At 61.7% G+C, this 220,363-nt stretch carries 196 protein-coding genes, 3 tRNA genes and 1 pseudogene; 85 read left to right on the top strand and 115 right to left on the bottom strand.

Annotated features, from left to right (window positions below; genetic code table 11):
• Nucleotides 1-26: 26 nt before the first annotated feature.
• The 4 genes from AB5Y94_RS12800 to AB5Y94_RS12785 form a co-directional block, all read right to left on the bottom strand.
• Nucleotides 27-1,307 (bottom strand): sigma 54-interacting transcriptional regulator, encoded by a 1,281-nt coding sequence (locus AB5Y94_RS12800; protein ID WP_017779308.1) that lies wholly within the window; start codon nt 1,305-1,307, stop codon nt 27-29.
• A complete protein-coding gene (locus tag AB5Y94_RS12795; protein ID WP_017764803.1) occupies nt 1,304-1,819 on the bottom strand; it encodes a hypothetical protein in 516 nt (171 codons plus the stop codon). Before AB5Y94_RS12795 ends, AB5Y94_RS12800 begins: the two co-directional genes overlap by 4 nt.
• A gap of 8 nt (nt 1,820-1,827) precedes the next feature.
• Nucleotides 1,828-3,228: a sensor histidine kinase gene (locus tag AB5Y94_RS12790; protein WP_368205692.1), complete on the bottom strand. Its 1,401-nt coding sequence runs from the start codon at nt 3,226-3,228 to the stop codon at nt 1,828-1,830.
• 97 nt (nt 3,229-3,325) lie between these two features.
• On the bottom strand, nt 3,326-3,418 hold the full coding sequence (locus AB5Y94_RS12785; RefSeq protein WP_005306410.1) for a YnhF family membrane protein: 93 nt from the start codon (nt 3,416-3,418) through the stop codon (nt 3,326-3,328).
• A 129-nt stretch (nt 3,419-3,547) separates the two neighbouring features.
• Between AB5Y94_RS12785 and AB5Y94_RS12780 the strand changes: the two genes are divergently transcribed.
• Nucleotides 3,548-4,051 carry a 2-amino-4-hydroxy-6-hydroxymethyldihydropteridine diphosphokinase gene (locus AB5Y94_RS12780; protein ID WP_043170621.1) on the top strand — a complete coding sequence of 168 codons (504 nt, stop codon included), beginning with the start codon at nt 3,548-3,550 and terminating at the stop codon, nt 4,049-4,051.
• Nucleotides 4,052-4,054: 3 nt separating this feature from the next.
• Here the strand turns inward: AB5Y94_RS12780 and AB5Y94_RS12775 are convergent, their stop codons facing one another.
• Complete coding sequence (locus tag AB5Y94_RS12775; RefSeq protein ID WP_043170620.1) at nt 4,055-4,759, bottom strand: SDR family oxidoreductase; 705 nt, start codon at nt 4,757-4,759, stop codon at nt 4,055-4,057.
• 116 nt (nt 4,760-4,875) lie between these two features.
• On the opposite strand from AB5Y94_RS12775, the gene AB5Y94_RS12770 reads away from it, so the two are divergent.
• Complete coding sequence (locus AB5Y94_RS12770) at nt 4,876-5,280, top strand: CBS domain-containing protein (RefSeq protein ID WP_368205690.1); 405 nt, start codon at nt 4,876-4,878, stop codon at nt 5,278-5,280.
• Here the strand turns inward: AB5Y94_RS12770 and AB5Y94_RS12765 are convergent.
• Nucleotides 5,277-5,813 (bottom strand): DUF2301 domain-containing membrane protein, encoded by a 537-nt coding sequence (locus AB5Y94_RS12765; protein ID WP_290036535.1) that lies wholly within the window; start codon nt 5,811-5,813, stop codon nt 5,277-5,279. The two genes, AB5Y94_RS12770 and AB5Y94_RS12765, sit on opposite strands and share 4 nt — an antisense overlap.
• Before the next feature lie 86 nt (nt 5,814-5,899).
• On the opposite strand from AB5Y94_RS12765, the gene AB5Y94_RS12760 reads away from it, so the two are divergent.
• Entirely contained in the window at nt 5,900-6,664 is a 765-nt protein-coding gene (locus AB5Y94_RS12760; protein WP_368205688.1) for a substrate-binding periplasmic protein, read from the top strand.
• An 82-nt stretch (nt 6,665-6,746) separates the two neighbouring features.
• Here the strand turns inward: AB5Y94_RS12760 and asnC are convergent, their stop codons facing one another.
• Entirely contained in the window at nt 6,747-7,208 is a 462-nt protein-coding gene (asnC, locus tag AB5Y94_RS12755) for a transcriptional regulator AsnC (RefSeq protein ID WP_005306422.1), read from the bottom strand.
• A gap of 153 nt (nt 7,209-7,361) precedes the next feature.
• Here asnC and asnA point away from each other — a divergent pair, with 153 nt between their 5' ends.
• Entirely contained in the window at nt 7,362-8,354 is a 993-nt protein-coding gene (asnA, locus tag AB5Y94_RS12750; RefSeq protein ID WP_024942111.1) for an aspartate--ammonia ligase, read from the top strand.
• Between the two features lie 210 nt (nt 8,355-8,564).
• Here asnA and AB5Y94_RS12745 read toward each other — a convergent pair whose 3' ends face one another.
• From AB5Y94_RS12745 to rluD, 4 genes are all read right to left on the bottom strand, one after another.
• Nucleotides 8,565-9,389 carry an MBL fold metallo-hydrolase gene (locus tag AB5Y94_RS12745; RefSeq protein ID WP_017781193.1) on the bottom strand — a complete coding sequence of 275 codons (825 nt, stop codon included), beginning with the start codon at nt 9,387-9,389 and terminating at the stop codon, nt 8,565-8,567.
• A gap of 57 nt (nt 9,390-9,446) precedes the next feature.
• Entirely contained in the window at nt 9,447-12,020 is a 2,574-nt protein-coding gene (gene clpB / locus AB5Y94_RS12740) for an ATP-dependent chaperone ClpB (protein WP_010635822.1), read from the bottom strand.
• A gap of 173 nt (nt 12,021-12,193) precedes the next feature.
• Nucleotides 12,194-12,931: a peptidoglycan editing factor PgeF gene (gene pgeF / locus AB5Y94_RS12735; RefSeq protein ID WP_368205687.1), complete on the bottom strand. Its 738-nt coding sequence runs from the start codon at nt 12,929-12,931 to the stop codon at nt 12,194-12,196.
• Nucleotides 12,932-13,050: 119 nt separating this feature from the next.
• A complete protein-coding gene (rluD, locus tag AB5Y94_RS12730) occupies nt 13,051-14,031 on the bottom strand; it encodes a 23S rRNA pseudouridine(1911/1915/1917) synthase RluD (RefSeq protein ID WP_010635820.1) in 981 nt (326 codons plus the stop codon).
• Nucleotides 14,032-14,148: 117 nt separating this feature from the next.
• On the opposite strand from rluD, the gene AB5Y94_RS12725 reads away from it, so the two are divergent.
• Nucleotides 14,149-14,904 carry an outer membrane protein assembly factor BamD gene (locus AB5Y94_RS12725; protein ID WP_005306434.1) on the top strand — a complete coding sequence of 252 codons (756 nt, stop codon included), beginning with the start codon at nt 14,149-14,151 and terminating at the stop codon, nt 14,902-14,904.
• A gap of 142 nt (nt 14,905-15,046) precedes the next feature.
• Here AB5Y94_RS12725 and AB5Y94_RS12720 read toward each other — a convergent pair whose 3' ends face one another.
• The 7 genes from AB5Y94_RS12720 to yqhD all read right to left on the bottom strand — a co-directional run bounded on the left by AB5Y94_RS12720 (nt 15,047) and on the right by yqhD (nt 25,185).
• Nucleotides 15,047-16,375, bottom strand: coding sequence for a CoA-disulfide reductase (locus tag AB5Y94_RS12720; RefSeq protein WP_368205685.1), 1,329 nt, complete (start codon nt 16,373-16,375; stop codon nt 15,047-15,049).
• 78 nt (nt 16,376-16,453) lie between these two features.
• Nucleotides 16,454-17,854 carry an L-cystine transporter gene (locus tag AB5Y94_RS12715; RefSeq protein WP_017779299.1) on the bottom strand — a complete coding sequence of 467 codons (1,401 nt, stop codon included), beginning with the start codon at nt 17,852-17,854 and terminating at the stop codon, nt 16,454-16,456.
• A 166-nt stretch (nt 17,855-18,020) separates the two neighbouring features.
• A complete protein-coding gene (locus AB5Y94_RS12710; protein WP_368205684.1) occupies nt 18,021-19,328 on the bottom strand; it encodes a serine dehydratase subunit alpha family protein in 1,308 nt (435 codons plus the stop codon).
• A gap of 314 nt (nt 19,329-19,642) precedes the next feature.
• Entirely contained in the window at nt 19,643-20,395 is a 753-nt protein-coding gene (locus tag AB5Y94_RS12705) for an ABC transporter substrate-binding protein (RefSeq protein WP_017781197.1), read from the bottom strand.
• Between the two features lie 96 nt (nt 20,396-20,491).
• Complete coding sequence (gene pntB / locus AB5Y94_RS12700) at nt 20,492-21,976, bottom strand: Re/Si-specific NAD(P)(+) transhydrogenase subunit beta (RefSeq protein ID WP_005306445.1); 1,485 nt, start codon at nt 21,974-21,976, stop codon at nt 20,492-20,494.
• Between the two features lie 11 nt (nt 21,977-21,987).
• Nucleotides 21,988-23,514 (bottom strand): Re/Si-specific NAD(P)(+) transhydrogenase subunit alpha, encoded by a 1,527-nt coding sequence (gene pntA / locus AB5Y94_RS12695; protein WP_368205682.1) that lies wholly within the window; start codon nt 23,512-23,514, stop codon nt 21,988-21,990.
• A 507-nt stretch (nt 23,515-24,021) separates the two neighbouring features.
• On the bottom strand, nt 24,022-25,185 hold the full coding sequence (gene yqhD / locus AB5Y94_RS12690; protein ID WP_368205680.1) for an alcohol dehydrogenase: 1,164 nt from the start codon (nt 25,183-25,185) through the stop codon (nt 24,022-24,024).
• Nucleotides 25,186-25,330: 145 nt separating this feature from the next.
• Between yqhD and AB5Y94_RS12685 the strand changes: the two genes are divergently transcribed.
• On the top strand, nt 25,331-26,233 hold the full coding sequence (locus AB5Y94_RS12685) for an AraC family transcriptional regulator N-terminal domain-containing protein (RefSeq protein ID WP_368205678.1): 903 nt from the start codon (nt 25,331-25,333) through the stop codon (nt 26,231-26,233).
• 17 nt (nt 26,234-26,250) lie between these two features.
• On the top strand, nt 26,251-26,778 hold the full coding sequence (locus tag AB5Y94_RS12680) for a lipocalin family protein (RefSeq protein ID WP_368205677.1): 528 nt from the start codon (nt 26,251-26,253) through the stop codon (nt 26,776-26,778).
• A gap of 49 nt (nt 26,779-26,827) precedes the next feature.
• On the opposite strand, the gene AB5Y94_RS12675 is transcribed toward AB5Y94_RS12680, so the two are convergent.
• Complete coding sequence (locus AB5Y94_RS12675; protein WP_368205675.1) at nt 26,828-28,720, bottom strand: methyl-accepting chemotaxis protein; 1,893 nt, start codon at nt 28,718-28,720, stop codon at nt 26,828-26,830.
• Between the two features lie 242 nt (nt 28,721-28,962).
• Here AB5Y94_RS12675 and AB5Y94_RS12670 point away from each other — a divergent pair, with 242 nt between their 5' ends.
• On the top strand, nt 28,963-29,481 hold the full coding sequence (locus AB5Y94_RS12670; RefSeq protein ID WP_368205673.1) for a class IV adenylate cyclase: 519 nt from the start codon (nt 28,963-28,965) through the stop codon (nt 29,479-29,481).
• A 49-nt stretch (nt 29,482-29,530) separates the two neighbouring features.
• On the opposite strand, the gene AB5Y94_RS12665 is transcribed toward AB5Y94_RS12670, so the two are convergent.
• Entirely contained in the window at nt 29,531-30,901 is a 1,371-nt protein-coding gene (locus AB5Y94_RS12665) for a phosphatidylserine decarboxylase family protein (RefSeq protein WP_368205672.1), read from the bottom strand.
• A gap of 294 nt (nt 30,902-31,195) precedes the next feature.
• Nucleotides 31,196-31,272 (bottom strand) — tRNA-Trp (locus tag AB5Y94_RS12660).
• A 209-nt stretch (nt 31,273-31,481) separates the two neighbouring features.
• Between AB5Y94_RS12660 and AB5Y94_RS12655 the strand changes: the two genes are divergently transcribed.
• The 4 genes from AB5Y94_RS12655 (at nt 31,482) to AB5Y94_RS12640 (ending at nt 34,411) form a co-directional block, all read left to right on the top strand.
• On the top strand, nt 31,482-32,024 hold the full coding sequence (locus tag AB5Y94_RS12655) for a hypothetical protein (protein WP_139753343.1): 543 nt from the start codon (nt 31,482-31,484) through the stop codon (nt 32,022-32,024).
• Between the two features lie 275 nt (nt 32,025-32,299).
• Nucleotides 32,300-33,220: an aspartate carbamoyltransferase gene (gene pyrB, locus AB5Y94_RS12650; protein WP_368205670.1), complete on the top strand. Its 921-nt coding sequence runs from the start codon at nt 32,300-32,302 to the stop codon at nt 33,218-33,220.
• A 16-nt stretch (nt 33,221-33,236) separates the two neighbouring features.
• Nucleotides 33,237-33,701: an aspartate carbamoyltransferase regulatory subunit gene (gene pyrI / locus AB5Y94_RS12645; RefSeq protein ID WP_005306465.1), complete on the top strand. Its 465-nt coding sequence runs from the start codon at nt 33,237-33,239 to the stop codon at nt 33,699-33,701.
• Nucleotides 33,702-33,919: 218 nt separating this feature from the next.
• Nucleotides 33,920-34,411 carry an arginine repressor gene (locus AB5Y94_RS12640; protein ID WP_005306467.1) on the top strand — a complete coding sequence of 164 codons (492 nt, stop codon included), beginning with the start codon at nt 33,920-33,922 and terminating at the stop codon, nt 34,409-34,411.
• Between the two features lie 156 nt (nt 34,412-34,567).
• Here the strand turns inward: AB5Y94_RS12640 and AB5Y94_RS12635 are convergent, their stop codons facing one another.
• The 4 genes from AB5Y94_RS12635 to arcA form a co-directional block, all read right to left on the bottom strand.
• Entirely contained in the window at nt 34,568-35,974 is a 1,407-nt protein-coding gene (locus AB5Y94_RS12635) for a YfcC family protein (protein ID WP_005306469.1), read from the bottom strand.
• A 123-nt stretch (nt 35,975-36,097) separates the two neighbouring features.
• The gene (argF, locus tag AB5Y94_RS12630; RefSeq protein WP_005306471.1) at nt 36,098-37,102 is read right to left on the bottom strand and encodes an ornithine carbamoyltransferase; all 1,005 of its coding nucleotides are present in this window, start codon (nt 37,100-37,102) and stop codon (nt 36,098-36,100) included.
• Between the two features lie 79 nt (nt 37,103-37,181).
• The gene (arcC, locus tag AB5Y94_RS12625) at nt 37,182-38,108 is read right to left on the bottom strand and encodes a carbamate kinase (protein WP_010635806.1); all 927 of its coding nucleotides are present in this window, start codon (nt 38,106-38,108) and stop codon (nt 37,182-37,184) included.
• A 62-nt stretch (nt 38,109-38,170) separates the two neighbouring features.
• Nucleotides 38,171-39,391, bottom strand: a complete 1,221-nt coding sequence (arcA, locus tag AB5Y94_RS12620; RefSeq protein WP_017764826.1) for an arginine deiminase — start codon at nt 39,389-39,391, stop codon at nt 38,171-38,173.
• 746 nt (nt 39,392-40,137) lie between these two features.
• On the opposite strand from arcA, the gene AB5Y94_RS12615 reads away from it, so the two are divergent.
• From AB5Y94_RS12615 to AB5Y94_RS12605, 3 genes are all read left to right on the top strand, one after another.
• A complete protein-coding gene (locus tag AB5Y94_RS12615) occupies nt 40,138-40,314 on the top strand; it encodes a hypothetical protein (RefSeq protein WP_005306477.1) in 177 nt (58 codons plus the stop codon).
• A gap of 98 nt (nt 40,315-40,412) precedes the next feature.
• Nucleotides 40,413-41,060, top strand: coding sequence for an AAA family ATPase (locus AB5Y94_RS12610; RefSeq protein ID WP_005306480.1), 648 nt, complete (start codon nt 40,413-40,415; stop codon nt 41,058-41,060).
• A 1-nt stretch (nt 41,061) separates the two neighbouring features.
• Entirely contained in the window at nt 41,062-41,430 is a 369-nt protein-coding gene (locus tag AB5Y94_RS12605) for a hypothetical protein (protein ID WP_005306483.1), read from the top strand.
• 600 nt (nt 41,431-42,030) lie between these two features.
• Here the strand turns inward: AB5Y94_RS12605 and AB5Y94_RS12600 are convergent.
• From AB5Y94_RS12600 to AB5Y94_RS12575, 6 genes are all read right to left on the bottom strand, one after another.
• A complete protein-coding gene (locus AB5Y94_RS12600) occupies nt 42,031-43,764 on the bottom strand; it encodes a methyl-accepting chemotaxis protein (RefSeq protein WP_211030608.1) in 1,734 nt (577 codons plus the stop codon).
• 51 nt (nt 43,765-43,815) lie between these two features.
• Entirely contained in the window at nt 43,816-44,826 is a 1,011-nt protein-coding gene (gene mglC / locus AB5Y94_RS12595) for a galactose/methyl galactoside ABC transporter permease MglC (protein WP_005306488.1), read from the bottom strand.
• Between the two features lie 16 nt (nt 44,827-44,842).
• Entirely contained in the window at nt 44,843-46,363 is a 1,521-nt protein-coding gene (gene mglA / locus AB5Y94_RS12590) for a galactose/methyl galactoside ABC transporter ATP-binding protein MglA (RefSeq protein ID WP_017781206.1), read from the bottom strand.
• Between the two features lie 52 nt (nt 46,364-46,415).
• The gene (mglB, locus tag AB5Y94_RS12585; protein WP_017781207.1) at nt 46,416-47,402 is read right to left on the bottom strand and encodes a galactose/glucose ABC transporter substrate-binding protein MglB; all 987 of its coding nucleotides are present in this window, start codon (nt 47,400-47,402) and stop codon (nt 46,416-46,418) included.
• Nucleotides 47,403-47,636: 234 nt separating this feature from the next.
• Nucleotides 47,637-50,714 (bottom strand): beta-galactosidase, encoded by a 3,078-nt coding sequence (locus tag AB5Y94_RS12580; RefSeq protein WP_368205668.1) that lies wholly within the window; start codon nt 50,712-50,714, stop codon nt 47,637-47,639.
• A gap of 218 nt (nt 50,715-50,932) precedes the next feature.
• A complete protein-coding gene (locus AB5Y94_RS12575; RefSeq protein ID WP_010635799.1) occupies nt 50,933-51,937 on the bottom strand; it encodes a substrate-binding domain-containing protein in 1,005 nt (334 codons plus the stop codon).
• Between the two features lie 205 nt (nt 51,938-52,142).
• On the opposite strand from AB5Y94_RS12575, the gene galE reads away from it, so the two are divergent.
• The 6 genes from galE to bacA all read left to right on the top strand — a co-directional run bounded on the left by galE (nt 52,143) and on the right by bacA (nt 58,629).
• The gene (gene galE, locus AB5Y94_RS12570) at nt 52,143-53,156 is read left to right on the top strand and encodes a UDP-glucose 4-epimerase GalE (protein WP_368205666.1); all 1,014 of its coding nucleotides are present in this window, start codon (nt 52,143-52,145) and stop codon (nt 53,154-53,156) included.
• Between the two features lie 107 nt (nt 53,157-53,263).
• Nucleotides 53,264-54,310, top strand: a complete 1,047-nt coding sequence (locus AB5Y94_RS12565; protein ID WP_065018501.1) for a UDP-glucose--hexose-1-phosphate uridylyltransferase — start codon at nt 53,264-53,266, stop codon at nt 54,308-54,310.
• Nucleotides 54,307-55,455, top strand: coding sequence for a galactokinase (galK, locus tag AB5Y94_RS12560; protein WP_005306510.1), 1,149 nt, complete (start codon nt 54,307-54,309; stop codon nt 55,453-55,455). The genes AB5Y94_RS12565 and galK overlap by 4 nt, the downstream gene beginning before the upstream one ends.
• Before the next feature lie 64 nt (nt 55,456-55,519).
• Nucleotides 55,520-56,512, top strand: coding sequence for a galactose-1-epimerase (gene galM, locus AB5Y94_RS12555; RefSeq protein ID WP_368205664.1), 993 nt, complete (start codon nt 55,520-55,522; stop codon nt 56,510-56,512).
• A 98-nt stretch (nt 56,513-56,610) separates the two neighbouring features.
• Nucleotides 56,611-57,621 carry an aldo/keto reductase gene (locus AB5Y94_RS12550; protein WP_368205662.1) on the top strand — a complete coding sequence of 337 codons (1,011 nt, stop codon included), beginning with the start codon at nt 56,611-56,613 and terminating at the stop codon, nt 57,619-57,621.
• Nucleotides 57,622-57,813: 192 nt separating this feature from the next.
• A complete protein-coding gene (gene bacA, locus AB5Y94_RS12545; RefSeq protein WP_005306519.1) occupies nt 57,814-58,629 on the top strand; it encodes an undecaprenyl-diphosphate phosphatase in 816 nt (271 codons plus the stop codon).
• 61 nt (nt 58,630-58,690) lie between these two features.
• On the opposite strand, the gene AB5Y94_RS12540 is transcribed toward bacA, so the two are convergent.
• The 3 genes from AB5Y94_RS12540 to AB5Y94_RS12530 all read right to left on the bottom strand — a co-directional run bounded on the left by AB5Y94_RS12540 (nt 58,691) and on the right by AB5Y94_RS12530 (nt 60,618).
• Nucleotides 58,691-59,356 carry a ChrR family anti-sigma-E factor gene (locus AB5Y94_RS12540; protein ID WP_368205660.1) on the bottom strand — a complete coding sequence of 222 codons (666 nt, stop codon included), beginning with the start codon at nt 59,354-59,356 and terminating at the stop codon, nt 58,691-58,693.
• Nucleotides 59,349-59,918 carry a sigma-70 family RNA polymerase sigma factor gene (locus AB5Y94_RS12535; RefSeq protein ID WP_162519803.1) on the bottom strand — a complete coding sequence of 190 codons (570 nt, stop codon included), beginning with the start codon at nt 59,916-59,918 and terminating at the stop codon, nt 59,349-59,351. The genes AB5Y94_RS12540 and AB5Y94_RS12535 overlap by 8 nt, the downstream gene beginning before the upstream one ends.
• 133 nt (nt 59,919-60,051) lie before the next feature.
• Nucleotides 60,052-60,618, bottom strand: coding sequence for an LON peptidase substrate-binding domain-containing protein (locus tag AB5Y94_RS12530; RefSeq protein ID WP_010635790.1), 567 nt, complete (start codon nt 60,616-60,618; stop codon nt 60,052-60,054).
• Between the two features lie 313 nt (nt 60,619-60,931).
• On the opposite strand from AB5Y94_RS12530, the gene argS reads away from it, so the two are divergent.
• The 4 genes from argS (at nt 60,932) to hslU (ending at nt 65,635) form a co-directional block, all read left to right on the top strand.
• A complete protein-coding gene (gene argS, locus AB5Y94_RS12525) occupies nt 60,932-62,677 on the top strand; it encodes an arginine--tRNA ligase (protein ID WP_244364677.1) in 1,746 nt (581 codons plus the stop codon).
• A gap of 3 nt (nt 62,678-62,680) precedes the next feature.
• The gene (locus tag AB5Y94_RS12520; RefSeq protein ID WP_017784188.1) at nt 62,681-63,520 is read left to right on the top strand and encodes an SPOR domain-containing protein; all 840 of its coding nucleotides are present in this window, start codon (nt 62,681-62,683) and stop codon (nt 63,518-63,520) included.
• A gap of 186 nt (nt 63,521-63,706) precedes the next feature.
• Nucleotides 63,707-64,240, top strand: coding sequence for an ATP-dependent protease subunit HslV (gene hslV / locus AB5Y94_RS12515; protein ID WP_017779534.1), 534 nt, complete (start codon nt 63,707-63,709; stop codon nt 64,238-64,240).
• Between the two features lie 66 nt (nt 64,241-64,306).
• Nucleotides 64,307-65,635, top strand: coding sequence for an HslU--HslV peptidase ATPase subunit (gene hslU / locus AB5Y94_RS12510; protein ID WP_005306542.1), 1,329 nt, complete (start codon nt 64,307-64,309; stop codon nt 65,633-65,635).
• Between the two features lie 88 nt (nt 65,636-65,723).
• On the opposite strand, the gene AB5Y94_RS12505 is transcribed toward hslU, so the two are convergent.
• Nucleotides 65,724-67,148 (bottom strand): MFS transporter, encoded by a 1,425-nt coding sequence (locus AB5Y94_RS12505; protein WP_368205658.1) that lies wholly within the window; start codon nt 67,146-67,148, stop codon nt 65,724-65,726.
• 168 nt (nt 67,149-67,316) lie between these two features.
• Here AB5Y94_RS12505 and AB5Y94_RS12500 point away from each other — a divergent pair, with 168 nt between their 5' ends.
• The 6 genes from AB5Y94_RS12500 to mgtE all read left to right on the top strand — a co-directional run bounded on the left by AB5Y94_RS12500 (nt 67,317) and on the right by mgtE (nt 75,238).
• Nucleotides 67,317-68,228, top strand: coding sequence for a LysR family transcriptional regulator (locus AB5Y94_RS12500; protein ID WP_206220919.1), 912 nt, complete (start codon nt 67,317-67,319; stop codon nt 68,226-68,228).
• A gap of 306 nt (nt 68,229-68,534) precedes the next feature.
• A complete protein-coding gene (nirB, locus tag AB5Y94_RS12495) occupies nt 68,535-71,081 on the top strand; it encodes a nitrite reductase large subunit NirB (protein WP_368205656.1) in 2,547 nt (848 codons plus the stop codon).
• Nucleotides 71,081-71,398 (top strand): nitrite reductase small subunit NirD, encoded by a 318-nt coding sequence (gene nirD, locus AB5Y94_RS12490; RefSeq protein WP_368205654.1) that lies wholly within the window; start codon nt 71,081-71,083, stop codon nt 71,396-71,398. Before nirB ends, nirD begins: the two co-directional genes overlap by 1 nt.
• A 51-nt stretch (nt 71,399-71,449) precedes the next feature.
• Nucleotides 71,450-72,262 carry a nitrite transporter NirC gene (gene nirC, locus AB5Y94_RS12485; RefSeq protein ID WP_368205652.1) on the top strand — a complete coding sequence of 271 codons (813 nt, stop codon included), beginning with the start codon at nt 71,450-71,452 and terminating at the stop codon, nt 72,260-72,262.
• A 12-nt stretch (nt 72,263-72,274) separates the two neighbouring features.
• Nucleotides 72,275-73,681, top strand: coding sequence for a siroheme synthase CysG (gene cysG, locus AB5Y94_RS12480; RefSeq protein WP_368205651.1), 1,407 nt, complete (start codon nt 72,275-72,277; stop codon nt 73,679-73,681).
• 132 nt (nt 73,682-73,813) lie between these two features.
• Nucleotides 73,814-75,238 carry a magnesium transporter gene (gene mgtE / locus AB5Y94_RS12475; RefSeq protein WP_368205649.1) on the top strand — a complete coding sequence of 475 codons (1,425 nt, stop codon included), beginning with the start codon at nt 73,814-73,816 and terminating at the stop codon, nt 75,236-75,238.
• A 57-nt stretch (nt 75,239-75,295) separates the two neighbouring features.
• Here mgtE and AB5Y94_RS12470 read toward each other — a convergent pair whose 3' ends face one another.
• Nucleotides 75,296-77,149, bottom strand: a complete 1,854-nt coding sequence (locus AB5Y94_RS12470) for a methyl-accepting chemotaxis protein (protein ID WP_274181803.1) — start codon at nt 77,147-77,149, stop codon at nt 75,296-75,298.
• Between the two features lie 146 nt (nt 77,150-77,295).
• On the opposite strand from AB5Y94_RS12470, the gene rraA reads away from it, so the two are divergent.
• Nucleotides 77,296-77,781 carry a ribonuclease E activity regulator RraA gene (gene rraA, locus AB5Y94_RS12465; RefSeq protein WP_005306574.1) on the top strand — a complete coding sequence of 162 codons (486 nt, stop codon included), beginning with the start codon at nt 77,296-77,298 and terminating at the stop codon, nt 77,779-77,781.
• 270 nt (nt 77,782-78,051) lie between these two features.
• On the opposite strand, the gene AB5Y94_RS12460 is transcribed toward rraA, so the two are convergent.
• The 3 genes from AB5Y94_RS12460 to AB5Y94_RS12450 all read right to left on the bottom strand — a co-directional run bounded on the left by AB5Y94_RS12460 (nt 78,052) and on the right by AB5Y94_RS12450 (nt 80,584).
• Nucleotides 78,052-78,726, bottom strand: coding sequence for a 7-cyano-7-deazaguanine/7-aminomethyl-7-deazaguanine transporter (locus AB5Y94_RS12460; RefSeq protein WP_010635778.1), 675 nt, complete (start codon nt 78,724-78,726; stop codon nt 78,052-78,054).
• A 132-nt stretch (nt 78,727-78,858) separates the two neighbouring features.
• Nucleotides 78,859-79,146, bottom strand: a complete 288-nt coding sequence (locus tag AB5Y94_RS12455) for a DUF3630 family protein (protein WP_026141327.1) — start codon at nt 79,144-79,146, stop codon at nt 78,859-78,861.
• Between the two features lie 10 nt (nt 79,147-79,156).
• Nucleotides 79,157-80,584: a YdiU family protein gene (locus AB5Y94_RS12450; protein WP_368205647.1), complete on the bottom strand. Its 1,428-nt coding sequence runs from the start codon at nt 80,582-80,584 to the stop codon at nt 79,157-79,159.
• Nucleotides 80,585-80,687: 103 nt separating this feature from the next.
• Here AB5Y94_RS12450 and AB5Y94_RS12445 point away from each other — a divergent pair, with 103 nt between their 5' ends.
• Nucleotides 80,688-80,987, top strand: a complete 300-nt coding sequence (locus AB5Y94_RS12445; protein ID WP_017764852.1) for a cytochrome c — start codon at nt 80,688-80,690, stop codon at nt 80,985-80,987.
• Between the two features lie 92 nt (nt 80,988-81,079).
• On the opposite strand, the gene recQ is transcribed toward AB5Y94_RS12445, so the two are convergent.
• Complete coding sequence (gene recQ, locus AB5Y94_RS12440; protein ID WP_017764853.1) at nt 81,080-82,915, bottom strand: ATP-dependent DNA helicase RecQ; 1,836 nt, start codon at nt 82,913-82,915, stop codon at nt 81,080-81,082.
• 133 nt (nt 82,916-83,048) lie between these two features.
• Between recQ and AB5Y94_RS12435 the strand changes: the two genes are divergently transcribed.
• Both AB5Y94_RS12435 and AB5Y94_RS12430 read left to right on the top strand, forming a co-directional pair.
• The gene (locus AB5Y94_RS12435; RefSeq protein ID WP_029306122.1) at nt 83,049-83,513 is read left to right on the top strand and encodes a thioesterase family protein; all 465 of its coding nucleotides are present in this window, start codon (nt 83,049-83,051) and stop codon (nt 83,511-83,513) included.
• Nucleotides 83,514-83,637: 124 nt separating this feature from the next.
• The gene (locus AB5Y94_RS12430; RefSeq protein ID WP_005306599.1) at nt 83,638-84,165 is read left to right on the top strand and encodes a hypothetical protein; all 528 of its coding nucleotides are present in this window, start codon (nt 83,638-83,640) and stop codon (nt 84,163-84,165) included.
• Nucleotides 84,166-84,480: 315 nt separating this feature from the next.
• Here AB5Y94_RS12430 and AB5Y94_RS12425 read toward each other — a convergent pair.
• The 9 genes from AB5Y94_RS12425 to AB5Y94_RS12385 form a co-directional block, all read right to left on the bottom strand.
• Nucleotides 84,481-84,557, bottom strand: a tRNA-Pro gene (locus AB5Y94_RS12425).
• 155 nt (nt 84,558-84,712) lie between these two features.
• A complete protein-coding gene (locus AB5Y94_RS12420; protein WP_368205645.1) occupies nt 84,713-85,417 on the bottom strand; it encodes an MOSC domain-containing protein in 705 nt (234 codons plus the stop codon).
• 49 nt (nt 85,418-85,466) lie between these two features.
• Nucleotides 85,467-86,309: an ABC transporter permease subunit gene (locus tag AB5Y94_RS12415; RefSeq protein WP_005306605.1), complete on the bottom strand. Its 843-nt coding sequence runs from the start codon at nt 86,307-86,309 to the stop codon at nt 85,467-85,469.
• Nucleotides 86,310-86,385: 76 nt separating this feature from the next.
• On the bottom strand, nt 86,386-87,291 hold the full coding sequence (locus AB5Y94_RS12410) for an ABC transporter permease subunit (RefSeq protein ID WP_005306608.1): 906 nt from the start codon (nt 87,289-87,291) through the stop codon (nt 86,386-86,388).
• Nucleotides 87,288-88,442, bottom strand: a complete 1,155-nt coding sequence (gene potA, locus AB5Y94_RS12405) for a polyamine ABC transporter ATP-binding protein (protein WP_005306611.1) — start codon at nt 88,440-88,442, stop codon at nt 87,288-87,290. The genes AB5Y94_RS12410 and potA overlap by 4 nt, the downstream gene beginning before the upstream one ends.
• Before the next feature lie 75 nt (nt 88,443-88,517).
• A complete protein-coding gene (locus AB5Y94_RS12400; protein ID WP_017764857.1) occupies nt 88,518-89,603 on the bottom strand; it encodes a polyamine ABC transporter substrate-binding protein in 1,086 nt (361 codons plus the stop codon).
• A gap of 116 nt (nt 89,604-89,719) precedes the next feature.
• A complete protein-coding gene (locus AB5Y94_RS12395) occupies nt 89,720-90,817 on the bottom strand; it encodes a polyamine ABC transporter substrate-binding protein (RefSeq protein WP_017779519.1) in 1,098 nt (365 codons plus the stop codon).
• Nucleotides 90,818-90,871: 54 nt separating this feature from the next.
• Nucleotides 90,872-92,233, bottom strand: coding sequence for an aspartate aminotransferase family protein (locus AB5Y94_RS12390; RefSeq protein WP_005306621.1), 1,362 nt, complete (start codon nt 92,231-92,233; stop codon nt 90,872-90,874).
• A 175-nt stretch (nt 92,234-92,408) separates the two neighbouring features.
• Nucleotides 92,409-93,740, bottom strand: coding sequence for a glutamine synthetase family protein (locus tag AB5Y94_RS12385; protein WP_017764859.1), 1,332 nt, complete (start codon nt 93,738-93,740; stop codon nt 92,409-92,411).
• Between the two features lie 468 nt (nt 93,741-94,208).
• Here AB5Y94_RS12385 and AB5Y94_RS12380 point away from each other — a divergent pair, with 468 nt between their 5' ends.
• From AB5Y94_RS12380 to pseC, 11 genes are all read left to right on the top strand, one after another.
• On the top strand, nt 94,209-94,595 hold the full coding sequence (locus tag AB5Y94_RS12380) for a TraR/DksA C4-type zinc finger protein (RefSeq protein ID WP_010635769.1): 387 nt from the start codon (nt 94,209-94,211) through the stop codon (nt 94,593-94,595).
• 174 nt (nt 94,596-94,769) lie between these two features.
• The gene (locus tag AB5Y94_RS12375; protein WP_201881053.1) at nt 94,770-95,627 is read left to right on the top strand and encodes a hypothetical protein; all 858 of its coding nucleotides are present in this window, start codon (nt 94,770-94,772) and stop codon (nt 95,625-95,627) included.
• A gap of 53 nt (nt 95,628-95,680) precedes the next feature.
• Nucleotides 95,681-96,127: a DUF962 domain-containing protein gene (locus tag AB5Y94_RS12370; protein WP_368205643.1), complete on the top strand. Its 447-nt coding sequence runs from the start codon at nt 95,681-95,683 to the stop codon at nt 96,125-96,127.
• 21 nt (nt 96,128-96,148) lie between these two features.
• Nucleotides 96,149-96,628 carry a CreA family protein gene (locus AB5Y94_RS12365; protein ID WP_017781235.1) on the top strand — a complete coding sequence of 160 codons (480 nt, stop codon included), beginning with the start codon at nt 96,149-96,151 and terminating at the stop codon, nt 96,626-96,628.
• Between the two features lie 77 nt (nt 96,629-96,705).
• Entirely contained in the window at nt 96,706-97,695 is a 990-nt protein-coding gene (locus tag AB5Y94_RS12360) for a 2-hydroxyacid dehydrogenase (protein ID WP_201889684.1), read from the top strand.
• Nucleotides 97,696-97,801: 106 nt separating this feature from the next.
• Nucleotides 97,802-99,163 carry a molecular chaperone gene (yegD, locus tag AB5Y94_RS12355; RefSeq protein WP_201889685.1) on the top strand — a complete coding sequence of 454 codons (1,362 nt, stop codon included), beginning with the start codon at nt 97,802-97,804 and terminating at the stop codon, nt 99,161-99,163.
• A gap of 176 nt (nt 99,164-99,339) precedes the next feature.
• Nucleotides 99,340-99,759 (top strand): META domain-containing protein, encoded by a 420-nt coding sequence (locus AB5Y94_RS12350; RefSeq protein WP_017787065.1) that lies wholly within the window; start codon nt 99,340-99,342, stop codon nt 99,757-99,759.
• Nucleotides 99,760-99,838: 79 nt separating this feature from the next.
• Nucleotides 99,839-100,687 carry an HDOD domain-containing protein gene (locus tag AB5Y94_RS12345; RefSeq protein ID WP_017764864.1) on the top strand — a complete coding sequence of 283 codons (849 nt, stop codon included), beginning with the start codon at nt 99,839-99,841 and terminating at the stop codon, nt 100,685-100,687.
• 5 nt (nt 100,688-100,692) lie between these two features.
• A complete protein-coding gene (malZ, locus tag AB5Y94_RS12340) occupies nt 100,693-102,522 on the top strand; it encodes a maltodextrin glucosidase (RefSeq protein WP_368205641.1) in 1,830 nt (609 codons plus the stop codon).
• 221 nt (nt 102,523-102,743) lie between these two features.
• On the top strand, nt 102,744-103,748 hold the full coding sequence (gene pseB, locus AB5Y94_RS12335) for a UDP-N-acetylglucosamine 4,6-dehydratase (inverting) (protein WP_368205639.1): 1,005 nt from the start codon (nt 102,744-102,746) through the stop codon (nt 103,746-103,748).
• Nucleotides 103,745-104,881: a UDP-4-amino-4,6-dideoxy-N-acetyl-beta-L-altrosamine transaminase gene (pseC, locus tag AB5Y94_RS12330; RefSeq protein WP_368205637.1), complete on the top strand. Its 1,137-nt coding sequence runs from the start codon at nt 103,745-103,747 to the stop codon at nt 104,879-104,881. The genes pseB and pseC overlap by 4 nt, the downstream gene beginning before the upstream one ends.
• 25 nt (nt 104,882-104,906) lie before the next feature.
• Here the strand turns inward: pseC and AB5Y94_RS12325 are convergent, their stop codons facing one another.
• The 25 genes and pseudogenes from AB5Y94_RS12325 to AB5Y94_RS12205 form a co-directional block, all read right to left on the bottom strand.
• Nucleotides 104,907-106,181, bottom strand: coding sequence for a radical SAM protein (locus tag AB5Y94_RS12325; protein ID WP_368205636.1), 1,275 nt, complete (start codon nt 106,179-106,181; stop codon nt 104,907-104,909).
• Between the two features lie 45 nt (nt 106,182-106,226).
• A complete protein-coding gene (locus AB5Y94_RS12320) occupies nt 106,227-107,006 on the bottom strand; it encodes a cephalosporin hydroxylase family protein (RefSeq protein ID WP_368205634.1) in 780 nt (259 codons plus the stop codon).
• The gene (locus AB5Y94_RS12315; protein WP_368205632.1) at nt 106,972-107,724 is read right to left on the bottom strand and encodes a WbqC family protein; all 753 of its coding nucleotides are present in this window, start codon (nt 107,722-107,724) and stop codon (nt 106,972-106,974) included. The genes AB5Y94_RS12320 and AB5Y94_RS12315 overlap by 35 nt, the downstream gene beginning before the upstream one ends.
• The gene (locus AB5Y94_RS12310) at nt 107,724-108,407 is read right to left on the bottom strand and encodes a formyltransferase family protein (RefSeq protein WP_368205630.1); all 684 of its coding nucleotides are present in this window, start codon (nt 108,405-108,407) and stop codon (nt 107,724-107,726) included. The genes AB5Y94_RS12315 and AB5Y94_RS12310 overlap by 1 nt, the downstream gene beginning before the upstream one ends.
• Nucleotides 108,407-109,099, bottom strand: coding sequence for a methyltransferase (locus AB5Y94_RS12305; protein WP_368205628.1), 693 nt, complete (start codon nt 109,097-109,099; stop codon nt 108,407-108,409). The genes AB5Y94_RS12310 and AB5Y94_RS12305 overlap by 1 nt, the downstream gene beginning before the upstream one ends.
• 4 nt (nt 109,100-109,103) lie before the next feature.
• Nucleotides 109,104-110,219 (bottom strand): DegT/DnrJ/EryC1/StrS family aminotransferase, encoded by a 1,116-nt coding sequence (locus AB5Y94_RS12300; protein ID WP_368205626.1) that lies wholly within the window; start codon nt 110,217-110,219, stop codon nt 109,104-109,106.
• Nucleotides 110,216-111,439, bottom strand: coding sequence for a class I SAM-dependent methyltransferase (locus AB5Y94_RS12295; protein ID WP_368205625.1), 1,224 nt, complete (start codon nt 111,437-111,439; stop codon nt 110,216-110,218). Before AB5Y94_RS12295 ends, AB5Y94_RS12300 begins: the two co-directional genes overlap by 4 nt.
• Nucleotides 111,436-111,999: a dTDP-4-dehydrorhamnose 3,5-epimerase family protein gene (locus tag AB5Y94_RS12290; protein WP_368205623.1), complete on the bottom strand. Its 564-nt coding sequence runs from the start codon at nt 111,997-111,999 to the stop codon at nt 111,436-111,438. The genes AB5Y94_RS12295 and AB5Y94_RS12290 overlap by 4 nt, the downstream gene beginning before the upstream one ends.
• Nucleotides 111,996-113,102 carry a CDP-glucose 4,6-dehydratase gene (gene rfbG / locus AB5Y94_RS12285; RefSeq protein ID WP_368205622.1) on the bottom strand — a complete coding sequence of 369 codons (1,107 nt, stop codon included), beginning with the start codon at nt 113,100-113,102 and terminating at the stop codon, nt 111,996-111,998. The genes AB5Y94_RS12290 and rfbG overlap by 4 nt, the downstream gene beginning before the upstream one ends.
• Entirely contained in the window at nt 113,063-113,836 is a 774-nt protein-coding gene (gene rfbF, locus AB5Y94_RS12280) for a glucose-1-phosphate cytidylyltransferase (protein WP_368205620.1), read from the bottom strand. The genes rfbG and rfbF overlap by 40 nt, the downstream gene beginning before the upstream one ends.
• 5 nt (nt 113,837-113,841) lie before the next feature.
• On the bottom strand, nt 113,842-114,678 hold the full coding sequence (locus AB5Y94_RS12275) for a glycosyltransferase family 2 protein (protein ID WP_368205618.1): 837 nt from the start codon (nt 114,676-114,678) through the stop codon (nt 113,842-113,844).
• A 57-nt stretch (nt 114,679-114,735) separates the two neighbouring features.
• On the bottom strand, nt 114,736-115,371 hold the full coding sequence (locus tag AB5Y94_RS12270) for a class I SAM-dependent methyltransferase (protein ID WP_368205616.1): 636 nt from the start codon (nt 115,369-115,371) through the stop codon (nt 114,736-114,738).
• Nucleotides 115,337-116,506 carry a glycosyltransferase gene (locus tag AB5Y94_RS12265; protein WP_368205615.1) on the bottom strand — a complete coding sequence of 390 codons (1,170 nt, stop codon included), beginning with the start codon at nt 116,504-116,506 and terminating at the stop codon, nt 115,337-115,339. Before AB5Y94_RS12265 ends, AB5Y94_RS12270 begins: the two co-directional genes overlap by 35 nt.
• Nucleotides 116,507-116,583: 77 nt before the next feature.
• The gene (locus tag AB5Y94_RS12260; protein ID WP_368205614.1) at nt 116,584-117,771 is read right to left on the bottom strand and encodes a glycosyltransferase family 2 protein; all 1,188 of its coding nucleotides are present in this window, start codon (nt 117,769-117,771) and stop codon (nt 116,584-116,586) included.
• A gap of 7 nt (nt 117,772-117,778) precedes the next feature.
• The gene (locus AB5Y94_RS12255) at nt 117,779-118,894 is read right to left on the bottom strand and encodes a class I SAM-dependent methyltransferase (RefSeq protein WP_368205613.1); all 1,116 of its coding nucleotides are present in this window, start codon (nt 118,892-118,894) and stop codon (nt 117,779-117,781) included.
• A gap of 40 nt (nt 118,895-118,934) precedes the next feature.
• A complete protein-coding gene (locus AB5Y94_RS12250) occupies nt 118,935-120,158 on the bottom strand; it encodes a hypothetical protein (RefSeq protein WP_368205612.1) in 1,224 nt (407 codons plus the stop codon).
• Between the two features lie 71 nt (nt 120,159-120,229).
• Nucleotides 120,230-121,165, bottom strand: coding sequence for a glycosyltransferase family 2 protein (locus AB5Y94_RS12245; RefSeq protein ID WP_368205698.1), 936 nt, complete (start codon nt 121,163-121,165; stop codon nt 120,230-120,232).
• Between the two features lie 57 nt (nt 121,166-121,222).
• Nucleotides 121,223-122,350: pseudogene (gene glf, locus AB5Y94_RS12240) on the bottom strand (UDP-galactopyranose mutase); the annotation flags it as partial.
• Entirely contained in the window at nt 122,347-123,330 is a 984-nt protein-coding gene (locus AB5Y94_RS12235; protein ID WP_323992609.1) for a glycosyltransferase family A protein, read from the bottom strand. The pseudogene glf and the gene AB5Y94_RS12235, both read right to left, overlap by 4 nt.
• 158 nt (nt 123,331-123,488) lie before the next feature.
• Nucleotides 123,489-124,676, bottom strand: a complete 1,188-nt coding sequence (locus AB5Y94_RS12230; RefSeq protein ID WP_368205697.1) for an acyl-CoA reductase — start codon at nt 124,674-124,676, stop codon at nt 123,489-123,491.
• The gene (locus AB5Y94_RS12225; protein WP_017764880.1) at nt 124,673-125,731 is read right to left on the bottom strand and encodes an acyl-protein synthetase; all 1,059 of its coding nucleotides are present in this window, start codon (nt 125,729-125,731) and stop codon (nt 124,673-124,675) included. The genes AB5Y94_RS12230 and AB5Y94_RS12225 overlap by 4 nt, the downstream gene beginning before the upstream one ends.
• Nucleotides 125,731-127,101, bottom strand: coding sequence for an AMP-binding protein (locus AB5Y94_RS12220; RefSeq protein ID WP_017764881.1), 1,371 nt, complete (start codon nt 127,099-127,101; stop codon nt 125,731-125,733). The genes AB5Y94_RS12225 and AB5Y94_RS12220 overlap by 1 nt, the downstream gene beginning before the upstream one ends.
• The gene (locus tag AB5Y94_RS12215; protein ID WP_017764882.1) at nt 127,101-127,850 is read right to left on the bottom strand and encodes an SDR family NAD(P)-dependent oxidoreductase; all 750 of its coding nucleotides are present in this window, start codon (nt 127,848-127,850) and stop codon (nt 127,101-127,103) included. Before AB5Y94_RS12215 ends, AB5Y94_RS12220 begins: the two co-directional genes overlap by 1 nt.
• Entirely contained in the window at nt 127,850-128,083 is a 234-nt protein-coding gene (locus tag AB5Y94_RS12210) for an acyl carrier protein (protein WP_005306726.1), read from the bottom strand. The genes AB5Y94_RS12215 and AB5Y94_RS12210 overlap by 1 nt, the downstream gene beginning before the upstream one ends.
• Nucleotides 128,080-128,616 carry a GNAT family N-acetyltransferase gene (locus AB5Y94_RS12205; protein ID WP_368205609.1) on the bottom strand — a complete coding sequence of 179 codons (537 nt, stop codon included), beginning with the start codon at nt 128,614-128,616 and terminating at the stop codon, nt 128,080-128,082. The genes AB5Y94_RS12210 and AB5Y94_RS12205 overlap by 4 nt, the downstream gene beginning before the upstream one ends.
• A 164-nt stretch (nt 128,617-128,780) precedes the next feature.
• On the opposite strand from AB5Y94_RS12205, the gene pseF reads away from it, so the two are divergent.
• Genes pseF through AB5Y94_RS12175 form a run of 6 tightly spaced genes read left to right on the top strand, consistent with a single transcriptional unit; the run spans nt 128,781 to nt 134,066 of the window.
• Nucleotides 128,781-129,476 carry a pseudaminic acid cytidylyltransferase gene (gene pseF, locus AB5Y94_RS12200; protein WP_368205607.1) on the top strand — a complete coding sequence of 232 codons (696 nt, stop codon included), beginning with the start codon at nt 128,781-128,783 and terminating at the stop codon, nt 129,474-129,476.
• Nucleotides 129,466-130,722 (top strand): UDP-2,4-diacetamido-2,4,6-trideoxy-beta-L-altropyranose hydrolase, encoded by a 1,257-nt coding sequence (pseG, locus tag AB5Y94_RS12195; protein ID WP_368205606.1) that lies wholly within the window; start codon nt 129,466-129,468, stop codon nt 130,720-130,722. The genes pseF and pseG overlap by 11 nt, the downstream gene beginning before the upstream one ends.
• Nucleotides 130,723-130,728: 6 nt before the next feature.
• Nucleotides 130,729-131,775 (top strand): pseudaminic acid synthase, encoded by a 1,047-nt coding sequence (pseI, locus tag AB5Y94_RS12190; protein ID WP_368205604.1) that lies wholly within the window; start codon nt 130,729-130,731, stop codon nt 131,773-131,775.
• Nucleotides 131,768-133,063, top strand: coding sequence for a motility associated factor glycosyltransferase family protein (locus AB5Y94_RS12185; RefSeq protein WP_368205602.1), 1,296 nt, complete (start codon nt 131,768-131,770; stop codon nt 133,061-133,063). The genes pseI and AB5Y94_RS12185 overlap by 8 nt, the downstream gene beginning before the upstream one ends.
• Entirely contained in the window at nt 133,060-133,320 is a 261-nt protein-coding gene (locus tag AB5Y94_RS12180) for a hypothetical protein (protein ID WP_010635733.1), read from the top strand. The genes AB5Y94_RS12185 and AB5Y94_RS12180 overlap by 4 nt, the downstream gene beginning before the upstream one ends.
• Entirely contained in the window at nt 133,320-134,066 is a 747-nt protein-coding gene (locus AB5Y94_RS12175; protein ID WP_368205600.1) for a class I SAM-dependent methyltransferase, read from the top strand. The genes AB5Y94_RS12180 and AB5Y94_RS12175 overlap by 1 nt, the downstream gene beginning before the upstream one ends.
• Here the strand turns inward: AB5Y94_RS12175 and AB5Y94_RS12170 are convergent.
• The 7 genes from AB5Y94_RS12170 to AB5Y94_RS12140 form a co-directional block, all read right to left on the bottom strand.
• Nucleotides 134,048-135,409 (bottom strand): DUF4910 domain-containing protein, encoded by a 1,362-nt coding sequence (locus tag AB5Y94_RS12170; protein ID WP_368205598.1) that lies wholly within the window; start codon nt 135,407-135,409, stop codon nt 134,048-134,050. The two genes, AB5Y94_RS12175 and AB5Y94_RS12170, sit on opposite strands and share 19 nt — an antisense overlap.
• Nucleotides 135,406-135,810: a VOC family protein gene (locus AB5Y94_RS12165; protein WP_005306750.1), complete on the bottom strand. Its 405-nt coding sequence runs from the start codon at nt 135,808-135,810 to the stop codon at nt 135,406-135,408. The genes AB5Y94_RS12170 and AB5Y94_RS12165 overlap by 4 nt, the downstream gene beginning before the upstream one ends.
• The gene (locus AB5Y94_RS12160; RefSeq protein ID WP_368205596.1) at nt 135,800-136,564 is read right to left on the bottom strand and encodes an AAC(3) family N-acetyltransferase; all 765 of its coding nucleotides are present in this window, start codon (nt 136,562-136,564) and stop codon (nt 135,800-135,802) included. The genes AB5Y94_RS12165 and AB5Y94_RS12160 overlap by 11 nt, the downstream gene beginning before the upstream one ends.
• The gene (locus AB5Y94_RS12155; protein WP_005306755.1) at nt 136,561-136,785 is read right to left on the bottom strand and encodes an acyl carrier protein; all 225 of its coding nucleotides are present in this window, start codon (nt 136,783-136,785) and stop codon (nt 136,561-136,563) included. The genes AB5Y94_RS12160 and AB5Y94_RS12155 overlap by 4 nt, the downstream gene beginning before the upstream one ends.
• Nucleotides 136,778-138,460, bottom strand: coding sequence for an HAD-IIIC family phosphatase (locus tag AB5Y94_RS12150; RefSeq protein ID WP_368205594.1), 1,683 nt, complete (start codon nt 138,458-138,460; stop codon nt 136,778-136,780). Before AB5Y94_RS12150 ends, AB5Y94_RS12155 begins: the two co-directional genes overlap by 8 nt.
• Nucleotides 138,461-138,556: 96 nt before the next feature.
• Nucleotides 138,557-139,090, bottom strand: a complete 534-nt coding sequence (locus AB5Y94_RS12145; RefSeq protein WP_123246498.1) for an ATP--cob(I)alamin adenosyltransferase — start codon at nt 139,088-139,090, stop codon at nt 138,557-138,559.
• 90 nt (nt 139,091-139,180) lie between these two features.
• Nucleotides 139,181-140,323, bottom strand: coding sequence for a DUF5610 domain-containing protein (locus AB5Y94_RS12140; RefSeq protein ID WP_368205592.1), 1,143 nt, complete (start codon nt 140,321-140,323; stop codon nt 139,181-139,183).
• Nucleotides 140,324-140,493: 170 nt separating this feature from the next.
• Here AB5Y94_RS12140 and trmA point away from each other — a divergent pair, with 170 nt between their 5' ends.
• The 4 genes from trmA (at nt 140,494) to AB5Y94_RS12120 (ending at nt 144,262) form a co-directional block, all read left to right on the top strand.
• Nucleotides 140,494-141,627, top strand: coding sequence for a tRNA (uridine(54)-C5)-methyltransferase TrmA (trmA, locus tag AB5Y94_RS12135; RefSeq protein ID WP_368205590.1), 1,134 nt, complete (start codon nt 140,494-140,496; stop codon nt 141,625-141,627).
• 244 nt (nt 141,628-141,871) lie between these two features.
• Complete coding sequence (gene rstA, locus AB5Y94_RS12130; RefSeq protein ID WP_026140869.1) at nt 141,872-142,582, top strand: two-component system response regulator RstA; 711 nt, start codon at nt 141,872-141,874, stop codon at nt 142,580-142,582.
• Between the two features lie 117 nt (nt 142,583-142,699).
• Nucleotides 142,700-144,025 (top strand): two-component system sensor histidine kinase RstB, encoded by a 1,326-nt coding sequence (gene rstB / locus AB5Y94_RS12125; RefSeq protein ID WP_260751695.1) that lies wholly within the window; start codon nt 142,700-142,702, stop codon nt 144,023-144,025.
• Between the two features lie 54 nt (nt 144,026-144,079).
• Entirely contained in the window at nt 144,080-144,262 is a 183-nt protein-coding gene (locus AB5Y94_RS12120) for a hypothetical protein (protein WP_010635722.1), read from the top strand.
• 76 nt (nt 144,263-144,338) lie between these two features.
• Here AB5Y94_RS12120 and AB5Y94_RS12115 read toward each other — a convergent pair whose 3' ends face one another.
• The 3 genes from AB5Y94_RS12115 to rpmE all read right to left on the bottom strand — a co-directional run bounded on the left by AB5Y94_RS12115 (nt 144,339) and on the right by rpmE (nt 147,552).
• Entirely contained in the window at nt 144,339-145,595 is a 1,257-nt protein-coding gene (locus AB5Y94_RS12115) for a malic enzyme-like NAD(P)-binding protein (RefSeq protein ID WP_005306781.1), read from the bottom strand.
• A 180-nt stretch (nt 145,596-145,775) separates the two neighbouring features.
• Nucleotides 145,776-147,209, bottom strand: a complete 1,434-nt coding sequence (locus tag AB5Y94_RS12110; protein ID WP_095591668.1) for a DUF2867 domain-containing protein — start codon at nt 147,207-147,209, stop codon at nt 145,776-145,778.
• A gap of 127 nt (nt 147,210-147,336) precedes the next feature.
• Entirely contained in the window at nt 147,337-147,552 is a 216-nt protein-coding gene (gene rpmE / locus AB5Y94_RS12105) for a 50S ribosomal protein L31 (RefSeq protein WP_005306787.1), read from the bottom strand.
• Between the two features lie 148 nt (nt 147,553-147,700).
• Between rpmE and priA the strand changes: the two genes are divergently transcribed.
• Nucleotides 147,701-149,908 (top strand): primosomal protein N', encoded by a 2,208-nt coding sequence (gene priA, locus AB5Y94_RS12100; RefSeq protein ID WP_082970173.1) that lies wholly within the window; start codon nt 147,701-147,703, stop codon nt 149,906-149,908.
• Between the two features lie 79 nt (nt 149,909-149,987).
• Here the strand turns inward: priA and AB5Y94_RS12095 are convergent, their stop codons facing one another.
• Nucleotides 149,988-151,112: a hypothetical protein gene (locus tag AB5Y94_RS12095; protein WP_042050040.1), complete on the bottom strand. Its 1,125-nt coding sequence runs from the start codon at nt 151,110-151,112 to the stop codon at nt 149,988-149,990.
• Nucleotides 151,113-151,164: 52 nt separating this feature from the next.
• Entirely contained in the window at nt 151,165-151,719 is a 555-nt protein-coding gene (locus AB5Y94_RS12090) for a TetR/AcrR family transcriptional regulator (RefSeq protein WP_017779486.1), read from the bottom strand.
• A gap of 137 nt (nt 151,720-151,856) precedes the next feature.
• Between AB5Y94_RS12090 and AB5Y94_RS12085 the strand changes: the two genes are divergently transcribed.
• Nucleotides 151,857-152,255, top strand: coding sequence for an HPP family protein (locus tag AB5Y94_RS12085; RefSeq protein WP_017781278.1), 399 nt, complete (start codon nt 151,857-151,859; stop codon nt 152,253-152,255).
• Between the two features lie 50 nt (nt 152,256-152,305).
• Here AB5Y94_RS12085 and ompA read toward each other — a convergent pair whose 3' ends face one another.
• The 6 genes from ompA to ilvG form a co-directional block, all read right to left on the bottom strand.
• Nucleotides 152,306-153,412 (bottom strand): porin OmpA, encoded by a 1,107-nt coding sequence (gene ompA / locus AB5Y94_RS12080; RefSeq protein WP_017781279.1) that lies wholly within the window; start codon nt 153,410-153,412, stop codon nt 152,306-152,308.
• A 245-nt stretch (nt 153,413-153,657) separates the two neighbouring features.
• Nucleotides 153,658-155,178 carry a threonine ammonia-lyase, biosynthetic gene (gene ilvA, locus AB5Y94_RS12075; RefSeq protein ID WP_042005589.1) on the bottom strand — a complete coding sequence of 507 codons (1,521 nt, stop codon included), beginning with the start codon at nt 155,176-155,178 and terminating at the stop codon, nt 153,658-153,660.
• Between the two features lie 104 nt (nt 155,179-155,282).
• Complete coding sequence (gene ilvD / locus AB5Y94_RS12070; protein ID WP_279451947.1) at nt 155,283-157,124, bottom strand: dihydroxy-acid dehydratase; 1,842 nt, start codon at nt 157,122-157,124, stop codon at nt 155,283-155,285.
• A gap of 146 nt (nt 157,125-157,270) precedes the next feature.
• Nucleotides 157,271-158,215, bottom strand: a complete 945-nt coding sequence (locus tag AB5Y94_RS12065; RefSeq protein ID WP_368205587.1) for a branched-chain amino acid transaminase — start codon at nt 158,213-158,215, stop codon at nt 157,271-157,273.
• Between the two features lie 12 nt (nt 158,216-158,227).
• Nucleotides 158,228-158,479 carry an acetolactate synthase 2 small subunit gene (gene ilvM, locus AB5Y94_RS12060; protein WP_005306810.1) on the bottom strand — a complete coding sequence of 84 codons (252 nt, stop codon included), beginning with the start codon at nt 158,477-158,479 and terminating at the stop codon, nt 158,228-158,230.
• Nucleotides 158,476-160,122 (bottom strand): acetolactate synthase 2 catalytic subunit, encoded by a 1,647-nt coding sequence (gene ilvG, locus AB5Y94_RS12055; RefSeq protein ID WP_368205585.1) that lies wholly within the window; start codon nt 160,120-160,122, stop codon nt 158,476-158,478. Before ilvG ends, ilvM begins: the two co-directional genes overlap by 4 nt.
• 384 nt (nt 160,123-160,506) lie before the next feature.
• Between ilvG and AB5Y94_RS12050 the strand changes: the two genes are divergently transcribed.
• The 3 genes from AB5Y94_RS12050 (at nt 160,507) to AB5Y94_RS12040 (ending at nt 163,998) form a co-directional block, all read left to right on the top strand.
• Nucleotides 160,507-162,021, top strand: coding sequence for a YifB family Mg chelatase-like AAA ATPase (locus AB5Y94_RS12050; protein WP_368205584.1), 1,515 nt, complete (start codon nt 160,507-160,509; stop codon nt 162,019-162,021).
• 115 nt (nt 162,022-162,136) lie between these two features.
• Nucleotides 162,137-163,051: an acyltransferase gene (locus AB5Y94_RS12045; RefSeq protein WP_099360239.1), complete on the top strand. Its 915-nt coding sequence runs from the start codon at nt 162,137-162,139 to the stop codon at nt 163,049-163,051.
• The gene (locus AB5Y94_RS12040; protein WP_268037732.1) at nt 163,045-163,998 is read left to right on the top strand and encodes an acyltransferase; all 954 of its coding nucleotides are present in this window, start codon (nt 163,045-163,047) and stop codon (nt 163,996-163,998) included. The genes AB5Y94_RS12045 and AB5Y94_RS12040 overlap by 7 nt, the downstream gene beginning before the upstream one ends.
• Here the strand turns inward: AB5Y94_RS12040 and AB5Y94_RS12035 are convergent.
• Together AB5Y94_RS12035 and AB5Y94_RS12030 are read right to left on the bottom strand one after the other, a co-directional pair.
• Complete coding sequence (locus AB5Y94_RS12035; RefSeq protein WP_017764912.1) at nt 163,944-164,429, bottom strand: DUF523 domain-containing protein; 486 nt, start codon at nt 164,427-164,429, stop codon at nt 163,944-163,946. The genes AB5Y94_RS12040 and AB5Y94_RS12035 overlap by 55 nt on opposite strands.
• Nucleotides 164,430-164,529: 100 nt before the next feature.
• Complete coding sequence (locus AB5Y94_RS12030; RefSeq protein ID WP_005306829.1) at nt 164,530-165,180, bottom strand: DNA mismatch repair protein MutT; 651 nt, start codon at nt 165,178-165,180, stop codon at nt 164,530-164,532.
• Nucleotides 165,181-165,255: 75 nt separating this feature from the next.
• On the opposite strand from AB5Y94_RS12030, the gene AB5Y94_RS12025 reads away from it, so the two are divergent.
• The 5 genes from AB5Y94_RS12025 to phnE all read left to right on the top strand — a co-directional run bounded on the left by AB5Y94_RS12025 (nt 165,256) and on the right by phnE (nt 170,334).
• The gene (locus AB5Y94_RS12025) at nt 165,256-165,891 is read left to right on the top strand and encodes a nicotinamidase (protein ID WP_024942648.1); all 636 of its coding nucleotides are present in this window, start codon (nt 165,256-165,258) and stop codon (nt 165,889-165,891) included.
• Between the two features lies 1 nt (nt 165,892).
• Nucleotides 165,893-167,071 carry a nicotinate phosphoribosyltransferase gene (pncB, locus tag AB5Y94_RS12020; RefSeq protein WP_368205581.1) on the top strand — a complete coding sequence of 393 codons (1,179 nt, stop codon included), beginning with the start codon at nt 165,893-165,895 and terminating at the stop codon, nt 167,069-167,071.
• Between the two features lie 124 nt (nt 167,072-167,195).
• Nucleotides 167,196-168,041 carry a putative selenate ABC transporter substrate-binding protein gene (locus AB5Y94_RS12015; protein ID WP_017779476.1) on the top strand — a complete coding sequence of 282 codons (846 nt, stop codon included), beginning with the start codon at nt 167,196-167,198 and terminating at the stop codon, nt 168,039-168,041.
• Complete coding sequence (locus AB5Y94_RS12010; RefSeq protein WP_368205579.1) at nt 168,038-168,799, top strand: phosphonate ABC transporter ATP-binding protein; 762 nt, start codon at nt 168,038-168,040, stop codon at nt 168,797-168,799. Before AB5Y94_RS12015 ends, AB5Y94_RS12010 begins: the two co-directional genes overlap by 4 nt.
• Nucleotides 168,787-170,334: a phosphonate ABC transporter, permease protein PhnE gene (gene phnE / locus AB5Y94_RS12005; RefSeq protein ID WP_368205578.1), complete on the top strand. Its 1,548-nt coding sequence runs from the start codon at nt 168,787-168,789 to the stop codon at nt 170,332-170,334. The genes AB5Y94_RS12010 and phnE overlap by 13 nt, the downstream gene beginning before the upstream one ends.
• Before the next feature lie 70 nt (nt 170,335-170,404).
• On the opposite strand, the gene AB5Y94_RS12000 is transcribed toward phnE, so the two are convergent.
• From AB5Y94_RS12000 to rph, 9 genes are all read right to left on the bottom strand, one after another.
• Entirely contained in the window at nt 170,405-171,013 is a 609-nt protein-coding gene (locus AB5Y94_RS12000; protein WP_368205577.1) for a thiol:disulfide interchange protein DsbA/DsbL, read from the bottom strand.
• Nucleotides 171,014-171,237: 224 nt separating this feature from the next.
• Complete coding sequence (locus AB5Y94_RS11995) at nt 171,238-172,227, bottom strand: serine/threonine protein kinase (RefSeq protein ID WP_368205576.1); 990 nt, start codon at nt 172,225-172,227, stop codon at nt 171,238-171,240.
• 74 nt (nt 172,228-172,301) lie between these two features.
• Nucleotides 172,302-173,750, bottom strand: coding sequence for a cytochrome c oxidase accessory protein CcoG (gene ccoG / locus AB5Y94_RS11990; protein ID WP_005306854.1), 1,449 nt, complete (start codon nt 173,748-173,750; stop codon nt 172,302-172,304).
• A 198-nt stretch (nt 173,751-173,948) separates the two neighbouring features.
• On the bottom strand, nt 173,949-174,212 hold the full coding sequence (locus AB5Y94_RS11985) for a YihD family protein (RefSeq protein WP_005306857.1): 264 nt from the start codon (nt 174,210-174,212) through the stop codon (nt 173,949-173,951).
• 30 nt (nt 174,213-174,242) lie between these two features.
• On the bottom strand, nt 174,243-175,397 hold the full coding sequence (locus AB5Y94_RS11980; protein WP_368205575.1) for a diguanylate cyclase: 1,155 nt from the start codon (nt 175,395-175,397) through the stop codon (nt 174,243-174,245).
• A 126-nt stretch (nt 175,398-175,523) separates the two neighbouring features.
• Nucleotides 175,524-175,913, bottom strand: a complete 390-nt coding sequence (gene cueR, locus AB5Y94_RS11975) for a Cu(I)-responsive transcriptional regulator (protein ID WP_010635698.1) — start codon at nt 175,911-175,913, stop codon at nt 175,524-175,526.
• A 10-nt stretch (nt 175,914-175,923) separates the two neighbouring features.
• Complete coding sequence (locus AB5Y94_RS11970) at nt 175,924-178,356, bottom strand: heavy metal translocating P-type ATPase (protein WP_368205574.1); 2,433 nt, start codon at nt 178,354-178,356, stop codon at nt 175,924-175,926.
• 176 nt (nt 178,357-178,532) lie between these two features.
• The gene (pyrE, locus tag AB5Y94_RS11965; protein ID WP_005306870.1) at nt 178,533-179,186 is read right to left on the bottom strand and encodes an orotate phosphoribosyltransferase; all 654 of its coding nucleotides are present in this window, start codon (nt 179,184-179,186) and stop codon (nt 178,533-178,535) included.
• 75 nt (nt 179,187-179,261) lie between these two features.
• Nucleotides 179,262-179,978 (bottom strand): ribonuclease PH, encoded by a 717-nt coding sequence (gene rph / locus AB5Y94_RS11960; RefSeq protein WP_005306873.1) that lies wholly within the window; start codon nt 179,976-179,978, stop codon nt 179,262-179,264.
• Between the two features lie 146 nt (nt 179,979-180,124).
• Here rph and AB5Y94_RS11955 point away from each other — a divergent pair, with 146 nt between their 5' ends.
• Entirely contained in the window at nt 180,125-180,988 is an 864-nt protein-coding gene (locus tag AB5Y94_RS11955; protein WP_054543738.1) for a YicC/YloC family endoribonuclease, read from the top strand.
• Nucleotides 180,989-181,038: 50 nt separating this feature from the next.
• Here AB5Y94_RS11955 and AB5Y94_RS11950 read toward each other — a convergent pair whose 3' ends face one another.
• Nucleotides 181,039-182,238 (bottom strand): histidine decarboxylase, encoded by a 1,200-nt coding sequence (locus AB5Y94_RS11950; protein ID WP_368205573.1) that lies wholly within the window; start codon nt 182,236-182,238, stop codon nt 181,039-181,041.
• A 66-nt stretch (nt 182,239-182,304) separates the two neighbouring features.
• A complete protein-coding gene (locus AB5Y94_RS11945; RefSeq protein ID WP_005306882.1) occupies nt 182,305-182,544 on the bottom strand; it encodes a phosphopantetheine-binding protein in 240 nt (79 codons plus the stop codon).
• 290 nt (nt 182,545-182,834) lie between these two features.
• On the opposite strand from AB5Y94_RS11945, the gene AB5Y94_RS11940 reads away from it, so the two are divergent.
• Both AB5Y94_RS11940 and basC read left to right on the top strand, forming a co-directional pair.
• Nucleotides 182,835-187,124, top strand: coding sequence for an amino acid adenylation domain-containing protein (locus AB5Y94_RS11940; RefSeq protein WP_368205572.1), 4,290 nt, complete (start codon nt 182,835-182,837; stop codon nt 187,122-187,124).
• Nucleotides 187,125-187,190: 66 nt separating this feature from the next.
• Nucleotides 187,191-188,495 carry a putative histamine N-monooxygenase gene (gene basC, locus AB5Y94_RS11935; RefSeq protein WP_368205696.1) on the top strand — a complete coding sequence of 435 codons (1,305 nt, stop codon included), beginning with the start codon at nt 187,191-187,193 and terminating at the stop codon, nt 188,493-188,495.
• 36 nt (nt 188,496-188,531) lie between these two features.
• Here the strand turns inward: basC and AB5Y94_RS11930 are convergent, their stop codons facing one another.
• Complete coding sequence (locus AB5Y94_RS11930; protein ID WP_368205694.1) at nt 188,532-190,238, bottom strand: condensation domain-containing protein; 1,707 nt, start codon at nt 190,236-190,238, stop codon at nt 188,532-188,534.
• A gap of 648 nt (nt 190,239-190,886) precedes the next feature.
• Here AB5Y94_RS11930 and AB5Y94_RS11925 point away from each other — a divergent pair.
• From AB5Y94_RS11925 to AB5Y94_RS11885, 9 genes are all read left to right on the top strand, one after another.
• On the top strand, nt 190,887-191,399 hold the full coding sequence (locus AB5Y94_RS11925; RefSeq protein WP_043170526.1) for a sigma-70 family RNA polymerase sigma factor: 513 nt from the start codon (nt 190,887-190,889) through the stop codon (nt 191,397-191,399).
• Between the two features lie 114 nt (nt 191,400-191,513).
• Nucleotides 191,514-193,319 carry an ABC transporter ATP-binding protein gene (locus tag AB5Y94_RS11920; protein WP_368205571.1) on the top strand — a complete coding sequence of 602 codons (1,806 nt, stop codon included), beginning with the start codon at nt 191,514-191,516 and terminating at the stop codon, nt 193,317-193,319.
• Nucleotides 193,313-195,052, top strand: coding sequence for an ABC transporter ATP-binding protein (locus AB5Y94_RS11915; RefSeq protein WP_025202487.1), 1,740 nt, complete (start codon nt 193,313-193,315; stop codon nt 195,050-195,052). Before AB5Y94_RS11920 ends, AB5Y94_RS11915 begins: the two co-directional genes overlap by 7 nt.
• Nucleotides 195,049-195,987 carry an ABC transporter permease gene (locus AB5Y94_RS11910; RefSeq protein ID WP_017764943.1) on the top strand — a complete coding sequence of 313 codons (939 nt, stop codon included), beginning with the start codon at nt 195,049-195,051 and terminating at the stop codon, nt 195,985-195,987. Before AB5Y94_RS11915 ends, AB5Y94_RS11910 begins: the two co-directional genes overlap by 4 nt.
• 11 nt (nt 195,988-195,998) lie before the next feature.
• The gene (locus AB5Y94_RS11905) at nt 195,999-196,934 is read left to right on the top strand and encodes an iron chelate uptake ABC transporter family permease subunit (protein ID WP_277988288.1); all 936 of its coding nucleotides are present in this window, start codon (nt 195,999-196,001) and stop codon (nt 196,932-196,934) included.
• Nucleotides 196,931-197,713, top strand: coding sequence for an ATP-binding cassette domain-containing protein (locus AB5Y94_RS11900; protein WP_319871631.1), 783 nt, complete (start codon nt 196,931-196,933; stop codon nt 197,711-197,713). Before AB5Y94_RS11905 ends, AB5Y94_RS11900 begins: the two co-directional genes overlap by 4 nt.
• A complete protein-coding gene (locus AB5Y94_RS11895) occupies nt 197,710-198,666 on the top strand; it encodes a siderophore ABC transporter substrate-binding protein (protein ID WP_368205570.1) in 957 nt (318 codons plus the stop codon). Before AB5Y94_RS11900 ends, AB5Y94_RS11895 begins: the two co-directional genes overlap by 4 nt.
• 129 nt (nt 198,667-198,795) lie before the next feature.
• Nucleotides 198,796-200,976: a TonB-dependent receptor gene (locus AB5Y94_RS11890; RefSeq protein WP_368205569.1), complete on the top strand. Its 2,181-nt coding sequence runs from the start codon at nt 198,796-198,798 to the stop codon at nt 200,974-200,976.
• A gap of 169 nt (nt 200,977-201,145) precedes the next feature.
• Nucleotides 201,146-202,213 (top strand): glycosyltransferase family 9 protein, encoded by a 1,068-nt coding sequence (locus AB5Y94_RS11885; protein ID WP_368205568.1) that lies wholly within the window; start codon nt 201,146-201,148, stop codon nt 202,211-202,213.
• Here the strand turns inward: AB5Y94_RS11885 and AB5Y94_RS11880 are convergent.
• The 6 genes from AB5Y94_RS11880 to rfaD all read right to left on the bottom strand — a co-directional run bounded on the left by AB5Y94_RS11880 (nt 202,149) and on the right by rfaD (nt 209,017).
• A complete protein-coding gene (locus tag AB5Y94_RS11880) occupies nt 202,149-203,261 on the bottom strand; it encodes a glycosyltransferase family 9 protein (protein ID WP_139398522.1) in 1,113 nt (370 codons plus the stop codon). The genes AB5Y94_RS11885 and AB5Y94_RS11880 overlap by 65 nt on opposite strands.
• 55 nt (nt 203,262-203,316) lie before the next feature.
• Complete coding sequence (locus tag AB5Y94_RS11875) at nt 203,317-204,120, bottom strand: glycosyltransferase family 9 protein (protein ID WP_368205567.1); 804 nt, start codon at nt 204,118-204,120, stop codon at nt 203,317-203,319.
• Nucleotides 204,121-204,371: 251 nt separating this feature from the next.
• Nucleotides 204,372-205,049 (bottom strand): glycosyltransferase family 25 protein, encoded by a 678-nt coding sequence (locus AB5Y94_RS11870; protein ID WP_368205566.1) that lies wholly within the window; start codon nt 205,047-205,049, stop codon nt 204,372-204,374.
• Nucleotides 205,027-206,247: an O-antigen ligase family protein gene (locus AB5Y94_RS11865; RefSeq protein WP_368205565.1), complete on the bottom strand. Its 1,221-nt coding sequence runs from the start codon at nt 206,245-206,247 to the stop codon at nt 205,027-205,029. Before AB5Y94_RS11865 ends, AB5Y94_RS11870 begins: the two co-directional genes overlap by 23 nt.
• Entirely contained in the window at nt 206,247-208,010 is a 1,764-nt protein-coding gene (locus tag AB5Y94_RS11860) for a polysaccharide deacetylase family protein (RefSeq protein ID WP_368205564.1), read from the bottom strand. The genes AB5Y94_RS11865 and AB5Y94_RS11860 overlap by 1 nt, the downstream gene beginning before the upstream one ends.
• A gap of 50 nt (nt 208,011-208,060) precedes the next feature.
• The gene (gene rfaD / locus AB5Y94_RS11855; RefSeq protein ID WP_005306938.1) at nt 208,061-209,017 is read right to left on the bottom strand and encodes an ADP-glyceromanno-heptose 6-epimerase; all 957 of its coding nucleotides are present in this window, start codon (nt 209,015-209,017) and stop codon (nt 208,061-208,063) included.
• A 154-nt stretch (nt 209,018-209,171) separates the two neighbouring features.
• Between rfaD and AB5Y94_RS11850 the strand changes: the two genes are divergently transcribed.
• The 5 genes from AB5Y94_RS11850 (at nt 209,172) to AB5Y94_RS11830 (ending at nt 215,222) form a co-directional block, all read left to right on the top strand.
• Nucleotides 209,172-209,816 (top strand): TetR/AcrR family transcriptional regulator, encoded by a 645-nt coding sequence (locus AB5Y94_RS11850; RefSeq protein WP_005306940.1) that lies wholly within the window; start codon nt 209,172-209,174, stop codon nt 209,814-209,816.
• 115 nt (nt 209,817-209,931) lie between these two features.
• A complete protein-coding gene (locus tag AB5Y94_RS11845; RefSeq protein ID WP_368205563.1) occupies nt 209,932-211,122 on the top strand; it encodes a glycine C-acetyltransferase in 1,191 nt (396 codons plus the stop codon).
• A gap of 56 nt (nt 211,123-211,178) precedes the next feature.
• A complete protein-coding gene (gene tdh / locus AB5Y94_RS11840) occupies nt 211,179-212,207 on the top strand; it encodes an L-threonine 3-dehydrogenase (RefSeq protein WP_005306946.1) in 1,029 nt (342 codons plus the stop codon).
• A gap of 200 nt (nt 212,208-212,407) precedes the next feature.
• Entirely contained in the window at nt 212,408-212,863 is a 456-nt protein-coding gene (locus AB5Y94_RS11835; protein ID WP_017786998.1) for a cytochrome c5 family protein, read from the top strand.
• Nucleotides 212,864-212,948: 85 nt separating this feature from the next.
• Nucleotides 212,949-215,222 (top strand): bifunctional diguanylate cyclase/phosphodiesterase, encoded by a 2,274-nt coding sequence (locus tag AB5Y94_RS11830; RefSeq protein ID WP_026141315.1) that lies wholly within the window; start codon nt 212,949-212,951, stop codon nt 215,220-215,222.
• 10 nt (nt 215,223-215,232) lie between these two features.
• Here AB5Y94_RS11830 and rep read toward each other — a convergent pair whose 3' ends face one another.
• A complete protein-coding gene (gene rep / locus AB5Y94_RS11825) occupies nt 215,233-217,245 on the bottom strand; it encodes a DNA helicase Rep (RefSeq protein ID WP_094697622.1) in 2,013 nt (670 codons plus the stop codon).
• 165 nt (nt 217,246-217,410) lie between these two features.
• Here rep and AB5Y94_RS11820 point away from each other — a divergent pair, with 165 nt between their 5' ends.
• Nucleotides 217,411-218,631 (top strand): aminotransferase class V-fold PLP-dependent enzyme, encoded by a 1,221-nt coding sequence (locus tag AB5Y94_RS11820; RefSeq protein WP_010635670.1) that lies wholly within the window; start codon nt 217,411-217,413, stop codon nt 218,629-218,631.
• Nucleotides 218,632-218,644: 13 nt separating this feature from the next.
• Nucleotides 218,645-219,079 (top strand): SufE family protein, encoded by a 435-nt coding sequence (locus AB5Y94_RS11815; RefSeq protein WP_010635669.1) that lies wholly within the window; start codon nt 218,645-218,647, stop codon nt 219,077-219,079.
• Nucleotides 219,080-219,100: 21 nt separating this feature from the next.
• On the opposite strand, the gene tcdA is transcribed toward AB5Y94_RS11815, so the two are convergent.
• Both tcdA and AB5Y94_RS11805 read right to left on the bottom strand, forming a co-directional pair.
• Nucleotides 219,101-219,937 carry a tRNA cyclic N6-threonylcarbamoyladenosine(37) synthase TcdA gene (gene tcdA, locus AB5Y94_RS11810; protein WP_017779447.1) on the bottom strand — a complete coding sequence of 279 codons (837 nt, stop codon included), beginning with the start codon at nt 219,935-219,937 and terminating at the stop codon, nt 219,101-219,103.
• Between the two features lie 167 nt (nt 219,938-220,104).
• Nucleotides 220,105-220,181 (bottom strand) — tRNA-Asp (locus AB5Y94_RS11805).
• Nucleotides 220,182-220,363 lie beyond the last annotated feature (182 nt).

Raw genomic sequence — 220,363 nt, 5'->3', positions numbered from 1 at the left:
TCATCGACGGGCCGCCCCTCTGTCATTTATCCCTTCGACTTGAAGTTCGCCGCTTCTATACCGTGCCGGTTCAACAGCTTGTAGAAGTCGGTGCGGTTTCTGCCCGCCATGCTGGCCGCCAGGGTGACATTGCCCTCGGTGGTGCGCAGCAGCCGGATCAGATACTCCTTCTCGAACTCGGCCCGCGCCTCGTTGAACGAGGGGATGCCACCACTGCCGCCACTCAGGGCAGACTCCACCATGGCTGCGCCGATCACCGGGCTGCAACAGAGGCTGGCCAGCTGCTCCACCACGCTGTAGAGCTGGCGCACGTTGCCGGGCCAGGCCGCCGCCGCCAGCAGCGCCAGCGCCTCCGGCGAGAAGCCGAGGGCGGCGCACTCGCCGTGACGGCTGCGATACTCATCCAGCGCCTGCCTGGCCAGCAAGGGGATATCCTCGCTGCGGGCACTGAGGGGTGGCATTGTGATGTTGGCCACGTTGAGCCGATAGAAGAGATCTTCCCGAAAGCGCCCCTCCTCCATCGCCGCCACCAGATCCTGATGGCTGGAGCTGATGACCCGCACCTCAGGCGTGCCTTGGCCGTACTCCTGCAATACCTGCAGCAGCTTGGCCTGCAGCGACTCCGACAGATCCCCTATCTCGTCAAGAAACAGGGTCGCACCCTTGGCCTGCTCAAACAGGCCGGACTGGCCATCCTCGCCGAACAGCTGCAGATCCAGCGCCGCCCAGGGCAGCGCGGCACAGTTGATCACATACAGCGGCTGATCACGCCGGCTGCTGGCCTGGTGCAGGGCCTGGGTCATCACCCCCTTGCCGGAACCGGAAGGGCCCATGATCAGCACCGGCACCTCCATGGTGGCGATGCTGCTGGCCTGGATCAGCAACTGCTCCATCTGCGGGTTGCGGGTCAGGATCAGCGACTGCCACTCCTGGCGCTGCTTTGGGCGCGTCAGGCTCAGCGCATGCTCTATGGTGGCGAACAGCTCGTCCTTGTCGATGGGCTTGGTCAGAAAGCTGAACACCCCGGAGCGGGTCGCCTGAATGGCGTCCGGGATGGTGCCGTGGGCGGTCATGATGATGACCGGCAGCCCCAACCACTGGGACTGGATCCGCTCGAACAGCGCCAGCCCGTCCATGCCGGCCATGCGCAAGTCGCTCAGCACCAGATCGGCCCGTTGCTGGCGCAGCCGGTCCAGCGCCCCTTCGGCACTGTCGGCGGTATCCACCTCATAACCCTGGCTGCGCAGACGCATACTCATCAGCTTGAGCAGGCTGGCATCATCATCAACCAGCAGGATGCGACTCATTTCAGCGCCTCGCCGTTGCCGTTCAGCTTGCGCTGATTGAGTTGTTCATCGATGGCGGAGAGCTGCTCGATCTGGCGGCGCAGACGCTGCACCTCCTGACTCTGATCGTCGCGCCGGCTGTCACGGGCCAGCAGCTCCTCGCCGAGGGCAATCCAGCTGCGCAGGAAGGCCTGGGCATCCAGGCCGAGCTCGGGCAGCAGGCTCTTGAGCTTGTCCAGACCGGCTCGCCGGCTGGCCACCGATTCGGATGGGTGGGTGTTGACCATGGCCAGGCTGACCCGGCTCTCGAGGTCGGTAGCCCCCTTGAGGCGCTGGCGCTCCTGAGCCCGTTGCTGGGCATGGCTGGCCAGCAGCCAGTCCGAGTATTGCAGGCGCACCTGCATCTCCTTGTTGGCAAACTCCATCCGCTTGGCGAGGGCAAGATCCGGCGACGCCGCCGGGTCACGCGCTGGCAGCAGGGAACAGCCTGTGAGCAGGCTCATCATCAATACCGGAACAACACATTGTTTCATCTTGGGCTTCACTTCAACGTCAACCGGAAACAGACATCCGCCTGTTCATCTTCAACCAATACCAACTCGCCGCCAAGGCTCATCGCCGATTCCCGGGCGATGGAGAGCCCCATTCCGGAGCCTTTCAGCAAGCCCTGGCGCACAATACTGCCCTGCTCGAAGGGTTCGAAGATCCGCTCCCGTTCGGCCACGGGAATGGCGGGCCCCTCGTTGGCCACCTCCAGCCAGCTGCCGTTGTCATCCTGCCCGGCGCGGATCCAGATCTGCCCCCCCTTGGCGCCGTAGCTGACCGCATTGGAGAACAGATTATCGAGGATCAGCCGCAAGCGATATGGCTCCGCTTTCAGCGTGATCGGATCGGTCGGCAAGTGTACACTGATTTGTTTGGATTCCAGCGCCAGCCGGTATTCTGCAGATAATTCTGACAGCAGGGGCGCCAGCGCCACCGGCATCAAAGTGAACACCTCCTGCTGGCTGAGCCGGTTGAAATCGAGCAGCCGCTCAATAAGGGTCTGCAGGCGCCGGCTGTTCTCCTCCAGCATCTGGCAGATCTCCTGCTGATCCTGGGTGAGCGGCCCTACAAGCTGCTCGGAGAGCAGATCCGCCCCCTCCCGCAGCACCGCCAGCGGGGTCTTCAGCTCGTGGGAAACGTGGCGCAGGAACTGGTATTTCTGCTGTTCCAGCTCCTTCAGTTTGTCGTGCAGCCAGCCGATCCGCTCCCCCAGCAGCACCAGTTCGGCCGGCCCGTCCACCGGTCGCTTGTCCGGCTCCACACCGGCCCCCAGACTCAAGATCCGCGACTCAATCTGACGCACGGGGTGGATGATCAGGTAGGTAAACAGCAATACCAGCAGCAGGCTGAGCACTGCCACGAAACCGCTGACCCACCAGATCTCGGTCATCAGGGCGGCGATGGTGGCCCGCACCTTGCTGACGTGATCGTCTACCTGACTGCGAGTGATGATCTCGAGCTGCTGGTTGGCCTCGTTGAACTCGTCAAACTTGGGGCTGTTTGATTCGGCCTTGGCACGGGCGAGATCCTGCAGGCTGTCGAGCCAGACGAGGGCCTGCTCGATGCTTCCATAAGCCTCGGCGTCAGGAATGGAACTCTGGTGGGCGGCCAGCTGGTCGCGGTAGCTCGCCAGCTGCTGCTGGTAACTGGTCAGGATGCGCTCATCCCCGAGCACCGCATAACGGCGCAGGGTGCGCTCAAGATCGATGGCCTGGGTGGTCAGCAGAGTGGCCCGGCGGGTATCGCGCACCGCCCGCTCCAGCTCATCGCTGGTCAACTGGCTGAGGTGGTCAAGGGCCTGGCTGTCATGCCAGATCATGCCGCCCAGCGGCATCAATACCAGGACGAACCCCATCAATACCACTTGCAGCAGGGAGCGTGGGCGTACCTTGGTCATCTTGTGCGGTCTCACTTCATCTGGGGTGGGTCAGCATATCCGCACTCCCCCAAAAAGCAAAACCGGCCAGAAGGCCGGTTCATGCTCTCTTCCGGGGTCATGCCAGACCCACGGATACCACACAGATAATCAGGATCATGGCCAACGCACCCGAGGCGGTCAGCAGTGCCCATTTCAGTTCCACACTCATGCAAATCTCCTTTCTTGCCAAGATGATAGAGCCTGATCACAACAGACAAACAGATGTTAATGCATAGTTAAGCCGATAACCGTGAGCTGTGTAAGAATTTCAGATGAGCCCTATCAAAGGACTGATGACATGTTCTATCTGTGTAGCATAGGGTCGAATCTTGACCCCCACCAGCATGTCGGCCAGGCAGTGGCCGAGCTGCTTGCCCACTTTGGCCGCCTGCGGCTCAGTTCGGTGATCCAGACCAAGCCGGTCGGCATGCATTCAAGCCATGACTTTCTCAACTGCCTGTTTGTCGCCGAGAGCGAGCTGGCTCAGCCCAGACTCAAGGCACACTTCATCGCCATGGAGCTGGCCCACGGCCGGGATCGCAGCGATCCGCACTGCAAGGTGCGGGACCGTCCGCTGGACATCGACATCCTGGCCAGCAGCGAGGACGACGACTTCTCCGCCGCCCAAGTTGACGCCTATCTCGACGAGCTGTTGGCAGAACTCTACGGCAAAGGAGAGGTGCACGACCCCAAGGTGACCCTGCCGCTGCACACCCGGCTGATGGCGGGCAAGGTGATCGAGGAGGGGCAGGTCGGCCTGGCCCCCGTCGCCCTGCAGCGCGACATGGCCATCCCCTGTTGATGGCTAGATGACGGCCAGACTGCGGCCACCATCCACCCGGATGCTGGCCCCGGTCATGTAGTCGTTCTGCATCAGCAACTGCACCGCCTGCCAGATGGGCGCCAGCCCCCCTTCCCGCGCCAGCGGCGTCTTCGCCAGCACCTGTTCACGCCACGCATCCCCATGCTCGTCGAGAAACAGAATGGGGCCAGGCTCTATGGTGTTGACCCGGATGGCCGGCGCCAGCTCGCGGGCAAAGCTCATGGCGAGCGAATGGGCCCCCGCCTTGGTGGCCACATAGCTGGCGAACTGGGGCGCCGGGGCGTGGATATAGATGTCGGTGATGTGGATGATGCTGGCGTTGGGATGGCGCGCCAGCTGAGGGGCCAGCCCCCGGTTGAGCTGGAAAGGGGCCGCCATGTGCACCCGGTAGAATTGATCAAACTGGGCCAGCTGGGCCGCCGGCTCGCTCGCCTGCGGCTCAAAGGCCGAGGCGTTGTGGATCACCAGCGCCAGATCCGGCTGGGAGGCCAGCACCTCGATGAGCCGGCCCACCTCTTGCTCCCGGTTGAAGTCGGCCTGCACCAGCGTCACCCCCAGCGCCCGCAACCGCGCCAGCTCCGGTCGCTCGCTGCGATAGCTGCCGGTTACCTGCCAGCCTGCCGCCACCAGCTGTTCGCACAGATAGAAACCGAGCCGACGGCCACATCCTGTCACCAATGCACGCATAATCCCTCCTCTCTTATCCGCAGGAATGCCTATCGATCCCCACGGCACAAGCCATTGGCCGTTGCCGCCATCCGGCGGGCATAGTGGCCCCATCATCACCTTACGGAGCCACTTCCATGTTGCAGATCCGCGATCACATGAGCCGTCTGACCCACTCCCTCACCCCGCAGCTCGGCCTGGCCGAGGCGCTGGACCGACTGCATGACGCCGGCCTGAGCGGCCTGCCGGTGCTGGACCCGCAGCAGCAGCTGATCGGGTTTCTCTCCGAGCAGGATTGCATCCCGAGCCTGCTCACCGGCAGCTATCACTGCGATACCCGCACCCGGGTGGAAGACCTGATGAACCGAACCCCGCTCTCGGTCAGCCCGGACGACAGCATACTGGAGCTGGCCCGCCAGATGACCGGGGCCAAACCCAAGGTCTATCCGGTGCTGGAGGGGAACCGGGTCGTTGGCATCATCAACCGCCGGCAGGTGATGCAGGCCCTCAACGCACAGATGAAGGCCTGCCTGCCCACCTAAATCTGGTAACGCCCCTTGTCGCCGATATCGAAGTGCAGGGGCATGCGCCATTTTGCCAGCGCGAGCAGAGTAAGCAGCGCTCCACACACCAGCGCCACCAGGGCGGCGGCCCAGCCGATGCCGGTCAGCTCCAGCAGCCACAACAGGGGCAGCAGCAGGGGCACCGCCCTGATCCCCGGAATGGCGAAGCAGAACTGCTCCTTGAAGGCCAGTCCCGCCAGCGTGGCAAGGGCCGCTCCCAGCACCAGCACATCCGGCGCCCCGCTCGCACTGAGCAACAGGGCGCCCCAGCCCAGCCCCTGCAGCAAGAAGCGAATGCGCTTGTCATAGACATGCAGGCACAGGCCGCATACCCCGCTGGCCACGGCCAGCGCCGTCAGCCACTGTGCCGGCGTCAAAAAATCCTGCCCGATCAGCAAGCTTGCCCCTCGACACAGCAGCAGCAAGGCTGCCAGACTCAAGCCCAGGCGATAGAGGCAGACCGACAGCCTGTCGATGCCGTCCAGCTCGCTTTCAATTTCAGGGTTTGCCATATACAGTCGCCTCTACTAATCAGGGGCAACCCAATATACTGGTATCAGGTGCCAAATAATCTTCAAATGGGTTCAGGAGAGGTAGTTTGCGTGTAATCCACCTGCTTTGGCTACTGTTCCCGCTCAGCCCCTTTGCCAGGGAGCTGATCGTCTGTGGCACGATGGAACCCCCGCTCAAATACCTCGATGCCGCTCAGCAGCCCAGAGGGCTCGATGTCGACATCGTCACCGCCATCTTTGGCAGACTCAAGATCCCCATCAAGATCGAACTGGCCGATTCCGGTGCCCGTCTCACCCGCAACGCAGAAACCGGTGTTTGCGATGTGGTGATGACCCACTCCTACAAGGCGGAGCGGGAACGCTACCTCATCTACCCCCAGCAGGCCCATATCCGCCACAGCTGGCACTTTTTCGTGCGCAAGGCCGACCTGCTGAAGATCCGCTACGAGACGCTGAGCGATCTGAAACCCTGGCGCATCGGGGTGACCAAGGATTTCTCCTACACCCCCGAGCTGGCCGCCGCCCTCACCGATCCCTCCTATCACTTCCAGGAGATCACCATGAACCAGCTGCAGCTGCGCAAGCTGCTGGCCGGGCGGATCGATACGGTCCCCATGCCGCTGGTCACCGCCTTCGCCCAGATCAGGGAAGAGGGGCTGGAGGGCAAGCTCGACTACCTGCCCAAACCGCTCAAGAGCAGCCCCTACTTCAACACCTGGGCCCGCGCCCGCGCCGACCAGAATACCCCGGCCCAGATGGCGGCCTATGACGCCGAGCTGCTGCGCATGAAACGCGACGGCCGGCTCAAGGCCCTCTACGAAAAGTACGGCATCCCCTATATCGAACCCTGATCGGCCGGTCAGGGCTTCATATCCCACAAGCTCGAGTTTTGCTGCGAGACAAGCGTCTCGCAGCCCCCTCATGCAACCCGGCTCAAGGTTTCACATCCCGCAGGATCGGGTTCTGCAGCGAGATCAGCGTCTCGGTGGACTGTATCTCGTCGATGGTCTGGATCTTGTGGATCAGCACGGTCTGCAACTCGTCGATGGAGCGGGTCATCACCTTCATGAAGATGCTGTAGTGGCCCGTGGTGTAGTAGGCCTCCACCACCTCGTCCAGCGCCTGCAGCTTGGCCAGCGCCGACGGGTAGTCCTTGGCGCTCTTGAGGTTGATCCCGATGAAGCAGCAGACGTCGTAACCCAGCTTCTTCGGGTTCACCTGCACCCGCGTACCCTCGATGATCCCCGCCTGCTTCATCTTCTCCACCCGCACATGGATGGTGCCCGGGCTGACCAGCAGTTGTTTGGCCAGCTCGGCGTAAGGCAGCCGTGCATTCTCCATCAGGGCGGTGAGGATGGCCTGATCGAGATTATCGATCCGATAATTTTCCGGCACTTTTTTGCACTCCCTTTGATGATTCATCATTAATCACCCGTGTATTTTGAAGAAAAAAATACACAAAGCCTATTTCTATTATCGAATATTGAATTTAGTTGGCAATCTGTTGAAGAATCCTCACATCCAACGGGTTCAAGACAGGTATTCAGCATGAAACAGCACTACATTCGCAGCCAGCAACAGATCAGCTTCGTCAAAGAGATGTTCTCCCGCCAACTCGCCCAACAACTGGGTCTGATGGAGGTACAAGCCCCCATCCTGAGCCGGGTCGGTGATGGCACTCAAGACAACCTCTCTGGCCACGAGAATGCGGTGCAGGTCAAGGTGAAGACCCTGCCTGAGCACAGCTACGAAGTGGTGCACTCACTGGCCAAATGGAAGCGCCAGACCCTGGGCCGCTTTGGCTTCGGTCCGGGCGAAGGCATCTACACCCACATGAAGGCACTGCGTCCGGACGAGGATCGCCTCACCCCCATCCACTCCGTCTACGTGGATCAGTGGGACTGGGAGAAGGTGATGCCGAGCGAGCGCCGCGATCTGGCCTACCTGCAGGAGACGGTGCGTGGCATCTGGGCCGCCATCAAGGCCACCGAGCGCGCGGTTTGTGCCGAACATGAGCTGACCCCCTTCCTGCCGGCCGAAATCCAGTTCGTGCACAGCGAAGAGCTGCTGACCCGCTACCCGGATCTCGACGCCAAGGGGCGCGAGCGGGCCATCGCCAAGGAGCTGGGTGCCGTGTTCCTGATCGGTATCGGCGGTGCCCTCTCCCACGGCGAGCGCCACGACGTGCGTGCCCCGGACTACGACGACTGGAGCAGCCACAGCGAGCTGGGTCTGGCCGGTCTGAACGGTGACATCCTGGTGTGGAACCCGGTGCTGCAGGACAGCTTCGAGATCTCCTCCATGGGGATCCGGGTCGACGCCGAGGCGCTGCGCCGCCAGCTCGCCATCACAGGTGACGAGGATCGCCTGCAGTACGACTGGCACCAGGATCTGCTGGCCGCACGGATGCCGCAAACCATCGGCGGCGGCATCGGCCAATCCCGTCTGGCCATGCTGCTGCTGCAAAAAGAGCACATAGGTCAGGTCCAGGTCGGCGTCTGGCCGGCCGAGATGAAGGCCGCCGTGCAAGGCATGCTGTAACGAATGAAGGCCAGGCCGGCGCGATCGCCGCCGGCATGGCGACAAGCAAGTGGCCGTCGGGGTTGAGCGAGCGCAACCCCGGCAGGCTGTAAGAGGCAAGACCGGCAGCGGCCTTGCTTCGCCATCGGGGGCTTGCCCCTGCGACCCGCTCAACCCACGTCAGGTCGCTTCACTACATTCCTCCCGGCAATCTTCGGATTGCCGTTTTTTTTACGCCGAAAACCGGTATTCGAAACCGGCTCCGATCTGGCACTGGCGCGGCAAATCCGCTTTCCTGCTGCCGGTGCAGTGGCAGGCAAACAGCTTCTCCACCGCCTCCTCCTGCAGATAGGCGCCAAGCGCCGCCGCCCGCTGCGGACCGGAAAACTTCAGGTGCAGACCACCGATGACGGCGTGGATCCGCTCATCGCCACACACCTCCCTGGCCCGCTCGATGATGTTCTCGGTCCCGGCGTGACCACAGCCGATAAAGACGATCAGCCCCTGCTCACTCTTGTAGGCCAGCGCGGAATCGTCGCTGATAAGGTCTTTCTCCACCCGTCCGTCCCGCATGATGTAGCCAAGCAGCGAGGGGGTGGCCCGCTCGCGCCGCGCTATGCTGCCGAGGAACACCAGACGCTCCGAGAGCCACACCGGCTCGGCCGAGCAGTGGGAGAGCAAGCCTCTGGCCGCCAGCGACTCCCGCTCCAGCCCTCCCGACAGGCGATAGAGGTTGCGCCGCCAGAAGGGAAGCGGCAGGAAGTAGCCCCGCTCGCAGAACACGTCCGGACAGGCGATGAGAGGAATGGGAGTCGGATAGACGGGCAGCGAGCCTACCCCGCCCACATGGTCGTAATGACCGTGAGAGAGCACCACATGGGTGAGCGAGGCGAGATCGATCCCCATCACGGCGGCATTGTGGCGCAGCGCCCGGCCACGGCCGCTGTCAAACAGCACCCTGAGGCCGTCGCACTCCAGCAGCAGCGACAGCCCCTTTTCGGGCAGGCAGCCAGGCAGATGGACATCGTCATCCACCAGTACGGAAAAGGTGAGCATTCAATTACCCCTCAAAAAAACGCAGGCTCGGGGCCTGCGTTTTTATCAGCGATCCAGTTATTGGGTCATGGTGAGGCCGTTGCTGTCGGCCCCCAGCAACAGTTTCTTGCCGGGGACGATGCGGCCGGAGAGCAGCGCCTGTGCCAGCGGGTTCTCCACCTTGTGCTGGATCGCCCGCTTGAGGGGACGCGCCCCGTAGACGGGGTCGAACCCGGCGTGCACCAGCTTGTTCAGCAGCGCTTCGCTCACTTCCACCTCGTAGCCCTGGGCCTCCAGCCGGCTCATCAGGCTCTTGAGCTGGATGCGGGCGATGGACTTGATGTGCTCCTCGCCGAGCGGGTGGAACACCACTGTCTCGTCGATCCGGTTGATGAACTCCGGCCGGAAACTGCGTGCCAGCACCTCCATCAGCATGGCCTTCATCTCGTCGTAATCCTTCTCGGAGTGGTGCTCCTGAATCAGATCCGACCCCAGGTTGGAGGTCATGATGACCACTGTGTTGCGGAAGTCCACGGTGCGACCCTGGCCATCGGTCAGCCGGCCGTCATCCAGCACCTGCAGCAGGATGTTGAACACGTCCGGGTGGGCCTTCTCCACCTCGTCCAGCAGGATCACCGAGTAGGGGCGACGACGCACCGCCTCGGTCAGATAACCGCCTTCTTCATAACCCACGTAGCCAGGAGGCGCCCCCACCAGACGGGCCACGCTGTGTTTCTCCATGAACTCGGACATGTCGATCCGCACCATGGCGTCCTGGGTATCGAACAGGAACTCGGCCAGCGCCTTGCACAGTTCGGTCTTGCCCACCCCGGTGGGCCCGAGGAACAGGAAGGAGCCGATGGGGCGGTTCGGGTCTGATAGACCTGCGCGGGAGCGGCGAATGGCGTTGGAGACCGCTTCGACCGCTTCCTCCTGGCCGATCACCCGACTGTGCAGCTGATCTTCCATCCGCAGCAGTTTCTCGCGCTCCCCTTCCAGCATGCGGGCCACCGGAATCCCAGTCCAGCGTGCCAGCACGTCTGCGATCTCCACGTCGGTGACCCGGTTGCGCAGCAGGCTGGTCTCCTGCATCTCGGCCTGGGTGGCGAGATCCAGCTGTTTCTCCAGCTCCGGAATGCGGCCGTACTGCAGCTCGGACATGCGGCCCAAGTCCCCTGCGCGGCGAGCCACGTCGAGATCCTGACGGGCCTGCTCCAGCGCCGCCTTGATGTGCTGGGTGCCGGCGAGGGCGGCCTTCTCGGCCTTCCACACCTCTTCCAGCTCGTTGTATTCCCTATCCTTTTCGCCGATCTCCTGGTTGATCAGCTCGAGCCGTTTGCGGCTGGCGTCGTCATCCTCCTTCATCAGCGCCTGCTGTTCGAGTTTCAGCTGGATGATGCGCCGCTCGAGCCGGTCGAGGGACTCGGGCTTGGAGTCGATCTGCAGCCGGATGCTGGCCGCCGCCTCATCGATGAGGTCGATGGCCTTGTCCGGCAGCTGACGATCCGCGATGTAGCGGTGCGACAGCTGTGCCGCCGCCACGATGGCGGGGTCGGTGATCTGCACGTGGTGGTGCAGCTCGTAACGCTCCTTCAGGCCGCGCAGGATGGCGATGGTATCCTCCACGCTCGGCTCTTCCACCAGCACCTTCTGGAAGCGGCGCTCCAGCGCGGCATCCTTCTCGATGAACTGGCGATATTCATCGAGGGTGGTAGCCCCGACGCAGTGCAGTTCGCCCCGCGCCAGCGCCGGTTTGAGCATGTTGCCCGCGTCCATGGCCCCCTCGCCCTTGCCGGCGCCGACCATGGTGTGCAGCTCGTCGATGAAGAGGATGACGTTGCCCTCCTCCTTGGCCAGGTCGTTCAGCACCGCCTTGAGCCGTTCCTCGAACTCGCCGCGATACTTGGCACCGGCCACCAGGGCCCCCATGTCCAAGGAGAGCACCCGCTTGTTCTTCAGCCCCTCCGGCACCTCGCCGTTGATGATGCGCTGGGCCAGCCCCTCGACGATGGCAGTCTTGCCGACACCGGGAGCCCCGATCAGCACAGGGTTGTTCTTGGTGCGGCGTTGCAGCACCTGAATTGTGCGGCGAATTTCGTCATCCCGGCCGATCACCGGATCGAGCTTGCCGATCTCGGCCCGCTCGGTCAGATCGATGGTGTACTTCTCCAGCGCCTGGCGATTCTCCTCGGCGTTGGCATCCTCCACCTTCTTGCCGCCACGCACCTTGTCGATGGCCGCTTCGAGTTTCTCCTTGGTCAGCCCCTGGGCACGCAGCAGTTCGCCCAGCGTCCCCTTCTCGTCGAGGGCCGCCAGCACGAACAGTTCGGAGGAGATGAACTGATCCTTGCGCTGCTGGGCCAGCTTGTCGCAGACGTTGAGCAACCGGCCGAGGCCGTTGGAGAGCTGCACGTCCCCCTCCACGCCGCTGACACGGGGCAGGCGGTCGAGTTCTTCACCCAGACGCGAACGCAGGGCATTGATGTCCAGCCCGGTCAGGGTCAGCAACGGGCGAATGGAGCCGCCATCCTGATTGACCAGGGCGGTCATCAGGTGAACGGGTTCGATGAATTGGTGGTCACGACCCAGCGCAAGAGACTGGGCATCGGAAATAGCAATCTGGAATTTGCTGGTCAGGCGATCGAGGCGCATTGCACTCCCCCTTCAAACAGGCAGACGCCGCTTGCGCGGCAAACAACATAACTTTCTGAGATGAAAGATGAGGCCCGTACGGACTATTTCAAGGGGTGGGGCTGGTTATTTTTTCTGCAGATGCAGGCGTGAGGGGATCACGGCCCCTTGGCAAACAAGGGGCCGCTCAGTGTTTATTCGGCCAGCCAGATGATGGAAGTCATGCGGCCGGTCTGGCCGTCGCGACGATAAGAGTAGAACTGCTCGCTGTCGCTGAAGGTGCAGTGCTCGCCACCATATACGGCGGTGACGCCGGCGCGGGCGAGGCGCAGCCGGGCCAGCTGGTAGATGTCCGCCAGCCACTTGCCCTCGTTGGGCGAAGGCACAAACGCTGCCTCTGCTGCAGCCTGCTCCGCCATAAAGGCCTCGCGCACCTCGCCACCCACCTCGAAGGCCTGCGGGCCGATGGCCGGACCGAGCCAGGCCAGGATCTCGTCCGGCTCGCAACCCATGGCCGCGATGCTCGCTTCCAGCACGCCCCCCTGCAGCCCGCGCCAGCCGGCGTGAGCGGCGGCCACCACGGTGCCAGCCCGATCGCAGAACAGCACAGGCAGGCAGTCGGCAGTCATCACGATGCAGGCCTGCCCCGCGTCTCGGGCGCAGGCGGCATCCGCATCCGGTGCACAGCCATAATCGCTGCTGACGGGATGCACCTCGGTGCCGTGCACCTGGTTGAGCCAGTTGAGAGTGCCGGGGATGGAGGCCGCCTGCTGTAGCCGGGCCCGGTTGGCCTCGACCCTGGCCGGTTCGTCCCCCACGTGGGCCCCCAGGTTGAGGCCGGCAAAGACCCCCTCGCTGACGCCGCCGTCACGGGTGGTCGACAGGGCTCTGACCCTGGCCGGGGCCGGCCAGTCGGGTTCGATCCATTTCATCTGTGGCTCCTTTCGTTCATATGAAAACGGGGCCCCTTGGCTGCAACCAGTCAAGGGGCCCCATATCAGGTCATGCAGGGCGGGTTACGGCAGGAATCGTCGCAGAGCCGCCCTTTTCATCAGTTCCAGACCAGATCGTCCGGATTGGCGAGCGTATCAGCCCGCAGCACTTCCATCAGATCCAGCATGTCCTGCGGCGTCGGCGAGTGCCACTGCATCACCTCACCGGTGATGGGGTGAGCCAGCTGCAGCATGGTGGCGTGCAGCGCCTGGCGATGGAAGTTGCGCAGGGCCTCGGTCAGCTCGGGGATGGCGTTGCGCAACGGACGCAGGCGACCACCGTAGGCCGGATCACCCACCAGCGGGTGCTTGATGTGGGCCATGTGCACACGGATCTGGTGGGTACGACCGGTTTCCAGCCGCAACCGCAGCCGGGTGTGACCGCGGAACTTCTCGTGCACCCGGTAGTGAGTCACGGAAGGGCGGCCATTGGGCACCACGGCCATGTGGGTACGCTGGGTCGGGTGACGGCCGATGGGGGCATCGACGGTGCCGCCGGCGGTCATGTGACCGATGGCGATCGCTTCGTACTCACGGGTGATCTGGCGCGCCTGCAGCGCTTCCACCAGATGGGTCTGGGCCGGCACTGTCTTGGCGACCACCATCAGACCCGTGGTGTCTTTATCCAGACGGTGCACGATACCGGCGCGGGGCACTTCGGCGATGTCCGGGTAGCGGTGCAGCAGGGCGTTGAGGATGGTGCCATCGGGCGTACCGGCGCCCGGGTGAACCACCAGACCGGCCGGCTTGTCGATCACCAGAATGTGTTCATCTTCGTAAACGATGTTGAGCTCGATATCCTGCGCATCGAAGCGGGTGTCATCTTCCAGCTCGACATCCACATGTACCTTCTGCCCGGCCAGCACCTTCTCGCGCGGGGTATTGGCAACCTGACCATCCAGGGTCACTCTGTCCTGTAAAATCCACTCCTTGATGCGGGTGCGGGAGTAGTCTGGAAACAATTCGGCCAGGGCCTGGTCGAGTCGCTGCCCGAATTGGTGATCCTGGAATTCGCCTGTCAGTTCAATATGCTGGCTCATGTATGGTCTCTTGAGCGGGGGGTATCAATTCGAAATAATCCGGGTATTCTAGCTTTTCTTTTAGCCAAGCATAACGGATACTTTGCCAATTTCGTGGAAATGGACCGGATGTTGTTGATGGGAAAGAAGTCTCACCTGCTGATGTCACTCGCCTTGGTCGCTACCTTGATCACAGGCTGTTCCAGCACCAAACCCAAGGTACCGGACGAACCGCCGGAGACCCTGTACCAGAAAGCACGCGTCAAGCTGGATGCCGGTAACTACCTGAATGCTATCGAGTTACTGGAAGCGCTGGATTCTCGCTATCCTTTCGGTGCCTACTCCAACCAGGTTCAGCTCGACCTCATTTACGCCTACTACAAGCAGGATGACACTGCCCAGGCGATCGCCAATATCGACCGTTTTATCCGCCTCAACCCGGCGCATAAAAATATCGATTACGTCTTCTATATGCGCGGTCTGACCAACATGGCCGGCGATTACAACTTCTTCCAGGACTTCCTGGGCATCGATCGGGACGACAAAGACCCCTCCTATGCCCGTCAGGCCTTCCAGGATTTCAAGACCCTGTTGCAGAACTACCCCAACAGCGTCTACGCCGCCGATGCCCGTGCCCGCATGATCGGTCTGAAGAACCGGCTCGCCCGCTACGATCTGAGCGTGGCCGAGTACTATGTGAAGCGTGATGCGCTGATCGCCGCCGCCAACCGGGCCAAGCTGATCGTCGAGACCTATCCCGACACGGCCGAAACCGAGAAGGCGCTGGAGATCATGATCAACTCCTACGACACCCTGAAGATGCCGACCCTGGCCCAGCACGCCCGCGAAGTGCTGGCCAAGAACTACCCGGACAATCGTCTCGGTCGCAGCTGATCGCTTGCCGCACCATGAAAAACCGGAGCCTTGGCTCCGGTTTTTTTATGGGCGCTGTTCATGAACGACATGCCCCTTTACCACCCCGTGCCGGCGGCATGGGGAAAGACGGCGCACATCAGCCACGCCGTCATGCCGTGTATTACTTGGCGACGTTGCCCGCCACGTTGAGCACATCCCAGGTGCGGGAGAAGGGCGGTGCGTAGGCAAAGTCCAGCATGCCGAGCTGCTCCGTGGTCACCCCCATGGTGATGGCGACCGCCAGCGCATCGATGCGGTGCACCGCCCCCTTGCGCCCGAGGATCTGCCCCCCCAGCAGCCGCTTGCTGCCCGCCTCATAGACCAGCTTGACGTGAATGTCGGACTGATCCGGGCAGTAGTTGGTGTGGCACTTGTCCTTGATCACCACGGTGCGGTAATCGAGGCCCATCGCCTTGGCCTCCTGCTCGGAAAGACCGGTACGGCCCGCCTCCAGCTCCAGCACCTTGAGCGCAGCAGAGCCGAGGATGCCCGGGAATTCCTGCTCGGCGCCCGCCAGGTTCTCGCCCACCATGCGCCCCAGCTTGTTGGCGATGGTAGCGAGCGGCACATAGACCTGCTGCTGCTTCACGCTGTGCCAGACGCTGGCACAGTCACCGGCCGACCAGACGTTGGCCAGCGAGCTGCGCCCCTGCCGGTCCACCTTGATGGCGCCGTTGCCGAGCCGCTCGATGCCGGTATCGGCCAGGAACTCGGTATTGGGTTTGACCCCGGTGCAGACCACCACGATATCAGCCTCGTACTCGCCATGGCTGGTGCGCACGCCGGTCACCCGGCCCTCTCCCAGCAGGGCTTCTACCCGCTCGCCGAGATGGAGGGAGACCCCCTGCTCGCGCAGCTCGGTCTCGATATGCTGGGTGATCTCGCTGTCGAACGCCTCGGGGATGACCCGCTCTGCCAGCTCGATCAGGCGCACCTCCTTGCCCTGATGGACCAGCGCCTCGACCACCTCCAGCCCGATAAAGCCGGAGCCGATCACAACAGCACGGGTGTTGGCCTTGTCCTGCACGGCGGCCTTGAGGGCCAGCCCATCGGCCATCCGGCGCAGGCCGAATACCCCTTGCTGCTGCAGGCCCGGGATGGGCGGCATCACTTCGCGGGCGCCGGTGGCGATCATCAGCCGATCGTAGCGATCGGTGAAGGTGTCGCCGTTATGTTCGACCTTCAGCGTCTGAGCATTGGCATCCAGGCTCAGCACCCGGTGGCCGGTCTTGACCTCGATCCCCTTGGCGGCGAACTGCGCCGGGGTGAACTCGGCCATGTAGCCGGGCTCCTGAAACTCGTCGCCGACGAAATAGGGCAGACCGCAGGCACCGAAGGAGATCACCTCGGACGCCTCATACACCACTATCTCAGCCTCTTTGGCCAGTCGGCGCGCCTTGGCGGCCGCACTCATGCCGGCGGCTTCGCCACCGATGATCACGATTCTCATACTTGCTCCTGTCAATGACGCAGGGAGGGCATGCCCTCCCTGTGGTTGATGGCGGAAGGGATCCCCTACCGCGGCGGATCAGATGGTGGACTCTTCGCCGTCCAGGCAGACTTCCTGCTCGCTGTTGAACACCGCCATGTCGGTCTCCCCCAACAGACGGCTGGTGACGGTACCGGCGGTGATGGAGCCGGAGACGTTCAACGCGGTACGGCCCATGTCGATCAGCGGCTCGATGGAGATGAGCAGACCGGCCAGCGCCACCGGGAAGTCCAGCGCGGAGAGCACGATCAAGGCGGCGAAGGTGGCACCGCCGCCAATGCCGGCTACCCCGAAGGAGCTGACGGTGATGATGGCGATCAGGGTCATGATGAAGCCCGGATCCATGGGATTGACCCCCACGGTCGGCGCAATCATGACCGCCAGCATGGCCGGATAGATGCCGGCGCAGCCGTTCTGGCCGATGGTCGAACCGAACGAGGCGGCGAAGTTGGCGATCCCCTCAGGAATGCCGAGCGCCTTGGTCTGGGTCTGCACGTTCATCGGGATGGAACCCGCGCTGGTCCGGGAGGTGAAGGCAAAGGCCAGCACCGGCATGATCTTCTTCAGGAAGCGGGCCGGGTTGATGCCCACCAGCGCCACCAGCAGCAGGTGCACGGCGAACATGATGGCGATGGCACCGTAGGAGGCCAGCACGAAGTTGAGCAGGTTGATGATGTCGGCGTAGTTGGAGCCGGACACCACCTTGGTCATCAGCGCCAGCACACCGTAGGGGGTGAGGCGCAGCACCAGGGTCACCATCCGCATCACGATGACGTGGGCCACCTGCATGAAGTGGCCGAAACTCGCGAAGATCTCCGGCTTCTTGCGGGCGATGCCGGTGGCGGAGAGGCCGATGAAGATGGAGAAGATCACCACGGCGATGGTGGAGGTCTTGCGCGCCCCCGTCATGTCGAGGAAGGGGTTGGCCGGGATGAACTCCAGCACCATCTTGGCAAAGGACATGCTCTCGACGCTGCCGAGGGTGGTCTGCAAAGCCGCCCCGCGGGCGGTTTCGGCGGCGCCGGCGGTGAGCCCCTCGGCGGTCAGACCGAACAGGTTGGACATCAGAATGCCCGCCCCGGCGGCAATCATGGTGGTGAAGATCAGCACGCCAATGGTCATGGCGCTGATCTTGCCAAGGGCGGTGCCACCGTTGAGCTTGAGGATGGCCCCTATGATGGAGACCATGATGAGCGGGATGATGATCATCTGCAGCAGCTTCACGTAGCCGCTGCCGACGATGTCCAGGTAGTCGCCGGTCTGCACCAGCACGTCGGAACCGGCCCCGTAGAGCAGCTGCAGGGCGGCGCCGAACAGGATGCCCAGCCCCAGCCCCGAGAAGACCCGGCGGGTGAAGCTGACGTGGGTCTGCTGCAACCGATAGAGAAACAGTAGCAACATGGCCAGGATGGCCAGATTACCTATAACGCTAAGAGTCATGACGATATTCCCCAAAATGATCGGGCCAGGCCCGAAGTGTGCGGACGAGTGCCCAGTACGCACTCCTCCCTGAAACCTACCGCGTCGTGGCGGCGCGCCCCCCGGTATGGCCGGGGTGGCGTCAACTGGCAGAAAAACGGAGGGTGGCCTGCGCCACCCTCTTGCATCACTCGGCCTTGCCTTGCTGCTTGGCCCGCATGATGTTGATGATCTCGATATCGGTATCCAGCATCCCCTGCTTGGAGAGGCGACCCAGGTTGGCGATGGTCTGATCCACGTCGTCGGAGACGATGCCTTCGCTCTGGGGGACCCGCAGATTGTTGATGGCCATCAGCGAGGATTTCACCGCCGCCGAGGTGGAGGTAGAGACCTTCATGGAACAGGCGCTGCCGGCACCGTCGCAGATGATACCGGAAACGTCGCCAATCATGTTGTTGATGCAGTGACTAATTTGCTCGAACTGACCGCCCAGCAGCCAGGTGATGGCGGCCCCCGCCCCCATGGCGGCAGTGCTGGCGGCACAGAGGGCCGACAGCTTGTTCTGGTAGGTCTTGATGTAGATGGCGACCAGGTGGCTCATCACCAGCGCCCGGGTCAGCTGCTCGTCGCTCGCCTGCAGGAAGCGGGCGGCGGCGACCACCGGCATGGTGGCGGCAATGCCCTGGTTGCCGGATCCTGAATTGGACATGGCGGGCAACATGGCACCGTCCATCCGCGCGTCGGAGGCGGCGGAAGAGAGGCGCATGGCCAGGGTCATCAGGTCATCGGAGAGCAGCTTGCGCTCCACCTGCTCGGTGAGGATCTTGCCGATGCGCAGGCCATACCCCTGCAGCCCTTCGTCCGCCAGCGCCTGGTTCATGGTGGCCGCCTCGCGGATGAAGTCGATCTCGGCCAGCGGTACCTGCAGGGCGAAATCGACAATCTCGCGCAGGGTCATGGCGGGCTTGCTGGCAGGGGCGGCCTGGATCTGCACGCCAGGGGCGCAGTCCTGCGCCATCAGCACCTCGCCATCGCGCTCCATCAGGATGATGCGGGTGTGGTCGGTACAGATCACCACCCGGGCGCTGTGCCCCTCCACCTCCGCCAGCACCTCGGCGTAGAGCACGTCCGGCACATCCTTCACGTCCACCTTGATGGCGGGCAGCAGCGCCTTGGCGGCTTCGACCTGATCTGGCGTGAGAGTCTTGAGCACCTCCAGCCCGGCATCCGGGTTGCCGCCGGTGATGCCGACGGCGGCAGCCACCGGCAGCCCTATCATGCCGGTACCTGGCACCCCGACCCCCATGCCGTTCTTGAACAGGTTGCCGCTGACCCAGACGCTGACGCGGGTCGGCACCTGCCCCAGCAGCTTGCGGCAGTTGGCCGCCGCCAGCGCCACCGACATGGGCTCGGTGCAGCCAAGGGCCGGCACCACTTCACGCTTGAGCAGGGTAATAAAGTCGGTCCATTGTGCGTTCATTGCGATGTGTCTCATGTTCATGGTGCCCGCATGGGGCGTGTATTGTGCTGTCCGGCCCGCCGTGCAACGGCGGAGCGACATATAACCAGTATGGCGGGAGATGCCGGGCTGGCGGCAGCCGAATGAGGGCCACGCCTATGATCGGAGCCGCTGCGGCGCTGGGCAATCCGATCAACTTTTGGTAACGCTAAAGCAATAGGACTCAAATAAAATTGAGCCGACTCGCTTTTTGCGCAGGCATTATGCCCCACTGGCGGTGAAGTGCCACAAAATGTGAACAGGCGCACAACAGGGTGATAGCGGCCCGGTACCGCCGGTTCAAGACGGGGTCAGAGCCCGTAGCGGGTCAGCAGGGCCTGATACTCGGGGGTCTGCTTGAAGGCCTTGAGGGCGAGGGAAAACTGATAGGCCAGCCGTTCGTTGCCGGGCCTGTGGGTAAAGGCGAGAAAGTTGCGGTTGCTCTCGGTCACCATCTTTTCGCTGTGACCTACCTGATCCTGCAGCCCCTGCCCCTTGAGCAGGTAACGGCCCACTATCTGGTTCATCACCACCGCATCCAGCCGGCCGGCCATCATCAGGTGCAGCTGCTTGATCATGTTGCTCTCCCCGGTCATGGGCACCCGGGTGAACAGGGCCGAGGTCAGGAAGGGCTCGCCATAGGCGTAATCTGCCTGGGTGCCGATACGCAGCCCCTTGAGGCTCTCCAGGCTCTGATAGTCGACAGGCTTGCTGAAGGGGAAGAAGATCACTTCGCCGCTCTGGGAGAGGGGTTCATCCGGATAGTGCAGCCACTCCAGCCGCCGCTCCTCGAAGAAGACGTCGACCACGGCATCGCCGCGCTGGAACCTGGCCTCCTGCAGCACCCGCTTCCAGGGCAGCACCTTGACCGTGGTCTGGTAGCCCATCCGTTTGAGCACGGTGCGGGCCAGCTCAAGATCGGCACCGCCCAGACTGCCGTCGTCGAGGCGCATCACATAGGGCGGCCACAGTTCAGTGAGCAGGGTCAGGGTCGGCGGCTCGGCGGCCTGCACCAGGCTCCCCCACCAGAGACAAAACAGGATCCATCCTTTCCGCCACACCATGCCGCGCTCTCCCTCTGTGCATTGGCTGAGGATATACCAAAAAGTAAGTAATAAAAAAGGAGGCCGCAGCCTCCTTTTTGCTTTCCTCTCCAGCGCTTACAGCGCTTTCAGGATGGCCTCGACGCTGGCCTTGGCATCGCCGAACAGCATCTGGGTGTTCTCTTTGAAGAACAGCGGGTTCTGCACACCGGCATAGCCAGTGTTCATGGAACGCTTGAAGCCGATGACGTTCTGCGCCTTCCACACTTCCAGCACCGGCATGCCGGCGATGGGGCTGCCCGGATCTTCCATGGCAGCCGGGTTGACGGTGTCGTTGGCACCGATCACCAGCACGGTGTCGGTATCGCTGAAGTCTTCGTTGATTTCGTCCATTTCCAGCACGATGTCGTACGGGACTTTCGCTTCCGCCAGCAGCACGTTCATGTGGCCAGGCAGACGACCGGCAACCGGGTGGATACCGAAGCGCACCTTGACGCCGCGATCACGCAGCTTCTGGGTGATCTCGGCCACCGGATACTGGGCCTGCGCCACCGCCATGCCGTAGCCCGGGGTGATGATGACGGAACTGGAGTTTTTCAGCAGCTCGGCCACGTCTTCGGCGCTGGTCTCGCGGTATTCACCCATCTCCTGGTCGGCCGTGGAGGCCACACCGTCGGAGCCGAAGCCACCGGCGATCACGGAGATGAAGGAGCGGTTCATCGCCTTGCACATGATGTAGGAGAGGATCGCACCGGAAGAACCCACCAAGGCACCGGTGACGATCAGCAGGTCGTTGGAGAGCATGAAGCCCGCCGCCGCCGCCGCCCAACCGGAGTAGGAGTTCAGCATGGAGACCACCACCGGCATGTCGGCGCCGCCGATGGAGGCAACCAGGTGCCAGCCGAAGGCGAAGGCGATCAGGGTCATCACCAGCAGGGCGAAGGTGGAGCCACCGGCGTTGACGAAGTGGATCATCAGCGCGATGGAGACCACCACGGCCAGCAGGTTCAGCTTGTGGCGGTGCGGCAGCATCAGCGGCTTGGAAGAGATCAGGCCACGCAGCTTGCCGAACGCCACCACGGAACCGGTGAAGGTCACCGCACCGATGAAGACGCCCAGGAACACTTCCACCAGGTGGATGTTCAGCATGGCGCCGGTCAGGTGCTCGACCTGAGCGACGCTGTTGGCCTGTTCGAAGGCGGCGCGGGCCGCGGCCAGAGTGGCATCCAGGTTGGAACCGACAGAGACCACCACTTCAGCCGGAGCAGACGGGTGCAAGTCGATGAAGCTGTTGAAGCCCACCAGCACTGCCGCCATACCCACGAAGCTGTGCAGCACGGCCACCAGCTCGGGCATTTCGGTCATCTCGACCTTGAGCGCCAGACGCACGCCGATGGCACCGCCGATCACCATGGCCAGGATGATCCAGTGAACGCCACTGGTTTCCGGGTTGAATACGGTGGCGAGCAGGGCGATGGCCATACCCGCAATACCGAACAGGTTGCCATGTTTGGCCGTCTCTTGCTTCGACAGTCCCGCGAGACTGAGGATGAAGAGCACGGCGGCAACGATATAGGATGCTGTTACCAGTCCTTGAGACACGTTAAACCCCCTTAATCCTTACGGAACATCTTCAGCATGCGCTGAGTGACGGTGAAGCCGCCGAAGATGTTGATACTGGCAATCAGCACGGCGATGAAGGCCAATGCGGTGACCAGGGTCGACCCTTGCCCAATCTGCAGCAGGGCACCGACCACGATAATGCCGGAGATGGCATTGGTGACCGACATCAGCGGCGTGTGCAGGGCGTGAGAGACGTTCCACACCACGTAGTAACCGACCACACAGGCCAGGATGAATACGGTGAAGTGAGAGAGGAACGCGGCAGGCGCCACGGCAGCAACCCAGCCGAAGGCGGCGATGCCGAGGGCACCGAACACGAACTTCTTGTTGGAGGGTTTGGCCTCTTCTTTCTTGGCAGCCGGTTTGGCGGCGGCCGGCTTCTGCGGGGCGGCAGAGACGGAGATGGCGGGCGGCGGGAAGGTCACTTCACCGGCCTGGATCACCGTCATGTTGCGCTGCACCACGTCTTCGAAGTCGATGGCGACGTTGCCGTCCTTCTCCTTGCACATCAGCTTCATCAGGTTGACCAGGTTGGTACCGTAGAGCTGGGAGGATTGGGCAGGCAGACGACCCGGCAGATCGGTGTAACCGATCACCTTGACGCCGTTGGCGGTGACATGCAGTTCACCCGATACCGTGTATTCGCAGTTGCCGCCAGCCTGGGCAGCCATGTCCACGATGACGGAACCCGGCTTCATGCTGTCCACCATCTCTTTGGTGATCAGCTTGGGTGCCGGCTTGCCCGGGATCAGGGCGGTGGTGATGATGATGTCCACTTCCTTGGCCTGCTGGGCAAACAGCGCCATCTCGGCCGCGATGAACTCTTCGCTCATGACCTTGGCATAACCATCGGAGGAGGAGCCATCCTCGCCGCCGAAGTCCAGCTTGAGGAATTCGCCACCCATGGACTCGATCTGCTCGGCCACTTCCAGACGGGTATCGAACGCACGCACGATGGCACCGAGGGAACCGGCAGTACCGATGGCGGCCAGACCGGCGACGCCGGCACCGATCACCAGCACCTTGGCGGGCGGCACTTTACCGGCAGCGGTGATCTGGCCGGTGAAGAAGCGACCAAACTGGTGCGCGGCTTCAACGACGGCGCGATAGCCACCGATGTTGGCCATGGAGGAGAGGGCATCGAGGGACTGGGCACGGGAGATCCGCGGCACCATGTCCATCGCCATCACATTGATGTTGCGCGCGGACAGCTTTTTGACCAGCTCAGGGTTCTGGGCGGGCCAGATGAAGCTCACCAGGGTGGCACCATCTTTAATTTGTGCGATCTCGGCATCGGTCGGCGCATTGACCTTGAAGATGAGGTCGGCTTGCCAGACGCTCGGCACCACGTTGGCACCGGCAGCCTCGAAGGCGGCATCATCGAAGCTGGCCAGCAGGCCGGCACCGGCCTCGATAGCGACCTCGAAGCCGAGCTTTTTCAGCTGCTCAACGGTGGCCGGGGTCGCTGCGACCCGGGTCTCACCGGCGAGACTCTCTCTCGGTATTCCAATCTGCATGACTATTCCCTGATGGTTAATAAACAATCGCTGCCCAGTGTCGCATTTCTGGCGAAACAAGACATGACCAAAGTGCAGGTCACGGGCCCTTTGTTATGAAAATCAGTAGGCTTTACCTCAACCTCCTGTCATGGTCAGGCCCCCGCTTTTCAGGCGCGAAGGTGATTAGTATCAAATTTTGGAGTTTTATTACAACCGCAGTCCCGGCAGCGCGCGTACAGAATTCAGCCCGTCCCGGACCATGATTTAAAAAAACAAACCAAATTAGCGACTTATACCAGTAAAAAGCGCTGGAAAAAGTGATCCAACCAGTCAAAAAAAATGTTTTACCGGCCCTCTATCTTAGCGCTTTTTGTTCTTACGAAATCCGCACGGATCACAGATATCAGGCCGAAAACGAAAAAAGTAACTGTTTTGTAACAGACAAGGGGCCGTCTACCCGCCAAATAGGCGGATCCGGCCCCTGTTATTTAATCGTTTCGATGGTGACTGACCGGTGTGCCCGGCTTACCAGGCCGCCTCATAAATATGCTGGCTCTGCACCAGGTCGATATCGCCGTGCTCGCCGATGGCGGTCATGCCGTGTTCCGCCAGCTTGCCGAGCAGGGTATCAATTCCTGCGTCCGCCACGCCGTAATCCCGCAGCCGGGTCTTGATCCCCATCCGCTCGAAGAAGTCGCGGGTGGCGGCGATGGCGTCGTCGATGCGCTCAGCCTCGCTGCCACTGCGCAGATCCCACACCCGCTCGGCGTATTGCAGCAGCTTGGCGTGTTTCTGCTGGCGCTTGGCCTGCAGCAGGGCCGGCAGCACCACCGCCAGGGTCTGGGCGTGGTCGAGGCCGTGCAGGGCGGTGATCTCGTGGCCCAGCATGTGGGTGGCCCAGTCCTGCGGTACACCGGCTCCGATCAGGCCGTTCAGCGCCAGGGTGGCACTCCACATGATGTTGGCGCGCACCTCGTAGTTTTCCGGTTCCACCAGTGCCTTGGGGCCCTCTTCCAGCAGGGTCAGCAGCAGGCCCTCGGCGAAGCGATCCTGCACCTTGGCGTTGACCGGGTAGGTGAGGTACTGCTCCAGGATGTGCACGAAGGCATCCACCACCCCGTTGGCCACCTGACGGGCCGGCAGGGTGTAGGTGAGCACGGGGTCGAGCACGGCAAAGCGCGGCATCACGAAGGGCGAGAAGAAGTGCACCTTGTCGCCGGTGCTGCGCCGGGTCACCACGGCGCCCATGTTCATCTCGGAACCGGTGGCCGGCAGGGTCAGCACGGCGCCGAGCGGGATGGCGGAGCGCACTTCGTTGCCCACGGTCTCGAGGATGTGCCAGGGATCCCGGGCCGGATCATAATGGGCAGCCGCGGCGATGAACTTGGTGCCGTCCAGCACGGAGCCGCCGCCGACGGCCAGCAGGAAGTCGACCCGCTCGGCGCGGGCCAGCTCGACCGCCCCCATCAGGGTCTCGTAGGTGGGGTTGGGCTCGATGCCGCCGAATTCAAACAGGGTCATGCCGGCCAGTTCGCTGCGGATCTGGGCCAGCAGGCCACTGCGCACCACGCTGCCGCCACCGTAGGTGATGAGGATACGGGCATCGCGCGGCAGCTGTTCACGCAGCTGGGCGACCTGGCCCTTGCCGAACAGGATCTTGGTCGGGGTATGCAGGGTGAAGTTGTTCATCGACATTGCCTTTTTAGTCTCTGGCGGCCAGGCCGCAAAAATGTGATTGCATTTTTCTCCAGACAACCAATACCATCAAGACAACATCCTGCTAGTTCTTTGCCTATTTCTACAAAGCAGCCAGAACAGATTTCAAGAGCACCCCATGCAGACACGCTACACCGACCTTGCCGCCAAGCTGGCTCGCCACGTCACCGCTCCCGGCATCACTCCCTCGCCGGTGGATCAGGTGAGCCTCATCTACACCACCGAATACCACGGCCGCACCCCGGTGCTCTACCAACCGCGGATGATAGTGATCCTGCAGGGGCACAAGGTAGGCTATCTGGCGGACCAGGTGTTTCGCTACGACCCCAACCACTACCTGCTGATGACCCTGCCGCTGCCCTGCGAGTGTGAGTGCTTCGCCTCCCCCGAGCAGCCCCTCATCGGCTTCTCCCTCGAGATCAACCTGGTGACCCTGCAGGAGCTGTTGCTGGAGCTGGGGGATGCCCTGCCTGCCCCCGCCCCGCAGAAGAGCGGCGTGCATTCGGTGCCCCTGTCTGAGGCCATGTTCTGCGCCGCCGAGCGGCTGATCGATCTGATGGACAAACCCCATCACGCCCGTGTGCTGGGGCCGCAGACGGTACGGGAGATGCTGTTCTACGCCCTGCACGAAGGGGGTGGCCCGGCGCTGCAGGCGCTCGCCAACCGCCACAACCATGTGGGCCAGATCGCCCGGGTGCTGCGTATGATAGAGCAGCGTTTCGCCGACAACCTGACCATGGAGGAGCTGGCGCGGGAGGTGAACATGAGCGTCTCCGCCTTCCACCACCACTTCAAGGCGGTCACCGCCACCTCGCCGCTGCAGTACATCAAGTCGTTGCGCCTCCACAAGGCGCGGATGATGATGCTGCACGACGGCATCAAGGCGGGCACCGCGGCGGCCAGGGTCGGCTACGAGAGCAACTCCCAGTTCAGCCGGGAGTACAAGCGCTTCTTCGGCAGCACGCCGACGGATCAGGCCTCCCGCTTCCGGGAAGGCCAGCTGCGCATCATAGAGGGATAACCAGAGAGGAATTGTTCATGCGTACACTGTTTTGCCTGCTCACCGCCTGCCTGCTGACGGCCTGTACCGGCCTCGCCGACGGCATCCGCCCCGTTACCGGCTTCCAGCTCGACCGCTACCTCGGCACCTGGTACGAGATAGCCCGCCTCGACCATAGCTTCGAGCGCGGACTGGAGCAGGTGAGCGCCACCTACAGCCTGCGCGACGACGGCGGGGTCAGGGTGCTCAATCGCGGCAAGCAGAGTGACGGCAGCTGGCGCGAGGCAGAGGGCAAGGCCTACTTCGTCAACAAACCGGACGAGGCACGGCTCAAGGTGAGCTTCTTCGGCCCCTTCTACGGCGGCTACAACGTCATCGAGCTGGATCCTGACTACCAGCTCTCGCTGGTAACCAGCTACAACCACGACTACCTCTGGATCCTCGCCCGCTCGCCCAATCCGCCCAAGGCCAAAGTAGATGCGCTGGTCGCCAAGGCAGCATCGCTGGGCTTTGCCACCGACCAGCTGATCTGGGTCAAGCAGCCCCCTGAGCCTGTCGTGAAATAAGCAAGGGCAGCCCGCGGGCTGCCCTTTTTCATGGACGTTCGAGCGATGATCAGAGCCGGAAGCGGCCGATCTCCTGCTCCAGCCGCTCGGTCAACCCCTTCAGCTCGGCCGCCTGCGCCGCCTCCTGATTGGCCTGCTCGGCCAGCTCCTGGGAGACGTGGCGGATGTTCTCGGTGTTGCGGCTGATCTCGCTGGTGACCGAGGTCTGCTCTTCGGCCGCCGCCGCAATCTGGGTCGCCATGTCGCTGATGGAACCGATCGCCTCGTTGATCCGCGCCAGGCTCTGGTTGGCGGACTCCGCATCCTCCACGCTGGTGCCCGCCAGCTGGCGACTGGTCTCCATGCCGCCCACCGCCCGGCGGGTGGTCTGCTGCAGGGTCTCGATCATCTGCTGGATCTCGTCGGTGGAGTCGTGGGTGCGGCGCGACAGCACTCGCACCTCGTCCGCCACCACCGCAAAGCCGCGCCCCTGCTCGCCGGCCCGCGCCGCCTCGATGGCGGCGTTGAGGGCCAGCAGGTTGGTTTGCTCGGCGATGCCGCTGATGGTGGCCAGAATGCCGCTGATCTTCTGGGCATGGGCATCCAACTCCACAATGATCTGGCTGGCGTCGGCCACTTCGTCTGCCAGCCCGGTGATGCTGCGCTGGCTCTGGCCGACCTGCGACTGGCCGGATACCGCCAGCTTGACCGCATCGCCCGAGGTGGTGGCGGCAAACTCGGCGTTGCCGGCGATCTCCTGGGTGGCGGAGGCCATCTCGGTCACCGCGGTCGCCACCATCACGATCTCGTCCTGCTGCTGGCGCACCCGCTGGCTGCGGGACTGGGCGCCGGCCGCCTGGGCGCGAGACTGGGCCGCCAGCTCGACGGTAACGTCACGCAGTCGGCTGACGATGCCGTGCAGCCGCGCCACGAACTGGTTGAAGCTCTCCGCCAGCTGACCCACCTCGTCCTTGCTGCGGGTGTTGATGTGGACCGTGAGGTCCCCCTCGCCGTGGGCGATGTCGTGCAGCGCGCCGGCGACCCGACCCAGATCGGCAAACAGGTACTTGAACATGGCGGTGAGCAGGGCGCTGAACACCAGCATCAGCACCAGGGTCAGCCCCATCAGCTGCCACAGCAGGGAGGCGAGCGGCGCCTCCAGCACGTCGCGATACATCACCATGGCCAGCAGCCAGTCGGTGCCCGGCACCGGCTGCACCGCCAGCAGCACGTCGCGCCCGTCGAGGGTGGCGGCGTGCAGCTCGTTGTTCTCGCGGCCCCACTGCTGGAAGGTGGCCGCCGACAGGTCGGGAGAGAGCTCGCCAATCTGCTTGAGCGCCAGCTCCTTGTTGGGGTGGCCGACGATGAGGCCGCTGCTGTCGAGCAGCATGGCGTACCCATCCCCCTGAACCTGCATCGCCAGTACCTCGTCGATCAGCTTGTCGAGCGCCAGGTTGGCCCCCACGGCGCCGACCAGCTCTCCCTGATGACGTACCGGCTCGGAGAGGGTGACCACCAGCTTCTGCATGGTGACGCTGACATAGGGAGCGGTGACGATGAGCTGCCCCGCCTTCACCGCGTCCTGATACCAGGGGCGCTCGCGCGGGTCATAGTTGCCGGTGTTGAGGGAGGGGTCCTGGCGGGTCATCACCCCCTGAGTCGAGCCAAAGTAGGTGAGCCCGAAGCCACCCGAGGTGTAGGCCTGCTTCAGGTGCGGCACCAGCTCGGCCTGCGGGTTGTCGGCGATCAGGTTCACCAGCGCGTGCACCGAGTTCTTGCGATCCGCCATCCAGTCGCCGATGGCGACCGAGTAGGCGTGGCCATAGTTGACCGCTTCGCTCTGGATAGCGCTCATGGTGCGGGATTTGAGGGTGTGAAAGGCAACGATGCCGAGCAGTGAGGCCATCAGCAGCACCACCCCCAGACTGGTGGCCAGCAGCTTGCCGCGCAACGAAAGTGTCATGACTACGGATCCTTGTTGTTGTGACGGGCCAGGGAGAGACCCTTGTTTAATCAAGGCTATCGGCCACATGCTGAACAGACTTTAGTGAATCCTGTCGATTTATCATGACTCGGCAACAGGTTGTGCCACAGCTCACGAAAAACCACCCACTCTTCGGCCGATATCCGTCTCGACAAATGGCTATGCAGGGACGCAATCCGTGCTAGGTTGGACTCCTTCAACCCCTGATGGATAAGCCTGCCATGCCCCGAAATATCGAGATCAAAGCCAGCATAGAGCGGATAGATGACCTGCTCCCCAAGGCACTCGCCATCGCCGATCAGGGCGCCGTCGAGATCGAGCAGGATGACACCTTCTTTCGCTGTGACGCCGGTCGTCTGAAGCTGCGAACCTTGTCCCCCTCGGCCGGCGAGCTCATCTTCTACCGCCGCGCCGATCAACAAGGCCCCAAGGAGAGCTTCTATCAGCTGACCCCGACACATGAACCGGATCGCCTGCGGGAGACCCTCAGCCTGGCCTGGGGCCAGATCGGCAGGGTGCAGAAGAAGCGCACCCTGTTGCTGGTCGGCAGAACCCGGATCCACCTAGATCGGGTGCAGGGGCTCGGCCATTTCCTCGAACTGGAGGTGGTGCTGGAGGAGGACGAGCCGCTTGAGGCGGGGATGCAGGAAGCCAACGACATCATGGCGCAGCTTGGAGTTGAGCCCTCCCGGCTGATAGAAGGCGCCTATCTGGATCTGCTTCTCCGGCAGCAGGCCTGAATGCAACAAGGCCGCCCGCAGGCGGCCTCCCATACTCTGCCCGGCAGGGCTACTTGACCCGTGCGATGGCGGTATTGAGCCGCATATTGGTCGCATCCAGCCCTGGGGTCTGGCTATGGAAGTCGAACTCCAGCCTGACGCCGGGGCGAAACAGCAGACAGTGGGTGGAGCCGCCGAAGTGGAACATGCCGAGCTGATCCCCCTTCTCCACCCTGTCCCCCGCCTGCACCGTGATCTCGCAGCTCGACACCTCGGCCATCCCCACCGGCACCACGCACATCAGGCCGATTTTGGGGTTGTCCGCCTCGATGAAGATGAGTGCCCGGGTCGCCACCGAGGTGAGGAACGGCTGGGAGTTGTTGGGGGCGCTGGGATCCGCCCCCTGCGGGTCGGCAAAGCCTTCGAACTGGTTCTCCAGATAGTAGGTGCCGTTGACGACGCGTACCTTGCGGATGGTGCCGCTCACCGGGCTGTGCCAGCGGTGGTAGCTGAGCGCGCTGAGGAAGGCCTGATAGACGGTGCCGCCTTCGAAACGGGGGGCCAGATCGTCAAAATCGAGCATGTTCTCCAGCGAATAGGGCTGCCCCTTGAGCCAGAACTGATCGCTGCGGCTCACCTCCTTGCGCACCTGCAGCGGCGCCGATTCGCAGGCGTTGACGATGACGCTGTCATCCGTCGGCGCCGAGACCGGCCGCACTCCGGCCCGAAAACGCCGGGTGAAGAAGTCATCCCAGCAGCCGAAGCCGTGGTAGTCGGCCGCCGGCTCGCACTCGAAGATCTGCTCGAAACTGCCCGGAGTGGAGTTGGGCCCCTCCCCGACCGCTTCGTTCGCCACCTGCACCATCTCGGCCTTGGCCGCCTTGCCGAGCCAGGGCACCACCAGGGTCTCGCGATCCAGCCGGCTTACCGGCTCGGTCAGCACATAGCGGGAAGCCGGGCTTTGCAGGAACTGGGCCCAGTAGTCGAGGATCTTCTTGAACTGCTGGTTGACCAGGGCATTGGCAAAAAACTGGTAGCCGGAGCGGGTGGCCATGGGCCAGTCGAGCAGGGCATTGATGGGAAAGCCGATGAGGCCGGACGGTTCCTGGCTGGGGATGTCCTGATAGGCCTCGGGGGCCGTGGTCATGATGCCGTTGAGCAGACCGAGGAACTCCTCGAACGAACGCACCTCAGGCTGACCGAGCGGGGTCTGGTGCTTGTGGCGCCAGGCCTCCTTGAACATGGCCTCGGCTTGGGCATGCAGCGCCGGGTCGGCATTGACCAGACCCCGCAGCTCGGCGATGGGGGGGACCAGCGCCCGCGGCTGCTGGTTCACGTAGTGCTTGATCCGCCGGATCCAGCGCTCGACATGGGCCCCATCCTGGGGGATCCAGCCGCCGGGTCGGGACTTGTTCAATCGGGTTTCCACTGCCTTGTTCATGGTTCGCTCTCCTCAGCTGATGTTCACGCCCACAATCCACGGCTTGAGCATTGAGTGCCGGCCTGCCAGCAGCATGCCAGGGCACCGACCCTGTTATGTAGCACAGGGGGCCCGGCGGCACGATTGCCAGAAACGACAGGGCAGAGTGGCGCAATAGCGACTAGCGGGTTGGGATATGCGGATATGGGGAGAGCAACCAGGCCAGGAGAGCAGGCGGCACAAGGGATGTGCAAAAGGAGAGTGGCAGGCCCGGAAAAGCGAAAAGCCAGCTCAATGAGCTGGCTTCTCTGAAAATGGCAGGGGCGGCAGGACTCGAACCCGCAACCATCGGTTTTGGAGACCGCTGTTCTACCAATTGGAACTACGCCCCTGCAACAAACGAGGCGTAGTATACAAAGCGGGTTTCAAAGGTAAAGGCTTTTTTCTCACTTTCGGTTCGATTGCGCAAAGGACGAGCAGATCCCGCCAATTTATACAGCTCCAATTGGTAACTTGCTGTATTTACAGCCTTGTTTGGGTAGGAAACTGACCGCAATGGGGGTAGGGTTAAGCTTGGGGCCAGGCAAGAAGGGGGCTGCACATGCTCAATTACCGGTTACTGCAACAACTTGCACCGCTCAACTTCAGGGATGAAAGCAAAACCGAGACACTGCCCGACTATCTGGCACGGGTCGCCCCGCTGGTGCCCTTCATTCCCGAAAATGTGCTCATCCAGTGGATTTATCGCCATTGGCGCGGTTTTGAGTCCAACTGGAGCTTTATCGATCTCGCCCGCCATCAGTTCGAGTGCGAGAGCTGGCCCACCGCACGGATCATCGACCAGATAGACTCCCGCCATATGGAGGTGATCGAACGCTGGGGCGGGATGTTGCGCAGCAACCGCTACGTGCGCAGCTCCTGGCTCGGGGAGAGGATGTTGCGCGAAGGGAGCTGGCCAGAACCCATCATAGTGCTGGCATCGACGGCAGGGGACAGCTACCCGAACGGACAACCCCTGCCCCACCCCTACTGTCTGCTGGAAGGGCACCACAGGCTCGGCTATCTGCGCGCCATGGTGCATGATGATGAGCCACTGCAGCCCCAGCATCAGGTGTGGGTTTGCCGGCCTGTTCGCAGCACTTAAACGTTTTTCTGCGCAAATCTTGCCTTTGAAATAAATTTTTGACAATTCAAAATGCGACTCTATAATCTGTCCGGTTTGAAAAAAGGTCAGGACAGGACGATGCAGTTTTTGATGAAAAAAACAGCCTTGCAGACGGGTGGAGCGCACCAGAGCGGCCCCGTTGTTTCCGGTTCCCGACCCACAGATCCCCAATTGTTTTCAAAAAAAAGCCCCTGTTTCAGGGGCTTTTTTTTGTGCCCGAAAAACCTTCATTGATGTCAAAGGGAATGCAGACGATGACCAATCCACTCTATAAGAAACATGTCATCTCCATCACGGACCTGACCCGGTCTGAAATGGAACTGGTAGTCTCAACCGCACAACGGTTGAAGGCCGAACCCGACACCCGCTTGCTGAAAGACAAGCTGGTCGCCAGCTGCTTCTTCGAAGCCTCTACCCGCACCCGCCTCTCCTTCGAGACCGCGGTGCAGCGCCTGGGTGGCAACATCATCGGCTTCGCCGACGGTGGCAACACCAGCGCCAAGAAGGGTGAAACCCTGGCCGACTCCATCAAGATCATCGGTTCCTACACGGATGCGGTGGTGATGCGTCATCCGAAAGAGGGGACGGCCCGCCTCGCCTCCGAATTCTCCCGCGTGCCGGTCATCAACGGCGGCGACGGCTCCAACCAGCATCCGACCCAGACCCTGCTCGACCTCTTCTCCATCCGCGAGACGCAAGGGCGCCTGGACGGCCTCAACGTCGCCTTCGTCGGCGACCTCAAGTACGGCCGCACCGTGCACTCGCTGGCCCAGGCCCTCAGCCTGTTCAACTGCCGCTTCTTCTTCATCTCGCCGGAGGCGCTGGCGATGCCGGACTACATCTGCGAAGAGCTGGAAGAGAAGGGCATCCAGTTCAGCGTGCATGAAACCATGGAAGAGGTGATGCCTGAGCTCGACATCCTCTACATGACCCGGGTCCAGAAAGAGCGCTTCGACGAGACCGAGTACAAGCACATGGCCGCCAAGTTCGTGCTGGAACTGGCCACCCTGGAAGGGGCCAAACCCACCATGAAGATCCTGCATCCCCTGCCCCGCGTCGACGAGATCGACGTCGCGGTCGACAAGACGCCCCACGCCTACTACTTCCAGCAGGCGGAGAACGGGGTCTATGCGCGCCAGGCACTGCTGGCTCTGGTACTGAACGAAACTGTCTAACGGAAAGGGGAACATCATGTCTGACAAGAACCAACTGCAAGTCGAAGCCATCCGTCACGGCTCCGTCATCGACCACGTCCCCGCCGGCCAGGGCATCAAGATCCTCAAGCTGTTCCAGCTGGTAGAGACCCAGGAGCGGATCACCGTCGGCTTCAACCTGAAATCCGGCGCCCTCGGCAAAAAGGATCTCATCAAGATCGAGAACACCCGCCTGACCGAGCAACAGGCCAACCAGCTGGCGCTGTTCGCCCCCAAGGCGACCGTCAACATCATCGAAGACTTCGCGGTGGTGAAGAAACACCAGCTCAAGCTGCCGGAGTTCATCGCCGGGGTGTTCCACTGCCCCAACTCCAACTGCATCTCCCACAACGAGCCGGTGGAGAGCTACTTCCGGGTGCGCGAGGTGAAAGGCGCGGTACGGATGAAGTGCAAATACTGCGAGAAGTCCTTCACCCAGGACATCGTCAGCGAACGCTACTGAGAACCAGACTCAAAAGGATATCCAGGTGGGCCCCAAGGGGCCCATTTTTGACCCCTGTCACATCACCAAATAACCAGTTGGTTATAATTTGCCATCCAAAGAGAGCTATTCCCGCTCATTTCCTGCCAGTGCATTGATTGCCAGTATTTTTTGCTGATATTCAGCAAATGCGGCAGATATCGAGCGTTTAGCGTCGGTCATCATCAAAGGAATTCGCCGTGGTCAAGACCCTCAGCCGTCCCGTTGCCCAAGAGCCCGATCTGGCCCAGCTGGATGCCTGTCGCCAGATCATCGGCCAGCACTGCTACAGCACCCAGGAAGAGATCCGCCGCGAGCTGTCGGAGCGCGGCTTTGCCGACATCAGCCAGTCCACCATCTCCCGCCTGCTGCGCCGTCTCGGCGTCGCCAAGGCGCAGAATGCCAACGGCAAGAAGGTCTACACCCTGGTTGACGAACAGCTGGAACCCGCCGGCAGCACTCGCTCCATTCACGACATGGTACGCGCCGTGGTGCACAACCAGCAGATGGTGCTGATCCATACCACGCCGGGGGCCGCCACCGTGGTGGCTCGTCTGCTGGATCGCAACGCCAATCCCGAGATCATGGGGGCCGTCGCCGGCAACGACGTGGTGCTGGTCGCCCCTCGCCACATCAGCCGCACCCGTCAGGCCCACGCCGCCGTGGTGCGCACCCTGGAACAGGCGCGCTAGCCTCCCCCCAATGCAGCAAGGCGACCCAGGGTCGCCTTTTTGTTGTCTGCCAATCGGCTTTTTATCCCATCCGTGCGCTGTCTGGGTTCGCCTCCTGGTCGGCCATAAAAAACGGGAGCCAGCGGCTCCCGTTTTTACGGCTATGTCTGTCGGTGTTTATGCCAGCACGGCACCCAGGCTCAGGCAGACCACGATCAGCACGGTCAGCAGGCCGAGCAGCGGGGCTACCCATTTCAGCCAACGTACGTAGGGTACCTTGGCGATGGCCAGGCCACCCATGACCACGGCGGAGGTCGGGGTCACCAGGTTCACCAGACCGGAGGCTGACTGGTAAGCGGTGACCACCAGCTCGCGACCCACGTTGGCGAAGTCAGCCAGCGGCGCCATGATCGGCATGGTCAGCACGGCCAGGCCGGAGGAGGACGGCACCAGGAAGGAGAGCACCACTTCCAGCACGAACATTACGTTGATGAACACAACTGTGGAGAGGCCGGTCACTATCCCTTCTGCGCTGTGCAGTATGGTGTGGGTGATCATGCCGTTGTCCATCACCACCACGATACCGCGGGCGATACCGATGATGAGGGCCACGCCGAGCAGGTCGCGGGCACCGTCAATGAAGTTGGAGGTCAGCTCCTCCTCGCTCATGCGGGAGATGACGCCGACTATGATGGCGGCAGCCAGGAAGACACCGGAGATCTGCGCCATCCACCAGCCCAGCACGGCCACCCCGTAGATCATCACGGCGAAGGCGGCGACGAAGATGCCCAGCACTATCTTGCGAGTAAGAGTGAACTCCAGCATCTGGTCGCTCTTGTTGCCGAGGAAGTGGGCACGGTTCTCTTCCCACTTGTCAGCCACCAGGGATTTGCTGGGGTCGCTGCGCACCATCTTGGCGTAGCGCATCACATAGGCCACGCACAGCAGCCAGCCGGCCACCAGCATGGCGACGCGCAGCCAGATGCCATCGGTAAAGGAGATGCCGGCGGCGTTGGCGGCGATCACTGTGGCGAACGGGTTGATGGTGGAACCCAGAGTACCGATACCAGCCCCCAGCAGCACGGTGGCGGCGGCGACGACCGGGTCGAAGCGGGCGGCCATCATCACAGGCACCAACAGGGTGTAGAACGGCAGGGACTCTTCCGCCATGCCGTAGATGGTGCCCCCTGCGGCGAACAGCGCCATCAGGATCGGGATCATCCACTCTTCACGGCCGCGCAGGCGGTCGGTCACCCGTTCGATACCGGCATCGATGGCACCGGTCTTGGTCACTATGCCAAGAAAACCACCGATGATCAGGATGAAGAGGGAGACGTCGATGGCACCTGCCTCGTAGGTGTCATGGTTGTAGAGACCATCGATCGGCGCCAGCAGCACGTCGACGATCCCCTGGGGATTGCCCTCTACCAGCTTGTAGGTACCGGCCACCGGCACTTCCTTGCCGAGGGCTTCGTTCATGGTCATTTCGTATTTGCCGGCCGGCACTATCCAGCTCAGGGCGGCCACCAGGGCGATCAGCACGAACAGTATCGTGTAGGCTGACGGGAACTTGAATTTGGTCATGGTCCAGCTTCCTTCTGTGGGTGTGGTATCCATGCAGGCTGCGGGTCGTAGGGTTGGAGGTATTATGCCGCTGTCACATGGTCGAAAAGCCGGGGGTCGCCCCCCGGCACCACTACTGCGACCTTAGTCGCCCAGCGTAGCAACCATCACTGCCTTGATGGTGTGCATCCGGTTTTCGGCCTCGTCGAACACGATGCTGTGCTCGGATTCGAACACGTCCTCGGTCACTTCCAGGCCTTTCATGCCGTATTTGTCAGCCACTTCCTTGCCCATGGTGGTCTCGTCGTTGTGGAACGCCGGCAGGCAGTGCATGAACTTCACATCCGGGTTCTTGGTGGCGTTGATGACGTCCATGTTGACCTGATACGGGGTCATCAGTTTGACGCGCTGATCCCAGGCTTCTTTCGCTTCACCCATGGAAACCCAGACGTCGGTGTAGAGGAAGTCGGTACCCAGCACACCCTCTTTCACATCTTCGGTCAGGGTGATGCGTGCGCCTGTCTCTTCGGCGATCAGGCGGCACTTGGCAACCAGCTCTTCTTCCGGCCAGAAGGCTTTCGGTGCGACCAGGCGGATGTCCATGCCCATCTTGGCAGCACCGACCATCAGGGAGTTACCCATGTTGTTGCGAGCGTCACCCAGGTAGGCGAACTTGATTTGATCCAGGCGTTTGCCCTTGCCGTGCTCCAGCATGGTCATGAAGTCGGCCAGGATCTGGGTCGGGTGGAATTCGTTGGTCAGACCGTTCCAGACCGGGACACCGGCGTGGGCACCCAGCTCTTCCACGATCTCCTGGCCATAGCCACGGTATTCGATGCCGTCATACATGCGGCCCAGCACCCGGGCGGTGTCTTTCATGGACTCCTTGTGGCCGATCTGGGAACCGCTCGGGCCGAGGTAGGAGACCTGGGCGCCCTGGTCGAAGGCCGCCACTTCAAACGCACAACGGGTACGGGTGGAGGTCTTCTCGAAGATCAGGGCGATGTTCTTGCCGGTCAGGTGTTTACGCTCATAGCCACCGTATTTGGCTTTCTTCAGGTCGATGGCCAGATCGATCATGTATTGGATTTCGCGCGGGGTGAAGTCCAGCAGTTTCAGGAAGTTACGGTTACGCAGATTAAAAGCCATGATGAGTTCTCTCTATATTTGTTTCAGACCAATTCAGGCAGTAGTGTTGACTACGCATTCTCAGTACATATGTCGGTAATTACGCATTCACGGTACGGGTGGCGACGATATTGGTGCCGGCTTCGCCCTTGAGGATGGCCAGGCCATCGTCCAGTGCACCTATGCCGACCATGCCGCCGGTCGCCTTGACGAATTCACAGGAGGCTTCGACTTTCGGCCCCATGGAGCCTGCGTCGAACTTGACGCCGGCCAGCTCGTCCGGGCTGGTGATCCGCAGCGGACGCTGGGTCGGTTTGCCCCAGTCCAGGTAGACGGCATCGGCATCGGTCAGGATCAGCAGGGCGTCGGCCTTGATCTGCTTGGCCAGGTAGGCGGCAGACATGTCCTTGTCGATGACGGCTTCGATGCCGGTCAGGCTCTGGCCATCCCAGGTCACCGGGATGCCACCACCACCGGTACAGATGATGAGGTGGCCCTGGGCGATCAGGGTTTCGATGGCGTCGCCTTCGACGATGCGCTGGGGCAGTGGAGACGGCACCACGCGGCGGAAGAACTTGCCGTCAGCCTTGACCACCCACTGCTTCTCTGCAGCCAGGGCGCGGGCTTCAGCCTCTTCGTAGACGGGGCCGATAAATTTGGTCGGATTGACGAAGGCCGGATCTTGCGGGTCAACCTGCACCTGGGTCAGCAGCGCGGTGACGTTGCGGCTCGGCATCAGGTTCTTCAATTCCTGGATCAGCATGTAGCCGATCATGCCCTGGGACTCGGCACCCAGCACATCCAGCGGATAGGGGGATACCTTGGTGTAGGCACTGTTCTGCAGAGCCAGCAGGCCGACTTGCGGGCCGTTGCCATGCACCAGCACCACGTTGTACTCCTGAGCGATCAGGGCGATGGTCTTGGCGGCGGTGGCGATGTTCTTGCGCTGGATATCTGCTTCAAGCGGCTCGCCACGACGGAGCAGAGCATTGCCACCCAGGGCGACGACGACAGTTGGTTTTTTCATGAGTGTTACTCTCGAGTTTGGTGCTGTGTGGCGCCAGCCTCTGCCGGCGCCACGCCGTCTTGTTAGATGCCGTCGCGTTCCATCGGGCAGCTCATGCAGCGGGCGCCGCCGCGGCCACGTCCCAGCTCTTCACCCGGGATGGGCAGCACAGTGATGCCGGCCTTGTCGTACTTCTCGTTGGTGTAGGTATTGCGCTCGTAACCCACCACCACGCCGGGGCGCACGGTCAGCACGTTGTTGGCATCGTTCCACTGCTCGCGCTCGGCCTCGAAGGTGTCGCCACCTGTGGTGATGAGCTTGAGCTGATCGACACCCAGTGCCTTCTCGATGGCGGTGACGAAGTAGCCCTCTTCCTTGATGTTCATGCCGGTGGCACCGCCCGGAGTCAGGCTCCAGCAGTTCACATCCTTGCGGATGACTTCCGGATAGACGGAGAAGGTGTCTATGTCCATGTGGGTCATGACGGTATCCAGGTGCATGCAGCTGCGGTGTTTCGGCAGTTGCATGGCGATGACCTGTTTGGCCTGGCCGTGCTTGAACAGGCCGCGAGCCAGGTGCTCGACCCCTTGCGGTGTGGTGCGCTCGGACATGCCGATGAGCACGGCGCCACGACCGATGACCAGTACGTCACCCCCTTCGATGGTGGAGTTGTCGTAGTCGCGATCCTCATCACCGAAGTACTTGATGAAGTCCTGACCGGCAAACTGCGGGTGCCAGCGATAGATGGCCTTCACGTGATTGGTTTCGCGACGGCGGGCCGGTTTGGCCATCGGGTTGATGGAGACGCCGCCATAGACCCAGCAGGAGGTGTCACGGGTAAAGAGGTGGTTGGGCAGCGGTTCGATGATGAAGTCGGTCGGTGCGTGCATGCCCACTACCATGTTGACGCCGCTGTAGGGCATTTCGGAGTAGGTCAGGCCACCGGAGAGAATGCGGGCCAGCTCGCGGTGCGGCATGTCGGCCAGGAAGCAGCGTACGTCGTTGGCAAAAGAAGTGCCGAGGCGATAGTCGGAGACCTGATGTTGAAGCAGCCAGGTTTTGGCTTCCGGCACGTCCAGGGTTTCCGCCAGCAGATTGGTCAGCAGGAAAACTTCGACATTCTGATCGCGCAGTACCTGAGCGAATTTGTCGTGCTCCTGACCGGCACGTTCAACGGACAGGACGTCATCGAACAACAGATCCTGGCAGTTGGAAGGAGTCAGACGCTTCAGACTGAGGTTGGGGCGGTGCAACATGACACGGCGCAATTGGCCAACTTCAGAACCTACATAAAATTTGCTCATGATTATATTCCGTCTAGCAGTGGTCCCTGCGAGTGATTGAATAGATTCCTTCTATTCATGCTCGTGGCTAAGGCGGGATATTCTTTATGTAGGGTAATCGGCTTGTGTTCTATCCTGCCCTTGCCTTTCGAGACCGAGGTTAGACCTGCCAATCACGATAAACTTAGACATTGATCACATTCACCCAGAACTGAATAAATTCACGGTTTATTCTTTGATAGGGGTAACAGAACTGACAATCTCCCATTCACCTCTCCCGTTTAAATACGCACTTTCTTCGGCAAATATTTCATACTTTACCTTGTTTCATTCACTCCAAATATCTACAAAGGGATAAACGTAAAAACAAAAAACCTTTAGTTTCATAAAGATAAAGCCACATCCAACACAGAGTGAATTTTATATGCAGATATTTGAATTTTCCGCGCTCTTTACGAGGTGCTCGCAGCAAATAAAAAGTCACGGCCAGGCTCCGCGCTGAATAATCTGTTTGTTGTTCCAGATCATGGCATCTTGTCTGTTCCGCTTGCCGGGCCAGATTACAGGCAGTGTTGCCTCTTCACCTCTTATATGGATATGCACGAATTGCGCATCTTGGCCGGCCAATTTTCAACTGGCCGGCGCAGGGGCTTTTTCAAACTTTTTTCATTAGTTGAATTTATTTCAGCAGCTTGCGTCACAAGCCGGCTCGGCTTAACTCAGAAAGTGATCAGGATCACACCTGTTATGTCACCAAGGAGATAGCCATGAAGATGAAGTCACTGCTGCTGCTTTCTGCCCTGCTGCTGCCCATGACCCCGGCACTGGTCCATGCGGAGGGTGCCCCTGCCATGCCATTGGTGGTGTGCCATGTCGATCAGGCCCCCCAGATGCTGGTACCCGCCTACGTGTGTCAGTGGCACGGCGGCAGTCAGCACTACTGAGCGACCCCCCGGGAGGAGGTCTTCTCCTCCTGGCTTGTCATGGCCCAACCCCCTCCTATACTCAATGCAGCTGTTTTTCATAGGGATAGGAGACGGTCATGATCCTGCTGGTCGGTGGTGAGAAAGGAGGGAGCGGCAAGAGTTGTCTGGCCCAGAATCTGGCGGTCTACCTCAGAACCCAGTTTCACGGCGAAGTGCTGTTGGTGGACTGCGATCCGCAGCGCACCACCTCGGACTGGATCCAGGAGCGCAACGACAATCCGGATCTGCCCCAGATAAACTGCGTCCAGCTCTACGGCAACATCCGCAACGATCTGCTCAGCCTGAAGAACCGCTATGACTACCTGATCGTCGACTGTGGCGGCCAGGACAACCGGGCACTGCGTTCCACCATGGCCGTCGCCACCCATGCCCTGATCCCGCTGCGTCCCAAGCGCCGCGATCTCAAGACTCTGCCGCACATGGAAGACCTCATCACCACCTGCAAGATGGTCAACCCGACCTTGCGGGCTGCCGTAGTACTGACCCAATGCCCCGCCCTGCCCAACCAGGCGAAGCGGATACTGGAAGCCAAGGAGGTCTGCTCTTCCTTCGGTGTCGACGTGCTCAATTCCATCACCTATGGCCGCAACGTCTACGACGACAGCGAGGAGAAGGGATTGTCGGTGATGGAGATAGAGCCGGATGGCAAGTCTGCCGAAGAGATCCGCGCCATCGCCAAGGAGTTTCTGGAGCTGGGGGTATGAGATGGGACTTGCCGACCTGAAGAAGAAACACAATCTGCATCACCAGAAGAAGTTCACCATAGACGAGTTCATCGAGGACGCGGATTTTTATGCCAAGGGCAAGCCCAAGGTCGTCAGCCTGGAGCTGACTCTGCATCGGGACGAGGCTCTGACCGCACTCGCCTTCATCGAGAGCGGTGAACATCTCAAACCCAGCTTCAAGAAAGCCACCTTCTCGCTCAGCACCACGGCCATCGATGAGCTTGGCAACCTGACCCAGCAGGACGGCATGAACAAATCTCTGCTGCTCCGGTTGTTTACCCACTACTTCTCCTCCCTGAGCCCGGAAGAACGCCAGACCATCTATGAGCGGCTGCAGGCACACAACTGACGCTATCTTCCTCCAGCCATGCTTCGTTGCCAGCATGGCCCTTATCTGTTCGCCTCCCCTTTCTTAATCCCAGTTGAACAAGGTGTAAGACATTCGCCATAGCGGATGTAGGCAAAGCGCTAGAAAAGATCCCGCGATAGTCGGAAGATAAGATCGTAAACATGAACAAAAAACACCTATCACAATGAAAGTAAAGGATAAATATTGAAACAAGTTTCCTTCGTAACGAGATGCGTAAAAACGTTTTTCACTCTGCCGTTGTCCCGCTCCCTGAAATCCTTATAGTTACTCCTGCACGGACGCAATGAAGTCGGTCAGGAAGACTGGCTGCCAGGGTTGGGCAAATGGACTCACCACAGGATGTGGTAAAGGACACCTCCCAGGACGGAGAAAGTGCGACGGGAACGGATGACTCGTCAGGCCATGATGGCTAAAGGACACCCCAAAGGATTGGGAAGGGGAAACCTAAAGGAAGAGGTATAGTCAGGGATTGCAGGGAGCAACTTCGTTCAAGGATATGAGCGATAAGACTATCGGGGGCGACGCAAGTCGCCCCCATCTTTTTTGACCATTTTTACCTCGGCCTACCTTTCTACCCGCTCATTCCAGCCGGAAGTGCCCCACAATCTCCCGCAACCTGTCATAGGTCTGCTGCATCGAGCCGGCACTGGCCACCGTCGCCTCGCCGTTGTGGGTCAGCTGGCGGATCACCTCGGCAATGGCGCTCATGTTGCGATTGATCTCCTCGGCTACCGCGCTCTGCTGCTCCGCAGCCGTGGCGATATAGCTGATGAGATCGTTGATCTCCACCACCTCGCCCGCCATCAGATCCAGTGACTCGTTGACTCGAGTGGTGTTCTCGGCGGCACCCTGACAACTCTGCTTGGTATTGCTCATGGCATTCACCACGGTCCGGGTCCCCTGCTGCAGGCTGGCCAGCATGGTCTGGATCTCTGCCGTACTCTGCTGGGTACGGGCGGCGAGTGAACGCACCTCATCGGCCACCACCGCAAAACCGCGCCCCTGCTCGCCAGCACGGGCTGCCTCGATGGCGGCGTTGAGGGCCAGCAGGTTGGTCTGCTCGGCTATGCTGCCGATGACCCCGAGCACCGAGCCAATCTGCTGCACATCCTGCTGCATGGCCTCGATGGAACAGGCGGTGGTTTCCACCTCATCCACCAGCGCCATCACGCTGGCCATGGCCTGATCGACCACCTGACGGGACTGGCTCGCCAGTTGCTGGCTCTGGCCGGTGAGCTGGGCCGTGCTGGCCGCGCTCTCCGAGACGGAGACCGCGGTGCGACTCATCTCGTTGATGGCGGTCACCACCTGCTCGGTCTCCCGCACATGATCCGCCAGCAGGGACTGGGCAGCACCGGTCTGGCTGGCCAATCCGGCAATGCCGCTATTGAGCTGGTCGCTGGCCTGGCGTACCTCGTTCATCATCTCCTGCAGCCGCTCGATGAAGCGGTTGATACCGGCCGAGATCTGACCGAGGTCATCCTTGCTGGTCACCGCCAGTCGGCGGGTCAGATCGCCGCTACCGCGAGAGAGCTCCAGCACCAGGTCCCGCAGCGAGAGTATCGGGCGATAGGCCACATTGAGCGCCAGCACGGCGAGCACCATCACCACCACGGCCACCCCGAGCAGCGCCATGATGATCTGGCCGTTGAGTGCCTGGGTCATGGTGCGGATGTAATCGAGATCTATGTAGCCGGTCAGGGTCCAGCTGCTGCCGCGAATATCCAGCGAATTGGGGCGAGCCTCGCTCTCTCCCTGCGGCTTGCTGCTGTAGAGCACATTGCCCTGACCATCGGTCAGGGAGAAGTAGCGCCCCTCGCCACTGACGCTGGCCAGCAGGTTCTTGAACTCGCTCATATCGAGGTAATAAAGGTAGGCAGAGTCGGCACCGCGCGGCACCAGAATCGAGATGACGGGCTTGCCGTCCACCTGCTGCAGCGGGCTGACGGTGATCTGGTTGTTGGCGGCAGGGATAAGCTTGCGCAGCGCGTCAACCTTGGCCGCATCGTTGATGACGCCGCTCACGTCGAACGCCATGTCGCCGATCACCTTGACGATGTTGTGAAAGCCGGTCTCTTCCAGCGTCTTCTTGACGTTGGTCACCCCGAAGTTGAGGTTGGCTGCCAGCAGGATTTTCTGATTGATGTCGCCGGCCAGCTTCTCTTTGACCAGGGAGATCTGTTCGTTGATGTTCTGGGTCGCCTGAGTGCGGATGTAGGCGCTGATGAAGTGATTGACGCTGAACCAGGCGGTACCTATGGTGACCAGGATGGCCAGCAGCAACAGGACGTAAATCTTGACCTTGAATGGCATGGGATCCCTCCAGAAGAGAGGGCCGGCACTGCCAGCCCTCCCTGCCAATCGTTATTTCTTCTTGGCGTACTTCATGGAGTCCAGTGCCACCGCCAGAATGATGATGCCGCCCTTGATGATGAACTGCCAGTAAGGGCTGACGCCGATATAGGTCAAACCATAGTTGATCAGGGTGAAGATGAGCACGCCGGTGATCACCCCTGCGACCGTACCCACGCCACCCGCAAACGACACCCCGCCCACCACGCAGGCAGCGATGGCATCGAGCTCGTACATGAAGCCGAGGTTGTTGGTGGCGCTGCCGATCCGGCCCGCTTCCAGCATGCCACCGAAGGCGTAGAAGACCCCCGCCAGCGCATAGATCATCACCAGGTTGACCGCCACGTTGACGCCGGAGACCTTGGCTGCTTCCGGGTTGCCGCCGATGGCGAAGATGTTCTTGCCAAAGCGGGTCTTGTTCCACAGTACCCAGACGAACACGCTGGCGATGGCGGCATAGAAGGTCAGATAGGATAGCTTGAACCCGCCCAGCTTGATGAACCCCTGCGCGAAGCTCGAGAAGCGAGGATCGAAGCCGGCCACCGGCGAAGCCCCTACCGAGTCAAAGTAGAGGGAGTTGATGCCGTAGACGATGATCATGGTGCCCAGGGTGGTAATGAACGGGGTGACGTTCAGATAGGCCACGATGAGGCCGTTGACCAGGCCAATCAGGGCCCCCACCGCGCACACCAGCAGGATCACCACCGGAATGGGCACTTCGCCCAGGCTTGGGAACACCTTGTTGACGTTGGTCAGCGCCTGCAGCATGGTCGCCGCGATGAGCGCCGCCAAGCCGACCTGACGACCGGCCGACAGATCCGTACCCTGGGTGATGATGATGCCAGCCACCCCGAGCGCGATAATGACCCGCACCGAAGACTGGGTCAGGATGTTGCTGAAGTTGGTGAGACTCAGGAAGGAGGGTTCCTTGATCACGATGATCATGAGCAGCACCAGCAGCACCACGTAGATGCCGTTCTCCTTGAGCGCCCGCATCAGATTGAAATTTTTAGCCGACTCCATAAATGTCTTCCTGTCTCTAGAGGTACAGAGATGCCAGGCGCAGTATCTCGCTCTGGTCAGTTTCTTTGGTATTAACGATCCCGGCGACCCGGCCATTGCTCATCACCATGATGCGATCCGTGATGCCGAGCAGTTCGGGCATTTCCGACGAGATGATGATGATGCCCTTGTCCTTCTTCGCCAGCTCCAGGATGAGCTGGTAGATCTCGAACTTGGCCCCCACGTCGATGCCGCGGGTCGGTTCGTCCAGCATCAGGATCTCCGGCTGGGTCAGCAGCCAGCGGCCGATGATCACCTTCTGCTGGTTGCCCCCGGAGAGGGAGCCGATCTGGGTCTGCTGGGTCGGCGTCTTGACCCGCATGGAGTCGATGACCCACTGGGTGTCGCTCTTCATCTTGTTGTCGCTGAGCAGCCCCATGGAGCCCTTGTAGTTGTCCATGTTGGCGATCAGGGAGTTGAAGGCGATGTCGAGGCGCGAATAGATGCCGGTGGAGCGGCGCTCCTCGGTCACCAGCGCAAAGCCGTTGCGGATCGCCTCGTGGGCGTTGTGGTTGGCCACCTCTTTGCCGTGCAGCTTGATGGACCCCTCGCTGCGGTCACGAATGCCGAACAGGGTCTCGACGATGTCGGTCCGCTTGGCCCCCACCAACCCGGCCACCCCGAGGATCTCCCCCTTGTGCAGGTTGAAGGTGATGTCCTGTATGGAGGGCTGGTTTTTCGCCGTCAGGTGCTCGACCTCGAGGATCACCTCTTTCGGCTGGTTGGTCTTCTCCGGGAAGCGCTGGGTGAGCTCGCGACCGACCATCATGCCGATGATCTGATCCATGGTCATGCCCTTGAGCGGCTGGGTCGCCACCCACTGGCCATCCCGCAATATGGTGATCTCATCACAGAGCTGGAAGATCTCTTCCATCTTGTGGGAGATGTAGACGATGCCGCACCCCTTCTCCTTGAGCTTGTTGATGATCTTGAAGAGGTGGCTCACCTCTTTCTCGGTCAGCGAGGAGGTGGGTTCGTCCATGATGACGATCTTGGCATCGTAGGAGAACGCCTTGGCGATCTCGATCATCTGCATCTGGGAGACGGAGAGGGTACCGACCTTGACCCGCGGGTCTATGTCGATGTCCAGCTCGTCGAAGATATGCTTGGTGTCCTGATACATCTTGCCGTGGTCGACGAACAGCCCCTTGGTGGGATAGCGACCGAGCCACATGTTGTCCATCACGGAGCGCTGCAATACCAGGTTCAGCTCCTGATGCACCATGGAGACACCGTTCTCCAGCGCCTCCTTGGAGGAGGTGAAGTTGATCTCCTGCCCCTTGAAGAAGATCTTGCCCTCATCCTTCTCGTAAATGCCGAACAAGCACTTGAGCAGCGTCGATTTTCCTGCCCCGTTCTCGCCCATCAACGCATGCACAGAATGAGGACGGACCCGTAAATTGACATTATCGAGTGCCTTGACGCCAGGAAAGCTCTTACTGACGCCAATCATCTCCAACAGCCATTCTGATTGTTGCTGTGTTGTCATATCAGCCATCACATCTGGTTGAAAAAAGGGCAAGGGATCTCCCTTGCCCTGGAGGAGGGAATTATTCGAATTTGGACAGGTTGTCTGCGTCTACGCCGACGTAGGGAACACGCACGACCTTGTTGACGATGTTCCAGCTGGTGCCTTCACCAGCCGGTTTTCCTTCAGCCAGGTTCTTGGTCAGCTCGTAGGTTGCCTTGGCCTGGTTGGCGGCATCGTTCAGCACGGTACCGGCCATGGCACCGCTTTTGACCAGCGCCAGCGCTTCAGGCAGTGCGTCCACGCCGAACACCGGGATGGCGGTCTTGCCCTGAGCCTTCAGCGACTCCACGGCGCCCATCGCCATGCCATCGTTGTTGGCGATGACCACTTCGATCTTGTTGGCGTTCGGGCCGGAGATCCAGGCGTCCATCTTGTCCTTGGCCATGGCGGTATCCCACATACCGGTATCCATGTGCAGCTGCTCTGTCTTGATGCCGCCATCGTTCAGGGTCTTGATGACGTAGGTGGTACGGGCTTCGGCATCCGGGTGACCCGGCTCGCCCTTCAGCAGCACGTACTGGATGACGCCATCCTTGTTGAGATCCCAGGCCGGGTTGGCTTTCCAGTGCTTAGCGATCAGCTGACCCTGGATGATGCCAGACTCCTTGGAATCGGTACCCACGTAGTAGGCCTTGTCATAGCTGGCCAGATCGGCGGCATTGGGCTCCTTGTTGTAGAACACCACGGGCACGTCCTCGCCACGGGCTTTCTCGATCACGACCGGGGCCGCCGCCGGGTCAACCAGGTTGATGGCCAGCGCCTTCACCCCCTTGGCCAGCAGCACGTCGATCTGGTCGTTCTGCTTGGACTGGTCATTCTGGGAGTCGTTCATCAGCAGCTCCACCCCCGGGTTGGCCGCCGCTTCCTTCTCGATTGCCTTGCGCACTACCGCCATGAAGTTGTCGTCGTATTTGTAGACTGTCACCCCGATGCGGGTTTCGGCATGGGCGGTGGCTCCTGCCATCAGGCTCATCAGTACGGCGGCAATGGTCGTGATCTTTTTCATTGTTATGCTCCGATCTCTCTATCTGTTTTTGTAGGGAATGCTGTACACCAAGTGAACTGGCGCCAGCCTAATGTAATCAGTTTGTTGTAAGTCGTTCTGTGATCATGACAACAAAATGAAAACGTTTACACTCTGTTACATAGCAATAAATCAATTAAAAATCATATAGTTATGCTTGACTGGTGACACTAAGGCTCCGAACGGAACTCTTTCTTATTAAGCAATCGCTCAGGTTCAGCGTAGAACACAGTTCCAATAGTAGCTGCCTGGTTGCAGCCAATATTCCGGTCGTACGCTCTGGCTCCAGGAGTCATCCCCCCCAATCCCCATATGAAAACCATCCAGACAGAGATGGATCCCGCCTGCGGCCACCAGATCGGTCTGGTGACGAGCCAGGGCCAGCTGCTGCTGACTGAAACGGCTCAGGCTGAAATGAAACAGCCCCTCGACCTCGACGGAGCCGAATCGCAGCTGACGGGTGTCACAGCGCAGCCCGTTGTCGGTCGGGAACACATACGCGGTGTGCAGCGCATCGAGCGACGACTGCCAGCGACCGAGGTCGGCAGCCAGCAGGCGATCCGGATAGTTCTCGTGCGGACCGCGCCCCAGCCAGCTCACCTCCTCCCCTGTCGCCAGCACCTCGCCGGTCAGCCAGAGCCGGGCGCCGATACGCGGCAGAGAGGGCATCTCGGCCGCCACCTCCACCTCGATGGCGAGGCGCATGGCCCCATCCTGATCGAACTGGTGGCGCCAGCGGGTCAGCAGCTTGAGCGTATCGCCGACGAAGTAACCGTGGCGTACCGTCACAACCCCTTGGTCAGGGCTCACTACCATATCGAGGCAGCGATGCTGCAACTCATTGAGCCCGGCCTCCTGCCAGCGAGCGATCCAGGCGTTGGGATCGGCGTGGTCCGCCTCGCTGGTACCGATGTCGTTGTCGAGCGGTGCCCGGTAGAAGTGATCGGCGATGGCCTCCTTCAGCTGCTCGCGGCCCAGCTTGTGCCAGCTTTGGACGCGGCCGCTGGTCTTGTCCAGCCGCCACTCGCTGTTGGCCGCCCGGATCTGCCAGCCATCCGCCAGCTCGATGAAGGTGGCCGGCGTGCGGACGATGGGCAGCGCCAGCGGCGCGGGCAACATGCATTGCTGGCGCGCCACCTCGTGACCGGCCACTGACCAGGGCGTGGCGGCGGGCTGCACGATGGCGAGGTCCAGCCAGGCGAGCGCCCCCGGCGCAAAGGCCGGCAACCGCTCCAGCAGGGTCAGCGTCACACTCCCCTGCGGCGCCAGGGTGAGTGGGCATTCACCCTGGCTCACCACCACGCCGTCTTCGCACAACCGCCACTGCAGAGTCTCGTTATCCGTCTCGCGAAACAGGTATTCGCTGCGGATCTCGACCGTCAGCGGCTGGCGGTGTTGCAAGGTCAGCACGAGGGGCTGCTGGGCACGTTTTGCCTCAAACAGGGCGGGATGGGGGGTACGGTCGGGGAAAACCAGACCATTGCAGCAGAACTGGCGATCATTCGGGGTATCGCCGAAATCACCGCCATAGGCCCAGAAGTGGCGACCGTCATCGGTCAGCTTGTCCAATCCCTGATCGACCCAATCCCAGACGAAGCCACCCTGCAACCGAGGATGATCGCGAAATGCCTGCCAGTAGTGGGCATAGCCCCCCAGGCTGTTGCCCATGGCGTGAGCGTATTCACACAGGATCAGCGGGCGGCTCTCCCCCGGCAGGCCGATCCACTTGGCCAGCGCCCACTTGGGCACCGCCGGGAAAGGTTGATCCTGATGGGGGCGGGCATACATGGGGCAGATGATGTCGGTGGCCGGCGTACCGGCCCCGCCCCCTTCGTATTGCACCGGACGGCTCGGATCCGCCCGCTTGACCCAGCCATACATGGCATCGTGGGCCGGGCCGTAACCCGACTCGTTGCCAAGGGACCAGATGATGATGCTGGGGTGATTGAAGTCGCGAGCCACCATGCGGGTCACCCGCTCCAGGAAGGTGTTGCTCCAGGCGGGATCCCGCGCCAGCCGCCCCATGGGGGTCATGCCGTGGGTCTCTAGGTTCGCCTCGTCCACCACATAGAGACCGAGCCGGTCGCACAGCCGATAAAGCTCGGGGTGATTGGGGTAGTGAGAGCAGCGCACCGCGTTGAAGTTGTGCCGCTTCATCAACAGCAGATCCTGCTCGATGGCCGCAGGGGTCACCACGTGCCCCGTTGCGGGGTGGTGCTCGTGGCGGTTGGCGCCACGGATCAGCAGCGGCTGACCATTGACCCGCAGCAGGCCGCCACGGATCTCCACCGCCCGAAAGCCCACGTCACAGGCTTCGCTCTCGATGGGTTCCCCCTGCTCGTCCAGCAGGGTCAGGGTGAGGCGATAAAGGTGGGGGGTCTCGGCGCTCCATTTGCGCGGGGTCGCGACCTCGAGCCAGCACTCGGCACGATCGTCATACGCCCCTTTCTCGTCAATGGCTTGCGTGCCGATCGGCTGGCACAGGGTCGCCACCCGCTCGCCGCCGTCATAGAGGCTGATCTCCACCGACAGGCCGGTCCCATTGGCTACCTGCAATGCGATCTTGAGGCGGGCGTCCCGGTAGCAGGCATCGAGCTCGGGCGTTACCCGGATATCCATCAGATGACGAGCCGGTTTGTGCAGCAGGCTGACGGAGCGGAAGATGCCGCTCATGCGCCACATGTCCTGATCTTCCAGATAGGAGCCGTCGGACCAGCGCAGCACCAGCACTGCCAGCCGGTTGTCACCACGGCAGAGGAAAGAGGTCAGGTCAAATTCGGCAGGCAGCCGGCTGTCCTGGGAGTAACCGACCCAGCGACCGTTGCAGAAGAGGTGAAAAGCGCTGTCCACCCCGTCGAAGATGATCCGGGTCTGGCCGCTGGTGAGCCAGTCGGTCGGCACGCTGAACTCGCGGGAGTAGCAGCCGGTAGGATTCTCTGCCGGCACCCGCGGTGGATCGCACGGGAAGGGATACTTGATGTTGGTGTAGATGGGCACGTCGGTCACAGGCCGCAACCCTGGGTAGGCCGCATCCAGCTGCCAGTTGCCTGGCACCTGGATGGGACAGGAATCGGCCAGATCCTGTGCCAGCCACTGCTCCGGCACCAACTCGGGCGCCGCGAAGAAGGAGAAGCGCCACTCCCCATCCAGCAGGGTGCGCGAAGGCGAGGCGAGATCATCACGCGCCTCGGCCTCTCTGCGCCAGCTGAACAAGGGGGTATGGGCGGGCAGCCTATTCACTGCGGTAATCGCCTGGGTCTGCCAGTCCTGACGGGCCACTATCTCCCTGAGCATTCGTCTCTCTCCCTGCATGAACGCCGAAAACGTATGCAGTGTAGGGGAGATTTGCCCAGTGATCGGCGATCCCGCTCACACAGATGTAAACGATTACACTGAATTTGTTAAGTAAAACAGAGTAAAAATGCGCTAAATGCAGGTAAAAGACCAAGGCTCCGGATCACGCGCCTCAAAAACGGCGATCCGGAGCGATAAACGGAGGTAAATGAAAGGGATCAGCTTCGAACGGGCGCCACCGAGTGGCGGTTGATCAGGGTCGGGGTGTAAATGCGGCTCTGTACCACCTCGCTTTCGCCCGCTGCCAGCTGCAGGGCCAGCTTGGCCGCCTGGGCTGCCATCAGTTCGATGGGATAGCGCATGGTGGAGAGCTTGGGTCTCAGGTATCTGGCGTAGATGATGTCATCGAAGCCCACCACCGACACCTCCTCCGGCACCTTGAGGCCGTTGTCCGCCAGCACCGAGATGGCACCCGCCGCCATGGCATCGTTGTAGGCCACCACGGCCGTGATGGGCAGCCCCTTGGCCAGCAGGTTGAGCATGGCCCGCTCGCCGCCCTCCTCGTTGGGCATGCCGCTCTCCACCAGCTCGGGGTCGGCGCGCACGCCCGCCTCGGCCAGCGCATCCTGATAGCCCTGCAGCCGCAGGATGGCATCCTCGATGGCGTGATCGGAGCTCAGGAAGGCGATGTGACGGTGGCCCAGCTCCAGCAGATGCCGGGTCGCCGTGGCGGCCCCCTGCCGGTTGTTGAGGGCGATGCAGCGCCCCTTGAGTGCCGGGATGTCGCGGTTGATCAGCACCATGCCGGGCACCCGCAACGCATAGTCGATCAACTCCTCATCGCTCAGCGCCTTGCTGTGCACCACCAGCGCCTCGCAGCGCTTGCCGATCAGCAGCTCGATGGATTCGCGCTCCTGCCGTGCCGTGTGAAAACCATTACCCATCAACAGGTGCAGCCCCTGTTCCACCGCCACCGCGGCGACCCCCTTGACCAGGGCGCCGAAGAAGGGATCCGCCACATCGCCCACCAGCACGCCCATGGTGTCGCAGGTCTGACTGACCAATGCCCGTGCGTTGGCATTGGGGGTGTAGCCCAGTTCGGCCATGGCTTTCAACACCACCTCGCGGGAGGCTGCGCTGGCCTTGGGTGAGTTGTTCATCACCCGTGAAACCGTTGCCACCGATACGTTGGCCAAACGGGCGACATCCTTGATGGTACTCATGCTGTTTTCACTTATTTCACGGTTCGGGACTAGGCCATTATACCGAGCAATGTCACTGATAACATGGGGAAAAGCCATATTGCTGAAATGATGACCACCAAAACAAGTGTAATCGTTTACACGTATTTGTTAGCCAGTTCACAGTTTGCCCGCCAGCCCCTCGGCTAGACTCCTTCACAGGCTTTTTTTGAGCGTGGAGATGAGGATGAAAGTACTGGTCACCGGCGGCTGCGGTTACATCGGCAGCCACACCTGCCTGGCACTGCAGGCGGCCGGCATGGAGCCCGTGGTGGTGGACAACCTCTGCAACAGCAAGGCCGGCGTACTGGCCCGCATCGCCGCCATCAGCGGGCGCGAGCCCCGCTTCTATCGGGGGGACATCCGTGACCCGCTCCTGCTGGATCGCATCTTCAGCGAGCAAAGGATCGATGCCGTGATCCACTTCGCCGCCCTCAAGGCGGTCGGCGAGTCCACCCGCATCCCCCTCGACTACTACGAGAACAACCTGAGCAGCACCCTGGTATTGCTGCAGGCGATGAAGCGGGCCGGCGTCCACAACCTGGTGTTCAGCTCGTCGGCCACCGTCTACGGTGACCCGGCCAGCACGCCCATCCGGGAAGATTTCCCGCGCAGTGCCACCAATCCCTACGGCCGATCCAAGCTGATCATCGAAGAGATCCTCGAGGATCTGCAGCGGGCCGAACCGCACTGGAGCATGACCCTGCTGCGCTACTTCAACCCGGTCGGCGCCCACGAGTCGGGCACCATGGGGGAAGATCCCCAAGGGATCCCCAACAACCTGATGCCGTTTTTGACCCAGGTCGCCATCGGCCGGCGCGACTGCCTCTCCGTCTTTGGTAACGATTACCCCACCGTCGACGGCACTGGCGTGCGCGACTACATCCACGTGATGGATCTCGCCGAAGGGCACGTCAAGGCGCTGCAGCACTGCGCCAACAAGGGCGGCGTGCACGTCTACAACTTGGGCACGGGCCAGGGTCAGAGCGTGCTGCAGATGGTGGCGGCGTTCGAGGCGGCCAGCGGTCGCCCCTTGCCCTATCGCATCGAACCAAGACGCCCGGGCGACATCGCCGAATGCTGGGCCGATCCCGCCAGGGCCGAGCGCGAGCTGGGCTGGCGTGCCCGGCGGGATCTGGCCGCCATGTGCGCCGACAGCTGGCGCTGGCAATCCGCCAACCCGCAGGGGTATGAGGCGTGATGCCCGTTTTGCTCCCTTCTCCCTTGTGGGGGAAGGGCCACAGATGAGAGGCGCCCCCGCCCTCATCAACTGCCCGCATTTTCTTTTATTGAGCTTGAGGAGTGATGATGTTCAACCCGGTTGATCACCCCCACCGTCGTTTCAACCCGCTGACCGGTCAATACGTGCTGGTCTCCCCCCACAGGGCCAAGCGCCCCTGGCAGGGCCAGGTCGAGAAGGTGAGCCAGGCACCGAGCCAGGCCCATGACCCCGACTGCTTCCTCTGTGCCGGCAACAAGCGCGTCACCGGCGACCAGAATCCCGACTATCGGGATACCTTCGTCTTTACCAACGACTTCGCCGCCCTGATGCAGGACACCCCGGCCGCCAGTGGCGAGCAGGATCCCCTGCTCAAGCTGGAAGCCGCTCGCGGCACCAGCCGGGTCATCTGCTTCTCGCCGGATCACGGCAAGACTCTGCCCGAGCTGCCTCTGCCCGCCATCGAGAAGGTGATCACCACCTGGATGGAGCAGGTAGCCGAGCTGTCGGCCCAGTGGGAGTGGGTGCAGGTGTTTGAAAACAAGGGCGCCGTCATGGGCTGCTCCAACCCGCATCCCCACGGTCAGCTGTGGGGCAGCGACTTCCTGCCCAATGAAATTGCCCGCGAAGAGCAGCACCAGCGCGCCTGGCTGGCGGAGCACGGCCGCCCGCTGCTGGTCGACTACGTGGAGCGGGAGCTGCAGGATCGCTCCCGCATCGTGGTGGAGACCGAACACTGGCTGGCGGTAGTGCCCTTCTGGGCGGCCTGGCCGTTCGAAACCCTGCTGCTGCCCAAACGCCATGTCCCCTCTCTGCTCGACCTCACCCCCGAGCTGCAGCAGGATCTGGCCATCGCGCTCAAGGAGCTCACCAGCCGCTACGACAACCTGTTCGAGTGCAGCTTCCCCTACTCCATGGGCTGGCACTTTGCCCCGCCCCGCTCCGACTGCCCAGAGGCGTGGCAACTGCACGCCCACTTCTATCCGCCCCTGCTGCGCTCCGCCACGGTGCGCAAATTCATGGTGGGCTTCGAGATGCTGGCCGAGACCCAGCGCGACCTGACTCCGGAGCAAGCCGCGGAGCGCCTGCGTACCCTTTCCCCCGTTCATTACAAAGCCAATGAGGTGACCCCATGACCCCGAGCCAGCGCGTCAGCGCCGTGTTTGCCGAGCAGTTTGAGCAACAACCCGACCTGCTGGTGCGGGCCCCCGGCCGCGTCAACCTCATCGGCGAGCACACCGACTACAACGACGGCTTCGTGCTGCCCTGCGCCATCGACTACGAGACCTGCGTCGCCATCGGCCTGCGCGATGACAGCCTGGTGCACGTGGTCGCCGCCGACTACGGCAACCAGCGCGACCTGTTCGATCTCGGCCAACCCATCAATCATCATGCCGACCAGCGCTGGAGCGACTACATCCGCGGGGTGGTGAAGTACCTGCAGGAGCGGGGCTATCCCCTGCGCGGCCTCAATCTGGTGGTCTCCGGCAACGTGCCGCAGGGGGCCGGCCTCTCCTCTTCCGCCTCGCTGGAGGTGGCCATCGGCCAGGCCTTCAAGGAGGCGCTGGGGCTCACCATCAGCCAGGCCGAGATTGCCCTCAACGGCCAGCAGGCGGAGAACCAGTTCGTCGGCTGCAACTGCGGCATCATGGACCAGATGATCTCCGCCAGCGGCAAACAGGATCACGCCCTGCTGCTCGACTGCCGCTCGCTGGAAACCCGGCTCATCCCCATGCCTACCGATTTGGCGGTGCTGATCGTCAACTCCAACGTCCGTCGCGGCCTGGTGGACAGCGAATACAACACCCGTCGCCAGCAGTGCGAAGCCGCCGCCCGTCACTACGGGGTCAAGGCGCTGCGCGATCTCGATCTGGCGGCGCTGGAAGCGGGCAAGGCCGGGCTGGATGAGGTCTGCTACCGACGTGCCCGTCACGTGGTGGGCGACAACAGCCGCACCCTGGCCGCCGCCGATGCGCTGGCGCAGGGGGATCTGGTACGCCTCGGCGAGCTGATGGCCGACTCCCACGCCGCCATGCGCGATGACTTCGAGATCACCGTGCCCGCCATCGACGGTCTGGTGGAGATCATCAAGGCCAGGATCGGTACCGAGGGCGGCGTACGGATGACCGGTGGCGGCTTCGGTGGCTGCGTGGTCGCCCTGTTGCGCCCAGAGAAAGTGGCCGAGGTGATCGCCGCGGTCGATGCCGAGTACCCGGCCCGCTTCGGCCTCAAGGCCGACAGCTACGTCTGCCGCGCCAGCGCGGGGGCGGGAAAACTATGAGCCCATTTATGATGCAGGCCGACGGCCATGTCTGCCGGCTCGGCAACGCCGGTGCAGGCAAACTATGAGCGATGCCATGATCCCGTTCGAGCTGGAAAACGAGGAGGGGCTGCGCCTGCGCGGCCTCAACTTCGGCGCTACCCTCACCTCCCTCACCCTGCCGGTGGCGGGCGGGCGCCGCGAAGTGCTGCTGGGCTGCGCCGATGAGGTCTACCCCGCTCAGCAGGTGTGGCTGGGGGCGGTGGCGGGGCGCTTTGCCAACCGCATCGGCAACGCCGAGCTGCTGCGCGACGGCCAGCGCTGGCCACTGGATGCCAACCAGCCGCCCCACTGCCTGCACGGCGGGCGGGCGGGGTTTCATCGCCAGCACTGGCAGATCAAGGAGCGAGAGGCGGACCGGGTCAGGCTGACCCTGCTTTCCCGAGCGGGGGATCAGGGTTTTCCCGGCAACCTGCGGGTCACGCTGGAGTACCGGCTGGAGCAGTGCGATCTGGTGGTGGATTTCGTCGCCAGCACGGATGCCGCGACCCCGGTCAGCCTCACCAGCCACACCTACTTCAATCTCGATGGGCAAGCCACCGGCGGCGATGTGCGCGATCACCTCATCCGCCTCAATGCCGACCGTTTCCTGCCGACCGACCCGAGCGGGCTACCGCTCGCGATCGCACCGGTGGAGGGGCCGTTCGATCTGCGCCACGAACGCCTGATCGGACAAGATTGGCTGAGCCACCCCCAGCAGCAACAGGCCAAGGGGTATGATCACGCCTTTGTGCTCAACGGGCCAAGCGCCGAGTGGGCTGCCCGGGTGGTCTCGGGGGATCGCCAGCTGGCGATGGAGGTCTACACCAACCAGCCCTCGCTGCAGTTCTACACCGGCAACTGGCTGGCCAATACGCCGGCACGCGATGGCCGGCTCCATCGGGATTACGACGGCTTCTGCCTGGAGGCCCAGCAGCTGCCCGACAGCCCCAACCGGCCCGAGCTGGGGGATCCCTGGCTGTTGCCGGGGCAGACCTACCGCCATCAGACCCGTTACCGCTTTATCGCCACCAGCTGACCCCGGCCCCCTCTTCTCCCACCCAGACATGCCGAGCGAAGAGGGACCGGGGTCACCCCTCGCCTCTGCTCGCAAACAAGTCCACGCAAGGAGTCGTTATGGATGATCACTACCTCGCCGCCCCCGACCGCTACCAGCGCCAGCCCTATCGACCCGCCGGTCGCCACGGCCTGCGCCTGCCCGGCATAGCTCTCGGCCTCTGGCACAACTTCGGCGCCGAGTGCGATCCCGCCACCGCGAAAGCCATGGTGCACCAGGCGTTCGATCTGGGCATCACCCACTTCGATCTGGCCAACAACTACGGGCCGCCGCCGGGGTCGGCCGAGCAAACCTTCGGCAGGCTGCTCAAGGGGAGCCTGGCGCCCTATCGAGACGAGCTCATCATCGCCAGCAAGGCGGGTTATGTGATGTGGGATGGCCCCTATGGCGACGGCGGCAGCGCCAAATACCTGTTTGCCAGTCTGCACCAGAGCCTGCGCCGGCTCGGTCTCGACTACGTGGACATCTTCTACCACCACAGGCCGGATCCGCGCACCCCGCTGGAAGAGACCTGTCAGGCGCTGGCGCTGATGGTTCGTCAGGGCAAGGCGCTCTACATCGGCCTCTCCAACTACCCGGCCCCGCTCGCCGCACAGGCCGCCGCCCGGCTGGCGGAGCTGGGCACCCCCTGTCTGGTCAACCAGCTCAAATACTCCCTGTTCCAGCGCGATATTGAAGCCGAAACCCTGCCGGTCTGCCGCGAGCACGGCATGGGGGTGGTCGCCTTCTCGCCGCTGGCGGGCGGACTGCTGAGCGATCGCTACCTGGCGGGCATTCCGGCGGATTCCCGCGCCGCCAGTGCCAGCCCCTTCCTCAAGCCCGAGCAGATCACCGTCGGCAAGCTGGCCACCATCCGGGCCCTGCACACGCTGGCGCAGCAGCGGGGCCAACCGCTGTCGCAACTGGCGCTGCAGTGGGTCCTGCGCGACTCTGTGGTGAGCTGCGCCCTGATCGGTGCCAGCAGCCCGCAGCAGATTGTCAGCGCGGTGGAGGCCCAGGCCCAGCCCCCGCTGGATGCGGCGCTGCTGCTGCAGATCGAGGGGATCCTGGCCGGTCAGGGTCCCGCCTGATCGGAGCCGCTGAGCGCCGAACACCATATAGGCCCGAATGAAAACCAATGACCTCGCCGTCGATCCCGCCGGCGGGGCCTGGCGCCAACACAATATTCACTGGTTGCCCGCCCGATTTTCCTCCATCATTGGTCGCCCCTAGCTCGGCTCGGGGCCGACTTCATCCGGACCAATAATCAAGAGATCTGAAACATGACAGAGTCTTACGCCCTGTTTGTCGCCTTCGTGCTGGGCATAGTGGAGGGCCTGACCGAGTTCCTCCCCGTCTCCTCCACCGGCCACATGATCATCGTCGGCCACCTGCTTGGCTTCGACGGCCCCAAGGCTGCCACCTTCGAAGTGGTGATCCAGATGGGCTCCATCCTGGCGGTGGTCGCCGTGTTCTGGCGCCGCCTGTTTGGCCTCATCGGTATCCACTTCGGCCAGAAGCCGGCGCAGGGACACGCCACCCTCTCGCTGGTGCACATCATCCTCGGCATGCTGCCCGCCGTCGTCATCGGCCTCGCCATCCACAGCTGGATCAAGGCCCATCTGTTCGGCCCGCAGACCGTGATGTACGCCCTGGTCGCCGGCGGCATCCTGCTGATCATCGCCGAGAAGTTCCGCCCGGCGGTACGCTCCGAAACCCTGGACGACATCAGCTACAAGCAGGCGTTCGGCATCGGCCTGTTCCAGTGCCTGGCACTCTGGCCTGGCTTCTCCCGCTCCGGTGCCACCATCAGCGGCGGCATGCTGATGGGGATCAGCCGTCAGGCGGCGGCCGAGTTCTCCTTCATCCTGGCGGTGCCCATGATGGTGGCGGCCAGCGGACTGGATCTCTACAAGAGTCGCGACTTCCTCTCCATGGCCGACTTCCCCATGTTCGCGGTGGGTTTCGTCACCGCCTTCGTGGTGGCCATGATCGCCATCAAGACTTTCCTGGCGCTGATCCGTCGCCTCGACTTCATCCCGTTCGCCATCTACCGCTTCGTGGTGGCCTTCGCCGTCTACCTGGTGTTCGTGGCCTGATCCGGTCAACGCACCATGCAAAAAGGGACCCGAGGGTCCCTTTTTTTATTGCCGCCAAGGCTCAGTAGAGGCGATGGCTGATGCCGTTGAGCAGCCGCGACAACCCCTTGGTGAACTGCACCGGCGCATCCTGCACCGTGTAGCAGAGGCAGCCGTCCGGCGTGTGCGGACTGTGGGCGTGGTTGGCATCGCGCCAGATGAAGTCCCCCGCCTGATAGCGGGTATCGCCATCTTCGATGGTGCCGGCCAGCAGCAGGGTCAGCTCATAACCCTTGTGAGTGTGCTCAGGGATGCGGCCACCCGCCTCTATGTGCAGCAGGCTGGCACGGGCCCCCTGCTCGTCAAGCGGCAGGCTCACCTGCCGGATCGCGCCGATGTGGCGCCAGTTGGGGGCGTGGTGACGGGCCAGCACCCGCGGCAACCGGTACGACTGGCCCGCCACCTGCAGCTCGGGCTGAACCGCCGCCGACTGACTCAACGCAGCCGCAGTGGCCACCGGCTGTTGCAGTATGCCGGCCAGCATGGCATCGAACGCAGTCGGCAGCGGCTCGCACTCTTCCGCCGGGGTCAGGTATTGCCGGGCCAGCTCCTCTTCGCAGGCCCGCAGCCGGGCCGCACAATCGGGGCAGAGCTCGCAGTGGGCGGAGACGCCGACGGCCAGCGGCAGGGGCAGTTCGTCGGCGGCAAAGGCGCGCAACATGGCCTGAACGGGATGGGCTTTAATCATGGCCTTGCTCCACTTGTTCCTTCAATTTCTGTAACGCCAGTCTGAGGCGGGATTTGATGGTGCCGAGCGGCACGCCGAGCCGGTCCGCCAGCTCCTGCTGGGAGAGCTCCTGCAGGTAGATGCCGCGCACCACCTGCTGTTGCGGCTCCGGCAGGGTGCCGAGGTAGTGGGCCATCTGACGAGTCAGCACCGCGTCTTCGCCGCCGCTCAGGTGCTCCTCTTCCGCCCTGTACTCCAGCATGGGCCACAGCTCCTCGGCGCAGAGCTCTTCCTTGCTGGCGCGGCGCCGGCGCAGCATGTCGAAGCCCTGGTTGCGCATGACGGTGTAGATCCAGGTGGTGGCGGCTCCCTTGTCGGGGTGGTAGAGACGGGCCTTCTGCCAGACCAGCAGCATGGTCTCCTGCACCAGCTCCATGGCGTTGGCCTCGCTGCCGAGGTGGCGCAGCCCATAGCTGCGGATGCGCGGCGCGAAGTGCTGGAACAGGGTGGCAAAGGCGACCTTGTCGCCATGTTCGGCAACCCTGACGAGCAGGGACTTGAGATCGCCGGCTGGGTCATCCATGGGGGGCGATATCCTGTACGGAGTCGATTGTGATTGGCCAGTATATGCCATTGCGCCATGCCTTGAAGAGGGTGGTGAGTGCCAATACGTGCGGCGCGGCAAAAGGATCACCGGCGCGGCCATCAAAAACGGCTCAGTGGCTGGCGACCAGCAATCCGCTCAGCAGGGAGAGCGCCGGCTGGTTGTCTTCCGCCGCCACCAGCCACTGTTTCTGCTCAACGGGGATGGGCAACACTTCCAGCCAGCGCTGGGCCACCCAGCTGGCATCGTCCCAGTCCGGGTTGCGATAGAGGGCCGCGTACTCCGGATAGTCGTTGAACACCTCCTGCAGCGCCCTGGCCAACGAGTGCTGGTCGGCATTGAGCCGGCCGGTGCGCCAGGGGGGCAGCACGTCCACCTCCCCGACCCGCAAGCCGTCCGACTCCTGCCACAGATCGGTGATCCTGACCCGCTCCATGCCGAGCACTGTGATGCCGAGCAGACCGTCCGGCAGTTGATCGAAGTCGACGATCCGTACCCGGGTGGCGATGGGGTACATGTTGCGCAGCGCATCGGGCTGGCGGGGATCCAGCATGCAGATAGCAAACCCCTGCTCTCCCGCCTCGGCGATCATGCGCTGATATCTGGGCTCGAAGATGCGCAGCGGCATGATGCCACCGGGCAGCAGGTGGGCCGAGAGGGGAAACAGCGCCAGTTTCATCGACAGATTCCTCGGTAAAAGGTACCTGTTGATACGACCGGGGCGGCGGGGCAGATCATTCAGAACGAGTTGGAATAAAAAACCCCTTAACAATCAGGGGAAAATAGCCTGGACAAGCCGCTTCAATATGCAGTAGAAATGGATAAGCACCGTAATTTCCGTCCAATATTCTGGGATCTGGTGCCAAATGCAGTGAAATATCCGCCCGACCGCGAGCGGCGGGTCATCCCTATAGTTTTCTCGGGCCGATGCGGGTAAAATTCACGCCCTTATATATCAGTCATTTTTCGACGCGCAACCTTGGTGGTCAGTTATGAAAGAGCATATTCATCATCTACTTGAACAAACGGTAGCCAATCTCAAGTCAGCGGGCATCCTGCCGGCGGACCTGGAAGCCCGCGTGCAAGTAGACCGATGCAAGGAGAAGGCTCACGGTGACCTGGCCACCAACCTGGCCATGCTGCTGGCCAAACCGGCCCGCAAGAATCCCCGTGAGCTGGCCGCTGCCATCATCGAGCACCTGCCTGCCTCCGATCTGATCGCCAAGGTCGAGATCGCCGGCCCCGGCTTCATCAACTTCTTCTTCGACCCGAGCTGGCTGGCCGGTCAGGTAGAGGCCATGGTGACCTCCGCCAACGCCAACGTGAAGCTGCCAGCCCCGCAGACCGTGGTGGTGGACTACTCCGCCCCCAACGTGGCCAAAGAGATGGCGGTGCATCACATCCGCTCCACCGTCCTCGGTGACGTGGCTGCCCGCGCCCTCGAGTTCCTCGGCCACAAGGTGGTGCGTGCCAACCACATCGGCGACTGGGGTACCCAGTTCGGCATGTTGATCGCCTATCTGGAGAAGATGGCCAACGAGCACGCCTCCGACATGGAGCTGCGCGATCTGGAAGCCTTCTACACCCAGGCCAAGCGTCACTACGACGAAGACGAAGCGTTCGCCGAGCGCGCGCGCAACTACGTGGTCAAGCTGCAGGGTGGTGATGAGTACTGCCGCACCATGTGGAAGAAGCTGGTCGACATGACCATGGAGCAGAACCAGCGCAACTACGACCGCCTGAATGTCTCCCTGACCAACAAGGACATCATGGGCGAGTCCATGTACAACGACATGCTGCCGGAGATCGTCGCCGATCTGAAAGCGCGCGGCCTGGCGGTCGAGAGCGAAGGCGCCACCGTCGTCTTCCTTGACGAGTTCAAGAACAAGGATGGCGAGCCCATGGGCGTCATCATCCAGAAGAGCGATGGCGGCTTCCTCTACACCACCACCGACATCGCCTGTGCCAAGTATCGTTACGAGACCCTGGGCGCCGACCGGGTGATGTACTTCATCGACTCCCGTCAGCACCAGCATCTGATGCAGGCCTGGACCATCACCCGCAAGGCGGGCTATGTGCCGGAATCCGTGCCCCTCGAGCACCACGCCTTCGGCATGATGCTGGGCAAGGATGGCCGCCCCTACAAGACCCGCTCCGGCGGTACCGTCAAGCTGGTCGACCTGCTGAATGAGGCAGAAGAGCGCGCCGCCGCCCTGCTGGAGAGCCGCAACAGCGACCTCTCCGCCGAGGAGAAGGCCCAGGTGGTGCACGCCATCGCCATGGGTGCGGTCAAGTATGCGGATCTCTCCAAGAACCGCACCACCGACTACATCTTCGACTGGGACCTGATGCTGTCGTTTGAAGGCAACACGGCGCCCTACCTGCAGTACGCCTACACCCGGATCCAGTCCATCTTCCGCAAGGCCGGCGTCGATGCCGACACCCTGGGCGGCAAGGTGGTCCTGAACGAGGAAGCGGAAGAGACCCTGGCCCAGAAGCTGATCCAGTTCTCCGACGCGGTCAACGGCGTGGCGGACAAGGGCATGCCGCACCTGCTCTGTACCTATCTGTACGAGCTGTCCGGCAACTTCATGACCTTCTACGAAGCCTGCCCGATCAACAAGGATGGCGTGGACGAGGCGACCCGTCAGAGCCGTCTGCTGCTGTGCGCCGCCACCGCCAAAGTGCTCAAGCTGGGCCTGGGCGTACTGGGCATCCACACCCTGGAGCGCATGTAATAGATGGCGACCCGGGATTATGTCGGCAGCCGCCCGCGACGTCGGGCGGGTGGTCGCAACACCAAGAAAGCGGCACCTCGCCGCTTTCCTGTTATCCCGGCCCTGCTGGCCGTGGTGTTGCTGGCGGGGTTCGGCGGCTTCCTCTACATGATCAGTGGCAAGGGCAACGACGCCCCCACCATTGAGGAGCAGGTGAAAGCCAACAAGCCCAAGGCCCAGAGCAACGGCCTGCCGCAGGAGAAGTGGAGCTACATCGAACGGCTGGAGAACAAGCAGGTTGACATCGTCGAGCCGCCGCCCCAGCCGGGCGTGCTGCCGCCACCGCCGGCGGAAACCATGACCCTGCAGCCGGAGAAGCTGCCGCAGCCGGTGCCGACCAATATTCCCCAGCCTGGAACCCCCATCGGCCAGGTGCAGCCCTACAAGCCGCAACCGGTACAACCGGCCAAGCCGGCGACCGGCGCGCCGGTAGCCAGTGCCCAGGAGCAGGTGATCGACCGCAAAGCCGAGCGGGATCGGATGGAGCGGGAGCTGCGCGCCGAACTGGAGCGGGAACGGGCTGAGGCCGCCAAGGCCAAGGCGGCGACCCCGCCTGCCGCGGCTGACAACGAGCGCTACATGATGCAGTGCGCCGCCCTGCGTTCGCAGGATTCCGCGGAATCCCTCAAGGCGCGCATCGCCTTCACCGCCGGGCTCTCCTCCAGCCTGCAGGTGGTGAACGGGGCCGGTGGCGCCGTCTACAAGGTGATGGTGGGCCCCTTCAGCGGCAAGGCGGCGGCCGATGCAGCCAACCGCAAGCTGCAGGGCTCTGGCATCAGCGGCTGCATCCCCAAGAAGGGGTGATCGCAGCGTCCATAAACAGGGCCTGGTGGCAACACCCGGCCCTGTTTCTTTTGGTGCCAGTCGCCACCACTCCCAGCCAACCCCGTTGGCCGCGCCAGAGCGCAGGCTTGAAAAGCCGGATTGCCATCCCCATCTCTCTTGCCATGCACAGTCAGGCCGTCATTCGGCTCAAGCGAGGTAAGTAAAGTGACTACCATAGTTTCAGTTCGCCGCAACGGTCAGGTCGTCATCGGTGGCGATGGCCAGGTTTCTCTTGGCAACACCGTCATGAAGGGCAACGCCCGCAAGGTTCATCGCCTCTACAACGGCAAGGTGCTGGCAGGTTTTGCCGGCGGCACCGCCGACGCCTTCACCCTGCTCGAGCGCTTTGAAGCCAAGCTGCAGGCCCATCAGGGCAACCTGGAGCGCGCCGCCGTGGCGCTAGCCAAAGACTGGCGCACCGATCGCGCCCTGCGCCGCCTCGAGGCGCTGCTGGCCGTCGCCGACGAGCACAAATCCTTCATCATCACCGGCAACGGTGACGTGGTGCAGCCGGAACACGATCTCATCGCCATCGGCAGCGGCGGCAACTTCGCCCAGTCCGCCGCCATCGCCCTGCTGGAGAACACCGAGCTGGATGCCAAGAGCATCGTCGAGAAGTCCCTCAAGATTGCGGGCGACATCTGTGTCTTCACCAACGGCAACCACACCATCGAAGTGCTGGACTACACCGCCAAATAAGGCCGCCAGCCAAACCCCATTTTCCAAGGGGTGGGCCCTGCCCGCCCCGGATACAGGAACACCATCATGTCCGAGATGACCCCGAGAGAAATCGTCCACGAGCTGGACAGACACATCATTGGTCAAGCCGACGCCAAGCGTGCGGTGGCCGTGGCCCTGCGCAACCGCTGGCGCCGGATGCAGCTCTCCGAGGAGATGCGCCACGAGGTGACCCCGAAGAACATCCTGATGATCGGTCCGACCGGTGTCGGCAAGACCGAGATCGCCCGTCGCCTGGCCAAGCTGGCCAATGCCCCCTTCATCAAGGTTGAAGCGACCAAGTTCACCGAAGTGGGCTATGTGGGCAAGGAAGTGGACAGCATCATCCGCGATCTGACCGATGTCGCCATCAAGCTGGTGCGCGAGACCGAGATGGAAAAGATGAAATACCGCGCTGAGGAAGCCGCCGAAGAGCGCATCCTCGACGCCCTGCTGCCCAACCCGCGCAACAGCTGGGGCGAGGAAGAGAAAGCCGACAACTCCAACACCCGCCAGATCTTTCGCAAGAAACTGCGGGAAGGTCAGCTGGATGACAAGGAGATCGAGCTGGAGCTCTCCGCCTCCCCGATGGGCGTCGAGATCATGACCCCGCCGGGCATGGAAGAGATGGCCAACCAGCTGCAGGGGCTGTTCCAGAACCTGGGCCAGAACCAGAAGAAGAAGCGCAAGATCAAGGTCAAAGAGGCCATGAAGGCGCTGATCGAAGAGGAAGCCGCCCGCCTGGTCAACCCGGAAGAGCTGAAGCAGAAAGCGATCGCCTCCGTCGAGAACAACGGCATCGTCTTCCTCGACGAGATCGACAAGATCTGCAAGCGCGGCGAGAGCTCAGGCCCGGACGTTTCCCGTGAAGGGGTTCAGCGCGACCTGCTGCCGCTGGTCGAGGGCTGCACCGTCAACACCAAGCACGGCATGGTCAAGACCGACCATATCCTGTTCGTCGCCTCCGGCGCCTTCCAGATCGCCAAGCCGTCCGACCTGATCCCCGAGCTGCAGGGCCGTCTGCCGATCCGGGTCGAGCTGACCGCGCTGACCACCGAAGACTTCGAGCGGATCCTGACCGAGCCGAACGCCTCCCTGACCGATCAATACAAGGCGCTGATGGCCACCGAAGGGGTCAACATCGAGTTCACCCAGGACGGTATCCGCCGCCTGGCCGAAGCGGCCTGGCAGGTCAACGAGCGCACCGAGAACATCGGCGCCCGCCGTCTGCACACCGTGATGGAACGCCTGATGGAAGACATCTCCTACGACGCCTCCGAGAAGTCCGGCGAGACCTTTGTCATCAACACCGACTACGTCAACGCCCACCTCGGCAAGCTGATTGAAGACGAGGATTTGAGCCGCTTTATCCTGTAACAGCTTGATCGAAGACGAGGATCCGAGCGGTTTAATATCCTGCTCAACCCCGTAGCAAGACGCCTCCCCTGTGGAGGCGTCTTCGTTTTCAGCGCCCTCCCAGCTCGCAGCCTTCCCGGGTCGCATTGCCCGGCACATCGCCTTCACCTCTTCCCGCCAGCCAGAGTGCAGTCAGCAGCAGCAGAGCCGTCAGGGCGAAGGTGGCCCGCATGGCGAACGCCAGCTCGCTCGCGCTGGCGACGGCCGGATTGCCGTCTCCCGCCAGGGCGGCAAACAGGGCCCCCAGCCCCGCCGCCCCCGTCAGCTGGCCCAGATTGCGCGCCAGGGTCAGCAACCCGGCCACGGCGCCACGGGTCTGTTCGTCGGCGGCGCCGATCACCAGGCTGTTGTTGGCGGTCTGGAACAGGGCGTAACCGGCAGTCAACAGCAACACGGGCAGCAGGTATCCCATCGGGGCCCCGCTGCTGCCCAGGGTGGCCAGCACCACCACCGCCGCGCTCATCAGCAGCAAGCCCAGTCGCACCACTGTGATGGCGCCGATCCTGTCCACCAGCCAGCCGGCTGGCATCCCGCTCAGTGCCGCTAGCAGGGGTCCACCCGAGATAAGCAGCCCGCTGGTCAGCGGGCCGAGCCCGAATACCCCCTGCAGATAGAAGGGACCGATCAGCAGGGTCGCCACCATCACCCCGGCCACCAGCGTACTGGCCGCCAGAGCGCCGCGCAGCCGCCGGGTTCGCAGCAACGCCAACGGCAACAGAGGAGCGGGGGAGCCCAGTTCGCTGCGCATCAGCCAGGCGGCGGCCAGCAGCGCCCCGCCCCCAAGCCAGAGGGCCGGGACGCCTGTCGTAGTGAGAGCCAGCCCATAGCCCAGCAGCGTCACCAGCAACCACCCCAGGCTGGCCAGGTTGAGTCGTGCCCCCTGCCCGCTCGCCCCGTCATCGGGCAGACCGGCACGGGCACAGAGCAGCGCCAGCAGGCCGAAGGGTAGCAGCGCCAGGAAGGCAGCCTGCCAGCCCGCCACCTCCAGCAGCAGGCCGCCAAACGAGGGGCCCAGCGCCGTACCGCAGGCAGACAGGGTGCCGAGCAATCCCATGCTCCAGCCCCGTCTGGCCGGCGACACCAGCTGCCCCACCATGGCCAGCGACAGCGTCAGCATGCAGGCCGCACTCGCCCCCTGCAGTGCCCGGGCGACGATCAACCAGCCGATGGTCGGTGCCAGCGCGCAGAGCAGGGAGGCCAGCGCAAATCCCCCCATGCCCCAGAGCAGCAGCCGACGCCGGCCGAACCTGTCACCCAGCCGGCCGGCCACCACTGTCAGGCAGGTGAGCCCCAGCAGGTAAGCCACCAGCACCCATTGCAAGGTGGCGAAGGGCTGATGAAAGGCTGCCCCCAATGCCGGCAGCAAGATGCCGCCCATGCTGGCCGCCAGCATGGGCAACAGGGTGGCGAGGCCAAGCGCCAGCAGACCGAGACGAGGCGCCGCCAGGGGCGGGAAATGGGTTGGTGTTGACATGAGCTGGGCTCCACATAGGGGTGATGACGACAAGGCTAGTGGGGCCGGTGAGCAGGCGGAAGACGCACCAGTTGCAGCTTATCAATGCAGCGAACGCCATATGAGGGTGCCCGTTCTCGGGTATGATGAAGCTGGCCCCTCTGCTCCCACTCCGATGAAGGCATGCACATGAGCACTCCCGACCTCAACCTGCTGATCACCCTGGATGCCCTGCTGGACGAAGGCAGCGTGGCGGGCGCCGCCAGACGACTGGGCTTGAGCCCCTCCGCCATGAGCCGGGCCCTGGCAAGATTGCGGGAGACCACCGGCGACCCGCTGCTGGTACGGGCCGGCCGCGGCCTGGTGCCCACCCCTCGGGCGTTGCTGCTGCGCGAGCAGGTCGGCCGGCTGGTGCAGGAGGCAGAGAGCATGCTGAGCCCCCGGCAGGAGGTCGACCCGGCGCGGCTGGAGCGCACCTTCACCCTGCGCGCCAGCGAGGGGCTGGTGGAACTGTTCGGCGCCGCCCTGCTGAGCCGGCTCGCCGCCGAGGCCCCCGGAGTACGGCTCCACTTTCTGGCCAAGCCGGACAAGGAGAGCGGCCCCTTGCGCAGCGGCGAGCTGGATTTCGAGACCGGGGTCATCAGCGCCACCACGGCGCCCGAGCTGCGTACCCAGGCCCTGTTTCAAGACCACTTCGTCGCCGTGCTGCGCCCCGGTCATCCGCTCTGCGACGGCCCGCTCACCGCCAGCCGCTACGCCGGGGCGCGCCACGTGCTGGTGTCCCGCCGTGGCCAACCCCACAGCCCGGTCGATGAGGCGCTGGCCAAGCAGGGGCTCTCGCGCACCGTCGCCACCCTGGTGCCCGGCTTTGCCACCGCGCTGGCGCTGGTGCGCGGCAGCGATCTGGTGGCCACTGTGCCTGAACGTCATTGTGCCGCCCTGCTGGGGGATCTGGTTGTTCGTCCCCTGCCCTTCGTGCTACCAGCGATCCGGGTCGCCCTGCTCTGGCACCCCAGGCTGGACGCGGATCCGGCCCACCGCTGGCTGCGCACCCTCATTCGCGATATCTGCGCCCAGGAGCCTTACCGCCCCCTTCCCTGACGCGCCCCCGGTTCTGCTGGCTACCCATGGCTGCCGTCATCCCATGAAGGAATTTTTCACGCTTTTTGACGGTATGGGCATTTCTTTGCGGGATTAGCCAGGCAGCCCCTGCGACGCTGGCCCCGATCCCCACGCCATAACCAATTGCACCACTGGTATACCTATTTATGTATAGCTTTGAATTATCAGGAATTACCCCTGAGGAGATATATAAATAGACACTTGATTTGCATCAATCGCCCGCCCCTGCCGACTGGGTAGCCTAGCCTCAGAATGATGTTTTATTACTCCAAACTAGAGGCAATCATGAGCAAAGTCAGACTGGTCGTTGTGGGCAACGGCATGGTGGGGCACCGCTTCATCGAAGAGTTGATCGAGCGGGCCGACCCGGACCGCTACGAGATCACCGTCTTCGGTGCAGAACCCCGTCCCGCCTACGATCGCGTCCATCTCTCCTCCTACTTCTCCCACCACACCAGCGAAGATCTCTCCCTCGTCAAACCCGGTTTCTACGACAAGCACGGCATTCGGTTGCTGCTCGGTGAAGCGGTGAAAAAAATCGACAGGGCCAACCGCGAAGTGCACTCCAACAAGGGCACTGTGGTCGGTTACGACAAGCTGGTGCTGGCCACCGGCTCCTACCCCTGGGTGCCGCCCATTCAGGGCAGTCAGCACCACGAGTGCTTCGTCTACCGCACCATCGAGGATCTCAAAGCCATCCGCAGCGCGGCCAAGAGCGGCAAGAGCGGCGTGGTGATCGGGGGCGGCCTGCTTGGCCTGGAAGCCGCCGGCGCCCTCAAGGCACTGGGCCTCGAGACCCATGTGGTGGAGTTTGCCCCGGTACTGATGGCCGAGCAGCTCGACGGTCAGGGCGGCCAGCTGCTGCGCCGCAAGATCGAATCCATGGGCGTGCAGGTGCACACCAGCAAGAGCACCAGCGAGATCCTGATGCATGGCGGCGAACAGGCGAAACACCGCCTCGCCTTCGCCGACGGCAGCCTGCTTGAAGTGGACGTAGTGGTCTTCTCCACCGGCATCCGCCCGCAAGACACCCTCGGCCGCTACGGCGATCTGGCCATCGCCGAGCGCGGCGGCATCGTTATCGACGATCACTGTCTCACCTCCGACCCCGACATCTATGCCATCGGCGAGTGCGCCGCCTGGCAGGGCCGCTTCTTCGGCCTGGTGGCGCCGGGCTACAAGATGGCCCAGATCACCGTCGACCACCTGCAGGGCGGCGACAGCCACTTCGAGGGGGCCGACATGAGCGCCAAGCTCAAGCTGCTCGGCGTCTCCGTCGGCTCCATCGGCGATGCCCACGGCCGCACCCCGGGCAGCCACAGCTATGTGTTCCAGGACGACCAAGCCGGTGTCTACAAGAAGATCGTGGTGAGCGAAGACAACAGCCGCCTGCTCGGCGCCGTGCTGGTGGGTGACGTGGAGGATTACGGCAACCTGCTGCAGATGATGCTCAACGCCCTGCCGCTGCCGAGCCACCCGGACACCCTGATCCTGCCCGCCTACGCCGGGGCCAAACCGACCCTGGGGGTGGATGCCCTGCCGGAGAGCGCCCAGATCTGCTCCTGCTTCGACGTCTCCAAGGGCGACATCGCCCAGGCGGTGGCCGAGGGGCACACCACACTCGCCGCCATCAAGCAGCACACCAAGGCCGGCACCGGCTGCGGCGGCTGCGTGCCCCTCATCAGCCAGGTGCTCAACGCCGAGCTGGTGAAGCAGGGCATCGAGGTCAACAACCACCTCTGCGGCCACTTCCCCTACTCCCGTCAGGAGCTGTTCCACCTGGTCAAGGTGGAGGGGATCAAGAGCTTCGACGAGCTGCTGGCCAAGCACGGTCACGGCCATGGCTGCGAGGTGTGCAAACCGACGGTCGGCTCCATCCTCGCCTCCTGCTGGAACGACTACGTGCTGAGCCCGCTCAACACACCTCTGCAAGACACTAACGACATCTTCCTCGGCAACATGCAAAAGGACGGTACCTACTCCGTCATCCCGCGCATGGCCGGTGGCGAGGTGACCCCGGAAGGGCTGCTGGCGGTGGCCGAAGTGGCTCGCGACTACAAGCTCTACACCAAGATCACCGGCGCCCAGCGCATCGGCCTGTTCGGGGCCCAGAAGGATGATCTGCCCGCCATCTGGCGCAAGCTGCTGGCGGCGGGCTTCGAGACCGGTCAGGCCTACGCCAAGGCGCTGCGCATGGCCAAGACCTGCGTCGGCAGCACCTGGTGCCGCTTCGGCGTGCAGGACAGCGTCGGCCTTGGGGTCTTCCTAGAGAACCGCTACAAGGGCATTCGCACCCCCCACAAGATGAAGTTCGGTGTCTCCGGCTGTACCCGCGAATGTGCGGAAGCACAGGGCAAGGATGTCGGCATCATCGCCACCGACGCGGGCTGGAACCTCTATGTGGGCGGCAACGGCGGCATGAAGCCGCGCCACGCCGATCTGCTGGCGTCTGACCTCGACCGCGAGACCCTCATCAAGCTGATCGACCGCTTTATGATGTTTTACGTCACCAGCGCCGACAAACTGCAGCGCACCTCGGTCTGGCTCGGCAACCTGGAAGGGGGCGTCGACTACCTGCGCGAAGTGATCGTCGACGACAAGCTGGGACTGGCCGAGACCCTGGAGCGCGATATCCAGACCCTCATCGACAGCTACGAGTGCGAATGGTCGCGCACCCTCAACGAAGAGCAGGCGCTGCAGCGCTTCAGCCACTTCATCAACAGCGACAAGCGCGACCCGGACGTCCAGTTCGTCAGCGAGCGTGACCAGCACAGACCGGCGACCCCGGCCGAGCGCATCCCCGTCTACCAGATCGAGGTGGAGAAAAAATGATGAAATTAGCCTGCCAACTCAATGACATCCTCCCTGGAACCGGCGTCTGCGCTCTGCTCGAGGGGTATCAGATCGCCCTGTTCCGCCCGAGCGCGGCGGCCGAGGTGTTCGCCATCGACAACCGGGATCCCTTCTTCGCCGCCAACGTGCTGTCGCGGGGCCTGATCTGCGAACACGACGGTGATCTCTGGGTGGCCAGCCCGCTCAAGAAGCAGCGCTTTCGCCTGAGGGACGGCCACTGTTTCGACAACCCTGCGATGTCGGTACAGAGCTATCCCGTTGAAGTACGCGACCAGCAGGTCTGGGTCGCCGTCTAACACCATGCATATCAGGGCTGCCCGCGGGCGGCCCTCTTGAAGGAAACAAAGATGTATACCGAAACCATCAACAAGTGCGCCGCCAACGCGGCCCGCATCAACCGCTTCGAGCGCAGCGACAAGCTCGGCTTCTGGCTCAGCTCCGCCATGGCGGGGGCCTATGTGGGCCTGGGCATCATCCTCATCTTCACCCTGGGCAACCTGGTGGATCCCACCGTGCGACCGCTGGTGATGGGGGCCACCTTCGGCATCGCCCTGACCCTGGTCATCATCGCCGGCTCCGAGCTGTTCACCGGCCACACCATGTTCCTCACCTTCGGGGTGAAGACCGGCAAGATCACCATGGGTGACCTGCTGCGCATCCTGCCGCAGACCTGGGCGGGCAACCTGCTCGGCTCCGTGGTCGTGGCACTCATCTACTCCTACGGCGGCAGCCTGCTGCCGGATGCGGGCAGCCTAGCCCACAAGGTGGCGCTGGCCAAGACCCAGGCACCGGCCCTGACCCTGTTCATGAAAGGGATCCTCTGCAACTGGCTGGTCTGCCTCGCCATCTGGATGGCGCTGCGCACCGAAGGGGCCGCCCGCTTCATCGCCATCTGGTGGTGCCTGCTGGCCTTTATCGCCTCCGGCTACGAGCACTCGGTTGCCAACATGACCCTGTTCGCCCTCTCCTGGTTCGGCGCCCACTCCGACGCCTACACCCTGGACGGCATCGGTCACAACCTGCTGTGGGTGACCCTGGGCAACACCGTCTCCGGCGCCCTCTTCATGGGCCTCGGCTACTGGTATGCCACCCCCAAGGCTGAGCGCCCGGTCGCCGTGACCGACGCCGCCAACACCGCCAGCCAGACCCAAACCGCCTGATCCGGAGGCCCCATGGACTACTTGCCCATTTTTTGCCAACTCGACAACAAACCCGTGCTGCTGGTCGGCGGCGGAGAGGTAGCGGAGCGCAAGGCGCGCCTGCTGCTGGATGCCGGTGCCCAGCTCACAGTCGTGGCTCCCGAGCTAGACCCCGAGCTGGCGGAACTGGCTGCCAACGGCAGCATCGAGTGGCTGGCCGGTGAATTCGCACCGGCGCAACTGGCGGGCAAGTGGCTGGTGGTGGCCGCCACCGATCGGCGCGAGGTGAACGCCCTGGTCTACCAGAGCGCCAATCAGGCGCGGATCTTTGCCAACGTGGTGGATGACCCGAAACGCTCCAGCTTCATCATGCCGTCGATCATCGACCGCTCGCCCCTGATGGTGGCCATCTCCTCCGGCGGCAAGGCCCCGGTGCTGGCCCGGCTGCTGCGGGAAAAACTCGAAGCCCTGCTGCCTCAACATCTGGGGGCCGTGGCGGCCTTTGCCGGCAGCCTGCGGGATCGGGTCAAGACGCGCTTCGCCAGCATGGGGGAGCGGCGCCGCTTCTGGGAGCGGCTGCTCGGGGCGGATCGGCTCGGGCAAGCGCTGGCTCGGGGGGATAGCGCCTCTGCCCACCAGCTGGCCGACACCCTGTTTGCCGATGAAAGCCAGACCGGTGGCGAAGTGGTGCTGGTCGGTGCCGGCCCCGGCGATCCGGGCCTGCTCACCCTGCACGCCCTGCGCCAGATGCAGCAGGCGGATGTGGTGGTCTATGACCGGCTGGTCTCCGACGAGGTGATGGCGCTGGTGCGCCGCGACGCCAAGCGCATCTTCGTCGGCAAGCAGGCGGGCAACCACTGTGTACCTCAGGAGGGGATCAACCAGCTCCTGCTGGAGGAGGCGAAGAAGGGGCAGCGAGTGGTGCGACTGAAGGGAGGTGACCCCTTCATCTTCGGCCGCGGCGGCGAAGAGCTGGAGACACTCGTTGGTACTGGCGTTGGCTTTCAGGTAGTGCCGGGCATCACGGCGGCCAGCGGCTGCGCCGCCTACGCCGGCATTCCGCTGACCCACCGCGATCACGCCCAGAGCGTGCGCTTCGTCACCGCCCACGGCAAGGGGGGCGCCCGGGATCTCGACTGGCCGCTGCTGGCAAAAGACAAGCAGACCCTGGTGTTCTACATGGGGCTCTCATCCTGCGCCACCATCCGCGAGCAGCTGCTGGCCCACGGCAAGGGGGGCGACACCCCGGTGGCGCTGATCGAGCGCGGCACCCAGCCGAGCCAGCGGGTCATTCGCGGCACCCTCGATCAGTTGCCCGAGCTGGCCATCGGCGTCGAAAGCCCCGCCCTTATAATGGTGGGCTCGGTGGTAACCCTGGCTGACTCCCTCGCCTGGTTCGGGCAAGGGGCTGCCACGGAGAGGGCGCTGGCTTCGGCCTGATATCACCTCATATGCAAACGCCACCCAGGGGTGGCGTTTCTTTTCCTGCATTTACTGTCATAACCTCTTGTTTTGAGTCTGGTATCCTATGGGGTGTGTCAGCCGGACCACCGAATTCAGGAATTCAGTTTCATGTCTCTCCCCGCCAAGAACAACGCCAAGCAGCGTGAACAGGACAGAGCCCGCATCCTCACCCTGCTGCTCGCCGACGACGCCCTCACCGACAGCCTGCTCGACCCGCAAGGGGAGCAGGACGCCGAACTGCGGAACCAGACCAGCGAGCTCACCCGACTGGTCAACAGCCTACCCGCCGCCGATATCGCCGATGCGCTGGAGTCCCTGCCGCCGGACGAGCGCCACGTACTGTGGCAACAGGTGGATGCGGACAAGCACGGCCAGATCCTGGTGGAGGCCTCGGAGACGGTATGGGACAGCCTCATCAGCGGCATGAGCGACAAGGAGCTGCTGCATGCCCTGAGCACCCTCGACATCGACGATCAGATCTATCTGGGCCAGTACCTGCCCCGCAACCTGATGGGGCGGCTGCTCACCTCCATGGCTCCCATGGACAGGGATCGGGTGCGGGAGGTGATCCGCTACGGCAAGCACACGGTTGGCGCCATGATGGACTTCGACCTGGTGACTGTGCGTCCGGATGTGACCCTGGCTACCGTGCAACGCTACCTGCGCCTGCGCGGCCAGATCCCCGACAACACCGACAAGTTGTTCGTCATCGACCGCCGCAACCGGCTGCAGGGAGAACTGCCGCTCACGACCGTGTTGCTGCACAGACCCGAGATCCGGGTGAGCGACGTGATGGAGAAGGATCCGGTCACCTTCGATCCGGAGGACAACGATGAGGCCGCCGCCCGTACCTTCGAACGGGACGACCTGGTCTCCGCCGCCGTGGTGGATGCCAGGGGCAAACTGATGGGCCGCCTCACCGTCGCCGAGGTGGTGGATCTGGTCTATGAGGAGAGCGACACCGACCTGCGCCGGATGGGGGGGATCAGCGAAGAGGAGGACGTGTTCGCGCCCGTCTCCAAGGCGGTCAAGACTCGCTGGGCCTGGCTCGCCATCAACCTCTGCACCGCCTTCGTGGCGTCGCGGGTGATCGGCCTGTTCGAGCACACCATCTCCCAGCTGGTGGCGCTGGCGGCGCTGATGCCCATCGTCGCCGGCATCGGCGGAAACACCGGCAACCAGACCATCACCATGATAGTGCGGGCGCTGGCGCTGCAGCACATCCAGACCGGCAACGTCTCCTTCCTGCTGTGGCGCGAGCTGGGGGTGGCCCTGATCAACGGCCTGGTCTGGGGCGGCACCATGGGGGTCGCCACCTACATCCTCTATCAGGATGCGGCGCTGGGCGCCGTGATGACGCTCGCCATGATGCTCAACCTGCTGGTGGCGGCGCTGATGGGGGTCATCATCCCCATGACCATGAGCCGGCTGGGCCGCGACCCGGCGGTGGGCGCCAGCGTGATGATCACCGCCATCACCGACACCGGCGGCTTCTTCATCTTCCTGGGGCTAGCCACCCTGTTCCTGCTTTAATCCGGTCTGCAACAAAAAGGGAGCCTTCATGGCTCCCTTGTTCATTCGGTGCGGCCGCTATACCCGGTATTTGGCCACCGCCTGGTTGAGCAGCTTGGCCTGCTCGGTCAGGCCGTGACTCGATTTGGCGTTCTCCTCCGCCATCAGGCTCGACTCCTGGGCGATGTCACGGATGTTGTTGACGTTGCGGTTCACCTCGTTGGCCACCAGGCTCTGCTGCTCGATGGCGGCGGCAATCTGGGTGCTCATGTCCATGATGTGGGTGACGTCCTGGGTGATCTGCTCCAGCAGCTCACCCGCCATGCTGGCCTGCTCCGAGCTGCTGTTGCCCTGCTCGCGGCAGGTCGCCATCATGCCCACTATGTTGCCGGTCTGCTTCTGCAGCGAGCTGATGATGCCGGCGATCTCCTGGGTCGACTTCTGGGTGCGGATGGCGAGGCTGCGCACCTCGTCCGCCACCACCGCAAAGCCGCGGCCCTGATCCCCCGCCCGCGCCGCCTCAATGGCCGCGTTGAGGGCCAGCAGGTTGGTCTGCTCGGCAATGCCGCGGATCACGTCCAGCACAGAGCCGATGGTCTCGCTCTCCTGCTGCAGCTGGGCCACTTCGCGGGAGGAGTTCTCCAGGTTGTCGGCCAGGGAGCGGATCTGGCTGACGGTGTTCTCCACCGCACTGCGCCCCTCCATCGCCTTGTTGTTGGTGGTCTGGGCATTGTTGGCGGCCTGCTCGGTGTTGCGGGCAATCTCCTCTATGGTGGAGCCCATCTCGGTGGAGGCGGTCGCCACCATGTCGGTCTCCTGCAGCTGGCGAGCAGCCCCCTCGCTGGTGCGGCGAACGTTGCCTGAGAGGTGATCCGCCGCCTCGGTCAGAGTGTGCACGCTCTGCTTCACGTCGCCGATGAGGTGGCGAAAACCTCCCAGCATCACGTCCAGGTTGCTCGCCAGCTGCGCCATCTCGTCCGCCCCCTGCAGCTCGATCTTGAGGCGCAGGTCATTGTCCTGCCGGATGCGGTTGACGGTGTCGTTCACCCGCGAGATGGGGCGATCGATGCTGCGGCCCAGCAGCATGCTCATGATGCCCATCAGCACTATGATGACGCCGCCACAGACCAGCATCAGGGTGTTGAGGCGCGAGGTCTGCCGTACCAGCTCGTCGGCGATGTGCTTGTCGACCGCGGCGAACCCTTGCTCGGTCTGGTGCACCAGATCCCGCATCTGGCTGCGCAGCCCTTCCCCCTCATTCAGCCCCAGCACCTGCATTCCCTGCACCAGGGCGATGAAGTCCTGCTTGTACTGTGCGCTGGCCTGCTCCAGCTTGCCGCGTTCAGTCTCCGGCAGAGTTGCCAGCCGCTGCTGGAAATCCTTGTGCAGGGTCTGGAAGCGCTCCAGATACTGGATGTCGGAGCGCAGCATGAAATCTTTCTCCGCCCGCCGCAGCTGCAGCATGGTGATGAGCAGTCCCTGCTCATCCAGCTGCTTGAGCCCCTCCTCCACCTCGTGCACCGCCGTCCGCAGGCGACCGTAGAGTCCATCTTCCGGCCCCAGCCCGATCTTCTGCTGCTGGACCACCAGCTCGTTGAAGGCCTTGCCATAGGCCTCCATCTGCTGATCCAGCATGGTCAGCTCGCCCTGCACGGCACTCAGGTTGTCCTCCTGGCTCAGGGTCTGGTTGAGCCGGTGAAAGTCAGCCAGCACTTCATTGAAGCGGGCAACGAAGGTCGGATCCTTGCGGATCAGGAAGTCTTTCTCCGCTCGTCGCAGGTTGAGCATGGCGATCTCGAGGCTGTCCACATTGCGCTGGGCCTCGGTCAGATGGCGACTCACCTGGTTGGAGTAGAAAAACAGGCTGCTCAATACCAGCATGGCCACGGCGACCAGCGCGGTATTCAGGATCAATTTATGACGGATGAGCACGATGAACCTCTCACAAACATGGGGTGGCATGCATTGAGCTTATGCAGAAAACGTTATCCCTGTTGTTGTTCAAGGAATATTCATTGAAATGCCAGTCCCACTCCTTATACTGGATCCCACCTGTTTCCAGCGGTGGATTTGACACAATGGAATACAACACTTCAGAACTGTGCGACATCTATCAGGACATGGTGGATGTGCTCGAACCCATGCTCTGCTCCTTCGGCGGCCGCGCCTCCTTCGGCGGCGTCATCACCACAGTCAAATGCTTCGAATCGAACGGCCTGATCCGTGAACTCGTCAAAGAGAACGGCGTTGGTCGGGTACTGTTGATCGATGGCGGCGGTTCCATGCGCCGTGCCCTGATCGACAGCGAGATCGCCACCACGGCGGCGGAGAACGAGTGGGAAGGGATCGTCTGCTACGGCTGCGTGCGCGAGGTCGACATTCTGGAAGATCTGGATATCGGCATTCAGGCGCTGGCGGCCATTCCGGTGGGGGCCGACAGCAAGGACGTAGGCGAGACCGATCTGCCGGTCAACTTCGGCGGTGTCACCTTCCTGCCGGACGACCACCTCTACGCCGATACCACAGGGGTGATCCTCTCCCCCGATGCGCTCGACATCGAGTAAGCAGAGCAGAGTGAAAATGGGAGCCAAGGCTCCCATTTTTTATGCCCGCGTGCTGCCGGACGCGGACAAAAAAAGAGGGCCAGTAAAAACTGGCCCCTTAACTGGAAGCAATGTGAGCAATGTCGTGCCTTCACAAGAAGTCCATCACGTTGGAACGAATGAAGTCTTTCCCGGAAAACAAGTTAACAATAATCATTCTCATTTAACTAAGCAACCCTTATTTGCCATAAATGCAAAAAAATTGACCACCCCTCGGGGTGGTCAATGTCGTCAGGCTTGCCGTGTGGCCGTTTGCAGGCCGCTCAAACCAGCCTCACCCACCAGCTTGCGGCTGAGATAACGCAGTAGCACGCCGTAGAGCGGCACAAACAATCCCAGGCTTATCAGCAGCTTGAACACGTAGTCCACGGTTGCGATCTCGACCCAGTGTTCGGCCATGAAGGGATCCGTGCTGCGCCAGAAGGCGATGGTGAAGAAGGTGATGGTATCCACCAGATTGCCGAACAGGGTGGAGGCGGCCGGTGCCACCCACCAGGCTTTCAGCAGCCGCAGCCGGTTGAACACCACCACGTCCATGAACTGGCCCACCAGATAGGCCATAAAGCTGGCCAGGGCGATACGTGCCACGAACAGGTTGAACTCGGCCAGATTGCCAACGCCCTGGAAGCTGCCCTCGAAGAACAGCACCGACAGCGCATAGGAGATGGCCAGCGCCGGCAACATCACGGTCTGGATGATCTTGCGCGCCAGGCCGGCACCGAAGATCCGCACCGTCAGATCGGTGGCCAGAAAGATGAACGGGAAGCTGAAGGCACCCCAGGTGGTATGGAAGCCGAAAATGGTGATCGGCAGCTGCACCAGATAGTTGCTGCTGGCAATGATCAGGATGTGGAACAACGAGAGGCGCACCAGCGCCGTCTGGTGCTGAGCAGGGGTCAGATTCATATTGTGACCTTTTTGGTTAATGGGGTTAGGGAACCCATACCGCCACCATTGGCGATAATTGAGGGGCGAGATTATACGCCCCCAAATTGATAGTTCAATCTTTATGCGGTGGGTTGAGGCTGCGGCGCCTGCTCAGCCCTGATGCTGGCGGGCCAGCCAGAGCAACACCTCGGCATCGGCCGGCTGCTCCGCCGCCAGCCAGCAGCCGCTGTAGTGTTCGTACTCAAGCCGAAAGCGGCTCCCCTCGAACTCCAGCAGCCAGCTGTGACGATCGGCGCCGCACTCACGCTCGAGCGCCACCAGCTCCCACTCCTGCAACAGGGCATCGGCCAGGGTTGGAAAGCTGTCCCAGTCGAGCGCGGGGTGCACCAGCGTCACCACCCCGGCCTCCCTGTCTATCTTAGCGATACACCAGTTCATCGGCTGCTCCTCAACTGCTGCAAGAGAGCTCGCCACCGCAATACCATGCGGGGGACGGAGTGGCGAGATCCTCGTACTCGGGTTGTTCATCATAGGGATGCTGCAGGGCCGCAAACAGCCGCTCGAACGGCGCCATGTCTCCTCGCTCGGCAGCCTCGATCACCCGCTGGGCCAGCGCGTTGCGCAGCACATACTTGGGATTGACCGCATCCATCTGCCCCTTGCGCACAGCATCCTCGCTCCCCTCCCGGGAGAGGCGCGCCCGATAGGCCTCAAGCCACCCTTGCCAGGCGGCAGGGTCAGGCAGCAGGGCCAGCAGGCTGGCGGGCCAATCGCCCTGAACGGTCAGCGCCCCCAGCCGACGCAGGAACAGGTGGTAATCCACCTTGTGCGCCGCCAGCAGCCTGAACAGCTCGCGAAACAGCGCCGGATCCTCCTCTTCCCACACCGCCAGCCCCAGCTTGGCGCGCATCAGCTCGGAATAGTGCAGCATCAGCTGGTGCTCGTACTGAGCCAGGGCCGACGCCAGCGCGTCGCCATCGACGTGACCGGCCAGCGCCTGGGCCAACTTCTGCAGGTTCCAGTAGCCGACCGCCGGCTGCTGATCCAGCGCATAGCGACCACCCGGATCCGAGTGGTTGCAGACAAAGTCCGGCACATAGGCATCGATGAAGCCGTAGGGGCCGTAATCCAGGGTCAGCCCGAGCAGCGACATGTTGTCGGTGTTCATCACCCCGTGGCAGAAGCCTGCCGCCTGCCACTTGGCGATGAGCCGCGCGGTGCGGCGCACCACCTCGGCAAACAGCTCGGCCCCGTTCGCAAGCTCCTGGAAATGATGACGCAGCGCATAGTCGATAAGGGCCGGGATCTTCTCCCCCTGCCCGCTCCAGGCGAAATACTCGAAGTGACCGAAGCGCAGATGACTCGGGGCGGTGCGCAGCACAGTCGCGCCTGTCTCCACCTGTTCGCGGTAAACCGGCTCCTGGCTGCCCACCAGCACCAGTGCCCGGGTGGTGGGGATGCCGAGGGCATGCAGCGCCTCGGAGGCCAGATACTCGCGAATGCTGGATCGCAGCACGGCACGGCCATCGCCGAACCGGGAGAAAGGGGTCTTGCCCGCCCCTTTCAGGTGCAGGTCCCAGCGGCTGCCATCCGGTGCCTGCTGCTCCCCCAGCAGCAGGGCACGGCCATCGCCGAGACGCGGGCTGTAGCCGCCGAATTGGTGGCCCGCATAGACCTGGGCCACCGGCTGCATGCCGGGCAAGGGCTGGCCATGGCCACAGCAGGCCAGCCAGTCGGCCTCGCTCACCGTCCCCAGCCCCAGCTCGCCGAGCAGCGCACGGTTGAGGTGCAGCAGGCCGGGAGCATGCAATGGCTGGGGGGCAACGGGCTCGCAGGCCCAGGGCAGTTCGGTGGCAAAAGTGTTGATCAGCTTCATGGTGGTGCGGTTCGTCCCTGCGTATTCTCGTGTCACTCTTTATACCGCCGTCGGCCAGCAGTGGCTAACGGGCGATGCGCTATTTCATTTCAAGGAGAAGAAGATGCAAAGATGGTTGGGCGCCCTGCCCCTGTTGCTGTTGTTGTGGGGGCCGGCCCAGGCGGCCGATGTCGAGGCAGGCAAGACCAAGGCTGCCGTCTGCGCCGCCTGTCATGGGGTCGAAGGCAGAGCCCTTGTCCCCAACTATCCCCATCTGGCGGGACAAAACGCCGCCTATCTGGTGAAACAGCTGAAGGCTTTCAAGGATGGCCGCCGCAAGGAACCTTTGATGGTGCCCTTCATGGCCCCGCTCACCGATGCCGACATGGAGAACCTGGCGGCCTATTACGCCAGCCTGAAATAATTCACGGCGTCCGGATAATGGGCGCCTTCCCCCCTGATGTGCCACTCTCCCGGCCAGAGTCTGCCGGGTCGATGATGCTTCGCTAATCAACCCTAGCGCCGGCAGTAGTCGATGATAAGGTCCATAAAGGCTTCGCCGAAGCGCTCCAGCTTGCGGTGGCCGACGCCGTTGATCGCCAGCATTTCGTCTTCCGTCATCGGCATGAGCTGCGCCATCTCCACCAGGGTCGCGTCGTTGAACACCACGTAGGGCGGCACCTCTTCGTCCTCGGCGATCTGCTTGCGCAGGGCACGCAGCTCCTTGAACAGCCGCTTGTCGTAGTTGGCGTTGTCGAGCAGGCCGCTGCGCTTCTCCTTGCGGCTGGAGATGGGCTGCAGCCGCGGCACCGCCAGTTCCAGCTTCACCTCGCCGCGCAGCACGGGGCGGGCCGCCTCGGTCAGCTGCAACACCAGGTTGCGGGTGATGTTCTGGGTCAGCAGCCCCTTGTGGATCAGCTGGCGGATCACGCTCATCCAGTATTCGTGGCTCTGATCCTTGCCGATGCCATAGGTCGACAGCTTGTCGTGACCGTGATCCTTGATGCGCTGGTTCAGCGAACCGCGCAGCACCTCCACCACATAGCCCACCCCGAAGTTCTGCCCCACCCGCCAGACGCAGGAGAGCGCCTTCTGGGCATCTTCGGTACCGTCATAGCTCTGGGGCGGATCGAGGCAGATATCGCAGTTGCCGCACGGCTTGTCGTTGTACTCGCCGAAGTAGTTGAGCAGCACCTGACGGCGGCAGGTCTGCGCCTCGGCGAAGGCCGCCATCACGTTGAGCTTGTACTGCTCCACCTGCAGCTGCTGGGGGTTTTCGATGTTGTCGAGCAGCCGGCGCACCCGCCCGATGTCGGCGGGATCGTAGAGCAGCAGCGCCTCGGCGGGGGTGCCATCGCGGCCGGCACGGCCGGTCTCCTGATAGTAGGATTCGATGTTCTTCGGGATGTCGTAGTGCACCACGAAGCGCACGTTGGGCTTGTCGATCCCCATGCCGAACGCCACCGTCGCCACCACTATCTCGATGTCATCCTTGAGGAAGGCCTCCTGGGTCTGCTGGCGCAGTTCGAGGGGCAGGCCGGCATGATAGGGAGCTGCCTTGCAGCCGTGACGGGAGAGCCGCTCGGCCACCTCCTCCACCCGGTTGCGGCTGGAGCAGTAGACGATACCGCAGTTACCCTTCTGGCTCTGCACGTAGCGCAACAGCTGCTCGGCCGCCTTGAACTTCTCCACCAGGCTATAGCGGATATTGGGCCGGTCGAAACTGGCGGTGTGGATAAAGGGATCGTTCAGTTCCAACCGGTGCAGCATGTCGCTGCGGGTCGCCTCGTCGGCGGTGGCGGTGAGTGCCACCACGGGCACCTGGGGGAACCACTGCTTGAGCCGCCCCAGCGCCGCATACTCCGGCCGAAAATCGTGTCCCCACTGGGAGACGCAGTGCGCCTCGTCGATGGCGAACAGGCCGAGCGGCAGCTCCGCCAGCCGGTCCATGAATTCGTGCTGCAGCAGGCGTTCGGGAGAGACGTAGACGATTTTTATCTCGCCGCGCCGCATGGCGGCAAAGTTCTGGATCATCTCCTCCCGGCTCAGGGCCGAGTTGATGTAGACCGCCGCCACGCCGTTGGCGCGCAGGCTGTCCACCTGATCCTTCATCAACGAGATGAGGGGGGAGACCACCACCCCGAGCCCGGGCCGCAGCAGTGCCGGGATCTGGTAGCAGAGCGACTTGCCGCCGCCGGTGGGTTTGAGCACCAGCGCATCGCGTCCCGCCACGATCTGCTCGATGATCTCGAGCTGACCCGGCCGAAACTGCTGATAGCCGAACACCGCCTGCAACAGGGCAAGGGGGTTCTCTGGCTGAGGGTCAGGCAGGGTTTCGGCAATGACGGTCATGGGCTCTCCTTTGGGGTCGCCATTCTAAAGCAGCCGCCGCCCACAATAAACCTGCCATTGCGACTGTTAAGGAAGTGTTGCAGACTGGCTGGAGTTTTTACTCGGCTATGCCGACAGGGATTGGACTCAAGGAATGAAACAGATGCTCAAGAAGATGGCGCTCAGTGGCATTGCCAACCTGTTCGCCGAGAGGATGCCCTTCAACAAGCTGATCGGCATGCAGGTCACCCACTACGACTTCGACAAGGTGGAGCTGCGTATCAAGATGGAGGAGAAGCTGATCGGCAACCCCTTCCACAACATACTGCACGGCGGCGTCACCGCCAGCCTGCTCGACGTGGCCGGCGGCATGATAGTCGCCGCCTCCTGCATCGACGAGCTGGAAGACTTCTCCCCCAGCTACCTCAAGGAGCGCTTCTCCCGCCTCGGCACCATCGATCTGCGGGTGGACTATCTACGGCCGGGGCGCGGCAACGAGTTCATCGCCACTGCCCACATCATCCGCGCTGGCAGCAAGGTGGCCGTTGCCCGGATGGAACTGCACAACGAAGAGGGCACCCATATCGCCTTCGGTACCGGCACCTATCTGGTGGGCTGAACCCGCTCATTGCATAAAAACAGCGCTGCTAATCTGATTTTAATCATTAGAAACCTTACCCCCTCTGCCGCCACGGGGTTCATACTGAAAGTCGGGATTGTGTGCAGAGGGAGGATTGCAGGCGATGAGTGCGAAACTGGCCACCAAACCATCCAGAGCCTTGTTGAGGCAGCTCGAGTCCATGCTCGACGAGGTGCAGACACCCGAGTGTCGCCACTGGCTGGAACAGGAGCTTGAGGGATACTCTCTCTGTTCGCCCCTGCCCTGGTATCGCATCATAGCCTGTCGGCAACGCGGTCACTTCTTGGATCTGAAGACGGGAAAATACCTGACCTGTCACATCAACAGTCAAACGCTAAGCCAACGCGATCTGGCCCAGATTCAGTTCATCTATGCCCGTGAACCCGCCGCCCACTATTTGCTGCAACGCAATTCCGGTATTGAGCCCTGGCCAGAACAGCTGCTGGAAGATTATCAGGAGCAGCTGATCCCTGGCCATCTGTGCCTGCAAGCCTGGCATGAGCCCGTGTCTTCATTACGCGAACAACTGATGGAGGGAATAGAACATTTCATTAGTGAGTACCCCAAGCACGCGGCCTTGCAACCTCAACACAGCTTCAAGGCATTGCGGCATCAGCACTGGCATATCTAACAGGCGCCTGGCGCGCAAGGAGGGCACCATAGACAGAACCCAACGAGAGATTGCCACAATCTAGAGTGCCGGAGTCAGGATCAGACTCCACCCTGGGCCACCGAGCGGTGGCCCTTTTATTGTCTGGTTGTCTTGTACAGAACAACCCAACAAGAGAGGCAGCGAGACAGGGAGACAGGGAGACAGGGAGACAGGGAGACAGGGAGACAGGGAAGCATCGCATACCATCGTACGACTGCCAGCGTTGGAGCCAGCCTCTGCTTAGGCGAAAGCCAAATGCAAAAAGGCCGCTCTATTGAGCGGCCTTTTCTAAATTGGTCGGTGTGAGAGGATTCGAACCTCCGACCCCTTCGTCCCGAACGAAGTGCGCTACCAAGCTGCGCTACACACCGATGTCTGCGGGACGGGAATTTACCGAAAGCCCCGACCCGACACAAGCCTTTTTTGCATTAAAAAGGAAAAAAAGTGCTGTTCGCTCAACTATTCAGCACTCTCCCCGCCGTTTTACCGAAATGCAGCCGGACAGTGACATTTCGCTAACCCAGTCTCAGGGCAGACGAAGCGACTCTGGCCCCAGCAACCGGCGTTGCCAATCCGCAATCGTGCCGTGCTCCAGCCAGTCCGCCGCATGCTTGCGCCAGTTGGGTGAGAGGGCCGGATTTTCCAGCAGCAACAGCAGGTCCGCCTCGTTGCGCAGCTGGTTGAACAGGATGTCGGCGGTACGCTTCACCGTGAGCTCAGGGTAGGGTCTGTCCACCAGCTCCAGTCGCTCCTGCGGCATCACCATCCCCTCCTCCAGCACCCGCAGCAACCAGCCGCAGCGGCCACTGAGCTGCATCACCTGCGACATCTGGCCATAACCGAAACGCTGGTTGAGCTTGAAACAAGGCGATCTGGGCTGGCTTATCTGGATCAGCGCCTCGCCGAGTCGATAGACATCGCCGATGCAGGCCTGCATCTCGGTCAACCCGACCCCGGAGAGGTTCTCGCCGAAGGCGGCTGGCTGCCAGGGGGTACGCGGGGCCGCCAAACCCAGCGCCGTCTGCCAGTTGTGCCACCAGGGGTAGTGATCGGCGGGATAGTAGTGCAGCGCACGATCCGGGCCGCCATGGTGACGCTGGTCGCACTGTTCGTCGCCCGCGAGACCGCTGACGCCGCACCAGAGCGGTATGGTGGTGGCTTGTTTGTGGATGGCACTGACAAGACCGGGAACCAGTTCGGCACCCTGGCCGCTAAAGATGGAGATCCGCATTCTCATCCTCCGGATTGACGAGAGAATGCGGATCTTATCATGTGAGGGGTCAGGCGACTGCCTGCATCTGGGTGGTCATGGCGATCTCGGCACGGCGGCGTTTCTCCGCCTTGGCCATCAGATACCAGCTGCCGAAGGTGAACAGCGATACCGACAGCAGGATCAGGCTGGCCACCGCGTTGATCTCGGGTTTCACCCCGAGCCGCACCGCCGAGAAGACCTCCATCGGCAGCGTGGTCGAGCCAGGGCCAGAGACGAAGCTCGCCAACACCAGGTCATCCAGCGACAGGGCAAACGACATCATGCCGCCCGCTGCCAGCGAGGGGGCGATCATCGGGATGGTGATCAGGAAGAACACCTTCCAGGGTTTGGCCCCCAGATCCATGGCCGCCTCCTCGATGGAGAGATCCAGCTCCCGCAGCCGCGCCGACACCACGATCGCCACATAGGCTGTACAGAAGGTGGTGTGGGCTATCCAGATGGTCACCATGCCCCGCTCGGCAGGCCAGCCCACCAGCTGGGCCATGGCCACGAACAGCAGCAGCAAGGAGAGACCGGTGATCACCTCGGGCATCACCAGCGGCGCCGTCACCATGCCGCCGAACAGGGTCCGACCGCGGAAGTGCGGGATCCGGGTCAGCACGAAGGCCGCCACCGTCCCCAGCGCCACCGCCGAGATGGCGGTGTAGAAAGCGATCTCCAGCGAGCGCAACACGGAGCTGATCAACTGCTTGTTGTCGAGCAGGCCGAAGTACCACTTGAGCGACCAGCCCCCCCATACCGTCACCAGCTTGGAGGCGTTGAAGGAGTAGATCACCATGATGATCATGGGCAGGTAGATGAACAGCAGCCCCAGCCACAGCATCAGCTTGGCAAAACCGAAACGTCTCATCATGCCTTGCCCTCCAGCTCTTTGGCCTGGTTGCGGTTGAAGAGGGGCGATACGGGGATGATCAGCAGCATGGTCTTCATACCTTGCCCTCCAATTCTTTCGCCTGGTTACGGTTGAACAGGATGATCGGAATGATCAGCACCGCCAGCATCACCACCGCCAGCGCGGAGGCCACCGGCCAGTCGCGGTTGTTGAAGAACTCCTGCCACAGCACCTTACCTATCATCAGGGTCTCGGGGCCGCCCAGCAGCTCCGGAATGACGAACTCGCCCACCACCGGAATGAACACCAGCATGCAGCCGGCGATGATGCCGTTCTTGGAGAGCGGTACCGTGATCCGCCAGAACCGGGTCAGATTGCGGGCCCCCAGATCGGAGGCCGCCTCCAGCAGGCTCTGGTCATGCTTGACCAGGTTGGCGTAAAGCGGCAGCACCATGAACGGCAGGTAGGAGTAAACGATGCCGATGTAGACCGCCAGGTTGGTATTGAGGATCTGCAGCGGCTCGTCGATGAGGCCGATGCCCATCAACAGGCTGTTGAGCAGGCCGTTGTTGCTGAGAATGCCCATCCAGGCGTAGACCCGGATCAGGATCGCGGTCCAGGTCGGCATCATGATGAGCAGCAGCAGTACGGTCTGGGTCTCCTTGTTGGCCCGCGCAATGGAGTAGGCCATGGGATAGCCGATCAGCAGGCAGAGAATGGTGCTGACCAGGGCCATCTTGAGGGAGCCGAGATAGGCCGCAATGTAGAGCTCATCCTCTCGCAGCAGCAGGTAGTTGCCCATGTTGAGCAGTATGGTGAGCTGATTGTCCGCCCAGCTCACCACGTCGGTGTAGGGCGGGATCGCCACGTCCGCTTCGGCGAAGCTGATCTTCACGACGATAATGAAGGGCAGCAGGAAGAACAGGAACAGCCAGAAGAACGGGATGCCGATCACCAGCTGCCGCCCCCCCAACGACTTCAGTCGTTTCAATGCCATCATGATTGCAGCACCACGCCGCTGTCATCTTCCCAGTAGAGGAACACCTGGTCATCCCAGGTCGGCCGCTTGCCGTGGCGTTCGGCGTTGGCGATGAAAGCCTGAACGATTTTGCCCGAGGGCAACTGGATGTAGTAAACCGAATGACCGCCCAGATAGGCGATGTCGTAGACCTCGCCCTTGGTCCAGTTGAAGTCCGGATGCTCGATCTCCACCGGCTTTTGCAGGCTCATCAGCAGCTTTTCCGGCCGCAGGGCGTAGGTCACCTTCTTGTTCTCGGCGCGGGAGCTGATGCCATGGCCCACGTAGATGGGCTGCTCCAGATCGGCGCAGGCGATGGTGGCGTGGTCCTGCTCATCCTCCACCAGCAGGCCGTCAAACAGGTTGACGTTGCCGATGAACTCGCACACCAGCCGGCTGGCCGGGGTTTCGTAGATATCCATCGGGCTGCCGATCTGCTCGATGCAGCCCAGGTGCATGATGGCGATCCGCTCGGCCATGGTCATGGCTTCTTCCTGATCGTGGGTCACCATGACGCAGGTAACCCCGACCCGTTCGATGATCTCGACCAGCTCCAGCTGCATCTGGGAACGCAGCTTCTTGTCGAGCGCCCCCATGGGCTCATCCAGCAACAGCAGCTTGGGCCGCTTGGCCAGCGAGCGCGCCAGCGCCACCCGCTGACGCTGGCCACCGGAGAGCTGATGGGGCTTGCGGCGGGCATACTGGGTCATCTGCACCAGCTTGAGCATCTCCTCTACCCTGGCGTCGATCTCCGCCTTGGGCAGGTTATCCTGCTTGAGACCGAAGGCGATGTTCTGGGCCACCGTCATATGGGGGAACAGGGCGTAGGACTGAAACATCATGTTGATGGGACGCTCATAGGGCGGCATGTCGGTGATGTCGACGCCGTCGAGGAACAGCCGCCCCTCGGTGGGGCGCTCGAACCCCGCCAGCATCCGCAGCAGGGTCGACTTGCCGGAGCCGGACCCGCCCAGCAGGGCGAAGATCTCGCCCTTGTGGATGTTGAGGGACACGTTGTCGACCGCCAGCGTTTCATCGAACTGCTTGCTTACCCTGTCTATCTTGACCAGCACTTCTTTGCGTTGCTGGCTGCCCTCGAGGGCTTTCTTGTAGGCACTGGAGGCTATCGCCATTACCAAACTCCCAAAGGTAATACCGGCCGGGGCCGATCCATAAAACAGTCTGGCGCCCCGGGACGGGCGCCAAGGTTAGGTTCCGGACTTGATCCTGGTCCAACTCCGGGTGATCAGACGCTGCACCGCACGGGGATGTGCCTGCTGCACATAGAGCCGTTCCAGCACCGCCTGGGGTGGATAGACGGATTCGTCTTCGCGCACGCGTTTCTCCATGAACTCTCCCGCCCTGCTGTTGGGGTTGGCATATCCCACGTAGTCGCTCACCTTGGCGATGACGTCAGGCTCGAGAATGTAGTTGATGAGGGCGTGCGCCTCTTTCACGTTGGTGGCATCGGCCGGGATCGCCATCATGTCGAACCAGAGGTTGCCCCCCTCCTTCGGAATGCTGTAGGCGATCTTGATCCCCTTGCCCGCCTCCTCGGCCCTCGCCGCCGCCTGCAGGATGTCGCCGGAGAAGCCGGCCGCCACGCAGATGTTGCCATTGGCGAGATCGCCGATGTACTTGGAGGAGTGGAAGTAGGCCACGTAGGGGCGCACCTTGAGCAGCTGCTCTTCGGCACGCTTGAGGTCTGCCGGCTCATGGCTGTTGGGGTCCAGCCCCAGATAGTTGAGTGCCGCCGGGATCATCTCGTCCGCCGAATCGAGGAAGGCCACCCCGCAGTGGGAGAGCTTCTTCATGTTTTCCGGCTCGAAGATGGTCGCCCAGGAGTCGATCTTGTCGACCCCCAGCACCGCCTTGACCTTCTCGACGTTGTAACCGATGCCGTTGGTACCCCACAGATAGGGCACGGCGTATTGATGGCCCGGATCCACCTTGTCGAGCTGCTTGAGCAGCACGGGATCCAGGTTGGCCAGATTGGGCAGCAGGGCGGGATCCAGCTTCTGGAAGGCCCCCGCCTTGATCTGCTTGGCCAGGAAATTGTTGGAGGGCACGACCAGATCGTAACCGGTACGGCCGGTCAGCAGCTTGCCTTCCAGCGTCTCGTTGGAGTCAAACACGTCATAGACGGTCTTGATCCCGGTCTTCTGCTGGAAGTCACTGAGGGTGGTCTCGCCGATATAGTCGGACCAGTTGTAAAAATGAACCACAGGGGCTGCCTGGGTCAGATTTGCAAACCCCAGGGTCAGGGCCAGCGTAGCTATCTTGGTCATGTGCACTTACTCAGTCCTCTTTATGTGTGATTTGCCAGTGCGCATCCATACGCGCCGTCCAACCTGTCGGGTGGGTCACCACCCTCCCGGCCGAACTGCGGACCGGGAGGGGCACTCTTCACTTACTTGCCTGACTTGATCTTGGTCCAGCTACGAGTCATCAGACGCTGCACCTTGGCCGGCAGATCCGGGAAGGTGTAGATCTTCTTGAGGGTCTCGTCGCTCGGGTAGATGCCCGGATCGTTGCGGATCTTCTCGGACACCAGCGGCACGGAGGCCTTGTTCCCGCTCGGGTAGCTGACGGCGTCGGAGATCTGGGCGATCACCTCGGGCTTCATCAGATAGTTCAGGAATACATGGGCCGCTTCCACGTTCTTGGCATCGGCCGGAATGGCCAGCATGTCGAAGAAGCTGCCTGCCCCCTCTTTCGGGATCACGTAGGTCAGATTGATGCCGTTCTTGGCCTCGATCGCCCGGGACTTGGACTGCTGCAAGTCACCGGAATAGCCGACCGCCACGCACAGGTTGCCGTTGGCCAGATCCGAAATGTACTTGGAGGAGTGGAAGTAGGCGGTGTAGGGACGGATGGAGAGGAACAGCTCCTCCGCCTTCTTCAGCTCGTCCGGCTTCTGGCTGTCCGGCTTGAAGCCCAGGTATTGCAGGGCGGCCGGCAGCATTTCAGTCGGCGAGTCGAGGAAGGAGACACCGCACTCCTTCAACTTGGCCATGTTTTCCGGTTTGAACACCAGATCCCAGGAGTCCACCGGTGCCTTGTCACCCAGCACGGCTTTCACCTTCTCCGGGTTGTAGGCATAACCGATGGTGCCCCACAGGTAAGGAATGGAGTACTGGTTACCCGGGTCGCTCGGTTCGAGCGCCTTGAGCAACGAGGTATCCAGGTTTTGCCAGTTGGAGAGCTTGGACTTGTCCAGTTTCTGGAACACGCCCGCCTTGATCTGCTTGGCCAGGAAGGGGTTGGACGGCACCACGATGTCATAGCCCGAGCTGCCCGCCAGCAACTTGGCTTCCAGCACCTCGTTGCTGTCGAACACGTCGTAGACCACCTTGATGCCCGTCTCTTTCTGGAAGTCTTCCAGGGTGTTTGGCGCGATATAGTCGCTCCAGTTGTAGACGTGCAACACCTTCTCTTCGGCCATCGCCGCGCCGCTCATCATGACCAGCGCCACCGAGGCTGCAATCATTCCCGTTTTGAAAGACATCGTCCTTGTCTCCTAAGCAAATTGTATGCGCAAGCCAACCTGCCCGGCGCCCGCCTATCCCCGCAGCTTTGCCGCCGTCAGATCCAGACTGAGCCTGGCCAGATTGACCAATTCATCCACCTGTTCCTCGGTGATCACCAAGGGGGGCGATATGATCATGGTATCGCCGACCGCCCTCATCACCAAGCCATTGTTAAAGCAGAACTCCCGACAGGTCATACCGGCCTGCAGCTCAGCCGGGAAGCGGCTGTTGGTCTGCTTGTCCTGCACTATTTCCAGCGCGGCCACCAGGCCTTTGCCACGGGTTTCGCCCACCAGCGGATGGTCCGCCAGCTCCGCCCAGCGACGCTGCAAATAGGGGCCGATACTATCATGAACTCGCTTAACTATGCTTTCGTTTTGCATAAGCGTAATGTTGGCAATGGCCACGGCGCAGGCCACCGGATGACCGGAGTAGGTGAAGCCGTGGTTGAATTCGCCCCCCTCTTCCACCAGCACCTTGGCGACCCTGTCCCCCACCATCACGGCCCCCATCGGCAGGTAGCCGGAGGTGATCCCCTTGGCCAGGCACATGAGGTCCGGCTTGATGCCAAAACCCTCGCTGGCGAACCAGTGACCGGTGCGGCCAAAGCCGCAGATCACCTCGTCGGCGATGAGCAGGATGCCGTACTTGTCGCAGATGCGCTGGATCTCGGGCCAGTAGCTGTCGGGCGGGATGATGACGCCGCCGGCGCCCTGGATCGGCTCGCCAATGAAGGCGGCCACCTGGTCCACCCCCAGCTCCAGAATCTTCTCCTCCAGCTGACGGGCACGGGCCAGCCCGAATTCGTGGGCGCTCATCCCCTGCCCCTCGCCGAAGTGATAGGGCTGATCGATGTGCACTATGCCGGGGATCGGCAACCCGCCCTGAGCGTGCATCCCCTTCATGCCACCCAGGCTGGCCCCTGCCACGGTGGAGCCGTGGTAGGCGTTGTGGCGGCTGATGATCACCTGCTTCTCCGGCTGCCCCTTGCTGGCCCAGTAGTGGCGCACCATGCGCAGCACGGTATCGTTGCACTCGGAACCCGAGCCGGTGAAGAAGACGTGGTTGAGATGGGAGGGCGTCACTTCGGCCAGCAGGGTTGCCAGCTCGGCGGCAGGCGGGTGGCTGGTCTGGAAGAAGAGGTTGTAGTAGGGCAGTTGCTGCATCTGGCGGGTGGCGGCGTCCACCAGCTCCTGGCGACCGTAACCCAGGTTGACGCACCACAGACCCGCCATACCGTCCAGAATGCGCTTGCCTTCGGAGTCTTCCAGATAGACCCCCTCGGCACGGGTGATGATGCGGCTGCCTTTCTTGTTCAGCGCCTGAAAATCGGTAAACGGATGCAGATGATGGCTGGCTTCCAGTTGCTGCCACTCACGGGTGGTGTGCTGCATTGCTTGCTCCTCGGTTCCTTCGATGTAAGCGATGTTTGTTCGTCAACGGATGAGGGTGGGGGGCTCCCCAACTCACGCGTGGGAGAGCCTGACCTTGGCCCCGGCATTGTCGATATGAGCGGGAACACCCTCGGGCGCTCCCGGCAGGCCGATGCGCGTCAAGCGCGCATCCGGGTCACACGTTCAGCAGCAGGAACTCCCGTTCCCAGCGGCTGATCACCCCGAAGTAGGTTTCATACTCCTTGCGCTTCACCGCCACGAAGGCGCGGGTAAAGCGCTCGCCCAGCATCTCCTTGATGGGGTCGCACTGCTCCAGGTGGCTCAGTGCCTCCTCCAGCGAGCGGGGCAGGCTGTAGGGCAGCTCATAGGCGCTCGACTTCATCTCCGGCAGCGGCTCCAGCTTCTCCATCATGCCGAGGTAGCCGCAGGCCAGGGTGGCGGCCAGCGCCAGATAGGGGTTGGCATCGGCGCCGGCGAAGCGGTTCTCCACCCGGCGGGCGCTGGCCTCGGAGAAGGGTACCCGCAGCCCGCAGGTGCGGTTCTCCACCCCCCACTGGACGTTACGCGGCGCGCTCTCACCAAAGGTGAGGCGGCGGTAGGAGTTGACGTTGGGGGCCAGCAGCGCGGTCACCGCCGGGGTGTATTTCTGCAGGCCGGCGATGAAGTGCATGAACAGCTCGGAGTTGCCGCCGTTCTCAACCCCGAACAGGTTGCGACCGTTCTCATCTTCCAGACTCTGGTGGATGTGCATGGCAGAGCCGGGCTCATCGCTCATCGGCTTGGCCATGAAGGTGGCGTAAATCCCGTGACGGTGGGCCGCTTCCCGCATGGTGCGCTTGAACAGGAACACCTGGTCGGCCAGATCGATGGCATCCCCGTGCAGGAAGTTGATCTCCATCTGGGCGGCACCGGATTCGTGGATCAGGGTATCCACCTCCAGCTCCTGCGCCTCGCAGTAGTCGTACATGTCCTCGAAGATGGGGTCGAATTCGTTGACCGCGTCGATGCTGAACGACTGGCGGGCCGTCTCGGGGCGACCGTTGCGGCCGGTGGGCGGCACCAGCGGATAGTCGGGATCTTCGTTGCGCTTGACCAGGTAGAACTCCAGCTCGGGGGCCACCACCGGCTTCCAGCCCTGCTTCTCGTAAAATGACAGGACCCGACGCAGCACGGAGCGCGGCGCTATGTCGATCAGCTTGCCATTGATGTCGAAACAGTCGTGGATCACCTGGGCGGTGGGCTCCAGTGCCCAAGGTACGAAACGAATGGTGTTGGGATCGGGATAGAGCTGCATGTCCCGCTCCAGCGGGTCGATCATGCTGTCGTCATCCGGATACTCGCCGGTCACCGTCTGGGTGAAGATGACCTCGGGTAGGCGCATGCCCCCTTCGCGCAGAAACTTGTTGGCTGGAATGATCTTGCCTCGGGCATTGCCGGTGAAATCCGGAAACAGGCACTCCACTTCCGTGATGCGATTGCTCTCCATCCAGCCCTTGATACTGTCCATGTTAAACCCCGACTCTACGGTTGCCATTGGCAAGGGTGTCTAATATATGGAACACCCTTGTTATCAAATTGTAATCAACACCACCATAAAAGCCCGCCATCAGGGGCAATGTCAAGCAGTGGTGTTTAAAAAACTATAAATAACGGCGCATATAATGACCATGGCGGGGACAAATACTAAACACCCTGTCATGGTAACGACTCACTGCAAAGCCGGTGCCAACGAGGCGTGTTACCCCCGTATGTTCTCAGTCAGACCCTGTCGGAATCGGGCCATTTTTTTGCAAGGGCGCACAATCCTTGTCCTCTTTGCTTTGCATGCCTGCATTTTTTTGGTACAAGGCCCGCCCTGATTTGCACTCTCCTGCATGGATTTGGTGCAAATACAGGACACAGGGCTTGGTCTGCAGGCAGACAGCCCCCATAAACAGGGATAATTGGGTTAGTAAACTGACTGGTAGTAAATCGTATGTGTGATTTCATGACTGAAGACCAACTGGCCTTTTACAAGGGACAGATCGAGCGCCAGATCCTCGAACTCGAAGATCGCCTCAACTCCCAGGCCAGCCAGGCCATCGCCACCGATACCAACGAGATGGCTGATGAAATTGACCGTGCCAGCATCGAGGAAGCCCGCCGTCTGGAGCTGAACCGCATCGAGCATGACAAGCTGCATCTGCGCAAGCTGCGTGGTGCGCTCAAGCGCATCAGCGAAGGGGATTTCGGTTACTGCGAGTCCTGCGGGGACGAGATCTCCCTCAAGCGGCTGCAGGCGCGTCCCGAGTCCCGCTTCTGCGTCGAATGCCAGAGCACCAAGGAGTTCAACGATACCCACGTGTATCGTCGCGTCGCCTGACGCCTCCCGGCACCGTCACTGGCGCTCGCCGGCGGGATGACGAGCATGCCCTGTCTGCCTCGATGCAGGCGGGGTTCCCTGCCTCGCCGCTCCCCGCGCCACGGCAGCGCAGCAACAGAGTGACAAGTTCTGTTAGACTCCGGGCAAGCCCCGGAATCTACAGGAGAGCAGAGAGTGAAATGGTTCCTCAAACTGTGCTTGTGTCTGCCGTTGCTGGCACAAGCACAGACCCTCACGGTCAAGGTGCCCAGCCGACCGATCAACGACCTCGACAAAGAGTACCAGCTCAAGCTGCTGGAACTGGCCCTCACCCATGCCGACCAGCCGTTTCGCATCCAGCAGGTCGAACTCAACCTCAACCAGTACAGCCTGCAGCAGCAGCTCAGCAAGGGCAAAACCATTAATGTGTTCTGGATGGGAACCTCCAGCGCCCTCGAATCCTCCCTCATCGCCGTGCCGATCCCGTTGTTTCGCGGTCTGGAAGGGCTGCGGCTCTCTTTCATCCACGCCGATGCCCAGGAAAAATTCAACCAGATCAACTCGCTGGCCGATCTCAAGCAGCTGAAGGCGGCGCAAGGGGTGGGCTGGGCCGACAACAAGATCCTCGAAAACGCCGGCATCCCCACCTATTCGGGGCGCTACAGCAACCTGTTTCGGCTGATCAACGACGGCGACAAGCTGGACTTCTTCCCGCGCAACCTGGTGGAGATCTTCGCCGAGCGCAGCGAGCTGGTGGCGCAATACCCCAACCTGGTCATCGATCAGCATCTGCTGATCCGCTACCCCTTCGCCGAGTTCTTCTTCGTCAGTCCCGAGGCGCCGAAACTGGCCAAGGCGATTCAGACCGGGCTTGAGCGGGCCTATGCCGACGGCAGCTTCATGAAGTTCTTCCGGGAGAACCCCAAGATCCGCGAGGCGCTGGCCAGTGCCAAGCTCGACCAGCGGGTCACTATCGCCCTGCCCAATCCCGACATGACCCCCTTGCTCAAGAGCATTCCGGCCCAATATTGGGAGTATCCCCCGCAGGGATGACGAATCGGCCACCTCACACCGAGGTGGTACACACAGCGCGCCAGGGAGGTGCCATGAAGGGAATCGAGGAGTGGTTTGAACTGTACGGCCAGAGTCACCGGCACCCGGTCAATGTGGCGATCCACAAGCTGGCGGTACCCGGCATCTATCTCTGCGCCCTGGCCCTGCTCTGGTGCCTGCCGGCCGGGCCGCTGCCACCGTCGCTCAACTGGGCTGCGCTGGTCGCCATTCCGGTGCTGGCCTTCTACCTGCGGCTGTCGTTTGCGCTGTTCGTGGGGATGGCGGTGCTGACCGCGCTGGGCTTGGTCGCTTGCCACCGCTGGCAGGGCCCGCTGCTGTGGCCGGCACTGGCCGGGTTCGTGCTGCTCTGGATAGCCCAGTTCGTCGGTCACAGGATCGAGGGCAAGCGCCCCTCCTTCCTTGCCGACCTGCAATTTCTGCTGATCGGCCCCGCCTGGGTGCTGGCCAGCCTCTATCGTCGTTTGGGCATTCCCTACTGAGGGAAGCCAACAGGAGAGACCATGAGATACCGTCACCCCCTTGCTCGCGCCCTGCCGCTGCTGCTGGGCGCATTGATTGCCGGCCCGGCACTGGCCGACAAGGCCGACCCCGTCGGCGAGGTGAGCACCGCCTTCAAGCTGTTTGGCCCCAACCACAAGATCCTGGTGGAGGCGTTCGACGACCCGCGCATCGACGGCGTCGCCTGCTATCTGGCACGCCCCAAAACCGGCGGTGTCAAGGGCGGGCTCGGGCTGGCGGAAGATCCCTCCCATGCCTCCCTCTCGTGCCACCAGATCGGCCCCATCACCCTGCCTGCCAAGCTGAAAGCGGGGGAAGAGGTGTTCGACGTCAGCACCTCGCTGGTGTTCAAGGAGCAGAAGGTGGTGCGCTTTTACGATCAAAAGCGCAATGCGCTGGTCTATCTGACTTACAGCACCAAGCTGGTGGATGGTTCTTACAAGAGTGCGGTCAGCGCCGTGCCCATCATGCCGTGGGGCTGAATCCCCACCATTTATCCCGTGATGACGACCCATATTTGTTGTAATTTAACTACATCATAATCTGCGGAGAGCGCACCATGAGAGTCGCCGTTTTCAGTACCAAGAGCTACGACAAAGAGCACTTCAATCAGGCCAACAACCAGTACGGTTATGAACTGGAGTTCTTCGACGTGCGGCTGGAGGCCAAGACTGCCCGGCTGGCCCACGGCTTCCCCGTGGTGTGCCTGTTCGTCAACGACGATGCCGACCGCGAGGTGCTGACCGAGCTGGCCGCCAACGGCACCAAGGTGATCGCCCTGCGCTGCGCCGGCTACAACAACGTGGATCTGGCCGCCGCCAAGGAGCTGGGGCTGAAGGTGGTGCGAGTACCCGCCTACTCCCCGGAAGCGGTCGCCGAGCACGCGGTGGGCCTGATGATGACCCTCAACCGTCGCATCCACAAAGCCTATCAGCGCACCCGTGACGCCAACTTCTCGCTGGAGGGGCTGGTCGGCTTCAACATGCACGGTCGCACCGCCGGCATCATAGGCACCGGCAAGATCGGCATCGCCACCCTGCGCATCCTCAAGGGCTTCGGCATGCGCCTGCTGGTGAGCGATCCCTATCCGAACCAGGCGGCCATCGATCTGGGCGCCGAGTACGTGGATCTCGATACCCTGTTCCGCCAGTCCGACGTCATCAGCCTGCACTGTCCGCTGTTCAAGGAGAACTACCACCTGCTGAACAAGGAGGCGTTCGCCAAGATGAAGGACGGGGTGATGATCATCAACACCAGCCGGGGCGGCCTGCTCGACTCCAACGCCGCCATCGAGGCGCTCAAGACTGCCCGTATCGGCGCGCTGGGGCTGGACGTCTACGAGGAAGAAGAAGATCTCTTCTTCGCCGACAAGTCCAACGAGGTGATCACCGATGACGTGTTCCGCCGCCTGTCGGCCTGCCACAACGTGCTGTTTACCGGTCACCAGGCCTTCCTGACCCGGGAGGCGCTGCACGCCATCGCCGACACCACCCTCAGCAACATCCGCGCCATCGACAGCCAGGGCCGCTCTGACAACGAGGTGGAATAAGGGGCCTCCCCTGCCCCTCAGCGGTTCATTGCCGTGCGCCGGGTTGTGAGACCCGGCGCCTTCGGGTAGGCTACCAGCCCTTTTTTGCTCAGGAGTCTGGCTGCCCATGTTTATCGGATTTGATTACGGTACCTCCAACTGTGCCGTCGCCGTGATGGAACAAGGCAGCCCCCGGCTGCTGAACCTGAGCGGTGCCCACTACCTTCCCTCCACCCTGCACGCGCCCCATCGGGATGCCATCTCCGGCCTGCTGGCCGAAGGGCTGGCGCCTGCCCAGCAGAGCGAATACCTCAAGCTGCGCGGCCCCGTGGTGACCCGGGCCCAGGCGGTGCGCCGCCAGATGCGCGAAGAGGGGCTGATCGACGAGCTCAGCTTCGGCGCTGCGGCGCTGGAGCGCTATCTGGAAGAGCCGGACGACGGCTACTACATCAAGTCGCCCAAATCCTTCCTCGGCGCCTACGGCCTCAAGGCACCGCAGATCGCCCTGTTCGAAGACATCGTCTGCGCCATGATGCTGCACGTGCGGCGCGAGGCGGAGCAGCAGCTCGGCGCGCCTATTCGCCGGGCCGTGGTTGGCCGCCCGGTCAACTTCCAGGGGTTGGCGGGGGAAGAGAGCAACCGTCAGGCCATCGCCATCCTGACCGAGGCGGCGCGCCTCGCCGGGTTCGAGCAGGTGGAGTTCCTCTATGAACCGGTGGCAGCCGGCTTCGAATTCGAGGCCCGCCTCAACGAGGATGCGGTGGTGCTGGTGGTGGACATCGGCGGCGGCACCACCGACTGTTCGGTGCTGCGGATGGGCCCGAGCCATCGTGCCCAGCTCGATCGCAGCGGCGATCTGCTCGGCCACAGCGGTCAGCGCATCGGCGGCAACGACTTCGACATCCGGCTGACGGTGGAGGGCATGATGCCGCTGCTCGGCATGCACGAGACCCTCAAGACCGGCAAGCCGCTGCCCCACCCGCTGTTCTGGGACGCCGCCGCCATCAACGACGTCAGCGCCCAGAGCCGTTTCTACAGCCTGGAGACGGGCCGCCAGCTGCAGGATCTGCAGCTCGACAGCCTGCCCGGCAGCAAGCTGGGGCGCCTTGCCAGCCTGCGCGCCCACAAGCTGAGCCACCAGCTGGTGTGGCGCGCCGAGCAGGGCAAGATCGCCCTCTCCCAGGAGGAGTCGGCCCAGCAATCTCTGGCCGAGCTGGAGCGCGGGCTGACGGCCGAGCTCAGGCGCGATCAGCTGGCCAGCGCCTCCACCCCGCTGCTGGAGAAGATCGGTGAGCTGATGGACGAAGCCATTGCTGCCGCCGGCGTCCAGCCGGACCGGGTCTTCATTACCGGCGGCAGCGCCCGCTCGCCCCTCATCCAGGCCTTCATCCGCCAGAAGCTGCCCCAGGTGCCGCAGGAAGGGGGCGATGACTTCGGCTCGGTCGCCTCCGGTCTGGCCCGTTACGCCGAGCGCCTGTTCGGCAACTGACGCCCCGGCGGGGGTGCCAGCGACGACGCAGGTACCCTTTGCAAGGCCGGTGTTGCCATTTAACGACACAGGCCCAATCCGCAGGACGACAGAAGCGGTCGGGGGCACTCCCCCTTGCCCTGCCTGGGGGGCCGCACAGAGGGTATGCTTGTCACTCCCACTACCGGAGCCCTTTCATGCCCAGATTCTTGCTACTGCTGCTCGCCCTGCTTCTGCTCAGCGCCTGCAGCAGTACTCCCCGCTTTGCCTCGCAAGACCTGCAGCACCACCACTGGGTGCTCGACAAGCTGGATGGCCAGCCCGTCACAGCGGCGCGAGACAATCCGCCCGATTTCGAGATAGGTGAGCACTTCACCGTCAACGGCATCGCCGGCTGCAACCGCTACTTCGGTCAGGGCCACCTCGAGGGGAACAAGTTCTGGGTGACCAGTCTGGGCAGCACCGAGATGGCCTGCCAGGCCCCGCTCGATGCGGTGGAGCAGGCGGTGCTGACCACCCTCACCGAAGGGGCCACTCTGGACGGCACCACCCAGACCCTGATCCTGCAGGGCAAACGGCATCGTTTGGAATACACCCTGCGCGACTGGGTGCTGTAACCCCCCTTCGCATCACAAAGCCGGATCACAAACAGGAACATGTGCCCCGCCTGTGGCACAATATGAGGCAGTGCTCGCAATGGAGGCTGCCTCAGCCATGTCGATGGACCGTCTGTTTGACAAGATCAAACAACTCCCCACTATTCCACAGCTGCTGCATGAGTTGATGCAGAGCTTCAGCGATGAAAATGCCCGCATCGACCAGATCGCGGCCAAGATCGCCATGGATCAGGTGATCAGCGTCAAGGTGCTGCGAATGGCCAACTCGGCCGCCCTGCGCCGCGGCAACGAAGTCACCTCCATCGAACAGGCGGTGATCCGCCTCGGTTTCAACCGGTTGCGATCTGTGGTGGTCGCCTCCGGCATCATCGGCAGCTTCAAGGCCCCTCCCAGCTTCGACAAGAACAAGTTCTGGACCGAGACCTTCCAGGTCGCCACCATCGCCAAGACGCTGGCCCAGGAGGCCAAGGTGCTCGACCCCGAGACCGCCTTCACCTGCGCCCTCATCCACAACATCGGCGAGCTGCTGATCCAGAGCACATTGCCGGAAGAGGCGGAGCTCATCAATCTGGCGATCCAGAAAGGGAGCAGCCGGGTCGAGGCCCAGCGCGAGATGCTGGGGTACGACTACGCCCAGCTCGGTGCCGAGCTGGCACGGCGCTGGAACCTGTCGGAGGCCTTCGTCGACGCCATCTCCCAGCAGCTGGATCCCCTCTCCCACGATCCGGTCAGCAAGGAGGCGGTACTGATCCGCCTGGCGGTCTTCATCTCCTTCGCCTGGAACGCCGGGGTGCCGGCCCAGGCCATCATAGCCCGCTTCCCCAAGCCGCTGGCCGACCAGCTGGGACTGGATCCCAAGTCCCTCGCCGGCCAGCTCGAAACACTGCATGAACAGGGTAATGCCCTCGCCGATCTTCTGACTCAATAAGCATCATGACCCATCCGTTTCTGTTTCATCCCCAGGTGGCGCCCTGGTTCAAAGAGAGCGCCGACGCCCTGCAACTCACCCTGTTCAGCGAGCTGGACGCGCCGATCCGCGAGGTGTGGCTGCGCCACGAGCCGGACAACGAGGAGTATCTGGTGCCGATGACGGCGGTTTCCACCCGCGATCGGCTGCAGGTATGGCAGGGCACCCTGCCGCTTCACAAGGGGCAGGATATCCACCTCTACTGTTTCAAGTGTCTCACCGACGAGGAGCAGTGGTGGCTGCACGGTGCCGGCGTCAGCTCGGCCATGCCGCCGCGGGAACAGCATTTTCGCTTCAACAGCCTGCACCAGCCACCGGCCTGGGTGCAGGATCAGGTGTTCTACCAGATCTTCCCGGATCGTTTCTGCAACGGCGACCCGTCCCTCAGCGTCAAACATCACGAATACGAGTACCGCGGCAAGGCGGTCATCAGCAAGGCGTGGGGCGAGCCGGTCAGCCGCCACGAAGAGGGGCACGGCGCCTGCGAGTTCTACGGCGGCGACCTGGCGGGCATCGATGCCAAGCTGCACTACCTGCAGTCCCTCGGGGTGACGGCGCTCTACCTCAACCCCATCTTCGACTCGCCGAGCAACCACAAGTACGACACCCAGGACTACTTCAAGGTGGATGCGCATCTGGGCACCAACGCCCAGTTTGCCGAGCTGACCCGCAACCTGCACCAGCGCGGCATGAAGATCATCCTGGATGCGGTGGTCAACCACACCTCCACCGAGCACCCCTGGTTCTGCCCCCCGCTGGGGGCCCAGCGCAACCCGGACTCGCCGTGGCGCAGCTTCTACACCTTTGACAGCGAAGGGGATTACGTCAGCTGGAAGGGCATCCGCAGCCTGCCCAAGCTCGACTTCTCCAGCGAACAGGTGCAGGACGCCGTCTACCGCGCCGATGACGCCATCCTGCGCTACTGGATGCGCGCCCCCTACCAGATCGACGGCTGGCGCTTCGACGTCATCCACATGCTGGGGGAGCGCGGCACTGCCGAGGGCAACCGCGGCCACGTGCGCGCCATTCGCGGCGCGGTGAAGCAGGAGAATCCGGACGCCTACGTGCTGGGCGAGCACTTCTTCGAGGCGAGCCAGTGGCTACAGGGGGATCAGGAGGATGGCGCCATGAACTACTATGGCTTCGCCCACCCGATCCGCGCCTTCCTGACCGGCCAGGACATCGCCTACCACCCCATCAAGATCAGCGCCGAGGAGCTGGATCGCTGGCTCAAGCTGGCGCGGGCCCATATCCCGTTCAAGAACCAGCTGGCCCAGTTCAACCTGCTGGACAGTCACGATACCGCCCGCTTCCTCCATCTGCTGGGGGAGGACAAGCAGCGGATGCGGCTCGCCGCCACCCTGCTGCTCACCTATATCGGCGTGCCGTCCATCTACTACGGCGACGAGGTGGGGCTCTCTGGTGGCAACGATCCGGACTGCCGCCGTTGCTTCCCGTGGGAGACCACCGCCTGGGACCATGTGCTGCACGACCACTACCGCCGGCTGATCCAGATCCGCCGGCAGCGTCCGGCCCTGCGCCGCGGCGACATCCAGACCCTCTATGCCGGCCCCCACAGCTATGTGTTCGCCCGCACCCTGCAAAGCGATCAGGTGGTGGTGGCCTGCAACCGTCACCCCAGCGAGCCGCGCACCATCAGCCTGCCCCTGTGGCAGACCGCGAGCCCGGCCAGCCGCTTCACAGACGCCTTCAACGGCGACAAATTCGAAGTGGTGCAGGGAGAAATACAGCTCACCATCCCCGCCAACTCGGCCAGAGTGCTGCTCTCCAGCTAGGCGTCAAAAAAGCGGAACCCTCTGTTCCGCTTTTTGTTAAAGCCCCCGAGATCGCATAAAGTTGTTTGAACTGGGTTGGATTTCTCTATGAATCATCTAGTTAGTTCACTCAGAGTGGAATAAAACTGGCATCATACAAGGCCGCTTCCGCCCCTTTTCGGCTAAACTGGCCCAAGGCACATAAATTGCTTGTCACTTGGCATCACTAGCGAGAATCCGTCATGTTCGACAATAAAACCCTATTGATTACCGGCGGCACTGGCTCGTTTGGCAAGATGCTGGTCAAGACAGTGCTGGAACGCTACAAGCCGAAACGGCTGATCATCTACTCCCGTGACGAGCTGAAGCAGTTCGAGATGCAGCAGGTCTTCAATGCCCCCTGCATGCGCTATTTCATCGGCGACGTGCGGGACGCCAACCGGCTCACCATGGCGATGCGCGGGGTCGACTATGTGGTGCATGCAGCGGCGCTCAAACAGGTGCCGGCCGCCGAATACAACCCCATGGAGTGCATCAAGACCAATATCCACGGGGCCGAGAACGTCATCCAGGCCGCCCTGCTCAATCAGGTCAAGAAGGTGATCGCCCTCTCCACCGACAAGGCCGCCAACCCCATCAACCTGTACGGCGCCACCAAACTGGCCTCCGACAAGCTGTTCGTCGCCGCCAACAACATCGCCGGTCAAGATCCAACCCGTTTCGCGGTGGTGCGCTACGGCAACGTGGTGGGGTCGCGCGGCTCGGTCGTGCCCTTCTTCCAGAAACGGATCGATCAGGGCGCCACCACCCTGCCCATCACCCATGTCGAGATGACCCGTTTCTGGATCACCCTGCAGCAGGGGGTCGACTTCGTGATGAACAACTTCCCGCGCATGAAGGGGGGTGAGATTTTCGTGCCCAAGCTGCCTTCGGTGCGGATCACCGACCTGGCTACCGCCATGGCCCCTCAGCTGGAGCAGGAGATCATCGGCATCCGCCCGGGTGAAAAACTGCATGAAGTGATGTGCCCGTGTGACGACTCCTACCACACCTTCGAGTTCGACGACTTCTTCATCATCGGACCGACCATCAACTTCAACAACCGCAACAATGACTTCTCCGTCACCGCCTCGGGTGAAAAGGGAACAATGGTGGCCCAGGGGTTCGAGTACAACTCCCGTGACAACGCTGATTTCCTGACGGTTGAACATCTGAAAGAGTTGAACAGCAAGGTGGTAATGGAATGATCCCGTACGGCAGACAGTCGATCAGCGAAGCGGATATCGAAGCCGTGGTCGAAGTATTGAGGTCAGATTTTCTGACCCAGGGGCCAGTGGTGCCCCGCTTCGAGCAGGCAGTGGCGGATTACTGCGGAGCCCGCTTCGGGGTGGCGGTCAACTCAGGTACGGCCGCCCTGCATATCGCCTGTCTGGCACTGGGTGTCGGCCCGGGTGACTGGGTCTGGACCTCCCCCATCAGCTTTGTCGCATCGGCCAACTGCGCTCTCTATTGCGGAGCCCAGGTCGACTTCGTCGATATCGAGCCCGATACCGGCAACATGTGCGCCATCGAGCTGGAGCGCAAGCTGGTAGCCGCCAAGGCTCAAGGATGTCTGCCCAAGGTGGTCATCCCAGTACACTTCGCGGGCCTGCCCTGCGACATGCAGGAGATCCATCGCCTGGGACAAGAGTACGGCTTTCGGATCATTGAGGATGCCTGTCACGCTCTCGGCGCCCGCTATCACGGCGAGCCTACCGGCAACGGCCGCTACAGCGACATCACCGTTTTCAGCTTCCACCCGGTGAAGATCATCACCACCGGCGAGGGTGGCATGGCGATGGCCAACGACCCTACGCTCACCAAAACCATGCGCATGCTACGCAGCCACGGCATCACCCGCGAACCGGAAGACTTCATCAATGAGCCGGATGGCCCCTGGTACTACGAGCAGCAAATGCTGGGCTTCAACTACCGGATGACCGATATCCAGGCAGCGCTGGGGTTGAGTCAGATGGTACGCTTGGAGGAATTCCTGACCAAGCGCCGCACCATTGCCGCACGTTATCAGGCCACGCTGCCTAGCACTGGGCTTGAGATCCTAGCCAACCGAGAGGGGCGTCTCTCGGCATGGCATTTATTTGTAATAAAGATACCCGCAGATGATCGAAAGACTTTTTTTGAACAACTGCGTTTTGCAGGACTCGGTGTGAATGTGCACTATATACCAATATATTCTCAACCATTTCACCATATGGTAATCAAAAAACACCCAACATCCGAAATATTCTATCAACAAAGTATATCAATCCCTCTCTATCCCGATTTGACTAGGCAACAGGATAAGGTCATATACCATTTGATAAAAATCATATCCAAATAAGTCGAGTACGATCCTAGTATGAGAACTATATGTTGATTTCGAACTTTATAATATGGTTGGTTATTTTTAATTCATGACGAAGCATATAATATATCTCATCGATTGACTTGGATGACAATGAAGCTATTAATACCTTTTGACTTGGATTGCATTTTAGCACATCAATATTTTCAACTTTATGACCTCTAAAAAACATATTTTTTTCTACAGACTGCCCATGAATTATACCGCTTACATTAAACAATTTCTTATTCAAGAATGAGCCAAATAAGGCATCGGCAGTTTCACCAGTACCATACACATATATATCACCACCCATCTGCTTCTCGTTACTATCGTAATCAACAACGTTGAACAACTCACCATAAAACCTGAGGAAATCAATAATCCCAATCGCATTATGGCCTATATAATCAATAGCAAGGGATGTACATTCATCACAAATGGTCATCTCTTTCTTTCGTTCTTGGATATCGTTGAAATCCATCTTAAATAAATCACCAACGATCCCCCTCTCGCCACATGTTTTTTCCATTCCACAACACATAAGCACATTGCAGCTTTCATCGATCGAAAGTCGTTCGAATTGTGGGCAAATATAATCGGCTGGCCTTTGTCGCTGCATCTTCCCCAGATGTTCTGTGAAAACTTCCGTCGAGATCATCTCAATTTGGTTAGGTTTCATAGCCTTTGTCAGAAAGTGGCGAAACATGTTGTAACCATTCAAATATGCAAGTGACGGAACGAAATTTATGCAAATTTCCTTTGCAAAATTTGCTGCCCAGCTTATTTCATGCAGATTAAACTTGTATATATGATAAGCAAGATTTATCGGGCCTGTATAGTGACTAGAGCGAAGAGATAAAACCATATCAGAAATATTTTTTTTGATCCTGTCAAATTTGAACCCATGAATTCTATTATAGGAGTCCTGGCTAAAGCCAGGCATTGAAAAGGTTATATTTTTTAGACGAGACACCTGCTCCTCATTAAATGATACACATATAGATGCATTAGTACTGAGGCTATAAAATAGCTCATTGCGATTTAATATATCAATTATCATTGTCAGGTCTTTGTGTAAAAATGGCTCCCCCCAGCTATATAAAATAACCTCGCAACCAGGGGCAATGATTTTCTTGTTCAACATATGAGTAATAGACTCAGAGAAGGTCTCAATATCTATAAACTTTCCCTGTTTACGATGTTCAGGGCCAGATATTGAATCTTTACCACTCACACAATATCGGCAGTGTGCATTACAAACCCCAGAAATGTCGAAATAAATTCTTTTATACATATAGCTAGCCCTTGTATTTGATATCTGATGTTGTAGTTTCACTGATTATTTTAGTCGTTTTAAAAAACCACTTGGAGCTACAGTTATAAGCAGCTTATGGGGAATATTTTCGTCGATAAAAAAATCAGAGCAGTTTCTCATAAACTCGAAAACAGCTGTTTTAGGATTATTACCTTTTCCCCATGGTCGGTCTGGAAACAGACTATCTGGCATATCTTCAATGATGGTATCAAATACAACACAGTAACTACCGACGCTGACCAATGAGGCATACGCATTTAACTCAGCAAGAACATGGTCGTGCGTATGGTTGCTATCTAAACAAACTAGTACTCTGTTATATTTCCGTGCAAGCTCTCGGACTTCAGAAATCACCTTTTCATCCGTACTTGATCCTTGAATCATGTGAATCCTTGATGACATTGGATGATTTTCAATAGCTTCTCGATTATGACTCCGAATATCAATATCAATTCCAATGACCTTCCGTTCTGATCGTTTAGCATCAAATTTTTCATCACGTTCAATGGCTTCGCACAAATCTAGTTGTGCCAGCATCGAAGCACTGAATATCAATGATCCACCATGAGCAATGCCGGTCTCAATAATCAGATCTGGACGTATTTCCCAAATCAACTCCTGCATTGCCCATGCGTCATTCGGAAATTGTATAGCAGGCCTTCCCATCCATCGAAAGTTATATGACCACTTATGGGGGGCTATCTCCCTAATCCAGATCCTTGATAAAGCCTGCAGATCCATATCTGATGCGAGAGAGCGAATATTTGTCTCAACTTCTTCTTTGAATAAATAATTTTGATTCATCAGCAAACTCCTGCCAAGGTATAGTTCCAGAATGGATAAATTTTTTCCCATGAGCCCCACAATTTGCAATCAGATCGAGAGCTGACACGTAAGGAATAAACTCTCCGAATAATTGGGGGTATGCTGCCTTTTGATAATTCATATATTCCACAGAAATACCAGATTTCAAAAACAGCTCATGGTTTAAGTAATTTTTAGCACCGTGCCCAGTGATATATATATTCCCACCAAGTCCTTTCACAATTCCAAGTAATCTGTCAGTGCTATTGCCGGACACATTTAATTGGCTAGATTCATAAAAATTAGTGGATGGAACAAGTTCAAAGTACTCGGCCAATGCAACAGTCGAACATCTTGATAGGTCATTTAATGTATTACAGGGTAAAGAGAAAACTTTATCTACAATATCCATAACATCTTGGCAATAGGGAGCAAATGAAAATGCATCCTTGAGAAGGATTTTGTGTTGCCTTTGCCAATCTATTGAGTTGTCAATTTCTATTTCATTTATTTTGTCTTTCTGATGATGTTTTTTTAGAGGAACTGTCATCCAGACAATACCTCTTGACGTTTTAATTTGTACACGGTTGAAAAAACCACGAGAAAACTGAACATCATCATAGTGCACGAAACTATCAGCTAGACGGATTTGCTCAAGCAATCCAACCCATGGGAAGTACATGGATTGTGATATGACAACTCGTTTTTTATCGACCATTACCGTATCCAATATATTCTCTCGCTTTTCAAAAAGTCTTCGAAGGCATCTGCTAATTTGTTACTCCTGAGAGACTGGCTGTTCCATGAATGGGCGGGGTATGTGTTTAAGTTGTCTTTAGACTTATATAAATAACTAACGCCATCCAGAAGTACTGACTCACACAAAACAAGAAATATATATAGCTTCTGCGCAAAAGAGAGACGCTCTAATTGCTGTATATCATGCATGTTGACTACAGAGCCAACCACTTGAGCCACTAGCTCGCCACCATCCGTGCTTCCATCAACAAAGTGAGCTGTTGCGCCAACGAATCGGACCTTTTTTTCAAATGCCCGCTGCAGAGAGTTAAATCCAGGAAACGCAGGCAACAAAGAAGGATGTATATTTATGCACGGTTTAAATGAGTATATCGACGAGCTGATCAGCCTAGTAAAAAAAAGACAAACCCAGTCGACATTATTTTCAAAATATAACCACTGACTGGCTTTACATGAAAAGCTCGCATTATCATTATCAATTATTCTAGTGTAAGAAACACCTAACTCGTCACAGGACTTTTCTATCCCACATTCACGATCCGTAACCACATATGCAGATACTTCATAGCCACACGACTTTAGCAAGTTAATGCCTGTGGCGAATACAGATCCACCGCTTGAAGCAATAATACCAAGCCGCATCATACTGAGCTTATCGCCGAATTATATTTCATGTCAAAATCCTTATCTTTATTATCTAGATCCCGATATAAATAAATAGTGTATTCGAATAGAGGATAAGAATGATCAACTCTAACTTTCGATGATAACTCACTCATGCACCAGGCGAGCAATTCCGCTGGATTTCGGTAATACAAATTATCAACTTGAAAATTAACATGGGTTGTCATGACATTGAAGGCAATACCAACGCGACACAAGCTAAACATTTTTTTAATTAGTTCATGAGCATAGCGATCCATTAGTTTATGGCTGACATTCAGTTTTTGCGTCAAAATACCATTGCAAACAACATAATCATATTGTCCAGAACACGAATCATTTAATATATCAATGCACTTCCATTCATCGTTAGGATAGAGGCTCTTTGCTGAATTGATCATGGGCAAACTGATATCGACTCCCGTGTATTTTATGGGCATTTTTTTTTGTATGATCAGCTCAAGCAAACTTCCATATCCACAGCCGACATCCAAGATTGAGCAGGCGGTTGACACGCTAGTCACATCGATGACATTCAGCATTTTCTCAAGGCGCAATAAATGACCTATTTTATTATCTCCCCAATCAACCCCTTTGGAATTTCGGCCATGCTTAATGAATGTATTTGAATAGTGTTCACATAACAATTGACTAATTTTTTTATTATTCATTTCTCTAATTACTCTTCAATATCACGGAACGAATGATTTTGATGGTTTTTTCTAGAGATTCATCGCTCATATCATGATAGCTTGGAAGATTAAGCGCTCTTTCAGATATAAATTTCGCTAGAGCATTACAGTTTTTTTGCATGAACATGGGCAGAGAGGACAATGGATGAAAAAATACTCGTGCATCTATATTTTCAGTGCTGAATTTAAATTTCAACTGTTCAACGGCTTCCGAACCTGATTTTTCAATCAGAATAGTTGGCATCCAGGCACCGTTAATCGTACCGCTCGGTTCTGGATTCATTCTGACTCCATCAATACACAATAATTCACGCCGATAGCAATCTAAAATAGATCTCTTCCGAGAAACTAACTCTTCGATTCGTTCCATCTGGCCGCAGCCAATCGCCGCCTGAATATTCGACATCTTGTATTTATAACCCACAACTTCAGGCCAGAACTGACGAGTCTGTCCACGAGCCCGGCCGTGGTTGCTGAGCGTTAACACACGCTCATAGAGGTCAGCATCGTTGGTAACAAACATGCCACCCTCCCCTGTAGTCAGGGTTTTGGTTCCATGGAATGAGAAAGCACCAAAACAGCCCATGGAGCCAGCTCGCCGTCCGTGATACACAGAGCCAATCGCCTCAGCGGCATCTTCAATCACCGGGATGCCATATCTCTCACCAATAGCCAACAACTGATCCATATGGCAGAGATTACCATACAGGTGTACTGCTAGGATTGCCTTGGTGCGTGGCGTAATTGCCGCCTCAACCAATTCAGGATCAAGGCACCAGGAGTCCGGCAAGATATCGACAAAAACAGGGGTCGCACCCAGATGGGCGACGGGTGCTACACTGGCAATCCAGTTGCTATCAGCCAATATCACTTCATCGCCAGCACCTATTCCTAATGCAGCCATCCCCATATGTAAGGCGCCGGTACAACTTGACGTGGCAATCGCATATTTCACCCCCAAATAGTCACGAAAAAGCAGTTCAAAGCGGTCAATATATTCGTAACAGCGCTCACCCCAGCCGTTAGTCGCCGCATCAGTGGCGTAGCCAATTTCTAGCTCGGTGATAGATGGTTTGGTATATAAGATACGCTCACTCATAGGAACTCCAGATGAGGAACCGCAACGATGAAACGAGTTCCTGCTGCCCTCAGGGGCGCCAATTGACGGCTGATTTCATCAGCCAAATTCCAAGGTAAAATCAGGACAAAATCTGGCGGATTAGCCATCAGGACTTCCGGCGACAAGATTGGAATATGGCTCCCAGGCATAAATCGCCCCTGTTTCGAGTCGGCCGCATCGCAAACATAGGGCAGCAGATCGGGACGAATACCGGCATAGTTCAACAATGTATTTCCTTTAGCTGCAGCACCATAGGCAGCCACCGTCTTCCCCGCTTGACGCTGTGTTAATAAGAAAGAAAGTAGTGAATTTTTGACTCTGTCCGCCTGCGCTTGAAATTCCAGATAGATGTTCAACTGATGTAATCCAGCCACAGCCTCCTGAAACAAACACTCTGCGACAGCCAGAGTATCCGGTCGTTGTTCATCGGCATGACAGGCAAATACCCGTAAGCTTCCACCATGGGTCGCTAATGACTCGACGTGAAACACTCTCAGGCCAACCGAAGCCAACATCCGCTGCACCGTCTGCAGCGACAGATACGAAAAATGCTCGTGATAAACCGTATCAAACTGAACCTGCAGCAGTAATTTCAGCAGATGAGGAAACTCCAGCGTCAGAGTTCCACCAGGATTAAGCAGATACGTCAAGCCACGACAAAAATCATTGATATCAGGCACATGGGCTAGAACATTATTACCGATCAGTAGATCCGCCCCTTGTCCTTTTCCTCTCATTTGTTGAGCTAACTTGGAACTAAAAAACTCCCGGATAATCGGAATATCCAGCGATTCAGCAGCAGCGGCAGTACCAGCGGTAGGTTCCACTCCTAGGCAAGGAATCTCTGCGGCTACAAAGTTCTTCAGCAAATACCCATCGTTGGCTGCAATCTCAACCACATGACTCGTGGACGTAAGAGACAATTCGTCAATCATGCGCGCACAATAACGGGCGGCATGAGCTAGCCAGCTGGTCGATGTACTTGAAAAATATGCATAATCTGCACAAAAAAGCTGTTCTGCCGAAGCAAAATCCTCCGTTTGTACCAGCCAGCACTGGTCACACACGCGCAAGCGTAATGGGTAGGTTACTTCTGGTCGGGAGAGATCGCTGGCAGACAGATAGGCATTCGATGGCGGAGCAAAGCCCAGATCGAGAAAACGATGGACCAGCAGGGTACCGCAGTGTCGGCATCTCATCGAATTATCACTCCCTGAAAACTGTCGTTTAATGCAGAATGCTGGCGATCACGTGCAGAGATTTCTGTTATCGGCATCGGCCATGAAATCTGAAGATACGGATCCAATGGATAGAGTCCTCCTTCTGCTGCTGCAACATAGGTTGCCGAATGACAATAAAGCATTTCGACTTCATCACTCAGGGCCTGAAAACCGTGCGCAAATCCTTCTGGAATCAGCAAAGAACGGTGGTTATCACCCGAAAGCACCTCCGCATGCCACATCAGAAAAGTCGGTGAACCAGCCCGAATATCGACAATTACGTCCCAAACCCGACCTCGAGTACAGGTCACCAACTTTTTCTCGCCATGCGGTGGATATTGGAAATGAAGCCCACGGATAGTGCCGCAGCGGGACGTACATGTCAGATTGACCTGTGCCACGCATGTCCCCCACCCCAGAACAGACAACTCCTCGACACAGAAGAGTCTACTCAAAGCACCGCGTGAGTCAGCATGCACTTCACGCTGCAACAATCTGGCACCAAGCAATGGCTCGGACAATAAGGTAAAACGATTCATGGCTGAGCCTCGTAGGCTTTAATTTGTTGCTCACACAAGTCTCGGGCCCCCACCCCCTGATACCAATCGCGATACCAAGACATGGTCTTCTCAACGGCCTGTGACAATGACCACCGAGGTGAAATGTTCAGAGTATGTCGCGCCTTGGCTGTCTCCAGCGCCAGCCAACTGGTCTCATGAGGACCTGGTTCCCCCACAAAACGCCAAGCCTTATGACTGAGCCCATAACTCAAAGCCGCCAAATCCACCACCTGCGCCACGCTCGCAGCATCCCGGCTATCTGGACCAAAGTTATAAGCCCCCGCCAATCGAGGCTCTTGATGCAGACCTTGAGCCAACACCATATAGGCCGCAATAGGCTCCAAGACATGCTGCCACGGTCGAACGGCCTCAGGGCGCCGAATGGATAACGTCTGACCGCCTTGCCAGGCCCGTATTGCGTCAGGAATCAAACGATCGGCGGACCAATCCCCTCCACCGATAACGTTGCCTGCTCGCGCGGTTGCGATCGCAACGCCTCGTGCTGCCAGAAAAGCATCACGATAACTCGTAATAACCAGTTCGCTGGCCGCCTTACTCGCACTATAGGGATCATGTCCTCCCAATAAGTCGGTTTCGCGATACGGCCAGATGGACTCCTGGTTGTAATAGACTTTATCCGTAGTCACCATGACAACGCTCTTCTTAACCGGATCCAACGTACGGAGCGCTTCTAATAGATAAACAGACCCCATCAAATTGGTTTCAAATGTCCGCACAGGCTCACGATACCCCTCGCGCACCAATGACTGCGCCGCCAGATGGAATACCACTTCAGGTTGCGATTCCTGAACCAGTGGCACGAAATGTTCCGGTGCACAGACATCACAAATATGGTGTCGACATATCTTCGCAACCTCTGCAGCCTCGAACAGATTTGGCGTTGAATGGGGCAGCAAGCTAATTCCCGTCACATCAGCCCCGAGGCGATGCAACCATATAGTCAGCCAACTCCCCTTAAACCCCGTATGCCCGGTAACGAGCACTCTCTTTCCTGACCAAAAGGATGCATCGAGACCTCGTCTCATTCCCAAACCCTCCAGGGAGCCTTGTGACTGGCCCATAGCTCCTCCAGTTGATTTTTCTCGCGCAACGTATCCATCGGCTGCCAAAAACCTTGATGCTCAAATGACATCAACTGCGACTTATCGGCCAACTCAACCAAAGGTTCTCCTTCCCAGCTACAGTGGTCGCTATCCAACAACTTGAACACGTCAGGAGAAAGCACAAAAAAACCGCCATTAATCAGGCCCCCATCACCGCGCGGTTTTTCAGAAAAACCTGTCACCAGATTTCCGTCTCGAGTCAAAGCCCCATAACGGCCTGGCGGTGAAACAGCGGTAACGGTCGCCAGCTTGCCGTGGCTACGGTGAAACTCTATCAGTTTTCCAATATCAACATCGCTGAGACCATCACCATAGGTAAAGCAAAAAGCCGATTCACCTTTCACATACTCTTCGACACGCCGCAATCGTCCACCTGTAAGCGTATCTTCACCGGTGTCGACTAATGTCACCCGCCAGGGTTCCACATGGTTATGATGGACCTCCATTTGATTATTCGGCATATCAAACGTGACATCAGACATATGTAAAAAATAATTTGCGAAGTATTCTTTTATTACATAGCCTTTATAACCAAGACATATTATAAAATCATTAACACCATAGTGAGAATATATTTTCATAATATGCCAAAGGATCGGTTTACCACCAATTTCAATCATTGGTTTAGGTCGAAGATGCGACTCTTCACTGATTCGAGTGCCTAAACCACCCGCTAGAATAATTGCTTTCATTATTTTCACCGATCATCGTTAATAATCAGGCTATGTATACCTCGGTATTGCTGCAAGGCATGGATGATTTCATATTCTAGATATTGCTTTATTCGCGGGTCTCCATCATATAAATTTGCCAATGAATCTAACTGGTAAATGATGAAATCATAATTACTCAAATATATATTTTTTTTACCAGTAACTCGCTCATCCGAGGTTTCCGGTGCTGCAGAAAAAAAGCGGGCATAATATTTATGCCCTTCAACAAATTTAATATTTCCATACCAAAGCAAGTGACAAATCATTACAAAATCCGCACCAAGCTTCATTCGGAAATCAAAATTTTGCAAAAGTTCTCGTCTAAATAACGCCTGACACATAGCACACAGAGTTATGTTTTTTGTCGCTTGAAGAAAACGAGCAATTCGTCTTTTTGAAAACGTATGGATAGCCTTTTCCATTCGACCATAATCGATGCCATCTAGGATCTTATGTGGTATACCAAATGCCATTGACAGTGATTCATCATGATCGAGGGTTTCTTTCATCGCAGACAGGTAACCGTCCGAAATATAGTCATGCCCCCCAAGCCACATAAAATATTGTGAGTCAGAAATATCATATAAATGTTTGAAGTTTTCAAATGCACCTACATTTTTCTCTTGCCTAGTCAGGACAAATCGTTTATCGCGAGCACAGATATCATTGATAATGTTCCATGTATTGTCGGTTGAACAATTATCAGACACGTGAAAGCAAACATTGTCTTCATCTTGCCTAATTAAAGAAAGTAGAGTCTGCTCTATATATTTTTCTTCGTTGAAAACAGGAACACCAACATAGCATTTGAATTTTGGCATTTTGCAACCACCATTTAACTTTAATAAGATTTACATCTGTGCAAATGGAAAATAAACTCATCTACGTTGGTAGATGTAAAAGTCCGAGAACGAACCAGTTAAATGGTCTCCGGCATATGGATATATGTTATTGATTTTACTAGTCTGCAACCAATCCGGGAAATGCCTGGCAATATATTTTTCAATGTTTCTATGCTTAATATGCTTCGGGGATGACTCGTTATCATCCGTATTGCTAGAATATATAACAACATATTTATCTGCTACACTAAAAAGCTGTTTCATGTAATTAAAGAACACTGCGTCCTCAACTAAATGAAATATTACATCAAGCGATATAGCCAAATCTGCCCGATGTTCTTTCAGCTCATCAGCGATAAAAAAACTTTTTCTTACGTCATTTATGAATTTTTGTTTACAGATGTTTATAGCTGACGGACTGACGTCAACACCTATATAGAAATTATAATCTGCATACGACAATTGATTCCCATCGCCACACCCAAGTTCGATAACGCTATCAATATTGTTAACCTTTACGAATTTGTTCAATACTGCAGATTTGAACTCGGCAAATTTTTCATATGAACCAGCGCCAGAATTCCCACCGGTTGCATATCTTTTTTCCCAATATAGTTTTGAATTAAACTCCTCCATATCACCCCCGATTAAACTCACTAACAACGTCATCATAAAATGACTCTAGAATTTCGGTCTGCCTGACGATGTCAAAGTTATTCTTTACAAAAGCATACCCTTTTTTCCCCATGGCATGGGCTAGCTCATCATCCATCAGAAGCCGATATAAATATTCTGCTAACGATTTATCATCTCTTTCATCAAACGCATATCCGGTCTCCCCATGAATCAGTCCCTCCCCCTTCCCCCCTCTGGATGATGTGATGACAGGCACCCCTAAACTCTGAGCCTCCAACAAAACCAACCCGAATGCCTCCGATTCCCCATTACCGATAGTGATACTGGGCAAGCATAAAACCTTTGACTCTGATATTTCTCTCATCACATTAGCACTAGGTAGCACGCCTAAAAATGAAACATTTAGATTGTATATCTTGGCAAACTCTTCCAATCCATTACGCAGAGGACCATCACCGATGATTCGCAGATGCACACCATCAATCCTTTTTTGCAAGATGCGCATGGCCCTTAACAAAAAAATACAGCCTTTATTTTCTGTCAGTCTACCAACAAATATAACTTCCCTGTTGTGCTGTTTGAATTTCAGATTAAATTTTTCAGCATGCGAAACATCCACCCCTATCGGGATATGGGTCACTTTGGATGGAGATATACCGAACTCTATGGCTCGCTCCTGGATAGCCTTTGAGACGGCAATAAACCTTACTTTGGGATCTGTGGACATTTTCACCAGTTCTTCGGGATAAGTAATCATGCTCCGACCACCAAACCCATTCTGCCACCAATCATGATTTCTATTAATATCATAACCATGTAGTGTTACAACCAATGGAACATCCATTTCCTTAGCTAATGGATAAACGCGCAGTGCATCGACAGCAAAATGCGCATGAATTAGCTTATAACCAGCATCCTTAAATAAATTAGCCTTTGACAACAGAGACGAACGAACAAATTCATTTACGGCACGGTTCATTGACAAAGTTTTATAATGCTCCTCGTCTTTCAGCAGCGTATTCACTTCCAACCCCTGAAGCGACAAGCCGTTATCTAATCTGACCTCTCCCAAGATGGCTGGATGCCAACGTTTCAAATGACAAGTCTGAGCCAAGACAAATGTTTCAGAATATGGCAGAAGATGAGTTCTAAAAACCAGAAGCTTATTCATTATCAATTAACCACCATAGTTAAAATTCCGCCATAATGGCTTAGTCACGCAAGGGCATAAAATGACAATAAAATACATCAAAAAGCAACAACAGGTATATTTTCTGCATATATCTTTATATCACCGCTCATGCTTTCATGATGTTTATCAGTCATAGTTACCACGCAATCTAAACTTTCCCATAATGCTGGTGCGAGGTCTTCCACGGAAAAGACACACCAACCATAAAAAGACTCTCCACGCTTATTTTTATCAATCAGTCTTTGAATTGACAAATACGAAGCGTAGTTTTTGATAAAAAAACATGTGTAATCATTGCATCCCATTAACGCAACATTATTTTTGTTGTACCTGCGACACCACAAAACCAACCGTATACAGCGCCAATGTAGATGCAGCTGTTTTATTTTCCAGTTCCCGATCAAATTTGGGTAAAACAGCATCGCCAGCCATTCATAGCGATTAAATGCCTGATCATTAGCTGTCATTTTTTTAGGTAACAAGATATGGACCGCATACCCGGCCTGAGCTTGCCATGAAAAATAGTGTTGGTTCTCACGCAGAAAGGTCAATGAGTATGCGTAATCAAGAGAACGGGACACCATGCCAGACGCTGCGTCAGCGACATGACGCAGCGTCAACACCTGATCGATAAACAAGAAGCGATCCGTTTCTGCGCCAAGCCGTAATGCAAAATCCCAGTCCTGATGCCCTCGCAACTTGTCATTGAAACGTACCCTCTGTGCGAGTTCACGCGTGACGATGAGACAGCTCGATTGAATACCACCGACACGATTAGTACAAAACGAGTATTCAGCAACGCTCTCATCGGTGCGGCGGGCCTCCCGAGGAAAGGGAGCACTACGCTCACCATGGCTCACGTTCTGATACGGATGATGAATTACCTGCCAATGTGGCTCAATCGCTAATATCTGGTCGATGCACTCCAGTTTCTCCGGTAACCATTCATCATCCGAATCCAAAAAACATAGATACTCGCCTCGAGCAGCTTCGATGCCACGATTACGCGCATAAGCGCCGTTTCGGTTAGGCTGGTAGCAGATCAGCGAAAAGCGAGAATCAGCTAAAGTGGTCACTAAAGCTTGTATTCGCTCACCAAACTCGGGAGTTGAACCATCATCGATTATGATGACCTCAAAGTTTCCGAATGTTTGCCGAGAAAGTGAGTCCAGCGCCCGCTGTAACGGCTCATCCCGGTTATAGACCGGAATAATAATACTGAACCGCACATATGCTGCGCTCATCCCGACCTCACACCTTTTCCGCGATAACGATCATGAAACAGCCGTCGCTGCCAGGAACAATCTCTGGATTCTGGAGGTTTTGCTGCTTGCTGACTTTCTGGAGGCGGAAGCCACAGCGCGCCAGCATCGACTCCAACTCGGCATAGGTATAGTGCTTCACGTGATAGGGAAATTGTGCGGCACTAAAAGGCATTACACTCTCGTTCGGCGTCGACATCACTAGCTTGCCCCCAGCCCGTAGCCATTCATGAAACTGACCCAGTAGGTCTTCATCAAACGTCACATGCTCAATGGTTTCAAAACAGACAACTGCGTCAAAGGAAGCTGAATCCAGCTGCAGAGTTCTAGCATCGGCACACAGATGAGTAATCTTCGGCGAGCTATAGTGTTTTCGCGCATAAGCCAGCGCTTCGGGTTCAATATCGACGGAGGTGACCTGACAATTAAGCTGGTTAGCCAACAGTTGGCTGCCGTAGCCGATCCCGCATGCCAAGTCGAGCACTCGTTGCGGCATAACAGCGCGTAGGCACTCTGCCGCGAACCGGTAACGATTCAGGTGGTCCTGGCGGATATTACGCAAATCCGGTGCCACTTGTCGCTCACCACGCACCATCGACTGCCGAGCCGAAGCCTGTAATAGGTGGGTATCATCAGTCACGATGTTGATGTCAACCAACCCCTGGCGGGCGAGCAAAAAAGCCAGTCGTTTACTGTTATAACCAGACTTGTTGCAGCCCGAATAATGCGTCGAATAGCCCGGTAGCATGGGATTACCATCGTGCTGGGGGCCAAAGAGCCCGGCGAAGCTCTGACGAGCGACTGAGGTCACATCTCGTAAAGTCCCTTCATCCCACTCAGCCTGTAGCCACTGGCCCACGACGTAATCCAGATCGGGGACCGTAACCTGTAAGTGACCATTAACTGCAAGTTTATCGACTAGACGTGTTAACAGTGTATCTGCTTCCATACTGGTCAAGAATTGCAAATCCAGTACTTGGATCAACTCAAACTCGCTATCCAACTGATGTGCAATTTCAGGGATCGGACAACTCACCTCGGACTGTCCCTCGACCCGCAGAGTGACCTGCCCACAGGTTGCACGGGTTACCACCAGCGTTCTCATTTTATTCATCCTTTAACTGTCCGATATTGAATAAACATCGTTATATTTCAATTCCAAACTGCTGCATGTAAGGCCCGATTTTTCGTACTAAATCGCTCCCATCAACCCGGAACTGGTTTTGAACCATTTGCAACATCACCTCTTGCTCATCGGGGCACTCGCTTAACAATGAACGACCGTAAAAGTGCACAGGAATTCCAACCAAACGAGCCTCAAACAGAGTGCTGGAGTTGATACCGCAAATAAACTTGCTCGATAGCGCCAGCGTCATGAAATCGCCACTAACAATTTCACGGCCATGAAAATCATATGTGTCTCCCAGAGGATCCAGCGGGTGGGGCTTAAAGAGCAGTCGTTCGTTTCCGTGATCGCGGATCACATCGTCAATAAACTGCTGCATCTTGCCTCCATAGTTGGAATAGAGACGCACATTGGTGTCGGTAGCGATCTGTAAAGGCACAAGAACGGCATCCCCAGGAACCCATAGGCGCCCACCCAGAAGCCGTTCCCTCACTCTCACCAACTCCTGCTCAGCGTCATCTTTCTGGCATGGCATTAGCCCCATGCATCGCCCCAGGTTGACGCCTTGCCTATCGAGATAAACATGCTCCCTTTGCGGGAAAAAACCCAGTTCGGCATAGAGATATCGCTTCCCCATATCCTGCAGATACTGTTTTACGCTGTCATAGTAGGCCGGTGTACCATTCCAGATGATGGCGCCAAGTAGGCGTGAAGGGGGAATAGCCATAATCGCATGAGCATCATAAGAGCGGACAACTCTGCACAGAATCTGCCGCTGATGTAGCCAAGTCATAAGACTAGCCAACTGCTGAACATGGTGATCCAACATGCAGACAAGTAACAACACCGGCCAAGTCTCTGTATCGGCCAACGAATCGGCCAAAGGATCGAGCAAGGATGGCAGGATCTCTTCTGGCTCAAGAGCCACCAGCCTATGGCAGCCATGTTGCCGCAATTTGGTCATCACCTCCTGTTCATAGTCATAGGGAGAAGAACCAATGATGATGCTCAGATCATGCTGGCTCGCCTGCGTCATATCGATCACCGGGAGCCCGAACTTTTCCGAACAATCGCTCGTCATTGTATCGATCAGGGCAACAGGCAGTGGACGCTGCATCTCTTGTAACCGTTGCAGGATCAGTTGACTGTAATTTCCCATACCAGCCAACAGGTACCCTGATGAAGGCAGCTCAGCAATAGATAATGAGCAGACCCCTTGCCGACCGACGATCTCAAATCTCATGGCAACCCCCAACCATAGCTATCTCTGATCCTAGGGGGATATTTTTAACGACCATGTCCATCTTCCCTTCATTACGCAGACATCGGTGGAAGCCAGCAAATATCGAACTCTGCGTGATAGCGCTCATAAATATCTAGGCAGGCTCGGTTCTTTTGACACAGGTGATGCCAGCGCTCGGCCAATACACCATACTCATCTGGCAATGCATTATGCTTGAGTACCGCAACATGGTTCAGCCAATTGGCCACGCGGTACAGCTGCGAATCCGACAAGTTAGACGGTTGATCCACCAGCCATTCATGAACCTCCATATCTTGCTCAGTAGCTGAAACACCAAGCGAATCCAGATACTTGCTGACAATACGCCGGTAAAGCTCTCGTTGTCTTACTTTGCGCAATATGGACGATTGGGCGCCATGAATACGATACAGCATCAACACCTCACGCAAGTTGGCGAAACGAACTTCGGGCTTGCTGATAGCCATTCTGGTCCACAACTCGGTATCTTCAACATCCGTATATTCTGGGTCATATCGAAAACGCTTGTAAACATCAGCACGCACCAGAATCGCGTTGTGTCCAACTCCGTTACTAAATAGCAGAATCGCATTTTTGATAAAGTTATCATAAGGTCGGTAATGCCATACCTCATCACGAACACCGAACAGTTTCAGCCAACACCCTACTATATCTATATGCGGATGTTCGTGTAAAAATGCCATCTGTTTCTCTATCCGCTCTGGTAACGAAATATCATCCCCATCCATCCTGGCTATATATTCCCCCCGAGCTAGCAATAGCGCGTCGTTCAGACAATTGGCAATTCCCTGCTGCCGCCGGTGATAATGAATGATCCGACTGTCCTTTGCTGCCATCCTGCCAATTACGGATCCAGTTTCATCGGTTGAGCCGTCATCAAATATTATTATTTCCAGATTCTTATAGGTCTGCTTCAATATGCTATCCAGCGCATCTTCGATATAATTAGCACAGTTATGAACAGACATAATGACCGAAACCAAGGGTTTACTGGGTGTTTTTTCAAAACTTGAGCCAAAACTATTTAATGCATTACTCACCGCATCATCCATATCAAAATAGCGATACTCGGCAAGGCGGCCCAAAGCAATCAGCTGCGGGAACCGGGTCAACTCATCACGGCACGCTTGATAATGCTGTTTGGCTGCATCGGTAAATAGTGGGTAGTAGGGCTCTAGCCCCTGTTCCGGCTGATAGTCACAGGGATATTCGTAAACGATGCTGGTACCGGGATGTACCTGCCCGCTGAAATGCTTGAACTCGGTGATCCGGGTGAAGGCTTCTTCATTCGGATAATTGACGGTGGTGACCGGTTGAAATTGTTCCTGTGCCAGATGGCGATGCTCAAAACGCAGTGAGCGATATGGCAGGTAATTCCCCTCTGCCGGCAGCAGATGATCCAGCATCCCGGTATAGATCAAGGGGCCGTTAAATGGCTCTCCATCCAGCAGCACCCGCTTCTGCTGCCAATCCAGTCTGACGTGCTCTGCCATTGGGGTCGACAGCCTCACGTCAATCAGCGGGTGAGCGAGCATGCGCTCAAACATGGCGGTATAGCCTGCGGCCGGTACCGCCTGCCAGGGGTCGGTGAAGTAGCGATCATCCCGACTGACCACCACGGGTACCCGCGCCGTCACCTCGGGGGAGATCTGCTCGGGCGGTACCCCCCACTGTTTGCTGGTGTAGTTGACAAAAGCCTTCTGATAGATGAAATCCGCCAGTTCGCCCAGCAGGGGATCCTGCTCCTTGCGCAGTTCGAGGATCGGCACTCTGGCGCCATCCCCGAACCGGGTGCGCAGGGCCTCAATCATGGCGCTGGCCTTGTAGGCGGGGAAACAGCGCTCGATGCTGGTCAGATTGAACGGGATAGGCACCAACTGCCCGTCGATACGTGACAGTACGCGGTGCTCGTAAGGCAACCACTCGGTAAACTGGGACAGGTAATCCCACACCTCCTTGCTGTCGGTATGGAAGAGGTGCGGCCCATAGCGATGGATCAGCACGCCATGCTCGTCATACTCGTCGAAGCAGTTGCCCCCGATGTGATCGCGCTGTTCCAGCACCAGCACCTTCCAGCCAAGCTGGCTGGCCATGCGTTCAGCCATAACGGCGCCAGACAGCCCGGCGCCAATGACGATTGCCTGATAACTCACGCCGCTTCTCCAAACAGTTGTTGTACGACCCGGACGGGATGGGCTCGCTGCGCCCACGCCAGTTGATGGCGCTCGTCGAAGAACCAGCCAGGGGCCAGCTCCGCAACCTCTGCCGCCGACTGCTCGATGAGCTGAGTAAAGCGGGCGGCATCATCCTGCCGCAAAAAGTAGAGCGCGGCAGAGTAGTAGTGATGGGCACGCCCCTGGGCAATGACCACCGGGTCTGCACCGAATGCAGCGGCATTATCACAGGCGCGCAGCAGGTCGCGCAGCGACTGCTCACGCCGCTCTGCGGATTTGCGGGTCTGCCCGCCGAAGCTCTGGGTATGGAAGCGATAACGCCCCAGCAGCTCGGGGATGAAATCCAGGGTGCCCGGATTGAGGGAGAGATTCAGGATGTGCCAGGGATAATCGAGAATGATCTTGCACCCTTCATCGATGGCATCGGCCATGCCGTCATAGCGGCGGAACATGATGGAGCTGGCATTGACGAAGACCCCGAAGCGGATCAGCGCCTCCCGCGTCATCACGGGTTCGAGGTAACGGGCATTGTAGTAATCGTGGGTGAAGAGCTTGATGCGCGCATCGGTCTCATCATCAAACATCTCCGCCTCGTGATAGCAAAGCGTGCAGCCGGGGTGCGCGTCCAGATAGTCGGCCTGACGCTGCAGCTTGCCCGGCAAGGCCAGGTCGTCGCCATCCACATAGGCAAGGTAGGCCCCTTTTGCTTCGCCAAGCAGCCGCTTCTGGGTTCTGGCCAGCCCCATGTTCTGTTCGTTTTGCAGGGCCCGCAGGGCCGGCCACTGCCGTGCCAGCCGTTGCATGATGGACCAGGAGTCATCACTCGAGCCGTCATCGATGGCTATCACCTCGAACTCGAAATCCGTCTGCTGCTCGAGCAGGCTGAGCAGGCAGGGTTCGATGAAGCGTGCCAGATTGTAGACGGGCACCAATACGCTGACTTTCATAGGGAAATCCAAGGGAAAATGAATAGAAAAGAAGCGGATGGGAGAAAATGGGCAAGGCTACCGCACGGTCCCTGTCAACCCTTCTCCCTCTCTGTCAGGTTTTACTGCAAGAGGTATGCCTGACCAAGCTAATCCATTGAAGCTGCTGGATTTATGTGAGCCACACCCGATTATTCACGTCGGCTGAGGCCACGGCTGTACTGTTGCAGCATGTCGATGCCATCCCAGTGCCATTCGAATGCGAGCGCCTGTCCCGGTGCCACCACCCGGTCAATCCGGCAGGTGGGGGCAGTCGGCAGCGCCGCTTCGACCCCGGCCCTGTCACCGCCGACCCAGACGCAGGTCTGCATGTCCCAGGGCTGTGCCAGCAGCTCATTCAGGGTATCGGCCACAAATTCGGCAACTGTACCTCCTCCGACGTGTGCGAGCCGCAGCCCGCTCGCCGGAGTCAATAAGGTGACGCCGGGCAAGCTGGTCACCTTCATTGCCCCCTGCTCGGCGGCATTTTGTTGACTGTGGATGAGTCGTTCCATCGCCAGAGCGGGATCGGCGGCAAAGGGGGCAAACAGGGCTTCCAGCAGGCGGCGGCGCAACCCCTCGTCGGGCTCGCCCAGCCAGCAGAGGGTGGTTGGCGAGGCGCAGGCCTGCTGGTTGAAACGGGTGCAGTCCTGCTGCAAGGCAGCCAGTGCCCGTTGCCACTCTTGCGGATCCAGCCCGGCCAGCCAGCGGCTGTCGAGCACCGCCATCGAGCGGCGATCCGGAAATACCACTTCCTGTGCCATGGGGGCCAGGGGAATGGCCCGCACCTGGCGAATGGTCTCGTCGCCACCCCAGATGATGCGCTGCCGGCAGCGCGCCGACAGCCAGGCGGTGATGCCCTCGTCGTGGTTATAGCGAATGAAGCGGGTACGGGCGGCGATCGCTTGCCATTCACCGAGGCTGAACAGTTCGTTGAGGATCGCCAGCATGGCCTCCTGCTGCGGAGCGCGGCGTGACGACAGCCGCACCACGCAGGGATTGCCCATCAACAGGGCCATCAACCAGGAGTAGAAGGCCACCGTCGGCACGTTGGAGGGCACCAGGTGAAAGGTGACCCCCAGCGGCCCCCGTCCCTGCAAGCGCTGTTGTTCTCTGGCCAGCTGGCGGGGCCGCAGCCAGAAACCGAACGCGGCCAGATCAGGGTGACGACGCCCCTCTTGTTGCAGGCGGGCCGACAGCGCCGCCACGAAATCGCAGATGACGGGGGCAAAGCAGGGCAGCGGCTGCGGGCAGAAGGTTGGCCAGCCCGCCGTCGGGGCCACGAAGCTGACCGCCGGCCCCTCCTGCCAGAGCACTGTGGTCGCCCCGGACGGGGTCATTGGAAGGTGTCGCTGCATCCCCTCACCTCGGCGCCGTGCTGGCGTCCCGCTACGTGAAAATAACGGCCATGGCGGCCACAAGGGCAGTCATCCTCTCCCAGCAGCACACCGAGATCCTCGCTCAGCAGGCTGTGGCCGGGATAACTGCCGGGGATGGCGGAGAGCACCTGCAGCAGGCCTGGACTGCCAATCCCGAGCGGCTGATGGGTGAGCGGATCGCGCACCTGTACATCGGCAAACACGGGAGCATGCAGGTGTCCCTGCTCGCACTCGACGAAGATGGAGCCTACCTGCTCCACCATGCCGTAGAAGTTGTGTACCCGAGCCAACCCCAGCTGTTCGCGGCAGCGGGCCTTGAAGGCGGGATTGTCCACCGCTAGGTGCTGCAGCTTCTTCCAGCCGCCGCTGTGAAACAAAATGCCCTGTGTCAGCGGCAGTTGCAGGCCGCGCTCGCGCAGCGGCTCCAGCAGGCATTGCCAGACCATGAAGGTGAAGCCGAACAGCAACACCGGCTGGCCGGCATATTTGTCACAGAAGGCCTCGATGACAGGCCAGTTGGGCCGCATCTGCTCGTCGAGGGCATAGGTGTGATCACGGCCGAGGAAAGAGAGCCCCAGCGCGCCCGCGCCGCGCGCCGAAAAGCCGCTGCGGTTCTGGATGAGGGCGGGTTGCTCCACCAGCAGCATGGGCAGGCGCTGCTTGCCGACAAACTCCTGCAGGATCTTCACCAGCACCTTGCTCTGCAAGGCGGCGGTCTCCCGATCCAGCACGATCCGTGATGGTGAACCCGTGGTGCCCGACGAGGTGAGCACCTTGAACACTTCGCTCTGCGGCACGCTCTGCCATTGGGCCAGTTTGAACAGCCGGGCTGCCAGGTAGGGCAGCGCATCGTAGTCGGTCGCCGCGGCCGTCCAGCCGAAGGCTTGCAGCACATTGTCATAGGCCGTGCAGTGTGCCTGATGGTGCGCAGTCAAGGTGTTGAGCCGCGCCAGCAGCAGCGCCTGTTTGGCGGCCTGGGGCAGGGCGAAGATCGGCGCGCTCAGCAGCTGCTCCATCACGCCTCCCCCGCCAGTCTGGCCAGGGCGGCGTAGTCAATCTTGTGATTGGCGGTGCGCGGCAGTTGTGTCACCTGCACCACTTGCACCGCCCGCGGCGGGGCCTGCAGCCACTGCGCCAGCTCGCGCTGCAAGCAGTCGGTCGTCAAGTCATCGCGGGGCTCGACGGCCACCAGCAGGCAGTCGTCACGCCCGCCGCAGGCCCCCGTCCAGCCCCAGCGATGGAGCTGGCTCTCGACCTCCGCCAGGCTGACCCGCTTGCCGAACAGCTTGAGAAAACGGCTGAGCCGGCCGCAGATGTAGTAGCGGCCCGCCTCGTCACAGCGGGCCAGATCGCCGGTAGCCAGCTCCTGCAGCTGGGCGCCCAGCGCCAGATCCTCGGCCGTAACGGCGTAACCCAGCATGACGTTGTCGCCGCGATAGACCAGCTCCCCCTCCCCTGGCTTGCCCCCCTCCTGCGCGCGCAAGGTGAACTGGCCGCCGGGAATGGCGCGACCGATGGCATCGGGATGAGCGGCCACCTCGGGCGCTGCCAGCCAGGCCATGCGGGCGGTGGCCTCGGTCTGGCCGTACATGACGAAAAAGCGCCGCTCCAGCCGCAGGGCCTGCTCGGCAAACTGCTGTGCCAGCGCGGGTTCGAGACGCCCGCCCGCCTGGGTCAGGGTCTGCAACGAGGGGTAGCGGGCCCAGTCAAAGCGCAGCCGGGCCAGCATCTGATAGGTAAAGGGCACCCCGGCAAAGCTGCTCACGCCGTGCAGATCGACCTGCTGCCAGAAGTCGCGCTCCAGCACGCTCCCTTCGTGCTGCACCAGGGAGGCGCCCACCAGCAGATGGCTGTTGAGCACCGACAGGCCGTAGGAGTAATACAGCGGCAGGCTGGTGATGGCCCGCTCGGCCGCGGTCAGCGCCAGATAATCGGCGATGGAGGCGGCGTTGGCCGCCAGATTGCGCCCCGACAACCGCACCCACTTGGCGCTGCCGGTGCTACCCGAGGTCGGCAGCATTACCGCCAGCGCCGGGTGCAGGGCGGGCGTCGCCGCGGCGAGCCGCTCCAGCTGGCCGGTGTCATTGACCCGCCAGCTCACGCCAAACTGCCGGCAGCTGGCATCGTGCTGACTCGCAGGGAGGGCCGGGTCTGCCAGCATTACGACATGCCCCAGCTTGAGCGCGGCCAGATAGTGCAGCAGGTGGACGGTGCGGGTGAAAAAGGGCAGATAGACCAGGCTGCGCTCGTCCGGATAGCTGGCCACCAGCCGCGCCACCCGCCGTGCCAGCTCGCCGTAGGAGAGCCAGCCCTCTTGCGGGTCGCGCCAGGCCGGTGACGGGTTGTCTTCCCGCAGGTGGGCAAGCAGTGCGTGCGCGTGATCCATCAGACCGTCATGCCTCCATCCACACCGATGACCTGACCGGTCACATAACTTGCCAGGTCGGAGGCGAGAAACAGCGCCACCTTGGCCACCTCGTCCGGGGTGCCGATGCGCCCCATGGCGATGCTGGCGAGCCGCTCGGCAAACTTGTCGTCCGGGATGGCGTGGGCCATCTCGGTGTCGATGAAACCCGGAGCGATGGCATTGACCCGGATCTGGCTGGCGGCCAGCTCCTTGGCCAGCGACTGGGTGATGCCGATCACCGCCGCCTTGCTGCCGGCATAGCTGCAAAGCCCGGCGGCACCCACCCGCCCCATCAGGGAGGCCAGATTGATGATGCTGCCGCCACCGCTGCGCTGCATCAGGCGGGTGGCATACTGGCTGCAATAGACCACGCTGAAGGTGTTGTGGCTGAAGGTCTGCTCCAGCTGGGCCTGATTGACCATGCCGAGCAGCCCCTCTTCCAGTATGCCGGCATTGTTGACCAGTACGTCCAACTGGCGCGTCTGGGCAAACAGCTGCTGAAAGGCCTGCTTGACCGCCTGCGGCTGCGCCACGTCGACGCAGAGCGAGTGACAAGGCACGCCGAACTCGGCGCCGAGCTCATCGGCCAGCCGGCTCATGGCCGCCTCGTCGCGTCCCGCCAGCCACAGCTCGGCCCCCTGCGCGGCAAACAGCCGGGCAATGGCGAGCCCGATGCCGCGCCCGGCGCCGGTGATCAACACCCGCTTGCCTTGCAGCAGCCCCTGCATCAGAGGGCGACCCCGTACTTGGCGAGGATCTCCCGCGCCTTGGCGACCGAGCTCATGTCGATGATGTCATCGGTATCGAGCAGCACGCCGTAGCAGTCCTCCAGCTGGGCGATCAGGCCCATGTGGGCGACGGAGTCCCACTGGGGAATGCTGTTGTAGGCCAGCTGGTCGCTGACACTGCCGACGTCGATGCCGAGGGCATCGGCAAAAACCTGTTCCAACGCTGTAGTCATCTGAAAAATCTCCGTAGCCGTTCTCGGGCGGCATAATAATCGGCGGGCTGCAGTTCGAGGGCGATGAAGTCGCCCTGTTGCCCCTGTTGGCGATAGCCGAGCTGTGCGTTGAGGCGCAAGGCGGCGTCGTTGCCGGTGCGCACCAGAGTGCGGATGCAGCCGAGCCGGAAGGTATCGAAGCCCTGATCGAGCTGTGACAGGGCGGCGGCGACGGCCAGCATGGGGTGACGCACGCTGGAGCGGCCCAGATAGAGGCCGGCATCGGCCACCGGCTGCCCCTGCAGCGATTGCCGCGTCTCCCCTTTCAGGTTGACGTAGCCGGCCCGCAGACCGCGGCACCAGAGCACCCAGTGCTGCTGGTCAGACCGTTCCAGGCTGCTGACGAACCACTGCCGTTGCTGGCGGGGGGAGATGAGCGCCTGCTCCACCATCTGCAACCGCACCTCGTCCAGGTTGCGCCAGCGTCGCAGGGTGGGCAGATCCCAGGGCTGGAGCGGGCGCAATTCGACACCATAACTCATGTTCAATACCAACGACGTCCCATCACTTGCCCATGTTATCGACCATCACCGGGCAATTCCGTAGCAAAGCTCAATAATATAAGATGAAAACTCGGTATAATCTCAAAAATAATCAACGAGTTGTCATCAATTATCCGGCTCGGCGACCACGTCGGGCTCCTCAGGGAGAGAGCATCATGGCCATCGCCATCATCCCGGCACGGGGCGGCAGCAAGCGCATTCCCCGCAAGAACATCCGCCCCTTCTGCGGCTTGCCCATGATTGCCTACGCCATCGGGGCAGCCAGAGACTCGGGCTGTTTCAGTCGGGTGGTGGTCTCCACCGATGACCCTGAGATCGCCGAGGTGGCCCGTCGCCTCGGGGCCGAGGTGCCCTTCCTGCGGGGCGCCGCGCTGGCCGATGACCATACCGGCACCACTCCTGTGGTGATCGACACCATCCAGCGGCTCGACCAGCTTGGCATCCAGGCAGAACACTACTGCTGCATCTATGCCACCGTGCCGCTGATCCAGGCCGCCGACCTGCACGCCGCCCACCACCGCCTGCTCGCCAGCAAGGCCCCCTTCGTCTACACGGTGGCCGAATTCGGCTTCCCGATCCAGCGGGCGGTGCGCATGGACGCGCAAGGCAGGGTCACACCGTTCTGGCCGGAGCAGATGGCGAAACGCTCCCAGGATCTGGAGCCCGCCTATCAGGATGCCGGCCAGTTCTACTGGGGCAGTCGCGCGGCCTGGCTGGGAGGGATCAGCCCGGTGGGGGGAGAGGGGATCGGCCACATATTGCCGCGGCACAGGGTGGTCGACATCGACACGCCGGAAGATTGGCACCTGGCCGAACTGCTCTATCAAGTGCTGGCCCAAGATGACGTTTAAGGTTGCCTTCCGGCTCGACGCCGGCGCCGATATCGGCTTGGGCCACCTGATGCGCTGCCTGGCCATCGCCGATCGGCTGCACGCCGCCGGGACCGAGTGCCACTTCCTCTGCCACGATCTGCCGGCGCACCTGCTGCCGCTGCTGCAGCCCCATCACCATCATCCCCTGAGCGCGTTGGATGACGCCGGCCCGCTGCCCGGCTTGCAGCCCGATTGGCTGGTGTTCGATCACTACCAGATTGACCAGCGGCTCGAAACCCAGCTGGCCGCCCACTGCGGCCGCGTGCTGGTGATCGATGATCTGGCCGACCGACCGCACCACTGCCAGCTGCTGCTGGATCAGGGCCCCTTGCGCCGCACCGCCGATTACCAGCCGCTCACCCCCGCCGGTTGCCGGCTGCTGCTGGGCACCGACTATGCCCTGCTGCGCCCCGCCTATCGCCAGCTGGCACGTCAACATACAGACCGGTGGCAAAGGGGGCTCGTCTGCTTTGGCGGCGCCGATCCGGCCGGCGCCTGCCTCATCACCCTCAACAGCCTGGCCCGGCAGCCTTGGGCCCGCACCATCCGCTGGACCCTGGTGGCGGGCGGGGCCAATCCCTTCTGGCCCGAGCTGGAACAGAGGGTGGCCGAACTGACCCACCTCGACCTGGTGCTGTTGCGCCAGAGCGACCAGATGGCCGACCTGATGAGCCGGCACGACTTCGCCATCGGCGCCGCCGGCGGCATGACCTGGGAGCGGGCCTGTCTCGGCCTGCCGACCCTGGCGGTGCCCATCGTCGACAACCAGCAGTTCAACGACCAGGTGATCGCCCGCTTTCGGCTGGCCGAGCGGCTGACCCTGAGCGAGCTGGCCGAGCCTGAGCGGCTGCTGCAGGCCCTGCAACGGCTTGAACAACAGTCAGACGACTACCGCCGCCGTGGCCAGCAGCAGGTGGACGGGCTGGGGCTGGATCGGCTCACCGCCCGGTTGCTGCCACAACCGGATTATCAGCTGTTACCAGATGGCCAACAGTGGCAACTACGCCATGATGGCAAACTGCTGCTCACCCTGACCCTGAACGGCCAGCGGCTGACATGGCAGGCCACTCAGCCACTTCAGCCCACGGCGTGGCAAGAGCTGGCATATCGCTTGCAGACAATTTTCTCCCAATTTCCCCTCTATCTTGCCGAGCCACCGCAGATAGCGCCCCCTGCCCCTTGGCAGCCGGCGCCGCAAGGCTGGCAACTTGGCACAGGAGTCTGAACACAGATGCAGATCGCCCATCAATCCATCGGCCCGGCGCAGGCTCCCTACGTGATCGCCGAGCTGTCGGCCAACCACAACGGCAACCTGGAGCGCGCACTGGCCATCATGACCGCCGCCAAGGAGGCCGGGGCCAACGCGGTCAAGCTGCAGACCTATAGGCCCGACACCATCACCCTCAACAGTGACAGGCCCGAGTTCCAGATCCATGGCGGCCTCTGGGATGGTCACAACCTGTATGACCTCTATGAGTGGGCGCACACCCCCTGGGAGTGGCATCAGGCCCTGTTTGCCAAGGGGCGCGAGCTGGGACTGACGGTCTTCAGCAGTCCGTTCGACTTCAGTGCGGTGGATCTGCTGGAATCCCTCGACTGCCCGGCCTACAAGATCGCCTCCTTCGAGCTGGTGGACCTGCCCCTCATCCGCTACGCCGCCCAGACCGGCAAGCCGCTCATCATGTCCACCGGCATGGCGAACGAGGCCGAGATCGCCGCCGCAGTCGAGATGGCACTCAAGCACGGCAACGGCCAGCTGGCCCTGCTGCACTGCGTCAGCGGCTATCCGGCGCCGGCAGCCGAATACAACCTGCGTACCATCCCCATGTTGCGCCAGCGCTTCGGGGTCGAGGTGGGGCTCTCCGATCACACCCTGGGGTCCGCCACGGCCATCGCCGCCACTGCGCTCGGGGCCACCCTCATCGAGAAACACTTCACCCTGGCCCGCGCCGACGGCGGGCCGGATTGCGCCTTCTCCATGGAGCCGGCCGAACTCACCGAGCTGGTGGCCTCGGTCAATACCGCCCATGCCGCCCTCGGGGTGGCCGATTACCAGCTCACCGCCAGTGAACAGGGCAACCGCGCGTTTCGCCGCTCCCTCTATCTGGTCAAGGAGATGGCAGCTGGCGAGGTGCTCACCGCAGAACATATCAAGTCGGTGCGCCCCGCCCTCGGCCTGCCTCCCGCCGATTACGATCGGCTCATCGGCAAGCGGGTCAACCGCAGCCTGAGCGCCAATCAACCGCTGAGCTGGGAGTGGATAGACAAAGATGAGTGATGATCTGTTCAACCAGCACGGCAGGCTCATCAGTCAGCGCTGGCCCGCCCTCTGGCCCCGCCTGCTGGCACAGGACGTGGAAAGCCTGCCGGCCGAGCTGACCGAGGGGCTCGGCTCCACCCTCAGCCTCCACGGCATCCAGCTCACCAGCCGACACGACCGGGTGAAAGAAGCTGAACTGCAGGCCGCCAGCCTGCCCGAGCAAGCTGTGTTGCACCTCTACGGCACCGGGCTTGGCGATCTGCCGCGCGCCCTGCTGGGGCGCAGCAGCCTCAAGCGGCTGGAAGTGAAGATCATGAATGGCGCCCTGTTTGCCCTGGTGCTGCGGCTGCTGGACCAGCAGGACTGGCTGACGGATCCCAGGGTCGAGCTGATGATGGCCGGCGACGAAGGCGAGGTGCGGCTACCCTTCTTCGCCCTGCCGCCCGAGCTGCTGCTGGTGGAAGATGCCGCCGCCCGCATCCGCGACCGGCTGGTGAGTGAAATAGACTTGCCGTTCGCCCGGGCCAGGTTCGATGCCGAGCACCCCGACGTCACTAGGCGGCTGGCCGAAAACCGCGATCTGCTGGCCAGCGACGGCGATGTGGCCTCCCTGTTCGGTCTGGCTCAGGGCAAGCAGGCGCTGATCGTGGCGAGCGGCCCGACCCTGCAGCACAACCTGGCCACCCTGCAGGCCCAGTTGCAGCGCCGTCGGCAGGACTATCTGCTGATCAGCGTCGATACCGCGCTGGCGTTCTTGCTTGGCCACGGCATCCGGCCCGACATCGTCGTCACCATAGATGACGCCATCCACGGCAACCGGCTACCCGCCGCCCAGTCGGCCCAGACCACCCTGGTCTACTACCCCACGGTTCCCACGGCAGCCCTGCTGGCTTGGCAGGGGCCGCGCAAGACCGCCTACTCCCGCAGCCCCATGTACCAGCAGTTGCGACAGACGCTCCCCAAGGGGGTGCTGCACTCGGGCGGCAGCGTCATTCATCCCGCCGTGGATCTCGCCGTGCAGATGGGTTGCCGCCAGGTCATCCTGCTGGGCACCGACTTCGCCTTTCCCGGCGAGCTCACCCACTCGGGCTGGGCCGACGGCGCCCTCGGCCCCAGCGCCGCGCTGGCGCTCAGCTGGACCCTCGACGGCCATGGCCGGCGGGTCAAGACCAATCCGAACTTTTCCGCCTACCGCACCGAGCTCGAGCGCTACATAGCGCGCCACCCCGAGGTGCAGTTCTGGAACTGCAGCAGGGAGGGGGCGGAGATCGCCGGCTGCCACTATCACCCGGAGTACGTGCAATGAAAAACGGCCAGATCACCCGCCTCACCGCCCTGGCGCACCAGTTTCGGCTGGGGCAGTCGGTCGCCGCGAGTCAGGCACTGCCGGAACTGCTGCAAGAGGTGCTCACCGAGCAGGGCAACCTGCCGCCCGGACTGGTAGCCGCCCTGCTGCAGTGCCAGGAACGCCAGGACTGGCTGGGACTGGCCGACTACCTCGAATATGAAGTGGTGCACTGCCTGTCGACCCCGGCCGGCGACACCACCACAGGAGACCATTGATGATCAAGGCCATGTCCAACGCCTCCGAGCAGGAGCTGTCACGCCGTCAGACCTTCAGCGAGTTGCTGCACGCCAGCCCGCTGCCCGCGGCAGAGCTGCAGAACAACCTGGGTCTCTACCTCAAGCGCCAGTCGCTCTCCCGCATCCTGTTCATGCACGAGCTGTATCAGAAGATCGTGCCGGTCCACGGCGTCATCATGGATTTCGGCACCCGCTGGGGTCAGAACCTGGCGCTCTTCTCCTCGTTTCGCGGCATGTATGAACCCTACAACTACAACCGCAAACTGGTGGGGTTCGATACCTTCAGCGGCTTCCCTTCCCACGCCCCGCAAGATGGCAGCGACGCCGCCATCCAGCCCGGCGCCTACGGGGTGACGCCAGGCTATGAACAGCATCTGGCCCAACTGCTCGCCGCCCATGAGGCGGAAAGTCCCCTGGACCATATCGTCAAGCATGAGCTGGTGAAGGGGGATGTGACCGAGACGCTGCCGGCCTATCTGGCTCGTCAGCCGGAGACCATGGTCGCGCTGGCCTATTTTGACTTTGATCTCTACGAGCCGACCCGCCGCTGCCTCGAGCTCATCAAGCCGTACCTGACCAAGGGATCAGTGCTGGCATTCGATGAGCTCAACTGGCCCGCCTTCCCGGGGGAGACCCTGGCCCTCAAGGAGGTGCTGGGGCTGGATCGCTACGCCATTCGCCGCACCCCGCACAACCCGGGACCAGCCTATCTAGTGATCGAGTAGTCCGGTTGCGGGCTGAGGCGACGCAGCAGCCCGGCATCCAGCAGCATCCGCGCCAGCGGCTCCACCCGCCAGAATGGCGCCCCTATGGTCTCGGCAATCTCGAACAGGGTCAGCTTGCCGTCGCTGTAGGCCAGCAGATTCATCATCTCCCGCACCTGCCAGCCCGAATAGCGGGTCGACAAATCCGGATAGAGCCCCCGCTTGCCGAGCTGGGGTTCGCCCAGCACGGTGACCTCGCAGCGCTCGTCCAGCTCCAGACACTCGATGGCGCGGCGCAGCGCCATGAAGCCGCCCGCCAGACCGGCCGGCGTCACCAGCGAGAGGTCATCGAGCGAGGTGTGGTACTCGGCATAACAGCCGTATCGACTGCGCATCACCGAGGTGACCGGCAGATCGATGCCGGGCGCGCACAGCTGCCGCTCGTTGGAGCCCCGTTCCAGGAAGCTGTACGCCTTGTAGCCCGGCGCCAGATGCCCGAGCACATGGCGACCGATGCGGTCCGCCAGCGTGTTGCCCTGGCGGGAAGGGAGGAAGGAGTAACTGCGGTCATCGCCAAGACAGGTCAGGTTGAAGCCGGCCAGGGTACGCTGCTTGAGCTGGGCCAGATGGCGGGAGAGATAGACGATGGCACCCAGGGTTTCAGGCACCAGCATCAGCCGGTAGCTGTAGCGACGTGTGGGCAGTGACGCCAGCCAGGCCATCAGGAAGACACCGACACAGGGGCCGGAGAGCTCGTTGTTGGCCATGGAGGGGTGACAGGTGTAGCTCGACAGCAGGATCTCCTGCTCGCTCTCTCCCGGCAGCACCCAGTCACCATAGGTCAGCGAACCCGGGGCCAGGGTGGCATCGATCACCACCTGATATTCCCCCTCCGGCAGCGCCTGACGCAGCCGATGGGGCAGACAGAAGCCCCAGCGGCGCTTGTAGTAGGAGGTCACATAGGGAATGGCGTCCGGCTGCTCGGGCAGAGAGTGAAGGTGGGGCTGCAGCTCGGCCAGCGAGAGGGTGCAGCGTACAGGCTCCGAGTAACCGACCAGATGCAGGTTGTGATCCTGGAAGTCCACCACCCTGCGTCCATCCGGCCCCACTATGTAGGCCTCCCGCACGTTCCACTCGTCAGGCACTGTCCAGTCGAAGCACTCGGTGCCGCTGGCTACTTCATGGATCTGCAGCTCGGGCAGGCAGTGCTCGCGCCACAGGGCCAGCGACTGCCGAACCCCGTCCCCGGTCAGGCTGCGATTGAGCGGAAACAGCAGGGTGAGCAGCCGATACAGCTGCTCACCGACTTGTGCCTGATCGTCCCAGTCGGTGGGCAGATAGCCGCTCTTGGGTGAAAAACTCATGGGGTGGGTGCCTCGATCAATTCGACAATGTGGCCTAGCGGGCTCAGGAAAAACTGGACGTGGGCGCCGCCAAACGCGATGGCCGGCTGGCTGGGCCCGAGGGGCAGGTGGCGCTGCGCGCGCAGCCGTTCGGCACTCTCCTGCAGGTTGCTCACCCGATAGGCAAGGTGGTTGATGACGTTGCGCCGGGTCTTGAGCACCTGGGCGACCGGGCTCTCCTCGCCGGCCGGGGCGACCAGCTCGTAGCAGAGACCATGGTCGTCATGCACGAACTGCACCCAGACCCGTTGCAGCGGATCTTCCACCGCCGCCGAGAAGCGGCTCAGCCCCAGCACGTCGCGACAATAGGCCACCCCGCTCGCCAGGTCCGGCACCACCAGTCCGATGTGATCAAACTGCATGGGACTCTCCTCCCGCCCGGATCAGGGCGTATGGGGCCGCCGCCAGCAACTCGCCGGCAGCCAGGATGAAGTCGCGGCACGATACAGCCCAGACCGGCACCCGCTGGCACAGCGTCTGGCGCCAGGCGCCCCGCTCCTGCAGCAGGGCCACCAGCCGGGAGAGGTCGATTTCGCTTTCCAGCGACAGGTCGCGCACATAGTAATCCGCCTGCCACTCCCGCACGCGGCCATCGACGCGCACCTGGCCCGCAAACATCTTGTGATGGCGGTAGGGGACGGCCAGCCGCTGCTCCACGTAGTGGGTGAAGGTGATGCGGTCGGGGTGGCAACCCAGCCCCAGCAGCCAGCCGTCCTGCTCCGCCAGCCAGCCGAACGGGCTCTCCTGACCGAAACAGTCGTGACACTCCCGGGCCACCAGCGCAGGCCCCTGCGGGCCGCTGATTGCCATGCTGAAGACGGGATCCCGCGTGCGCACCACCCCTTCGCGCTGGCGGAACAGCTCCGTCATCAAGCCCACCTTGCTCGGGGTCTGCGCAGGGTCGAAGCACTCGTCCGCCATCGGGCTGTAACTGAAGGTCGGCACCAGCAGGTGCCCGCCCAGCCACTGCTCGAGGCATGTCCAGAAGGCCGCGATACCCGCGGCGTTGCCCATGCCGGCAAACTGGGCCACCACCATGGCATCCGAGTGCACCATCAGGGCGCCGCCTCTGGGGATCCCCAGCTCGGTCAGCGCCTGCTCGAGCGCCTGTTTCAAACGGCAACCCCTTTACTCTGCAAGGCTTGCTGGATGTCGGCCAGGCTCTTCAACTCGGCCAGCTCCTGCGGCTCGAACCGCACGGCATAGTGCTGCTCGACCAACAACAGCAGGTTGAAGTGCCCCAGAGAGTCCCACTCGGGAAAGCTGCCGAGGGCAGATTGTGCGTTGATGCTGGCCTGGGGGAACTGCTGGTGTGCCAGCGCGATAAGGTCATTCATTGGCATAAAACTCCAAAAACGGGAGAGAAAGAGAGCAGAGATCCAGACTGAGGAACAGCTCGTCCGCCAGCGGCAGCAACCCCGCTGGAGTGGTTATCGGCCGGGTTGGCAGGCTCGCCAGAAAATCCCGCGCCGGCTGGTTGCGGGTGGTGGCAACCAGGCTGATGACCAGCTCGGTCACGCCTTGCGCCCGCAGATGGTTTGCCAGTTGCGCCAGCAGCCAGTATTCGAAGCCGCGCCCCAGCACCCGGCAGCTGATGGCCAGGGTATCCAGCAGCGCCCTGCCCTCATCGAGCGGGCGCACCACTAGCAGCGCCGTCATGCCGTGATCGGCAAATCTGTCTCGCAGACTGGCCAGCCAGACCTCGCCCCCCTCGGCGGCCAGCCGGGCCAGCTCCGCCGCCTGATAGCGGCGGCCGGAGAGGTTGAACTGATTGGTCTTCTGGCTGAGCTGTTCGGCTCGCAACTGGTTGCCCGGGGAGAGCGGCTGCCAGTCGGCCTGCAGCGCCAATTGCCGCAGGAAGGCGTGCTCGTCGCCCAGTTGCCGGCGCACCGCCTCGGCCTCGGCCTGGGCCTGATAGGAGTGCTGCCGCAGGCCGTCATCCCGGCTCTCGTGGCGACTGCACAGGGCCGGCAGCGTCAGCAGGACATCCGGCCAGCTCCAGAGATCGGCCGGCGGGGTAATCACAAGCACCTCGGGGCAGTTGGCCCGCACCTCGGCTCGCTCCAGCTCGCTGTCATCCCAGAAGACCAGGCTGTCCAGCCCGACATTGAGGCGGGCTGCCAGCCGCCGCAGCCCCTGGGATTTTGGCTCCCAGCCGATCTCGGCGGCGGCGATCTGCGCCCGTGTCAGCACCATGCCCGGATGCTCGTCAAACAGCCGCCACACATCGTCCGCCAGATTCTTGGAGCAGAGCGCCAGCACTATGCCCTGCCCGTGCCAATGACTGGCCGCCTGCTGGAAGGCCTGGTAGAGCCGGCCCATCCCGTCCTGTCCCAGCAGGACGCCACCGACACCGTCTTCGCCGACCACGCCGCTCCACAGGGTATTGTCGCAGTCGAGCACCAGCACCTTGTGGGCGGGTTGCTGCAACCGCTGCAGCAAGGGGAGCATCCACTGCGCCAGGCTGGCCAGACCGGCCATGGAGAAGGGGCAGGACATCAGATAGAGGTTGCGCCGATCGAAGCAGTGCTGGCGGCCATGCTGTTGCAGCCAGAGCGGCAGGTGCAGGTCGTCCAGGCCGGGTTGCTGCAGGCGCAGGCGGGCCATCTGCTGCTCGAACGCACTGGCCAGCGCGGCGAGCACGGCAGGGGCCGGGCCATAGACACAGAGCGGGGCATGGCTGCAGGCCCCCACCAGCAGATGATCCTGCGGGCGGCGCTGCAGATGCTGCAACAGAGGCTGGCAGAGCGCGTCGACGAAGGCGGCAACCGCCAGCTGCTGATCGTCCTGCGCCAGACGGCCCCACTCCTGCAGGGTCCGGGCGGGCACCAGATCTTCCCACAACCAGATGATGATGTGGGTTCCGGCCGCGGCATCGGCGCTCTGGTGCATCAGGGTCTGCAACCACTGGCCATGGGGGGCCACCTGCACTTCGCCGTATTCAGCCAGGGGGCGCCAGGCGAGGTTGCCCGGCATCAAGAACGAACTGCCACTGAGATGAAGCATGGTCATGACCTTCCCCCTGCACTACCGGGACCATCCCGGCGACCGACAAATGGGATGATCGTGTTTGATCTTCATGAAAAACAAAAGCTTTTTTGGCCGTATTCAGTAGTTGATGCTGACGTAGGGCACCTCCTCCACCTGCCACAGCTGCTTGAGGTAGACAGTCAGCACGAAGAAGAAGTTGGCCAGCAGGTTGGCGAAACGATAGAGGATGGGGTCGAAGCGCACCCCGCTCTCCTCCAGCCGCACCAGCAGCCGCACCACCTTCTTGCTGCCGCAGCGGCACAGATGCAGGGTCGGGATCGGCTGCGGCCCTTGCGGCAGCACGAAACCGGTGACCCGGCCGCGGCTCGCCTCGTTGTAGTGATCGTAACGCCCCTTCAGCCACGCCAGATCCTCCTCGAAGATGCCGAGCCTGCCGCGCACCGAGCCGTTGAGGTTGTAGATAAGCCGCTGCAGCGCCGCGAGATCCGCCTGCATGGGCTCAATCTCGGCATCCGGAGTCAGGAGTGACAATACGGCGCCCACCTGGCAGCAGAGCTCGTCAGTGGCGATCTCGTAGTCACACTGGAACTGGGTCTCGAAGATGAAGGGGTAGCAAAGCTCGCGCTTGTCTCTGGGCTTTTTCGGGTTCATGGGGCAGCCGGATCGGGAAAAAGGCCAGTTTGCCAGCCCCTGCAGGAGCTGGCAAACGGCCGGTCATGGTCCTTCTCGATCCAAAACGGCTCAAACGCTCTTGCTGCTGGCATCCGTCGCCGGCTGGAACTGGCCGATCATCCGCAGCGCATCCAGCATCCGCTGGTTGAAGCTGGTGAAGCTGCCTACCTGGGCCGGATCGCTCTGGCCACGGGCCGCCAGCACCGCCGGCGTCAGCGCCTGCTGCTGGGATGCCGGCAGCAGAGAATCGGCCTGCTGCTGCACCTGGCCTAGCTTGGGCAGGTAGTCGGCCAGCGGCTTGAGCATATCCTGCAGGGAGTGCGCCCCCTGATAGGTCTGGCTCAGCTTGAGGCTCTGCTTGAGCTTGAGCGAATAGGAGGCCAGCTGGCTGTCATCCAGCTTCAGCTCGCCCGCCTTCTTCAACAGGTCGTCGAAATTGCCGGAGAAGAAGCTGCCGGCCAGATCGTCGATCCCCTTGACCAGCTTGCCGATGGAGTCCATCTCCTCGCTGCTCAGGTTGCCCTCCAGCGAGAAGCTGAAACTCTGGCTCGACTTGAGGCTGAACTGGCTGCCGCTGTCATCCTTCTGGGACTTGGTCTGCCAGCTGTCGTTGAAGCGCAGCACCACCTTGTCGCCATCCTTGGTCTGGATCTCCAGCGAGCCCTGCTGGCGGCTGGCCATCTCGGCCTGCCCCATGTCGGTGGTAGAGACCTTGCCGAAGAACTCCTTCTCGAACTGGTCGAGCCCCTCCTGGATCAGCTTGTAGCTCTGATCCATGCCGGTCTTGATGTCTTCGTTGTCTGCCCAGTCGCCAAGCTGTTTCCTGGCGTCGCCAAAGCCCTTGTCCACCCCCTTGCGGGCCTGCTCCATCATGCTGGTCAGGCTGTCGTCCGACTTGCCGTCGGCCCGGGCAGCCCCCAGCCGGCCGGTGACGAACTGCAGCACGTTGTCGGCCACCGACTGAAAGTCGAACAGGGTATCCGGGGTCACCGCCTCCGGCTGATCCTGTGCCTTGGGCGCCTTGTAGCCCTGGCCGTTGATCTCCAGCGCGAACTGCAGCGCCTGCTGCACCAGCACCTGCGCCCATTTCGGCGCCTTGTGCAACGAGACTTCATCCTCGTTGTTGGTCTGCTTTGCTTCCGCCTGCTGGGGCGATTTGGGAGCAACACCCACTCCCTTGGGTTGGGCCGCGCCCACTCCGTCGATCTGCATAATGTGTCCTCCCACCATGCCTGTAGATCAGCTATCGGCCTGACTGCACACTTCTTGACCACAAAATGCTGGACAATCCGCAGCGGCCTTTTAAAATCGGGCCCCTTTGGGTGGCCGCAGGCTTCCCCCGATTTCGTCCCGGCCAGACCGGTGTGCATGTGAGGTAAATCATGACCCAATCCCAGCAGGTTTCCGCCGACCCGGCGCCCCTTCGAACCCCGGCCGACTACCAAGCCCAGCTCGACGAGAAGCGCGAGCGCCTCTGCGGGTTGTTCGCCGACTTCACCCTGCCTGCGCTGGAAGTGCACGCCTCCCCCGCCGAACACTACCGGATGCGCGCCGAGTTTCGCATCTGGCACGACGGTGACGACCTGTACCACTGCATGTATGCGCCGGCCACCAAGGAGATCATCCGGGTCGACCAGTTCCCCACCGCCAGCCGCCTCATCAACCAGCTGATGCCGGTGCTGCTGGAGGGGCTGCGCCCGCACCCCGTACTGCGCCGCAAGCTGTTCCAGATCGACTACCTCTCCACCCAGTCCGGCCAGATCTGCGTCAGCCTGCTCTACCATCGCAAGCTGGAGAGCGAGTGGCAGCAGGCTGCCGAAGCGCTGCAGGCCGACCTGCGGGCCAAGGGATTCGAGCTGCAGCTGATTGGCCGTGCCCACAAGCAGAAGATCTGCCTGGGGGAGGAGTTCGTCATCGAACGGTTGAATGTGCAGGGGCGCGAGCTGATCTACAAGCAGGTGGAGAACAGCTTCACCCAGCCCAACGCCGCCATCAACGAACAGATGCTGGGCTGGGCGCTGGACGTGACTAGGGGGAGCGAGGGCGACCTGCTGGAGCTCTACTGCGGCAACGGCAACTTCTCCATCGCCCTGGCGCAGAACTTTAACAAGGTGCTGGCCACCGAGATCGCCAAGCCGAGCGTGGATTCCGCCCAGTTCAACATCGCCGCCAACGGCGTCGACAACCTGATCATCCTGCGCATGTCGGCCGAGGAGTTCACCATGGCGATGCGCGGCGAGCGGGAGTTCAACCGCCTCAAGGGGGTCGATCTCTCCGCCTACCAGTGCAACACCATCTTCGTCGACCCGCCCCGGGCCGGCCTCGACGACGCCACCGTCAAGCTGGTGCAGGATTACGACAATATCCTCTACATCTCCTGCAACCCCGAGACCCTGCAGGCCAACATGGCGGTGCTCGGCGAAACCCACGAGATCGCCCGCTTCGCCCTGTTCGATCAGTTCCCCTGGACTCACCACATGGAAGCCGGGGTCTATCTCAAGCGCAAGGCGAGCTGATGTCACAGGGGAGAGCACGTCGCCCTGTCCGAGCCACTTCCCCCTGGGTTCACGACATGGAAGCCGGCGTCTATCTCAAGCGCAAGGCTGGTTGATGCCGCCGGGGCACAGCCCCCCGCTGACCAGCAAGACAAGAACAGGGCCCGCGGGCCCTGTTTGATTATTTATCCCAGTGCATGGGGCGGCCGGAGCCGCTATGCTGGCGGCACGCGCATCCGCGCCACAGTCTGGGTGTCATGCCACCATGCAACGCATTCTTTTTGTTGAAGATGATCCCGAGATAGGCCAGCTCATCAGCAGCTGGCTGGCCCGCCACGACATGGAAGTGCTGCTGGAGCCGAGGGGCGATCGGGCGCTCGCCAGGGTCGAGGCCGAGCAGCCGGACCTGGTGCTGCTCGACATCATGCTGCCGGGTCAGGATGGTCTCTCCCTGTGCCGGGATCTGCGCCCGCGCTTTGCCGGTCCCATCGTCATGCTCACTTCGCTCGACAGCGACATGAACCAGATCCTGAGCCTGGAGCTGGGGGCCAACGACTACATCCTCAAGACCACGCCGCCCCCCGTGCTGCTGGCCCGGCTGCGGGTCCAGTTCCGCCAGCAGGGGCAACAGGCCCCGCAGCCCGTGGTCGCCAGCACGCCGCCCCAGCGCCTGCAGTTCGGCCGGCTGCAGATCGACGGCCCGGGCCGGGACGTGCGCCTCGACGGCGACAGCATTCCGCTCTCCACCGCCGATTTCGACCTTCTGTGGGAGCTGGCCTGCCACGCCGGCCAGATCCTGGGGCGGGAGGCGCTGTTTCGCAGCCTGCGCGGCCGTGACTACGACGGCCAGGATCGCAGCATGGACGTGGCCATATCCCGCCTGCGCCGCAAGCTGGGGGACGACACCAGCAACCCGACCCGCATCAAGACAGTACGCCAGAAGGGTTATCTACTGGTGCCCCAGGCCTGGGAATAAGCCCCGCCGAATGACCTTGATGCTCTCTGCTCCCTTCTCCCCTTGCGGGAGAAGGGTTGGGGATGAGGGGGCAACAAGGCAATGCCCAGACGCAATCCAGGCAAGAGGAGAGCCCCGATGCGACGCCTGTTTATCCAGTTCTATCTGCTGCTGATCGGCTGTTTCACCCTGGCCATCCTGCTGGTCGGCATGGTCTATCAGGTCACCGCCGAGCGGGCGGGAGATCGCTATCTGGAGCGGATGATGCAGGGCTCCCTCGGCCTGCTCACCGGCGAGCTGGCCCGCTTGCCGCCGGAGCACTGGCCCGCCCGCATGGCGGAGCAGAGCCGCCAGCTCACCCTGCCGCTGCAGATCGGCGCCCTCGCCAACCAGCCGTTGGCCAACGAGGATCAGGCCTTCCTGGAGGCCGGCAACATCGTCATCGTCGAGGAGGATGACACCTTCCTGCAGCGCATTCCGGGCACCGATCAGGTGCTGATCGTCGGCCCCGTCCCCTACCTCTCCTACCTGCACGAACTGCACTGGGTCGACGTGGGACTGCTGCTGGTCATCGGTCTCTCGCTGGGGCTGCCGATCCTGCTCTGGCTGCGCCCGCACTGGCGCGGCCTGCAGCAGCTCGAACAGACCGCCCGCCGGGTCGGTGACGGCGATCTCTCCTGCCGCACCCGCTTGCCACCCGGCAGCAGCCTCGGCCGGGTCGGCCGCACCTTCGACCAGATGACCGAGCAGCTGCAGGCCATGCTGGCCAGCCGCAAGCAGCTGACCGACGCCATTGCCCACGAGCTGCGCACCCCGCTGGTGCGGCTGCGCTACCGGCTCGCCATGCTGGATCCGGCGCCCTCGGCCAACGAGCAGCAGGGGCTGGAGCGGGATCTCGGCGCGCTGGACGCCCTCATCGAGGAGATGCTCACCTACGCCAGGCTCGATCGCCCCGAGCTGCCGCTGCAGTGCAGCGAGCTGGAGCTCGGCAGCTGGGCCGGCAGCCGCCTTGCCGACTGGCAGGCGCTGCGACCGGACAAGCGGCTCGACTTCGTGCGCCCGGCCATAGCCCTGCCCTGGCGCGGCGATACCCGCCTGCTGGATCGGGCGCTGGAGAACCTCATCGGCAACGCCCTGCGCCACGCCGCCGGCCGGGTGACTCTCAGCATGGCGCGCCAGCAGGATCACTATCTGCTGGAGGTGGCCGACGATGGCGCCGGCATCGATCCGGCGCTGGCGCCGCAGATCTTCGAGCCCTTCGTGCGGCTGGATCAGAGTCGCGACCGACGCACCGGCGGTGCCGGGCTGGGGCTGGCCATAGTGCGCAGCATCGCCCGCCACCACGGCGGCGAGGTGCAGCTGCTGCCAAGCAGCAGCGGTGCCCGTTTCTGCCTGATGCTGCCTGTACATTTGGATACAAACCGTCACCAGTCACTCACTGAACCACAGGTCGAACAGCCCTAGGATGAAGTCATGGAGAAACGCTCCATGTCATCAACCCGAATGAGGAACTGGAATATGAACAAGCTGATCCCCCTGAGCCTGGCTGCTGTCTTCGCCCTGACCTCCGGCTTCACCATGGCTGCCACCCCGACCAAGGCTGCCGCTCCCCAGGCTACCCAGACCAAGGTCGTGAAAAAACACCACAAGGCTGCCCACGCCAAGGCGCCGGCCGTCAAGGTTGCTCCCAAGACCAAGTGATCGACCAGCAAGCTTCCCGTAATGAAAAGGGGCCCCGAGATGGGGCCCCTTCTGTTTTCTGCGCGCTTGCCGTGACTCAACCCAGCATGTAGTCCGCCGGCAGGGCGATGCGGGCAACACCGGATTCCACCGCTGCCAGCGCCACGGCGCGGGCGACGCGCGGCAGCAGACGGGCATCCATCGGCTTGGGAATGACGTAGTCCTTGCCGAAGGCGAGCTCGCTGACGCCGGCAGCGGTCAGCACCTCGGCCGGTACCGGCTCCTTGGCCAGACCACGGATCGCCTCGACCGCCGCAATCTTCATGGCATCGTTGATGCGGCTGGCACGGGCGTCGAGAGCACCACGGAAGATGAAGGGGAAGCAGAGCACGTTGTTGATCTGGTTCGGGTAGTCGGAGCGACCGGTACCCATGATGAGGTCACCACGTACCCCGTGGGCCAGCGCCGGCTTGATCTCCGGGTCCGGGTTGGAGCAGGCGAAGATCACCGGATTGGCGGCCATCAGCGCCACCGCCTCGGCAGGCAGCACATCCGGGCCGGAGACGCCGACGAACACGTCGGCCCCATCCATCACCTCCATCAGGGTGCGCAGAGGGGTGTCGTTGGCGAAGCGCTGCTTGTACTGGTTCAGATCGGTACGGCCGCTGTGGATCACACCCTGACGGTCCAGCATGAAGATGTTGTGGGGCTTGGCGCCACACTTGATCAGCAGGTCCATGCAGGCGGTGGCGGCGGCGCCGGCCCCCATGCAGACGATGCGGCTGTCGCCAATCTGCTTGCCCTGCACCTCCAGCGCGTTGAGCAGGCCGGCGGCGGTGACGATGGCGGTGCCATGCTGGTCATCGTGGAACACCGGGATGTCGCAGCGCTCGATCAGCGCCTGTTCAATCTCGAAGCACTCGGGGGCCTTGATGTCTTCCAGGTTGATGCCACCGAAGGTGTCGGCGATGGCGGCGACCGTGTCGATGAACTGGGCACTGGTGTCGTGCTTCACCTCGATGTCGATGGCATCGATGCCGGCAAAGCGCTTGAACAGCAGGGCCTTGCCCTCCATCACCGGCTTGGAGGCCAGCGGGCCCAGATTGCCCAGCCCCAGGATGGCGGTGCCGTTGGAGATGACGGCCACCAGGTTGCCCTTGCCGGTATAACGGTAGGCATCGGCCGGGTTGGCGGCGATCTCGCGCACCGGCTCGGCGACGCCCGGGCTGTAGGCCAGTGCCAGATCGCGGGCGGTCTCGGCGGGCTTGGTGAGGGCGATGGCGATTTTGCCCGGCACGGGCTGGGCGTGATAGTCGAGTGCCTGTTGGCGGAGATCGTGCTGCTGATCGGACATGGGGGACCCCGATACGGTAGTGAATGAGTGGTGCATTGGCTCGCCCACGGGCGAGGGCTGGGGATCATAAAGAAAACCACCGGGCTTTCACAGAGGAAAGTATCGCCAACCCGCCAATGACAAGCCAGTAATTAGCATGTCACACCACTTACCAATACCTATTTAGTTATAGATATGGTTTCAATCCATGACGGGGATTCCCGCCCTGGCCTCCGCCTTCCGGGCGATCGCCTCCGTCATCCCCTGGAAGATGAAGAGGTGGAACGGCAGCATGGCGAGCCAGTAGGCCAGCCCCCAGGCCCCCTGCGGATGCCAGTGGGCCGTCACCTTGAGCCGGGTCAGCCCCGACTCCTCCGGCAGTATGTTGAACTCCAGCCGACCGACACCGGGGGCCCGCATGTTGAACAGCAGATCCAGCCTGCGCCCCTCGTCCACCCCGAGGATCTGCCAGGAGTCCAGCATATCCCCCTTCACGAAGCGATCCGGGTTGGTGCGACCGCGGGTCAGCGCCGGGCCGCCGATCAGGTGATCCATCCATTCGCGCACCACCCACAGCTGGTTCATGTAGAAGTAGCGCTGCTCGCCCCCCAGCTGCTGCAGTACCTGCCACACCACCTCCGGCGAGGCGAGACTGAGGGCATCGCCGCTGGCGGTGCGGTCATAGAAGCCGTACTCGGGATGACGCCAGCGCAGGCCGAGCGGGGTCTCCTCCCCCTGCTGTTCGGCGCCGAGCCGCTGCTCCAGAGAGAGGCTCTCGGCCAGCGCCTCGTCGAAGCTGAGCAGGGTTTGCGGCAGCAGGGCCCGCAACGGGCCGTCGTCGGCCGGGATGTCGTGCTTGAGGCCGCCCACCAGCGCCTTGGCCACAGGTTGCGGCACCGAGGTGACGAATTGCAGCCACCAGGCGGAGAGGCGCGGGCTCAGGAAGGGGATGGGAATGATGGGGCAGCGCTTGCCGATATGGGCGGCAAACTTCTGCAACTGCTGCTGGTAGCTGAGCAGCTCGGGGCCGGCGGCGTTGAAGATCTGGCCGTCCACCCCGTCGGCCTCCACCAGCCCGCCCAGATAGTGCAGCAGGTTGGACAGTGCAATCGGCGGCGTGCGCGAACGCACCCACTTGGGGGTCACCATCAGTGGCAGGTTGAACACCAGATCCCGCATCACCTCAAACGCCGCCGAGCCGGGGCCAATGATGATGCCGGCGCGCAGCTCCACCGTCGGCACGCCGGCGCCCCGAAACAGCTCGCCACAGTGACGGCGGGAGTTGAGATGGCGGCTGTTGCAGGGTTCGGGCTGGATGGCGCCGAGATAGATGATGCGGCGCACCCCGGCGGCGCGGGCGGCGGCGGCGAAGTTCTTCACCCCCTGCTGCTCCAGCCGGTGAAAGTCGGCCCCCGCCCCCATGGCGTGCACCAGATAGAAGACGGTGTCGATGCCGGCCAAGGCGGGCAGCAGGGTGATGGGCTTGAGGCTGTCGGCGAGGCGAAACTCCACCCCGGGCGGCAGCCGGCAGGGGCGCCGCGCCCCGGCAATCACCCGATAACCCAGCTCCTGCAGATGGGGCACCAGGTAAGAACCTATGTAACCCGCCGCCCCCATCACCAGACAATTCCTCATTCACTCGCTCCTGCTCTGCATCCCTCGTCAACCACACCACCATAGGGCAAAGCGGGCCCTGACAGAACGCCGACCAATAAAAAAGGCGCCCAGTGGGCGCCTTTTTCAGAATTCTTCAGAAGTAAAATTACTTCTTGGTGGTCATCGCACCGAAACGCTTGTTGAACTTGTCTACGCGGCCGCCGCTAGAAACTTCTTTCTGCTTGCCGGTGTAGAACGGGTGGCACTCGGAGCACACGTCCAGGTTCAGATCTTTACCAACGGTAGAGAAAGTGTTGATGACGTTACCGCAAGAGCACTTGGCGGTGATGGCTACGTAGTCAGGGTGGATACCAGCTTTCATGGACAACCTCAAAGTAATAGGCCGTGTCGCCATCCGATCTTCTGTCGGACACCACACGATTGTTGAACACAGTTTCAAAGGCTGCGAATAATATAGGAAATGCCTGAGATCAGGCAAGTGGCTTCGCAGAAAAAATAGGCAATCTCTGGTGAATTCTTCCCAAACCCTGGATCTGGTTCGTGTGGCTGTGCCGGTACCGTTACGCCGTCATTTCGACTATCTCTCCCCCCTGCCCTTGCCGGCCCCCGGCTGCCGGGTCGAGATTCCGTTCGGCCCGCAAACCCTGGTCGGACTGGTGGTGGATCACCCGGCCGACAGCCAGGTACCGCGCAACAAGCTCAAACCCATCAAGCGGGTATTGGATGCGGCGCCAGTGCTGGGGCCGGATATCCTGGCACTGATGAACTGGAGTGCCAGCTATTACCAGCACCCGCTGGGGGAGGTGCTGCCCCACGCCCTGCCGGTGCTGGTGCGCAAGGGGGAGCCCGCCGCCTATCGCGAGCTGGAGTTCTGGTTCGCCACCGAGGCCGGCATGGCGGTCGATCTCAACGAGCTCAAGCGGGCGGCCAAGCAGCAGCAGGCGCTCGCCTTGCTGCGCAAGGGGCCGCAGACCCCCTCCGCCCTCAAGCAGGAGGAGATCCAGAGTGCAGCACTCAGCGCACTGGAGAAGAAGGGGCTGCTGGAGAAACGCTCGCTGGAGCCAAGCCATGAGGGTGACTGGGCCGCCCGCTTCGAGCCGGGCGAGGGGCTGCGTCTCAACGGTGAGCAGGCGCTGGCGGTCTCTGCCGTCACCAGCCAGAGCGACAGGTTCGGCGCCTTTTTGCTGGATGGCATCACCGGCTCCGGCAAGACCGAGGTCTACCTGAGCATCCTCGAGCCCCTGCTCAAGGCGGGCAAACAGGCGCTGGTAATGGTGCCGGAGATCGGACTCACTCCACAGACCATCAACCGCTTCCGGCGCCGCTTCAACGTACCGGTGGTGGCGATGAACTCCGCCATGAACGATCGGGAGCGGCTCGATGCCTGGCTGGCCTGCCGCGACGGCGGCGCCGCCATCCTGATCGGCACCCGCTCCGCGGTGTTCACCCCGTTTCACGACCTCGGCATCATCATCATCGACGAGGAGCACGACGGCTCCTTCAAGCAGCAGGACGGCTTTCGCTACCACGCGCGGGATCTGGCGGTGATGCGCGCCCATCGCGCCGGCATTCCCATCCTGCTCGGCTCGGCCACCCCGTCGCTGGAGACGCTGCACAACGCCCGCAGCGGCAAGTATCACCACCTCAGCCTGACCCGGCGCGCCGGCAACGCCCAGACCGCCCGCCAGGTGATCCTGGACATCAAGAACGTGCGGCTGCAGGCCGGCCTCTCACCCCAGCTGGAGCAGCTGATGGCAGAGCATCTGGCGGCCGGCAACCAGGTGATGCTGTTTCTCAACCGTCGTGGCTACGCCCCGGCTCTTATCTGCCACCAGTGCGGCTGGAGCGCCGCCTGCGAGCGCTGCGATGCCTGGTACACCTGGCACCAGGCCGGGCGACGGCTGCACTGCCACCACTGCGACAGCGTGCGCCCGCTGCCCCATCACTGCCCGGAGTGTGGCAGCAACGAACTGATCGGATCCGGGGTCGGCACCGAACAGCTGGAGCAGCTGCTCGGCACCGTTTTCCCGCAATATCCGGTGGTACGCATCGATCGGGACAACACCCGGCGCAAGGGGGAGCTGGAGACCCACCTCGGCGACATCAAGGCGGGCAAGTACAAGATCCTGATCGGCACCCAGATGCTGGCCAAGGGCCACCACTTCCCGGACGTGACATTGGTGGGGCTGCTGGATGTGGATGGCGCCCTGTTCAGCGCCGATTTTCGCGCCGCCGAGAAGCTGGCCCAGCTCTACACCCAGGTGGCGGGCCGTGCCGGTCGCGCCAGCAAGCCGGGGCTGGTAGTGCTGCAGAGTCACCATCCGGAACACGCCCTGCTGCAGGATCTGACCCAGAACGGCTATGGCCATTTCGCCGACACGGCGTTGAAAGAGCGCCGCCTGCTGGGGCTGCCTCCGTTCAGCTATCAGGGGCTATTTCGGGCCGAGGCCAACGGCCGCGACGAGGTGCAGCTGTTCCTCGCCCGCCTCGCCGACACCCTGCGCAGCGCCCGCTACCCACATGTGCAGGTGCTTGGGCCCATCAGCGGCTTCATGGAGCGCAAGGCGGGCAAGTTCCGCATGCAGTTGCTGGTACAGGGGCCGAACCGGGCGCCACTGGCCCAACTGCTGGATTGGGCGGTGAAGGAGCTGGAGGGGTGGCCCGAGACCAAGCGGGTACGCTGGAGCCTCGACATAGACCCCACCGAGCTGAATTGAGTCAGGTGCTGGTTGCTGAGGGTGAAGCGGTCGCCAACGTGCAACGTCAGCGACCGGGTTTGCCATGCGGGTGCAGGGTTCAGACTCGCAGGTCAACCTGCTGCACCCAGCCGCCCTTTCCCTGCTCGGTCACATAGAGGCCGGACTGACGCAGCACCCCCTGATTGCCGCTTTCCCCCAGATGGTTGAAGGGGGTGTCGAGGGGATGCAGCAGGATGGCACCGATCCCCAGCTCCACCAGGGCGATGGGTGACTGGTCCGGCTGCCAGAACTGCAGCGCCGAGAACTGGCTGTCCCGCTCGTCCAGCACCCCGTTGCCATCCTCATCCAGGGTCGCCAGCTCGCCAAATCCGTTGCCGGAGCGGGCCCCGAACAGCTCGCCGCCGTCATCTATGGTGCCGTTGCCGTTGCGATCCAGCGCCACGAAGCCGCTCCCTTCACTCAGGCCGGGCAGGCTGTCGGCCTTGCCATCCTGATCGAGGTCGAAATTGACCCGGGCGTCGGTCAGGCCGGCTATCTTGCCGTCCAGGCTGAGCACCAGCGGATCCTTTAAGGCATTGAGGGTGGTGCGGCGCTGGCTGATGTCGAGCTGGCGCCAGTCCAGCACAAAGCCCAGATCCAGCTGCAGGGTCTGGCCATCCTGGGTCTGCAAGTTCGCCGCCGCCACCACGTTGAGCTGCTCTTTTTGCAGCAGGCTGTCGGTCACCTCCACCAGCTGATCCGGCTCGGCAGCAGGCTGGGTCCCCTCACCCGTCGGGGTACTCACCCCCTCCGCGCCCTGCTCGGCCGGCTTGATGGGCTCCGGCAACTCTATCTTGTGGCCCAGCATGGCTTCGATCATCAGCTTGATGAGCCGCTGACGATTGTCGAGCCCGTCGTTAGGGATGCCATCCTGTTCGCTCTTGCCGGTCTCGGTGGACTTGGCCGACGCCGGTTCAGGAGCGCTCTGAACCGCACCGGCGGCGCTGCGGCTGGCCATCTGCAGCGTCAGCAGGCTGCTGCGGGTGAAGGTGAGCTGGCTGCCGCTGGCAGCAACGGGTGCAGAGTCCGCCGGCGCCGTGGCAGGGGACTGCACCTGGCTGGCTGGCGGCACGGGGCCGAGCCGGCGCACCTTGCGGGCCTGGGCCTGTTGCTGCTGGTATTGCACCTCCCCCTGGAGGTCGTAGTGATCGATGCGCATATCTTCGCCCTCGGCGCCATACATCTGGTCAGTTATCGACCAGCTGCCGGGGCGGGCTTAACACCGATTGGCTATATCAGCCGGCAGGCACCTCGCCATCGGCACATAACAGCGCCAATGCCAGCGACCTTGCCTGCACCAGTGCCAGCGGTTGCTGATAGCTGTGCGCCATCACCACGGCCCCCTCCAGCAGCAGGCAGATGCCGGTGGCTTGTGCCTCGTGGCAATCGAGCCTGGTGCTGACCCAGTCCAGCAGCGCCTGCTTGTGCGCCACCACCAGCTTGCGAACCGGGTGACGGGGATCGGCAAACTCGGCGCTGGCGTTGATGAAGTTGCAGCCATAGAAGTCGCTGCGGCCAAACCACTCCCCGAAGCCGTCGAACAGGGCGTGCAGACGGCTCTCCCGCCCTTCCTGTCCCTGCAGACGCGCTTCCAGCAGGGCGAAAAACTCCCGCTCGCGGGACTGCAGCACCTCCTCGATCAGGGCATCCTTGGTGGGAAAATGGCGGTAGAGGGTGCGCTTGGTGCTGCCGGCCTCCGCCCAGATGCGGTCGATGCCGGTGGCGTGAAAACCATGGCGGTTGAACAGACGGTAGGCCGTCTCCATCAGCTGCTGCCGTTTTTCGCTCATCGCGTTTTTCCCCTTGAAGTACACCGATCTGTCTACCTAATGTGCCTAATCACGGCTGACAAACCAAGAAGGAAACCGTGATGACGAGATGGTATGGCCCCTTGTGGGCAGGAGTGGGGGCGGCACTGGCGATAGGTGTGCTGGGCTGGTTGAACATCAGCTGGCATGCCGCCCTGATCATGGCGCCCTTCGGGGCCAGCTGCGTGCTGCTGTTTTCCCTGCCGGCGAGCCCGCTGGCACGGCCGTGGAATGTGCTTGGCGGACATCTGCTGACGGCCACCGTCGGCTTGCTGGTACAGGAGCTGCCCCTGCCATTGGAGCTGCAACTGGCCCTGGGCGTGGGGCTGGCCATCGCGCTGATGCAGGGGCTGGATCTGATCCACCCGCCCGCCGGCGCCAACCCCCTGCTGGTGTTGATGACGGGGCAACAGTGGCCCTTTCTGTGGCACACGGTACTGCCCGGAGCCCTGCTGCTGATCCTGCTGGGCTACGGCTTCCAGCGGGTCAAATGGCAGCGACGACTTGGTACCGGTTAAACAGACGAGGGAGGCCTGGGCCTCCCTCGTCGTTCATGCTGTCACCCTGGTCATTGCGCCTGCTGGGAGACCCCCTCCAGTCGCACTTCCACCCGCCGATCTGGTGCCAGGCAGGCGATCAGCGCCGGTCTGGAGCCGCTGCTGCAGTTGTTGCCGGTGATCGGAGAGGACTTGCCGCGCCCCTCGACCCGCACCTTGTCGGCAAACAGCCCCTTGGCAATCAGGTAGTCGGCCACGCTGCGGGCGCGCTGCTCGGAGAGCGCCTGGTTGTAGGCATCGGAGCCGATGCGATCGGTGTGGCCAATCACGGTTGCCACCCCGTCTTTCGGATTGGCCGCCACTATCTGGCTGAACAGAGCGTCGAGCGCCTGGCTGGCAGCCGGCTTCAGGGTCGCCTTGTTGAACTCGAACAGCACGTCCGAGCTCAGGCTAAAGGTTTTGGGCACCACCACCACGGCGGGAGCAGGCGCCGCAGCCGGGGCCGGTACGGGCGCCGCCACTTCGCCGCCCTGCTGACCGAAGCGATAGAGCATGGCGAAGGCCAGCAGGCCGTTGTCCATCTCGATGCCGGAACGATCGAGGGAGGTATCCCCGAGCGGGGTGGTGTACTGGTATTCGAGGCGGGCGGCCCAGTCACGGTCGATGGCGTATTCGGCCCCCAGCGCCCCGACGAACACGGCGCCATGCTTGTTGCCGGTATCCTTGATGAAGTCGGTGGCCGTCTGGGCCGACAGTTCGCTGTTGGTCCAGGCGTAGCCACCGCCGATCCGGCCATAGAGATCCAGCGCATCGTTGACCGGGAACCCTATCTTCATGGTGGTCTGGATCATCTGGCTCTTGGCTTCCCCTTCCACCCTCACCCCGCTCAATTCGCCGGACGAGGTGTACTTGCCGAACCAGTCATAGCCGAATTCGAAGCCCAGGTTGGGGTTGAGCTGATAGCCTGCAAAAGCGCCCAGCCCGAGCGTATCCTTGCTGGTGCTGGTGTTTTGCAACGCCCCCAGGGTGTCGGAGACGACCTGCTTCTGATCCACGTCGAAAAACTTGGACCAGCCGGCCTTGCCGCCGACGTACCAGGTGTTGTCCTGAGCGGCAGCCTGCACGGCCCCGCTGACGAGCAGGCCGCTGACCAGCACGGCAAGTATCGATTTGTTCATGGTAAAAGCCTCTGCAATGAGTCGTGATGGGCGCTCTTGCGCCTCTCTTCCCTGATGGGGCAAACCCGGCCCCGCCCATCAGGTTATCCCATCTGCTGCCAGCCTCAAATGACTTTGGACTCAAGAGTGTGAAGCGCCCGGCATTCCCGGCAGCAAAACGCCCCATGCTGGGGTATCCACGGGTGCGCCGGCAGCACCATGAAAAAGGGAGGCCGATGGCCTCCCTCTTGCTGCTTGCAGCGCGCCTAGCTGGCCAGAAACAGCCGATAGGCGGGGTCGTCGCTCACCTCTTTCCAGCCGTAGCCAATCTCGTGCAGGTAGTCGTGGAATGACGCCACGTCCTCGTCCGGCAGCTCGAAGGCACAGAGCACCCGGCCATAGTCAGCGCCGTGGTTGCGGTAGTGGAACAGGCTGATGTTCCAGCGACAGCCCAGGGTCTCCAGAAAGCGCATCAGGGCGCCAGGCTGCTCCGGAAACTTGAAGCTGTAGAGACGTTCACCGAGGGGCCGGGCCGGGCGGCCGCCAATCATGTAGCGCACGTGATTCTTGGCCAGCTCGCTCTCGGTCATGTTGACCACCGGGTAGCCGTTGCCGCCGAGCTGATCGATGATCTGGCCCAGCTCCTCGTCACCGCCGCTGAGGCGCACCGAGACGAACAGCGACGCCTGCTCGGCATCGGCGTAACGGTAGTTGAACTCGGTCACCATGCGGGGCCCGAGCTGACGGCAGAAGTCGAGGAAGGCCCCTTTGCGCTCGGGGATGGTCACCGCCAGCATGCCCTCGCGCTTCTCGCCGATCTCGCAACGCTCCGACACGTAGCGCAGGCTGTGGAAGTTGACGTTGGCACCGGACAAAATGGCCGCCATCCGGCCACCCTTGACCTGCTCCCGCTCGCTGTAGGCCTTGAGGCCGGCCAGTGACAGGGCGCCCGACGGCTCGGCAATGGCGCGACAGTCGTCGAAGATGTCTTTGAGCGCGGCGCAGATCTGGTCGTTAGAGACGGTCACCACCTCGTCCAGATACTGGTTGCACAGGCGGAAGGTCTCCTCGCCGATGCGCTTGACCGCCACCCCGTCCGCAAACAGCGAGACTCGCTCCAGATTGACCGGCTCGCCGGCCGCCAGCGCAGCCTTGAGGCAGGCGGAGCCCTCCGCCTCCACCCCGATCACCTTCACATCCGGCAGCAGCTGTTTGATGTAGACCGCCACCCCGGCGGCCAGCCCGCCGCCCCCCACCGGCACAAAGACGTGGGTGAGATGGGTATCCTGCTCCAGCAGCTCCTTGCCGATGGTGCCCTGCCCGGCGATCACCTCGACGTCGTCAAACGGCGGGATCAGGGTGTAGCCCTCCAACTCGGCGAGACGGCGGCTCTCGCCGTAGGCCTCGTCGAAGCTGTTGCCAAACAGCAGCACGTTGCCGCCCTGGCGGCGCACCGCATCGATCTTGATGTCCGGCGTGGTCTTGGGCATCACGATGATCGCCTTGATGCCGAGCCTGGCGGCCGACAGGGCGACCCCCTGGGCGTGGTTGCCGGCAGAGGCGGCGATGACGCCGCGCTCCTTCTGCTCCTGGGTCAGGGTGGCAATCTTGTGGTAGGCGCCGCGCAGTTTGAAGGAGTGGACCGGTTGCAGGTCCTCCCGCTTCAGACTGACGTGATTGCCGAGCCGCTCGGAGAGTTTCTTCAGGGTTTGCAAAGGGGTAACCCGCGCCGCCTCGTAGACAGGAGAGAGCAACACCTTGCGTAGATAATCCGCCGCAGAGACCATGACTTATTCCCCCAGCATCGAGCGATCGCGCCACATCAACCCTTTGTCGGCGCAAAGACCGACCAGTCGGGTCGACTGCTCATAGTTCATATTGGAATTCATCTTTATTCCCCCAACAGGGTGCGATCACGCACCGCGCCTTTATCTGCGCTGGTAGCGAACATGGCGTAGGCGCGCAGGGCAAAAGAGACCTGACGCTGGCGATCGAGCGGCTTCCAGCCACGAGCTTCGACGGCGACGCGGCGGGCGGCCAGCACGCTGTCGGCCACCTCCAGCACCATGCTGCGGGCCGGGATGTCGATGTTGATGATGTCGCCATCCTCCACCAGACCGATAGTGCCGCCAGAGGCCGCCTCCGGCGAGACGTGACCGATGGAGAGACCCGAGGTGCCGCCGGAGAAGCGGCCGTCGGTGATCAGCGCACACGCCTTGCCCAGGCCCATGGATTTCAGATAGGTGGTGGGGTAGAGCATCTCCTGCATGCCTGGGCCCCCTTTCGGGCCCTCGTAGCGGATCACCACAACTTCACCAGCCTGGACTGTGCCATCCAGAATGCCGGCGACCGCAGTGTCCTGGCTCTCGAATACCCGGGCCGGACCGCGGAAGGTGAGGTTCTCCTCGTCCACCCCGGCGGTCTTGACGATGGCGCCGTTCAGCGCCAGGTTGCCGGCGAGCACGGCCAGGCCCCCTTCCAGGCTGTAGGCGTTGTCCAGCGAGCGGATGCAGCCCTCGGCTCTGTCCAGATCCAGCTCCGGCCAGCGGCAATCCTGGCTGAACGCCTTGGTGGTGCGGATGCCGGCCGGGCCGGCGCGATAGAAGTCCACCACCTCCTGGCTCGGCTGACGGCTGACGTCATACTCGGCCAGCAGCTCCACCAGCGAGGTGCCCAGCACGTTGCGGGCGTCGCCGTGCACCAGACCCGCTTTCTCCAGCTGGCCCAGGATGGCGATGACGCCGCCGGCGCGGTGCACGTCTTCCATGTGGTACTTCTGGGTGGAGGGCGCCACCTTGCACAGCTGAGGCACCTTGCGGGACATGCGGTCGATGTCGGTCATGGTGAAGTCGACACCCGCCTCCTGGGCCGCCGCCAGCAGGTGCAGCACAGTATTGGTGGAGCCGCCCATGGCGATGTCGAGCGCCATGGCGTTCTCGAACGCCGCCTTGGTGGCGATGTTGCGTGGCAGCGCCGAGGCATCGTCCTGCTCGTACCAGCGCTTGGCCAGCGTGACGATGCGCTGGCCCGCCAGCTTGAACAGCTGCTCACGGTCTGCGTGGGTCGCCAGCAGCGAGCCGTTGCCCGGCTGGGAGAGACCCAGCGCCTCGGTCAGGCAGTTCATGGAGTTGGCGGTAAACATGCCGGAGCAGGAGCCGCAGGTGGGACAGGCGCTGCGCTCCACCTGTTCGCTCTGGGCGTCGGAAACCTTGGGGTCGGCGCCCTGGATCATGGCGTCCACCAGATCCAGCTTGATGATCTGATCGGAGAGCTTGGTCTTGCCCGCTTCCATCGGGCCGCCGGAGACGAAGATCACCGGGATGTTGATGCGCAGGGCGGCCATCAGCATCCCCGGGGTGATCTTGTCGCAGTTGGAGATACAGACCATGGCGTCGGCGCAGTGGGCGTTGACCATGTACTCCACCGAATCCGCGATAAGCTCGCGCGACGGCAGGGAGTAGAGCATGCCACCGTGGCCCATGGCGATACCGTCATCCACGGCGATGGTGTTGAACTCCTTGGCGACCCCGCCGGCGGCTTCGATCTCGCGCGCCACCAGCTGGCCCAGGTCCTTGAGGTGGACGTGGCCCGGCACGAACTGGGTGAAGGAGTTGACCACGGCGATGATGGGCTTGCCGAAATCCTGATCGGTCATGCCGGTGGCACGCCACAGGGCGCGGGCCCCGGCCATGTTACGTCCGTGGGTGGTGGTGGCGGATCTCAACTTCGGCATTGTCTCTACTCCCTGAATGCCCAGCGGGCTCATTATCTTTGGAAATGAAAAAGTGACTCTCGGATCGGGAATCGATCCTGGTGAGGACACAGCGCAGTGCCCTGACCGGAAGCGACTCGGGGAGGCACATCGCCTCCCCTCATTTGTCAGTCAGCCACCGGCGTCAACCAGCCCCACTTGTCTTCGGTCTGGCCGTTGAACAGGCCGAAGAAGGCGTTCTGCAGCTGCTCGGTCACCGGGCCACGGCAACCGGCACCCACCTGCATGCGATCGACGGAGCGCACCGGGGTCACCTCGGCTGCCGTGCCGGTCATGAAGATCTCGTCTGCGACATACAGGGCCTCACGGGGCAACGCCTGCTCACGCACCTCGTATCCCAAGTCACGCGCGAGGGTCATGATGGTGTCGCGGGTGATACCGGGCAGGATGGCGGCGGTAGCGGGCGGAGTGAACAGCACGCCGTTCTTCACCAGGAACAGGTTCTCCCCCGCCCCTTCGCTCAGGTAGCCGTTCACGTCCAGCGCCAGCCCCTCGGCGAAGCCGTTGCGCTTGGCCTCGCGACTGATCAGCTGGGAGGAGAGATAGTTGCCGCCCGCCTTGGCACCGGTGGGAATGGTGTTGGGAGCGAGCCGGTTCCAGGAGGTGACGCACACATCCACCCCGTTCTTCAGTCCCTCTTCCCCCAGATAGGCGCCCCAGGGAATGGCCGCAACGATCACGTCGGCCTTGGCATCCTTGGGAGGATGCAGGCCAAGGCCCACGTTACCGATGAAAGCCAGCGGGCGCAGATAGCCGCTCTTCAGGCCGTTCTCGCGCACCACGGTGCGGCAGGCTTCATTCACTTCGGTCTCGCTGTAGGGGACGTCCATCCAATAGATCTTGGCGGAGTCGAACAGGCGGCGGGTGTGCTCCTGCAGACGGAAGATGCAGGTCCCCTTGGGGGTGTCGTAGGCACGTACCCCCTCGAACACCGAGGAGCCGTAGTGCAGGGCGTGGCTCATCACGTGCACCTGGGCATCCTGCCAGGGCACCAGTTTGCCGTTGAACCAGATGTATTGGGGGTGAGTGGCGGATTGGGAAGGCTGTGACATTGGCTTGGCTCCTTAAGCTCTGATCCGGGGTTGCTGTTCCAGTGCATCGACCCGGGAGACGTCCACCAGCTTGACCAGCTGGCTCCACAACTGCTGGATGGGACGCACCGACTCGACAGTAACCGTGATCCGCAGTTGTTGGCAATCCTGCTCCATGTTGAGGGCGCAGAGGTTGAAACCGCGGTGACGCACCACCCGCAGCACCCGCTCCATCACTTCGGGTCTGGGCTGGGCATGGATTTGCAAGGTATTGAACTGACTCATGGGCGTTGCTCCATCATCTGGTGGTTGGCGACTCCTGGCGGAACCAGGGGCCAGACGTTTTCTTCCTCTGAAATGGCCACATGCAGCAGATAGGCGCTCTCACTCGCCAGCAGGCGGTCGAGGGCCGGGGCTATCTCCTCCTTGCATGTGATGGTCTCGCCCGGAATGCCGAAGGCGGCGGCCAGGGCCACGAAATCGGGGTTGTCGGAGAGGATGGTCTCGCTGTAGCGGCCGTCGAAGAACAGCTCCTGCCACTGGCGCACCATGCCGAGGCGCTGGTTGTCCAGCAGCACCATCTTCACCTTGAGCTGGGCCCGGCGGATGGTGCCAAGCTCCTGCACGTTCATCATGAAAGAGCCGTCGCCGCTCACCAGCACCACCTCATCTTCGGGGCGCGACATCTTGGCGCCGATGGCGGCGGGCAGGCCGAAGCCCATGGTGCCGAGACCGGCGCTGGAGAGGTGGTTGCGCGGGCTGGTGAAGCGCATGTGCTGGGCCACCCACATCTGGTGCTGACCCACGTCGCAGGCCACCACGCTGCTCTCCGGCAACCTGGCAGAAAGCTGCTTGAGCAGTGCCGGGGCATAAATGGGCTGGCCGGGATGGTCGTAACGAAAGGCGTACTCGCGGGCCATGTTCGCGCAGTGCTCACGCCATGGGTCGACGGCAAGGGACATGGCAAGGCGCGGCAGCACCTGTTTCAGATCCTGGGTGATGCCCACTTCGGCGGCGCGGCGCTTGCCGAACTCGGCGGCATCCACATCGAGATGGATGACTTTTGCCTCGGGGGCGAACTCCTCCAGCTTGCCGGTCACCCGATCATCGAAACGAGCGCCCACCACCACCAGCAGGTCGCACTGCTGCACCGCATAGTTGGCGGCCTTGGTGCCGTGCATGCCGAGCATGCCCAGATAAACAGGGCTGTCGGGGTCGAGCGCGCCTATTCCCTTGAGGGTGGTGACCGCAGGCATGCCGGTGGCGACGGCAAAGTCGCGCAGCTGCTGCTCGGCGTTGGCCATCCCCACCCCGCCGCCGACGTAGAGCACCGGGCGCTCGGCGGTGGCCAGCAGGGAGCGAGCGGCCGTCAGCTCGGCCGGATTGAGATGCTCGGGCTCCGCCACCGCAAACAGCGGACTCTGGGCCGGCACCGCGGCCAGTTGCACGTCCTTGGGCAGATCGATCAGTACGGGGCCGGGGCGCCCCTCGCTGGCGATGGCGAAGGCCTCGGCGATCACCTGAGGCAAATCCGCCACGTCCGTCACCATGAAGGAGTGCTTTGTGCAGGAGAGAGACATGCCGAGCACGTCCACTTCCTGGAACGCATCGGTTCCCACGGCGGCGCAGGGCACCTGGCCGCTGATGGCCACCAGCGGTACCGAGTCGAGCAGCGCCTCCGCAAGGCCAGTCACCAGGTTGGTGGCACCCGGGCCCGAGGTGGCGATGCAAACCCCCACCTGACCGGAGGCGCGGGCAAAGCCCACCGCCGCCATGGCGGCCCCCTGCTCGTGGCGGCAGAGCTGGTGCGCCAGACCGCCGTCATACAAGGCATCGTAGACCGGCATGATGGCCCCGCCCGGGTAACCAAACACCTGGGTCACACCCTGTTTCTTGAGAGCCTGTACCAAAAACTGCGCGCCGTTCATCTGGAAAATCCTGTCCTTTGGTCGAAAAAAAACCCCCGGGCCGTGAGGCTCGGGGGTCGCTTGTTTCGTTCTGTCCGGTGGTGGGTCTATCCCTTGTTCCGTGCAGCTAAACGAGCCCCGAGCGGTGAGATAATAATCACCACTAGGACCACAATAATGCTGACGAAACGGGAGGCCATGTTCATAGTTACAACCGGAAATCCTGTGAAATTGGGGCGGTTTTTACCGCGAATGGCTATTAGAACTAGCACGGCGGATTTTATTGGGCAAGCGTTTTTTGCCTGACAAGACTCTGATTTTCACTGAGTCCAATCGCGTCAGTTGGAATAAAAAACTAATAAAAAACGGTTAACCAGCACATACATCAAACCAAGGACGGGATTTATGTCATTAGCTGTGGTTTATAGCCGTGCCAGCCTGGGAATAGCGGCCCCGCAAGTCACGGTGGAAGTGCACCTCTCCAACGGTCTGCCCGCCTTCAACATGGTGGGCCTGCCGGAAACCTCGGTGAAGGAGTCGCGGGATCGGGTGCGCAGTGCCCTGCTCAACGGCAATTTCGAGTTCCCGAGCAAGCACATCACGGTCAATCTGGCCCCCGCCGATCTGCCCAAGGAGGGGGGCCGTTTCGATCTGGCTATCGCCATCGGTATTCTCGCCGCTTCCAAGCAGATACCGGCAAAATATCTGCTTGATCACGAATTTTTGGGGGAACTGGCCCTGACCGGCGAGATCCGCCCCGTGCTCGGCGTGCTGCCCGCCGTGCTCGCCTGCCGGGACGCGGGGCGCACCCTGCTGGTACCGCGGGAGAACGGCCCCGAGGCCTCGCTGATCCAGGACGCAGAAGTGCGCACCGCCCATCAGCTGCTGGCCGTCACCGCCTGGCTGGCGGGTCAATACGAGCTGCCGCTGCCGGATCCCCAGAGCGCGGAGAGCCTGCCCGATGTGCCGGATCTGCAGGATGTGATCGGCCAATCCCAGGCCAAGCGGGCACTGGAGATCGCCGCCGCCGGCAGCCACAACCTGCTGTTTATCGGCCCGCCCGGCACCGGCAAGAGCATGCTGGCCAGCCGCTTGCCCGGCATTCTGCCACCGCTGAGCGAACAGGAGGCGCAGCAGACCGCCGCCATCCACTCCATCGGCGGCCTCACCCCGCGCGCCGGTTATTGGCATCACAGGCCCTATCGCACACCGCACCACAGCGCCTCGGCCGTGGCGCTGGTGGGCGGCGGCAGCCATCCAAGGCCCGGTGAAATATCCCTGGCCCACAACGGGGTGCTGTTTCTGGATGAACTGCCGGAGTTCGAGCGCAAGGTGCTCGACTCCCTGCGCGAGCCGCTGGAAACGGGCCACATCACCATCAGCCGGGCCGCCCGTCAGGTGGATTTTCCCGCCCGCTTCCAGCTGGTCGGCGCCATGAACCCCAGCCCCTGCGGCCACTATGGCGATGGCCAGACCCGCTCCAGCCCGGATCAGATCCTGCGCTACCTCGGCAAGCTCTCCGGCCCCTTTCTCGACCGCTTCGACCTGACGGTGGAGGTGCCGCTGCTGCCCAAGGGCAGCCTGACCGGCAAGGCCGAGCGGGGGGAGTCGAGCCAGCAGATCCGCGAGCGGGTGCTGGGGGCACGGGAGCGCATGCTAAGCCGCAACGGCAAGCTCAACAACCTGCTTGATAGCCGTGAAATCGAAGAAATTTGCCGCTTATCGCCGCAGGATGCCGAGTTTCTGGAGAACGCCATCCAGAAGCTTGGGCTCAGCATCCGGGCCTGGCACCGCATCCTGCGGGTATCGCGCACCATCGCCGATCTGGCGGGGCACGCCGCCATCGAAAGAGAGCACCTGATCGAGGCGCTCGGTTACCGGGCGATGGATCGGCTGCTGTCACGGCTGCGCAGCGGCTGATGGGTCGCAAGCGCACCTGACGGCCCTGCATGGTCTCGCGGGCCATCGGCTGATATTATGGCCACAGATCTGACCACTTGATGGCCCTTTATCGACAGCAAGACGGACCCGACCCATGCCCAACAAGCTGATTGAGCGACTGCGCGGCAGCCTCTCGACCCTGCTCTATTTTCTCAACACCCTGTTCTGGTTTATCCCGATCCTCTCGCTGGGCCTGCTCAAGCTGGTGCTGCCCCTCAAGGGCTGGCGCACCTTCTGCAATGCCCTGCTGGATGGCAGCGCCGGCTGCTGGATCGGTTTCAACAACCTGATCCAGAAAACCATCATCAGAACCCCTTTCGATGTGGTCGGAGTGGACAAAGGGCACCGGAATGAGTGGTATATGGTGATTGCCAACCATCAATCCTGGGTCGACATACTGGTACTGCAGCGGGTTTTTAATCAAAAAATCCCCTTCCTGAAGTTTTTCCTCAAGAAAGAACTGATTTGGGTACCTTTCCTCGGGCTGGCCTGGTGGGCGCTGGATTTCCCCTTCATGCAGCGATATTCCCGCAAACTGCTGGAAAAGAAGCCCCATTTGAAGGGAAAAGACATAGAGACCACGCGCAAGGCCTGTGCCAAGTACCGCCACATGCCGGTGAGCGTGATGAACTTCGTGGAGGGCACCCGCTTCACCGCCCGCAAACACGACAAACAGGCAGCGCCCTATCGCCACCTGCTGCACCCGCGGGCTGGCGGCATTGCCTTCACCCTGGCAGCCATGGGCGATCAGCTGCACAAGCTGGTGGATGTGACCATCGCCTATCCGGGTGGCATCCCCAGCTACTGGGACTTCATGTGCGGTCGGGTCAAGGAGATCAAGGTTCGGGTCCGCTTTCTGCCGATCGAACGCAATCTGGTGGGGGATTACTTCAATGACCCCGAGTTCCAACAAGAGTTTCAGCAGTGGTTGAACGGGATCTGGCACGAGAAGGACCAGACCCTGAACCAGCTGCTGACAGACAAGACGCCCCAAACTACGCCATGCTAAGCCTGCTCCCGGGTCCGCTGGTGCTGCTCATCAGCGCCAGCCTGACCATACTGTTTACCGCCCTGTGCGCCAGCCTGATCCTGCTGGTGTCGCTGGTCAAACTGCTGCCCGTTCCGCCCCTGGCCCGTGCCTGCAGCCGGCTCAACAACCGCTTCATGCGGCTGTGGCTGGCCTGCAACGCCCTGGTGATCCGCCTCACCACCCGCATCGACTGGCAGGTGGAGGACGACACCCGGCTGCGCAAGGATGGCTGGTATCTCATCATCAGCAACCACATGAGCTGGACCGACATAGTCGTGCTGGGCCACCTGTTTCGCGACCGGCTGCCGGTGCCCAAATTCTTCATGAAGCACGAGCTCATCTATATACCGCTGCTGGGGCTGGCCTGCTGGGGGCTGGACATGCCCTTTATGCGTCGCTACTCACGGGAGTTCTTGCTGCGCAACCCGCATCTGCGGGGCAAGGATATCGAGACCACCCGCAACGCCTGCGAGCAGTTTCGCCACATCCCTACCACCGTCATCAACTTCGTGGAGGGGACCCGCTTCACCGAGGCGAAGCGCGATGCCTCCCGCTCCCGATACCAGCATCTGATGCCGCCCAAGGCGGCGGGGCTGGCCTTCACCCTGGCGGCCATGGGGGAGCAGTTCGACAGCCTGATCAACGTCACCATCAGCTATCCGGACAACGTCGAGACCCCCTTCAAGGACTTCCTGATGGGGCGGATGAAGCGCATCCGGGTACGAATCGAGGAGCTGCCGGTGGGCGAGCAGCTGGTGGGGGATTACTTCAATGACAAGCAGTTCAAGCGCGGCTTCCAGGAGTGGCTGAACCAGCGCTGGCAGGAGAAGGATGCCGTGCTGGCGCAGTGGCAGGCGGCCGATGCGGCGGCTCAGACCGAGCCGCAGGCAGCCGAGGCGAGCGCCGAGGCCAGCTCGGGCAGCTGATCCTCGCTGAACACGGCGATGCCGTGGCGGCGCAGCAGGGCAGTGGTCATGCCCTCGCCCGCCACGGACTGCCCCTCGAAGCGGCCGTTGTAGATGCGGCCGCTGCCGCAGGAGGGGCTCCCCTCCTTCAGCAGGGCGAAGCGAATGCCCTGCTGCTGACAAGTCGCCAGCGCCAGCGCGGCGCCACGGGCAAACTCCGCCGTCACATCCAGCCCGCTTGCGGTCATCACTCGCTCCCCTTGCCGCTCGGCAGGGGGGCGCGGCGTCGGCAGACCGCCCGCCACCTCGGGGCAGAAGGCCAATGCCCGCCCCTCGGCCCCCAGCGTCTGCAGCCAGTCGCTGACGATGCCCTTGCTCTGGCCGTCGTAACGAACCGGCTGACCCAGCAAGCAGGCACTCACCAATACCTTGTGCACGCTGGTCTCACTCATGCTTTGCTCCCCCGCTGGCTAAAACCTGGGCCCTCGTAGCGCAACGAACATGGACCCAGCAGACAGGCGCTTACCAATACCTTGTGCACACCTGCACCACTCATGCTTCCGCTCCGTGCATCACCTGATCGAACATCACGCAGCAGGGGCTCTCCAGCCGGTAGAGGATGGCGGGACGCTGCTTGCCGGTGCGCTTGCGGCCGGTGTCCACCAGGATATCGGCGCGATGGATGCGCTTGCGAAAGGCGGCCGTGTTCATCGGGGTCTGCAGGATGATTTCGAAGGCCCGCTGCACCTCGGAGAGGGTGAACTCGGCCCCCAGCAGTTGCAGCGGCAGGGTGCTGTAACGGCTCTTGATGCGCAGTCGCTCCAGCCCTCTGGCGATCAGCTGGGTGTGGTCGAAGGCGAGGCTGAGCCCCGGCAGGGCTGCAAGCGGGTGCCAACAGCCGTGGAGAACCTCCACCTCGGGATCCACCAGACAGAGGTAGACCAGGGTGGTGGACCAGCCACGGGGATCCCGCTCCAGGTTGCCCAGGGTGCAGACCTGCTCGCTGTAGCAATGGCCCAGCCCCCATTCGGTCAGCAGGCGATGGCGAGCCGCGTCCAGATCCCGATCCCGGGTCTCGTCGATGCGCAGGGCCGGCAGTTGCCAGCAGTGGGCAAAGGGCGGGCGATCGCGGGTCTCCAGCAGCAGCTCGAGCCGCTCCTCGTTCAACCGCAGCACCACCATATCCAGACTCATTCTCAACATGCCGATCGCCCTGCTCGCCTTCGATTAATGTTTGGTAGATAATATCACACGAATAGTATGTGCAGGAGCCACTCAATGGGAACCGTCGCCAGCCTGGATATTGATGCGCAGAAGGGGTTTACCCCCCTCTGCCCGAACGAACTGCCCGTCGCGGGCGGGGATGATATTGTGGCTGCGCTCAACGCTCAGGCCACCCTCGCCAGCCTGCGGGTCGGCAGCAAGGATTCACACCCGGCCAACGCCGCCTGGGCCGTCAGCGACCCTGCCGGCATGCTGCTGCCGCTGGATATGCCCAACGCCGACCTCACCTGGCCGGTGCACTGCGTGCCGGGCACTCGCGGCTTCGAACTGCTCGACGGCCTGCCGGCCCCGGTCGATTACGACTTCTTCGTCTGGAAGGGGGTCGAGCCGGATCTGCACCCCTACGGCACCTGCTTCCACGATCTGGCCGAGCGCCGCAGCACAGGGCTCATCGAGTTTCTGCAAGCCCGCGGCGTCACGACCGTACTGGCCGGCGGCCTCGCCACCGACTACTGCGTCAAGACCAGCGTGCTGCAGCTGCGCCGCGCCGGTTTCCGGGTGATCGTCCATCTCGATGCCTGTCGTGGTATCGCCCCCGAAACGGTCGCTCAGGCCCACACCCAGATGATCGAGGCCGGCGCCGAACTGGCCCAGACCCTTGCCGATGTACAACGCCTGCTGGACGCCTGATATGCCTCCTATTCTCAACAGCCTGCTCGATACAGATGCTTACAAGCTGCACATGCAGCAGGCGGTGTTCCATCGCTATCCGGATGCCGAGGTGGTGGCCGAGTTCCACAGCCGCAACGAGGAAGATCTGCTGCCCATGATGGGTCAGATCGAGGAGAAGCTGCGCCTCGCCGGCTCCCTGCGGCTGACCCGGCCCGAGCTCAACTTCCTGGCGGAGCGCCCCTTCTTTACCCCTGACTACCTCGACCACCTGCGCCGCAAGCCGTTGGATGCCTCGCTGCTCAAGGTGTTCGAGCAGGATGGTCGCATCAACGTACGGGTCGAGGGCCCCTGGCAGGACGTGATCCTGTGGGAGATCCCGGTGCTCGCCATCATCAGCGAGATGCGCAACCGCTTCCGCTACCCCCAGTTTGGCGTCAGCCAGGCGCTGGAGCGGCTCGATCAGAAGCTCGACAAGCTGGAGCGGGAGCTGAGCCGGGAGGAGATGAGCGAGTTCAACCTCATCGACTTTGGCACCCGCCGCCGCTTCTCCCTCGCGGTACAGGATGCGGTGGTGGGCCGCCTCCAGGAGCGGCTGCCGGCGTTTCGCGGCACCAGCAACTACCTGCTGGCCCAGAAGTACGGCCTGCCGGCGGTAGGCACCCAGGCTCACGAGTGGTTCCAGGCCCATCAGCAGCTCGGCTTCCCGCTCGAGCACAGCCAGCGTGCCGCCCTCACCAGCTGGCTGGATGAGTTCACCAACCACCTCGGCATCGCGCTCACCGACTGCATCACCATGGATGCCTTCCTGCGCGACTTCGACTTCGAGCTGGCGAGCCGCTATCAGGGGCTGCGTCACGACTCCGGCGATCCCGTGGTGTGGGGCGAGAAGGCCATCAGCCACTATCAGCGGCTCGGCATCGACCCCACAGAGAAGACGCTGGTCTTCTCCGATGGCCTCAATCTCGACAAGGCCGTCGAGCTGCTGCGCCACTTCCGCGGCCGCATCAACACCAGCTTCGGCATCGGCACCAAGCTCACCTGCGATCTGCCCGGGGTCAGCCCGATGAACATCGTCTTCAAGCTGATGGAGTGCAACGGCGGCCCGGTCGCCAAGATCTCCGACAGCCCGGGCAAGACCCTGTGCCGGGACGCGGACTTCATCCGCAACCTCAAGCAGGCCTTCCACGTCGGGGTCTAACGCCTATTTTTGGGGGCGCATCTTGCGCCAGTGGCCAGTGGCCCCCTACCATTCTCTCCTCGTCAGGTCCGACTGGTGTCGGGCCTTTCTATTGCCCGAACGACAGCCCACCAAGGAATGCACCATGACCCGCAAATGGATATTCGCCCTCACCACCCTGTTCACCAGCCTGAGCGCCATCGCCGCCGAACCGCTGCGGGTCTCCGCCATCCCGGACGAGGCCCCCACCGAGCTGCAACGCAAGTTTGCCCCGCTGGGTGACTACCTGGCCGAGAAGACCGGCCGCGAGGTGGTGTTCGTGCCGGTCAACGACTACGCCGCCGTGGTCGAGGCGCTGGCCGCCGGCAAGCTGGACATGGCCTGGCTCGGTGGCTTCACCTATGTGCAGGCCCATCGCCGCGCCGACAAGGTGGTGCCCCTGGTACAACGCCAGGAGGATGCCCAGTTCACCTCCAAGTTCATCGCCAATGCCGACAGCGGCATCAAGACCCTGGCCGACACCAAGGGCAAGGACTTTGCGTTCGGCTCCCCCTCCTCCACCTCCGGTCACCTGATGCCACGCCACTTCCTGGCCGAGCAGGGCATCAACCCGGAGCGTGACTTCGCCCACGTCGCCTTCTCCGGCGCCCACGACGCCACCGTTGCCTGGGTCGCCTCCGGCAAGGTGCCGGCCGGTGCGCTCAACGCCTCCGTGTGGGAGAAACTGGTGGAAGAGGGCAAGGTCGACACCGCCAAGGTCAAGGTGATCTGGACCACCCCGACCTACTTTGACTACAACTGGACCGTGCGCGGCGGCCTGGATCCTGCCCTGCAAGAGAAGATCAAACAGGCCTTCCTCAGTCTGGATCCGGCGGTGCCCGCCCAGGCCGAGATCCTCAAGCTGCAACGCGCCAGCCGCTTCATCGAGACCAAACCCGAGAACTACCTGGGCATCGAAGCCGCCGCCACCCAGGCCGGCCTGCTGAAGTGATCGCCGTCACACTGGACGGGGAAGGATTACGGCTCGGCCAGAGCCGCATCCTGCAGCCGTTCAACCTGCAGATAGCGGCAGGTGAGTGCGTGGCCATCATAGGGCCGAGCGGCGCGGGCAAGACCAGCCTGCTGCGGCTGATCGGCACCGAGCTGCGTGGCGAAGGCAGGCTCGCCCTCTGGGAGCAGGATCCCTGGAGCCTCTCCACCCGGGACCGCCAGCGGCTGCGCAGCCGGATCGGCATGGTCTGGCAGCAACCGCCACTGCCCGCCTCCCAGCAGGTGATGACCGCCGTGCTGGCCGGTCGGCTCGGCCAGTGGTCCCTCGGCCGCTCCTTGCTCTCCCTGCTGCGCCCCTGCGACCCAGCAGGGGCGCGGGCCGAACTGGCCCGCCTCGGCCTTGCCGACAAGTGGCAACAGCGCTGCGGCGAGCTCTCCGGTGGCCAGTTGCAGCGGGTCGGCATCGCCCGGGTGCTCTATCAGCTGCCGGACCTGATCCTGGCGGACGAGCCCGTCTCCGCCCTCGACCCCGTGCTCGCCCAGAGCAGCCTGGATGCCCTGCTGGCCCAGGCCCGCGCCCGGGGCAGCACACTCATCGCCAACCTGCATGCGGTCGAGCTGGCGCTCGGCCGCTTCCCCCGCATCATCGGCTTGCGCGAGGGGCGAGTGCAGTTCGACTGTCCGGCGACGGCCGTCACGCCGGCCATGCTGGCCGAGCTCTACGCCGGTGATGACGAGGCGGCTGCGTGTTTGAACTGACCCACCGCTGGCGCCATCCCCTGCCCTGGCTGTTGCTGCTGATCGGCTACAGCCTGTGGCAGCAGGCTGACGGCTGGCTCGGCCTGTTCGACGGCCAGAGCTGGCGGCAGATGGGCAATTTCCTCGCCACCAGCTGGCCACCCCGTTTTGATCGGGACTTTCTCGCCCTGACCCTGACCGCGACTCTGGAGAGCCTGGCGGTCGCCACTCTGGGACTGGCGGGTGCCCTGCTGCTCGGCGTGCCATTTGCCCTGCTCGGCTCGCGCGCCCTGTCGCTGGCCGAACTGGGGCCGGTGCCCAGCCCGCTGCGCAGCGCCTTGCGGGCCCTCTCGCGCCTCGTCGCCATCGTGCTGCGCAGCCTGCCCGAGCTCATCTGGGCGCTGCTGTTCGTGCGCCTGTCCGGGCTTGGGCCGCTGGCCGCCATCCTGGCCATCGCGGTCAGTTACGGCGGCATGCTGGCCAAGGTTTACAACGAGATCATGGAGAGCGGCGCCCTGCAACCTGCCCGCGCCCTGCTGCTCGGCGGCAGCGGCCGGCTGCAGGCACTCTGGTACGGCGTGCTGCCCGCGGTGCGCCAGGAGCTGCTCTCCTACACCGTTTACCGCTGGGAGTGCGCCCTGCGCGCCTCCGTCATCATGGGCTTCGTCGGCGCCGGCGGGCTCGGCCAGCAGCTCGAGCTCTCCCTGCGCATGTTTGCCGGTGGCGAGGTGGTGACCCTGCTGCTGGCCTTCATCCTGCTGGTGACCCTGGCGGATGGCCTCAGCGCCTGGTTGCGCCACAGCCGCTCCCCCGGCCTGCTGTTGCTGATCTGCCTGGGACTGGCCGCAGCTCTCGCCCTTTATCAGCTCGACTGGCGCATGCTGAGCTTTTCCTTCGGGGGACTGGGCTCCTTTCTGGGGGAGTTCTTGCAACCGGACTGGTCATGGCCCTTCCTCAAGACGGTGGCCAGCGGCCTGCTCGATACGGTGCAGATGGCGCTGCTGAGTACCCTCTTCAGCGCCCTGTTGGCCCTGCCGCTGGCCTGCCTCGCTCGCCACTGCTGGCCGCTGCGGCTGCTGTTCAACCTGCTGCGCTCGGTACCCGAGCTCATCTTCGCCAGCCTGCTGGTGATCGCGGTCGGGCTGGGGCCGGTGGCGGGCATACTGGCGCTGACCCTGCACACCACCGGGGTGCTGGCGCGGCTGTTCGTGGAGACCCTGGAGAACGCCGATCCCGCCCCCCGCCTCGCCCTGCAGCTGAGCGGTGCCGGCCCCATTGCCAGCTTCTGGTACGGGCTGTTTCCCCTGGTCACGCGCCAGTGGCTGGCCTACAGCCTCTATCGCGGCGAGATGAACCTGAGGGCCGCCACCATACTCGGCGTGGTCGGCGCCGGCGGGCTGGGGCAGCAGCTCTATGTTTCCCTGAGCCTGTTCCGTTACGATCAGACTGCCACCCTGCTGCTGGCCATCCTGCTGCTGGTCTGGCTGGCGGAGGCCATCAGCCGCCGCACCCGCTTGCCGCGCCCGGCCCCCACTCAGCGGGATTGCCAGATCTGACGCAGGCTCCTGATAAACAAAAAGCCCGCCGGTTTGCACCGGCGGGCTTTTTTCATGGGATCAGACGAGGTCAGTCTTTCTTGGCCAGCAGGAATTTCACCAGCTGGTTGAACTGATCCTGGGAAGTAATGGATTCGATCTTCACCATGTACTTGCCGTTGACCAGGAAGGCCGGCACACCGCGGATGTTGTAGCTTTCGGTGTTGCGGTCAAACTGGGAGACCATGCCGGAGACGGCGAAGCTGTCGACGGCACCGTCGAACTCTTCGGCCGGTACGCCGTTGTCCACGAAGATCTGCTTCACGTCGGCGCGGCTCTGCGGGATCTGACGCTGGGTGTGGATCTTGTCGAAGATGGCCGGGGTCAGCTTGCCTTCAACGTTCAGCAGGCTGGCAACGGCGTAGGCACGCTGCATCTCCGGACCCATTTCGCGGCCCAGGAAGGCCACCGGGTTCTTCTTCATCGACACGCCTTCCGGCAGGTTCTTCTTCAGATCCTCGGCAATCGGCTCGAACTTGGCGCAGTGGGGGCAGTAGTAGGAGAAGAACTCCAGTACTTCCGGCTGGGCGCTACCGGTCTGCTTGACCACATCATAGTTGACGCCTTCCTTGAATTCGGGGGCGGCGTGAACCATGGGCATCATCAGCATGGCAGCAAGGAAAAACAGAATTTTTTTCATGACGTTTCCTGTTAAGGGATCACTGTGAGGCACGCCCGGCGAACCGAAGCAGTGCCAAGCCTATTGCGTCACCACTGCACAGTCAATGATCAAGCAGGGGCGAGTCCCATCCCTCGCGCACCAGGTCGTCAAGCTCTCTCCCCGGCGCCCGTGTCAGCGCGAACGCCTTGATAGGCTGCCGCGGGTCTGCGGCAGGCATAACGAACGGCTGGCAACCCGCCGCATCACCAGCCCGGCATCAGGGTCAGGGGCGGCGCCTTGAGCGCCTCCAGCTGATCGTGCAGGGTGGCGATCTGCTGGCGCCAGTAGTGCTCGGTGTTGAACCAGGGGAAGTGACGGGGGAAGGCGGGATCCTCCCAGCGCCGCGCCAGCCAGGCCATGTAGTGGACGATGCGCATGGCCCGCAGCGGCTCGATGAGCGCCAGCTCGCGCGGGTCGAACTCCATGAACTCTTCATAGCCCGCCAGCAGGGTGTCGAGCTGGATCTGCTGCTCGCTGCGCTCGCCGTTCAGCATCATCCAGAGATCCTGGATGGCGGGGCCGGTGCGGCAGTCATCGAGATCGACAAACATGGGACCGTCGCGCCAGAGAATGTTGCCCGGATGGCAGTCGCCATGCAGGGAGATCTGCGCCACATCCAGGGTCATGGCGTCGCCGACGTGCTTGATCAGCTCGTCCAGCACCCCGAAGAATTGCCTGGCCAACCCGCTCGGCAACCACTCGCCGGACGCCAGCAGCTGACGCGGCTCGTGCAGCATGGTCTCCACGTCGAGCCGGACGCGATGGTGGAAGGGCTTGCTGGCACCGAGCTGATGGATGCGGCCGAGGTAGCGCCCCACCCACTCCAGCTGGTCGAGATTGTCCACCTCGAACTGGCGTCCCCCCACGCTCTGCCAGATGGCAAAGGGGTAGCCCTGATGCTCCAGCAGGGTCTCGCCGGCAAAGGCGATGGGAGCGGCGACCGGGATCTCCGCCTCGCACAGGCGAGCGGCAAACTCGTGCTCCTCGAGGATCTGGGCCCAGCTCCAGCGGCCGGGACGATAGAACTTCACCACGTAGCGGCGACGATCCTCGTCCTGGAACTGATAAACCCGGTTTTCGTAGCTGTTGAGCTCGATGAGGCCCGAGTCGAGCCGCAGACCGCTGAGGTCCAGCGCATCCATGATGAGGTCGGGAGTGAGATCGGAATAGTTGAAACGCATGTCATCCACCATGAGAAAGGGGCGCCGTTGCGCCCCATTCTATCACTACTGTCCGCAGTTGCCGTGCATGGCGGTGTGCCTTGCCGTCACAACCGGCTGATGAATTTACTGGGCTGGCGCAGGGTCCCCTTGCTGTCGTCCGGCGCCGCCCCTTCGCGTTTGAGCACGAAGCGGATGTCCAGGGTCGGCTTCTTCAGGTTGAAGGGATCGACGGCCACGCTCACCGGCAGGGTATAGATCTCGCCGGCCTTCAGGGTCACCTCGCGCGGGCCGAACCACTCGTGCTCCGGCAACCCTTCCACATCCAGCTGATAGGTCTGGGGATGCAGGGTCTTGTTGAGGATCTTGAGGGTATAGGTGTTCTCGATGAGCCCCTCGCTGTTCTCGCGGAACAGCTGGTTGCGATCCCGCAGGATGTCGAGCCCCATCGGCATGATGGACATGGCGTTGTAGACGAACACCCCCAGCATGATGGCCATCACCAGGCCGTAACCGATCAGCTTGGGCCGCGCCACATGGGTGGAGTCGTTGGCCAGCTTGTGCTCTGTGGTATAGCTGATGAGCCCTTTCGGATAGCCCATTCGTTCCATGGTCTGATCGCAGGCGTCGACGCAGGCGCCACAGTTGATGCACTCGTACTGCAGGCCGTCGCGGATGTCGATGCCGGTCGGGCAGACCTGCACGCAGAGGTCGCAGTCGATGCAGTCCCCCAGTCCCAGCGCCTTGGGGTCGGCCTTGCGGGAACGGGCCCCCCGGGTCTCGCCGCGCTTGGTGTCATAGCCGACGATGAAGGTGTCCTTGTCGAACATGGCGGACTGGAAGCGGGCATAGGGGCACATGTGAATGCACATGATGGCACGCATCCAGCCGGCGTTGCCGTAGGTGCAGGCGGCGAAGAGCACCACCCAGAAGATGACCCAGCCGCTGGCCTGCAGGGTGAAGAAGTCAGGCACCAGCTGGAACACATCCTGGAAGTAGGCGACGAAGGTGAGGCCGGTGCCCAGCGACAGCAGGAGCCAGGCCAGGTGCTTGGCTCCCTTGCGGGCCAGCTTCTCGCCGTTCCAGGGCGAGGCGTCCAGCTTGCGGCGCTTGTTGGCGGAGCCTTCCAGCTTCTCTTCAAACCAGATGAACATGAAGGTCCACACCGTCTGCGGGCAGAGGTAGCCGCACCAGACCCGCCCCAGGAAGGTGGTCACGAAGAAGAGGGCAAAGGCAGCGATCATGAAGACCCAGGCCAGCAGGGTGAGATCCTGCGGCCAGATGGTGGCACCGAAGATGTGGAACTGCTGATGACCGATATCGAACAACACGGCCTGTCGACCGTCATAGCGCAACCAGGGAATGGCGACGAAGAGCACCACGAAGAACCAGCCCATGGCCTTGCGCATCCGCTGCCAGTAGCCGGTCTGGGCCCGGACATAGATGCGGTTGCCGGGGTTGAACCTGTCGTCGCTGGCTTTGAAGGTATTGGGGTTGAACGTCCCCGTTACATCGCCGGTGACATCCTTGATATCGATCTTGTCCTGGTCGGCCATTGCAACACTTCGCTCCATTAATTAATTGTTATGGGGCGGATTATATCTTAAACAGCCTGCTAATTGTGTGGGTAAAATGTATCTAATGTTCGAGTGGTGTCGCAATTTCAAGCAACAAAAAAGACGTATCGCCAGTTGACGAAACGCCTTTTTAAGAGATTCCTTTGAAAACCTTCAAGCTTCCAGCAAGCGCACTCTTTACTTGATGCCGCGGGCCTTGAGCAGGGCTTCCTTGAAGTCGGGCACGTGGTCCTTGGCCAGACCGGGGATCATCGCCTGCTTGTCGGATTCACGCATCTTGAGGTGGTAGATCAGCATGTCGTCGGTCAGCTCGGACAGAGGCCCTTCAAATCCCGCTTCCTCGGCCAGTTTGGCAACAAACTGTACCAGGCTGAGATCCTGTTCCTTGATCCAGGCAGGCTGCAACAACTCCAGCAGCTCTTCGATACGATGACATTGCATAGACGACCTCTTTAATCTGTCTTGTGAAACTCAGGCAACCTTACCCATCAAGGCTACTTCGATACGATCCCGCCCATTATGCTTGGCCTGATAGAGGGCCGCATCCGCTTTTTGTATCAGCTCGCTGATGGAGAGGGTCTGGTCCGGCACCAGGGTCGCCACCCCGAAACTGCAGCTGACCCGACCGGAAACCAGGGACTTCTGATGGGGAATGCTCAACTCCTTGAGGGCCACCCGCACGTTTTCGGCGATCTGCATGGCCCCCTGCATGCTTGTGCAGGGCAGCAGCAGAGCAAACTCTTCACCGCCGTAACGGGCGGCGAGATCATCCTCCCGCCGCTGCACCTCGGCCAGCAGACCTGCCACCTGCTGCAGGCACTCATCCCCCAGCTGATGGCCGTAGAGATCGTTGAACTGCTTGAAGTAGTCCACATCCACCAGCACCAGCGACAAGGGAGCCCGGGCACGGTGGCAGCGACGCCAGGCGCGCTCGAGGCAGTAGTCGAGGTGGGCCCGGTTGGCGATGCCGGTCAGCCCGTCCAGCCGGGAGGTGAGCTTGAGGTGCTCGGAGACCGCCTTGAGCTCGGCCACCAGGTCGGCGTTGGAGAAACGGTGATAGAGGGAGGCCACCTGATCCCGCCGCAGGCGACGCAGCAGGGTCGGCAGGAAGACGAACAGGTAGCCGGCCAGCATGCTGGAGACGATCCGCTCCTGCTCGTTGCCCGCCCCCAGTTCGAACACCATGGCCAGCCCGAGCGGCAGCACGGCGCCATAGAGGGAGCGGCGACTGCCGAACAGCATGATGGCACTGCCGGTGAGGATCAGGCTGGCGAGCATCATCATGGCGGCGCGGTAGGTATCGGGCAGCTTGTCCATGTAGAGCAGCACGCCCAGCGCCCAGATGATGGAGGTGATGGTCACCCCGATGAAGAGTTCGCGCTCCAGCACCGGCAGCGGGATCTGTGCCAGCCTGGGCTGGCGCCAGCGCAGATGCCAGCCCCGGCAGAGCAGCAGCAGCATCACACTCGCCAGCCAGCCGAGCGCCTCGCTGGTGGGCAGGTAGTCGTGGAACAGCAGGCTCCAGCCAAGTGCCAGCAGACCCAGGCAAGGCAGGCTGAATGAGGCGTGGGTATAGAGCTGGGCCATGATGGCCTGCTTTACCTGACGTGTCACACTCTGGGTCAACTGCGTACTCCCTGTACAAGAGCCGCACAGTCTACCACTACCCCTTCGGAGCCAACAATAAAACGTCCGTTATTAAGCGGTTAGTCAGTCGATGATGCCAGACCCCAGCCTGCCGGCAGGGGCGGCTCAGCCGCGCTCCAGCTCGTCGAGGATCGGGCACTCGGGATTCTCGTCCCCGTGACAGCAACCGACCAGCCCCTCGAGGGAGCTGAGCATGGCCTGCAAGCCGGCGATGCGGGCGCGCAGATCGACGATCTTCTCCTGCGCCAGCTTCTTCACCTGGGCGCTGGTTCTGTGCTCGTCCCGATAGAGCGCCAGCAGCTCCTGGCACTCCTCCAGATTGAAGCCGGTCTCCCGCGCCCGCTTGACGAAGCGCAGCTCGCGCAGCGCCCCCTCAGTGTAACTGCGATAGCCATTGTCACTGCGCACCGGCGCCGAGATGAGGCCGATGCTCTCGTAGTAGCGGATGGTCTTGGCGGTCAGTCCCGTCGCCTTGGCTACCTTGCTGATGTTCATGGATGACTCCTTAACGGTTCGATTCAGTGCTGACATGGTGGCTGACCTGGGCGAGCGCCCGCGGTTGCCAGCGTTTCAGTAACAGGGAATTGCTCAAGACTGTGATGCTGCTCAGGGCCATGGCCGCCCCCGCCAGCTCGGGGCTGAGGTAACCCAGCGCCGCCAGCGGAATGCCGATGATGTTGAACACGAAGGCCCAGAACAGGTTCTGCTGGATGGTGCGCCAGGTGGCCGCCGAGATGTCGATGGCATCGGCCACCAGCCGCGGATCAGAGCGCATGAGGGTGATAGCGGCGGTCTCCATCGCCACGTCCGAGCCGGAGCCCATGGCGATGCCCACATCCGCCGCCGCCAGCGCCGGGGCATCGTTCACCCCGTCCCCCACCATGGCGACCAGCCCGCGGGTTTGCGCCCGTAACGCCTCGACTTTTTCCACCTTGCCAGCCGGCAGCACGGAGTCAAACGCCCCATCCAGCCCCAGCTTGGCGGCGATATGGGCCACCGGTGCCGGTGCGTCACCGCTCACCAGCCAGCTGGCGATGCCGCGCTGGCGCAGGGTAGCGATGGCCTCGGGGCTCTCCGGTCTCAGAGTATCGGCCAGGGCCGCTATGCCGGCCACCACGCCGTCGATGGCCACCCAGACCCGGGTCGCGCCGTCGGCGGCTTGTTCATCCTGTTGTGGTACGTCAATGCCGAGCTGGGCCAGCAGACTGGCATTGCCGATGGCGACCGAATGATCCACCACCTGGCCGAGGATACCAGCCCCGACCCGCACCTCCACCGCCTCCGGCTGGGGCAGCACGGCATCTTTGCCGGCTGCCTCGCGCATGGCCAGCGCCAGCGGGTGCTCGCTCGCCTGCTGCAGGGCGGCGGCGAGGCGCAGCTGCTCGTCGTTGCCGCTCCAGCTCGCCAGCACCGGCCGGCCCTGAGTGAGCGTACCTGTCTTGTCGAAGATCAGCGCCTTGATGGCGTGGGCCTTCTGCAGGGTATCCACATCCTTGATCAGAATGCCGTGGCGCGCCGCCACCCCGGTGCCGGTGACGATGGCGGCCGGCGTGGCCAGTCCCAGCGCGCAGGGGCAGGCGATCACCAGCACCGCCACCGCCGCCAGCAGCGCCTGACCGAAGTCATTGCCGATGGCGTACCACACCAGCAGGGTAAAGAGGGCGATGGCCATCACCACCGGCACGAACACGGCGGAGACCTTGTCCACCAACTGCTGCAGCGGGGCCTTGCCCATCTGGGCGCTCTCCACCAGGGCGATGATCTTGCTGAGGCTGGAGTCCTCCCCCACGGTGGTGGCCTCGATCTCCAGCACGCCGGAGCGGTTGATGGCACCGCCGAGCACCTTGTCGCCCTCGCCGCGGGGCACCGGCAGGCTCTCGCCGGTGAGGATCGACTCGTCCAGCTCGCTCTCGCCGCTCAGGATCTTGCCATCCACCGGCACCCGCTCACCCACCAGCACCCGCAGCCGATCGCCGCGCAGCACCTCGTCGATGGCGACGCTCTGCCAGCACTCACCGCGCCAGACGGTGGCGGTTTCCGGCCGCAGCGCCATCAGTTCGCGAATAGCGGACTGGGTGCTGCGTCTGGCGCGGGCCTCCAGCAACTTGCCGAGGGAGATCAGGGTGATGATGATGGCGCTTGCCTCGAAATAGAGCTGGCCGCTGGCGGCCATCCCCAGGGTCAGCAGCAGATAGAGGCTGTAGAAGTAGGCCGCGCTGGTACCGGTCGCCACCAGCACATCCATGTTGGCAGAGCGGTTCTTGATGGCGAGCCAGGCACCGCGATAGAAGCGGGCCCCGATCCAGAACTGCACCGGGGTGGCGAGCACCAGCTCCAGCCAGGCGGGCAGATGCCAGGGCAGCAGACCGGCCATTGAGAACATGCCCACCAGCAGCGGCAGGGTCAGCAGCGCCGAGACGATGACCCGGGTCTGCGCCTGACGGGCACTGGCGGCCTCCTGCGCTTCCCGCTCCAGCAACTGCTGACGGCGGCCGCTGGCCGAGCCCTGCGCCAGCTGGGCACCAAAGCCGAGGGCTTCGATCTGCTCGCGCAGGGCGGCAGGGGTCTGCATCCCGGGCACCAGCACGATACGGGCCTGTTCGAGCGAGAAGTTGACGTCGGCTGAGATGACGCCCGGCAGTGCGGCCAGCATCTTGTTCAGACGGGCCGAACAACCGGCACAGCTCATGCCGCTGATCTGGAAGGAGAGCGTTTCGTGGCCATAGTCATAGCCCTGTGCCTGAATGCTCTCCAGCACAGCCGGCAAACGGTCGGGGCTGGCCAGGTCGATAGCGGCCTGCTCCAGCGCAAAGTTGACGGTCGCCTCGACCCCCTCCAGCTTGTTGAGGGCGGTCGTGATGCGGCTGGCGCAATTGGCGCAGCTCATACCTGTGAGCGGCAGCTGCAGATGGATGGGTAATTGAATATGAGTGGTCATCTTGTTCCTCCCCGGAACCCGTCGGCCAGAACGAGCGCCAACCAGCAAACCCTAACCTTTACTGTAAGGGTAAGCTCAAGCCACCTGACTCACTTTTTGCAGATGAAAAAACGGCGCCCGTTTGCTGCCAGGGAGCAAACGGGCGCCGACTTCAACTATTGCGCGGTGTGATCGGCTCAGATGCCGTACTGGGCGCGGTACGCCTTCATGGCAGCCAGTTGCGTAGCCAGCTCCGGCTGCTCGGCCTGCTTCTCTTCCAGATAAGCGATCAGATCGCTCATCTGGATGATGGCGATGATGTGGGCGCCGTAGTCACGCTCCACCTCCTGAATAGCGGAGAGCTCGCCCTTGCCCTTCTCCTGACGGTCCAGCGCGATCAGCACACCGGCCAGGGAGGCACCGTTGGCCTGGATCAGATCCATGGATTCGCGGATGGCGGTGCCGGCGGTGATGACGTCATCCACCAGCATGATGCGCCCCTTGAGCGGGCAGCCCACCAGATTGCCGCCTTCACCGTGATCCTTGGCTTCCTTGCGGTTGAAGCACCAGGGCACGTCCACGTCGTGCTGCTCCACCAGCTGCACCGCGGTGGCGGAGGCGATGGGGATCCCCTTGTAGGCCGGGCCAAACAGCACGTCGAACTCGATGCCGGCATCCATCAGGGCGGCGGCATAGAAGCGGCCGAGACGGGCCAGATCGCGGCCGCTGTTGAACAGGCCGGCGTTGAAGAAGTAGGGGCTTTTACGACCGGATTTCAGGGTAAATTCACCGAATTTGAGGACCTGCTTCTCCAGGGCGAACTCGATAAATTGACGCTGGTAGGCTTTCATTCTGGCTCCTTGCTTGGCTTGTCGTTGTCTTGTGTGGGGGTATAAAAAAACGCGGACAATGCCGCGTTTTTAAAATCATGCAAGCGACTGCTTCTGCAGCGCAATGATGTCGGCGATGCCGCCCTTGGCGAGCGCCAGCATCTCCAGCAGCTCTTCGTGGGTGAAGGGCTCGGCCTCCGCGGTGCCCTGCACCTCGATGATGCGACCATCTTCGGTCATCACCACGTTCATATCGGTCTCGGCGGCGGAGTCTTCGATGTACTCCAGATCGCAGATGGCTTCCCCTTCGAACATGCCGACGGAGACGGCGGCGATCATCTGCTTGAGCGGGCTCTGCTTGATCATGCCCTTCTCCACCATCCAGTTCAGCGCGTCCACCAGCGCCACACAGGCACCGGTGATGGCGGCGGTACGGGTGCCACCGTCGGCCTGCAGCACGTCGCAGTCAACTGTGATGGAGTGCTCGCCCAGCGCGGTCAGGTCTACCGCGGCGCGCAGGGAGCGGGCGATCAGGCGGGAGATCTCCAGGGTGCGGCCGCTCTGCTTGCCGGAGGCCGCTTCGCGGTTCATCCGGGAGTGGGTGGAGCGCGGCAGCATGCCGTACTCGGCGGTGACCCAGCCCTGGTTCTTCCCTTTCAGGAAGCGCGGTACGCTGGTGTCGACGCTGGCGGTGCAGAGCACGCGGGTGTTGCCGAACTCCACCAGCACAGACCCTTCAGCATGCTTGGTGAAGTGGCGGGTAATGGTGACCGGACGAAGCTGCGCGGCAGTGCGATCGCTGGGACGTGACATGGGACGGACCTCTGGGCTGGCTGAATTGGCGCAGGAGTATAAGTGATCCCAGCCCAAATATCAGCCGCTAAAACCACGCTGTCGGCTGACGGAGCAGGCCTGGCTGAGTATACTGGCCCCACACTTCATCAAGCCCGGAACAATCAATGATTCACAGCATGACCGCCTACGCCCGCAAGGAACTCAAGGGCGACTGGGGCACAGCCGTTTGGGAAATTCGTTCGGTCAACCAGCGCTATCTGGAGACCTACATTCGCCTGCCGGAACAACTGCGCAGCCTGGAGCCGGTTCTGCGTGAGCGCTTCCGCGCCAAGCTGCAGCGCGGCAAGGTGGAGTGCAACCTGCGCTTCGAGGCCGCGCAAGCTGCCGCCAGCCAGCTGCACATCAATGAAGAGCTGGCCAAGCTCATCATCGACAGCGCCAACTGGGTGATGAAAGAGGCGGGCCAGGGTCAGCTCAACCCGGTCGACGTGCTGCGCTGGCCGGGCGTGATGGCTGCCGCCGAGCAGGACATGGACGTGGTCGCCACCGAGCTGCTCGGCGGGTTTGACCAGACCATGGAAGATTTCCTCGCCTCCCGCGCCAGCGAAGGGGCCAACCTCAAGGCGCTGATCGAACAGCGTCTGGCCGGCATTCAGGTGGAAGTGAAGAAGGTGCGCGTGCACCTGCCGCAGATCATCGAGTGGCAGCGCCAGAAGCTCACCGACCGGCTGGCCGAAGCCAAGGTGGAGCTGGATCCGGCCCGCATCGAGCAGGAGATCGTGCTGCTGGCCCAGAAGATCGACGTGGCGGAAGAGCTGGATCGGCTGGAGATGCACATCAGCGAGACCAACAAGATCATGAAGAAGGGTGGCGCCTGTGGCCGCCGTCTCGACTTCATGATGCAGGAGTTCAACCGCGAGTCGAATACGCTCGGTTCCAAGTCGATCAACGCCGAGGTGACCCAGTCCGCCGTCGAGCTGAAGGTGCTCATCGAGCAGATGCGCGAGCAGATCCAGAACATCGAATAATACCGGTTCGATAGCGTGAAAAAGCCATTGGAGACAATGGCTTTTTCTTTTTATGCGGAGCAGGCGAGCACAGGGAGCGTGCAGGCGGTGGGCTCGGCCGCCGGGCCGAGATCCCGCACTATGTCGCGGATCACCGCATCCAGCTGATGAAGGCTGTGATGATGAGGCAGGATGATGAGGTGGGAGTGCTCGCCCGAGGTCGCCAGGCAATGGCGCTTCCAGGTGCGCTCCGAGGGGCGCGGGAAGACCACGGTAATGGAGTGCGGATGCCGCCAGGCGGGCACCCCCTGCTGATTCAAACGCTCTACCAGCTGCTGGGCCATGGCCAAGCAGCGCCCGGTCCGCTCACGCCACTGGGCCAGCGTCCGTCCCTTGAGGGCCGCCCACATCAGCAGGGGCGTGAAGCCATTGCGCGACCCGCTGATGGTCTGATCGCTGGCCGAGATGTAGTCCACCTCCACGGCGATGCGATCTACAAAACGCCGCCTGGCCAGCACGATGCCACACGGGATCGGCGACCCCATCATCTTGTGGCCCGAGACACTGATGGAATCGATGCCGTCGGCAAATGAAAAGGCCGGCGCATCGTCCACAAACGGCAGTATCATACCGCTCAGGGCCGCATCCGCGTGCAGGTAGTAGTCCTGACGCGGGATGCCGATGGCCGACAGCCGCCGTTGAATGGCGCCGATGTCGTCGACCGCCCCCTTCATGGTGGTACCGATATTGGCAAATATGATGGGATGACGCTCGCCATCATCCACTATCTGCTCTGCCAACTTATCGCAGTCAATTTCCCCGCTGGGCAGAGTGGGAATTTCCTTGGCCTTGATCCGCAGCAACCTGATTATTTTGGCAACCGAATAGTGTGTCTCTTGTGAATAATAGAGGGTGCCTTCAGGAAACAGCTCTCTGGCAAGATAACAGCCAAACATATTGCCTTCGGTGCCGCCATTGGTCACATAACCCCAGCTCTGCTCTGGCGGGATTGAAAATAGCGATGAGAAATAGTGCATGACCTCTCGCTCAAATTCGAAGGTATTGAGCAAATAATTTCCAGGCGCGCCCCAGTCGCCACAGTTATTGATAGAGAACTGTAAAAACTTGTGCAGCTTGGAATAATCAAAGTCGGCAGCCTCCGGATAACCGACATTGAAATATTGATGGGTAAGGCAGAACTGCCAAAACTGCTCGAGCCTGTGCTGATCTTCTGCTGACAGCGTCATGATGGTGTCCGTGGCGAACGCCATGAACTGGCGCCGCCCTTGCTGAATGATAAGAGCAATGCGTGAAATTGATTGAATATATACAGCCAGTCAGGCCGCCTGGGAGCCGCTCAGGAGCGCCCACCAGGCTGACAGGGTGGGCCTGCGCGCCAGCTCGTCAAAACCGACATCGACCCCCTGTGCCTTCAGCTCTGCGGTAAAGCGCATGATGCTGAGGGAGTCCAGCCCATACAGCACCAGACTCTCCTCCGGATCCAGCTCCCCCTCCTCCACCAAGCTCTGTACTCGTTCATTCAACCACTCACGGGTCATGAATGTTGGTCTGCTCATGTTATTTCCTCACTGTCTGTCATGGTTATTTCTAGTCGTGATTGTTTAATCAACGTCCCCACCCAATTGCTGAAAACTGGATCGACGACTGCCAAAAAAGAGGCCCAGTCATACCGGCCTGAAATACTGTCCAGGGTCATCTCTGGCCACGACTGATGCCAATTTAATTAAGCGACTTATCGATATAACCATATGGGTTGACGGATTAAATTAACCTTGAAATGAAAATCATTCTCACCTTTAAATATATAAACAACGAAACACGACAAGTTGTCAACGCCATGAATGAGATGAAAGAACTGACCGCGATGCAGGCGGCTTGCTGGATGGGACGCAGCGCGCATGCCCATCTGGGGGGCGTCAGTGCCCACCTCTACGCCGAGTTTGACGGCCCGGCCCTCGATCTGGCGCGCCTGCACGGTGCGCTGGAACGTCTCTATCAGGCGCACCCCATGCTGCGCCTCACCGTCACCCGGGAGGGAACCCAAACGCTGGGGGATCCTGCCCCGGCCGTGCTGGAGATAGATGATTTCCGCTCCCTGAGCGGCCAGCCGCTGGCCGATGCCCTGGCCCGCAAGCGGCAGGAGTGGACCCACCAGCAACTCGATCTGAGCCGGGGTCAGGCGGCCCGCTTCTCCGTCACCCGGCTGGCAAACCAGCGCCAGCGGCTGCACATCGACACCGACATGATGGCCGTCGATCCCTCCAGCGTGCGGATCCTGCTCGCCGATTTGGCCCGGTGGTACGAAGAGCCGGAGTGGACGCCGCCGCCATCCCCCTCGTTTTTTGCCTGGCACGAGGCGGTGCAGACAAGCCTGCGCGCGCGCCGGGAACAGGATCGGCAGTGGTGGCGACAGCAACTGCCCGCGTTGGCGCCGGCGCCCACCCTGCCGCCCGCTCCGCAGCAGACTCCCCCCACCAGCGAGCGTCTCAGCGCCACCCTGGATGCCGCCACCTGCCAGGCCCTCACCACCCTGGCACGGCAGCGGCGCCTGACCCTCTCCAGCCTGATGCTGGGCCTCTTCGCCCACGCCCTGGGCAAGGCCACCGGCGACAGGCATTTTCGCCTCAATGTCCCCTTCTTCTGGCGCGAGCCCGTGCTTGGCAACGAGCAGCGGATCGTCGGCGAGTTCGCCAACCTCACCCTGGTGGACGTGGACCTTGACCAGGCCGGCACGCTGGATGTGCTGTGCCGGCAACTGGCGGCCCAATGGCACCAGCGCCTCGGCCACGGCGCCTATTCCGGCGTGGCGGTGATGCGCGATCTCTCCCGCCACCACGGCTCGGCCCAGCTGGCCCCCATCGTCTTCACCGCCGCCCTGGATCTGGAAGGAGGCTCGCTGTTTGACGGACGGGTGCACAGGGTCTTCGGCGCCATGAACTGGGTCATCTCCCAGGGCCCCCAGGTGGCGTTGGATGCCCAGCTGGTGCGCCTGCGCGGCGAACTGCTCATCAACTGGGACGTCCGCCTCGATGCCCTGCCGCTCGCCTGGATCACCGCACTGTTCGACGATCTGGTGGCACAGTTGCGCCAGCTGGCACGGGATCCCGCCCTGCTCGACGCCCCGCTGCACCGCCGCCGCGAAACGCCCCTGACGCCACTCCAGCAGGCCTACCTGCTGGGGCGCACCACCCAGTTTCCGCTCGGGGGCGTCGCCATGCAGGAGTACCGGGAGTACCGCGGCAAGATGGAGCCGGCGCTGCTGCGCGCCCGCCTGCGGGAGATGGTGCAGCGCCACGATGCGCTGCGTACCCGCATCGATGCCGACCGCCTGGTACAGGTCGTCGATGACGAGGCGCGCCTCAATCTGCACGAACAGGACCTGCGTCAGCTGACCGAAGAGGAGGTGGAGCCCAGGCTCGCTCGCCACCGGGAGGCATACAGCCATGCCCTGTTCGACCTGACGCAGTCCCCCTGGGATCTGACCCTGCTGCACCTGCCGGGAGACGAGCTGGTCGCCTTCGTGCGCATCGATGCCCTGATCCTGGATGGACACGCCATCGCCACCCTGATGCGCGAGCTGTTCGAAGGGATAGTGGCCCCCGCGCTGCCCTCCCCGCCCGCTCACGAGCCCACGGCGGCGCAGCGGGAGCAGGCAGGGGACTACTGGCGACGCAAGCTGGCCAGGCTGGAGGGGCCACCGCGCCTGCCCTGGACCCAGCCGCTCGAAGGTCTGCGCCGTGCCCGCTACGCACGCCAGCGGCAACGCATACCTGCCGGGCAGGCGGTCGCGCTCTACAAGCTGGGTGCCCGCCAGCACCTGTTCAAGAACACCACCCTGATGGCCGTCATCCTGGAGGTGCTCTCCCGCTGGCGCGACGAGGGGGATCTCTGCGTGGCCGTGCCGGTGGCCCCGCCACCCGGCGGGCCGCTGACCAACCGATCCAGTTTTATCGCCCTCACCTGGCTGCCCGCGGAGGGCACCCTGCTGGAGCGGGCCCACATCCTGCAGCAGGACGTCATGGAGGGGCTGGATCGGCTCGCCTTCTCCGGGGTCGATATCGCCCGCCAGCTGGTGGAGACCCATGGCGGCGGGCCCGCCCTGCCCGTGGTCATCACCAACGGGCTGGCCTGGCCGGTGGCCGCGCCAGAGAGTCCCATGCAGTGGCAAGGGGGCCTGACCCAGACACCCCAGGTCGCCATGGACATCCGCATCAGCCAGCAGGCCGACGGTACCCTGGTGCTCGACATCGACTACGCCAGCGAGGCCCTGGAGGCCGCGCTGGTGAGCGATCTGCTCGCGGCCATGGCGCGTGCCGTGGCCCGGCTGGCGGAGGGAAAGGCATTTCACCTCCCAGACCTGGTCACCCCCACCCATGCCCGTCACAACAGCCTGCCGGACGCCGCCTGCCACACCGACTTCCTGCAGCGCATCGCCGATCGCCTGTTCCATTCGCAGCACGAGGCGGTGGCCCTGATCCAGGGGGAGCGACAACTCAGCTACCGGGAGCTTGGTCACGGCGTGGGGCGCGTGATGCATGCCCTGAGCGAGGCCGGCATCGAGGCCGGGCAGGTCGTCGCCATCTGCCTGCCGCGCAGCCCAGAACACACCATGGTGACCCTGGCCTGCGCCCTCAGCGGTATCATCTGGGTGCCCGTCGATGCCGCCTCGCCACCCGAGCGCCGCCGCTATCTGCTGGACAACTGCTGCCCCGATCTGGTGGTGGCAGAGCCAGGCGCAGAGACCGGCCACCCCACGCTGACCCCGGCCACCCTGCTGGCCGGCGACGACGCCCCCCTCGGCACGCCCTGGGCGGGGCGCAGTGCCCACACCACGCCGGCCTACTACCTCTATACCTCAGGCACCACGGGGCGCCCCAAGTGCGTGGTGCTGAGCAACCAGGCCACCGCCAACGTGATCGGCAGCACCCTGCAGCGCTGGGGCATTACAGAGCAGGACAGGTTTCTCTCCGTCACCCCGCTGCACCACGACATGTCGGTCTTCGACGTGTTTGGCTGCCTGACCGCCGGCGCCACCCTGGTGCTGCCGGAGCCCGGCGCCGACAAGGATGCGGTGCACTGGGGCCGGCTCATCGCACGGCACGGCGTCACCCTCTGGTGTTCGGTGCCGGCCATGCTGGAGATGCTGCTCGCCTGCCACCCGGTCGACACGCTGCAGAGTCTGCGGCTCATCGCCCAGGGGGGGGATTACATCAAGCCGGGCATCATAGAGCGCCTGCGCACCGGCCTGCCTGCCGCCCGTCTCTTCTCCCTCGGCGGGCCGACCGAAACCACCATCTGGAGCATCTGGCACGAGATAAGTGCCGACGATCAGCAGCGCATTCCCTATGGCATACCGCTGCCGGGCAATGCCTACTGGCTGCTGGACGAGCGCGGCGAACACTGCCCGCTCGGGGTGGCGGGCCGCATCCATACCAGCGGCGTCAACCTGGCCCTCGGCTACCTCGAACAGGGGCAGCTGATCCAGACCGACTTCGTCACCCTCACCGATGACAGGGGCCAGCCGGTGCGTGCGTTTCGCACCGGCGATCGGGGCCGCTACCGCCGCGACGGCACCCTGCTGTTCGACAGCCGGGTCAACGGTTACATCAAGGTGCGCGGGGTGCGTGTCTCGCTGCCCGACGTCGAGAGCGCCCTCATCACCCATCCGGCCCTCGCCCAGGTACTGGTGGTGGAGTACGGCGACGAGCAACAGGGGGAGCTTGGGATCGGGCTGCTCTACGTCTGCGCCACCGGCCACCGGCTGGACCCGGCCGCCCTGCGCGAGTTTGCCCGCGCACAGTTGCCGGCCTCCCACGTGCCGACCCGCGCCCTGGCTGTCGCTCAGCTTCCCCTCACCGCCAACGGCAAGCCGGACAAGCCCGCCGCTCGCACCCTGCTGGCGCAACCCGCCCCCCGTCACGGGGTACTCGACATCTATCTGGAGGTGCTGGGCGCGGCACCGGGCAGCGCCGACAGCCGGCAGCCCTTTACCGCGCTGGGGTTGCGGCCCCAGCACCTGAAGACCATTTCGGCCCGGCTGCGCGAACGCTTCGCCGTGGAGCTGTCACCGGGCCAGCTGCTGGCCTGCCGCACGGCGGCCGACGTCGAGGGGCTGCTGGCCAGCGTGCGCGCCTGACCCTGCGCCCCGGCATGGCCGGGGCGCATCACCTTTCCTTTGGGAGTGTTTATGGAGACCACACACGTGGATATCGCCGGGGTCGGCATCGGCCCCTTCAACCTGGGGCTGGCGGCCCTGCTGGACCGGCATCCCGAGCTGAGCGGGGTATTTCTGGATCGCAAACCGGCCTTCAGCTGGCACCAGGGGCTCCTGCTGCCGGGCACCACGCTGCAGGTGCCCTTCCTGGCCGATCTGGTCACCCTGGCCGATCCGACCCATCCGCTGAGCTACCTCAACTACCTGCACCGGCACGACCGGCTCTACCCCTTCTACTACTACGACCACTTCCAGATCCCGCGCCGCGAGTATGACCACTACTGCCGCTGGGCCGCCGAGCAGCTCCCCGGCTGCCGCTTTGGCGAAGAGGTGGTGGCGGTGCATTACGATGCGGGCAAGGAGCGTTTCTGCCTCGAGAGCTGCGACGCCGACGGCCAGGCCCGCCACTATCAGAGCCGTGATCTGGCCATCGGCATCGGCACCCGCCCGGCCCTGCCAGCCTGGGCGCAGGGGATCGATCATCCCAATCTGCTGCACTCCGCCGACTTCCTGCACGCCAGGGAGCGCCTGGCCGCCTGCCGCCGGGTGACCGTGGTCGGCTCGGGGCAGAGTGCGGCCGAGTGCGTGCTGGCCCTGTTCCAGACGCTCACGCCGGAGCGGGTGGCCGCCGGGGCGGCCATCCAGTGGATCACCCGGGCCCCCGGCTTCCACCCCATGGAGTACTCCAAGCTGGGGCAGGAGTGCTTCACCCCCGGCTACATGGACTATTTCCAGCGCATCCCGCGGGAGAAACGGCGCGCCATCGTGGCCGGGCAGGGGATGCTCTACAAGGGGATCAGCTTCGCGACCATAGGCGCCCTGTTCGACCTGATCTACGAGCGATCCATCGGCGGCCAGACACCCGGGCTGACCCTCTTCTCCAGCTGCAATCTGGAGGCGGCCGAAGTGCTGAGCGACGGCACCCTGCGTCTGACCTGCCACCACACCCAGCTCGATCAGCGTTGTACCCTCGAGGCCGATGCCGTGGTGGCCGCCACCGGCTATGCCCATGCTTGGCCCGCCTGGTTCGAACAATTGAAGGGCGAGGTGCTGGCCGTGGACGAACAGGGGGACTGCATAGTGCAGGAGGACTTCACCGCCCGCCGCGCCGATCGGGGCACGGGCCGGGTCTTCATCCACAACGCCGACATCTTCCAGCAGGGGGTAGGCTCGCCGGATCTGGGGCTAGGGCCCAACCGCAATGCCCGCATCCTCAATCAGCTACTGGGCCGCGCCCACTACCACCTGCCCGCCCGCACCACCTTCCAGCACTACGGTCTGCCGACCGACTGAGCCAAACAGTGAGCCCCCTTGCGGGGGCTCACGCCATCACACCTGTGGGGCTAGGGCCGCGAGCGGGCTGGCGGTACCCTCCCGCACCAGCTGTTCGAGCAACAGGTCAAGCAGGGCACAGAGAGTCTGTATCTGGGCCGGGCTGTAGCGACCGTCCCGGTAGGTAATGACCAGCCGCAGCCGCCGCTCATCGTCCAGCACATCCTCCATGATCTCGAACTGCAGGCCGAACATGGTTTCGGTCTTGTCCGCATCGATCTGGCGGTAGCGCAGCCCCTCGCCCGCCGGGGTCGGCAGACGGCCGTTGAGGGCGTTGCTGGCGTGGATCTGGATGTAGACGTCGAACAGCAAGCCGTCGGCTGGCGTCATGCCCAATCCCTGCTGGATCTGTTCGAGCGGCACATCCGCGTAGCAGAGTGAGTCGTTGATGGTGCGGGTCACCTGGCGCAGCAGATCGCCAAACCGGGTGGTCGGGGCAAACGACACCCGATGCGCCACCATGGTAGTGAAATAGCCCACCGAATCGAAGAAGGCCGGATCGGTGCGCCCCGAGGTCGAGGTGCCGATCAGGATCTCCTCGGCCTGACCCAGCTGGTGCAAGGAGAGGGCGATGGCCGTGTACATCAGGGTAAAGAGGGAGGCATCGTGGCCACGGGCCAGCTCATAGAGCCGGGCCAGCGTGCCCTCGGCCGGCTGCCACTCGTGCCAGCGGGCGGCCCAGGTTTCCCCCTGCAGGGGCATCACCGGCAAGGGAGGACGGCGGGAAGCCGGCACGGCGCCGTGCAGCAGACGGGTCCAGTAGGCCAGGTGCGTCTCGTTGATACCATCCGCCGCCTGCCGACGGGCAAAATCGTGAAACGCCGGCGCCGGTGCATCCCAGCGGGGGGCAATCCCGGCGGCGCGAGCCAGGTAAGCCTGGGCCAGCTCCCCCATCATCAGGTTGATGGACCACTCGTCCACCACCATGTGGTGCACCAGCAAGGAGAGCTGCTGGCGCCCCGTGGCCGGATCGCGCAGGAAACGGATCCGCAGCGGCAGCTCCCGGGTCAGGTCGAAGCGATGGGCCGCTGCGTCGGCCAGGGTCATCCCCTGCGACTCGGCACTGCCCCAGAACCAGCGATAGCCAGCCAGCTGATCGGCCGGGAGAATGCGTTGCCGCACTTCGCCATCCTGCGTCATGAACAGGGTCCGCAAACTGGCGTGGCGCTCGATAATATCGGCAAAGGCCTGGGCAAACAGGGACTCGTCCACCTCGTCAATAAAGTCGAGGGCAAAGGGAAGATTAAAAATGGTGCCAAAGTCGTGGGCTTCATAAGCCCGCCACAGAGAGGCCTGCGCCAGGGCGAGCGGAGCCGGTGCCCTGTTATTTTCCAAAACGACTTCCGGCAATGAAGCCTGCTCTGATATCACGGCCTTGCGTGCCAGAGCTGCTGCCGTCGGCGATTCGAAAAAGTCGTTGAAGCGGCACTCGATACCGTGCTCGCTCAGTAATTTCCCAATAATTCTGGTCGCCAGCAGGGAGTGACCACCATTATCAAAAAAGTCATCATCCGGTCCCATATCGGGCGATGACAAGGCACGGCGAAACTCCTCAAGAATAATCCGTGAAATATTCTTGCCGACATCATGAGCAGGGACACAAGAGGCTGGTGCGGCAATGCATGCCGGGGATGATAGCAGCAGCGGCGTTTGCCCGGCCTGGCCGGTAGCCAACCGATCGTAGTGCTGCTTCAACGCCGCCATCAGGGTCTGTGGCGAACCCTGTTCCGCAAGCACAGGATGCAACACCAAGGCCAGTGTCACACTATTTTCTGCGTTGATAATCAATGCCTTGAAAGGCGGCTGGCGTGCACTGTCCCAGGGGGCCTGCTGCACTCGCCGTACCAGCTCATCCACCTCCTCAGCCGCCAGACGATGAAATTCCAGACAGGGATACCAGCCATTTATCTGATATTTAAATAGATCGCCATCGGCACTGAAAAAATAACGGGCATTGAGTTCCGGCTGCTCCTTTATTAATAACTCAACACTCAATATCAACAGCGAAATATCAATATCGTCAGGGAGCGGCCAACACATCACCTGTTTAATTATCTGCTCGGGCTGCTGTTGTTGTAACAACCAGCAGCTCTCTTCATGGGCACTGACAGGCAGCTCAAGCAGCCCCTCATTATGGAATTGCAGCAAAAGCCATCTCCTTCTCTGTGGAAATATAACCCTGTGAATTACGTCTGTTTTATTTGAAATAACCACGGACGCATGCCCCTCCCCCCTAATTGGCGGGAAAGGCATTGCGATATATCGATGAACACGATACCGTGCAAATGATTAGCATAATGATTTTCATTCTCAAATAAAAATAACACGAGGTTCAGGAGAGAAATCGTGGAAATGGGCACAGGCTCCTTCCAGGCGCAGTTGCATCGTCTGTATCAGGAACATCACGGATGGCTCTGCTCGCTGCTGAGACGCAGGTTGGGCAACAGCTGCGACGCCGCGGATCTGGCACACGACATCTACCTTCAGCTGCTGCGCAAGGGACACATCCCCACGGCGGCCGAGTGCCGTCGCCATCTGATGCAGATCGCCAAGGGCAAGGTGATCGATCTCTACCGCCGGCGTGCGCTGGAGGCCCGCTACCTCGAGCAGCAGAGCTACCAGCCCGACGCTCAGGCCCCCTCGGAAGAGCTGCGCGCCATGCAGCGCGAGGCGCTGGGAGCCGTCGCATCGGCCCTGCAACGCCAGTCCCCCAAGATCCGCCAGGCCCTGCTGCTCTCCCGCCTCGGCGGCCTCGGTTATCAGGACATCGCCAGCCAGCTGCAGGTGTCCGTTTCATCGGTCGAGAAGTATATCGCCCAGGGCATGCAAAGCTGCCATCGCAGCCGGCCCGGCGGCGGCATCTGACCCGGATGGGGGAAATGAAAAGATTCATTTGAGGTTTTTTGTCCCCCATACGGAAAACCACAGAGATCCGGTCGCTCGTTGCGGCCACCATCACTTCACCGTGGAGAAATAGCCATGAAGGCAGACGATGTGCAGTGCCCCGAGGCCAATGCTGGCGGGCCCATCAGCCGCGTGCTGGCCCCCATTCGCGGCCACCTGATCGCCGCCGCCCTGCTGGCGGCCATCGGCGCCATGCTGACCCTGGTCCCGCTGGCCGGGATCGCCCACCTGGCGGGCCTGATGCTGGCCGATGCCGCCGTGCCAGGCGACGCAATCACCGCAGTGCTCGGGATCAGCCTGGCCTGCCTGTTTGGCGGCATGCTCCTGCTCAGCGCCGGCGATCTGGTGGCCCACCTGGCCGACAACCGCATCACCGGCCAGTTGCGCCAGGCCCTGACCCGGCGGCTGGCCCGGGTGCCCCTTGGCTGGTTCACCGCCCGCGCCTCGGGGGAGGTCAAACAGGCGATGCAGGACGACATCGGCACCCTGCACAGCCTGACGGCCCACTTCTACACCACCCTGGGCCGCTGCAGCGGCGCTGTGCTCATCTCCCTGATCTACCTCTTCGCCATGGACTGGCGGATGGCCCTCATCGCCCTCTCCCCCTTCCCGCTCTTCTTCCTGTTCTCCGCCCGCGCCCACCGCGCCAGCGCCGCCAACATGCAGCAGTTCGGCGCCGGCATGGCACGCATCAACAACGCCGTGGTGGAGTTCGTGAGCGGCATCCCCGTGGTCAAGGCCTTCGGCGTGCAGGGCCGGCTGCACACCAGCTACCGCAACGCCATCGATGACTTTGCCCGCGCCTTCACCGACTTCACCCGTCCGCTGGTCGCGGCCATGGCCAACGCCAACGCCATCATGGCCCCCGCCTCGGTCCTCGGGGTGGTGCTGGCCGGCGCCGTGGTGATGGTACGAGCGGGCGCCATGGCGCCGGCCGAGGTGCTGCCCTTTGTGCTGGTGGCGCCGGGGCTGTGCGCCCCCCTGATGCTGCTGAGCTACCTCAAGCACGATCTCGGCAGCGCCACCGCGGCCGCCGAACGGCTCCACGGCCTGCTCGCCACTCCGGTATTGACGGAGCCCGCCGCCGGCACCGGTTTGCTGCCGGTCGACAACACCCTGCGCCTCGAGCAGGTGAGCTACCGCTACGACGACCAGACCCCGGTGCTCAGCGAGCTGACCGTCACCCTGACCCCGGGCACGGTCACCGCCATCGTCGGCGCCTCCGGGGCCGGCAAATCGACTCTGGCCAGGCTGCTGCTGCGCTTCTTCGACCCGAGCGAGGGGCGCATCACCCTGGGCGGGGTGGACCTGCGCGATCTCGAGAGCCGCGAGCTCTATCGCCACATCGGCTTCGTGCTGCAAGAGGTGCGCCTGGTGCACGCCAGCCTGCACGACAACATCGCCCTCGGCCGCCCCGGCGCCAGCCGCCAGGAGGTCGAGGCCGCCGCGCGCCGCGCCAACATCCACGACCGCATTCTGGCCCTGCCGCGGGGCTACGACGCCGTGGTCGGTGAGGACGCCAACCTCTCCGGCGGCGAGCTGCAACGAGTCAGCATCGCCCGCGCCCTGCTGCTCGACCCGCCGGTGCTGGTGCTCGACGAGGCCACCGCCGCCGCCGACGCCGACAACGAGGTGAAGCTGCAACAGGCGCTCTCCACCTTCGCCCGCGGCCGCACCCTGGTCGTCATCGCCCATCGGCTCGACACCGTGATGCACGCCGACCGGATCCTGGTGCTCGACAACGGCGTCCTGTGCGAGCAGGGGCGCCACCACGAACTGCTGGCCCGCCGCGGCCGCTATGCCCATCTGTGGGAACAGGGGGGATACGACACTCCCACCCAGACCCATATCCCTCATCAGGAGGCCGTCTCCACATGCTGAACACCTTCCTGCGCCTGCTCGGCGACGACGCCGTCCTGCTGCGCCGCTACGGCCTGCTGGCCCTGCTCTACGGCCTGCTCTGCGGCCTGACCCTGGTCTGCCTCATCCCGGTGCTCACGCATCTGCTGCGGGCCGAGACCGACGCCGCCACCGGCTGGCTGCTGGTGCAGCTGATCGGCGTGCTGCTCTGCTGGAACCTGCGCCGCCGGGTGGAAAAGGCTGGCATCGCCGTGGGGATCGCGGTGCTGCGCACCGGCCGCCACGCCCTGGGCGAGCACGTGGGCAGCCTGCCCATCGGCTGGTTCACCCCGGCCAACACAGCCCGCCTCAACCACCTGGCCTCGCAAGGCATGATGGAACTGGCCCAGCTGCCGGCCCACGTCTTCACCCCCCTGCTCGGCGGGGTGATCACCCCGCTGGTGGTGCTGGTGGCCCTGTTTGCCCTCGATGTGCAGCTCGGCCTCATCGCCCTGATCGCCCTGCCGCTGCTGGTGGCGGTCTTCCTGCTCACCACCCGCCTAAACCAGCACGCCGACCAGACCTTCCACCAGCATGCCGCCGATACCAGCCAGCGCATGGTGGAGTTTGCCCAGGCTCAGTCGGTGCTGCGCGCCTTCAACGGCGAGCAGGGGGGCACCCGCTTCCTCGAGCAGGCCATCGCCCAGCAACAAGCCTCCGGCAGGCAGCTGATCCGGCTCACCGCCCTGGCCTCCGGGCTCAACGTCTGGGCAGTGCAGGCCTGCTTTGCCACCCTGTTGCTGGTGGCCGCCCAGCACCTGGGCGGTGCCGACAGGGAGAGCCTGATCGCCGCCCTGGTGACCCTGGTGCTCATCAACCGCTTCATCGATCCCCTGCTCGACGTGGCCGGCTACAGCGACGTGCTGCGCGGCGCCCGTGCCCAGCTGGCGGCCCTGCAGACCATGTTCGACTACCCGGCCCAGCCGCAGCCGGCCACTCCTGCTACCCCGCTGGATGGCTCAGTGGAACTGCGCGGGGTGCACTTTGGCTATGACCCGGCCCACCCGCAGGTGCTCAAGGGGGTGGATCTGGCGGTGGCGCCCGGCAGCATGACGGCGCTGGTCGGCGCCTCGGGCTCGGGCAAGAGCACTGTGCTGCGGCTCATCGCCCGCTTCTTCGACGTCGGCGAGGGGGCCGTGCTGGTGGGAGGGGTGGACGTGCGCGCCATGAGCGGTGAGACCCTGGCCAGTCACATCAGCCAGATCTTCCAGGATGCCTATCTGTTCCAGGGCACCATTGCCGACAACATCCGCATCGGCAAGCCCGAGGCCAGCGATGCCGAGCTGCTGCACGCCGCCCATCAGGCCGGGGTGAGCGAGATAGTCGAGCGCCTGCCGCTCGGGCTCGACACCCAGGTTGGCGAGGGTGGTGCGCGCCTCTCGGGGGGCGAGCGCCAGCGGATCGCCATCGCCCGCGCCCTGCTCAAGGACGCCCCCATCCTGCTGGTGGATGAGGCCACCGCCGCGCTGGATGCGGAGAACCAGGCCGCCATCACAGAGACGCTGGCCCGGCTGCGGGGCAAACGCACCCTGATCGTCATCGCCCACCAGCTCTCGACCGTGGCCATGGCCGATCAGATAGTGGTGCTCGACGCTGGCATGGTGTGCGAGCAGGGCCCCCACGCCGTCCTCAGCCGCCAGCCGGGGCGCTATGCCCACTTCCTGGCGCAGCGCGCCAGCGCCAAGGGGTGGCGCCTGACCGGAGAGGACGCGTGAGGGCGCTCCTGCTGCCGGCGACCCTGCTGGTGCTGGCCGCATGCTCCCTGCTGATCGGGGCGCGCCCCCTCCCGCTGGCGGAGCTCTTCGCCGGGGATGGCCTGCTCACCCTCACCGCCAGTCGCCTGCCGCGGCTGGCGGCGGTGCTGTTGACCGGCGCCGGGCTGGCGGTGGCCGGCGTCATCCTGCAGCAGATAGTGCAGAACCGCTTTGTCGAGCCCGCCACCTCCGGCGGGCTCGACGCCGCCAAGCTCGGCATCCTGATCGCCCTGACCCAGCTGCCCGCCGCCGGCACCACCGGCCGCATGCTGGTGGCGCTCGCCTTCTGCTTTGCCGCCAGCCTGCTGTTCATCGTCATCGTGCGCCGCATCCGCTTCAAGAATACCGTGCTGATCCCGGTGATCGGCCTCATGTATGGCAGCGTGCTGAGCGCCCTCGCCGAGTTCTACGCCTACCAGCACAACATACTGCAGAGCATCCAGGGCTGGATGCTGGGGGATTTTTCCAAGGTGGTCGAGGGCAACTACGAGATCATCTACCTCATCCTGCCCATCACCCTGCTGACCTATCTCTACGCCCACCGCTTCACCGTGCTCGGCATGGGGGAGGAGGCCGCCGCCAGCCTGGGGCTCGGGTACTCGGCCACCGCCACCCTCGGCCTGCTGCTGGTGGCGGTCACCGTGGCCGCCACCGTCATCACGGTCGGCGCCATCCCCTTCGTCGGGCTGGTGATCCCCAATCTGGTGGTGCTGCGCCACGGCCAGCACCTGAGAAAGACCCTGCCGCTGGTGGCCCTCTACGGTGCCCTGCTGCTGCTGGCGTGCGACCTGCTGAGCCGGCTGCTGATCCACCCCTTCGAGGTACCCATCGGGCTCACCGCCGGCAGCCTCGGCGGCGTGCTGTTCCTGCTGCTGATCCTCTGGCAGCGCCGATGAGAGAGACTCTTATGCGTTACGGGATCTGGGGGCTGCTGGCCCTGCTCGCCGCGACCTTTGTGCTGTTCGGGTCGGATCTCGACACCGGCTACATCATCCCCCAACGGCTGCTGCGCCTGGCCGCCATCACAGTCGCCGGCGTCTGCATCGCGGTCTCGGCCATCAGCTTCCAGACCCTGGCGGGCAACCGAATCCTGACCCCCGCCATCATGGGGTACGAGGCGGTCTATCTGCTGCTGCAAGCCCTGCTGGTGCTGCTGCTCGGCAGCCAAAGCCTGCTGCTGCTCGGGCGCGAGGAGAACGGCGTGCTGTCGCTGCTGCTGATGCTGGGGTACTCGGCCATCATCCACCGCTGGCTGTTCCGGCCCGGGCAGACCGATCTGTTCCAGCTGCTGCTGACGGGGCTGGTACTGACCATGGTGTTTGGCACCCTGACCCAGTTTGTCCAGCTCAAGACCAGTCCGGGGGAGTTCGCCATCCTGCAGGGGTTCGGCTATGCCTCGTTCAACCGGGCCCAGCCGCTGGAGCTGCTGATGGGGGGCGGCCTGGTCGCTCTGGTCTGTCTCGTCATCGCCCGCCGCCAGGCCGAGCTCGACGTGCTGGCGCTCGGGCGCGAGCAGGCCAGCTCGCTCGGGGTGGATTACCGGCGGGCGGTACGCCTGCACCTGGCGCTCATCGCCGTGCTGGTGGCCGTCTCCACCAGCCTGGTCGGCCCCACCGCCTTCATGGGGGTGTTCGTGGCCAACATCAGCTATGCCCTGGCGCGCACCTTCCGCCACCGGGTCACCCTGCCGCTCGGCTGCGCCATCGCCATCGCGCTCTTCATCCTGGCCCAGTTCCTGGTGGAGCAGATCTTCAACTACCGCACCACTGTCAGCATCCTCATCAACCTGGTGTGCGGCACCTACTTCCTCGCCCTGATGGTCAAAACCAGAGGATCGCCATGATCTCCCTCGAACAGGTTCACCAGCGCTACGGCGATCGCACCGTCCTGCGCGACATCACAGTCGACTTCCCGGCCGGTCGGGTCACCTCGCTGATCGGCCCCAACGGCGCCGGCAAGAGCACCCTGCTGATGGCCATGGCCCGTCTGCTGCCCATCAGCCAGGGGCGGATACGCCTGGGGGACACCGACCTGCACCGCTTCACCGCCCGTGACTACGCCAAGCGGGTCGCCACCCTGCGCCAGTCGCCGGACGTGGGGCTGCGACTGACGGTCGACGAGCTGGTCGCCTTCGGCCGCTTCCCCTACAGCCAGGGCAACCTGACCCGGGAAGACCGCATCGCGGTCGACGAGGCCATCGACTTTCTCTCCCTCGCCCCCTTGCGCCGGGCCTACCTCGACGAGCTGAGCGGCGGACAGCGGCAGCTGGCCTACCTCGCCATGACCGTCGCCCAGCAGACCGACTGCCTGCTGCTCGACGAACCCCTCAACAACCTCGACATGAAGCACGCGGTACAGCTGATGCAGGCGATCCGCCGCCTCAGCGACGAGCAGGGGCGTACCCTGATCCTGGTGGTGCACGACATCAACTTCGCCGCCAACTATTCCGATCACATCGTCGCCATGAAGGGGGGCGCGCTTGCGGGCAGCGGCCCGGTCGCCGAGATGGTCACCCCGGCCAACCTGGAGGCGCTCTACGACCTGCGCTTCGACATACTGCCGAGCCAGCGCGGCCTGCTGTGCAACTACTTCAACCCAACCCCGTCTGGAGAATTGTTATGAGGATCAATACGCTCACCGCCGTGCTGCTGGCCGCCATCGCAGGGCTCACCGGCTGCGACGCCCCCAGGGAGCAGGCCACCACCGGGGCCGACGGCACCGTGGTCACCGTGACCCACCAGCTCGGCACCACCCGGGTCGTCACCCCGCCCAAGCGGGTGGTGGCCTTCGACATGAGCGAACTCGATACCCTGGATCAGCTGCAGGCTCCAGTGGCCGGCATCGCCAAGGATTACGTGGCGCACTTCCTGCAGCGTTACCGGGACGACCCGGCCGTGATGGACGTGGGCACCACCATCCAGCCCAACCTGGAGCGGCTGCACAAGCTCAAGCCGGATCTCATCCTCATCTCCCCCCTGCAGGCCCAAAGCTACGAGGCGCTGAGCCAGATAGCCCCGACCCTGCACTACGACATCGACATGACCAACCGCGACGGCCACATCCTGGAGGCCGCCAAGGCCCACCTGCTCACCCTCGGCACCCTGCTCGGCCAGGAGGCGCTGGCCAAAGAGAAGGTGCAGCAGATGGACGCCAAGATCGCCGAGGTGCAGGCGCTGACGCGGGATCGCCCGGAAAAAGCGCTGATCGTGCTGCACAACAACGGCGCCTTCACCGCCTTTGGCACCCAATCCCGCTACGGCTTCCTGTTCGACACCCTGGGGGTCAAGCCGGCCGGATTGGAGCGGGACACCGGCATGCACGGCCAACCCATCTCCAACGAGTTCATCCAGCAGGCCGACCCGGACATTCTGTTCGTCATCGACCGCACCTCCGTGATGGAGCGACGCACAGCCATCGACGCCAGCACCCTGGACAACCCGCTGCTGCGCCAGACCAAGGCGTGGCGCAACGGCAAGGTACGCTTCGTCGACCCCGAAACCTGGTACCTCTGCACCGCCAGCTTCACCTGCCTGAACCGCATCGCCGACGAGGTGATGGCCGCCTATCGCAGCTGATCCCCCGTGCCCGGCCAACGCCGGGCATCAATACGCAAATGAGAGTTATTTTTATTTGAGGGTTTGAGAGTGTCATCCGGAAAGCATAAGGAGACAAAAACGCACTCCTCACCCTGAAAGGAATCCTGCATGCAGACATTGCACTCATCCTCCCTTGCCGTGCCGCGCCACGGACTCTCCCGCCTGACGCTGGCCATCCTGGCCGGCCTGCAACTGGGTAGCGCCTGGGCCGCCCCGGCTCCCCGTGAAGAAGCCCCCCCCCGTCCCGACGAAGTCGTGGTGGTGGAGGGTCGCAAAGCCTATGCCGGCGGCCAGGTCGCCGCCGACAACCGGGTCGGCCTGCTCGGCAACAAGCCCTTCCTGGAGACGCCGTTCAACACAATCAGCTACACCGAGGAGTACATCGAGGATCGCCAGGCCCAGGACATAGGCGCCGTGGCCGGTGCCACCAACCCCTCGGTCTATGTGCCGAGCAAGCGCAGCCTGTTCGAGACCTTCTACATCCGCGGCTTCAACACCAACGCCAACGACATCACCTTCAACGGCCTCATCGGCATGGCGCCGAACATGCGCAGCTCCACCGAGATGGCCGCGCGGGTCGACGTGCTCAAGGGGCCCTCGGTACTGCTCAACGGCATGCCGCCGGATGGCAGCGTGGGCGGCAACATCAACATAGTGCCCAAGCGCGCCGGCAAGACCCCCCTGGCCAAGGTCACCGCCAGCTATGAATCGGACGACCTCGGTGGCGTGCACCTGGACCTGGGTCGCCGTTTCGGCGACGAGCAGCAGTGGGGGGTACGCTTCAACGGCGTCTATAGGGACGGGGACACCGCGGTCAACGACCAGCAGCACAAGATGGAGCTCACCTCGGTCGGGCTGGACTGGCGTGGCGAACGGGCCCGCGCCTCGGCCGATCTCTACCGGCAGCACGAGCGGGTGGACGGGGTGAACTACTTCGGCATCTTCTCGGTCGCCAGCCAGGTGACCCAGCTGCCCGAGCCCAAGCGTGGTGACTACTCCCTGGCGCCGGCCTGGGCCTATACCATCAACGACACCAAGGCCGCCGTGCTGCGCGCCGAATATGATCTGACCGACAACCTCACCGCCTTCATCGCCTGGGGCCAGCGTGACGGCGGCTACAGCGCCCTCATCACCCGCAACACCCTGCTCAATGACGCCGGCGACATCAATGCCATGGCGGCCCGCTCCGAGCGGGACGGCACCCAGCGCTCCGGCGAGGCGGGCCTGCGCGGCACCTTCGGCACCGGCCCGGTCGATCACGCCTGGTCGCTGGCCGCCACCCGCTACACCTCGGAGCAGACCTTCCGGGACAAGATTTTCTTCAACCACGCCATGACCAACTACGACCGGCTGGACTTCGGGCCCGCGCCGGATCTCGCCGGGTACGGTGCCGTCACCTCGCGCAGCGAGGCGACCCTGGCGAGCGTGGCGCTGGTCGATACCCTCTCCTTCCTCGATGGCGACCTGCAGTGGACCCTGGGGGCCCGCCGCCAGACGGTCGAGAGCAGCAACTTCAACGGCAGCGGCGACCAGACTGCCCGCTACGAGGAGAGCCGGGTCTCGCCCGCCACCACTCTGCTGGTCAAGCTGCGCGACGATTTCGCCGTCTACACCAACTACATCGAGGGGTTGAGCCAGGGGGGCGCGGCGCCGAACACCGCCAGCAATGCCGGCGAGATCATGAAGCCCTATCAGACCAAGCAGTATGAGGTCGGTGCCAAGCTGGATCTGGGCCACTTCGCCCATACCCTGAGCCTGTTCCAGATCGCCAAGCCGAGCGCCTACACAGACCCCAGCTCCAACGTCTACGGGGTCTACGGGGAACAGCGCAACCGCGGCATCGAGTGGGATCTGTTCGGTGAACTCACCCCCGAGTTGCGCCTGCTGGGCGGGGCCTCCTACACCCAGGCTGAGCTGACCAAGGCGCTCAACGAGAGCAACGTCGGCCACCAGGCCACCGGGGTGCCCAAGTGGATGGCCAAACTCGGCGCCGAGTACGATCTGGCCGCCGTGCCGGGGCTGACCCTGACCGGCAACACCCAGTTCATCGGCGAGCGGTTCGTCACCGATGACAACCGCCTCTCGCTGCCCTCCTACACCACCTTCGACCTGGGGGCCCGCTACACCATGCGGATCGCCGATCACGCCCTGACCGTGCGGGCCACGGTGCAGAACCTCACCGGCCGCGACTACTGGATCGGCTCCTGGTCCGGCGGCGACGGCAGCGGCCTCTCCGGCGGCCTGGGGGCGCCACGCACCTTCCAGCTCTCCACCTCGCTCACCTTCTAAGCAGCAGAAAAGCCATTGTCAAAATGGCTTTTCTTTTATGTGCCTCGGATGCCGGCCCGGCCGGCTTGCGCCAGATCGGATTTTCACGCCGCACCGACAGCATCTGACTCACTTGTGCGGTATGCTGTCACGCTCACGATCAACCATGACCTCTGTTGAGGCCTGCCTTATGAAATACCTAGTAGTTCAAACCAAACAGATAGGGGATGTACTGATCTCCACCGCGCTGTGCAACAACCTCAAGCAGAATGACCCAAGCGGCGAGGTTCACTATCTGGTCATGGATTATTGCGCGGGTATGGCGCAGGGCAATCCCAATATCGATCGACTCATCATCATCGAGAAGGCCAGGCGCAACGAGTGGCGCTACATGAAGGATCTGCTGCTGGCCATTCGCCGCGAACGCTACGATGTGGTGGTCAACAGCCAGGGCCAGATGATCGGTCTGCTCAGCTGCCTCTTCTCCGGTGCCCGCCTGCGTATCGGCTTTGACTCCTTCCCTTGGCGACTCGGCCACAACCGCATCGTCCGTTTCCGCAAGGACACCGAGTTTCAGGGCAACAGCACCCTGGTCGACGACCGCTTCTCGCTGCTCAAGCCGCTCAAGCTGGCCCGCGAGGATCGCAACTACTACCTCTGGCTGAGTGAAGAAGAGAAACAACAAGGAAGGGAGGCGCTGCTGACCGCCGGCGTCGACCTGAACCGCCCGCTGATCGCCATGGGCGTCAACTCGCTAGGACACTACAAGCGCTGGCCCATCGACTGCTTCGCCAAGGTCGCCCAGTGGCTGATCGAGCAGCACAATGCCCAGATCCTGATCTACTGCGGGCCGGGGGAGGAGGAGTACAACCGCGGCCTGAAACCGCTGCTGCCCGCCGCCTTGCAAGCCAGCGTCTTCGACCACATCAAGACCCGCTCGGTACGGGAATTGGTGGGGCTGTTCGCCCACTGCCGGCTGTTTGTCGGCAATGATACCGGCCCCCGCCACATGGCACAGGCCATCGACCTGCCCCTGCTGACCATAGTGGCCCCCGGTGGCGACAAGATCATCGCCAACCCGGTCAACCACCCCCGCTATCAGGCCATCGATGTGTTCGATGCCAAGGGGCCCGGCTTCCAGCTGCCGCAGAACGCGGAGAAGGACTTCATCGACGAAGCCCTGCTGCGCGCCATCACTCCCGAGCTGGTGATTGCACGGCTGACAGCGCTGCCTGATTGGCAAGCAGCCACGCCCTGAAAGTACGCTCGAATTCGGCCAGATCGAGGGAGTTGATATCTTGCTCCCTGGTATTGGCCGAGAACAGCACTGTGGCTGACGGGGAGTTGGGGTGCCACTCCAGGAAGTTCTCGTTGCCGCCCCCTATGTCCGGGTTGTAGAGGCCAAGAATGGGCTTGTGCAGCCCGGCGGCGATGTGCACCGTCGCCGTGTCCACCGAGATCAACCCCTGACACTGCCGCAGCTGGGCAAACAGCCCGGCCAGCGAGGGCGCATCCGGTGACAGCAGCAGGCGCTCCGGTTGACTCAGGCCGGCCCGGATCCCGGCCACTTCTTCTTCCATGCCCGGCGGATAGAGCAGGCAGATGGCGCCAGAGCCAGCCGCCAGCATCTGCTCAATCATCTGGCTGATAAGCTCGGGCCGCAGACGGCGGGAGCTACCACTGCCATAAGGGTTGAAACAGAGGACCGGCGCGGCCGGCCACCAGCTGGCCAGCGCATCGGGCGGGCTCATGCTCGGGACTATGTATTGCTGGTCCGGATTGGTCACGCCGAGCCGTTGCAACAGCAGGGCAAACTTGTCGGAGAAGTGCATGCCGCTGGAGGCCTTGCCCAGCTTGAGGTTGACCGCCTGCAGGGCATCGTCCATGCCGGCGACCCAATCCGCCCTCACCTGACTGATGAAGTAGATGTCCTTCATTTTCAACATCTTGCCAAAATGCACCAGGCACTCCACCTCCCCCAGCGAATGGGCCAGCCGCTTGAGCTGGCCATAGCCCGGCCGTTTGGGCACCTCTATCACCTTGTCCATGCCGAAATGATCGCGAAACAGGGGCGCCATGGCCGCGGTCGTGACGATCCACACCTCCCGCTCCGGGCTGGCGCGCTTGATCTCGCGGGCCACCCAGGACGAGACAATGGCATCGCCCAGTTTGGCATCCCAGCGCAGCAACACTATCTTCCCCTTGCGCTCGTGCAGCGGAGCCGGCCGCTTGCGATCGAACAGCAGCTGCCCCAGCTTGCGGCGAAGAATGTCACGCTGGAGTTGCAGATCGTTGATTAATGACATGAATCCACCAGAAGGGCCGTTGAATTGGGAGAACGATGATACCAGCCTGACGCGGCTAGAGCGCCATCAGGGCATCGACCTGACGGCTGATCTCGGCCGGCGACAGGGCCGCCAGCTGATCCGTGGTCGACCTCAGCACTATGTTGCGGCCCGCCAGCGGGATGAAGGCATCGCGCCAGCGCTCGTTGTTCATCAACACCAGGGTGGGCACCCCGAAGGAAGAGGAGATATGGATGATGGAGGTATCGGTGGAGAGTACAGCACGGGCGTCACGGATCAATGTGGCGGCGTCCAAGATCGAATCTGGATAGATGCAGACAAGGTCTGGTCGTTCGATACCGACCGGTTCTTTGCTAAAGCAAAGATAGCTCAAGCCTTCCCGCACCGGCAGTCGCGCAAGGATGGCGTGTTGCAAATCAGCCGGCAGGGTATTCCCCACTTGGCTGCCAGCGAGGTTCACCACCGCATAGTCACCGAAGCGAGCCGTATCATAGCCCTGATTGCAGGGGGTCGGCAGGCTAAGTGGCACATCCACCACCCCTTCGACGATCGCCAACATACGATGAACGAAGTGGGAGGCCGGCACGGCCGCTACCTCACGCGCCTTCTGGCCAAACAGGGGTAGCAGCTTCTGCTGGTTGATGCTCTTGGAGCGCAGCGGTAGCGAGAGCAGCCTGCCCTGCGCCACCCACAGCATCTTGGCCATGGCCAGCTCGTCCGGCTCGTCAAACAGGTTGATCACCAAATCGAAATGGCGCATCCGAAGGATCCGTAACTGACCCCACCCTTCCCGATCGAGCAAGCGATCATTGAGGGTGATGGCATGGCACGCCGCAATCCCCTCGATAGCCAGCGCCAACGCCTGATTTCGAGGACTACAGAGCAGCTCGATGACAGCATCGGGATAACGTCGACGCAGCGCTTCTATGGCCGGTAGGGAGAGGACGAAGTCTCCGATAGCATCGAAACAGACCACCAATAGAGTCTTGACCGATTCCGTGGAGTGAGTCGGTGCTGGCTGCAACGTTATCAGGCGGCGGGAGAACCGAAATTTAAACCACTTCTTTATGTTCATAACCATTCAGTTCCGAAGATCACACCTGACCGCTCTTATTTGTCATCGAGATAGTCACCATAGGCTCGATCCTCTATCGTTGTAGGTAACCAGTCCACATCAAGGCAGCAGGGTTCAACACCCTCAGCAGTTAATCCATTAAGTTGAAGCCGGCCGGTCAGATAATCAGCCGGCATTCTAACCGGGTATGCATGCCGCATAAGCTTCTTGGCTCCACCAAGGCTCAAAATATATCCAGCACAAGACATAACGCCCCTCCTGGAGTGTTTACTAGGCGCGATATATCTTGCCAATCGGTATCCCTCCGGCAGACTGCGCTTCCATGGCCAACTTTTCGCCTTACCATGCCGCAGTAAGATTATATCCGCAGCACTTTTTTCACAGGCAGCCTCAACCAACTCCTTAAAACACATGTGGAGGTGAACGTCATCCTCCAAGATGAGGGCTCTTTCAATGTTTTTCTCCACCATCATTTCATATATTTTAATATGACTGATAGCACACCCTACTTCCCCCTTACTTAACTCATGACCACAGTATTCTTTGGCCTTATCAAGGTCTATCTTGTCGCTTAGTGCATCTAACGCAGAAGCGTCACGGGCATCGACTGCATCAAAGAAAGAATAGTCGAGCCCAAAGTGCTGCATCTGCCTGGACATATAATCCCGGCGTTCATGACTGCGCACCAGACTAAGAATAATGATTGGAATCATCGCCCCTCCTATTATTAATCTCTTCAGAAAAAAACAACATCACCACTGATACGAGATAAAGATACAATACATTCTGATGTTCAAAAGGAACGTCACTGAGACCACAGATAGCAAATGATAAACACAAGAAGATAATTGGTGATATAAGTCCCTTTCTTGCGACTAGATATAATGGGGAAAAAATAAACACCAATAAGAATGCAGCCCCAACACCGCCTCTTATCATCAAGTTCTGCATGTATTGGCTATGGGCATGAGTGAGAGCAGGATGTAATACTAGCGGGGATACGAGCCCCCTCTCGGCCTGTAAACGCCTTGTTTTATCGTACCCTTCAGTCCCAACACCAAACAATGGGTTATCCTGAAATGCCAACCAGGCACTCTTCCAGACAACGAGTCTTAATCCCCAAGATGTGTCATATTGGCCACTTTCAGCCTTGCTCAAGTCATAAACAGCTGAGTTTATTCTTTTTGTTATCACACTACTATTTTGGACAGCATAGAAAGACGGAAAAATAAAAACAGAAATTACAATAAAATATTTAGCAGGCTTTTTGAATGACTTTAAAATAATATAAAAAAAGACTAAAAATACGAATGACAGCCACACCCCTCTGCTTTGTGATAAATATAAACCACACAACGACATAACAATTGATATCATCGCCAATAATCTAAGGCCAATGCAGCCTCGAACCTGAAGAAAAAGAAAGAAACTAATGATAAATATAGTGACACATGCTTGTGAAAATAGTATTGCATTGGTAAACCCGTCTACTCTAGCAAGACCATGAAAACTCTGCCATATGCTGATCATTCCCAAACCAATCCCGCCGACTATCACACCGACACGAAAGGACTTTATAATGCTTTCTTCACGTGGAATGAACAGAGAAAATAATACAATATAAAATAAGGCTCTCATTACACCATACTGATCACCGTGAATAATTCTATTCACAAAAATCATTGCCGCATAAGAAATAAATACCCATAAGACCCTGCGGTCATGTAATCCTACATCCCTGTTCCCCAAGAAATAACTCACCCCCCCCATAATTGTTGAGATAACAATAAAATTAGAGAGCAGTGTTTTTCCATGTTCGAAAAAAAACAGACCACTAAAAGCAAAAAAAATAGTGAAGAGATAACACCACTTAGTCAGCCCTCTCACTTTCTCTGAATAGTTGATAACCATTATTGTTTCCTGAAGACATAGTTACCCCGGATCTTGCGCCACAGGCCAAACACATCGGTACGCGGGAAGATGGCGATGCGGCGGATCCGGAAGGGGTCCTGGTGCATGGCTCTTGGCCCACTGTTGGTGGCCACGGCAAAACGGTAGCCCGCCGCCATCGCCTGCACCTTGGCACTCTCATCCATATCCCCATAAGGGTAGGCGAACGACAGCAAAGGGTAGCCAAGCAGAGTCTCGAGTTGCCGCTTGTTCTCTTGTATTTCATGGGCTTGCTGCTCGGGAGCCAGTGCACTCAACCTGGGATGGGTCAGGGTATGGCCGCCGATCTCCACATGGCCGGAGGCCACCAGCGCCTTGAGCTGCTCGCCATTCATCAGATCCACCCGGGTGTCCGGGTTGCTCGCCTGCTCCACGTCCCAGCGGTTATACCCTTCCCCCGTGACCACGTATACCACGGCTTTGTAACCATATTTTTCCAGCAGCGGCAGCATGCGGGTCAGGTTGTCCTGATAGCCATCGTCAGCCGTGATCATCAGGTATCTCTTGCCGTATTGCAGACGATGGATGAAGCCCTTGTCCGCCAGGTCGCGAAAGGTCAGGGTCTCATAACCCAGCCACTTCATCAGGCGCAGGTGCTTCTCGAACATGGCGATCGGCATCCAGGTACCGTGCACCCCCTTCTCGCTCTCGTGCTCGATGAAGCGGTGGTACATGATGACCGGCATCTCGCGGCGCAGGGTTTCGACCACCGCATCCTGATAGATGGACTCCAGGCCGGAGACGACTCCCGCCAAGCCATACTCGGCCTGAATGCGCTGACGGATAACGTCGGAGACGCTGCCGCTGGCGAGCGCAGGGGCAATGCGGGCTTTGAGGGCGACAAAATCGATCGCCAGATCCTTGGGGCCTATGTCGCCGAAGTTGCTGGCCAGCGCCTCATCCAGATTCTGCCCAGTCACCAGGCCGATGGCCTTGGCCTCGCCGATGGCAAACGCCGGGCGACCGCACAACAGAGCCTCCATCGCTACCCGACCGGCACCGATCACCAGATCGCATTGCGCCATCAGGGCAGGGACATCCTCCACGTAACCGACGAAATCGACCCGGTCACGAAAACGCACGAAGCGCTCGGGCAGCTGGCTGCCGCTCACCACCTTCACCTGGCAGGCATCCAGATCCAGCACTTCATCCAGCAACCGGTAGCAGAGCTCCCCCTTGGGGCCGCTCAGCCGGCCTATGATGGCGATCACCGGCTTGGCGTTGTCCGGAGCCGGCACGGGCTGGAACTTGTCGGTTTCGATGCCGTTGCGCAACACCTGTACGATGGCCGGATCCACCCCCAGATTGTCGATGATCTGGCTGGCGATATCTTCGCACACCGCCACCGCCCGAAAACCGAGGGCATGAAAGGCCTTGCGCGAGGCATGCACCGGCTGGCGCCCGTGTACCGTGGTGATCATGGGGGTGCCGGTCAGCTTGCAGGCCACATAGCTGCTCCAGCCGGAGGCACGCGAGTGGGCATGCACCAACTGGATATGATGCTTCTTGATCAGGTAAACGAGGTAAAACACGTGCCAGAAGCGGCGCAGTATGCTGCGCTTGTTGAATCGCAGCTTGAATACCTGGCCCAGCGTGGGCTTGGTCAGGGTGTCCGATACGTAGAAAACCTGGTGGCCACGCCGGGTCAATTCGTTACCGACCGTGGTGGCATAGACCTCAGCTCCCGTCACTTCGAGCTGGGAGAGTGCCATCAATATATTCATGGGAGGGTATCCGAACGACGGGTGGCCAGCAGCCACCCGTCAGAGGGGGATCAAGCCCGGTTCAACCAGGCCATGTAGTCGGCCACGCCTTCGGCCACGGTCTTGAACTCGGCGTCATAGCCGACACCGCGCAGCTTGGTCATGTCCGCCTGGGTGAAGCTCTGATAGCGACCCTTGAGGTGATCCGGGAAGGGAATGTACTCGACGGCGCCCTTCTGGTGATGCTTGATCACCGCCTCGGCCACGTTCTGGAACGGCTCGGCCCGACCGGTGCCGCAGTTGAAGATGCCGGAGTGTTGCGGATTCTGCCAGAACCAGAGGTTCACCTTGCAGACGTCATCCACATAGATGAAGTCGCGCATCTGACCGCCGTTGGGGAAACCGTCGCAGCCTTCGAACAGCTTGGGATTTTCGCCCTTCTTCACCTGGGTGTTGAGGTGGAAGGCAACCGAGGCCATGGAGCCCTTGTGCTGCTCGCGCGGGCCATAGACGTTGAAGTACTTGAGGCCGACTACCTGAGAGTTGATCTCCGGCATCCAGCGGCGCACATACTGGTCGAACAGCTGCTTGGAGTAACCGTAGACGTTGAGCGGCTGCTCGAACTTGGGATCTTCGATGAAGTTGTCGTTGCGCCCGCCGTAGGTCGCGGCGGAAGAGGCGTAGATGAACGGAATTTCCCGCTCGATGCAGTAGTGGAACAGATCCTTGGAGTACTCGTAGTTGACCTCCATGATGAACTTGCCGTTCCACTCGGTGGTGGCGGAGCAGGCACCTTCGTGGAAGATCACCTCGATGCCGTCCCACTCTTCAAACTCGTCACCGGAGACGATCCGCGCCTGGAACTCATCCTTATCCATGTAATCGGCAATGGTCAGATCGACCAGATTGACGAACTTGGTGCCGTCGGTCAGATCATCGATGACCACGATGTCGGTCCGTCCTTGAGCGTTCAGCTGCTTGACCAGATTGCTGCCGATAAAGCCAGCACCGCCAGTTACTACGATCATGGAGTTTGCCTCGCGTACGTTGATGGTCACATGTGACTGCCTGTTAAAGCTGTGTATAGTGAGCCAATTTAAAATTGCCGAAAAGTTTATCACGGGCCGCAGGGGGATTCGACCTTGACGAGATCGCCCCCGGGACCCGGCAGAGGGAGCAGCGATGAAAACCAGAGACAGGATCATTCACAGCGCCACCGAGCTGTTCAACGATCAGGGTGAGCGCAACATCACCACCAACCACATTGCCGCCCACCTCGGCATCAGCCCGGGCAACCTCTATTACCACTTCCGCAATAAAGAAGACATCATCCACTCCATCTTCGACCAGTACGCCCGTCACCTGAGCGAGAGCTTCACACCGGCCCGCAGCGATGAGATCAAGCTGGAAAACCTGATGGGCTATCTGGATGCCATCTTCTATCTGATGTGGCAGTTCCGCTTTTTCTACGCCAACCTGCCGGACATTCTCAGTCGCGACGAGCCGCTGCAGCAGAAGTACCTCAAGGCCCAGGAGCAGCTACGCGCCGCCGTGGTGGCCCTGCTTAGAAGCCTGCGCGAGGGCGGCATCATAGACGTCAGCGACGAGGATCTGCCGGATCTGGGCCAGACCATCAAGATGGTGGTGACCTGCTGGATCCCGTTCCAGATCGCCCAGGCTCCCAGCACCCGCATCACCAAGCCACTGCTCTATCAGGGCGTCTTGCGGGTGCTGTTTCTGCTGCGCCCCTATGTGCAGCCGCAGGTGGCCGAACAGATCCGCCAGCTGGAGCAGCATTACCGTCAACTGGCCCAACCAGCTGGGTGAGATCTGTTTCACATTTGTTGAACATCAGCACAATAATTTGAATTCGCCGCAACAGATTGCAGTAAAATGTCGTCCTCTGTTGATACGCAGCTGAAATAGCCAATGAGGATCGAGGATGTCTAACGGATTCTATCGTCACCTGACCGAGCAGCTTGAGCAGGTCCAGGATGAAGGATTGTACAAGCAGGAACGCGTCATCACCTCGGCCCAGCAGGCCCGGATTGCGGTGGGCGGCGAGCAGGTGCTGAACTTCTGTGCCAACAACTATCTGGGGCTGGCCAACCACCCCGATCTGATCGAAGCGGCCCACCAAGGGCTGGACAGCCACGGCTTCGGCATGGCCTCGGTCCGTTTCATCTGCGGTACCCAGGATCAGCACAAGGCGCTGGAGCAGAAGCTGTCAGCCTTCCTCGGCACCGAAGACACCATCCTCTACTCTTCCTGCTTCGATGCCAACGGCGGTCTGTTCGAGACGCTGTTCGGCGCCGAAGACGCCATCATCTCCGATGCCCTCAACCACGCCTCCATCATCGATGGGGTCCGGTTATGCAAAGCCAAGCGCTATCGCTACGCCAACAATGACATGGCCGAGCTGGAAGCCCAGCTCAAGCAGGCCGATGCCGATGGTGCTCGCTTCAAGCTGATCGCCACCGACGGCGTCTTCTCCATGGATGGCGTCATCGCCGACCTCAAATCCATCTGCGATCTGGCTGACAAGTACGATGCGCTGGTGATGGTGGATGACTCCCATGCCGTCGGCTTCATCGGTGAGAACGGCCGCGGCACCCACGAATACTGTGGCGTGATGGAGCGGGTCGACATCATCACCGGCACCCTGGGCAAGGCGCTCGGCGGCGCCTCCGGCGGTTACACCTCCGGCAAGAAAGAGGTGATCGACTGGTTGCGTCAGCGCTCCCGCCCCTATCTCTTCTCCAACTCGCTGGCCCCCTCCATCGTCGCGGCCACCATCAAGGTGATCGACATGCTGGCCGACGGCCACGATCTGCGTGCCCGCCTGAAGGAGAACAGCCAGTACTTCCGCGAGCGGATGAGCGCCGCCGGTTTTACCCTGGCCGGCGCCGATCACGCCATCATCCCGGTGATGCTCGGAGACGCCAAGCTGGCAGCCGAGATGGCGAGCCGCATGCTGGCCGCCGGCATCTATGTGGTGGGCTTCTCCTTCCCGGTCGTGCCCAAGGGCCAGGCCCGCATCCGCACCCAGATGTCCGCCGCCCATACCCGCGAACAGCTGGATCAGGCCATCGATGCCTTCATTCGCATCGGCCGCGAACTCGGCATCATCTGATTTGAATCAAGGGGCCCGGCGCCCCTTTTTTCTGCGTTCATCGTGAAGGAACAACCATGAAAGCACTCTCCAAACTGCACAAAGAAGTCGGCATCTGGATGACGGACGTACCGGCCCCCGAGCTCGGCCACAACGACCTGCTCATCAAGATCCGCAAGACCGCCATCTGTGGCACCGATATCCACATCTACAACTGGGACGAATGGTCACAGAAGACCATCCCGGTGCCCATGGTGGTCGGCCACGAATACGTCGGTGAAGTCGTTGCCGTGGGCCAGGAAGTGCGCGGCTTCGCGGTCGGTGACCGGGTCTCCGGCGAAGGCCACATCACCTGTGGCCACTGCCGCAACTGCCGTGCCGGCCGCACCCACCTGTGCCGCAACACCATAGGTGTCGGCGTCAACCGCCCCGGCGCTTTTGCCGAGTACCTGGTGATCCCGGCCTTCAACGCCTTCAAGCTGCCGGACAACATCCCGGATGAGCTGGCCGCCATCTTCGATCCGTTCGGCAACGCGGTGCACACAGCCCTCTCCTTCGACCTGGTGGGTGAAGACGTGCTGATCACCGGCGCCGGCCCCATCGGCATCATGGCTGCCGCCGTCTGCCGTCATGTGGGCGCCCGTCACGTGGTGATCACCGACGTCAACGAATACCGGCTCGAGCTGGCCCGCAAGATGGGCGCCACCCGCGCCGTCAACGTGGCCAAGGAGCAGCTCTCCGACGTGATGAGCGAGCTTGGCATGACCGAGGGGTTCGACGTGGGGCTGGAGATGTCCGGCGTCCCCTCCGCCTTCCAGGACATGATCGACAAGATGAACCACGGCGGCAAAATCGCCATGCTCGGCATTCCCCCCGCCACCATGGCCATCGACTGGGGCAAGGTGATCTTCAAGGGACTGTTCATCAAGGGGATTTACGGCCGCGAGATGTTCGAGACCTGGTACAAGATGGCCAGTCTCATCCAGTCCGGGCTCGATCTCTCCCCCATCATCACCCACCGCTTCCACATCGACGACTTCCAGCAGGGCTTCGATGCCATGCGCTCCGGCCAGTCCGGCAAGGTGATCCTCAGCTGGGACAAATAAGCCTTTCAGCACGTCAATCAGATGAAACCCGGTGAAAACCGGGTTTCTTTTTTGCAGGCCGGCCTCGCCAGTTTGTGATCCGACGAAGAAACTTTGCACGCAGAGTGCTTAACACTTCACACACAAGCGTTTAAATGGCTGTAACTATTCGGTTATAATCCAGTCGTTTTCTAGGGATAATAAAAGCCTGCTGGGAGTACATGAGCGTGTTGAAAAAACTGAGCTATTTGCTGGCGGTCGGGATGACGGCCGCCAGTTTGTCCGGTGCCGTGCTGGCTGCCGATGATATGTCGCCGGAGGCCATTGCCGAGCGCATCAAGCCGGTCGGTCAGGTCTATACCGCCAAGGATCTGGAAGGGATTGCGACCGCAGGCGCAGCCCCTGCGGCGGCCGCGTCATCCGGCCCGCGCGACGGTGAAGCCGTGTTCAAGGGCGCCTGCTTCGCCTGTCACGATGCCGGCATCGCCGGCGCGCCCAAGCGCGGCGACAAGGCTGCCTGGGAGCCTCGTATCGCGCAAGGCATTGAAACACTTAAGAAACATGCCATTGCCGGCTTCGCAGGCAAGACCGGCGTCATGCCACCCAGAGGGACTTGCGCCACCTGTAGCGATGAAGAGATCGAAAACGCCATTCACTACATGATCGACAAGCTCTAAGTGATTGAAAGGGCCGCATATGCGGCCCTTTCAATCTGATGACTTCCGACTACTCTTTGAAGGGTAGATAAATCGGGAGTCACTCATGTCAGCGCAACCCACAGCACCACATTACTCGACTCCCTTGCTGGCGTTGGTTTCCGCTATTATGGATTTCCCCGCCCCCTCCGTCGCCACCGCCAAAGATTACGACACCCTGATCCAGCAGCTGAACCAGCTCTGCCCGTTGCAACATTTCGGCATGCTCGGCCTGTCGGAAGCCGGACTGCACTGGGTGTGTGAATACCAGGTCCCCGACAGCTTCAAACTGCAGCTGGGGCTGGAAGAGTCACGCATCACGGATCAACTGACCCAGCTGGACGAAGCCGAGGGTTGGTGCACCCTGCCGGTCGAGCACGGTCAAATCCAGTGGTTGCTGGCCTGCTGCCAGCCCAAGGAGCTGCCGACACTGCGCCTGTTGCTGGAGTGCCTGGCCAAACGGCTGAACGAGACCCAAGCTGGCTCCCAGCTGTCAGAGCTGGCCTCGCCGCTCATTCGCAAGGATCCGGACTGGCAGAGAAAGATCGAGAGCATCAACCGCATCATCCGGCTGGCCAACACCCTGCCCAGCCAGGCGCTCTTCTCCCAGCTCGAGGCTGTGTTGCGCCAGATGCTCGCCATTCAGGACATGCTGCTGGTACGCATCGACAGCCACCGGCTCGAGAAGATCTACCCGGAGCTACCCCACCACAGCGACGAATTCATCACCGGGCTCTGCCACAGCACCAACAACATTGAGCAGCACAAGGAGCAGCTTTACTGGTACAGCCAGCCGCTTCGTCTCCAGCAGCAGTACTTCGCCCACTTTCTCATCAGCCTGCAACAACCGCTGGAAACCGACGACCGGCTGTTTCTCGACTTTCTGCGCAGCCAGCTGACCCTGCTGCTGGAGCTGAGACGGATCCGCCAGCAGCTGCACGACATCAACTCGGAAGACTCCATCAACCAGCGGCTGCAGCAGTTGCGCCAGACCAACCTCAGGTTGCAGAAGCAGTTGAAGCAGCACCAGGAGCTGGAACGCCGGCTGCAGTTCGATGCCCTGCACGACCCGCTGACCCAGCTCCCCAACCGGGCACTGTTGATGAACCACCTCAACCACGCCATGACCCACTTTCACCGCTACAAGTCGCCCGGGTTTTCGCTGATCTTCATCGATGTGGATCACTTCAAGCAGGTCAACGACACTCTCGGCCACAGCGCCGGCGACCAGTTGCTCAAGGAGATGAGCCGCCGCCTGCAAACCTGCATCCGGCAAAACGACATGGTGGCCAGGCTGGGGGGGGACGAGTTCGTCATCTATCTGGACAGCAGCAAGACCGAGGAAGATATCAGCCCGGTGCTCAACCGCATCATCAGCCGCCTCTCCTATCCCTTCCGGCTGATGGGCAACGAACTCGGCATCACGGTGAGTCTCGGAGTGGCTAGCGTGTCGGAACAGACATCCGACATCAGCCAGCTGTTGCATCAGGCCGATCTGGCCATGTACCAGGCCAAGCGCAACGGCCGCAGCCGCATCGTCAGCTATTCGGAGGAGTGCTCGGCCCAGACCTGGGCCTCACCGGAAGAGATGCTGGCCAGAGCGCTGCGGGCAGGCCGCATCGTGCCCTATTTCCAGCCGGTGATCCGGCTCAAGGACAGCCGCCTGACCGGGCTGGAGGTCATGGCACGCTGGATCACCGAAGAGGGGGTACTCAAGGACGCATTCGACTTCATCCCGCTGGCGGAGCAGTGTGGCCTCATCCAGGAGCTGGATTACCAGATCCTGCGCCACACCTGCCAGCAGTTGAAGGAGTGGCTGCCGCTCTCCGGCCAGAGCAAGTTCAAGGTGGCCATCAACCTGTCCGGCAAGCATCTGGTCAGCCATGAACAGATCATGCAACTGGTCGAGATCATCGAATCCGAGGGGATCTCCCCCGGCTATCTGATTTTCGAATTCAACGAGCGGGAACTATCACGGCAGGATTCCGATGCCCTCACCTCACTGCACGAGCTGAGGGCCAAGGGCATCCAGATCAGCCTGGATGATTTCGGTACTGGCTTCTCTTCCCTCAATGCCCTGTTCCACTTCCCGGTGGACTACATCAAGGTGGATGACAGCTTCACCCATCGCATGCTGCAATCTCCCAAGGATCTGGCCCTCATTCGCGCCATGCGCGACATCTGCCAGGATCTGGACTTCACCCTGGTGGTGGAAGGGATAGAGAACCAGCAGCAACTGCAGAAGCTGATCGACCTGGGCTGCCTGATGGGCCAGGGGCGCTACATTTCACCGCCCATGCCGGGCGCCGACATCACCCCCCTGCTGACCCAGAGCAAATAAGCGGAGCGACTCAATCCTTCTTGAACATGGCGCGCAGATTGGCCACCGCCATCTGCCCCTTCTGCTGGCGCTCCTCCGCACTCACCTTCTTCTGGTTTTCCCACTCCAGATCATCCTGGGGCAATTCCAGCAGGAAGCGGCTCGGCTCCGGTCGCACCGACTCGCCAAACTGGCGCCGCTCCTTGCAGAGGGTGAAAGTGAGCTCGGTCTGGGCCCGGGTGATGCCCACGTAGGCGAGGCGCCGCTCCTCTTCCACGTTGTCCTCGTCGATGCTGGTCTGGTGAGGCAGCAACCCCTCCTCCATACCCACCATGTAGACATAGGGAAACTCCAGCCCCTTGGAGGCGTGCAGGGTCATCAGCTGCACCTGATCCGCCTCATCCTCCCCCTCGTTGCGCTCCATCATGTCGCGCAGAGTGAGACGGGTCACGACTTGAGCGAGCGTCATCGACTCTTCCAGTTCGTCCCCCTCCAGCATCTCGCTGATCCAGCGATAGAGGGTGGAGACGTTCTGCATCCGCATCTCGGCCGCCTTGGGGCTGGGGGAGGTCTCGTAGAGCCACTCCTCGTAGTGGATCTCCTTGATCATGTCCCGCACCGCCTCCACCGGGTTGCCGCGCAGGGCCTGATCACCGAGCCGCACCAGCCAGTTGGTGAAAGCCTGCAGGGCGGTGAGGCCACGACCGGATAGGTGCTGTTCCAGCCCCAGCTCGAAGCTGGCGGCAAACAGGCTCTTGCCGCGCTGATTGGCGTACTGGCCCAGTTTCTCGAGCGTGGTGGGACCGATCTCGCGCCGCGGCAGGTTGACCACTCGCAGGAAGGCGGTGTCCTCGTCCGGATTCACCAGCAACTTGAGGTAGGCCATGATGTCCTTGATCTCGGTGCGGGAGAAGAACGAAGTGCCCCCCGAGATGCGGTAAGGAATGCGGTTGGTCATCAGCGCCTTCTCGAAGATGCGCGACTGATGGTTGCCCCGGTAGAGGATGGCGTAATCCTTGAAGCGGGTGCGATTCATGAACTTGTGGCCCATCAGCTCGGCGGCGATGCGCTCCGCCTCGTGCTCCTCGTTCTTGGCAAACAGCACCTTGAGCTTTACCCCCTCGTCCAGCTCGGAGAAGAGCGCCTTGTCGTAGACATGGGGGTTGTTGGCGATCAGGATGTTGGCGCACTTGAGGATGCGCCGCTTGGAGCGGTAGTTCTGCTCCAGCTTGATGAGCCGCAGATTGGGGAAATCTTCGTTCAGCAGCACCAGGTTCTGCGGCTTGGCCCCACGCCAGGAGTAGATGGACTGGTCGTCGTCCCCCACCACGGTGAAGCGAGCCCGCTCGCCGACGATCTGCTTCACCAGCTCGTACTGGCTGGTGTTGGTGTCCTGGTATTCGTCGACCAGCAGATAGCGGATCTTGTTCTGCCAGCGCTCGCGCACCTCCTGGTTGCTCTTGAGCAACAGGGTCGGCATCACGATGAGGTCGTCGAAATCCAGCGCGTTGTAGGCCACCATCTGGCGGTGGTAGCGCTCGTAGAGCTGGGCCATCAGCACCTCTTCCGGCCCGCGGGCGATGCGCATGGCCCGGGCAGGCAGGATAAGGTCGTTCTTCCAGTTGGAGATCTGGCTGATGAGGGCCGAGAGCTTGTCCTTGTCGTTGTCGAGCTCTGCCTCGGTCAGCTCTTTGAGCAGCGCCAGCTGATCGGTGTCGTCGAACAGGGAGAAGTTCGCCTTGAGGTTCAGGCTCTTGTGCTCGCGGCGAATGATCTCGAGCCCTAGGGTATGGAAGGTCGAGACCATCAACCCCCGCGCCTCCTTGCGACCCAGGGTCTGGCCGACCCGTTCCTTCATCTCCCGCGCCGCCTTGTTGGTAAAGGTGACCGCCGCTATGTTGCGCGCGTTGTAGCCGCACTGCTGCACCAGATAGGCAATCTTGTTGGTGATAACGCGGGTCTTGCCCGATCCGGCACCCGCCAGCACCAGGCAAGGGCCGGAGACATACTTGACCGCTTCGTTCTGATTGGGGTTGAGCTTCATGGGCCGAATCTCTTGGCTTATGATGAGGGGCGGCATTGTAACAGAAATCACCCGGCCAGCCCCATCGAGCAATAGCTCGCCAGATGCCTTGTGTTCGGCGGCGGTTTTCAGGATCATGACCGACTTTTCGAGATGATGACCACTTTTCCAGACAGTGAGGGGAGCATGAACCAGCAACAGCACGACCGGCTGCGCAGCCAGTTTTCGGCCTTGGCGCAGGAGGTCAACGGCCACCCGCTGGTCTATCTGGACAATGCCGCCACCACCCAGAAGCCGCAAGCCGTGCTGGATGCGATCAATCACTACTATCGGGCCGACAACGCCAACGTGCACCGTGCCGCCCACGCCCTGAGCGGCCGGGCCACCCGGGCCTTCGAAGATGCCCGCGAGACTGTCGCCCGCTTTATCAATGCCCCTCGCAGCCACGAGGTGATCTGGACCCGTGGCACCACGGAGGCGATCAACCTGGTGGCCCAGAGCTGGGGAATGAGCGAGTTCAAGGCGGGAGACGAAATCATCCTCAGCACCCTGGAACACCACGCCAATATCGTCCCCTGGCAGCTGGTCTCCCAGCGCACCGGCGCCGTCATCCGGGTCGTCCCCCTCGATGAGCGGGGCGATCTCGACATAGCCGCCTATCTGGCCATGCTGGGACCACGTACCCGACTGGTGAGCGTGGCCCACGTCTCCAATGCCCTCGGTACCGTCAATCCAGTTGAGCAGATAGTGGCGGCCGCCAAGGCGGTCGGTGCCCTGACCCTGATCGACGGTGCCCAGGCAGTGGCTCACCTGGAGGTAGATGTGCAGGCCATCGGCTGCGACTTCTACGCCTTCTCCGGCCACAAGCTCTACGGCCCGACCGGTATCGGCGTGCTGTGGGGGCGCACCGAACTGCTGGAGCGGATGCCGCCCTGGCAGGCCGGCGGCGAGATGATCGACAGGGTCAGCTTCAGCGGCACTACCTTCAATAGCCTGCCCTTCAAGTTCGAGGCGGGCACGCCCCATATCGCCGGCGCCATCGGCCTGGCCGCCGCCATCGATTTTGTGATGGAGCAAGACCGGGGGTTGCTGGCCAGCCATGAAGCGGTGCTGACCGACTATCTGGTCGCCGGCCTGCGTCAGATACCTGGGCTGCGTCTGGTCGGCGAACCCGGTCAGCGTGCCGGCGCCGTCTCCTTCCTGCTAAGGGATATCCACCCGCAGGATGCCGCCACCCTGCTCGACATGCAGGGGATCGCCCTACGGGTCGGCCACCACTGCGCCATGCCGCTGATGGAATCGCTCGGTATCGGCGGCACCCTGCGAGCCTCGCTGGCCTGCTACAACAACCGGGACGATGTGGACGCCCTGCTGGCCGCCCTGCACAAACTCAGTGACTTCTTCTAAGGCAGACAACCCTATGAACAGCCTCGCAACCTATACCCGGATCGGCCTTGAGCCCGACGCCGATACCATCCGCCAGCAGTTTGCGGCGGCGAACGGCTGGGAGAACCAGTACCGCCTTATCATCCAACTCGGCAAGCTGCTACCCACCTTGCCAGCAGAGTGGCAGCAGGAAGAGAACCGCTTGAAAGGGTGCGAGAGCCAGGCCTGGCTCAAGGGAGAGGTGGGTGAGGACGGCAACTGGCATTTTGCCTGCGACTCCGACGCCCGCATCGTGCGTGGTCTTATCGTCATCGTGCTGGCGGCACTCAATCATCAGACTGCCGACGCTATCCAGGCTTTCGATATGGATACTTATTTCAGCGAGCTAGGGCTCGAGAAACACCTGAGCCCGTCGCGGGGCAACGGGCTCAGGGCAATCGTGTTGGCTATCCGGCAACAGGCCGTCTAACCCGCCTTGTTCAGTGGTCGATCAGGCCTCACCAATCGACCCTGTGTCTTCATTCCCGGCTTCTTTCTCGGCACGGGCTCCCCGTTCGGCAATCTTCTTCAATACCCGGGAGGCGGCGACCAGACCGAAGGTCGCCGTCACCGGCGTCACGGCGCCAAAGCCAGAGGCGCAATCCATCTTCATGTTGCCGTCGCTGGCCGCTTTGGCCTGACAGGTGCCACCATTACCATCCGGGTAGCTCAACTGCTCGGTTGAGAAGACACACTCCACCCCGAACTTGCGCGCCGGATTCTTGCTGAAGTTGTGTAGCCGGCGCAGGTCAGAGCGCACCTTGGCGGCCAGCGGATCCTGAATGGTCTTGGCCAGATCGGCCACGGTGATCCGGGTGGGGTCCATCTGCCCACCGGCGCCGCCCGCCACAATCACCGGGATCTTGTTGCGCTTGCAGAAGGCAATCAGCGCCACCTTGGCCTTGACCGAGTCGATGGCATCCACTACATAGTCAAACTCCCGCTTGATATGCTCGGCCAAGTTGTCGGCGGTAACGAAGTCATCCACCTCGATCACCTCGCAATCCGGGTTGATGGCACGAATGCGCTCGGCCATCACCTCCGTCTTGAGGCGACCGACCGTGCCCTGCATGGCGTGGATCTGGCGGTTGGTGTTGGTGATGCAGATGTCGTCCATGTCGATCAGGGTGATCTGGTTGATGCCGGCACGGGCCAGCGCCTCTGCCGCCCAGGAACCGACGCCGCCGATCCCGACCACGCAGACTCTCGCCTGGCTGAAGGAGCCAAGTCCACTCTGACCATAAAGACGGGCAATGCCCCCGAATCGCTGTAGATACTCTGCTTTCATACCACCACCTTGCTTGAGGGCGGCCATTATAGCGACAACCATGGGCGGCGGCGAATTTCAGATAAACATGAAACGGGATGGAACGGCGAAGTCGGGTCAGCTGAGATGGGGATAGGGGATCGTAGAGACGAAAAAAGCCCAGTCGTTAGACTGGGCTTCTTAAGTAGTGGCGGAGCGGACGGGACTCGAACCCGCGACCCCCGGCGTGACAGGCCGGTATTCTAACCGACTGAACTACCGCTCCGCATTCGGTTAGCTTTCGCTAAATCTTTTGCCGCTTCTTGATGAGGTGTCATCCTCGCAGCCGGCCATGTCTTTCACATCACCGTTTAATTGGGTGCCTGGCAGTGTCCTACTCTCGCATGGCGAATGCCACACTACCATCGGCGCTACAGCGTTTCACTTCTGAGTTCGGCATGGGGTCAG

This window comes from Aeromonas sp. s5, assembly GCF_040907865.1.
Classification (GTDB): Bacteria; Pseudomonadota; Gammaproteobacteria; order Enterobacterales; family Aeromonadaceae; genus Aeromonas; species Aeromonas dhakensis.
Note: the sequence above shows the minus strand (reverse complement) of the source record. Positions and strands in the feature narration are given on the sequence as shown.

What these genes read in the sequence shown, in the direction of transcription:
- AB5Y94_RS12410 (WP_005306608.1), bottom strand. Translation starts at nt 87,291, where the DNA reads ATGATGGCATTGAAACGACTGAAGTCGTTGGGGGGGCGGCAGCTGGTG.
- AB5Y94_RS12310 (WP_368205630.1), bottom strand. Translation starts at nt 108,407, where the DNA reads ATGCGGCTTGGTATTATTGCTTCAAGCGGTGGATCTGTATTCGCCACA.
- AB5Y94_RS12665 (WP_368205672.1), bottom strand. Translation starts at nt 30,901, where the DNA reads ATGAACAAGGCAGTGGAAACCCGATTGAACAAGTCCCGACCCGGCGGC.
- rep (WP_094697622.1), bottom strand. Translation starts at nt 217,245, where the DNA reads ATGAAGCTCAACCCCAATCAGAACGAAGCGGTCAAGTATGTCTCCGGC.
- AB5Y94_RS12000 (WP_368205577.1), bottom strand. Translation starts at nt 171,013, where the DNA reads ATGAAAAAAATTCTGTTTTTCCTTGCTGCCATGCTGATGATGCCCATG.
- galE (WP_368205666.1), top strand. Translation starts at nt 52,143, where the DNA reads ATGAAAGTACTGGTCACCGGCGGCTGCGGTTACATCGGCAGCCACACC.
- AB5Y94_RS12150 (WP_368205594.1), bottom strand. Translation starts at nt 138,460, where the DNA reads ATGACCATGCTTCATCTCAGTGGCAGTTCGTTCTTGATGCCGGGCAAC.
- nirB (WP_368205656.1), top strand. Translation starts at nt 68,535, where the DNA reads ATGAGCAAAGTCAGACTGGTCGTTGTGGGCAACGGCATGGTGGGGCAC.
- AB5Y94_RS12290 (WP_368205623.1), bottom strand. Translation starts at nt 111,999, where the DNA reads ATGAATCGTTTTACCTTATTGTCCGAGCCATTGCTTGGTGCCAGATTG.
- mglA (WP_017781206.1), bottom strand. Translation starts at nt 46,363, where the DNA reads ATGGCTGATATGACAACACAGCAACAATCAGAATGGCTGTTGGAGATG.
- AB5Y94_RS12445 (WP_017764852.1), top strand. Translation starts at nt 80,688, where the DNA reads ATGCAAAGATGGTTGGGCGCCCTGCCCCTGTTGCTGTTGTTGTGGGGG.
- AB5Y94_RS12365 (WP_017781235.1), top strand. Translation starts at nt 96,149, where the DNA reads ATGAGATACCGTCACCCCCTTGCTCGCGCCCTGCCGCTGCTGCTGGGC.
- rstA (WP_026140869.1), top strand. Translation starts at nt 141,872, where the DNA reads ATGCAACGCATTCTTTTTGTTGAAGATGATCCCGAGATAGGCCAGCTC.
- AB5Y94_RS12795 (WP_017764803.1), bottom strand. Translation starts at nt 1,819, where the DNA reads ATGAAACAATGTGTTGTTCCGGTATTGATGATGAGCCTGCTCACAGGC.
- cueR (WP_010635698.1), bottom strand. Translation starts at nt 175,913, where the DNA reads ATGAACATCAGCAAGGTAGCCAAGGCGACGGGACTGACCGCCAAGACC.
- AB5Y94_RS12450 (WP_368205647.1), bottom strand. Translation starts at nt 80,584, where the DNA reads ATGAAGCTGATCAACACTTTTGCCACCGAACTGCCCTGGGCCTGCGAG.
- AB5Y94_RS12275 (WP_368205618.1), bottom strand. Translation starts at nt 114,678, where the DNA reads ATGCCAAAATTCAAATGCTATGTTGGTGTTCCTGTTTTCAACGAAGAA.
- AB5Y94_RS12175 (WP_368205600.1), top strand. Translation starts at nt 133,320, where the DNA reads ATGATCAAGGCCATGTCCAACGCCTCCGAGCAGGAGCTGTCACGCCGT.
- AB5Y94_RS11950 (WP_368205573.1), bottom strand. Translation starts at nt 182,238, where the DNA reads ATGGCGTTCGCCACGGACACCATCATGACGCTGTCAGCAGAAGATCAG.
- AB5Y94_RS12140 (WP_368205592.1), bottom strand. Translation starts at nt 140,323, where the DNA reads ATGCAGATCGACGGAGTGGGCGCGGCCCAACCCAAGGGAGTGGGTGTT.
- AB5Y94_RS12455 (WP_026141327.1), bottom strand. Translation starts at nt 79,146, where the DNA reads ATGAACTGGTGTATCGCTAAGATAGACAGGGAGGCCGGGGTGGTGACG.
- AB5Y94_RS12120 (WP_010635722.1), top strand. Translation starts at nt 144,080, where the DNA reads ATGAACAAGCTGATCCCCCTGAGCCTGGCTGCTGTCTTCGCCCTGACC.
- AB5Y94_RS12615 (WP_005306477.1), top strand. Translation starts at nt 40,138, where the DNA reads ATGAAGATGAAGTCACTGCTGCTGCTTTCTGCCCTGCTGCTGCCCATG.
- AB5Y94_RS12505 (WP_368205658.1), bottom strand. Translation starts at nt 67,148, where the DNA reads ATGTCAACACCAACCCATTTCCCGCCCCTGGCGGCGCCTCGTCTCGGT.
- AB5Y94_RS12780 (WP_043170621.1), top strand. Translation starts at nt 3,548, where the DNA reads ATGTTCTATCTGTGTAGCATAGGGTCGAATCTTGACCCCCACCAGCAT.
- AB5Y94_RS12320 (WP_368205634.1), bottom strand. Translation starts at nt 107,006, where the DNA reads ATGAATCAAAATTATTTATTCAAAGAAGAAGTTGAGACAAATATTCGC.
- ilvM (WP_005306810.1), bottom strand. Translation starts at nt 158,479, where the DNA reads ATGAGTCAGTTCAATACCTTGCAAATCCATGCCCAGCCCAGACCCGAA.
- AB5Y94_RS12670 (WP_368205673.1), top strand. Translation starts at nt 28,963, where the DNA reads ATGCCCCGAAATATCGAGATCAAAGCCAGCATAGAGCGGATAGATGAC.
- malZ (WP_368205641.1), top strand. Translation starts at nt 100,693, where the DNA reads ATGACCCATCCGTTTCTGTTTCATCCCCAGGTGGCGCCCTGGTTCAAA.
- AB5Y94_RS11865 (WP_368205565.1), bottom strand. Translation starts at nt 206,247, where the DNA reads ATGGTTATCAACTATTCAGAGAAAGTGAGAGGGCTGACTAAGTGGTGT.
- potA (WP_005306611.1), bottom strand. Translation starts at nt 88,442, where the DNA reads ATGGCGATAGCCTCCAGTGCCTACAAGAAAGCCCTCGAGGGCAGCCAG.
- rfaD (WP_005306938.1), bottom strand. Translation starts at nt 209,017, where the DNA reads ATGATCGTAGTAACTGGCGGTGCTGGCTTTATCGGCAGCAATCTGGTC.
- AB5Y94_RS12295 (WP_368205625.1), bottom strand. Translation starts at nt 111,439, where the DNA reads ATGAGATGCCGACACTGCGGTACCCTGCTGGTCCATCGTTTTCTCGAT.
- AB5Y94_RS12245 (WP_368205698.1), bottom strand. Translation starts at nt 121,165, where the DNA reads ATGTCTGTTCATAACTGTGCTAATTATATCGAAGATGCGCTGGATAGC.
- pseG (WP_368205606.1), top strand. Translation starts at nt 129,466, where the DNA reads ATGACGTTTAAGGTTGCCTTCCGGCTCGACGCCGGCGCCGATATCGGC.
- AB5Y94_RS12550 (WP_368205662.1), top strand. Translation starts at nt 56,611, where the DNA reads ATGGATGATCACTACCTCGCCGCCCCCGACCGCTACCAGCGCCAGCCC.
- AB5Y94_RS12500 (WP_206220919.1), top strand. Translation starts at nt 67,317, where the DNA reads ATGAGCACTCCCGACCTCAACCTGCTGATCACCCTGGATGCCCTGCTG.
- AB5Y94_RS11870 (WP_368205566.1), bottom strand. Translation starts at nt 205,049, where the DNA reads ATGATTCCAATCATTATTCTTAGTCTGGTGCGCAGTCATGAACGCCGG.
- AB5Y94_RS12210 (WP_005306726.1), bottom strand. Translation starts at nt 128,083, where the DNA reads ATGACTACAGCGTTGGAACAGGTTTTTGCCGATGCCCTCGGCATCGAC.
- ilvG (WP_368205585.1), bottom strand. Translation starts at nt 160,122, where the DNA reads ATGAACGGCGCGCAGTTTTTGGTACAGGCTCTCAAGAAACAGGGTGTG.
- AB5Y94_RS11835 (WP_017786998.1), top strand. Translation starts at nt 212,408, where the DNA reads ATGAGCGTGTTGAAAAAACTGAGCTATTTGCTGGCGGTCGGGATGACG.
- AB5Y94_RS12305 (WP_368205628.1), bottom strand. Translation starts at nt 109,099, where the DNA reads ATGAATAATAAAAAAATTAGTCAATTGTTATGTGAACACTATTCAAAT.
- galM (WP_368205664.1), top strand. Translation starts at nt 55,520, where the DNA reads ATGAGCGATGCCATGATCCCGTTCGAGCTGGAAAACGAGGAGGGGCTG.
- AB5Y94_RS11815 (WP_010635669.1), top strand. Translation starts at nt 218,645, where the DNA reads ATGAACAGCCTCGCAACCTATACCCGGATCGGCCTTGAGCCCGACGCC.
- AB5Y94_RS12415 (WP_005306605.1), bottom strand. Translation starts at nt 86,309, where the DNA reads ATGAGACGTTTCGGTTTTGCCAAGCTGATGCTGTGGCTGGGGCTGCTG.
- rraA (WP_005306574.1), top strand. Translation starts at nt 77,296, where the DNA reads ATGGAATACAACACTTCAGAACTGTGCGACATCTATCAGGACATGGTG.
- AB5Y94_RS11940 (WP_368205572.1), top strand. Translation starts at nt 182,835, where the DNA reads ATGAAAGAACTGACCGCGATGCAGGCGGCTTGCTGGATGGGACGCAGC.
- AB5Y94_RS12300 (WP_368205626.1), bottom strand. Translation starts at nt 110,219, where the DNA reads ATGAGTGAGCGTATCTTATATACCAAACCATCTATCACCGAGCTAGAA.
- AB5Y94_RS12185 (WP_368205602.1), top strand. Translation starts at nt 131,768, where the DNA reads ATGAGTGATGATCTGTTCAACCAGCACGGCAGGCTCATCAGTCAGCGC.
- nirD (WP_368205654.1), top strand. Translation starts at nt 71,081, where the DNA reads ATGAAATTAGCCTGCCAACTCAATGACATCCTCCCTGGAACCGGCGTC.
- AB5Y94_RS11850 (WP_005306940.1), top strand. Translation starts at nt 209,172, where the DNA reads ATGAAAACCAGAGACAGGATCATTCACAGCGCCACCGAGCTGTTCAAC.
- pntA (WP_368205682.1), bottom strand. Translation starts at nt 23,514, where the DNA reads ATGCAGATTGGAATACCGAGAGAGAGTCTCGCCGGTGAGACCCGGGTC.
- AB5Y94_RS11890 (WP_368205569.1), top strand. Translation starts at nt 198,796, where the DNA reads ATGCAGACATTGCACTCATCCTCCCTTGCCGTGCCGCGCCACGGACTC.
- pyrB (WP_368205670.1), top strand. Translation starts at nt 32,300, where the DNA reads ATGACCAATCCACTCTATAAGAAACATGTCATCTCCATCACGGACCTG.
- AB5Y94_RS11900 (WP_319871631.1), top strand. Translation starts at nt 196,931, where the DNA reads ATGATCTCCCTCGAACAGGTTCACCAGCGCTACGGCGATCGCACCGTC.
- mglB (WP_017781207.1), bottom strand. Translation starts at nt 47,402, where the DNA reads ATGAAAAAGATCACGACCATTGCCGCCGTACTGATGAGCCTGATGGCA.
- AB5Y94_RS12390 (WP_005306621.1), bottom strand. Translation starts at nt 92,233, where the DNA reads ATGCAGCACACCACCCGTGAGTGGCAGCAACTGGAAGCCAGCCATCAT.
- AB5Y94_RS11920 (WP_368205571.1), top strand. Translation starts at nt 191,514, where the DNA reads ATGAAGGCAGACGATGTGCAGTGCCCCGAGGCCAATGCTGGCGGGCCC.
- AB5Y94_RS12775 (WP_043170620.1), bottom strand. Translation starts at nt 4,759, where the DNA reads ATGCGTGCATTGGTGACAGGATGTGGCCGTCGGCTCGGTTTCTATCTG.
- AB5Y94_RS12745 (WP_017781193.1), bottom strand. Translation starts at nt 9,389, where the DNA reads ATGCTCACCTTTTCCGTACTGGTGGATGACGATGTCCATCTGCCTGGC.
- AB5Y94_RS12535 (WP_162519803.1), bottom strand. Translation starts at nt 59,918, where the DNA reads ATGGATGACCCAGCCGGCGATCTCAAGTCCCTGCTCGTCAGGGTTGCC.
- arcC (WP_010635806.1), bottom strand. Translation starts at nt 38,108, where the DNA reads ATGAAAAAACCAACTGTCGTCGTCGCCCTGGGTGGCAATGCTCTGCTC.
- argF (WP_005306471.1), bottom strand. Translation starts at nt 37,102, where the DNA reads ATGGCTTTTAATCTGCGTAACCGTAACTTCCTGAAACTGCTGGACTTC.
- AB5Y94_RS11845 (WP_368205563.1), top strand. Translation starts at nt 209,932, where the DNA reads ATGTCTAACGGATTCTATCGTCACCTGACCGAGCAGCTTGAGCAGGTC.
- AB5Y94_RS11915 (WP_025202487.1), top strand. Translation starts at nt 193,313, where the DNA reads ATGCTGAACACCTTCCTGCGCCTGCTCGGCGACGACGCCGTCCTGCTG.
- AB5Y94_RS12045 (WP_099360239.1), top strand. Translation starts at nt 162,137, where the DNA reads ATGCCCAACAAGCTGATTGAGCGACTGCGCGGCAGCCTCTCGACCCTG.
- rph (WP_005306873.1), bottom strand. Translation starts at nt 179,978, where the DNA reads ATGTCACGTCCCAGCGATCGCACTGCCGCGCAGCTTCGTCCGGTCACC.
- AB5Y94_RS12380 (WP_010635769.1), top strand. Translation starts at nt 94,209, where the DNA reads ATGTGTGATTTCATGACTGAAGACCAACTGGCCTTTTACAAGGGACAG.
- rstB (WP_260751695.1), top strand. Translation starts at nt 142,700, where the DNA reads ATGCGACGCCTGTTTATCCAGTTCTATCTGCTGCTGATCGGCTGTTTC.
- clpB (WP_010635822.1), bottom strand. Translation starts at nt 12,020, where the DNA reads ATGCGCCTCGATCGCCTGACCAGCAAATTCCAGATTGCTATTTCCGAT.
- pncB (WP_368205581.1), top strand. Translation starts at nt 165,893, where the DNA reads ATGCCTCCTATTCTCAACAGCCTGCTCGATACAGATGCTTACAAGCTG.
- AB5Y94_RS12600 (WP_211030608.1), bottom strand. Translation starts at nt 43,764, where the DNA reads ATGCCATTCAAGGTCAAGATTTACGTCCTGTTGCTGCTGGCCATCCTG.
- AB5Y94_RS12255 (WP_368205613.1), bottom strand. Translation starts at nt 118,894, where the DNA reads ATGAGAACGCTGGTGGTAACCCGTGCAACCTGTGGGCAGGTCACTCTG.
- AB5Y94_RS12685 (WP_368205678.1), top strand. Translation starts at nt 25,331, where the DNA reads ATGCAGACACGCTACACCGACCTTGCCGCCAAGCTGGCTCGCCACGTC.
- AB5Y94_RS11895 (WP_368205570.1), top strand. Translation starts at nt 197,710, where the DNA reads ATGAGGATCAATACGCTCACCGCCGTGCTGCTGGCCGCCATCGCAGGG.
- AB5Y94_RS12360 (WP_201889684.1), top strand. Translation starts at nt 96,706, where the DNA reads ATGAGAGTCGCCGTTTTCAGTACCAAGAGCTACGACAAAGAGCACTTC.
- ilvD (WP_279451947.1), bottom strand. Translation starts at nt 157,124, where the DNA reads ATGCCGAAGTTGAGATCCGCCACCACCACCCACGGACGTAACATGGCC.
- AB5Y94_RS11820 (WP_010635670.1), top strand. Translation starts at nt 217,411, where the DNA reads ATGAACCAGCAACAGCACGACCGGCTGCGCAGCCAGTTTTCGGCCTTG.
- AB5Y94_RS12765 (WP_290036535.1), bottom strand. Translation starts at nt 5,813, where the DNA reads ATGGCAAACCCTGAAATTGAAAGCGAGCTGGACGGCATCGACAGGCTG.
- AB5Y94_RS11905 (WP_277988288.1), top strand. Translation starts at nt 195,999, where the DNA reads ATGCGTTACGGGATCTGGGGGCTGCTGGCCCTGCTCGCCGCGACCTTT.
- AB5Y94_RS11995 (WP_368205576.1), bottom strand. Translation starts at nt 172,227, where the DNA reads ATGGTGGATGACATGCGTTTCAACTATTCCGATCTCACTCCCGACCTC.
- AB5Y94_RS12115 (WP_005306781.1), bottom strand. Translation starts at nt 145,595, where the DNA reads ATGTCCGATCAGCAGCACGATCTCCGCCAACAGGCACTCGACTATCAC.
- AB5Y94_RS12605 (WP_005306483.1), top strand. Translation starts at nt 41,062, where the DNA reads ATGGGACTTGCCGACCTGAAGAAGAAACACAATCTGCATCACCAGAAG.
- AB5Y94_RS12270 (WP_368205616.1), bottom strand. Translation starts at nt 115,371, where the DNA reads ATGATGACGTTGTTAGTGAGTTTAATCGGGGGTGATATGGAGGAGTTT.
- cysG (WP_368205651.1), top strand. Translation starts at nt 72,275, where the DNA reads ATGGACTACTTGCCCATTTTTTGCCAACTCGACAACAAACCCGTGCTG.
- AB5Y94_RS12315 (WP_368205632.1), bottom strand. Translation starts at nt 107,724, where the DNA reads ATGGTCGATAAAAAACGAGTTGTCATATCACAATCCATGTACTTCCCA.
- AB5Y94_RS12530 (WP_010635790.1), bottom strand. Translation starts at nt 60,618, where the DNA reads ATGAAACTGGCGCTGTTTCCCCTCTCGGCCCACCTGCTGCCCGGTGGC.
- AB5Y94_RS12635 (WP_005306469.1), bottom strand. Translation starts at nt 35,974, where the DNA reads ATGACCAAATTCAAGTTCCCGTCAGCCTACACGATACTGTTCGTGCTG.
- AB5Y94_RS12035 (WP_017764912.1), bottom strand. Translation starts at nt 164,429, where the DNA reads ATGAGTGAGACCAGCGTGCACAAGGTATTGGTGAGTGCCTGCTTGCTG.
- AB5Y94_RS12225 (WP_017764880.1), bottom strand. Translation starts at nt 125,731, where the DNA reads ATGGAGCAGCTGCTGAGCGCGCCGATCTTCGCCCTGCCCCAGGCCGCC.
- AB5Y94_RS12350 (WP_017787065.1), top strand. Translation starts at nt 99,340, where the DNA reads ATGCCCAGATTCTTGCTACTGCTGCTCGCCCTGCTTCTGCTCAGCGCC.
- mgtE (WP_368205649.1), top strand. Translation starts at nt 73,814, where the DNA reads ATGTCTCTCCCCGCCAAGAACAACGCCAAGCAGCGTGAACAGGACAGA.
- trmA (WP_368205590.1), top strand. Translation starts at nt 140,494, where the DNA reads ATGACCCAATCCCAGCAGGTTTCCGCCGACCCGGCGCCCCTTCGAACC.
- AB5Y94_RS12155 (WP_005306755.1), bottom strand. Translation starts at nt 136,785, where the DNA reads ATGAATGACCTTATCGCGCTGGCACACCAGCAGTTCCCCCAGGCCAGC.
- AB5Y94_RS12710 (WP_368205684.1), bottom strand. Translation starts at nt 19,328, where the DNA reads ATGAGACACATCGCAATGAACGCACAATGGACCGACTTTATTACCCTG.
- AB5Y94_RS12460 (WP_010635778.1), bottom strand. Translation starts at nt 78,726, where the DNA reads ATGAATCTGACCCCTGCTCAGCACCAGACGGCGCTGGTGCGCCTCTCG.
- AB5Y94_RS12215 (WP_017764882.1), bottom strand. Translation starts at nt 127,850, where the DNA reads ATGCAGGGGCTGCTGCAAGGCAAGCGGGTGTTGATCACCGGCGCCGGG.
- AB5Y94_RS12520 (WP_017784188.1), top strand. Translation starts at nt 62,681, where the DNA reads ATGGCGACCCGGGATTATGTCGGCAGCCGCCCGCGACGTCGGGCGGGT.
- pseF (WP_368205607.1), top strand. Translation starts at nt 128,781, where the DNA reads ATGGCCATCGCCATCATCCCGGCACGGGGCGGCAGCAAGCGCATTCCC.
- AB5Y94_RS12540 (WP_368205660.1), bottom strand. Translation starts at nt 59,356, where the DNA reads ATGATTAAAGCCCATCCCGTTCAGGCCATGTTGCGCGCCTTTGCCGCC.
- AB5Y94_RS12065 (WP_368205587.1), bottom strand. Translation starts at nt 158,215, where the DNA reads ATGTCACAGCCTTCCCAATCCGCCACTCACCCCCAATACATCTGGTTC.
- AB5Y94_RS11885 (WP_368205568.1), top strand. Translation starts at nt 201,146, where the DNA reads ATGAAATACCTAGTAGTTCAAACCAAACAGATAGGGGATGTACTGATC.
- AB5Y94_RS12265 (WP_368205615.1), bottom strand. Translation starts at nt 116,506, where the DNA reads ATGAATAAGCTTCTGGTTTTTAGAACTCATCTTCTGCCATATTCTGAA.
- AB5Y94_RS11830 (WP_026141315.1), top strand. Translation starts at nt 212,949, where the DNA reads ATGTCAGCGCAACCCACAGCACCACATTACTCGACTCCCTTGCTGGCG.
- AB5Y94_RS12575 (WP_010635799.1), bottom strand. Translation starts at nt 51,937, where the DNA reads ATGAGTACCATCAAGGATGTCGCCCGTTTGGCCAACGTATCGGTGGCA.
- pyrE (WP_005306870.1), bottom strand. Translation starts at nt 179,186, where the DNA reads ATGAAAGCCTACCAGCGTCAATTTATCGAGTTCGCCCTGGAGAAGCAG.
- pseB (WP_368205639.1), top strand. Translation starts at nt 102,744, where the DNA reads ATGTTCGACAATAAAACCCTATTGATTACCGGCGGCACTGGCTCGTTT.
- AB5Y94_RS12610 (WP_005306480.1), top strand. Translation starts at nt 40,413, where the DNA reads ATGATCCTGCTGGTCGGTGGTGAGAAAGGAGGGAGCGGCAAGAGTTGT.
- AB5Y94_RS12025 (WP_024942648.1), top strand. Translation starts at nt 165,256, where the DNA reads ATGGGAACCGTCGCCAGCCTGGATATTGATGCGCAGAAGGGGTTTACC.
- AB5Y94_RS11880 (WP_139398522.1), bottom strand. Translation starts at nt 203,261, where the DNA reads ATGTCATTAATCAACGATCTGCAACTCCAGCGTGACATTCTTCGCCGC.
- AB5Y94_RS12090 (WP_017779486.1), bottom strand. Translation starts at nt 151,719, where the DNA reads ATGAGCGAAAAACGGCAGCAGCTGATGGAGACGGCCTACCGTCTGTTC.
- tdh (WP_005306946.1), top strand. Translation starts at nt 211,179, where the DNA reads ATGAAAGCACTCTCCAAACTGCACAAAGAAGTCGGCATCTGGATGACG.
- AB5Y94_RS12220 (WP_017764881.1), bottom strand. Translation starts at nt 127,101, where the DNA reads ATGGATCACGCGCACGCACTGCTTGCCCACCTGCGGGAAGACAACCCG.
- pyrI (WP_005306465.1), top strand. Translation starts at nt 33,237, where the DNA reads ATGTCTGACAAGAACCAACTGCAAGTCGAAGCCATCCGTCACGGCTCC.
- recQ (WP_017764853.1), bottom strand. Translation starts at nt 82,915, where the DNA reads ATGACCGTCATTGCCGAAACCCTGCCTGACCCTCAGCCAGAGAACCCC.
- AB5Y94_RS12370 (WP_368205643.1), top strand. Translation starts at nt 95,681, where the DNA reads ATGAAGGGAATCGAGGAGTGGTTTGAACTGTACGGCCAGAGTCACCGG.
- ilvA (WP_042005589.1), bottom strand. Translation starts at nt 155,178, where the DNA reads ATGGTCTCTGCGGCGGATTATCTACGCAAGGTGTTGCTCTCTCCTGTC.
- AB5Y94_RS12430 (WP_005306599.1), top strand. Translation starts at nt 83,638, where the DNA reads ATGAGTGCGAAACTGGCCACCAAACCATCCAGAGCCTTGTTGAGGCAG.
- AB5Y94_RS12725 (WP_005306434.1), top strand. Translation starts at nt 14,149, where the DNA reads ATGGGAAAGAAGTCTCACCTGCTGATGTCACTCGCCTTGGTCGCTACC.
- AB5Y94_RS12385 (WP_017764859.1), bottom strand. Translation starts at nt 93,740, where the DNA reads ATGGACAGTATCAAGGGCTGGATGGAGAGCAATCGCATCACGGAAGTG.
- AB5Y94_RS12770 (WP_368205690.1), top strand. Translation starts at nt 4,876, where the DNA reads ATGTTGCAGATCCGCGATCACATGAGCCGTCTGACCCACTCCCTCACC.
- AB5Y94_RS12345 (WP_017764864.1), top strand. Translation starts at nt 99,839, where the DNA reads ATGGAGGCTGCCTCAGCCATGTCGATGGACCGTCTGTTTGACAAGATC.
- AB5Y94_RS12230 (WP_368205697.1), bottom strand. Translation starts at nt 124,676, where the DNA reads ATGACCCCGTCCGGGGCGACCACAGTGCTCTGGCAGGAGGGGCCGGCG.
- hslU (WP_005306542.1), top strand. Translation starts at nt 64,307, where the DNA reads ATGTCCGAGATGACCCCGAGAGAAATCGTCCACGAGCTGGACAGACAC.
- argS (WP_244364677.1), top strand. Translation starts at nt 60,932, where the DNA reads ATGAAAGAGCATATTCATCATCTACTTGAACAAACGGTAGCCAATCTC.
- rfbF (WP_368205620.1), bottom strand. Translation starts at nt 113,836, where the DNA reads ATGAAAGCAATTATTCTAGCGGGTGGTTTAGGCACTCGAATCAGTGAA.
- rfbG (WP_368205622.1), bottom strand. Translation starts at nt 113,102, where the DNA reads ATGGGCCAGTCACAAGGCTCCCTGGAGGGTTTGGGAATGAGACGAGGT.
- bacA (WP_005306519.1), top strand. Translation starts at nt 57,814, where the DNA reads ATGACAGAGTCTTACGCCCTGTTTGTCGCCTTCGTGCTGGGCATAGTG.
- AB5Y94_RS12580 (WP_368205668.1), bottom strand. Translation starts at nt 50,714, where the DNA reads ATGCTCAGGGAGATAGTGGCCCGTCAGGACTGGCAGACCCAGGCGATT.
- AB5Y94_RS12680 (WP_368205677.1), top strand. Translation starts at nt 26,251, where the DNA reads ATGCGTACACTGTTTTGCCTGCTCACCGCCTGCCTGCTGACGGCCTGT.
- AB5Y94_RS11860 (WP_368205564.1), bottom strand. Translation starts at nt 208,010, where the DNA reads ATGAATATATTGATGGCACTCTCCCAGCTCGAAGTGACGGGAGCTGAG.
- AB5Y94_RS12165 (WP_005306750.1), bottom strand. Translation starts at nt 135,810, where the DNA reads ATGCAGTTTGATCACATCGGACTGGTGGTGCCGGACCTGGCGAGCGGG.
- AB5Y94_RS12565 (WP_065018501.1), top strand. Translation starts at nt 53,264, where the DNA reads ATGTTCAACCCGGTTGATCACCCCCACCGTCGTTTCAACCCGCTGACC.
- AB5Y94_RS12435 (WP_029306122.1), top strand. Translation starts at nt 83,049, where the DNA reads ATGAAACAGATGCTCAAGAAGATGGCGCTCAGTGGCATTGCCAACCTG.
- AB5Y94_RS12250 (WP_368205612.1), bottom strand. Translation starts at nt 120,158, where the DNA reads ATGAGATTTGAGATCGTCGGTCGGCAAGGGGTCTGCTCATTATCTATT.
- AB5Y94_RS12145 (WP_123246498.1), bottom strand. Translation starts at nt 139,090, where the DNA reads ATGAACCCGAAAAAGCCCAGAGACAAGCGCGAGCTTTGCTACCCCTTC.
- rpmE (WP_005306787.1), bottom strand. Translation starts at nt 147,552, where the DNA reads ATGAAAGCTGGTATCCACCCTGACTACGTAGCCATCACCGCCAAGTGC.
- AB5Y94_RS12030 (WP_005306829.1), bottom strand. Translation starts at nt 165,180, where the DNA reads ATGTTGAGAATGAGTCTGGATATGGTGGTGCTGCGGTTGAACGAGGAG.
- AB5Y94_RS12015 (WP_017779476.1), top strand. Translation starts at nt 167,196, where the DNA reads ATGACCCGCAAATGGATATTCGCCCTCACCACCCTGTTCACCAGCCTG.
- AB5Y94_RS11955 (WP_054543738.1), top strand. Translation starts at nt 180,125, where the DNA reads ATGATTCACAGCATGACCGCCTACGCCCGCAAGGAACTCAAGGGCGAC.
- AB5Y94_RS12785 (WP_005306410.1), bottom strand. Translation starts at nt 3,418, where the DNA reads ATGAGTGTGGAACTGAAATGGGCACTGCTGACCGCCTCGGGTGCGTTG.
- pseI (WP_368205604.1), top strand. Translation starts at nt 130,729, where the DNA reads ATGCAGATCGCCCATCAATCCATCGGCCCGGCGCAGGCTCCCTACGTG.
- AB5Y94_RS12170 (WP_368205598.1), bottom strand. Translation starts at nt 135,409, where the DNA reads ATGAGTTTTTCACCCAAGAGCGGCTATCTGCCCACCGACTGGGACGAT.
- galK (WP_005306510.1), top strand. Translation starts at nt 54,307, where the DNA reads ATGACCCCGAGCCAGCGCGTCAGCGCCGTGTTTGCCGAGCAGTTTGAG.
- AB5Y94_RS12110 (WP_095591668.1), bottom strand. Translation starts at nt 147,209, where the DNA reads ATGAGGAATTGTCTGGTGATGGGGGCGGCGGGTTACATAGGTTCTTAC.
- ompA (WP_017781279.1), bottom strand. Translation starts at nt 153,412, where the DNA reads ATGAACAAATCGATACTTGCCGTGCTGGTCAGCGGCCTGCTCGTCAGC.
- AB5Y94_RS12325 (WP_368205636.1), bottom strand. Translation starts at nt 106,181, where the DNA reads ATGTATAAAAGAATTTATTTCGACATTTCTGGGGTTTGTAATGCACAC.
- ccoG (WP_005306854.1), bottom strand. Translation starts at nt 173,750, where the DNA reads ATGGCCGACCAGGACAAGATCGATATCAAGGATGTCACCGGCGATGTA.
- pseC (WP_368205637.1), top strand. Translation starts at nt 103,745, where the DNA reads ATGATCCCGTACGGCAGACAGTCGATCAGCGAAGCGGATATCGAAGCC.
- AB5Y94_RS12040 (WP_268037732.1), top strand. Translation starts at nt 163,045, where the DNA reads ATGCTAAGCCTGCTCCCGGGTCCGCTGGTGCTGCTCATCAGCGCCAGC.
- AB5Y94_RS12790 (WP_368205692.1), bottom strand. Translation starts at nt 3,228, where the DNA reads ATGACCAAGGTACGCCCACGCTCCCTGCTGCAAGTGGTATTGATGGGG.
- AB5Y94_RS11985 (WP_005306857.1), bottom strand. Translation starts at nt 174,212, where the DNA reads ATGCAATGTCATCGTATCGAAGAGCTGCTGGAGTTGTTGCAGCCTGCC.
- AB5Y94_RS12050 (WP_368205584.1), top strand. Translation starts at nt 160,507, where the DNA reads ATGTCATTAGCTGTGGTTTATAGCCGTGCCAGCCTGGGAATAGCGGCC.
- AB5Y94_RS11925 (WP_043170526.1), top strand. Translation starts at nt 190,887, where the DNA reads ATGGGCACAGGCTCCTTCCAGGCGCAGTTGCATCGTCTGTATCAGGAA.
- AB5Y94_RS12095 (WP_042050040.1), bottom strand. Translation starts at nt 151,112, where the DNA reads ATGTATGGCGCCGAGGGCGAAGATATGCGCATCGATCACTACGACCTC.
- AB5Y94_RS12420 (WP_368205645.1), bottom strand. Translation starts at nt 85,417, where the DNA reads ATGCGGATCTCCATCTTTAGCGGCCAGGGTGCCGAACTGGTTCCCGGT.
- yqhD (WP_368205680.1), bottom strand. Translation starts at nt 25,185, where the DNA reads ATGAACAACTTCACCCTGCATACCCCGACCAAGATCCTGTTCGGCAAG.
- AB5Y94_RS12715 (WP_017779299.1), bottom strand. Translation starts at nt 17,854, where the DNA reads ATGACTCTTAGCGTTATAGGTAATCTGGCCATCCTGGCCATGTTGCTA.
- AB5Y94_RS11930 (WP_368205694.1), bottom strand. Translation starts at nt 190,238, where the DNA reads ATGGCGGCGTTGAAGCAGCACTACGATCGGTTGGCTACCGGCCAGGCC.
- AB5Y94_RS11945 (WP_005306882.1), bottom strand. Translation starts at nt 182,544, where the DNA reads ATGAGCAGACCAACATTCATGACCCGTGAGTGGTTGAATGAACGAGTA.
- tcdA (WP_017779447.1), bottom strand. Translation starts at nt 219,937, where the DNA reads ATGAAAGCAGAGTATCTACAGCGATTCGGGGGCATTGCCCGTCTTTAT.
- AB5Y94_RS12720 (WP_368205685.1), bottom strand. Translation starts at nt 16,375, where the DNA reads ATGAGAATCGTGATCATCGGTGGCGAAGCCGCCGGCATGAGTGCGGCC.
- asnA (WP_024942111.1), top strand. Translation starts at nt 7,362, where the DNA reads ATGAAACAGCACTACATTCGCAGCCAGCAACAGATCAGCTTCGTCAAA.
- AB5Y94_RS11970 (WP_368205574.1), bottom strand. Translation starts at nt 178,356, where the DNA reads ATGACCACTCATATTCAATTACCCATCCATCTGCAGCTGCCGCTCACA.
- AB5Y94_RS12655 (WP_139753343.1), top strand. Translation starts at nt 31,482, where the DNA reads ATGCTCAATTACCGGTTACTGCAACAACTTGCACCGCTCAACTTCAGG.
- AB5Y94_RS12800 (WP_017779308.1), bottom strand. Translation starts at nt 1,307, where the DNA reads ATGAGTCGCATCCTGCTGGTTGATGATGATGCCAGCCTGCTCAAGCTG.
- yegD (WP_201889685.1), top strand. Translation starts at nt 97,802, where the DNA reads ATGTTTATCGGATTTGATTACGGTACCTCCAACTGTGCCGTCGCCGTG.
- nirC (WP_368205652.1), top strand. Translation starts at nt 71,450, where the DNA reads ATGTATACCGAAACCATCAACAAGTGCGCCGCCAACGCGGCCCGCATC.
- mglC (WP_005306488.1), bottom strand. Translation starts at nt 44,826, where the DNA reads ATGGAGTCGGCTAAAAATTTCAATCTGATGCGGGCGCTCAAGGAGAAC.
- pgeF (WP_368205687.1), bottom strand. Translation starts at nt 12,931, where the DNA reads ATGAAATGGATCGAACCCGACTGGCCGGCCCCGGCCAGGGTCAGAGCC.
- AB5Y94_RS12395 (WP_017779519.1), bottom strand. Translation starts at nt 90,817, where the DNA reads ATGTCTTTCAAAACGGGAATGATTGCAGCCTCGGTGGCGCTGGTCATG.
- rluD (WP_010635820.1), bottom strand. Translation starts at nt 14,031, where the DNA reads ATGAGCCAGCATATTGAACTGACAGGCGAATTCCAGGATCACCAATTC.
- AB5Y94_RS12675 (WP_368205675.1), bottom strand. Translation starts at nt 28,720, where the DNA reads ATGACACTTTCGTTGCGCGGCAAGCTGCTGGCCACCAGTCTGGGGGTG.
- AB5Y94_RS12705 (WP_017781197.1), bottom strand. Translation starts at nt 20,395, where the DNA reads ATGGTGTGGCGGAAAGGATGGATCCTGTTTTGTCTCTGGTGGGGGAGC.
- AB5Y94_RS12260 (WP_368205614.1), bottom strand. Translation starts at nt 117,771, where the DNA reads ATGAGCGCAGCATATGTGCGGTTCAGTATTATTATTCCGGTCTATAAC.
- arcA (WP_017764826.1), bottom strand. Translation starts at nt 39,391, where the DNA reads ATGAGCAAATTTTATGTAGGTTCTGAAGTTGGCCAATTGCGCCGTGTC.
- AB5Y94_RS12180 (WP_010635733.1), top strand. Translation starts at nt 133,060, where the DNA reads ATGAAAAACGGCCAGATCACCCGCCTCACCGCCCTGGCGCACCAGTTT.